At 70.5% G+C, this 211,982-nt stretch carries 199 protein-coding genes, 2 tRNA genes and 4 pseudogenes; 111 read left to right on the top strand and 94 right to left on the bottom strand.

Features of this window, described 5'->3' with window-relative positions; all coding sequences use genetic code 11:
- Positions 1-251 precede the first annotated feature (251 nt).
- On the top strand, positions 252-1,814 hold the full coding sequence (locus tag AB0N03_RS11200; RefSeq protein WP_364368843.1) for an esterase-like activity of phytase family protein: 1,563 nt from the start codon (positions 252-254) through the stop codon (positions 1,812-1,814).
- A 3-nt stretch (positions 1,815-1,817) separates the two neighbouring features.
- On the opposite strand, the gene AB0N03_RS11195 is transcribed toward AB0N03_RS11200, so the two are convergent.
- Positions 1,818-2,837 (bottom strand): autoinducer 2 ABC transporter substrate-binding protein, encoded by a 1,020-nt coding sequence (locus AB0N03_RS11195; RefSeq protein ID WP_364368840.1) that lies wholly within the window; start codon positions 2,835-2,837, stop codon positions 1,818-1,820.
- Between the two features lie 296 nt (positions 2,838-3,133).
- Between AB0N03_RS11195 and AB0N03_RS11190 the strand changes: the two are divergent.
- Positions 3,134-3,313: pseudogene (locus AB0N03_RS11190) on the top strand (DUF4396 domain-containing protein); the annotation flags it as partial.
- Positions 3,314-3,341: 28 nt separating this feature from the next.
- Here the strand turns inward: AB0N03_RS11190 and AB0N03_RS11185 are convergent.
- From AB0N03_RS11185 to AB0N03_RS11175, 3 genes are all read right to left on the bottom strand, one after another.
- Positions 3,342-4,577: a glucuronyl hydrolase gene (locus tag AB0N03_RS11185; protein ID WP_364368837.1), complete on the bottom strand. Its 1,236-nt coding sequence runs from the start codon at positions 4,575-4,577 to the stop codon at positions 3,342-3,344.
- 228 nt (positions 4,578-4,805) lie between these two features.
- Positions 4,806-6,026, bottom strand: a complete 1,221-nt coding sequence (locus AB0N03_RS11180) for a hypothetical protein (RefSeq protein ID WP_364368834.1) — start codon at positions 6,024-6,026, stop codon at positions 4,806-4,808.
- Positions 6,027-6,218: 192 nt separating this feature from the next.
- The gene (locus tag AB0N03_RS11175) at positions 6,219-9,152 is read right to left on the bottom strand and encodes a BTAD domain-containing putative transcriptional regulator (RefSeq protein WP_364368831.1); all 2,934 of its coding nucleotides are present in this window, start codon (positions 9,150-9,152) and stop codon (positions 6,219-6,221) included.
- A gap of 99 nt (positions 9,153-9,251) precedes the next feature.
- Here AB0N03_RS11175 and AB0N03_RS11170 point away from each other — a divergent pair, with 99 nt between their 5' ends.
- From AB0N03_RS11170 to AB0N03_RS11155, 4 genes are all read left to right on the top strand, one after another.
- Complete coding sequence (locus AB0N03_RS11170; RefSeq protein WP_364368828.1) at positions 9,252-9,908, top strand: hypothetical protein; 657 nt, start codon at positions 9,252-9,254, stop codon at positions 9,906-9,908.
- 32 nt (positions 9,909-9,940) lie between these two features.
- The gene (locus AB0N03_RS11165) at positions 9,941-11,512 is read left to right on the top strand and encodes an alkaline phosphatase D family protein (protein WP_364368825.1); all 1,572 of its coding nucleotides are present in this window, start codon (positions 9,941-9,943) and stop codon (positions 11,510-11,512) included.
- 24 nt (positions 11,513-11,536) lie between these two features.
- Positions 11,537-12,163: a TetR family transcriptional regulator gene (locus tag AB0N03_RS11160; RefSeq protein WP_364368822.1), complete on the top strand. Its 627-nt coding sequence runs from the start codon at positions 11,537-11,539 to the stop codon at positions 12,161-12,163.
- A 299-nt stretch (positions 12,164-12,462) separates the two neighbouring features.
- The gene (locus tag AB0N03_RS11155) at positions 12,463-13,944 is read left to right on the top strand and encodes a glycosyl hydrolase family 28 protein (RefSeq protein WP_364368819.1); all 1,482 of its coding nucleotides are present in this window, start codon (positions 12,463-12,465) and stop codon (positions 13,942-13,944) included.
- Between the two features lie 55 nt (positions 13,945-13,999).
- Here AB0N03_RS11155 and AB0N03_RS11150 read toward each other — a convergent pair whose 3' ends face one another.
- Positions 14,000-15,178: a glycoside hydrolase family 88 protein gene (locus AB0N03_RS11150; protein ID WP_364368817.1), complete on the bottom strand. Its 1,179-nt coding sequence runs from the start codon at positions 15,176-15,178 to the stop codon at positions 14,000-14,002.
- Positions 15,179-15,587: 409 nt separating this feature from the next.
- Here AB0N03_RS11150 and AB0N03_RS11145 point away from each other — a divergent pair, with 409 nt between their 5' ends.
- Positions 15,588-17,360 carry an alpha-L-fucosidase gene (locus AB0N03_RS11145; protein WP_364368816.1) on the top strand — a complete coding sequence of 591 codons (1,773 nt, stop codon included), beginning with the start codon at positions 15,588-15,590 and terminating at the stop codon, positions 17,358-17,360.
- On the opposite strand, the gene AB0N03_RS11140 is transcribed toward AB0N03_RS11145, so the two are convergent.
- Positions 17,339-18,577 (bottom strand): trehalase family glycosidase, encoded by a 1,239-nt coding sequence (locus AB0N03_RS11140; RefSeq protein ID WP_364368814.1) that lies wholly within the window; start codon positions 18,575-18,577, stop codon positions 17,339-17,341. The two genes, AB0N03_RS11145 and AB0N03_RS11140, sit on opposite strands and share 22 nt — an antisense overlap.
- A gap of 58 nt (positions 18,578-18,635) precedes the next feature.
- Between AB0N03_RS11140 and AB0N03_RS11135 the strand changes: the two genes are divergently transcribed.
- Together AB0N03_RS11135 and AB0N03_RS11130 are read left to right on the top strand one after the other, a co-directional pair.
- On the top strand, positions 18,636-19,778 hold the full coding sequence (locus AB0N03_RS11135) for an ROK family protein (RefSeq protein ID WP_364368812.1): 1,143 nt from the start codon (positions 18,636-18,638) through the stop codon (positions 19,776-19,778).
- A 304-nt stretch (positions 19,779-20,082) separates the two neighbouring features.
- Positions 20,083-22,014 (top strand): S53 family peptidase, encoded by a 1,932-nt coding sequence (locus tag AB0N03_RS11130; protein WP_364368809.1) that lies wholly within the window; start codon positions 20,083-20,085, stop codon positions 22,012-22,014.
- A 54-nt stretch (positions 22,015-22,068) separates the two neighbouring features.
- Here the strand turns inward: AB0N03_RS11130 and AB0N03_RS11125 are convergent, their stop codons facing one another.
- Positions 22,069-23,601, bottom strand: a complete 1,533-nt coding sequence (locus AB0N03_RS11125) for a sensor histidine kinase (protein ID WP_364368993.1) — start codon at positions 23,599-23,601, stop codon at positions 22,069-22,071.
- Positions 23,602-23,771: 170 nt separating this feature from the next.
- Here AB0N03_RS11125 and AB0N03_RS11120 point away from each other — a divergent pair, with 170 nt between their 5' ends.
- From AB0N03_RS11120 to AB0N03_RS11110, 3 genes are read left to right on the top strand one after another with little or no spacing between them, the layout of a single operon-like run.
- The gene (locus AB0N03_RS11120; protein WP_364368806.1) at positions 23,772-25,139 is read left to right on the top strand and encodes a cytosine permease; all 1,368 of its coding nucleotides are present in this window, start codon (positions 23,772-23,774) and stop codon (positions 25,137-25,139) included.
- A gap of 44 nt (positions 25,140-25,183) precedes the next feature.
- Positions 25,184-25,855 (top strand): SDR family NAD(P)-dependent oxidoreductase, encoded by a 672-nt coding sequence (locus AB0N03_RS11115; RefSeq protein ID WP_364368804.1) that lies wholly within the window; start codon positions 25,184-25,186, stop codon positions 25,853-25,855.
- On the top strand, positions 25,852-26,856 hold the full coding sequence (locus AB0N03_RS11110) for an S-adenosylmethionine:tRNA ribosyltransferase-isomerase (protein ID WP_364368801.1): 1,005 nt from the start codon (positions 25,852-25,854) through the stop codon (positions 26,854-26,856). Before AB0N03_RS11115 ends, AB0N03_RS11110 begins: the two co-directional genes overlap by 4 nt.
- A gap of 1 nt (position 26,857) precedes the next feature.
- Here AB0N03_RS11110 and AB0N03_RS11105 read toward each other — a convergent pair whose 3' ends face one another.
- Both AB0N03_RS11105 and AB0N03_RS11100 read right to left on the bottom strand, forming a co-directional pair.
- Entirely contained in the window at positions 26,858-27,244 is a 387-nt protein-coding gene (locus AB0N03_RS11105; RefSeq protein ID WP_364368799.1) for a hypothetical protein, read from the bottom strand.
- Between the two features lie 36 nt (positions 27,245-27,280).
- Entirely contained in the window at positions 27,281-27,559 is a 279-nt protein-coding gene (locus AB0N03_RS11100) for a hypothetical protein (protein WP_364368796.1), read from the bottom strand.
- 142 nt (positions 27,560-27,701) lie between these two features.
- Between AB0N03_RS11100 and AB0N03_RS11095 the strand changes: the two genes are divergently transcribed.
- Genes AB0N03_RS11095 through AB0N03_RS11085 form a run of 3 tightly spaced genes read left to right on the top strand, consistent with a single transcriptional unit; the run spans position 27,702 to position 30,452 of the window.
- On the top strand, positions 27,702-28,760 hold the full coding sequence (locus AB0N03_RS11095; protein ID WP_364368793.1) for an ABC transporter substrate-binding protein: 1,059 nt from the start codon (positions 27,702-27,704) through the stop codon (positions 28,758-28,760).
- Between the two features lie 20 nt (positions 28,761-28,780).
- On the top strand, positions 28,781-29,572 hold the full coding sequence (locus AB0N03_RS11090) for an ABC transporter ATP-binding protein (protein ID WP_364368790.1): 792 nt from the start codon (positions 28,781-28,783) through the stop codon (positions 29,570-29,572).
- Entirely contained in the window at positions 29,559-30,452 is an 894-nt protein-coding gene (locus tag AB0N03_RS11085) for an ABC transporter permease (protein ID WP_364368787.1), read from the top strand. The genes AB0N03_RS11090 and AB0N03_RS11085 overlap by 14 nt, the downstream gene beginning before the upstream one ends.
- 13 nt (positions 30,453-30,465) lie before the next feature.
- Here AB0N03_RS11085 and AB0N03_RS11080 read toward each other — a convergent pair whose 3' ends face one another.
- Positions 30,466-30,822 (bottom strand): hypothetical protein, encoded by a 357-nt coding sequence (locus AB0N03_RS11080; RefSeq protein WP_364368784.1) that lies wholly within the window; start codon positions 30,820-30,822, stop codon positions 30,466-30,468.
- Between the two features lie 100 nt (positions 30,823-30,922).
- On the bottom strand, positions 30,923-32,476 hold the full coding sequence (locus tag AB0N03_RS11075) for a DEAD/DEAH box helicase (RefSeq protein ID WP_364368781.1): 1,554 nt from the start codon (positions 32,474-32,476) through the stop codon (positions 30,923-30,925).
- A gap of 237 nt (positions 32,477-32,713) precedes the next feature.
- Between AB0N03_RS11075 and AB0N03_RS11070 the strand changes: the two genes are divergently transcribed.
- From AB0N03_RS11070 to AB0N03_RS11045, 6 genes are read left to right on the top strand one after another with little or no spacing between them, the layout of a single operon-like run.
- Complete coding sequence (locus AB0N03_RS11070) at positions 32,714-34,420, top strand: acyl-CoA dehydrogenase (RefSeq protein ID WP_364368778.1); 1,707 nt, start codon at positions 32,714-32,716, stop codon at positions 34,418-34,420.
- On the top strand, positions 34,420-34,866 hold the full coding sequence (locus tag AB0N03_RS11065; protein WP_364368991.1) for a nitroreductase family deazaflavin-dependent oxidoreductase: 447 nt from the start codon (positions 34,420-34,422) through the stop codon (positions 34,864-34,866). The genes AB0N03_RS11070 and AB0N03_RS11065 overlap by 1 nt, the downstream gene beginning before the upstream one ends.
- Complete coding sequence (locus AB0N03_RS11060) at positions 34,863-35,633, top strand: fumarylacetoacetate hydrolase family protein (RefSeq protein WP_364368775.1); 771 nt, start codon at positions 34,863-34,865, stop codon at positions 35,631-35,633. The genes AB0N03_RS11065 and AB0N03_RS11060 overlap by 4 nt, the downstream gene beginning before the upstream one ends.
- 29 nt (positions 35,634-35,662) lie before the next feature.
- Positions 35,663-36,277, top strand: a complete 615-nt coding sequence (locus AB0N03_RS11055; protein ID WP_364368772.1) for a VOC family protein — start codon at positions 35,663-35,665, stop codon at positions 36,275-36,277.
- A 9-nt stretch (positions 36,278-36,286) separates the two neighbouring features.
- Positions 36,287-36,700, top strand: a complete 414-nt coding sequence (locus AB0N03_RS11050; RefSeq protein WP_364368769.1) for a hypothetical protein — start codon at positions 36,287-36,289, stop codon at positions 36,698-36,700.
- Positions 36,701-36,748: 48 nt separating this feature from the next.
- Positions 36,749-37,351: a helix-turn-helix domain-containing protein gene (locus AB0N03_RS11045; RefSeq protein WP_364368766.1), complete on the top strand. Its 603-nt coding sequence runs from the start codon at positions 36,749-36,751 to the stop codon at positions 37,349-37,351.
- 307 nt (positions 37,352-37,658) lie between these two features.
- Here AB0N03_RS11045 and AB0N03_RS11040 read toward each other — a convergent pair whose 3' ends face one another.
- The gene (locus tag AB0N03_RS11040) at positions 37,659-40,043 is read right to left on the bottom strand and encodes a Tex family protein (RefSeq protein WP_364368763.1); all 2,385 of its coding nucleotides are present in this window, start codon (positions 40,041-40,043) and stop codon (positions 37,659-37,661) included.
- Positions 40,044-40,194: 151 nt separating this feature from the next.
- On the opposite strand from AB0N03_RS11040, the gene AB0N03_RS11035 reads away from it, so the two are divergent.
- Positions 40,195-41,661 (top strand): glycosyl hydrolase family 18 protein, encoded by a 1,467-nt coding sequence (locus AB0N03_RS11035; protein WP_364368760.1) that lies wholly within the window; start codon positions 40,195-40,197, stop codon positions 41,659-41,661.
- Between the two features lie 56 nt (positions 41,662-41,717).
- Here AB0N03_RS11035 and AB0N03_RS11030 read toward each other — a convergent pair whose 3' ends face one another.
- The 4 genes and pseudogenes from AB0N03_RS11030 to AB0N03_RS11015 all read right to left on the bottom strand — a co-directional run bounded on the left by AB0N03_RS11030 (position 41,718) and on the right by AB0N03_RS11015 (position 44,657).
- Positions 41,718-41,897 carry a hypothetical protein gene (locus tag AB0N03_RS11030; RefSeq protein WP_364368757.1) on the bottom strand — a complete coding sequence of 60 codons (180 nt, stop codon included), beginning with the start codon at positions 41,895-41,897 and terminating at the stop codon, positions 41,718-41,720.
- Between the two features lie 13 nt (positions 41,898-41,910).
- A pseudogene (locus tag AB0N03_RS11025) lies at positions 41,911-42,015 on the bottom strand (FAD-binding protein); the annotation flags it as partial.
- Positions 42,015-43,478 carry an NAD(P)/FAD-dependent oxidoreductase gene (locus tag AB0N03_RS11020; RefSeq protein ID WP_364368754.1) on the bottom strand — a complete coding sequence of 488 codons (1,464 nt, stop codon included), beginning with the start codon at positions 43,476-43,478 and terminating at the stop codon, positions 42,015-42,017. The pseudogene AB0N03_RS11025 and the gene AB0N03_RS11020, both read right to left, overlap by 1 nt.
- Before the next feature lie 75 nt (positions 43,479-43,553).
- Positions 43,554-44,657: a winged helix DNA-binding domain-containing protein gene (locus tag AB0N03_RS11015; protein ID WP_364368751.1), complete on the bottom strand. Its 1,104-nt coding sequence runs from the start codon at positions 44,655-44,657 to the stop codon at positions 43,554-43,556.
- A gap of 51 nt (positions 44,658-44,708) precedes the next feature.
- Here AB0N03_RS11015 and AB0N03_RS11010 point away from each other — a divergent pair, with 51 nt between their 5' ends.
- Positions 44,709-45,764, top strand: a complete 1,056-nt coding sequence (locus AB0N03_RS11010) for an AraC family transcriptional regulator (RefSeq protein WP_364368748.1) — start codon at positions 44,709-44,711, stop codon at positions 45,762-45,764.
- Here the strand turns inward: AB0N03_RS11010 and AB0N03_RS11005 are convergent.
- Positions 45,685-46,356 (bottom strand): helix-turn-helix domain-containing protein, encoded by a 672-nt coding sequence (locus AB0N03_RS11005; RefSeq protein WP_364368745.1) that lies wholly within the window; start codon positions 46,354-46,356, stop codon positions 45,685-45,687. The two genes, AB0N03_RS11010 and AB0N03_RS11005, sit on opposite strands and share 80 nt — an antisense overlap.
- A 195-nt stretch (positions 46,357-46,551) precedes the next feature.
- Here AB0N03_RS11005 and AB0N03_RS11000 point away from each other — a divergent pair, with 195 nt between their 5' ends.
- On the top strand, positions 46,552-46,863 hold the full coding sequence (locus tag AB0N03_RS11000; RefSeq protein WP_364368743.1) for a hypothetical protein: 312 nt from the start codon (positions 46,552-46,554) through the stop codon (positions 46,861-46,863).
- 42 nt (positions 46,864-46,905) lie between these two features.
- Here the strand turns inward: AB0N03_RS11000 and AB0N03_RS10995 are convergent, their stop codons facing one another.
- Genes AB0N03_RS10995 through paaI form a run of 3 tightly spaced genes read right to left on the bottom strand, consistent with a single transcriptional unit; the run spans position 46,906 to position 49,186 of the window.
- On the bottom strand, positions 46,906-47,499 hold the full coding sequence (locus AB0N03_RS10995) for a TetR/AcrR family transcriptional regulator (protein WP_364368740.1): 594 nt from the start codon (positions 47,497-47,499) through the stop codon (positions 46,906-46,908).
- Positions 47,496-48,773 carry a phenylacetate--CoA ligase PaaK gene (gene paaK, locus AB0N03_RS10990; protein WP_364368738.1) on the bottom strand — a complete coding sequence of 426 codons (1,278 nt, stop codon included), beginning with the start codon at positions 48,771-48,773 and terminating at the stop codon, positions 47,496-47,498. The genes AB0N03_RS10995 and paaK overlap by 4 nt, the downstream gene beginning before the upstream one ends.
- 2 nt (positions 48,774-48,775) lie before the next feature.
- Entirely contained in the window at positions 48,776-49,186 is a 411-nt protein-coding gene (paaI, locus tag AB0N03_RS10985) for a hydroxyphenylacetyl-CoA thioesterase PaaI (RefSeq protein WP_364368736.1), read from the bottom strand.
- 223 nt (positions 49,187-49,409) lie between these two features.
- Between paaI and paaZ the strand changes: the two genes are divergently transcribed.
- The 6 genes from paaZ to paaE are packed head-to-tail and all read left to right on the top strand — an operon-like array spanning position 49,410 to position 55,121.
- On the top strand, positions 49,410-51,440 hold the full coding sequence (gene paaZ / locus AB0N03_RS10980; RefSeq protein ID WP_364368733.1) for a phenylacetic acid degradation bifunctional protein PaaZ: 2,031 nt from the start codon (positions 49,410-49,412) through the stop codon (positions 51,438-51,440).
- Positions 51,437-52,381 carry a 1,2-phenylacetyl-CoA epoxidase subunit PaaA gene (paaA, locus tag AB0N03_RS10975; RefSeq protein WP_364368731.1) on the top strand — a complete coding sequence of 315 codons (945 nt, stop codon included), beginning with the start codon at positions 51,437-51,439 and terminating at the stop codon, positions 52,379-52,381. The genes paaZ and paaA overlap by 4 nt, the downstream gene beginning before the upstream one ends.
- 38 nt (positions 52,382-52,419) lie before the next feature.
- The gene (gene paaB / locus AB0N03_RS10970; RefSeq protein ID WP_286003483.1) at positions 52,420-52,734 is read left to right on the top strand and encodes a 1,2-phenylacetyl-CoA epoxidase subunit PaaB; all 315 of its coding nucleotides are present in this window, start codon (positions 52,420-52,422) and stop codon (positions 52,732-52,734) included.
- Positions 52,731-53,588, top strand: coding sequence for a 1,2-phenylacetyl-CoA epoxidase subunit PaaC (paaC, locus tag AB0N03_RS10965; RefSeq protein ID WP_364368728.1), 858 nt, complete (start codon positions 52,731-52,733; stop codon positions 53,586-53,588). Before paaB ends, paaC begins: the two co-directional genes overlap by 4 nt.
- The gene (gene paaD / locus AB0N03_RS10960) at positions 53,582-54,070 is read left to right on the top strand and encodes a 1,2-phenylacetyl-CoA epoxidase subunit PaaD (RefSeq protein ID WP_364368725.1); all 489 of its coding nucleotides are present in this window, start codon (positions 53,582-53,584) and stop codon (positions 54,068-54,070) included. Before paaC ends, paaD begins: the two co-directional genes overlap by 7 nt.
- A gap of 1 nt (position 54,071) precedes the next feature.
- On the top strand, positions 54,072-55,121 hold the full coding sequence (gene paaE / locus AB0N03_RS10955; RefSeq protein ID WP_364368723.1) for a 1,2-phenylacetyl-CoA epoxidase subunit PaaE: 1,050 nt from the start codon (positions 54,072-54,074) through the stop codon (positions 55,119-55,121).
- On the opposite strand, the gene AB0N03_RS10950 is transcribed toward paaE, so the two are convergent.
- From AB0N03_RS10950 to ccrA, 5 genes and pseudogenes are all read right to left on the bottom strand, one after another.
- Positions 55,122-57,065, bottom strand: a complete 1,944-nt coding sequence (locus AB0N03_RS10950; protein ID WP_364368720.1) for a TIR domain-containing protein — start codon at positions 57,063-57,065, stop codon at positions 55,122-55,124.
- A 99-nt stretch (positions 57,066-57,164) separates the two neighbouring features.
- Positions 57,165-58,305: pseudogene (locus tag AB0N03_RS10945) on the bottom strand (adenylate/guanylate cyclase domain-containing protein).
- Positions 58,306-58,309: 4 nt separating this feature from the next.
- Positions 58,310-58,762 carry a universal stress protein gene (locus AB0N03_RS10940; RefSeq protein WP_364368717.1) on the bottom strand — a complete coding sequence of 151 codons (453 nt, stop codon included), beginning with the start codon at positions 58,760-58,762 and terminating at the stop codon, positions 58,310-58,312.
- A gap of 93 nt (positions 58,763-58,855) precedes the next feature.
- Positions 58,856-60,061, bottom strand: a complete 1,206-nt coding sequence (locus tag AB0N03_RS10935; RefSeq protein ID WP_364368714.1) for a chromosome segregation protein — start codon at positions 60,059-60,061, stop codon at positions 58,856-58,858.
- 194 nt (positions 60,062-60,255) lie between these two features.
- Positions 60,256-61,596 (bottom strand): crotonyl-CoA carboxylase/reductase, encoded by a 1,341-nt coding sequence (ccrA, locus tag AB0N03_RS10930; protein WP_364368711.1) that lies wholly within the window; start codon positions 61,594-61,596, stop codon positions 60,256-60,258.
- Positions 61,597-61,801: 205 nt separating this feature from the next.
- Between ccrA and AB0N03_RS10925 the strand changes: the two genes are divergently transcribed.
- Positions 61,802-62,170 (top strand): SPW repeat protein, encoded by a 369-nt coding sequence (locus AB0N03_RS10925; protein WP_196425492.1) that lies wholly within the window; start codon positions 61,802-61,804, stop codon positions 62,168-62,170.
- Between the two features lie 19 nt (positions 62,171-62,189).
- On the top strand, positions 62,190-62,762 hold the full coding sequence (locus AB0N03_RS10920; protein ID WP_364368708.1) for a TetR/AcrR family transcriptional regulator: 573 nt from the start codon (positions 62,190-62,192) through the stop codon (positions 62,760-62,762).
- Between the two features lie 340 nt (positions 62,763-63,102).
- Here AB0N03_RS10920 and mce read toward each other — a convergent pair whose 3' ends face one another.
- A complete protein-coding gene (gene mce, locus AB0N03_RS10915; protein WP_360676315.1) occupies positions 63,103-63,558 on the bottom strand; it encodes a methylmalonyl-CoA epimerase in 456 nt (151 codons plus the stop codon).
- Positions 63,559-63,696: 138 nt separating this feature from the next.
- On the opposite strand from mce, the gene AB0N03_RS10910 reads away from it, so the two are divergent.
- The 3 genes from AB0N03_RS10910 to AB0N03_RS10900 all read left to right on the top strand — a co-directional run bounded on the left by AB0N03_RS10910 (position 63,697) and on the right by AB0N03_RS10900 (position 66,848).
- Positions 63,697-64,884, top strand: a complete 1,188-nt coding sequence (locus AB0N03_RS10910; RefSeq protein WP_364368987.1) for an acetyl-CoA C-acetyltransferase — start codon at positions 63,697-63,699, stop codon at positions 64,882-64,884.
- Positions 64,885-65,850, top strand: coding sequence for a methylmalonyl Co-A mutase-associated GTPase MeaB (meaB, locus tag AB0N03_RS10905; protein ID WP_364368705.1), 966 nt, complete (start codon positions 64,885-64,887; stop codon positions 65,848-65,850).
- 272 nt (positions 65,851-66,122) lie between these two features.
- Positions 66,123-66,848 carry a peptidylprolyl isomerase gene (locus tag AB0N03_RS10900; RefSeq protein ID WP_364368702.1) on the top strand — a complete coding sequence of 242 codons (726 nt, stop codon included), beginning with the start codon at positions 66,123-66,125 and terminating at the stop codon, positions 66,846-66,848.
- Positions 66,849-67,101: 253 nt separating this feature from the next.
- On the opposite strand, the gene AB0N03_RS10895 is transcribed toward AB0N03_RS10900, so the two are convergent.
- On the bottom strand, positions 67,102-68,472 hold the full coding sequence (locus tag AB0N03_RS10895; protein ID WP_364368700.1) for a PLP-dependent aminotransferase family protein: 1,371 nt from the start codon (positions 68,470-68,472) through the stop codon (positions 67,102-67,104).
- Between the two features lie 46 nt (positions 68,473-68,518).
- Between AB0N03_RS10895 and AB0N03_RS10890 the strand changes: the two genes are divergently transcribed.
- Positions 68,519-68,980, top strand: coding sequence for a carboxymuconolactone decarboxylase family protein (locus tag AB0N03_RS10890; protein ID WP_364368697.1), 462 nt, complete (start codon positions 68,519-68,521; stop codon positions 68,978-68,980).
- On the top strand, positions 68,977-69,714 hold the full coding sequence (locus tag AB0N03_RS10885) for an isocitrate lyase/phosphoenolpyruvate mutase family protein (protein ID WP_364368694.1): 738 nt from the start codon (positions 68,977-68,979) through the stop codon (positions 69,712-69,714). The genes AB0N03_RS10890 and AB0N03_RS10885 overlap by 4 nt, the downstream gene beginning before the upstream one ends.
- A gap of 78 nt (positions 69,715-69,792) precedes the next feature.
- Here AB0N03_RS10885 and AB0N03_RS10880 read toward each other — a convergent pair whose 3' ends face one another.
- The 12 genes from AB0N03_RS10880 to AB0N03_RS10825 form a co-directional block, all read right to left on the bottom strand.
- Entirely contained in the window at positions 69,793-71,400 is a 1,608-nt protein-coding gene (locus AB0N03_RS10880; RefSeq protein ID WP_364368691.1) for a cation acetate symporter, read from the bottom strand.
- The gene (locus AB0N03_RS10875) at positions 71,397-71,759 is read right to left on the bottom strand and encodes a DUF485 domain-containing protein (protein ID WP_364368688.1); all 363 of its coding nucleotides are present in this window, start codon (positions 71,757-71,759) and stop codon (positions 71,397-71,399) included. The genes AB0N03_RS10880 and AB0N03_RS10875 overlap by 4 nt, the downstream gene beginning before the upstream one ends.
- A gap of 70 nt (positions 71,760-71,829) precedes the next feature.
- Complete coding sequence (locus AB0N03_RS10870; RefSeq protein ID WP_364368686.1) at positions 71,830-73,554, bottom strand: cation acetate symporter; 1,725 nt, start codon at positions 73,552-73,554, stop codon at positions 71,830-71,832.
- A 118-nt stretch (positions 73,555-73,672) separates the two neighbouring features.
- Positions 73,673-74,023 carry a hypothetical protein gene (locus tag AB0N03_RS10865; RefSeq protein WP_364368683.1) on the bottom strand — a complete coding sequence of 117 codons (351 nt, stop codon included), beginning with the start codon at positions 74,021-74,023 and terminating at the stop codon, positions 73,673-73,675.
- On the bottom strand, positions 74,020-74,775 hold the full coding sequence (locus AB0N03_RS10860; RefSeq protein WP_364368680.1) for a LytTR family DNA-binding domain-containing protein: 756 nt from the start codon (positions 74,773-74,775) through the stop codon (positions 74,020-74,022). The genes AB0N03_RS10865 and AB0N03_RS10860 overlap by 4 nt, the downstream gene beginning before the upstream one ends.
- The gene (locus AB0N03_RS10855) at positions 74,772-75,824 is read right to left on the bottom strand and encodes a histidine kinase (protein ID WP_364368677.1); all 1,053 of its coding nucleotides are present in this window, start codon (positions 75,822-75,824) and stop codon (positions 74,772-74,774) included. Before AB0N03_RS10855 ends, AB0N03_RS10860 begins: the two co-directional genes overlap by 4 nt.
- A 54-nt stretch (positions 75,825-75,878) precedes the next feature.
- A complete protein-coding gene (locus AB0N03_RS10850; RefSeq protein ID WP_364368674.1) occupies positions 75,879-76,583 on the bottom strand; it encodes a hypothetical protein in 705 nt (234 codons plus the stop codon).
- A gap of 199 nt (positions 76,584-76,782) precedes the next feature.
- Positions 76,783-77,781 carry an ABC transporter substrate-binding protein gene (locus AB0N03_RS10845; RefSeq protein ID WP_364368671.1) on the bottom strand — a complete coding sequence of 333 codons (999 nt, stop codon included), beginning with the start codon at positions 77,779-77,781 and terminating at the stop codon, positions 76,783-76,785.
- A gap of 27 nt (positions 77,782-77,808) precedes the next feature.
- A complete protein-coding gene (locus AB0N03_RS10840) occupies positions 77,809-78,846 on the bottom strand; it encodes an ABC transporter permease (RefSeq protein ID WP_364368668.1) in 1,038 nt (345 codons plus the stop codon).
- A complete protein-coding gene (locus AB0N03_RS10835; RefSeq protein WP_364368665.1) occupies positions 78,843-79,607 on the bottom strand; it encodes an ATP-binding cassette domain-containing protein in 765 nt (254 codons plus the stop codon). Before AB0N03_RS10835 ends, AB0N03_RS10840 begins: the two co-directional genes overlap by 4 nt.
- Positions 79,604-80,641 (bottom strand): class I mannose-6-phosphate isomerase, encoded by a 1,038-nt coding sequence (locus AB0N03_RS10830; protein ID WP_364368662.1) that lies wholly within the window; start codon positions 80,639-80,641, stop codon positions 79,604-79,606. The genes AB0N03_RS10835 and AB0N03_RS10830 overlap by 4 nt, the downstream gene beginning before the upstream one ends.
- Positions 80,638-81,621 carry a LacI family DNA-binding transcriptional regulator gene (locus tag AB0N03_RS10825; protein WP_364368660.1) on the bottom strand — a complete coding sequence of 328 codons (984 nt, stop codon included), beginning with the start codon at positions 81,619-81,621 and terminating at the stop codon, positions 80,638-80,640. Before AB0N03_RS10825 ends, AB0N03_RS10830 begins: the two co-directional genes overlap by 4 nt.
- Before the next feature lie 298 nt (positions 81,622-81,919).
- Here AB0N03_RS10825 and AB0N03_RS10820 point away from each other — a divergent pair, with 298 nt between their 5' ends.
- The 3 genes from AB0N03_RS10820 (at position 81,920) to AB0N03_RS10810 (ending at position 88,201) form a co-directional block, all read left to right on the top strand.
- Positions 81,920-85,150, top strand: a complete 3,231-nt coding sequence (locus AB0N03_RS10820) for a GH92 family glycosyl hydrolase (RefSeq protein WP_364368657.1) — start codon at positions 81,920-81,922, stop codon at positions 85,148-85,150.
- Positions 85,151-85,233: 83 nt separating this feature from the next.
- Positions 85,234-87,621, top strand: a complete 2,388-nt coding sequence (locus AB0N03_RS10815) for a GH92 family glycosyl hydrolase (RefSeq protein ID WP_364368654.1) — start codon at positions 85,234-85,236, stop codon at positions 87,619-87,621.
- A gap of 214 nt (positions 87,622-87,835) precedes the next feature.
- A complete protein-coding gene (locus AB0N03_RS10810) occupies positions 87,836-88,201 on the top strand; it encodes a DUF3817 domain-containing protein (protein WP_364368651.1) in 366 nt (121 codons plus the stop codon).
- A 60-nt stretch (positions 88,202-88,261) separates the two neighbouring features.
- On the opposite strand, the gene AB0N03_RS10805 is transcribed toward AB0N03_RS10810, so the two are convergent.
- Positions 88,262-88,762, bottom strand: a complete 501-nt coding sequence (locus tag AB0N03_RS10805; RefSeq protein ID WP_364368648.1) for a MarR family transcriptional regulator — start codon at positions 88,760-88,762, stop codon at positions 88,262-88,264.
- Between the two features lie 77 nt (positions 88,763-88,839).
- On the opposite strand from AB0N03_RS10805, the gene AB0N03_RS10800 reads away from it, so the two are divergent.
- The gene (locus AB0N03_RS10800) at positions 88,840-89,142 is read left to right on the top strand and encodes a thiamine-binding protein (protein ID WP_364368645.1); all 303 of its coding nucleotides are present in this window, start codon (positions 88,840-88,842) and stop codon (positions 89,140-89,142) included.
- 17 nt (positions 89,143-89,159) lie between these two features.
- Here AB0N03_RS10800 and AB0N03_RS10795 read toward each other — a convergent pair whose 3' ends face one another.
- On the bottom strand, positions 89,160-89,567 hold the full coding sequence (locus tag AB0N03_RS10795) for a hypothetical protein (protein WP_364368642.1): 408 nt from the start codon (positions 89,565-89,567) through the stop codon (positions 89,160-89,162).
- Positions 89,568-89,660: 93 nt separating this feature from the next.
- Here AB0N03_RS10795 and AB0N03_RS10790 point away from each other — a divergent pair, with 93 nt between their 5' ends.
- Positions 89,661-90,641, top strand: a complete 981-nt coding sequence (locus tag AB0N03_RS10790; RefSeq protein WP_364368639.1) for a tetratricopeptide repeat protein — start codon at positions 89,661-89,663, stop codon at positions 90,639-90,641.
- Between the two features lie 56 nt (positions 90,642-90,697).
- Here AB0N03_RS10790 and AB0N03_RS10785 read toward each other — a convergent pair whose 3' ends face one another.
- Positions 90,698-92,131: a neutral zinc metallopeptidase gene (locus tag AB0N03_RS10785; protein ID WP_364368637.1), complete on the bottom strand. Its 1,434-nt coding sequence runs from the start codon at positions 92,129-92,131 to the stop codon at positions 90,698-90,700.
- A 132-nt stretch (positions 92,132-92,263) separates the two neighbouring features.
- Between AB0N03_RS10785 and glgP the strand changes: the two genes are divergently transcribed.
- A complete protein-coding gene (glgP, locus tag AB0N03_RS10780; protein WP_364368634.1) occupies positions 92,264-94,792 on the top strand; it encodes an alpha-glucan family phosphorylase in 2,529 nt (842 codons plus the stop codon).
- A gap of 103 nt (positions 94,793-94,895) precedes the next feature.
- The gene (locus AB0N03_RS10775; protein ID WP_364368631.1) at positions 94,896-95,882 is read left to right on the top strand and encodes an LLM class F420-dependent oxidoreductase; all 987 of its coding nucleotides are present in this window, start codon (positions 94,896-94,898) and stop codon (positions 95,880-95,882) included.
- Here AB0N03_RS10775 and AB0N03_RS10770 read toward each other — a convergent pair.
- The gene (locus AB0N03_RS10770; protein WP_364368628.1) at positions 95,879-96,274 is read right to left on the bottom strand and encodes a rhodanese-like domain-containing protein; all 396 of its coding nucleotides are present in this window, start codon (positions 96,272-96,274) and stop codon (positions 95,879-95,881) included. The genes AB0N03_RS10775 and AB0N03_RS10770 overlap by 4 nt on opposite strands.
- Complete coding sequence (locus AB0N03_RS10765; protein ID WP_364368626.1) at positions 96,271-96,816, bottom strand: cysteine dioxygenase family protein; 546 nt, start codon at positions 96,814-96,816, stop codon at positions 96,271-96,273. Before AB0N03_RS10765 ends, AB0N03_RS10770 begins: the two co-directional genes overlap by 4 nt.
- 335 nt (positions 96,817-97,151) lie before the next feature.
- Here AB0N03_RS10765 and AB0N03_RS10760 point away from each other — a divergent pair, with 335 nt between their 5' ends.
- From AB0N03_RS10760 to AB0N03_RS10730, 7 genes are all read left to right on the top strand, one after another.
- Entirely contained in the window at positions 97,152-97,964 is an 813-nt protein-coding gene (locus AB0N03_RS10760) for an ABC transporter ATP-binding protein (protein WP_364368623.1), read from the top strand.
- 56 nt (positions 97,965-98,020) lie between these two features.
- Entirely contained in the window at positions 98,021-98,800 is a 780-nt protein-coding gene (locus tag AB0N03_RS10755) for an enoyl-CoA hydratase-related protein (RefSeq protein WP_364368620.1), read from the top strand.
- A 4-nt stretch (positions 98,801-98,804) separates the two neighbouring features.
- Positions 98,805-99,770, top strand: coding sequence for a class I SAM-dependent methyltransferase (locus AB0N03_RS10750; protein ID WP_364368617.1), 966 nt, complete (start codon positions 98,805-98,807; stop codon positions 99,768-99,770).
- Position 99,771: 1 nt separating this feature from the next.
- A complete protein-coding gene (locus AB0N03_RS10745; protein WP_364368614.1) occupies positions 99,772-100,932 on the top strand; it encodes a class I SAM-dependent methyltransferase in 1,161 nt (386 codons plus the stop codon).
- Positions 100,933-101,013: 81 nt separating this feature from the next.
- Positions 101,014-101,778 carry an HAD family acid phosphatase gene (locus AB0N03_RS10740; RefSeq protein WP_364368611.1) on the top strand — a complete coding sequence of 255 codons (765 nt, stop codon included), beginning with the start codon at positions 101,014-101,016 and terminating at the stop codon, positions 101,776-101,778.
- Positions 101,779-101,843: 65 nt separating this feature from the next.
- A complete protein-coding gene (locus tag AB0N03_RS10735) occupies positions 101,844-102,224 on the top strand; it encodes a DUF427 domain-containing protein (protein WP_364368608.1) in 381 nt (126 codons plus the stop codon).
- Between the two features lies 1 nt (position 102,225).
- A complete protein-coding gene (locus tag AB0N03_RS10730; RefSeq protein ID WP_364368984.1) occupies positions 102,226-103,071 on the top strand; it encodes a LysR family transcriptional regulator in 846 nt (281 codons plus the stop codon).
- A 1-nt stretch (position 103,072) separates the two neighbouring features.
- Here the strand turns inward: AB0N03_RS10730 and AB0N03_RS10725 are convergent, their stop codons facing one another.
- Positions 103,073-104,038 (bottom strand): chitinase, encoded by a 966-nt coding sequence (locus AB0N03_RS10725; RefSeq protein ID WP_364368605.1) that lies wholly within the window; start codon positions 104,036-104,038, stop codon positions 103,073-103,075.
- A gap of 146 nt (positions 104,039-104,184) precedes the next feature.
- On the opposite strand from AB0N03_RS10725, the gene AB0N03_RS10720 reads away from it, so the two are divergent.
- On the top strand, positions 104,185-104,703 hold the full coding sequence (locus AB0N03_RS10720) for a GNAT family N-acetyltransferase (protein WP_364368602.1): 519 nt from the start codon (positions 104,185-104,187) through the stop codon (positions 104,701-104,703).
- A 67-nt stretch (positions 104,704-104,770) separates the two neighbouring features.
- Here AB0N03_RS10720 and AB0N03_RS10715 read toward each other — a convergent pair whose 3' ends face one another.
- From AB0N03_RS10715 to AB0N03_RS10675, 9 genes are all read right to left on the bottom strand, one after another.
- On the bottom strand, positions 104,771-106,249 hold the full coding sequence (locus AB0N03_RS10715; protein ID WP_364368599.1) for an FAD-dependent monooxygenase: 1,479 nt from the start codon (positions 106,247-106,249) through the stop codon (positions 104,771-104,773).
- Positions 106,250-106,259: 10 nt separating this feature from the next.
- Positions 106,260-106,835, bottom strand: a complete 576-nt coding sequence (locus tag AB0N03_RS10710) for a PadR family transcriptional regulator (RefSeq protein ID WP_364368596.1) — start codon at positions 106,833-106,835, stop codon at positions 106,260-106,262.
- A gap of 41 nt (positions 106,836-106,876) precedes the next feature.
- Positions 106,877-107,284, bottom strand: a complete 408-nt coding sequence (locus AB0N03_RS10705; RefSeq protein ID WP_364368981.1) for a MarR family transcriptional regulator — start codon at positions 107,282-107,284, stop codon at positions 106,877-106,879.
- Positions 107,285-107,464: 180 nt separating this feature from the next.
- Positions 107,465-108,247, bottom strand: a complete 783-nt coding sequence (locus AB0N03_RS10700; RefSeq protein ID WP_364368593.1) for a maleylpyruvate isomerase family mycothiol-dependent enzyme — start codon at positions 108,245-108,247, stop codon at positions 107,465-107,467.
- Positions 108,248-108,290: 43 nt separating this feature from the next.
- Positions 108,291-109,514 (bottom strand): sigma-70 family RNA polymerase sigma factor, encoded by a 1,224-nt coding sequence (locus AB0N03_RS10695; RefSeq protein ID WP_364368590.1) that lies wholly within the window; start codon positions 109,512-109,514, stop codon positions 108,291-108,293.
- Complete coding sequence (locus AB0N03_RS10690) at positions 109,514-109,909, bottom strand: YciI family protein (RefSeq protein ID WP_364368587.1); 396 nt, start codon at positions 109,907-109,909, stop codon at positions 109,514-109,516. Before AB0N03_RS10690 ends, AB0N03_RS10695 begins: the two co-directional genes overlap by 1 nt.
- A gap of 65 nt (positions 109,910-109,974) precedes the next feature.
- Entirely contained in the window at positions 109,975-110,370 is a 396-nt protein-coding gene (locus tag AB0N03_RS10685) for an MmcQ/YjbR family DNA-binding protein (RefSeq protein ID WP_364368584.1), read from the bottom strand.
- Positions 110,371-110,490: 120 nt separating this feature from the next.
- A complete protein-coding gene (locus AB0N03_RS10680) occupies positions 110,491-110,718 on the bottom strand; it encodes a hypothetical protein (RefSeq protein WP_364368581.1) in 228 nt (75 codons plus the stop codon).
- 51 nt (positions 110,719-110,769) lie between these two features.
- Complete coding sequence (locus AB0N03_RS10675) at positions 110,770-111,051, bottom strand: hypothetical protein (protein WP_364368578.1); 282 nt, start codon at positions 111,049-111,051, stop codon at positions 110,770-110,772.
- 59 nt (positions 111,052-111,110) lie between these two features.
- Here AB0N03_RS10675 and AB0N03_RS10670 point away from each other — a divergent pair, with 59 nt between their 5' ends.
- On the top strand, positions 111,111-111,545 hold the full coding sequence (locus AB0N03_RS10670) for a hypothetical protein (RefSeq protein ID WP_364368978.1): 435 nt from the start codon (positions 111,111-111,113) through the stop codon (positions 111,543-111,545).
- On the opposite strand, the gene AB0N03_RS10665 is transcribed toward AB0N03_RS10670, so the two are convergent.
- Positions 111,535-112,167 carry a winged helix-turn-helix transcriptional regulator gene (locus tag AB0N03_RS10665; RefSeq protein ID WP_364368575.1) on the bottom strand — a complete coding sequence of 211 codons (633 nt, stop codon included), beginning with the start codon at positions 112,165-112,167 and terminating at the stop codon, positions 111,535-111,537. The genes AB0N03_RS10670 and AB0N03_RS10665 overlap by 11 nt on opposite strands.
- Before the next feature lie 82 nt (positions 112,168-112,249).
- Here AB0N03_RS10665 and AB0N03_RS10660 point away from each other — a divergent pair, with 82 nt between their 5' ends.
- A complete protein-coding gene (locus AB0N03_RS10660) occupies positions 112,250-112,618 on the top strand; it encodes a VOC family protein (protein WP_364368572.1) in 369 nt (122 codons plus the stop codon).
- A gap of 7 nt (positions 112,619-112,625) precedes the next feature.
- On the opposite strand, the gene AB0N03_RS10655 is transcribed toward AB0N03_RS10660, so the two are convergent.
- Positions 112,626-113,162: a hypothetical protein gene (locus AB0N03_RS10655; RefSeq protein WP_364368569.1), complete on the bottom strand. Its 537-nt coding sequence runs from the start codon at positions 113,160-113,162 to the stop codon at positions 112,626-112,628.
- 69 nt (positions 113,163-113,231) lie between these two features.
- Between AB0N03_RS10655 and AB0N03_RS10650 the strand changes: the two genes are divergently transcribed.
- Entirely contained in the window at positions 113,232-114,053 is an 822-nt protein-coding gene (locus AB0N03_RS10650; protein ID WP_364368566.1) for a hydrolase, read from the top strand.
- Between the two features lie 18 nt (positions 114,054-114,071).
- Here the strand turns inward: AB0N03_RS10650 and AB0N03_RS10645 are convergent, their stop codons facing one another.
- From AB0N03_RS10645 to AB0N03_RS10620, 6 genes are all read right to left on the bottom strand, one after another.
- Positions 114,072-115,217, bottom strand: coding sequence for a DUF6596 domain-containing protein (locus AB0N03_RS10645; RefSeq protein WP_364368564.1), 1,146 nt, complete (start codon positions 115,215-115,217; stop codon positions 114,072-114,074).
- Positions 115,218-115,220: 3 nt separating this feature from the next.
- Positions 115,221-115,670 (bottom strand): VOC family protein, encoded by a 450-nt coding sequence (locus AB0N03_RS10640; protein ID WP_364368561.1) that lies wholly within the window; start codon positions 115,668-115,670, stop codon positions 115,221-115,223.
- A 13-nt stretch (positions 115,671-115,683) separates the two neighbouring features.
- Complete coding sequence (locus AB0N03_RS10635; RefSeq protein ID WP_364368975.1) at positions 115,684-116,181, bottom strand: pyridoxamine 5'-phosphate oxidase family protein; 498 nt, start codon at positions 116,179-116,181, stop codon at positions 115,684-115,686.
- Positions 116,182-116,267: 86 nt separating this feature from the next.
- The gene (locus AB0N03_RS10630; protein ID WP_364368558.1) at positions 116,268-116,675 is read right to left on the bottom strand and encodes a YciI family protein; all 408 of its coding nucleotides are present in this window, start codon (positions 116,673-116,675) and stop codon (positions 116,268-116,270) included.
- Between the two features lie 100 nt (positions 116,676-116,775).
- Positions 116,776-117,912 carry a C40 family peptidase gene (locus tag AB0N03_RS10625; protein ID WP_364368972.1) on the bottom strand — a complete coding sequence of 379 codons (1,137 nt, stop codon included), beginning with the start codon at positions 117,910-117,912 and terminating at the stop codon, positions 116,776-116,778.
- Positions 117,913-117,935: 23 nt separating this feature from the next.
- Positions 117,936-118,898: a nucleoside hydrolase gene (locus tag AB0N03_RS10620; RefSeq protein WP_364368555.1), complete on the bottom strand. Its 963-nt coding sequence runs from the start codon at positions 118,896-118,898 to the stop codon at positions 117,936-117,938.
- 52 nt (positions 118,899-118,950) lie between these two features.
- On the opposite strand from AB0N03_RS10620, the gene AB0N03_RS10615 reads away from it, so the two are divergent.
- The gene (locus AB0N03_RS10615; protein ID WP_364368553.1) at positions 118,951-119,703 is read left to right on the top strand and encodes an acyltransferase; all 753 of its coding nucleotides are present in this window, start codon (positions 118,951-118,953) and stop codon (positions 119,701-119,703) included.
- Positions 119,704-119,747: 44 nt separating this feature from the next.
- The gene (locus tag AB0N03_RS10610; RefSeq protein ID WP_364368550.1) at positions 119,748-120,125 is read left to right on the top strand and encodes a hypothetical protein; all 378 of its coding nucleotides are present in this window, start codon (positions 119,748-119,750) and stop codon (positions 120,123-120,125) included.
- A gap of 1 nt (position 120,126) precedes the next feature.
- Here the strand turns inward: AB0N03_RS10610 and AB0N03_RS10605 are convergent, their stop codons facing one another.
- Together AB0N03_RS10605 and AB0N03_RS10600 are read right to left on the bottom strand one after the other, a co-directional pair.
- The gene (locus tag AB0N03_RS10605; RefSeq protein ID WP_364368547.1) at positions 120,127-121,452 is read right to left on the bottom strand and encodes an APC family permease; all 1,326 of its coding nucleotides are present in this window, start codon (positions 121,450-121,452) and stop codon (positions 120,127-120,129) included.
- Entirely contained in the window at positions 121,449-122,324 is an 876-nt protein-coding gene (locus AB0N03_RS10600) for a carbon-nitrogen hydrolase family protein (RefSeq protein WP_364368545.1), read from the bottom strand. The genes AB0N03_RS10605 and AB0N03_RS10600 overlap by 4 nt, the downstream gene beginning before the upstream one ends.
- Positions 122,325-122,399: 75 nt before the next feature.
- Between AB0N03_RS10600 and AB0N03_RS10595 the strand changes: the two genes are divergently transcribed.
- Complete coding sequence (locus AB0N03_RS10595; protein WP_364368542.1) at positions 122,400-123,131, top strand: FCD domain-containing protein; 732 nt, start codon at positions 122,400-122,402, stop codon at positions 123,129-123,131.
- A 248-nt stretch (positions 123,132-123,379) separates the two neighbouring features.
- Positions 123,380-124,780 carry an alpha/beta fold hydrolase gene (locus AB0N03_RS10590; protein WP_364368539.1) on the top strand — a complete coding sequence of 467 codons (1,401 nt, stop codon included), beginning with the start codon at positions 123,380-123,382 and terminating at the stop codon, positions 124,778-124,780.
- A gap of 1 nt (position 124,781) precedes the next feature.
- Here the strand turns inward: AB0N03_RS10590 and AB0N03_RS10585 are convergent, their stop codons facing one another.
- Both AB0N03_RS10585 and ilvA read right to left on the bottom strand, forming a co-directional pair.
- Positions 124,782-125,348 carry an NADAR family protein gene (locus AB0N03_RS10585; RefSeq protein ID WP_364368537.1) on the bottom strand — a complete coding sequence of 189 codons (567 nt, stop codon included), beginning with the start codon at positions 125,346-125,348 and terminating at the stop codon, positions 124,782-124,784.
- Between the two features lie 20 nt (positions 125,349-125,368).
- A complete protein-coding gene (gene ilvA, locus AB0N03_RS10580) occupies positions 125,369-126,625 on the bottom strand; it encodes a threonine ammonia-lyase IlvA (RefSeq protein WP_364368534.1) in 1,257 nt (418 codons plus the stop codon).
- Positions 126,626-126,713: 88 nt separating this feature from the next.
- Between ilvA and AB0N03_RS10575 the strand changes: the two genes are divergently transcribed.
- Together AB0N03_RS10575 and AB0N03_RS10570 are read left to right on the top strand one after the other, a co-directional pair.
- The gene (locus AB0N03_RS10575; RefSeq protein WP_364368531.1) at positions 126,714-127,205 is read left to right on the top strand and encodes a SigE family RNA polymerase sigma factor; all 492 of its coding nucleotides are present in this window, start codon (positions 126,714-126,716) and stop codon (positions 127,203-127,205) included.
- Positions 127,202-128,185, top strand: a complete 984-nt coding sequence (locus tag AB0N03_RS10570) for a hypothetical protein (protein ID WP_364368528.1) — start codon at positions 127,202-127,204, stop codon at positions 128,183-128,185. Before AB0N03_RS10575 ends, AB0N03_RS10570 begins: the two co-directional genes overlap by 4 nt.
- 8 nt (positions 128,186-128,193) lie before the next feature.
- On the opposite strand, the gene AB0N03_RS10565 is transcribed toward AB0N03_RS10570, so the two are convergent.
- Positions 128,194-129,618, bottom strand: coding sequence for a short-chain fatty acyl-CoA regulator family protein (locus tag AB0N03_RS10565; protein WP_364368525.1), 1,425 nt, complete (start codon positions 129,616-129,618; stop codon positions 128,194-128,196).
- Positions 129,619-129,845: 227 nt separating this feature from the next.
- On the opposite strand from AB0N03_RS10565, the gene aceA reads away from it, so the two are divergent.
- The 4 genes from aceA to AB0N03_RS10545 all read left to right on the top strand — a co-directional run bounded on the left by aceA (position 129,846) and on the right by AB0N03_RS10545 (position 134,377).
- Positions 129,846-131,126 (top strand): isocitrate lyase, encoded by a 1,281-nt coding sequence (aceA, locus tag AB0N03_RS10560; RefSeq protein WP_364368522.1) that lies wholly within the window; start codon positions 129,846-129,848, stop codon positions 131,124-131,126.
- Between the two features lie 94 nt (positions 131,127-131,220).
- Positions 131,221-132,828, top strand: a complete 1,608-nt coding sequence (aceB, locus tag AB0N03_RS10555) for a malate synthase A (RefSeq protein WP_364368520.1) — start codon at positions 131,221-131,223, stop codon at positions 132,826-132,828.
- A 189-nt stretch (positions 132,829-133,017) separates the two neighbouring features.
- Positions 133,018-133,509, top strand: coding sequence for a SigE family RNA polymerase sigma factor (locus tag AB0N03_RS10550; protein WP_364368517.1), 492 nt, complete (start codon positions 133,018-133,020; stop codon positions 133,507-133,509).
- 10 nt (positions 133,510-133,519) lie between these two features.
- Positions 133,520-134,377, top strand: coding sequence for a hypothetical protein (locus AB0N03_RS10545; RefSeq protein ID WP_364368514.1), 858 nt, complete (start codon positions 133,520-133,522; stop codon positions 134,375-134,377).
- On the opposite strand, the gene AB0N03_RS10540 is transcribed toward AB0N03_RS10545, so the two are convergent.
- Entirely contained in the window at positions 134,368-134,901 is a 534-nt protein-coding gene (locus AB0N03_RS10540; RefSeq protein ID WP_364368511.1) for a TetR/AcrR family transcriptional regulator, read from the bottom strand. The genes AB0N03_RS10545 and AB0N03_RS10540 overlap by 10 nt on opposite strands.
- 90 nt (positions 134,902-134,991) lie before the next feature.
- Here AB0N03_RS10540 and AB0N03_RS10535 point away from each other — a divergent pair, with 90 nt between their 5' ends.
- The 4 genes from AB0N03_RS10535 (at position 134,992) to AB0N03_RS10520 (ending at position 136,534) form a co-directional block, all read left to right on the top strand.
- Complete coding sequence (locus tag AB0N03_RS10535) at positions 134,992-135,450, top strand: nuclear transport factor 2 family protein (protein ID WP_364368508.1); 459 nt, start codon at positions 134,992-134,994, stop codon at positions 135,448-135,450.
- A gap of 56 nt (positions 135,451-135,506) precedes the next feature.
- Positions 135,507-135,953 carry a class I SAM-dependent methyltransferase gene (locus AB0N03_RS10530; RefSeq protein ID WP_364368506.1) on the top strand — a complete coding sequence of 149 codons (447 nt, stop codon included), beginning with the start codon at positions 135,507-135,509 and terminating at the stop codon, positions 135,951-135,953.
- 30 nt (positions 135,954-135,983) lie between these two features.
- Positions 135,984-136,286 (top strand): hypothetical protein, encoded by a 303-nt coding sequence (locus AB0N03_RS10525; RefSeq protein WP_364368504.1) that lies wholly within the window; start codon positions 135,984-135,986, stop codon positions 136,284-136,286.
- Positions 136,287-136,405: 119 nt separating this feature from the next.
- Complete coding sequence (locus AB0N03_RS10520) at positions 136,406-136,534, top strand: hypothetical protein (protein ID WP_364368501.1); 129 nt, start codon at positions 136,406-136,408, stop codon at positions 136,532-136,534.
- A 106-nt stretch (positions 136,535-136,640) separates the two neighbouring features.
- On the opposite strand, the gene AB0N03_RS10515 is transcribed toward AB0N03_RS10520, so the two are convergent.
- Entirely contained in the window at positions 136,641-137,918 is a 1,278-nt protein-coding gene (locus AB0N03_RS10515) for a glycosyltransferase family 4 protein (protein ID WP_364368499.1), read from the bottom strand.
- 125 nt (positions 137,919-138,043) lie between these two features.
- Here AB0N03_RS10515 and AB0N03_RS10510 point away from each other — a divergent pair, with 125 nt between their 5' ends.
- Entirely contained in the window at positions 138,044-139,807 is a 1,764-nt protein-coding gene (locus AB0N03_RS10510) for a sugar-binding domain-containing protein (RefSeq protein ID WP_364368496.1), read from the top strand.
- Between the two features lie 43 nt (positions 139,808-139,850).
- On the opposite strand, the gene AB0N03_RS10505 is transcribed toward AB0N03_RS10510, so the two are convergent.
- The gene (locus AB0N03_RS10505; protein ID WP_364368493.1) at positions 139,851-140,966 is read right to left on the bottom strand and encodes an ROK family transcriptional regulator; all 1,116 of its coding nucleotides are present in this window, start codon (positions 140,964-140,966) and stop codon (positions 139,851-139,853) included.
- Between the two features lie 90 nt (positions 140,967-141,056).
- On the opposite strand from AB0N03_RS10505, the gene AB0N03_RS10500 reads away from it, so the two are divergent.
- The gene (locus AB0N03_RS10500; RefSeq protein WP_364368491.1) at positions 141,057-142,286 is read left to right on the top strand and encodes a YbiU family protein; all 1,230 of its coding nucleotides are present in this window, start codon (positions 141,057-141,059) and stop codon (positions 142,284-142,286) included.
- A gap of 42 nt (positions 142,287-142,328) precedes the next feature.
- On the opposite strand, the gene AB0N03_RS10495 is transcribed toward AB0N03_RS10500, so the two are convergent.
- Genes AB0N03_RS10495 through AB0N03_RS10485 form a run of 3 tightly spaced genes read right to left on the bottom strand, consistent with a single transcriptional unit; the run spans position 142,329 to position 145,102 of the window.
- Complete coding sequence (locus AB0N03_RS10495; protein WP_364368488.1) at positions 142,329-142,817, bottom strand: glutathione peroxidase; 489 nt, start codon at positions 142,815-142,817, stop codon at positions 142,329-142,331.
- A gap of 9 nt (positions 142,818-142,826) precedes the next feature.
- A complete protein-coding gene (locus AB0N03_RS10490; protein ID WP_364368487.1) occupies positions 142,827-144,332 on the bottom strand; it encodes a glycoside hydrolase family 57 protein in 1,506 nt (501 codons plus the stop codon).
- Positions 144,329-145,102: a class I SAM-dependent methyltransferase gene (locus AB0N03_RS10485; RefSeq protein WP_364368484.1), complete on the bottom strand. Its 774-nt coding sequence runs from the start codon at positions 145,100-145,102 to the stop codon at positions 144,329-144,331. The genes AB0N03_RS10490 and AB0N03_RS10485 overlap by 4 nt, the downstream gene beginning before the upstream one ends.
- A 53-nt stretch (positions 145,103-145,155) precedes the next feature.
- Between AB0N03_RS10485 and AB0N03_RS10480 the strand changes: the two genes are divergently transcribed.
- Positions 145,156-145,581, top strand: a complete 426-nt coding sequence (locus AB0N03_RS10480; RefSeq protein ID WP_364368481.1) for a hypothetical protein — start codon at positions 145,156-145,158, stop codon at positions 145,579-145,581.
- Here the strand turns inward: AB0N03_RS10480 and AB0N03_RS10475 are convergent.
- Complete coding sequence (locus AB0N03_RS10475; protein WP_364368478.1) at positions 145,559-146,404, bottom strand: DegV family protein; 846 nt, start codon at positions 146,402-146,404, stop codon at positions 145,559-145,561. The genes AB0N03_RS10480 and AB0N03_RS10475 overlap by 23 nt on opposite strands.
- Before the next feature lie 242 nt (positions 146,405-146,646).
- Between AB0N03_RS10475 and AB0N03_RS10470 the strand changes: the two genes are divergently transcribed.
- From AB0N03_RS10470 to AB0N03_RS10455, 4 genes are all read left to right on the top strand, one after another.
- Positions 146,647-147,432 carry an electron transfer flavoprotein subunit beta/FixA family protein gene (locus AB0N03_RS10470; protein WP_364368475.1) on the top strand — a complete coding sequence of 262 codons (786 nt, stop codon included), beginning with the start codon at positions 146,647-146,649 and terminating at the stop codon, positions 147,430-147,432.
- A gap of 29 nt (positions 147,433-147,461) precedes the next feature.
- Positions 147,462-148,421, top strand: coding sequence for an electron transfer flavoprotein subunit alpha/FixB family protein (locus AB0N03_RS10465; protein WP_364368472.1), 960 nt, complete (start codon positions 147,462-147,464; stop codon positions 148,419-148,421).
- A gap of 158 nt (positions 148,422-148,579) precedes the next feature.
- Positions 148,580-149,362 (top strand): GNAT family N-acyltransferase, encoded by a 783-nt coding sequence (locus AB0N03_RS10460; protein WP_364368469.1) that lies wholly within the window; start codon positions 148,580-148,582, stop codon positions 149,360-149,362.
- Complete coding sequence (locus AB0N03_RS10455) at positions 149,359-150,243, top strand: lysophospholipid acyltransferase family protein (RefSeq protein WP_364368466.1); 885 nt, start codon at positions 149,359-149,361, stop codon at positions 150,241-150,243. Before AB0N03_RS10460 ends, AB0N03_RS10455 begins: the two co-directional genes overlap by 4 nt.
- Positions 150,244-150,414: 171 nt before the next feature.
- Here the strand turns inward: AB0N03_RS10455 and AB0N03_RS10450 are convergent, their stop codons facing one another.
- The gene (locus AB0N03_RS10450; protein WP_364368464.1) at positions 150,415-151,317 is read right to left on the bottom strand and encodes an NADP-dependent oxidoreductase; all 903 of its coding nucleotides are present in this window, start codon (positions 151,315-151,317) and stop codon (positions 150,415-150,417) included.
- A 526-nt stretch (positions 151,318-151,843) separates the two neighbouring features.
- On the opposite strand from AB0N03_RS10450, the gene AB0N03_RS10445 reads away from it, so the two are divergent.
- The 4 genes from AB0N03_RS10445 to mnmA all read left to right on the top strand — a co-directional run bounded on the left by AB0N03_RS10445 (position 151,844) and on the right by mnmA (position 156,518).
- Entirely contained in the window at positions 151,844-152,749 is a 906-nt protein-coding gene (locus AB0N03_RS10445) for a LuxR C-terminal-related transcriptional regulator (RefSeq protein ID WP_364368461.1), read from the top strand.
- Between the two features lie 44 nt (positions 152,750-152,793).
- Positions 152,794-154,161, top strand: a complete 1,368-nt coding sequence (locus AB0N03_RS10440) for an MFS transporter (RefSeq protein WP_364368458.1) — start codon at positions 152,794-152,796, stop codon at positions 154,159-154,161.
- Between the two features lie 64 nt (positions 154,162-154,225).
- Positions 154,226-155,422, top strand: a complete 1,197-nt coding sequence (locus tag AB0N03_RS10435) for a cysteine desulfurase family protein (protein WP_364368455.1) — start codon at positions 154,226-154,228, stop codon at positions 155,420-155,422.
- Positions 155,423-155,426: 4 nt separating this feature from the next.
- Positions 155,427-156,518 carry a tRNA 2-thiouridine(34) synthase MnmA gene (gene mnmA / locus AB0N03_RS10430; RefSeq protein ID WP_364368452.1) on the top strand — a complete coding sequence of 364 codons (1,092 nt, stop codon included), beginning with the start codon at positions 155,427-155,429 and terminating at the stop codon, positions 156,516-156,518.
- A 7-nt stretch (positions 156,519-156,525) separates the two neighbouring features.
- On the opposite strand, the gene AB0N03_RS10425 is transcribed toward mnmA, so the two are convergent.
- The 5 genes from AB0N03_RS10425 to AB0N03_RS10405 form a co-directional block, all read right to left on the bottom strand.
- Positions 156,526-157,758, bottom strand: a complete 1,233-nt coding sequence (locus AB0N03_RS10425; protein WP_364368449.1) for a DUF222 domain-containing protein — start codon at positions 157,756-157,758, stop codon at positions 156,526-156,528.
- Between the two features lie 277 nt (positions 157,759-158,035).
- Positions 158,036-158,488: a GNAT family N-acetyltransferase gene (locus AB0N03_RS10420; protein ID WP_364368446.1), complete on the bottom strand. Its 453-nt coding sequence runs from the start codon at positions 158,486-158,488 to the stop codon at positions 158,036-158,038.
- Between the two features lie 10 nt (positions 158,489-158,498).
- A complete protein-coding gene (locus AB0N03_RS10415; protein WP_364368443.1) occupies positions 158,499-158,900 on the bottom strand; it encodes a GNAT family N-acetyltransferase in 402 nt (133 codons plus the stop codon).
- Positions 158,901-158,979: 79 nt separating this feature from the next.
- A complete protein-coding gene (locus AB0N03_RS10410; protein ID WP_364368441.1) occupies positions 158,980-160,026 on the bottom strand; it encodes an MBL fold metallo-hydrolase in 1,047 nt (348 codons plus the stop codon).
- A 104-nt stretch (positions 160,027-160,130) separates the two neighbouring features.
- Positions 160,131-160,955: a phospholipid scramblase-related protein gene (locus tag AB0N03_RS10405; RefSeq protein ID WP_364368438.1), complete on the bottom strand. Its 825-nt coding sequence runs from the start codon at positions 160,953-160,955 to the stop codon at positions 160,131-160,133.
- 134 nt (positions 160,956-161,089) lie between these two features.
- Here AB0N03_RS10405 and AB0N03_RS10400 point away from each other — a divergent pair, with 134 nt between their 5' ends.
- The 4 genes from AB0N03_RS10400 to AB0N03_RS10385 all read left to right on the top strand — a co-directional run bounded on the left by AB0N03_RS10400 (position 161,090) and on the right by AB0N03_RS10385 (position 165,595).
- On the top strand, positions 161,090-162,127 hold the full coding sequence (locus AB0N03_RS10400) for a methionine synthase (RefSeq protein WP_364368435.1): 1,038 nt from the start codon (positions 161,090-161,092) through the stop codon (positions 162,125-162,127).
- An 84-nt stretch (positions 162,128-162,211) separates the two neighbouring features.
- Positions 162,212-162,916, top strand: a complete 705-nt coding sequence (locus AB0N03_RS10395; protein WP_364368432.1) for a hypothetical protein — start codon at positions 162,212-162,214, stop codon at positions 162,914-162,916.
- Positions 162,917-162,927: 11 nt separating this feature from the next.
- Positions 162,928-165,108, top strand: a complete 2,181-nt coding sequence (gene ligA, locus AB0N03_RS10390) for an NAD-dependent DNA ligase LigA (protein ID WP_364368429.1) — start codon at positions 162,928-162,930, stop codon at positions 165,106-165,108.
- Positions 165,101-165,595, top strand: a complete 495-nt coding sequence (locus tag AB0N03_RS10385; RefSeq protein ID WP_364368426.1) for a GNAT family N-acetyltransferase — start codon at positions 165,101-165,103, stop codon at positions 165,593-165,595. Before ligA ends, AB0N03_RS10385 begins: the two co-directional genes overlap by 8 nt.
- 64 nt (positions 165,596-165,659) lie before the next feature.
- On the opposite strand, the gene AB0N03_RS10380 is transcribed toward AB0N03_RS10385, so the two are convergent.
- Positions 165,660-166,313 carry an amino acid-binding protein gene (locus AB0N03_RS10380; RefSeq protein WP_364368423.1) on the bottom strand — a complete coding sequence of 218 codons (654 nt, stop codon included), beginning with the start codon at positions 166,311-166,313 and terminating at the stop codon, positions 165,660-165,662.
- A gap of 235 nt (positions 166,314-166,548) precedes the next feature.
- On the opposite strand from AB0N03_RS10380, the gene gatC reads away from it, so the two are divergent.
- The 8 genes from gatC to AB0N03_RS10340 all read left to right on the top strand — a co-directional run bounded on the left by gatC (position 166,549) and on the right by AB0N03_RS10340 (position 174,806).
- Positions 166,549-166,848, top strand: a complete 300-nt coding sequence (gene gatC / locus AB0N03_RS10375; RefSeq protein WP_364368420.1) for an Asp-tRNA(Asn)/Glu-tRNA(Gln) amidotransferase subunit GatC — start codon at positions 166,549-166,551, stop codon at positions 166,846-166,848.
- Positions 166,845-168,362 carry an Asp-tRNA(Asn)/Glu-tRNA(Gln) amidotransferase subunit GatA gene (gene gatA / locus AB0N03_RS10370; RefSeq protein ID WP_364368417.1) on the top strand — a complete coding sequence of 506 codons (1,518 nt, stop codon included), beginning with the start codon at positions 166,845-166,847 and terminating at the stop codon, positions 168,360-168,362. The genes gatC and gatA overlap by 4 nt, the downstream gene beginning before the upstream one ends.
- A complete protein-coding gene (gene gatB / locus AB0N03_RS10365; RefSeq protein ID WP_364368415.1) occupies positions 168,359-169,864 on the top strand; it encodes an Asp-tRNA(Asn)/Glu-tRNA(Gln) amidotransferase subunit GatB in 1,506 nt (501 codons plus the stop codon). Before gatA ends, gatB begins: the two co-directional genes overlap by 4 nt.
- A gap of 9 nt (positions 169,865-169,873) precedes the next feature.
- Complete coding sequence (locus tag AB0N03_RS10360) at positions 169,874-170,410, top strand: hypothetical protein (RefSeq protein ID WP_364368412.1); 537 nt, start codon at positions 169,874-169,876, stop codon at positions 170,408-170,410.
- A gap of 451 nt (positions 170,411-170,861) precedes the next feature.
- The gene (locus AB0N03_RS10355; RefSeq protein ID WP_364368409.1) at positions 170,862-172,007 is read left to right on the top strand and encodes a Gfo/Idh/MocA family oxidoreductase; all 1,146 of its coding nucleotides are present in this window, start codon (positions 170,862-170,864) and stop codon (positions 172,005-172,007) included.
- Entirely contained in the window at positions 172,004-172,924 is a 921-nt protein-coding gene (locus tag AB0N03_RS10350) for a PmoA family protein (protein WP_364368406.1), read from the top strand. Before AB0N03_RS10355 ends, AB0N03_RS10350 begins: the two co-directional genes overlap by 4 nt.
- Positions 172,921-173,667: a cupin gene (locus AB0N03_RS10345; RefSeq protein ID WP_364368403.1), complete on the top strand. Its 747-nt coding sequence runs from the start codon at positions 172,921-172,923 to the stop codon at positions 173,665-173,667. Before AB0N03_RS10350 ends, AB0N03_RS10345 begins: the two co-directional genes overlap by 4 nt.
- Positions 173,664-174,806 (top strand): Gfo/Idh/MocA family oxidoreductase, encoded by a 1,143-nt coding sequence (locus AB0N03_RS10340; protein ID WP_364368400.1) that lies wholly within the window; start codon positions 173,664-173,666, stop codon positions 174,804-174,806. Before AB0N03_RS10345 ends, AB0N03_RS10340 begins: the two co-directional genes overlap by 4 nt.
- Position 174,807: 1 nt before the next feature.
- On the opposite strand, the gene AB0N03_RS10335 is transcribed toward AB0N03_RS10340, so the two are convergent.
- From AB0N03_RS10335 to AB0N03_RS10325, 3 genes are all read right to left on the bottom strand, one after another.
- Positions 174,808-175,260 carry a hypothetical protein gene (locus tag AB0N03_RS10335; protein WP_364368397.1) on the bottom strand — a complete coding sequence of 151 codons (453 nt, stop codon included), beginning with the start codon at positions 175,258-175,260 and terminating at the stop codon, positions 174,808-174,810.
- Between the two features lie 75 nt (positions 175,261-175,335).
- Positions 175,336-179,280, bottom strand: a complete 3,945-nt coding sequence (locus AB0N03_RS10330) for a nucleic acid/nucleotide deaminase domain-containing protein (RefSeq protein ID WP_364368394.1) — start codon at positions 179,278-179,280, stop codon at positions 175,336-175,338.
- Positions 179,281-179,599: 319 nt separating this feature from the next.
- Complete coding sequence (locus AB0N03_RS10325) at positions 179,600-179,968, bottom strand: VOC family protein (RefSeq protein ID WP_364368391.1); 369 nt, start codon at positions 179,966-179,968, stop codon at positions 179,600-179,602.
- Between the two features lie 62 nt (positions 179,969-180,030).
- Here AB0N03_RS10325 and AB0N03_RS10320 point away from each other — a divergent pair, with 62 nt between their 5' ends.
- The gene (locus AB0N03_RS10320) at positions 180,031-180,477 is read left to right on the top strand and encodes a MarR family transcriptional regulator (RefSeq protein WP_364368388.1); all 447 of its coding nucleotides are present in this window, start codon (positions 180,031-180,033) and stop codon (positions 180,475-180,477) included.
- A 9-nt stretch (positions 180,478-180,486) separates the two neighbouring features.
- On the opposite strand, the gene AB0N03_RS10315 is transcribed toward AB0N03_RS10320, so the two are convergent.
- Entirely contained in the window at positions 180,487-181,695 is a 1,209-nt protein-coding gene (locus AB0N03_RS10315) for a PQQ-dependent sugar dehydrogenase (RefSeq protein ID WP_364368385.1), read from the bottom strand.
- Between the two features lie 65 nt (positions 181,696-181,760).
- Between AB0N03_RS10315 and AB0N03_RS10310 the strand changes: the two genes are divergently transcribed.
- On the top strand, positions 181,761-182,669 hold the full coding sequence (locus tag AB0N03_RS10310; protein ID WP_364368382.1) for a 2-hydroxyacid dehydrogenase: 909 nt from the start codon (positions 181,761-181,763) through the stop codon (positions 182,667-182,669).
- Between the two features lie 51 nt (positions 182,670-182,720).
- On the top strand, positions 182,721-183,299 hold the full coding sequence (locus tag AB0N03_RS10305) for a DoxX family protein (protein WP_364368379.1): 579 nt from the start codon (positions 182,721-182,723) through the stop codon (positions 183,297-183,299).
- Between the two features lie 110 nt (positions 183,300-183,409).
- Here the strand turns inward: AB0N03_RS10305 and ilvD are convergent, their stop codons facing one another.
- Both ilvD and AB0N03_RS10295 read right to left on the bottom strand, forming a co-directional pair.
- Positions 183,410-185,254 (bottom strand): dihydroxy-acid dehydratase, encoded by a 1,845-nt coding sequence (gene ilvD / locus AB0N03_RS10300; protein WP_364368376.1) that lies wholly within the window; start codon positions 185,252-185,254, stop codon positions 183,410-183,412.
- Between the two features lie 106 nt (positions 185,255-185,360).
- On the bottom strand, positions 185,361-185,807 hold the full coding sequence (locus AB0N03_RS10295) for a PH domain-containing protein (protein WP_364368374.1): 447 nt from the start codon (positions 185,805-185,807) through the stop codon (positions 185,361-185,363).
- Positions 185,808-186,142: 335 nt separating this feature from the next.
- Here AB0N03_RS10295 and AB0N03_RS10290 point away from each other — a divergent pair, with 335 nt between their 5' ends.
- The 4 genes from AB0N03_RS10290 to AB0N03_RS10275 all read left to right on the top strand — a co-directional run bounded on the left by AB0N03_RS10290 (position 186,143) and on the right by AB0N03_RS10275 (position 189,977).
- On the top strand, positions 186,143-188,035 hold the full coding sequence (locus AB0N03_RS10290; protein ID WP_364368371.1) for an acetolactate synthase large subunit: 1,893 nt from the start codon (positions 186,143-186,145) through the stop codon (positions 188,033-188,035).
- A 1-nt stretch (position 188,036) separates the two neighbouring features.
- Positions 188,037-188,543 (top strand): acetolactate synthase small subunit, encoded by a 507-nt coding sequence (gene ilvN, locus AB0N03_RS10285; RefSeq protein WP_360267042.1) that lies wholly within the window; start codon positions 188,037-188,039, stop codon positions 188,541-188,543.
- A gap of 36 nt (positions 188,544-188,579) precedes the next feature.
- Positions 188,580-189,593 (top strand): ketol-acid reductoisomerase, encoded by a 1,014-nt coding sequence (ilvC, locus tag AB0N03_RS10280; protein ID WP_323331932.1) that lies wholly within the window; start codon positions 188,580-188,582, stop codon positions 189,591-189,593.
- Between the two features lie 105 nt (positions 189,594-189,698).
- A complete protein-coding gene (locus AB0N03_RS10275) occupies positions 189,699-189,977 on the top strand; it encodes a DUF397 domain-containing protein (protein ID WP_155545093.1) in 279 nt (92 codons plus the stop codon).
- Here AB0N03_RS10275 and AB0N03_RS10270 read toward each other — a convergent pair.
- The 4 genes from AB0N03_RS10270 to AB0N03_RS10255 form a co-directional block, all read right to left on the bottom strand.
- Positions 189,974-190,837, bottom strand: a complete 864-nt coding sequence (locus AB0N03_RS10270) for a nuclear transport factor 2 family protein (protein WP_364368366.1) — start codon at positions 190,835-190,837, stop codon at positions 189,974-189,976. The two genes, AB0N03_RS10275 and AB0N03_RS10270, sit on opposite strands and share 4 nt — an antisense overlap.
- Before the next feature lie 69 nt (positions 190,838-190,906).
- Positions 190,907-192,235, bottom strand: a complete 1,329-nt coding sequence (locus tag AB0N03_RS10265; RefSeq protein ID WP_364368363.1) for an ankyrin repeat domain-containing protein — start codon at positions 192,233-192,235, stop codon at positions 190,907-190,909.
- Between the two features lie 278 nt (positions 192,236-192,513).
- Positions 192,514-193,326, bottom strand: a complete 813-nt coding sequence (locus AB0N03_RS10260; protein WP_364368360.1) for a TIGR03620 family F420-dependent LLM class oxidoreductase — start codon at positions 193,324-193,326, stop codon at positions 192,514-192,516.
- Entirely contained in the window at positions 193,323-194,222 is a 900-nt protein-coding gene (locus AB0N03_RS10255; protein ID WP_364368357.1) for a TIGR03620 family F420-dependent LLM class oxidoreductase, read from the bottom strand. Before AB0N03_RS10255 ends, AB0N03_RS10260 begins: the two co-directional genes overlap by 4 nt.
- A gap of 87 nt (positions 194,223-194,309) precedes the next feature.
- Here AB0N03_RS10255 and AB0N03_RS10250 point away from each other — a divergent pair, with 87 nt between their 5' ends.
- The 6 genes from AB0N03_RS10250 (at position 194,310) to AB0N03_RS10225 (ending at position 204,154) form a co-directional block, all read left to right on the top strand.
- Entirely contained in the window at positions 194,310-194,909 is a 600-nt protein-coding gene (locus AB0N03_RS10250) for a helix-turn-helix domain-containing protein (RefSeq protein ID WP_364368354.1), read from the top strand.
- 90 nt (positions 194,910-194,999) lie between these two features.
- Positions 195,000-196,598, top strand: a complete 1,599-nt coding sequence (gene serA / locus AB0N03_RS10245; RefSeq protein ID WP_364368351.1) for a phosphoglycerate dehydrogenase — start codon at positions 195,000-195,002, stop codon at positions 196,596-196,598.
- Positions 196,599-196,829: 231 nt separating this feature from the next.
- Positions 196,830-200,192, top strand: a complete 3,363-nt coding sequence (locus AB0N03_RS10240) for a S8 family serine peptidase (RefSeq protein ID WP_364368348.1) — start codon at positions 196,830-196,832, stop codon at positions 200,190-200,192.
- 228 nt (positions 200,193-200,420) lie between these two features.
- On the top strand, positions 200,421-201,458 hold the full coding sequence (locus AB0N03_RS10235) for a 3-isopropylmalate dehydrogenase (protein ID WP_364368345.1): 1,038 nt from the start codon (positions 200,421-200,423) through the stop codon (positions 201,456-201,458).
- A 289-nt stretch (positions 201,459-201,747) separates the two neighbouring features.
- Positions 201,748-203,379, top strand: coding sequence for a citramalate synthase (gene cimA, locus AB0N03_RS10230; RefSeq protein WP_364368342.1), 1,632 nt, complete (start codon positions 201,748-201,750; stop codon positions 203,377-203,379).
- 4 nt (positions 203,380-203,383) lie between these two features.
- On the top strand, positions 203,384-204,154 hold the full coding sequence (locus tag AB0N03_RS10225; RefSeq protein ID WP_364368339.1) for a fumarylacetoacetate hydrolase family protein: 771 nt from the start codon (positions 203,384-203,386) through the stop codon (positions 204,152-204,154).
- 63 nt (positions 204,155-204,217) lie between these two features.
- Here AB0N03_RS10225 and AB0N03_RS10220 read toward each other — a convergent pair whose 3' ends face one another.
- Positions 204,218-205,456, bottom strand: coding sequence for an FAD-dependent oxidoreductase (locus AB0N03_RS10220; RefSeq protein WP_364368336.1), 1,239 nt, complete (start codon positions 205,454-205,456; stop codon positions 204,218-204,220).
- Positions 205,457-205,560: 104 nt separating this feature from the next.
- On the opposite strand from AB0N03_RS10220, the gene gltX reads away from it, so the two are divergent.
- The 4 genes from gltX (at position 205,561) to AB0N03_RS10200 (ending at position 208,285) form a co-directional block, all read left to right on the top strand.
- Entirely contained in the window at positions 205,561-207,039 is a 1,479-nt protein-coding gene (gene gltX, locus AB0N03_RS10215; RefSeq protein WP_364368333.1) for a glutamate--tRNA ligase, read from the top strand.
- A gap of 202 nt (positions 207,040-207,241) precedes the next feature.
- Positions 207,242-207,976, top strand: coding sequence for an HAD family hydrolase (locus AB0N03_RS10210; RefSeq protein ID WP_364368969.1), 735 nt, complete (start codon positions 207,242-207,244; stop codon positions 207,974-207,976).
- 59 nt (positions 207,977-208,035) lie between these two features.
- Positions 208,036-208,107, top strand: a tRNA-Gln gene (locus AB0N03_RS10205).
- Between the two features lie 102 nt (positions 208,108-208,209).
- Positions 208,210-208,285 (top strand) — tRNA-Glu (locus AB0N03_RS10200).
- 308 nt (positions 208,286-208,593) lie between these two features.
- On the opposite strand, the gene AB0N03_RS10195 is transcribed toward AB0N03_RS10200, so the two are convergent.
- The gene (locus tag AB0N03_RS10195; protein ID WP_364368330.1) at positions 208,594-209,007 is read right to left on the bottom strand and encodes an Lsr2 family protein; all 414 of its coding nucleotides are present in this window, start codon (positions 209,005-209,007) and stop codon (positions 208,594-208,596) included.
- A 1,115-nt stretch (positions 209,008-210,122) separates the two neighbouring features.
- Here AB0N03_RS10195 and AB0N03_RS10190 point away from each other — a divergent pair.
- Positions 210,123-210,800, top strand: a complete 678-nt coding sequence (locus tag AB0N03_RS10190) for an HU family DNA-binding protein (RefSeq protein WP_364368327.1) — start codon at positions 210,123-210,125, stop codon at positions 210,798-210,800.
- 259 nt (positions 210,801-211,059) lie between these two features.
- Here AB0N03_RS10190 and AB0N03_RS10185 read toward each other — a convergent pair.
- A pseudogene (locus AB0N03_RS10185) lies at positions 211,060-211,248 on the bottom strand (LuxR C-terminal-related transcriptional regulator); the annotation flags it as partial.
- Positions 211,249-211,251: 3 nt separating this feature from the next.
- Between AB0N03_RS10185 and AB0N03_RS10180 the strand changes: the two are divergent.
- Positions 211,252-211,932, top strand: a complete 681-nt coding sequence (locus AB0N03_RS10180) for a carboxylesterase family protein (RefSeq protein WP_364368324.1) — start codon at positions 211,252-211,254, stop codon at positions 211,930-211,932.
- The last annotated feature ends 50 nt before the right edge of the window (positions 211,933-211,982 follow it).

Raw genomic sequence — 211,982 nt, 5'->3', positions numbered from 1 at the left:
GTGGGGGGGGGGGGGGGTGCGCCCGCGCCCCCGGCCGGCCGCCACGGTTCTCCGGGGGTCGTTTTTTTTAAACCGGGTAACCCCCCCTTTTAAACAACCCCCACCAGCCGCGGCAGACCCGAACGAGGCGTCCGCCACACCCGCCGGCCGCACCGTTAACGCCCCGGCCTCCTCGAAGCCGGCCGACGTCCACTTCGGCCACGAAGATTCCTCCTCCGGCGCCGTCCACGCGCCAGAGGAGGAGAAACGGGATGAAACGGGTAACGATCGCCCTGGTCGCCGGGGTCTTGGCCCTGCCACTGGCCGCCGGTCCGGCGGAGGCGCACGACCACGGGCCGCAGGCGAAGGACGACCACCTCCACACGCGGGCCGGGCGGACCGTGCGCGCCGACGTGCTCGGCAACGACCGCGGCACCGCTGTCGTCCGGCACACCGCCGCCGCGCACGGCAGCGTCGAGGTCGCCGCCGACGGCACCCTCCGCTACACCCCCGCGCCCGGCTTCACCGGCCGGGATTCCTTCACCTACACCGTTTCCGACGCCGTGAAGCTCTACCCCACCAACCTCGAGCCGCTCGCCACCCTCGGCGGCGTGCAGCTCAAGGGCGGCGCGTACGGCTCCGCGCTCACCCCCGTGCCCGGCGAAAAGAACGAGTTCTACGGCCTCACCGACCGCGGCCCGAACGTCGACGCGCCCGACGGGGGCAAGATCGAGCCGCTGCCCGCCTTCACCCCCGCCATCGGGAAGTTCCGGCTCCGCGACGGCCGGGCCGTGCTGGAGAAGACCATCCCGTTGCGCGCCCACGACGGCACGCCCTACAACGGCCAGGTCAGCCCGCTCGCCGACACCGGCGAGAAGATCGTCGACCGGAACGGGAACGTCCTGCCGAAGTCGGCGAACGGCTACGACTCCGAAGGCCTCGTCGCGCAGAAGGACGGCACCTTCTGGGTCTCCGACGAGTACGGCCCCTTCCTCACCCACTTCGGCCACGACGGTCGCGCGCTCGAGCGCCTCTCGCCGTTCGACGGCTCGCTGCCGGCCGAGCTGAAGTACCGCGTGCCGAACAAAGGCATGGAAGGCCTCGCGCTCACCCCGGACGGCCGGACGCTCGTCGGCGTCATGCAGTCGGCGCTGCAGCAGCCGGACCTGACGAAGAAGCCGGGCAACGTCACCACGCTGCGGATCGTCACCGTCGACCCGCGCACCCGCGCCACCCACGAGTACCTCTACCTGCTCGACGACCCGGACACGACGGGCACCGCGGTCAGCGAGATCACCGCGCTCTCGGCGACGCGCTTCCTGGTGGACGAGCGCGACGGCGCGATGGAGCCGGACGCCTCCAAGAAGCTCTACGAGATCGACCTGACCGGCGCCACCGACGTCGGCCCGCGGGCCGCGGGGTACGACGCCGTCAAGGGCGGCCTGCTCGTCGACGGCAAGAGCATCGACGCCTACGTCGGCAAGGACACCACGGCCGAAGCGACGAAGGACCTCGCCGCCGCCGGGATCAAGCCGGTGGGCAAGAAGCTGTTCCTCGACCTGGGCGCGCTCGTGAGCGGGCTCGACCCGAGCGGCGGCTTCTTCGGGCACGACAAGGTCGAGGGCGTCGCGACGACCGACGGCGGCCGGACCGTCGTGATCAGCAACGACAACGACTTCGGCATCGACGGCGTGACCAACGCGGCGCCGCCGTACGCGCTGCACCCGAAGACGCTGCCGGACGGCCGCCAGGACGACGGCGAGTACCTCGCGGTCGACACGACGAAGCTGCCGGCGGTGACGAGCACCGCGACGGTCACGATCGACGTGCGGTAACCCTCAGTACTTGAACTGGTCGACGTTGTCGGCGGTGATGAGCAGCGGATCGCCCAGCAGGACGGTCTTCGACGCGGCGTCGTACTTCACCGCCGGCAACTCCAGGCTCACCTTGTTGACCGCCTGGAGCGGCTTGCCGTCGGCGACCTGCTTCGCCGTCCACGCGGTCAGCCAGCCGAGCGACTCGACGTTCCACAGCACCGATTCGGAGCACGAGCCGTCGAGCAGGAACGGCTTGATCGACTGCGGCGTCCCGACGCCGACGGTGAACACCTGGCCGATCTTCTGCTGCTCGCGCACCGCCTTCGCGACGCCGGGCGCGGACGTCGTGCACTCGCCGACCAGGCCGTTGAGGTCCGGGTGGCGGGCCATCAGCTCCTTGGCGAGGTTCGCCGCCTTGTCCTGGTCCTCGCCCGCGTAGACGGTCTCGACGACCTCCGCCTTCGGGTAGTGCGAGGCCGTGTACGCCTTCTGGACCGAGATCCACGTGTTGAGGTTCGCCGCGGCCGGGCCGCACGACACGATCGCGTACTTGCCGGTGCCGCCGGTCCGCTTCATCAGCGCGTCGGTGACCGCGGTGCCGATGCCCTCGGCACTGGCCTGGTTGACGAACACCTCGCGCTGCGTGCCGGGCGCGTCGGTGTCCGAGGTGAGCACGTGGATGCTCTTCGCCCGCGCCTCGGCGATCACCGGCGCGAGCGCGGCCGGGTCGTTCGGCGCGACGACGATGACGTCGACCTTCTTCGCGATCAGGTCGCGCATGATGGCGACCTGGTCGGCGGGGTCGACGGTCTTCGGGCCGACCGTGGACCACTGCACGCCGAGCTGCTTCGCCGCTTCGAGACCGCCGGCGTTCATCGCCTGGAAGTACGGGATGCCGCCGACCTTGGGCACGAACGCGATCCGCGTCGCCGCCGCGGCGGCGGGGGCGCTGCCCAGCTGGTCCGAGCAGCCCCCGAGCGCGAGCGCCGCACCCAGCAGCAGCGTCGCGACCAGCCGGAACGTCTTCGTCGGCCCTCGCATCCCCACCCATTCCTCAAGACTCTCGAACGGTCTGCGCGCGGTGGAGACCAAGGGGGAAGGTAGGGCCCCGCGTAACGGTGGTCAACGGGATGTGCGCAAAGGGTTACGGAAGCGAGTTCTACCTGGTGGGTTTCTGGCGGAGATTCGCCTGGTCGGCGGCGTTGACGACGGTGAGTGACGTCGACCTGCCGATGCGTCACTCCGAGTGGCGTTGTGGCGCGTGAGACAGGCGCGCAATACCCCTTGGGGGTAGTGCTCGATATGAACGAACAGCACGGAGCTTCGTGGGCGACAGCGATAACACGGTCGTCGTGGCGATCCCCGGGGCGATGGACGCCGGCCTCGCCAGTTTCCTCTTCTGGCTGGCGCTGGTGCTTTCGCTGGCCATCGCGTTCGTGGTCACGGTGCCGGTGAACAAGTGGATGATCGGGCGCGGCCTCGGCCACGCGAAGGTGCACGCCCACCACCAGCACTGAGGGGAGGTGGCGGCCTCCCCGGTCGGGGCTAGACGCTGGACAGGTCGACGGCGCGGTCGACCTTCCGCCGGTCGAGCACCCGCAGGATGCCTTCCAGCAGGTAGTAGTCGGCGTAGGGGAGCGACACCTCGATGCCGTCCTCGGCCGGCCGGTTGCGGGTGCAGCGCGCGACGCTCGCCTCGGCCCGGGTGGACTTCGTCGTCAGGCACGTCTGCGAGATCGCCGACAGGATCCGCAGCGCGCTGTCCCGGTACTGCGAACGGTGCGTGAGCTCCGCGAGGTCCAGCAGGCCGCAGGCCATGATCACCCCGGCGGAGGCGTCCTTGATGTCGTTCGGCGCCTGCGGGGCGAGGTAGTCCCACACCGGCACGTGGTCGGACGTCAGGTGCGACAGCGCGAAGTCCGCGAGTTTTCCGGCGGTGGTCAGGAACTCCTTGTCGCCGGTCCGGCGGTAGATCGTCGTGAAGCCGTAGACGCCCCACGCCTGCCCGCGCGACCAGCACGACGTCGGGCTGTAGCCCTGCACGGTGTTCGGCCCGATCGGCGCGCCGGTGACCGGGTCGAAGTCGAAGACGTGCGGGGTCGACCCGTTCGGGCGGACGAAGTTCTTCTGCGCGGTCTTCGCGTGCGCGACGGCGATCTCGAGGTACTGCGGATCCCCGGTCTGCTTGGTCGCGAAGGCCAGCAGATCGAGGTTCATCATCGTGTCCATGATGACGCGGCCCGCGTCCTTCGGGTCGGTCAGCGAGCCCCAGGCGCGGATGAACCGGCCGGCGGGGTTGTAGCGCTTGATCAGCGACGACGCGGCCTGCACCGCGCCCGCCTTCCACTTGTCGTCGCCGGTGAGCCGCCAAGCGGTGACCCACGACGGGTAGAAGAGGAAACCGAGGTCGTGCGTGCCGGTGTCGTTCTGGCGCGGCGCGAGTTTCTCCGCGGACGCCAGCGCGAGGGTCTTGAATTGTTCGTCACCGCTGTGCAGCCAGGCCAGCCACAACTGGCCGGGCCAGAATCCGCCGACCCAGTCGCCATTCTGCGAATAGGTCCATTTCTCGAACTTCGTGCCGACCGGGAACGCGGTGACGCCGGGGGCGACCGCGCGCAGCTTGGCCACCGCGTAATCGGCCGCTTGGCGGAGCGTCCGGGTGACCGATGCCTGGTCGGAGGTGGTGACGGAGGTCGCGGATGCGACCGCGGAGGTGCTGGCCGTCGCCGCCACCGCGGCTCCGGCCGCGGTGGTCAGCAGGGTTCTCCGGGTAACGCTCACAGGTGCCCGCCATTCCGTGTGGGGAAATGCTCCAGGTGCCCGGAAGTTTTTCACAGTCGCCACCGCGTGTACAGCGGGCGGACAGTTGTTCAGAAATGTGAACGATGGACCGGTGAGTGGGATATCCGAAAAGGGCGAAGGCCCGGCGGGGGACGCCGGGCCTTCGCTTTTCTCGCGGGGGTGAGGGCAGTCAACCACGCGAATCTCGGGGCTCGCTCGAGCCGCGGTTCAGCACAGGGGCGCGACCGGTTCGTCGGAGCCGGTCTGCAGGTACGTGTCCGACACGTAGTTGTTCGGGCCGATCCGGTCCCAGATGGTGCTGGTGCCGAACGTGCCGGTGACGCTGTCGCCCAGGACATAGCACTCGATGTTGACCCGGGCGTAGTTCGCCGCGAGGCCCTTGACGGCGGCCGACGTGCTGGCGCCGGCGCGCACGTTCATCGGGTCGCCCGCGGTCTTCACCGTGCCGGTCGGGCCGGTGCCGGTCCACAGGTAGGTGACGTTCACGTAGCCGTTGTCCGACATGCCGAGGCCGTCCCAGAAAACGCCGTCGGCGAGGTCGATGCCGGCCGGGTTCTGCACCGTGCGGCCGGAGTCGTCCTTCTTGCCGTTGTAGCCCTGCAGGTACGCGGCCTGCGCTTCGGGCGTGCCCTGCGGCAGGTCCTTGAACTCCGAGCGGACCGACGCCGGGTTCCAGTAGTCGTCGCGCTCGTTCCACGGGCCGATCTCCCACACCGGCGCGTACTCGCACTTGCTGCCGTCGGTGCGGCACACCTTGGCGGTGTAGTTGCCGGTTCCCTTGGGGGACACGGACTTGCCGGACGGGAACGAGACGAAGTGGTCGTGGCTGACGATCTTGTGGCCGTTGGCGGTGGTGCCGCCGACGAGTCCTTCGCGGGTGCCGTACACCTTGTAGGTCAGCGCGGCCGTGGCGGCGAGCGCGTTCACCTGCGGGACGCTGTCGGCGCTGAGCCCGAGGCCCTTGACGGCCGGGCGGACGCCGTCGGTGTCGCTGCGCAGGCTGATCCGCGCCTGCACGACGCTGACGGCGGTCTTGAACGCCGTGCCGGCGGGCGTCCACTCGGTCCAGGCGTCCACCCCGGTCCGGCCGCGGACGTCGACGTCGACCGTGGTGCCCTTCGGGGTGTCGGCGGACAGCTGCGCGCTGACGCGGTTCGCCGGCGCGCCCAGGGTGTGCTCGGCGGTGACGAAGCTGCCTTCGCTGCCGGCGAAGACCTGCGCGGTTCTGTGCCACGCGGCGTCGGCCAGGGTCAGCGTTCCGCCCGCGCCGGTGACGTTGACGTCGTCGTAGTCCACAGTGGACAGCTGTTCCTGCCAGCCGGTGCCGCTCGTGGTCGCGGCCTGGGCGGGGGCTCCGGCCAGCGCCGTCACCGCCCCGGCGGCCAGAACCGCCGCGGTCACGCGGCCGGCTTTCTTGATCCGGATCATCCCCGGTTCTCCTCTCGCACTCGTTCACTCGAACGTGGCGAAAGACTGACGGGGCGGCGTACATGATCCGTACAAGCAGTGCGCCGGGTGGTTGTGCGGCAAGCGCCCCAATGTGGCCTTCGGTGCGCTCAACGCACCCAAGGGGCCCTTCGGTGCGTTGAACGCAACCAAGGCCACATTGGGGCGCGCACGTCAGGCCGAAACGATGTGCGGAGGCTCCTCCATCGAGGTCACGGCCTCCGGCGGCCGCGACGAAAGCTCCCGCCAGATCGCCAGCGCCCGCTCCGAATAGTCCCGGGACCGCTCCGGCTGCGACAACGCCCGGTGCAGCTCACCGAGCAACTGCGACACCTCGGCCTCCGACCGCCGGTCCCCGTTGCGCCGGTGCACCGAAAGCGAGTTCACCAGCAACAGCTGCGCGTGCGCGAAGTCGCCACTGTGGAGGCACAGCTCTCCGAGGTTCTGGTTCGCGTACCCGACACAGTGATCGTCGCCGAGTTCGGTGAAGATCGCGATCGCCTGGTCGACGTGCTCGCGGGCCGCCGCCAGGTTGCCCTGGTGCTGGAACAGCAACCCCAGCCGCTTGAACGCGTGCGCCTCGCGGTGGCGGTCGCCGATCGCCGCCGACAGCTCCAGCGCGTCGGTGAACCAGCGCTTCGCCGCCGCGTAGCAGCCGCGGGACATCCAGACCGCGCCCGCGCCCAGGCGGGCCACCGCTTCGCCGTTCGGGTCGCCTTCCTCCGCGAACAGCTTCAGCGCCTCGTGGCAGTGGTCGAGCGCCGGGCCGTCCTCGCCGTCGATGCGCAGGATCGTGGCCAGGCCGGTCAGCGCGATGGCCACGCCCTGCGCGTCGCCGACCCGCTCGAACAGCGCCTTCGACTCCGCGAACGCCACCCGCGAACCGGCGTACTCGTCCTGGTAGAGCAGGTACTGACCGAGGTTGCGCTGCACGATCGCCTCCGCGCGCAGCGACCCCGTCCGGCGAGCCGCCGCCAACGCGATCGTATGCGTGCTGTGCCAGTCGTCCTGGTGGCCGCGCAGGTCGAAATACGGCGTCAACGCCGACGCCAGCTGCCAGGCCAGGTCGTCGAAGCCCTGCTCGGCGGCCAGCGAGACCACCGCGACGCTCGTGTGCCGTTCGGCCGCGTACCACGCCGCCGGGTCGTCCGGCAGCACGTCGGCGGGCACCGCCGGGCGCGGCAGCTCGTCGTCGCAGTACATGCCGAAGAAGTGCAGCGGCATCCGGCGCGCGGCTTCCAGCGCCAGCGCGAGGTAGCCAGTGAGGACACGCCGAAGCGCCGCACGCGTCTTCGCCGCGTCACTCTGCTCCGCCAGCTCCACCGCGTACACGCGCAACAGATCGTGAAGCCGGTAACGCGGCTGCCCGGCCGAGTCGGAGCCGACGAGCTCGACGAGGTGGCCGTCGACCAGCACGTCGAGGACGTCCTCGGCCTCGCGGCGGCCCAGCACGGCCGCGACCGCCCACGCGGGGAACTGGACCGGCCCGAGCAGCCCGAGCCCGCGGAACGCCGTGGCCGCCGACATCGGCAGCAGGTCGTAGGACAGCGTCACGCTCGCGCGGACGGCGAGGTCGCCGACGCGCAGCTCGTCGAGGCGACGGCGCTCGTCGTGCAGCCGGTCGGCCAGCAGCCGCAGCGTCCAGCCCGGCCGGTGCGTCAGCTTCGCGCCGGCCACCCGGATCGCCAGCGGCAGGTGCCCGCACTGGCGCAGGATCGCCGCGGCGCTCTCCGGCTCGGCGGCCACCCGCTCGGCGCCGACGATGCCCTCCAGCAGCCGCGCGCCTTCCGCCTCGGGCAGCAGGTCGACGTCGACCGGCGTCGCCCCGGCGAGGTCGGGCAGCCGGAGCCGGCTGGTCACCAGCACCGCGCAGGCCCCGGCACCGGGCAGCAGCGGGCGCACCTGGGCGGCGCTGCCGGCGTCGTCGAGCACGATGCACATCCGCCGCCCGGCCAGCCGCGACCGCAGCAGCGCCGAGCGTTCGGCGGGCTCCCGCGGCAGGCCGGCGTCCGGGATGCCCAGCGCGCGCAGCAGTTCGGCGAGCACCCCCATCGGCGCCCGGGGCGACGACGACGTGCCGGCCAGGTCGACGTGCAGCTGGCCGTCGGGGAAGTCGTCGCGGACCGCGTGCGCGACCCGGACGGCGACCGCCGACTTCCCGACGCCGGGGGCGCCGGAGAGCACGACCACGGCGGGCGTGCCCGAGTCCGCGCGCTCGCGCAGCAACCCGGTGACCTCGCGGAGCACGGTGTCGCGGCCGGTGAAGTCCGGCAGGTCGAGCGGCAGCTGGCAGACCGGCGCGAAGTCCGCCGGGCGGCCGGCGGGCGCGCTCTCGGGCACCAGCGTCGCGCGCAGCTCCCGCAGCCGCGCGCCCGGCTCGGCCCCGAGCTCTTCACGCAGGACGCGCTCGGCCGACTCGTACGCCTCGACGGCGTCCACGGTCCGGCCGGCGGCGCGCAGCGCGACGATCAGCTGCGCCCACAGCTCTTCCCGCAGGGGATGCTCGGTGACCAGGCCACGCAGCTCCGCGACGGCTTCGCCGCCGCGGCCGAGGTCGATCCGCGCCCGCAGGCGCTGTTCCTGCACCGACAGGCGCAGCTCGGCGAGCCGGGCGACGGTCGCGCCCCAGCTGTGGTCGTGGGGGAGCCCTTCGAGGACTTCGCCGCGCCAGAGCGCGTCGGCCCGGTCGAGCAGCTTGAGAGCGCTCTCGGCGTCGGCACGATCGAGCGCTTCCCGCGCTTCACCGGCCAAGGCCGTGAACGCGAGGTGGTCCAGTTCTTCCGGCGACGTGGTCAGCAGGTAGCCGGAGGCCCGGCTGCTGATCCGCTCGCCGAGGTCGGGGTCGAGCTCGGCGAACCGTCTTCGGAGCGAGTGGACGTACGTGCGGATGTTCGCCGCGGCCGACCGCGGCGCCGAGTGGGGCCACAGCACCTCGACCAGCACGTCGGCGGACACGACGACGTTCGGCTGCAGCGCCAGCGCGGCCAGCAGCAGCCGGGGCTTCGGCCCACCGAGCGGGATCACCTGCCCGGAAGCGGTGACCTCCAGCGGACCGAGGACGCGGATGGTAAGCGAGGTGGCCTCAACCTGCCCGATGAGTTCCCCCATAGCCGGATGCTATGGCCCGTTCGACCTCGGGGATAGATCCATTCGGAGGTCCGGGCCCCTTTGTACGGGACGTGTACGAGCCCGGGTCACGCTCCCGCCATGAAGCGTTCGAACCTCCGGCGCACAGCCGGTTTAGGAGTCGTCCTCGCGACGGTCGGCGCGCTCGCGGTGGGTGGCGCCCTCGAAGCGTCGGCCGCGGCGACCGGCACCGTCAAGACCGCGGGCGACCCGCTCAACGTCCGCCGGGCCCCCACCGCGGGAGCCACGGCCGTCAAGACCGTCGCGAACGGCGCGGCCGTCACCATCGACTGCCAGCTCACCGGTTCGTCGGTGGCCGGGACCTACGGCACGAGCACGTTGTGGGACTACGTGCCCGCGCTCGGCGGGTACATCTCGGACACCTACGTCTACACCGGTTCCGACCAGCGGATCGCGCCCGACTGCGGCGTCGGTTCGGGTAGCGGCCAGTGCGCCGACGCCTGCGCCGGCGAAGGGCAGTACCGCTCGTCCGACTCCCACTTCCTGGTCTACGACACCGATGCCGACGGCTACTCGGCCGTCGTCGCCTACTGGCTCAAGGGCGGCGCCGGGCCGTTCTACGTCTGGAACTCCGGTGGTGAGGGCACGAAGGTCGACAAGGCCGTCTCGGTCGCGCACGGCGGCTGGGTCTTCTACAAGGTCTGCGTCGCCGACTACACGACCGCCAAGCCGGACCTGAAGTCCTGCAGCGACGGCATCACCGACTTCGCGGCCTGACCGCGTCTCCCCTTCCCGAAAGGCTTTCCGACATGGTTGACCTCAACCGGCGCAAGGTGCTGCTCGGCGGGCTCGCCGCGGTCACCGCCACCGCGGCGTCGGCCGCGCTGCCGTCCTGGGCGAACGCCCGCACCACGGCGGCCGCCCCCACCATCCACGACCCCTTCCAGCTCGGCGTCGCCTCCGGCGATCCGCTCCCCGACAGCGTGGTGCTGTGGACGAGACTCGCGCCGGCGCCGCTCAACGCCGACGGCTACGGCGGCATGCCGGACGCCACCTACACGGTCGAGTGGGAGATCGCGAACGACGAGGCGTTCTCTTCGATCGTGCAGAACGGTTCGGTGAACGCGGTCCGGGCGTCCGCGCACAGCGTCCACATCGAACCGGTGGGGCTGCAGCCCGCGCGCGAATACTTCTACCGGTTCAAGAGCTCCGGCTACCTCTCGCCGGTCGGGCGCACGCGCACCGCGCCCGCCGCCGGGGCCGTGGTCAACCAGCTCAAGTACTGCTTCACCTCGTGCCAGCACTGGGAGGAGGGCTACTACCACGCGTACAAGGGCGTCGTGACCGACGACCCGGACCTGGTGCTGTTCCTCGGCGACTACATCTACGAGAAGAAGTCGGGCCGCGTCGCCGCGGACCGCAATCCGCGCAGCCTCGCCGTCGCCGACGACGCGACCACGCTCGCCCTGTACCGCGCCCGCCACGGCCAGCACAAGACCGACGCCGACCTGCAGGCCGCGCACGCGATCGCGCCCTGGGTCGTCGTGTTCGACGACCACGAAGTCATGAACAACTGGAACGGCACCACTTCGCCCGCGCCCGCCGCGCGCAAGGCCGCCGGGTTCCAGGCGTTCTACGAACACACCCCGATCCGCTCCACCGCCAAGCCGAACGGCGCGTCGATCCAGCTCTACCGGCAGCTCGTCTGGGGCAACCTGGCGCGGTTCCACATGCTCGACACGCGTCAGTTCCGCAACGCGCAGGTGGCCGACCCCTCCGGTTCGGCCGGCCCGGCCTGCACCGACATGCGCAACACCTCGCGCAGCATCCTGGGCAGCACCGAGGAGGCGTGGCTGCTCAAGCAGTTCGAGTCGCACCCGGCCACCTGGGACTTCCTCGGCCAGCAGGTCTTCTTCGCCACGCGCGACGGCGACGGCAACAAGGCCACCTGTGAGAGCCCCGACTCCTGGCAGGGCTACGAGGCTTCGCGCGACCGGATCGCGAAGGGCTGGGTCGACCGGAAGGTCGCCAACCCCGTCGTGCTCACCGGCGACGTCCACCGCCACTGGGCCGCCGACCTGCGGCTCGACTACTTCGACCACAGCGACCCGCTCATCGGCTCGGAGCTGGTCACGACCTCGGTGACGAGCAACAGCGACACCGCGACCGCGCCGAGCGCGGCCTGGCTCGCGAACAACCCCCACGTCAAGTACTGCAAGGGCGAGCGCGGGTACGTCCGCGTCACGACCACGCCGGCGCAGATGCGAGCCGACTTCATGACCACGTCCGACACCAGCGTCTACGACCCGACGTCGGTCGTGATCAAAAACGACCGTAGCTACGTAGTGCAAGCAGGCAAGCCCGGACTCCAGCAGGTCTGAGGCGGGGGCGCTACGCTGCGTGACGTGAGCGAAGAATTGGGCCTGCGGGAGCGCAAGAAGCTCCGCACGCGCGCGGTGATCTCGACGGCGGCCATCGGGCTCTTCCTGGAGCGCGGATTCGACGCCGTCGGGGTCGCCGAAGTGGCCCGCGTGGCCGAGGTGTCCAAGCGGACCCTCTTCGCCTACTTCCCGACGAAGGAGGACCTGGTGCTGCACCGGTTCGCCGACCACGGGACCGACGCGGCGGACGTCGTCCGCGCCCGGCGTCCCGGGCAGGGCGCGCTGTCGGCCCTGCGGGAGGCGTTCCTCCGGGGGCTCGGGGAGCGTTCGCCGGTGACGGGCTTGTGCGACGAACCCGGGGTGCTCGCGGTGTTCCGGCTGGTCACCGACACGCCGGCGCTGGTGGCGCGGCTCGCGGAGTTCACGTCCGCGGGGGAGGGGGCGCTGACCGCCGCGCTTTCCGAGGCCGGTGTCCCGGCGCCCGACGCCGGGCTGGCCGCAGCGCAGATCGCGGCCGTCCGCCGGACGCTGGCCACGGCCAACATGGACGCGGTCGCGGCCGGCGTCCCCGCGGCCCGGCACCACCCGGAGGCCGTCGCGGCGGCCGAACGGGCGTTCCACCTGCTGACGTCCGGAGTAGGGTTCGCGTGAGCGGCCCGGCCCATGACGAATTCATGGTCCGGACCATGACGGATGCACGGTTTCCCCGGGCTCTTCGAAGGTAGACTGCGAATCCTGAAAGGACGCCGGCGCCGGTGTCCGCACCGCATTCCGTCCACACGAACACCGGGGGACCCGCGTCCGACTGGGGGTGGCGCGGGTCCCCCGGGCCTCGCCGGAATGGGCTTTCCCGCTTTCCCGGCGATCTTGACACCCCGCTCGCGGGCCTCGTAGGCTGAGTGCTCCGCCGTCATGCCTCGCTTTTCCGAATCATGACAAGGCGGTTCACGGTGAAAAGATTCTTGCTGATCTCCGGCGCGGTCGCGGCATTGGTGGTGGCCGGTGCGGGGGTGTCCGCCGCCGCTCCCGGTGGCGTTTACGACGTCAAGGACTACGGCGCCAAGGGGAACGGGTCCGCCAACGATTCCGGCGCCATCGACAAGGCGATCACGGCGGCCAACGCCGCGGGCGGCGGCACCGTCCGGTTCACCTCGGGGAACTACAAGTCGGCCGGCACGGTCCACCTGAAGAGCAACGTGACGATCCAGCTCGACGCGGGCGCGACGGTCACCGGGTCGAGTGCGGACAGTTACGACCAGGCCGAGTCGAACCAGTGGGACGACTACCAGGACTACGGCCACAGCCACTTCCGCAACGCGATGTTCTACGGCGACAAGCTGACGAACATCGGTTTCACCGGCAGCGGAACGATCGACGGCGGCGGCAACCTCATCACCGGCAACCCGAAGTCCGGCGAGGCCGACAAGATCCTGTCACTCACTCGCTGTGACGGACTCACGCTGTCCGGGATCAAGCTGCGCCGCGGCGGCCACTTCGCGGCGCTGATCAACGGCTGCACGAACGTCGTCTCGGACAAGCTGACGATCGACACGGCGAGCGACCGCGACGGCTGGAACATCATCAGCACGACGAACGTCACGATCACGAACGTCGCCATCGCGGCGAACGACGACGCACTCGTGTTCAAGAGCGACTACGCGCTGGGGGCGAAACTGCCGAACGGCAACGTGACGGTGAACAACGCGAAACTGTCGGCGGTCTGCTGCAACGCGCTGATGTTCGGTTCCGAGACGTGCGGCGACTTCACCGGTTACCAGTTCTCGGACATCACGATCACCGGCGCGCACAAATCGGGTATCGGGATCGTTTCGATGGACGGCGCGAAGATCTCCGACGTGCATTATCGCACCATCACGATGTCGGGCACGTACTCGCCGATCATGATGAAGATCGGCACGCGCAAGCGGTGCGGGAACAAGCCGGGCGTCGGTTCGATCAGCGGCATCACGTTCGACAACATCACCGGAACGCACACGGGCACGAACTTCAGCCCGACGCTCTGGGGCGCGGACAGCACCCACCGCGTCTCCGACGTGACGTTCACCGGCGTCCATCTGAACGTCCCCGGTGGCAACGGCACGATGGGCACGGGCGTCCCGAGCAACGACGCGACGGACTACAACCCGAAGAGCATCGGCACGCGGCCGTCGTACGGCTGGTACGTGCACTACGCGTCGGGAGTGCGGTTCGTGGACAGCTCGGTGGAGTTCGCGAAGGACGACGGGCGTCCGGCGAGCATCGTGAACAACAGTTCGGACATCACGTTCGACCACTTCACGGCGGAGAAGGGGTCGAAGAGCCCGTTCGACGTTGGCTTCCAGACGGTGACGGGCTACTGCGTGAAGGACTCGGTGACGACGTCCGGCTCCGCCCTGCGGGTGAACGCTTCGGGTTCCAGTTCGAACTGCTGACACGAAGGGGCCCCGGCTGGGTCAGCCGGGGCCCCTTCCGCGGCGCGCCTCGTGGTCAGTGCGTGTACTGCTCGTTCATGATCAGGAACGCGCCCAGGCCGTGGAAGTCGTTCGTCTTGCGGGCCCGGCCGTAGTAGTACGACAGGTCGCCGACGTTCGTGCCCTCGCAGATGTCCGTGATGTTCGTCAGGCCGTCCGACCCCACCGACACCTTCCGCAGCACGCCGGCGTACCCGCGGTCCGCCACCGCCTGGTAGGACGCCGGCAGGTAGCCGCGCTGCACACCGCGGGCCATCGTGAACGTGTACATCGACGACGCCGACGTCTCCAGCCAGTTCTTCGAATCCCCGCCGCGGTCGACGACCTGGTACCAGCGGCCGGTCGACGCGTCCTGGTGGCGCTCGTAGCCCGCCGCGAGGAATCGGACCATGTCGATCAGCGCCGCCCGGCGCGGGTGGTTCGGCGGGAGCACCTCGAGGATGTCGATGGCCGCCATGCCGAACCAGCCGATCGCGCGCGCCCAGTGGTACTTCGAGTGGTGCCCGGTCCCGGACGACCACGACTCGGAGCCGTCCTCGTCGTAGGCGTGGTACAGCAGGCCCTTCGCCGGTTCGCGCAGGTGGCTGAAGTAGACGGCGAGGTTCTTGGCCGACTCTTCGAAGCAGTAGCCGCCGTCGTCGAACGCCGCGCCGTACAGCGCGAGGAACGGCTGGGCCATGTAGACGCCGTCGCCCCACAGCTGGCCGACCTTGCTCGTCGCGTGGAACATGCCGCCGTCGGACGTGCGGGGGTAGGCCGGGAACCGTTTGCGCAGCTGGTCGGCCGCCGTCTTGTACTTCTTGCGGCCCGTCTCGGCGTAAAGCAGCGGCAGCATCTGGCACGAGCGCATCGAGTCGAGGTTGGTGAAGCTGTTCGAGATCCCGCTGTCGGTGATGAAGCGGTCGTACCACGCGACGATGTAGTCGAGGTACTTCTGCTCGCCGGTGCGCTTGTAGAAGAGGTACTGGCCGTAGAGGTACAGCCCGAGGGTGTAGCCCCAGCCGCCGATGTTCGCCGGCGTGTAGCGCTTCATCGTCGAGTCGATGACGGCCCGGGACCAGTCCGACGGCGGCGCCGCCTCGCCGATCGGAAGAGCCGCCCGCGCGACGGGACCCGCCGCGGCGAGGGCGCCCAACGCGCCCAGGGTGCCGGCCAGGACCGCGCGCCGGGTCGGGCGAAGGGGGTGCTCGGACATTCGACGTCCTTTCGTGCACGGGCCCCGGTGATGCGGGCAATCCATGAGGGGCACCTTCATGGCTCTTGAAGCCATGAAGGTGCCCCTCATGGAGAAAGGTGGCCGGGATGCCGATCCGCCGTCCGTCGGCATCCCGACCAGCTCTGGGGGGCGCGGCGTGCTGCCCTCGTCGCCGGAGCGGTGGGGGAGAGCCGAAAGCGCTCTCTGGGGAGAACATCTACTCGCCCCCGGCACGGCGAGTCAAGAGAGATCAGATCTCTCGTTTCATATATCAGATATTTAACCCGATCGGCCGAAGTCGCGATGTACCGGCCGTCGGGACGTCGCGAAAAGGTCGGATCTCAGTATTGACCGGGCCCGGAATCCAGGAGTACACCACCGGGTGGACCAGACCACTTGGAGGTCACTGATGTCAGCCAAGTTCCTGCGCCGGGTGCTCGCCGCGTGCGCTTCGATGCTCGTGGTCGCCGGGCTCGTCGCCGCGCCGGCGTCGGCCGACTTGCAGAAGCCGTCCCAGCAGTGGCTGCGCGACAGCCAGGCGGGCCTGTTCCTGCACTGGGGCATGCGCACGTCACCCGGCTACACCAGTTGCAGCGCCTGGGAAAAGGCGATCACCGACGGCGGGTGGAATCCCGGTTACTGGGTCGGCGAGGCCAAGAAGCTGCACGCGTCGTACCTCGTGCTGGCGTCGTTCCACAGCCGGCTGGGCTACTCGCGCGCCTGGCCGTCGAAGATCCCCGGCAGCTGTACCACCAAGCGGGACTTCCTCGGCGAGCTGATCGCCGCAGCGAAACCCCAGGGGCTCAAGGTCATCCTCTACATGACCAACGACGCCCAGTGGCACGACGAGGGCGGCCACGAGTGGCTCGACTCGGCCGGCTACTCGAAGTACAAGGGCAAGACCGTGGACCTCGACGGCCAGGACGGCTTCGGCCAGTTCAGCTACGACAACTTCTTCGAGGTCATGAAGAACTACCCGGACCTCGGCGGGTTCTGGATCGACAACGACAACGCCTACTGGGAATCCCACGACCTGTACCGGCAGATCTACCAGCAGCGCCCGGACTACTTGCTGAGCAACAACAACGAAGACACCCCGATCATGGACACGATCAGCAACGAGCAGAAGACCGGCATGACGCCGTCGTACGACTACCCGCAGGCGACGTACACGGCGATGCCGCGGCTCACCGAGGCGTGCTTCAAGCTGCCCGACACCGGTTCCTGGTGGTACGGCGGCTCGAACTCGGCGGTGAACAAGGCGCTGAACATCGGACGTCTGGTGACGAACTCGGGCTCGTCGATCAAGTCGCTGATGGCCGAGACGGCGATGGTGAACGGCAAGTTCCCGTCGAACCAGGAAGCGTTCAACAACTTCGCGAACACGTATCTGAGCGCGATCTGGGAGTCGCTCGGCGGCACCGAAGGCGCCGGATACATGTACGGCGGCATGCAGCCGGGCTTCTGGAACGACGGCGCGCACGGCGTCATCACCATCAAGGGCGCAACGCAGTACGTGCACGTCCTGACCAAGCCGTCGACGTCAACCCTGAAGATCCGCGACAACGGCTACCGCGTCCGCGGCGTCACGAACCTCCGCACCGGCGCGCCGATCTCCTTCACCCAGGGCGGCGGCAGCCTGACACTGACGGGGTTGTCCGGCTGGGACACCTACGACACGGTGTTCAAGGCCGAGACGGCCGGCCGCACCGGCACGTACGACCCGAAGACGGTGACGCTCAAGGCGAGCGCGTCCGCGAGTGGCCACAGTGGACAGGCGGCGAGCGACGGCGACTACCTGACGTACTTCGACAACAACAAAACCCTGCCGGTGAATCTGGACTACGACCTCGGGTCGGCGAAGAAGGTCCAGTACCTCGGCGTCAACCAGCGGGAGGACTCCGTCAGCTACGCCCGGTCGGACACCGAACAGTCCGCGCGGATCAAGGCGTACCAGGTGTTCGTCTCGAGCGACGGCAAGAATTGGGGCAGCGCGGTGAAGTCCGGCACGCTCCCGAGCCACCGCGGTGTCCAGTTCGTCGACCTCTCCGCGGTGACGGCGAGGTACGTCCGCCTCCAGGTGACGAGCACGTACGCGGCGTCGAGCGACAGCACGCGCTACAAGCGGCTCCGGATCGACGAGACCTGGCTGGGCTCGGACTACGCGACTTCGGCGGGCTGAGCGAGGAGGTCCAGGGTCAGCGCCGCGCTCCAGCCGAACGATCGGGCACCGTGCCCGGCGCCGGTCAGCGGGTCCACGTACTCCGCGAAGTCCGTCCGGGACGCCGTCTCGACGAGGTCCGCGGCCAGGCAAGCGGCCAGGGCGTGCTCGCCGTGGCGCAGCAGTCCCTGCCGGACCAGCCAGCCGACGTTCGCCCACGACGGGCCGCGCCAGTAGCGGCCCGCGTCGAACTCCGGCGCGGTCAGGTCGTGGCTCGGGACGCCGTGGGCGCGTCCGAGCCGGAACCGGGGGCCGGTGGCCGTCGCCAGCAGGGCCGGGGCGACGGCCAGGTCCGGCAGCAGCAGGGGAAGCAGGCCCGCGCACGTGTGTGCGCGGGTCAGCGAGCCCGTCCGGACGTCGTGGGCGAAGAAGAAACCGTTGTCCCACAAGGTTTCCTGCATCGCCTTCGCGACGCGCGCGGCGGACTCGCGATGGGTGGCGGCGGCCGCGGGCAGGCCCAGCGCCTCGGCGATCTCGGCCAGCGCCAGCTCGGCGTCGGCGAGGATCGCGTTGAAGCCGGGGTCCTCCACGACGAAGTCGCCGAAACCCTGGTAGCCGCGGTCCCGGTAGTCCGCGGCGAGCCGGACGTACCGGCCGTAGTCCTCGTCGCTCGGCCGGTCGGCGGCGCTGCCGTGCTGCAGGTCGCGGCGGACGAACCCGGCCGACGGCGTGACGCGCGCGAGCGGCCCGTCCCAGGCCGGGCTGTTGTCCATCCCGGACTCCCACGGGTGCACGATCGCCGCGAGCCCGCGCCCGCCGGCGTCCCGCGAACCGCGCAGGTAGTCGTGCCAGGCCCGCAGCTTCGGGTACAGCGTGGCGAGGAACGTCCGGTCGGGCTCGGCCTCGTGCACCGCCAGCACCGCGCGCGCGTGGACCGGCGGCTGGACCAGCCCCGACGTCCGCCCGGCGGTCCAGAACGACGGCCCCGGGAAGTACGCCTCGGGCGGCGTGCCGGGGTCGAACAGGATGTGCGGGACGCGGCCGTCACGCCACTGAGCGGAGAACAGCGTCAGCAGTTCGCGCCGGGCTCGCGCGGGCGAGAGGTGCCTGAGGCCGATCGCGATGAACGCCGAATCCCAGCTCCACTGGTGCGGGTAGAGCGAGCGCGAGGGCACGGTCGACGAGCCGAGCCAGTTGTCGTCGAGGACAGCCGCGGCCCGCTCCCGTGTTACGTCCATATGTCCAATCTATCTCCGACTTGTGTATTGTCAATGGACAAAAGTCCGAGGGAGCGAGATGACGACCAGCGCCGGCGAGCTGTTGCAGCTGGTCAGGACCGGGCAGGCGACCACCCGGAAAGCCCTGCTCACGCGCACCGGGCTGTCGCGCACGACGCTCACCGCGCGGCTGGACCGGCTCCTGGCGGCCGGCCTGCTGACCGAGGGCGGCCACGAGGACTCCACCGGGGGCCGTCCGGCCCGGCACCTGCGGTTCGACGACCGGCACGCCGTCGTCCTCGCCGCGAGCGTCGACACGATGCACGCCGAGGCCGCGCTCACGGACCTGGCTGGACGGCGGCTGGCCCACCGCGCGGGCGACCTGCGCGTCGCCGACGGCCCCGAGCCGGTGCTCGGCCGGATCGCGGAGTGGTTCGGGGAGCTGCTGGCCGCGGTGGACCGGCCGGTGTGCGGCGTGGGGATTTCCGTGCCGGGCCCGGTCGAACCCGGGCGCGGCCGCGTGACGCGGCCGCCGATCATGCCCGGCTGGGACGGCTATCCGATCGACGCCCACCTCGGGGCCCGGTTCGGTGCCCCGGTGCTGGTCGACAACGACGCGAACCTGATGGCGCTGGGCGAGCACCGCGCCCGCTACCCGGACACGGCCGCGCTGGTCGTGGTCAAGGCGTCCACCGGGATCGGCGCCGGCCTGGTGATCGGCGGCGAGGTGTACCGAGGCATCGACGGCGGCGCGGGCGACATCGGGCACGTCCGGCTGCCCGGCCACGAGGACGCGCGCTGCCTGTGCGGCTCGCTCGGCTGTCTGGCGGCGGTCGCCGGCGGCGGCGCGCTGGCCGCGCGGCTGACCGAGCTGGGCCTGCCGACGACCTCGGGTTCGGGGGTCCGCGCCCGCGTTCTGGCCGGCGAGCCCGCCGCGGTCCGGCTGGCCGAGGAGGCCGGTCGGCAGGTGGGGGAGGTCCTCGCGACGCTGGTCTGCGTGGTCAACCCGGGGGTGCTGGTGATCGCCGGCGACCTCGCCGAGCCGCATTTCGTGGCCGGCGTCCGCGAAGTGCTCTACCGGCGCGCACTGCCGCGTTCGACGCAGAACCTGCGCGTCGAAATCGGCGGCCGTGGCGAAGCGCTGGGCGGTGCGGTGGCGATGGTCGTCGAGACGGAGTTCGCGCCGGCCGCGGTGGACCGGCGGCTCGAAGCGCGGTCCTGACGGCCGAACTACCGCCACCCGCGGGACTGTCCGGAGTGGACGGAGCACCCGACTTTCGTAGGTGGTGGCCGCCCCCTCCCCGTGTTCCGCGATACGGCCACAAATCGGACGTACCTCTCATCGAGGAGTATTCCTCGCGTAATCCGAGTGACAAATCGGATTTCCGTACCACGTGCGGGAACCCGTGAATTCGCGACCAGATAACGGTTCCGCAAGTACTTCCCCGCGAGCGGAACACCGATCTAGTCTCGTCCGGTGTTCCAGGCCCATTTCCTGGGGGCCGCTTTCGAAGAGGGAGATTTCTGTGCGAAGAAGCTCCACCCTGCTCCTTTCGCTCGCGGTGGTGGGTGGCCTGACCGGCGCCCTGCCGGCGACGGCGTCCGCGCAGGGGCGTCAGGACATTCCGCAGTCGCACCCGTTGTGGGCGAACGCGCAGGCGAAGGTCGCCGACACGGCGGCCGCGTCCAAGCTGAGCTTCCGGGTCTACCTGAACCAGCGCGACAACGCCGGCGCCGAGGCGCTGGCGCAGGCCGTGTCCGACCCGGACAGCAAGACCTACCGCCAGTACCTCAGCACCGACCAGGTGCGTGACCGGTTCGCCGCGAGCGACGCGACGGTGAACGCCGTCAAGGCGTGGCTGACCGGCAGCGGGTTCAGCATCGGGGACGTGCCGTCGAACCGCGCCTACGTCGAGGCCGCCGGCACCGCCGGCCAGACGCAGAACGCGTTCGGGGTCAAGCTGGGCAAGTACAAGGTCAAGGGCCAGACGCTGCGCGCCGCCGACAAGAACCTGTCGGTGCCCGCGAACCTGGCGAGCGACGTGCTCGGCGTGGTCGGCGTCGACCAGGCGACCAACCTGTTCAAGCCGGACCACGAGACGGGTTCCGGGACGCCGTCCGACGTCGCCCCCGGCCCCGGGTTCCGCAACGCACGGCCGTGCAGCGCGTACTACGGCGAGAAGATCGACACCACCGATCCCGCCTACAACGGCCAGCACCTGCCGTACGCCCCGTGCGGCTACACCCCGGCGCAGCTGCGCTCGGCCTACGGGGTCGACAAGGTCGGCGCGGACGGCAAGGGCACCACGATCGCCATCGTGGACGCGTTCGCCTCGCCGACGATCTACTCCGACGCGAGCACGTACGCGAAGAAGAACGACCCGCAGCACCCGCTGAAGCAGAGCCAGTTCAAGCAGCACGTCTTCCCGGCGAACCCGGTCCTCGAGCCGCCGGACCAGTGCGACGCGGCGGGCTGGTACGGCGAGGAGACCCTCGACGTCGAGGCCGCCCACGGTCTCGCGCCGGGCGCGGACATCCTGTACGTCGGCGGGGAGTCCTGCGAGGACAACGCCCTCGACGAGGCGCTGAACTACGTGATCGCCGGCCACAAGGCCGACATCGTGTCGAACTCCTACGGCGACACCGGCGAAGACATCCCGGCCGACGAGGTCAAGGTCTTCAACCAGATCTCGCTGCAGGCGGTGCTCGAGGGCATCGGCGTCTACTTCTCCTCGGGCGACAACGGTGACGAGGTCGCGCGCCTCGGCACGCCGTCGCCGGACTTCTCCGCCTCCGCGCCGTGGATCACCGCGGTCGGCGGCACGTCCATCGCGATCGGCAAGGACGGCAAGCGGATCTTCGAGACCGGCTGGGAGACCAGCAAGTCCTCGCTGACCAACGGCGTCTACGGCCCGGCGGCCTACACCAGCGGTTCCGGTGGCGGCACGAGCCGGCTGTTCGCGCAGCCCTTCTACCAGAAGGGTGTCGTGCCGGACGCGCTGGCGAAGAAGAACCAGACCGGCAACAACAAGGGCCGGGTCGTCCCCGACATCTCCGCGGTCGGTGACCCGAACACCGGCTTCCTGGTCGGCCAGACGCAGACCTTCCCGGACGGCGCCTACTACGACCAGTACCGGATCGGCGGCACGAGCCTCGCGTCGCCGGTGTTCGCCGGCATCATGGCCGTGGCCGACAGCCGCGACCACTTCCACCACGGCTTCATCAACCCCGTGATCTACAAGCTGACCTCGCGCACGCCGGCGATCAGCGACGTGAAGCACGTGGACGCCGCGGTGGAGCGGGTCGACTACGCGAACTCGGTCGACGCTTCGGACGGCCTGCTCACCTCGGTGCGCACGCTCGACTACCAGGGTCTGACCATCCACACGACCCCGGGCTACGACGACGTGACGGGTCTCGGCACGCCCAACGGGCTGCTGTTCCTGCTGCTCGTCTAGGTCCCAAGTCCGTGAAGGCCCCCTTACCGGCTCAAGAGGCCGGTAAGGGGGCCTTCACGGCGTTCCGGGGGCCTCGCCGAGGGGGATGACCGCCCGGACCGTCGTCCCGCCGGAGCCGCTCTCCACCCCGAGCTCCCCGCCCAGCGCTTCGACGCGGTCGCGCAGGCCCGCCAGGCCGGAGCCGCCGTCGAGGGACGCGCCGCCGACGCCCCTGTCCCGCACCTCGACCCGCAGTTCGGCGCCCCCGGCCGCGATCCGCACGTCCACGTGGTCGGTCTCCGCGTGCTTCAACGCGTTCGTCAGCGCCTCCGACGTCACGAAGTACGCCGTCGCCTCGACCGCCGCGTCCAGGCGGGGCACGTCGCCGACCGTCAGGGCGACCTCCATCGGGATGCGGTCGGCCAGCGAGCGCACCGCCGCCGGCAGCCCCGCCTCCGTGAGGATCGCCGGGCGGATGCCGCGGGCCAGCTCGCGCAGCTCGGTGATCGCCCGCTGCAGCTCGTCGACCGTGCCGGACAGCAGCGCCCGGACCTCCGCCGGCAGCGACCCGCCGTACCGCCGGCCGGCCATCCGCAGCAGCAGCACCACGCTGACCAGCCGCTGCTGGGCGCCGTCGTGCAGGTCGCGTTCCACGCGGCGGCGCTCCTCGTCGCCGGCCGCGACGAGCCTCGCCCGCGAGGCCCGCACCTCGGCCAGCCGCTGCTCCAACTCCGCCGTCAGCCGCTGGTTGTCGAGCACCAGCCCGGCCGCCGCGTTCAGCGCGTCGATCGACCGGCTGTCCTTCCACACCTCGTCGTCCTGCACCAGCGCCGCCAGCCCGGTGCCGTCGCGCTCCAGCAGCAGCCGGATCATCTCGGCGTTGCCGACGCGGGCGCGCAGCACGCCGGCCAGGAACGCCAGCGGCCAGAGGCAGAACAGCACCCGGTAGGTCTGCAGCAGCGGCTCCGACAGCGGGTGCCCGTCGCCGAGCGCCGTGCCGGTGCCGGACGCGAGCGCGCCGACCAGCGCGATCGCGATCACCGGCGACAGCAGCCGCCGCTGCGGCAGCCGGCCGGTCAGCCACCGGTAGAGCAGCACGACGACCACGCCGGCGCTGATCGCCGTGGCGCCCAGCTCCAGCGCGCGGTCGGCGAAGGCGCCGTCCCGCGGATCGGCCGAGATCGCCAGGAGGTCGCGGGGTTCGTCGGTGAACAGCAGCCCGACCACGCCGATGCCGAGGACCACCACGTACGCCGCGGCGATGAGCACCCGCTCCCACCTCGAGCGGAGCCGGCCGTGCGGGAAGGCGAGCACGAGGTGCGCGATCACCGGGCCGGACGCGGCGCGCAGCGGCACGGCGATCGTGTAGAGCACCGGATCCCGGGTGAACTGCAGGTCTTCGAGGAACAGCGCGACGCCGGCGAGCGCGATCAGCACGCCGATCGGGTTGGCCGGGCGCCGCACGTGCGCGACCGCGCCGGCGAGCAGGAACAGGAACCCGGTCGCGGTGCTGAGCACCGTGTCGAGCGCGGAGTGGGTGCCTTCGCCCGCCTTCAGCGTCAACGCGGTGACGCCGAGCGCGAAACCGGCGGTGAGCAGGCCGGTCATCGCGAGCGTCCGCGGGTGCTGCACCACGCAACCCTCCCGGTGTGCCTCGCGGGGTGATCCTTACGGGTGTGTGAAGCGGTCCGGCAACGGTTAACCGTGATTCGCCCGTTCGGGCCGTCGCGTTACACCACGCGGCCGCGCTTTAGGGTGATCCTGACAGGAGGCGGCACATGAGCGGACTGGGTGCGGAGGTCTTCGGCGGGCGCATGCCCACCGGAGGCCGTGACCTGGCGATCGAGACCCACGGAATCGCACCGGTTCCGGAGGGCAACCGGTTCGGGCGGCCGTGGCGCCTGTTCAGCGTGTGGTTCGCGCCGAACCTGACGATGACGGCGGTGTTCACCGGCACGCTCGCCGCGTCGTACGGCCTCGGGTTCTGGACAGGCCTGGCCGCGATGCTCGCCGGCACCGTGCTCGGGTCGCTGCCGGTGGCCTACCTGTCCACCTGGGGACCGCGCACCGGCACCGGCCAGCTGCCGCTCGCCCGGCTGGCCTTCGGCGGCGGCGTCGTGCTGCCGGGGCTCGTCCAGTGGCTCGGCTCGATCGCCTGGGACGCGCTGGTCGGCCTGTTCGGCGGCGAGGCACTCGCCGAGCTGACCGGGCTGCCGTTCTGGGCCGCCGTGCTGATCGTGCTGGTGCTGCAGTGCGCGCTCGGCGTGTTCGGCTACGCGCTGATCCACCGCGTGCAGGCGGTGATGAGCGTGCTGTTGGTGCTCGCGTTCGCCGCGCTCGCCGTGAAGGTCCTTTCCGGACACTCGATCACGACCGCCGACACGGCTTCGGGCGCCGACCTGGCGGGCAGTGTCGTGCTGTTCACGACGATCACGTTGTCACTGGCGATCTCCTGGGCGCCCTACGCGTCGGACTTCAGCCGCTATCTGCCGGTTGAGACGTCGTCGCGATCGGTCTTCTGGGCGACGCTGCTCGGTCTCCTCGTTTCGTACACGATCGGCGAAACCCTGGGGCTCGCACTGGGTTCGTCTCTGGGTGACCAGACGGCCACCGGCGTCGCCGCGCTCCTCGGCGGCGGCTTCCTGGGTGCGCTGGCGCTGGCCGTGATCGCGCTCGCGGCGGTGTCGTCGAACGCGATGAACGACTACAGCGGCTCGCTGGCCCTGCAGACCGTCGGCGTCCGGCTGCGGCGCCCGGTGTCGGCGGTGGTCGTCACGGTGCTCGCGTTCGCGCTGATCCTCTGGATGCACAGCGGCGACCTGTCGGCCAAGTTCCAGAACGTGCTGCTGTTCGTCAGCTACTGGATCCCGCCGTTCCTCGGCGTCGTCATCCCGGACTGGCTCGCGCGGACCCGCGGCGGGCGGCGCGTGGACGTCCTGGCGTCGACTTCCGTGCGCCCCTGGGCAGCGTTCGTGGCTTTCGTGGTGGGGTTCGGCGCGGCGGTGCCGTTCATGAACACGTCCCTCTACACGGGACCGGTCGCGTCCGCGCTGCACGGCGCGGATCTCGCGTACTACGTCGGGCTCGTCGTTTCGCTGGCAGCGTACTTCCTGCTGCGCGGCCGTTCTTCGGTTGACATCAAGTAAGGTAGAGGTTCGACGATGGTGTGGTACCCCTCGAAGGAGGAACCATGCCAACCGCACTCGTCACCGGTGCGTCCGCGGGCCTGGGCCGGGCCCTCGCCACCGCCCTCGTGAGTCGCAAGTGGACGGTCGTCGGCGACGGCCGGGACCCGGCCGCGCTTTCGGCCGCCGCCCGGGAGATCGGCTTCACGGCCGTTCCCGGCGACGTCGCCGACCCGGCCCACCGCGCCTCGCTGGCCGACGCCTGTCCTTCCCTTGACCTGCTCGTCAACAACGCCAGTTCCCTGGGCGTCAGCCCACTGCCTCCCTTGGCGAGTTATCCCTGGGCGGAACTGGAAAACGTCTACCGCGTGAACGTCTTCGCGCCGCTCGCGTTGACGCAGCTGCTGCTGCCCGCGTTGACTCTTGCCCGGGGCACCATCATCGACGTCAGCTCGGACGCCGCCGTCGAAGCGTACGAAGGCTGGGGCGGCTACGGCTCGGCGAAGGCCGCGCTCGACCAGGTCACGGCCGTGCTCGGCGCGGAGAACCCGGGCCTGGCGGTGTACGCGGTCGACCCGGGCGACCTGCGCACGGCGATGCACCAGCGCGCGTTCCCGGGCGAAGACATCTCGGACCGGCCGCTGCCGTCGTCCGCGGTCCCGGCGTTCCTCCGGTTGCTGGACGAGCGTCCACCCAGCGGCCGCTACCGGGCCGCGGATCTGCTGGTGAGCGCATGAGCATCCGTTTCGACCTGCCGGACGAGCTGTCGGCGTCGGTCCCACCGGAGGCGCGCGGCCTGGCGCGGGACGAGGTCCGCCTGCTGGTCGCTTCGCCTTCGGGTGTCCACCACACGGTGTTCTCTTCCCTGGGTTCGCACCTTCGTCCCGGGGACCTGCTGGTGGTCAACACGTCCGGGACGCTGCCGGCGGCGGTGGACGCGGTGCGAGGTGGTCGTCCGGTCGTCGTCCACTTCTCGACGGCGCTCGACGACGGCTCCTGGGTCGTCGAGCTGCGGGCGCCCGGCGGGCCGTTGCTCGACGGCCGGGCGGGGGAGCGGCTGGAACTGCCCGGGGTCGCGTCGCTGACGTTGCTGGCCCCGGCGGCTTTCGGTGACTCGCGGCTGTGGCGGGCGGCGGTGTCGGTGGAGGGTTCGGTCACCGGCTTCCTGTCCGCGGCGGGCCGTCCGATCCGCTACGGGTACGTGCCGCGGACGTGGCCGCTTTCGGACTACCAGACGGTGTTCGCCCGCGAGCCGGGCAGCGCGGAGATGCCCTCGGCGGCTCGGCCGTTCACGGAGTCCCTGGTGACCCGCCTGGTCACGGACGGCGTGCTGTTCGCGCCGCTGGTGCTGCACACGGGGGTGTCCTCACCGGAGGCGGGCGAGCCACCCCAGGCGGAGCGTTTCCGGGTACCGCCGACGACGGCGGCGCTGGTGTCGTGGGTCCGTTCGCGAGGCGGCCGCGTGATCGCGGTGGGCACGACGGCGGCGCGGGCGTTGGAGTCCGCGCTTCCCGACGGAGTAGCCGAGGGCTGGACGGACCTGGTCCTGGGCCCGGACCGCCCGGCGCGGGTGGTGGACGGAATCGTGACGGGCCTGCACGCGCCGGAGGCGTCGCACCTGCTGCTGCTGGAGGCGGTGGCGGGCCGCGATCTGGTCCAGCGCGCGTACGACGCGGCGGTGGAGCGCCGGTACCTGTGGCACGAGTTCGGCGACGTGTCCTTGCTGCTGCGCCGCTGACCTAGCGGCGCACCGGCTCCGAGCGCCGCCGCGACCGGAGCAACCCGGCCACCGACACCACCGCGATCCCGAGACCGACGCCCGTGACGATCGACGCCACCAGGCTCGCCTCGCCCGTGACCAGGCCGAACGCCCCGCCCAGGTACACCGGGATGCTCACCGCCACCGGCAGCCAGTTCCGCAAGGAAAAGGCGCGGTCCGAGGCCAGCCACAGCACCAGCGTCACCGCCGCCCCGGTGAAGACCGGGATCGCCCAGACCACCAGGCTCGTCACCGCGTCCATCCCGAGTGACCTGAACCACTCGAACGTCGCCTGGCCCATCCCGATGAACAGCACGACCAGCGCCACGCGGACGCCGGTGGCTGCCTGGCCCCGTCGGCTCGTCATGTTCCCTCCCGAAATCCGTCGTCACTCCTACCACGTTCAGGTGACGTCGGAGGTTGCCTCGGTGCGCCGGACGGTCCGCCACCGCACGGCCGCGACCAGCAGGAAGATCAGCAACGGCACGGCCATGAAAACGAGCACGAACGTGTGACCGCGGGAGGCCGATCCGGTGACCAGGCCGGACAGCCCGAGCGCGGTGACCGGGGCGGCCACACCGACCAGCGGGGCCATCCGTCGGGCCGGGACCTTCCCCGTGAGCCGCCAGAACAGGTAGCCGCCGGCCAGGCCGGGCGCGCTCAAGGTGGCCACCAGCACCACGGGCCGGATGGTTGCCGTAGAGGCGTGCCTCGCCGATGTCAAGGAATCTCAGCGGATTTCCCGGGATGCGGATGGCTATGCGCCCTAGTGGGTGACCGTGCGAACCTCGCCCCGACACCGACCCCCGAAAGGCGACGCCGACGTGCGCACCCACCACAGAACCCGCTTCCTGGCCTCGGCGCTGGCCGCCCTGACCGTCGTGGGCGTGCTCGCGGGCTGTTCCCGCGCGGACAACACCGCCGCCCCGGCCGCGAACCAGGGGTCCGCCGGTGAAGTGCGGATCGGGTTCTTCCCGAACGTCACCCACGCGCCCGCGCTGATCGGCGTCAAGAAGGACTTCTTCAAACAAGAGCTGGGCTCGACCAAGCTCACCACCCAGACCTTCAACGCCGGCCCCGAAGAGGTCAACGCGCTGCTCGGCGGCTCGCTCGACATCGCCTACATCGGCTCGGGCCCGGCGATCAACGCCTTCACCAAGTCCAAGGGGACGATCCAGCTGATCTCGGGCGCCGTCTCGGGCGGCGCGCAGCTGGTCGTCAAGCCGGACATCACCAGCGTGGACCAGCTCAAGGGCAAGACGATCGCCACGCCGCAGCTGGCCAACACCCAGGACGTCGCGCTCAAGAAGTTCCTCGCCGGCAAGCAGCTGACCGACCAGGTCAAGATCACCAACCTGGACAACTCCAAGACGCTCGACGCCTTCAAGAAGGGCCAGCTCGACGGCGGTTGGCTGCCCGAGCCGTGGTCGTCGCGGCTGGTGCTCGACGCCGGCGCGAAGGTCCTGGTCGACGAGAAGACCCTGTGGCCGGACGGCCGCTTCCCGACCACCGTCGTCATCGTGCGCAGCGAGTTCCTGCAGCAGCACCCGGACACCGTCGAGGCCGTCCTGAAGGGCCAGCTGGCCGCGATCGACTGGGCGAAGGCCAACCCGGCGGACGCGAAGACCGTGGTCAACGGCGCCCTCAAGGAACTGGCCGGCAGCAGCCTGAGCCAGGGAGTGATCGACCGCGCGTTCTCCGGCATCGAACTGACCACCGACCCGATCCCGGCGGAGTTCCCGCAGCTCGCGCAGGACTCGGTGACGGCCGGCGTGGTGAAGTCGGCGGTCGCGTTGAAGGGCTTCGCCGACTTCGGTCCGCTGAACGAGGCCCTCAAGGAGAAGAACCAGCCCGCCGTGAACGCCCCCGAACTCGCCAAGTGATCTCCGAGAGGTAACCAGCGATGACCACGACCCTCCCGGCCGGCCGGAGCAGCTTCACCGGCGCGACCGCGGTCCGGCTCGACGGTGTCGGCAAGGCGTTCGGCCCGGCCGGCCGCGCGGTCGTCGCGCTCGACGGCGTCGACCTCACCGTCGCGCCCGGCGAGTTCGTCTGCCTGCTCGGCGCGTCCGGCTGCGGCAAGAGCACGCTGCTGAACCTGGTCGCGGGGCTGGACGCGCCGTCGGCGGGGAAGATCACGCTGAACACGTCGCGGCCCGCGGTCATGTTCCAGGAAGCCGCGCTGATGCCGTGGCTGACCGCGGCCCGCAACGTCGAGCTGCCGCTGCGGCTGGCCGGCTTCGGCCGCGCCGAGCGCCGTGAAAAGGCCGCCGAGCTGCTGGAGCTCGTCCGGCTGAACGGCGCGGGCGGCAAGCGGCCGCACGAGCTGTCCGGTGGGATGCGGCAGCGGGTCGCGCTGGCCCGCGCGCTGGCCGCGACCCTGCGCGTCGGCGGCGACCCGGAGCAGTCGCTGCTGCTGATGGACGAGCCGTTCGCCGCGCTCGACGCCATCACCCGCGACGTCCTGCAGGGTGAGCTGCTGCGCGTCTACCGCAGCACCGGCACGTCGGTGCTGTTCGTGACCCACGACGTGCGCGAGGCCGTCCGGCTCGGGCAGCGCGTCGTGCTCCTGTCCTCGCGGCCGGGCAAGGTCGTGCGCGAGTGGACGGACGTCCCGCTGGCCGACTCCGAGGAGCTGACCGAAGAAATCACCGGGCACCTGCGAGAGGTGATCAGCACCCATGCCGCAGCTTGACCGGTCCGAAGTGGACGCCGCGGCCGACCTGGACGCGGTCGGCGCCGGACTGGACTCGCTCGACGCCCCGGTCGGCGAGCGCCGCCCGACCTTCTGGAAGCGGTTCGCCTGGGGCTTCCTGCCGCCGGTGCTCGCGCTCGTCCTGCTGGTCGTCGTCTGGCAGATCCTCTGGGCGGCGGCGTTCTGGTCGGAGGCCCAGCTGCCCGCGCCGCTGGCGGTGTGGGACGAGTTCTGGAACCGTGTCGTCACCGGCGAGGTGTTCGGCTTCGTCTGGACGTCGGTCCACCGCGCCGCGCTCGGCTTCCTCGCCGGCGTGCTCATCGGCACGCCGCTGGGCCTGGTCGTGGCCAAGGTCCGCGTGGTGCGGGCGGCGATCGGGCCGCTGCTCTCCGGGCTGCAGAGCCTGCCGTCGGTGGCGTGGGTGCCGGCCGCGATCCTGTGGTTCGGCATCAACGACGGCGCGATCTACTTCGTCGTCCTGCTTGGCTCGGTGCCCTCGATCGCGAACGGCCTGGTGTCCGGCATCGACCAGATCCCGCCGATCCTCCCGCGCGTCGGCCAGGTGATGGGTGCGAACCGGCTCTCGTCGGCCCGGCACATCCTGCTGCCGGCGGCGTTGCCGGGGTTCCTGGCGGGGCTGAAGCAGGGCTGGGCGTTCTCGTGGCGCTCGCTGATGGCGGCGGAGCTGATCGCGCTGTCGCCGCAGCTGGGCGTCGGGCTGGGCGCGTATCTCAATCAGGGGTCGTCGCTGAACAGCATCGAGACGGTGATCGCGGCGATCTTCCTGATCCTGCTGGTCGGGGTGGGGATCGAGCTGCTGGTGTTCCGGCCCCTGGAGCGCGCCGTGCTGCGGGCCCGTGGGCTGACTTCGTCGCTCTAGCGCCCGCCGGCGCTCACTCCACCGCGACCTCGAGGGAGAGCTGCTGAAGGAGCTGCAGGACGTCGGGTCCGGGCTCGTCTTCTTCGTAGGCTTCGACGACCTTGACGAACCCCAGCAGCACGCCGCGCAGGATCGCCTCCTGGCGCCGGGCCAGCTCGTCGACGGCCTGCTTGACGACCTCCTGGACCTCGGCCGCGTACTCCGGCGGCACCGCCGAGTCCGCGGTCAACGTGAAGTCGAGGGCCCCTTCGAGCAGTTCGGGGTAGCCGCTCGAGCCGGCTTCGTCGCCTTCGCCCTGCAGGTTCAGGCGGAGCCGGTAGACCGACGCCAGCAGGCCGATGCCGGTCTGCACGAGGTCCGTGTCGTCCATGACGAGAGCATCGCACGCGATCCGCGGATGCGCCGCGTGCCGAGACGACGGAACCCCGGACGGGAGGTCCGGGGTTCCGTCGGTACAGCGTCGGTACGGATCAGCGGCTTCGGCGGCCGCCCGCGCGGGTGCCGGACGAGAAAGCCGCCGCGCCGCCGGAGCCCGAGCGGCGGTTGGCCGCGGCCGGGGCGCCCGAGCGGGCCGATCCACCGGACGCGGCCGGCGCACCGGACCGTCGAGATCCGCCCGAGGCAGCCGCGGCGCCGGCGCGTCGCGAACCGCCCGAAGCGGCGCCCGACCGGCGCCCGCCGGACTTCTCAGCGGCGGCCGAGCGTGCCTCCTGGCTGTTGGCGCGAGACCGCTGTCCGCCCCGGTTCTCCTTCGGAGTGGCGGGAGCGCCGCGCCGGCCGCGGCCCCCGCCCGGCGCCTGGCCGGTGGCGGAAACCTTCTTCGGCCGGTCGTCCACCGGCGGCCGCTTCGGCGACGCCGTGAACGAACGCTCGCCCGGGGCCAGCTCCGCCAGCAGGGGGTGACCCGGGCCGAGCTGGGTCGTCGTCGGCTTGATGCCCGCCTTGCGGGTCAGGTCGCGCACGTCGCGGACCTGCGCGTCCGTCATCAGCGTCACGACCGTGCCCGACGCGCCCGCGCGCGCCGTGCGGCCCGAGCGGTGCAGGTAGGCCTTGTGCTCCACCGGCGGATCGGCGTGGATGACCAGCCGGATGTCGTCGACGTGGATGCCGCGGGCCGCGATGTCCGTCGCGACCAGCGTCTTCGCCGTGCCCGACGAGAACGCCTCGAGGTTGCGCGTGCGCGCGTTCTGGCCGAGGTTGCCGTGCAGTTCCACCGCCGGGACGCCGGACGCCACGAGCTTGCGCGTCAGCGCCTTCGCACGGCTCTTCGTCCGGGTGAACACCAGGGTGCGGCCCGGGGCGGCGGTCAGGTCGACCAGCACCGGCAGCCGGTGGGTCTCTTCGAGGTGCAGGACGTGGTGCTCCATCGTCGACACCGGCGACTGCGCCGAGTCGACGCTGTGCGTGATCGGGTCGGTCATGAAGCGTTTGACCAGCACGTCGACGCCGTTGTCCAGGGTCGCGGAGAACAGCATCCGCTGCCCGCGCGAGGGCGTCTGGTCCATGATCCGCCGCACCTCGGGCAGGAAGCCCAGGTCGGCCATGTGGTCGGCCTCGTCGAGGACGGTGATCTCGATCGCGTCGAGCTTCACGTGCCCGGAACGCATGTGGTCGGCGAGCCGGCCGGGGCAGGCGACGACGATGTCGATGCCGTCACGCAGCCGCGTGATCTGCGGGTTCGCGGAGACGCCGCCGAAGATGGTGGTCGTCTTGAGGCCCAGCGGCTTGGCCAGCGGCAGGATCGAGGCTTCGATCTGCGTCGCGAGCTCACGGGTCGGCGCCAGGATCAGCGCGCGCGGACGGCCCGGCTTGCGCCGCGTCGGACCCGCCGAGAGGCGAGCCAGCAGGGGCAGCACGAAGCCGTAGGTCTTGCCGGAGCCGGTCCGGCCGCGGCCGAGCACGTCGCGCCCGGCGAGGGTGTGCGGCAGGGTCGCCGCTTGGATGGGGAAGGGCTCGGTGACGCCCTGAGCGGCCAGCGCGTCCACGAGGGTGGCGGGCAGGCCGAGTTCAGCGAAAGTGCTCATAAGTGCGTGTGGGCGCGCTCGACGCCCTGGTCTCCATAACCTGAGAAGGGTTGTCCTGCCCGGCGCAGACCTACGTACGGCCGCGGCGCGTGGTAGTCGACAACAACAGCGGGCCGAGGCAGAACTGAGCGGCCCGCATGATCAGTGTACCGAACGGGAGTGACCTACCCCCAGTGACATTGCCCGCACTCTAGGGGGCTTGCTAAGTTACCCGTCAGTAATCGAGGAGGAGCGTCCATGCTGCTGAACCCGCACGAGTACGACCCGAGCCACTTCGACGCCGAAACGCGCCGGTTGCTCCGGGCGACCATCGACTGGTTCGAGCAGCGCGGAAAGGCGAAACTCACCGAGGACTACCACGCGCGCACCTTCTACGCGGACTTCCTCGAGTTCGCGGGCGAGGAAGGCCTCTTCTCGACCTTCCTGACGCCCGCCGCGAACGCCGGCGGCCACCCGGACAAGCGCTGGGACACCGCTCGCGTCGCCGCGCTGTCGGAAATCCTCGGGTTCTACGGCTTGAACTACTGGTACCCGTGGCAGGTCACGATCCTCGGCCTCGGCCCGGTGTGGCAGAGCGGCAACGCGGGAGCGCGTGAGCGCGCGGCGGCCGCCCTCGACGCCGGTGGCGTCGGCGCGTTCGGTTTGTCCGAAAAGGACCACGGCGCCGACATCTACTCCTCCGACCTGGTGCTCACGAAGGACGGCGACGGCTACCGCGCCACCGGCTCGAAGTACTACATCGGCAACGGCAACTGCGCGCGCACGGTGTCGGTCTTCGGCCGCATCGACGGCGTCGAGGGCCCGGACCAGTACGTCTTCTTCTACGCCGACTCCGAGCACCCGAACTACCACGTGGTCAAGAACGTTGTGCCGTCGCAGATGTACGTCGCCGAGTTCCGGCTCGAGGACTACCCGGTGCACGCCGAGGACATCCTGCACGTCGGCGCCGAGGCCTTCAGCGCCGCGCTGAACACCGTCAACATCGGCAAGTTCAACCTCTGCTTCGGCGGCATCGGCATGGCGACGCACTCGCTGTACGAGGCCATCACGCACGCGCACAACCGCGTGCTCTACGGCAAGCCCGTGACGAACTTCCCGCACGTGCGCCGCGAGTTCGTCGAGGCCTACGCCCGGCTCACCGCGATGAAGCTGTTCTCCGACCGCGCTGTCGACTACTTCCGCAGCGCGAACCCGGACGACCGCCGCTACCTGCTGTTCAACCCGATCACCAAGATGAAGGTGACCACCGAGGCGCAGAAGGTGATCGGCCTGGTCGCCGACGTCGTGGCGGCCAAGGGCTTCGAAGCCGACACCTACCTGGCGATGTCCAAGAACGACATCGACGGCCTGCCCAAGCTCGAAGGCACCGTGGCGGTGAACCTCGCGCTGATCGCGAAGTTCATGCCCGCGTACCTCTTCGCGCCGCAGGAGTACGCGCCGGTCCCGACGCGCACCGATCCCGCGGACGACGAATTCCTCTTCCGCCAGGGCCCGGCGCGCGGCCTGTCGAAGATCCGTTTCCACGACTGGAAGACCGCCTACGCCGAGGCCGCGGACATCCCGAACGTCGCGCTGTTCACCGAGCAGGCCGGCTACCTGGTCAAGCTGCTGACGGAGGCCACGCCGGACGAGGCCCAGCAGGCCGACCTCGACTTCGGGCTCGCGCTGACCGAGCTGTTCACGCTCATCGTGTACGGCCAGCTGATCCTGGAGCAGGCCCGGATCACCGGCCTGGACGCGCTCGTCGTCGACCAGATCTTCGCGGTGCTGGTGCAGGACTTCAGCGCCGCGGCGGTGGACCTGAACGGCAAGGCGAGCTCGACCGAAGCCCAGCAGGCGATCGCGTTGGCCGCACTGCGCAAGCCGGTGGTGGACGCCGAGCGCTTCGAGAACGTCTGGATGCGCGTCCGGGAGCTTTCCGGGGTCTACGCTATGCACCCGTGATGGCCAAGGAGTACCGGCTCGGCGTGACGCGGAAAGCCGCGAACGTGGTGGTGAAGGCGTTGCTGGAGCGCGGGCTCCCGATCACGGGGAGCACCGGGTACCTGCTGACCACCCGGGGACGCAAGAGCGGAGTGGACCGGACCACGCCGGTCAACGTCCTGGAGGTCGGCGGCGACCGCTGGCTCGTCTCGCCGTACGGGCAGGTCGGCTGGGTGCACAACCTGCGCGCCGACGCCACCGCCCGGCTGTGGCGCGGCCGCACGCGCGAGACGTGGGCGGTCGAGGAGGCCGACGCCGCGACGGCCGGCCCGGTGCTGCGCGCGTACGTCCGCAAGATCCCCGTGACGGCACCCTTCTTCGACGCCGGGCTCCGCGACCCCGCCGAAGCCTTCGCCGCGGAAGCCGATCGACACCCGGTCTTCCGGTTGGCAAGATCGCGAGGGTGAACCGAGAGCGGGCGGCGGAGCTGATCTGGGACGCGTGGCAGACCGGGAAGCGCCTCGACGGGCTGCCGGACGACGCCCGCCCGCGTGACCTCGCCGAGGGCATGGCCGCGCAGGCGGCGCTCGCCGAGCTGGCCGGGCCGGTGTCCGGCTGGAAGATCGCCGCGACCACCGTGTACGCCCGCCAGTACCTCGACGTCCCCGGCCCGCTGCCGGGGGTGATGTTCGAGCGGTTCCGCCACGCCGAGGGCGAGCCGGTGCCGGCCGACACCATGACCATGGGCGTCGCCGAACCCGAGTTCGCCTTCCGGCTCAAGGCCGACCCGGGGTCGTCGCCGTCGCTGACCGCGGTGCTCGACGCCGTCGACACGATGTTCCTCGCGCTCGAGATGCCGGACAGCCGCTACACCGACCACCAGCACGCGGGCGGGCCGCAGCTGCTGGCCGACGTGGCGTGCGCGGGCCGGTTCGTCGAGGGGCGGGCGGTGCCGGGCTGGCGCGACCTCGACCTGCCGCGGCAGGCGGTCGTCCTGCACGCCGACGGCGAAGAGTTCTCCCGCGGCAGCGGCAGCCTGGTGCTCGGCGACCCGCGGCTGGCCCTGCACTGGCTGGCGATGGAGCTGTCCCGCCACGGCGGTTCGTTGCGGCCGGGCGACGTCGTCACGACGGGCACGGCGACCCCGCCGTGCCCGATCCACGCCGGCGGGCACGTGGTCGCCGACTTCGGCGCGCTGGGCAGCGTGGAAGCGCGGTTCGCCGGGGGAGGGTAATTCGGCGGATCCGGGGCTATCGTCGGCGCGTGGGCGAGCGCGGCCGGCCACGGCACCCCGACCGGCTGACCCCCGCCGAGTGGCGGGTGGTCGACGCGGTCCGTCACGGCCTGACGAACGGCGAGATCGCGCGGCGGCGCGGCACGAGCCGGGACGCCGTCAAGTTCCACGTCGGCAACGCGGTCCGCAAGCTCGGCCTGTCCGGGCGGGCCGAGCTGCGCGCGTGGCGCGGCGCTCCGGCGGACAGCGCGCTCGCCGGCCGCGCGGGTGAGGAGGCGGCGGTGCTGGGACCGATCGGGCAGGTTTCGCGCACCGTCGCGGACCTCGGCCGAGCCAAGGCGTTCTACGGCGACGTGCTCGGGCTGGAGCACCTCTACACCTTCGGCGACCTGGCGTTCTTCGACTGCGGCGGCACCCGGCTGTTCCTGACCGCCGGCGAGCCTCGCGGAGCGGAGTCAGTGCTGTACTTCACCGTCCCGGACATCGACGCGGCCTACGACGGGCTGCGCTCGAAGGGTGTCGAGTTCCTCGGCGCGCCGCACCTGATCTTCCGGCACGAGTCCGGGGTCGAGGAGTGGATGGCGTTCTTCACCGACCCCGACGGCCACGCCACCGCGATCATGGCGCGCGTCCCGCCTGGCTAGGGTGATCGGGTGCTGACGTTCCGTGCCGGGTTCCTGGTGCTCGCCGCGGTGGTCCTGGCGCTCGACGCGGGGTTCTGGTGGTTCGCGCACGGCCAGCACCAGACGACCGCGCGGATCGGCTTCCTCGTCGCGTTCGTGCTGCTCCTGGCGCTGCTCGCGGTGTCCGCGGGGCTGGTCCGGTGGGAGATCGCGGCCCCGCTGGGCGCGGCGTCGACATCCGGCTTGTTCTTCGTCGGCGCGGCGGCGATCTTCAGTGTGGGCTTCGGGTTCCTGCTGACGGCGGTGGTGGAGGCGGCGCTGGTGCGCCGGCTGGTGCTCGACGCGTCCCCGGCGGGTTGGGGCGGCGGAACCGGGCTGATCAGCTCGGCGGCCGCGGTGGTGCCCGGGGTGCTGTTCGCGGTAGGCCTGGTCGCGCTGCGCTGATTGCAGAGAGTGCTTTGCAGAGAAGTCTCTGCGGTGTAGCGTGGCGGCATGACCAAGGAGCGCCGCGCCGAGTCGTCCCGCCCGATCGACGCGCGGATGCTCCGGGCGCTGGCCCACCCGCTGCGGATGCGCATGCTGGAACTGCTGCAGGCGGACGGTCCCGCTACGGCGACCGGGCTGGGGAAGCGGGTCGGCGAGAGCTCCGGGACCACCAGCTGGCACCTGCGCCTGCTGGCCGAGGCCGGCCTGGTCGAAGAGGACAGCGAGCGCGGCAACAAACGCGAACGCTGGTGGCGCTCGGTGCAGGAGTCGACGCGGATGCGAGCCGCCGACTTCATTGACGACCCGGATCTCGCCGCTCCCTTGGACATCTACCTGCGATCGGTGATCGAGCACCGCTACCAGGCGGAGTCGCGGTTCGTCAGCGAACTCCCGCGGTGGGTGGGGGAGTGGTACGACAAAGCCGTTTTCAACGACGCGAGGCTGTCCCTCACGCCCGAGGAAGCGGTCGCGATGAGCGCCGAGGTCGAAGAGGTGGTCGAGCGCTACCGCCGGGACGCGCGGCCGGGCGACCACAACGTGATCGCGCACTGGTCGGCGTTCCCGTGGCAAGCGCGACCGGAGGAACCCGGCACATCGAAGTCCGAATGAGGGGGACGAACGTGGTGCATTTTCTGCTGGCGGAAGACCTGGTCCGCGAACGGGAGACCGAGCTGAGACGGGTCGCGCTCCGGCGCCGACCCTCTCGGCGGCACGGAACGCGACGGCAACGCCTCGGGTGGCTGCTCGTCGAAACCGGCCTGAGGCTGGTGGCGAGCCGGGACCGGACGCGCCCCCACCACTCCCAGGGGGGAACGTCCCGGCTCCAGTCTATCGCCGCCCGCTGACGAAACCCGCGGGAACGCCGCCGGCCGGCGGAGTTGTCCACAACTCCGCCGGCCTGTGGGCAACTGAGGTTCTACTTGCCGAACCCGGCCCGCCGCAGCGCGTCCGCCATCGAACCGCTGCCGCCGGAGCCGGAGCCCGAGCCGGAGTTGCCGCCCCGGCCGCCGCCGCCACCGGAGCCGCCGGAGCCGCCGCGCTGACCGCCGCCGCCCGAACCGCCGCGGCGCTGACCGCCGCCACCGCCGCCGCCGCCACCGCCACGCGAGGAAGCGGCACCCGGCTCGTCGTCCAGCCGCAGCGTCAGCGAAATCCGCTTCCGCGGCACGTCGACGTCCAACACCTTCACCTTCACGATGTCCCCGGGCTTCACGACCTCGCGCGGATCCTTCACGAAGTTCTTCGACAGCGCCGAAACGTGGGCCAGCCCGTCCTGGTGCACCCCGACGTCGATGAACGCCCCGAAGGCCGCCACGTTCGTCACGACTCCCTCGAGCCGCATCCCCGGCTTCAGGTCGCCGATCTTGTCCACGCCCTCGGCGAACGTCGCCGTCTTGAACGCCGGGCGCGGGTCGCGGCCCGGCTTGTCCAGCTCGGCCAGGATGTCCGTCACCGTCGGGAGCCCGAACGTGTCGTCCACGAACTCGGCCGGCTTCAACGAGGACAGCGTCCGCGTGTTGCCGATCAGTGCGCGCAGGTCCGTGCCCGTCTTCGTCAGGATCCGCCGCACCACCGGGTACGCCTCCGGGTGCACCGACGACGAGTCGAGCGGGTCGTCGCCGTCCGGGATGCGCAGGAAGCCCGCGCACTGCTCGAACGCCTTCGGCCCGAGGCGCGCGACCTCCTTCAGTGCCGTCCGGGACCGGAACGGCCCGTTCGTGTCGCGGTGGGAGACGATGTTCTCCGCCAGCCCGGTCGTGATGCCCGAAACGCGGGTCAGGAGGGGAGCGGACGCCGTGTTGACGTCCACGCCGACCGCGTTCACGCAGTCCTCGACCACCGCGTCGAGCGAGCGCGACAGCGAGACCTCGGACAGGTCGTGCTGGTACTGCCCGACGCCGATCGACTTCGGGTCGATCTTCACCAGCTCGGCCAGGGGGTCCTGCAGCCGCCGCGCGATCGAGACCGCGCCGCGCAGGGAGACGTCCATGTTGGGCAGCTCCGCCGAGGCGAACGCCGACGCCGAGTAGACCGACGCGCCCGCCTCGGACACGATCGCCTTCGTCAGCTTCAGCTCGGGGTGCTTCTTGATGAGCTCGATCGCGAGCTTGTCCGTTTCGCGCGACGCCGTGCCGTTGCCGATGGAGATCAGGTCGACCTGGTGCCGGGCGCACAGCGCGGCCAGCTCGGCGATCGACTGGTCCCACTTGTTCGCCGGCTGGTGCGGGTAGATGACGTGGGTGTCGACGACCTTGCCGGTCGCGTCCACGACGGCCACCTTGACGCCGGTGCGGAAGCCCGGGTCGAGGCCCATCGTGGCGCGGGTACCGGCCGGCGCGGCCAGGAGCAGGTCGCGCAGGTTGGCCGCGAACACGCGCACGGCGTCGTCCTCGGCCGCCTGGCGCAGCCGCATCCGCAGGTCGATGCCCAGGTGCAGGAGGATCTTGGTGCGCCACGCCCAGCGCACGGTGTCGCCGAGCCACTTGTCGCCCGGGCGCCCCTGCTGCGTGATGCCGAATTTCGCGGCGATGCGCGTCTCGTAATCGGTCGGCCCGACCTGCGGCTCGTCGGTGGGCTCGTCCGGCGACATGGTGAGGTCGAGGACCTCCTCCTTCTCGCCGCGCAGCATCGCGAGGATCCGGTGCGAGGGGAGCTTGGTGTAGGGCTCGGAGAAGTCGAAGTAGTCGGAGAACTTCGCGCCTTCCTCCTCCTTGCCCGAGCGGACCTTGGCCACCAGATGGCCTTGGCCCCACATCTTCTCGCGCAGGTCACCGATGAGGTCGGCGTCCTCGGCGAAGCGCTCGACGAGGATCGAGCGGGCGCCGTCGAGGGCGGCCTGCGCGTCCGCGACGCCCTTGTCGGCGTCGACGAACACGGCGGCCGCGGCGTGCGGATCCGTCGTCGGGTCGTTCAGCAGGCCGTCGGCCAGCGGCTCGAGCCCCGCTTCGCGCGCGATCATGGCCTTCGTGCGGCGCTTCGGCTTGTACGGGAGGTAGATGTCCTCCAGCCGCGACTTCGTGTCCGCGGCGAGGATCGACGCCTCGAGGGCTTCGTCGAGCTTGCCCTGGCTGCGGATGGACTCGAGCACGGCGAGCCGGCGCTCGTCGAGTTCCCGCAGGTAGCGCAGCCGTTCCTCGAGCGTGCGCAGCTGCGCGTCGTCGAGCATGCCGGTGACTTCCTTGCGGTACCGCGCGATGAACGGGACGGTCGAGCCGCCGTCGAGCAGCTCGACGGTGGCCTTGACCTGTCCTTCGCGCACGCCCAGTTCTTCGGCGATCCTCTGCTCGACCGACACGCTCACTGCAACACGCTCCTGCTTCGCCCTCGGGTGGATCCGATCGTCACATTCTGCCGTTTCCGCCGCCCCGACTTTCGGATGGGGCTCCTTGACAATCAGATTGGTCTAGTCCATTTTGTGGTGACCTGCCTCACCACCGTCGTGGAGGTCGCCCGTGGTCCCCAAGGTCCGGCTAGCCCTGCTTTCGCTACTTTCCGTGGTCACGCTCAGTCTCGGCGTGACGTTCGTCCTCGCCGGCAACGCCTCGGCGGCGAACATCCTGGCCAACCCCGGCTTCGAGGCCGGCACCTCGGGCTGGACGTGCACCGCCACCCCGACCGCGGTGAGCACCCCGGTCCACAGCGGGAGCCGCGCGTTGAGCGCGTCGCCGACGTCGTCGGACACCGCGCAGTGCTCGCAGACGCTCACCGTCTCGGCGAACACGGCGTACAAGCTGTCGGCGTGGGTCCAGGGCAGCTACGTCTACCTGGGCGTTTCCGGTTCCGCGACGACCAGCACGTGGACGCCGGGCACCAGCGGCTACCAGCAGCTCTCGCTCAGCTTCACGACCGGCTCGAGCACGTCGCTGACGGTGTACCTGCACGGCTGGTACGCCCAGCCGACGTACTACGCCGACGACGTCAACCTCGACGGCCCGGGCACCCCGCCGCCGACGACGCCCACGACCCCCACCACCCCGCCGACCACCACGACCCCGCCGACGACGACCCCGCCGCCGCCCACGCAGGGTGACCTGCCGAAGCACGTCCTGACCGGCTACTGGCAGAACTTCTACAACGGCGCCAAGGCGCTGAAGCTGGCCGACGTCCCGACGAAGTACACCATCATCGCGGTGTCGTTCGCGGACGCCACGGGCACGCCGGGCGCGGTGAGCTTCACGCTCGACCCGGGCCTGTCGTCGCAGCTCGGCGGCTACACGGACGCGCAGTTCAAGGCCGACATCAAGACGGTCCAGGGGCGCGGCCAGAAGGTCATCATCTCGGTCGGCGGCCAGAACGGCACGATCAGCGTGAGCGACTCGTCGTCGGCGAACAACTTCGCCAACTCGATCAAGTCGCTGATCGCGAACTACGGCTTCGACGGCGTCGACATCGACCTCGAGAACGGCATCAACGCGACGTACATGGGCCAGGCGCTGCGCAGCATCTACAACGGCGGCGGCAAGGTCCTCACGATGGCGCCGCAGACGATCGACATGCAGAGCACGCAGGGTGGCTACTTCCAGCTCGCGCTGGGCATCAAGGACATCCTGACGGTCGTCAACATGCAGTACTACAACTCCGGCACGATGCTCGGCTGCAACGGCAGCGTGTACGCGCAGGGCACGGTCGACTTCCTGACGGCGCTGGCCTGCATCCAGCTCCAGGGCGGCCTGCGAGCGGACCAGGTGGGCCTCGGCCTCCCGGCGTCCTCCCAGGCGGCGGGCGGCGGTTACCAGGCACCGTCGAACACGGTGTCGGCGCTGAACTGCCTGGCGCGAGGGACATCGTGCGGCTCGTTCAAGCCGTCGACGACGTACCCGGCCATCCGCGGCGCGATGACGTGGTCGATCAACTGGGACGCGTCGAACGGGTACGCGTTCGCCAACACGGTGTCGGCCGGGCTCGCGGGCCTGCCGTAACCACGCACGGAGTGGAAGGCCCTCCCGGACCTGGTCCGGGAGGGCCTTCTCACGCTCTAGCCGCGCAGCTCGTTCCGCAGTTCTTCGACTTCGGCGTCGTCGGCGAGCAGGAGGGTCCGGAACGGGATCCCGGTGTTCCGCGGCTTGCCCAGCGGATTCGCCCACTCCCGCGCGGCGCGCTCGAGGATCTTGAAGAGGATCCGCCGGCCTTCTGCGTCACCGGCGAGCAACCGCATCGGCTCCTCGATGACGACCAGGTACCGGCACGCCGACGCGGTAGCCCTTCTCGGTCAGCCGCAGCGCCGTGACGCTCCCGCCGAAGCCCGACCCGATCACCAGGACGTCGTAGTCCATCACGCCACCAGCCGGAAGTCGCTCACGTCGAGCCGCCGGGTCCGGCGGTCGTACTCGGTGACCAGGCCCGGCCAGTTGGTCGTCACCCGCCCGTCGGCCTGCCGGTACCAGCTCGTGCACGCGCTCCACACGCTCTGGCCCAGCCGCTGCTGGACCTCCCGGTCGTAGCGCTCCTCGACGTCGGCCCGCACATCCACATAGGACACGCCGGGTCGCGCGAGCTGTTCCACGGCCTGACGGATGTAGCGCGCCTGGCGCTCGATCATGTAGATGATGGACCCGGCGCCGAGGTTCGTGTTGGGCCCGTAGACGCAGAACATGTTGGGAAACCCGGGCACGGTCATGCCCAGGTAGGCCCGCGCGCCGCCGGCCCACTCGTCCTGCAGCGACCGGCCGCCGAGGCCGAGCACCTTCAGCCGGCCGAGGAAGTCCGTCGCGGCGAACCCGGTGCCGTAGACCAGGACGTCCGCCTCGAGCTCGGTCCCGTCCTCGACCCGCACGCCGTTCGGCGTGATCGAGGAGATCCGCCGCGCCTCGACGTCGACGTCCGGTTGCGCCAGCGCGGGCAGGTAGTCGTTGGTGAACAGGATCCGCTTGCAGCCCAGGGGATAGGCCGGCTTCAGCTTCGCGCGCAGCTCCGGGTCCTTGATGTGCCGGCGCCGCAGCTGCGCGGTCCGCAGCTCGAACACCTTCGCCAGCACGGGGTGCTTCGTCATCGCGTACGTCGCGTACTCGGCGAGCAGGAAGATCCGCAGCCGGCCGAGCAGCTGCGTGGGCGGCAGGTGCTCGAACAGCCAGTGCTGCCACCGCCGGTAGGCCGGGTCGGACTTCGCCATGACGTACGGCGGCGTGCGCTGGAACACCGTGACGTGCTTCGCGTGCTTGCGCAGCTCAGGCACGAACTGGACGGCGCTGGCCCCGGTCCCGATGACGGCGACGCGCTTCCCGGCGAGGTCGACGCCGTGGTCCCAGCGCGCCGAGTGGAAGGCGTCGCCGGCGAAGCTTTCCCGGCCCGGGATGTCGGGCAGCACGGGCCGTGACAGCTGCCCGACGGCCGGGACGAAAACGTTTGCCTCGTACGTCTCGCCACCGTGGGTCTCGACGCGCCAGACGCCGCGCCCCTCGTCGAACGCGGCCCCGGTGACCTCGGTCCGGTAGCGGATGTGCGGCTCGAGCCCGTACTTCGTGATGACGCGCCGCAGGTAGGCCAGGATGTCCGGCTGGTAGGAGAACCGCTTCGGCCAGCGCGGGTTCGGTTCGAAGGAGAACGAGTAGAGCGGCGACGGGATGTCGCACGCGGCACCGGGGTAGGTGTTGTCCCGCCAGACGCCGCCGGGCTCGGCCGCGCTCTCCAGGATCGTGAAGTCGGTGAACCCGGCGCGCTTCAGCTCGATCGCCGTGCCGATGCCGCCGAAGCCGGTGCCCACGATCAGCACCGACGGCCCCTTCGCCGAACCGCTCATGCGAAAAAGCTACGCAGCCGAAGCCTGTGACAACAGGCCACGAACGGTCACTCGATCGAGAATTCCGGCCAGCCTTCACGACGGCGGGTGGATGCGCACCTCCTGAGTCTCCGCACCCGGCTCCGCCCAGCTCACCAGGCGGCCGGCCGCGCTCTCCAAAGCCGCGAGGTCGCGCTTCGGGAGCTTCTCGAACGGCGACAGCTCCAGCACCGTGGCCTTGCGCTCCCAGAAGCCGCGGACGTATCCGTCCACCAGCAGCGTGCCTTTGACCAGGCCGTTCTGCGTGATCACCCGCTTGCGGTAGTCGTCCGAGATCACCCGCGTCCGGTCCGCGTACGACAGGATCGTCTGGTCGAACGGGCCCAGCAGCCGCGGCGGCGCCGGGACGTCCTCGTCCGGCACGGAAAGCTCCGGCAGGTCCAGCAGCTCGCGCCCGTCCGGGTCGCGGTAGCGGCGCAGGTCCATCTCCGCCGCGACCTCGCCCAGCCGGGTGATGCCCGCCCACGTTTGGACGTCGGCCACCGTCGCCGGGCCGAACGCCCGCAGGTACCGCGCGATCAGCGAAGCCGGGGACGGCGGCGGTGGCGTCTGTGGTGTTTTCGGAGCGCCGACCCACTCGTCGAGGCACGCGTACGTCGTCTGCCCGGCCTTGCCCCAGATCGCTCGCGGTGGCGTCTGGACCAGCGGCAGCCGGGCCCGGGCCAGGTGGGTGAGCGACGCCGTGGGCACGTCCGGCCAGTGCCGCGCCAGCTCGGTGCCCAGCGCGGTGCCGGCCAGCGGCGCCCCGGCCAGGAGATCCTGCGCCGCGCCGGCGACGGCATCGTGGTCCAGGCCGGCCAGCGCCTTCGCGTGCTGCGTGTTCGTCTTGAGGTCGCGGTCGTACAGCACCTGGACCACCGGCCGCCACGCCAGCGCGTCCGCCGCCGTCACCAGGTGGACCGTGCCGCGCATCAGCGCGATCCGGACCACCCGCCGGCTCTCCAGCAGCGAGGCCAGTTCCGCGGGCCGGAAGCCGTGCAGCCGCGCCCACAAGGCGTAGTACGGCGGGAACGGCGCTTGCGCCTGCAGGCCCGCGAGATGCTCGACCGCGTCGAGCGCGGACATCTTCGCGCGGCGAAGCAGCAGCTGGCGCTCCAGCGTCGCCCGATTCAGGGCCGGTCGGCTCACCGTCGTGGTCACCGCGCCACCCTAGCGAGCGGCACCGACGGTTCCGGGTCCATAATCCGGGCCATGGCCGAGCTCGCCGCGCCCGCCGTCGGGGACTGGGACTTCCCGCGCGGCACCGCGAGCATCGAGCTGATGACCCGGTTCGCCGCCGACCGCGGCCTGCCCGCCGGCAAGCTCCTCGCCGCGACGACGCTCTCGCCGGAGCTCCTCGCCGACCCGTCGGTGCAGGTCGACGCGCGCCACGAGCTGGCCGTCGTCCGCGCCCTGGCCGAACTGGACGGCTCGGACGCGACGGCCCTGGAGCTCGGGCGCCGCTACCGCGTCACGACCTTCGGCATCTTCGGGTTCGCCTGCATCAGCAGCCCGACGCTGCGCGACGCGATGCTGTTCGCGCTGCGCTACTTCGACCTCAGCTTCGCCTTCTGCATCCCGCACGTCGAGCTGGAGAGCGGGCGCCTGACGCTGGAGCTGGACGACAGCCGCGTGCCCGCCGACGTCGCCCGCTTCCTCGTGCTGCGCGACCTGGCGGCGATCTTCTCGGTCATGCGCGACCTGCTGCCGGAGATCGTGCTGGAGGAACTGAGCTTCCGGCACGAGCCGTCCACAGTGGACCCTTATCGGGCCGCGTTCGGCCTGGTGCCCCGGTTCGGCGCCGACGCCTGCCGCGCGACGTTCGACTCCGCGCTGCTGATGCTGCCGCTCCCGCAGGCCAACGAGCAGACCGTCGCCTTGTGCGCCGCGCAGTGCGAAGAGCTCGTCGCGCGCAAACGCCGGCGCTCGGGCATCTCGCAGCAGGTGCGGGAGCGCCTGGTCCGGCTCGGCGGGGTCGACGCCGGGATGGACGAGATCGCCCGCCAGCTGACCCTCAGCACGCGCACGCTGCGGCGGCGCCTCGCCGAGTCCGGCACCAGCTACCGCGCGCTGGTCGACGAGGTCCGCCAGGCGCTGGCCGAGGAGCTGCTCGACACCGGCGTCCTGTCGGTCGAGGACGTCGCGTACCGGCTCGGGTACGCCGAGGCGTCGAGCTTCATCTACGCGTTCAAGCGCTGGACCGGGATGACGCCGGCGGCGTTCGCCCGGCGCTTCCGGGCCGCCCGGCAAGCACCGCCGGGTAGGTGACCTTCAGCAGGTTGAGGATCGAATCGGTGAGAAAGGTGCGCAGCGCCGGACGGTCGAGCGTGCCGCGGATCAGCCACTCGCGCGACGCCGCCCGCAGCAGCCCGCCGAACGACCGGATCATCGCGCGCAGCTCCTCCCGGCCCTCGGTGACGTCGGTCATCAGCGCGGCTTCCAGGACCCGGTCGGCGGCGACCTCGTCGGCCTCCAGCATGATCCGCTCGATCTCCGGGTCGCGGCCCGCGGACTCGGGGCCGATCACCGTCAGCCAGGCGTCGCGATTGCGGTCCACGACGTCGATCCACCGCCCGACGCCGATCGCCAGCCGCTCCTCCATGGTGGTGTCCGGCAGCGCTTCGGTGACCGGCGCCGGCACGATCATCAGCTGCCGCACCACTTCCAGGTAGAGCTCGCGCTTACCGCCGAAGTAGTGGTTGATGAGCGGGCGCGCCACCCCGGCCGCCTCGGCGATGTCCGAAGTGGACACCGACGCGTAGCTGCCCGCGCCGAACAGGTGCCGGGCGGCGGCGAGGATCTCCGCGCGCCGTTCGGCCGGTTCGAGGCGGCGCCGCCGGGGCCGGGTCCCACTGGTCATCCGCTCAGCCTCGCGGGGGAGCGGCACCCTGTCAACAAATAGTTGACTCCTCGTCAAGAGAGTGACTTCCCGTGGCGGGCAAGCGGTGTTTCGCGCCAACCTTTGTCGTTACGCAACCGGAACAACCGGCCGGTAACTTCCCGGCGCCCGGATGCGACGAGACGGCAGAGGCCAGCGACCGGGGGTAGGAACCAGATGACCGAGGAAGGCGCCCCGATCCGGCCGGCCGGACGCTGGGTGAGCGTCCGCCTGCAGCATCGCCACGTCAGCTTCGACGAGGGCTTCGAAGCGGACGAGCCCGTCCCCGACGGCGACTGCGCGGACGAGGAATCCCTGTCGTACTCGGGAATCGTGATCACGGGCTACGACGAGGGCGCGAAGGTTTCCGAGCGCTGGATCCCGCTGGGCGTCGACCCGTCCGAAGCGGACGACGAGCGGCTGATCGAGCAGCTGCGCGGAGCCCTTCTCTGGCAAGCGGGGCGCCCGCCCCAGGTCGCCGAGGACTGACCGGTCGTGGGTGAGAAACAGTGTGCTGACCCTGTTTCTCACTCACGACCCGGTGCGCAGGCCTTCGAAAGCCACCTTGCACACCGCGTCCGCCACTTCCGTCGCCGATGATCCGCGTCGCGGTTTGTACCACTCGATCAGCGAGTTCACCATGCCGAAGATCAGCCGCGCCGTCACCGCCGGGTCGACGTCCGGGCGGATGTCGCCTTCGGCTTCGGCCTGCTTCACCAGGTCCGTCACCAGCAGGTCGAACTCGCGCCGGCGGGCCAGCGCCGCGCGCTCCACCTTCGTGTTGCCGCGCACCCTCAGCAGCAGCGTCACGAACGGCAGCCGGTCGGCCAGCACCAGCACGCTGCCGCGCACCAGGTGCTCCAGCCGGTCGATGGCGCGCCCGTCGAGCTGCGCCGTCGAGGCCGCCACTTCGAACAGCCCGTCCAGCGCCCGGTCGACCGCCAGCCGCAGCAGTTCCTCCTTGCTGGGCACGTGGTGGTAGATCGCCGACTTCGTGATGCCGAGCTTGCGGGAGAGGTCCTCCATGCTCGTGCCGTCGTAGCCGCGCTCGTTGAACAGCTTCACCGCCACCTGCAGCAGCGATTCGAGGTCGTAGCCCGGGCGCCCGCGGCGGGGCGTGGTCACGGCTTGTCCCGCTGGTCGATGATCCGCCGCATCTTGCCCATGGACCGCTCCAGGGTCTCCGGGTCGACGACGTCCACCGACACCGTCACGCCGACGCCGTCCTTCACGCCCGAGATCAGCGAAGCGGCGGCCTGCTCCCGCGCGGCAGCCGAAGCGTCGTGGCGCGCCTCGACCAGCACGGTGAGGTGGTCGAGCCGCCCGCGCGTGGACCGGACGAGCTGGAAGTGCGGGCTCAGCGCGTCGGTCCGCAGCACGATCTCCTCGATCTGGGTCGGGAAGACGTTGACCCCGCGCAGGATGATCAGGTCGTCGGTGCGGCCGGTGACCTTGTCCATCCGCCGGAACGCCGGGCGCGCGGTCCCCGGCGAGAGCGCCGTGAGGTCGCGGGTGCGGTAGCGGATGATCGGCAGCGCCTGCTTGGTCAACGACGTGAACAGCAGCTCACCGGTCTCGCCGGCCCCCAGCACCGCTTCGGAGTACGGGTCGATCACCTCGGGGTAGAAGTGGTCTTCCCAGATGTGCAGGCCGTCCTTCGTCTCGACGCACTCCTGCGCGACGCCCGGGCCCATCACCTCCGACAGCCCGTAGATGTCCACGGCGTCGATCGCGAACCGCTCCTCGATCTCGGCGCGCATCTGCTCGGTCCACGGCTCGGCGCCGAAGATGCCCACCTCGAGCGAGCTCGAGCGCGGGTCGACGCCCTGGCGCTCGAACTCGTCGAGCAGCGTCAGCATGTACGACGGCGTGACCATGATGATCTCGGGCCGGAAATCGGTGATCAGCTGCACCTGGCGCGCCGTCATCCCGCCCGACGCGGGGATCACCGTGCAGCCGAGCTTCTCCGCGCCGTAGTGCGCGCCCAGCCCGCCGGTGAAGAGGCCGTACCCGTACGCGACGTGCACCTTGTGCCCCGGCCGCCCGCCCGCGGCGTGGATCGACCGGGCCATCACCGTCGCCCAGGTGTCGATGTCCTGCTCGGTGTACCCGACGACGGTGGCCTTGCCGGTGGTGCCGCTGGAGGCGTGGATGCGTCGCACCTGGTCCTGCGGCACGGCGAACATCCCGAACGGGTAGTTCTCGCGCAGATCCTGCTTCGTCGTGAAGGGGAACTTGGCCAGGTCGGCGAGCTCCTTGCAGTCGTCCGGGTGGACGCCGGCCTCGTCGAACTTCTTCGTGTACGCGGGCACGTTCGCGTAGGCGTGCCTGAGCGTCCACTGCAGACGGTCCAGCTGGAGGGCGGCCAGCTCGTCCGCGCCGATGTTCGCCTCGATCATGGTCAGTCCCGTTTCGCGGAGAGGACGCGGCTGCGGCCGCGGAATTCGGCGACGACCTCGGGCCCGCCGGGGGTTTCCCGGTGCACGGTGACGTCGTAGATGCCGTTGCGGCCGTAGCGGGTGCGCTCGGTGGCCGTGGCGACGAGGCGGTCGCCGAGCCGGCCGGCCGCGACGAAGGAGATTTCGGCGCCCGCGGCGACCGTCACCGGCCCGTGGGTGTTGCAGGCGCAGGCGAAGGCGGTGTCGGCCAGCAGGAAGACGTACCCGCCGTGGGCGATGTCGTGGCCGTTGACCATCGCGCCGGTGATCGTCATGGTCGCGACGGCCCGGCCGTCACCCGCTTCGACCAGCTCGATGCCCAGTGCGCGCGAGGCCTCGTCGGCGGCGAACATCGTGTGGGCGGCGTTGGTCATTCGTCCTCCGTCGGAATCAGGCCTGCGGCGCGGAGCGCCTCCGTTGAGGGTGGCGGTGGGGGCATCGGTGGACTTACCGAATGGACGGTCACCTGGCGTGTCGCTCAGTAAAGGCAGTGGCCCCGGCCGGTGTCAAGCGGCCGCCCCTTCCGATCGCCGGGCTCAGCGGCTACGATGCATTTACTGAACGTCCGGTAGGTAATTCGGTGGAGGTCGGGACCTGATGGCAGTGTTGCGCAGCTACGTCTCCGGGGAGTGGCACACGGCGGCGGGCGACGGCGTCCCTCTGCACGACGCCACCACGGGCGAGGAGGTCGCCCGGATCTCCTCCGACGGCGTCGACTTCGCCGGCGCGCTGGCGTACGGCCGCCGGGTCGGCGGCCCGGCGCTGCGCGAGCTGACGTTCCACCAGCGTGCGGCCCTGCTGAAGGCGCTCGCCTCGCACCTGCGTGAGCACCGCGAGGAGCTGTACGCACTCTCCGCGCGCACCGGCGCCACGCTGGGTGACTCGAAGTTCGACATCGACGGCGGCATCGGCGTCCTGTTCAGCTACGGCTCGAAGGGCAAGCGCGAGCTGCCGAACGACACCGTCTACGTCGAGGGCGCCGTCGAGCCGCTGAGCAAGGGCGGCACGTTCGTCGCGCAGCACATCGCGACCCCGTTGCGGGGCGTCGCCGTCCAGATCAACGCGTTCAACTTCCCGGTGTGGGGGCCGCTGGAGAAGTTCGCCCCGGCGTTCCTGGCCGGGGTGCCGAGCCTGGTCAAGCCGGCCAGCTCGACGGCGTACCTGACCGCGCGGCTCGTCGAGCTGATCATCGAGTCCGGGATCCTGCCGGAGGGATCGCTGCAGTTCGTCGCGGGCAGCGTCGGCGACCTCCTCGACCACGTGACCGCGCAGGACCTCGTGTCCTTCACCGGCTCGGCGTCCACCGCCCAGAAGCTGCGGGCGCACCCGGCGATCATCCGCAACGCCGTCCGGTTCACCGCCGAGGCCGACTCGCTGAACTGCTCGATCCTCGGCCCGGACGCCGTCAAGGGCACTACCGAGTTCGATCTGTTCGTCAAGCAGCTGACCTCGGAGATGACGGTCAAGGCGGGCCAGAAGTGCACCGCCATCCGCCGCGCGTTCGTCCCGGCTTCCCTGCTGGACGACGTCGCTTCCGCCGCGTCCGAGCGGCTGGCGAAGGTCACCGTCGGCAATCCGACGGCCGAGGGCGTCCGGATGGGCGCGCTGGCCAGCCTGGAGCAGCGCGAGGAGGTCCGGCGGTCGCTGAAGGCGCTGCTGGACGCCGGGAGCATCGTGTTCGGCGACCCCGAGAACGTCTCGGTGGTCGACGCCGACGCCGAGCGCGGCGCGTTCATCTCGCCGGTGCTGCTCAAGGCCGACCCGGAACGCTCCGAGCCGCACGAGGTCGAGGCGTTCGGCCCGGTCTCGACGCTCATGCCCTACACGTCCACCGAGCAGGTCGTCGACTTCGCCGCCCGCGGTGGCGGCAGCCTCGCCGGGTCGATCGTCAGCGCCGACAAGGAGTTCGTGCGCGAGGTCGTCCTCGGCGCGGCGCCGTTCCACGGCCGCCTGCTGGTGCTGGACGCCGAAGACGCGAAGGAGTCCACCGGCCACGGCTCGCCGATGCCGCAGCTGGTCCACGGCGGCCCCGGCCGGGCCGGCGGCGGCGAGGAGATGGGCGGCATCCGCGGAGTGCTGCACCACATGCAGCGCACGGCGGTCCAGGGTTCGCCGGCGGTCCTTTCGGCCGTGACCGGTCGCTGGGTGACCGGCGCGCCGCGCACCGAAGGCGACGTCCACCCGTTCCGGAAGTCCCTGGCCGAGTTGAAGATCGGCGACTCCGTCGTCGCCGGGCCGCGGACGGTCAGCCAGGAGGACATCGACCACTTCGCCGAGTTCACCGGCGACACGTTCTACGCCCACACCGACCCGGAAGCGGCCGCGGCGAACCCGCTGTTCGGCGGGATCGTCGCGCACGGCTACCTCGTCGTCTCGTTCGCGGCGGGGTTGTTCGTCTCGCCCGAGCCGGGCCCGGTGCTGGCCAACTACGGCCTGGAGAACCTGCGGTTCCTCACCCCGGTCAAGGTCGGCGACTCCCTCACGGTGACGCTCACCGCCAAGCAGATCACCCCGCGGATCGACCAGGAGTACGGCGAGGTCCGCTGGGACGCCGACGTCACCAACGCCGACGGCGAGTCCGTGGCCAAGTACGACGTCCTGACCCTCGTGTCGAAGGAGCAGCCGTGACCGCCACCTTGCCCGAGACCGGGCTCGAAGAGCTCTTCGAGCACACCATCGCGCGCGACCAGCGGATCGAGCCGCGCGACTGGGTGCCCGAGGGCTACCGCAAGACGATGATCCGGCAGATCGCGCAGCACGCGCACTCGGAGATCATCGGCATGCAGCCCGAGGGTAACTGGATCACGCGGGCGCCGTCGCTGCGGCGCAAGGCGATCCTGCTGGCCAAGGTGCAGGACGAAGCCGGTCACGGCCTTTACCTGTACTCGGCGGCGGCGACACTGGGCGCCGACCGCGCGGACCTGACCGACAAGCTGATCACCGGACGGCAGAAGTACTCGTCGATCTTCAACTACCCGACGCTGACCTTCGCCGACGTCGGCGTGATCGGCTGGCTGGTCGACGGCGCGGCGATCTGCAACCAGGTGCCGCTGTGCCGGTCGTCGTACGGGCCGTACGCGCGGGCCATGATCCGGATCTGCAAGGAAGAATCGTTCCACCAGCGGCAGGGCTTCGAGCTGCTGATGACGATGATGCGCGGGACGTCGCAGCAGCGTGAGATGGTCCAGGAGGCCGTGAACCGCTGGTGGTGGCCGTCGCTGATGATGTTCGGCCCGCCGGACGCGGACTCGCCGAACACCGCGCAGTCGATGGCGTGGAAGGTCAAGCGCCACACCAACGACGAGCTGCGGCAGCGCTTCGTCGACATGTCGGTGCCGCAGGCCGCCGCGCTCGGCGTCACGTTCCCGGACCCCGATCTCAAGTGGAACGCCGAGCGGGAGCACTACGACTTCGGCGCGGTGGACTGGGACGAGTTCAAGAACGTGTTGAAGGGCAACGGCCCGTGCAACGCCTCGCGCGTCGCGCACCGGCGCCGCGCGCATGAGGACGGCGCGTGGGTCCGCGAAGCCGCGGTCGCGCACGCGGCCAAGAACGAGGAGCGCAAGTGACCGACCTGACTGCCGAAGGCGGCCACGGCGCCGTCCCGCTGGAGGGCGTCCCCGCCGCGCCCGGCCCGGTCAAGCACGACTGGCCGCTGTACGAGGTGTTCGTCCGCGGCAAGCGCGGGCTGAACCACGTGCACGTCGGGTCGCTGCACGCGGCCGACGACCAGATGGCGCTGCACCACGCGCGTGACCTCTACACCCGCCGCAACGAGGGCGTGTCGATCTGGGTCGTGCGGGCTTCGGACATCACGGCGTCGTCACCGGACGAGAAGGACCCGTTCTTCGCGCCGAGCGGGGACAAGGTCTACCGGCACCCGACGTTCTACGACATCCCCGAGGAGGTGCCGCACATATGAGTTTCGACAACGTCTACGAGTCGCTGACCGAGGAGAACGACGCCCGCTGGGCGTTCGGCACCGGCTTCGAAGACCCGCTGTCCGGAGTGGACACGTCGGTTCCGTCCGGTGTGGACGGTGCTTCGCTGGCCGCCTACTGCCTGATGCTGGGCGACGACGCGCTGATCTTCTCCCACCGGCTGCAGGAGTGGTGCACCAACGCGCCCGAGCTGGAGGACGAGGTCGCGATCGCGAACATCGGTCTCGACCTGCTCGGCCAGGCGCGGCTGCTGCTCGCCCGCGCCGGCAAGGCCGACGGTTCGTCCCGCACGGAGGACTCGTTCGCGTTTCTCCGCGCGGAAAACGAGTTCCGCAACGTCCGGCTCGCGGAGCTGGGCGGCGGGCACTTCGGGCACCTGATCGCGCGGCTGTTCGTGTTCTCGACGTGGCGCCTCGCGTTGCTGCAGCGGCTGGTGTCGTCGGTGGACCCCGTGCTGGCGGCCATCGCGGACAAGGGCGTCAAAGAGGTCACCTACCACCGCGACTACGCGGCGCAGTGGCTGGTCCGCCTGGGCGATGGGACGCCGTTGTCGCACGAGCGGATGCAGGAAGGGCTCGACGCGGTGTGGCCGTACGTCGGGGAGCTGTTCCGCACGCACCCGGTCGAACTGGTGGACGCGGCGACGCTGCGGCCGGAGTTCGATGCGGTGCTGGACCAGGCTCTGGCGGCGGCGACCCTTTCTCGTCCGTCGGTCGGCGAGCTGGCCGGCGTGTCCGGGCGGACGGGCCGCGACGGCGTCCACACCGAGCAGATGGGGTTCCTGCTGGCGGAGCTGCAGAGCGTCGCCCGGGCGATGCCGGACGCGAAGTGGTGACGGCGGCGGCCGTCGCGGCGACGGTGACCGACCCCGAGCTGCCGATGCTGACCCTGGCGGACCTGGGCGTGCTGCGCTCGGTGTCCGAGTCGGCCGGCCGCGTCGTCGTGGCGATCACGCCGACGTACACGGGTTGCCCGGCCATGGACACCATGCGCGACGACCTGGAGCACGCGCTGTTTTCGGCGGGCTTCGCGGACGTCGAGATCCGGACGCAGCTGTCGCCGGCGTGGTCGTCGGACTGGATTTCGGCTTCGGGGCGCCAGAAACTGGCCTCGGCCGGAATCGCCCCACCGGGCGCGGCGCCGCGGCGATCGGGTCCGATCCCGCTGACGCTGTCGGCGCCGGTCTCGCGGGTTTCGTGCCCGCTGTGCGGGTCGCCGGACACCGAGGAGCAGTCCCGCTTCGGCGCGACGGCCTGCAAGGCGCTGCGGCGCTGCCGGTCGTGCGCCGAGCCGTTCGAGCACGTCAAGGAGATCTGAGGTGGCGTTTCATCCCCTGAAGGTCGCGGGCGTCACGCGGTTGTGCGACGACGCGGTCGCCGTGACGTTCGACGTGCCTGCTTCTCTTTCGGTGGAGTACGACTTCAAGCCGGGCCAGTCGCTGACCCTGCGGCGTTCGGTCGAAGGCCGTGACGAGCGCCGGTCGTATTCGATCTGCGCGGCGGCGGGCACGGCGCCCCGGGTGGGCGTCCGCCTGGTGCCGGACGGCCTGTTCTCGTCGTGGCTGGTGAACGACGTTCGCCCGGGCGACACGATCGAGGTGGCCACGCCGACCGGGTCGTTCACGCCGGACCTGGCGGCGGGCGGCCATCACGTCCTCATCGCGGCGGGTTCCGGCATCACGCCGGTGCTGTCGATCGTGTCGTCGCTGCTGGCGACGCCGGACGCGACGGTGACGGTCCTGTACGGCAACCGCCGCACGGACACGGTGATGTTCGCGGACGAGCTGGCGGACCTGAAGGACCGCGCCCCTTCGCGGCTGGAACTGATCCACGTGCTGTCGCGCGAGCCTCGTGAAGCGGAGCTGTTCACGGGACGCCTGGACGTGCCGAAGCTGCGTTCGCTGTTCTCCTCCCTGGTGCCGGTGTCCTCTGTGGACCATTGGTGGCTGTGCGGCCCGTTCGAGATGGTGACGGGCGCGCAGGAGCTGCTGACGTCCCTGGACGTGCCGCGCGCACGGATCCACCAGGAGCTGTTCTACGTGGACACGCCGCCGGAGCCGGTGACGCATCTCGACCCGGAGGTGGCGGGGGAGTCCTCGGAGGTCCGCGTGGTCCTGGACGGCCGCGCGTCGACGATGACGTTGCCGCGGACGTCGTCGGTGCTGGACGGGGCCCAGCGCTTCCGCCCGGACCTCCCGTTCGCCTGCAAGGGTGGGGTGTGCGGCACCTGCCGCGCCCGCGTGACGGACGGCAAGGTGGACCTGCGCCGCAACTTCGCCCTGGAAGAGGCCGAGGTGGAGGCCGGGTTTGTGCTGACGTGCCAGTCGTACCCGGTCTCGGCGGCGATCACCGTCGACTTCGACGCCTGATCAGCGGATCCTGTCGTCCAGATCGGACTCTTCGGCGTCCACGAAGCCCCAGCCGCGAGCCATGCGGGTCAGGGCTTTTGCCGCCCAGGCACGTCGCTGGTCGCGGGGGAGTCCGATCGGGGCGGTCATCGTCGCCGCGCCCTGCGAACCCGGCTGCCCGTCCGGGTTCCCGAACACCGACAAGTCGACCACGTCGAGGAGCCCGGGTGGATCGCCGGCGACCTCGTCGTTCAGCTTGATCTGCAGTTCGACCGTCGGCGGCGCCAGCAGGGCGGCGGTTTCCGGATCGGGCACGAGCGCGCGGGGCAGGACGAGGGTCGCGGCTTCCCACTCTGCCGTCCACAACTCCACGATTTGATGCGCCGAAATACTGAGATTCGGCACCACTTCACCTTCGACGACGGCGGCCAGCGCCGCCTGCCACGCCGCGAAGTTCACCTGGAACTCGACGGTCACGGTGATCGCCGACGACATGACGCCGGGGAGCATGATGCGTGCGACAGCGCGCACGCCCGCGCTCCCGTCGGCGGGATTCGCGAACGTTTGGTCGTAGCGAGCGTGACGCCCCGACTGGTGGGCGTTCGGCCCGCTCGCCCGTACCCACCGACGTGGGTTGCGCGGGTCTCCACGCCAGATGGACGCGGTCTGGGTCAGTTTGGTGAATTCGTTGAGCGGCAGCAGCACTTCGAGATGCTGACGGGTCCGCCCCGTGATCTCGAAATCGTCGTCCAGCGGCCAGGGGAGCGTGGCGATGGCGCGGATGGTCACGTCCGCGGGTTCCGCCACCCGCAGCCGGAAGGCCTCTCGGGCCTCCATGCTCAGCCGGGGCTTGGGTTGCCACCGCGCCGGCAGTGCGTCGGTGGAGCGGAACAGGACGCCCTCGCCCCACGCTCCGCCCGCGAGGTCGACCACACTTGCGGTGGCGTCGGTTCGCGCGACCGGCACGCCCGGCGCCGGAAAACCGGGCAACGTCGCAAGGTCGTCCCACACCGGGCCGGCCACGACCACAGCGGCCTGATCGGCGATGGCGCAGATCACCGCGTCGCTCTCGCCGGTCCCGGTGAAGTGCTGGACGAAAACCGGTCCGTCTTCGAAGACCTTGTCGGTCGGGCGGCCCAGGTGGTCCGCGCCGCCGGCTCGTCGAAACGCCTCCTCGAAAGCCCTTCTGGTCCGAAAATCGGCGCCCTCGCCAACCTGGATGCCGGGGGCGGCGAGTGCGTCGGGAGTCGTCATGGATCCGATGTTCCCGGCCTGTATCACGATTCCGCTGACGTTGCCGGTGACCACATTCCGGACACCGGAGGCGGGCGGCTGTTCTCGTGCTGCCGGAGCGGCCGGCGGTACCGGTCGCTCCGGCAGCACGGGTACCGCACCCAGCGGTGGCTGGGCGATCTCGGGTTGGTCGGTGAGCAGCCGCAGGAGGTGCTCCACGCCTTCGACGGTGAAGTCCCGGACCGTGTACACGGTCGAGCTGGCCGGAGACAGGAAGTCCGGCACACCGTCCACGCTCTGGCCGGGGAACACAACGGGAATGAACCGGTTCAGCGCGTGCTGGTCGGCGTAGAAAGCATCGCGGATCAGCCGGGCTTCCCACTGAACGCCGCGCCCCTGGTCCGGCCCGCTTCGGCCCTCGGCCCGTTCGCGGTACGCGCGTGAAGCGATCACGAGCACATAATCCGCTTCCCGGATCTGACGGCCCATCCACAGTGGCCAGTCCTGACGCTGCTGTGCCGCATCAAGATCGAGCTGGGCGTCGATGCCGCAGGAGCGCAGCAACTCCCAGAGCCTTCGCACTGACTGGCCGTGAGAAGGGTCGTCCGAATCCCATGCGTACGAGATGAACACGACGGGGGGCCGCGTCCGGTCTTCCTCGTCCGGCGCCGGGCTCTTCGACGGGGAGTGTGCGGCGGTCGGCTCACCGAGGCCGAAGTCCTGCCGAGCCACGTGTCCCCCTCTCCGCTTCGTTCAGGCGAGAGGCGAAGTTTACCGGCGTGAGGACGAGCGTCGGCCGGGACACCGCCCGCTTCTTGCCCGCGGGTCGGCTCAGAGGACGCGCCGACGGCGTCGGCGGCGCGGCCGGCGCTCGGGGCTTTCCGTCACCGCGTCCTCGGGTCGCCTTTCGTCGGCGACCACCGAGGCAGCAGCCGGGTCCGCCAATCCCAGCATCTCGGCGGCCAGCTGCTGCGAACTCGCGAACATCCCCGACGGCGCTTCGCCGGCCCGCCGCAGCGCCGCCGGGCGGAGGCGGTTGTACCCGCGGACCGTCACCGGCCTGCGTGGCCGCAGCTCGTACGCCTTCTCCTCCGCGAGCTCCGAAGCCAGCTCCCGGTCCACCAGGATCGTGCCCGGGCGGGCCACCGACGTCAGGCGGGCCGCCAGGTTGACCACCGATCCGTACACGTCGCCGAAGCGGGACAGGATCCGGCCCGAAGCCATGCCCGCGCGGACCGCCGGCAGGCTCTCGTCCGCCGAGGTGCGCTCGGTCAGCGCCAGGGCGATCTCCGCCGCGTCGATCGCCGAGTCGGCCACGAACAGGACTTCGTCGCCGATCATCTTCACCACGCGGCCGTGGTGCTCGGCGATCGTCTCCGCCGCGAGCAGCTCGAACGCGTCGAGGACGCGGCTCAGTTCTTCCTCGTCGATCTGGCGCGTCAGGCGCGTGTAGCCGACCATGTCGACGAACCCGACCACTTCGGTGCGCGCCTCGACGTTGTCGCCCGCCGCCGCGAACGCGCGTCCCGCGTACGCCGCCAGGTGCCGGCGCCAGACGAAGTTCTGCACCCGCTCGAGCTCCGGCAGCAGCCGGTCGACCAGGCGAGCCACCTGGCGCTCGCTGCGTCCGAGCTCCGGCTGCTCCTTGATCAGCTCCCAGAGCATGTCGACTTGCCACTCGGCCAGCCGCGACAGGTGCTGGCCGAGCGCGCGCGTCACCGACACCTCGATGCTCGGGTCGATCAGCCCCGACTGGACCAGCTGGTCCGCGGTGCGCATCGCCTCGACGTCCGCGTCGGTGAAGACGACCTCGTCGTCGCGCACCGTCGCGAAACCCAGCGCGCGCCAAAGCCGGCGTGACCGTTCTTCGGGCACGCCGGCTTTCGGCCACTTCGAGCCGCGTGTACTTCCGCCTGCCGCCGAGCAGGACGCGTTCGAGCCGCTGCTGGAGCTCGTCGCTCGAATCGGTCACGAGCTCAGGTCGTGTGGACGATCAGCACGTCCACGCCGGACTTGCGCGCCACCTCCGACGGCACCGAGCCCAGGATCCGGCCGGCGATCGTGTTCAGCCCGCGGTTGCCGACCACCAGCAGGTCGGCCTCGCGCTCGTGCACGACCTTGCGCAGCGAGTCGACCGGGTCGCCCTTGACCGCGACCGTGTCGATCTTCTCCGCGCCGGCGCGAACCGCCCGGTCGCGCGCCGACTGCAGGGTGTCCTCGGCCGGCGCCGAGCCGACGACTTGGTACGCCTCTTCGCCGAGGACGTCCTGAGCCTTGTCGACGTCGGTCTTGCTCGCCGGGTAGAACGCGCACGTGATGACGAGCGTCGCTCCCGCGTCGCCGGCCACCGCCGCCGCGCGGTCCACCGCCGCGAACGAGGACTCCGAGCCGTCCGTGCCCACCACCACGGTCCGATATGCCGCACCCATGCGCAAAACCTCCAGGTGATCCCGCGTGGGCAGGGACGATAGCCGGTCGGTACCGACCGCACCGGCTCGTCCGCGCCCGTGTCGGGTGGAAGGTTACTCGCCAGTCGCTTTCCGCGCTCCGCTCGGCCGCGGAGTCGGCTTCGGAGCCGGTTTGGGGGCTTGCTTGGGTGTCGGCTGCGGCTTCGGGACGTCGGACGCCTTGATCCGGATCGTCTCCTCGACGTCACTCACCGGCTTCGTCTTCCCGGTGTCGTCCGTCTTCAGGTCCTCGGCCTTGAGGTCGGTCGTGACGTCGGCGGGCACCTTGACCTCGTCGCCGAGGACGGTGTGCGCCTCGGCCAGCACCGCGCGCGCGGCGCGGACCTGCTCGGCCAGCCCGCCGCGCACCTTGCGCAGGCTGTCGACGCGCTCGTTGGCCTGGGTGATCCGCCGGTTCGACTCCTCGGTCGCCGTCGTCACGCGGCGCCGCGCCTCGTCGGCGGCCTCCGCGAGCCGGGCGTTCGCCTCGGTGATCGAGTCCTGGCGGCGCTTGTTCGCCTCCGCGACCGACTCCCGCTGACGGCGGTCGATGTCCGCCTTCGCCGTCTTCTCCTCTTCGACGATCTTCGCGCGGATGTCGGCGGCGTCCTGCGTCGCTTCCTGGACGCGGCGGGCGGCTTCGGCCTTGCTCGCCGCCTCCTGCTCGGCCAGCACGCGCATCGCCTCGGTGCGCCGCGCGGCCATCGCGATCTCGAAGTCTTCTTCGACCTTGGTGCGGCGATCCGACGACTCGGTGTCGAGCTTCGTGCGCTCGGCCTCGGCCTTGTCGGTGATCTCCTTGGCCTGGGAGCGGGCGTCCTCGAGCACCTTGCGGTGCTCCGCCTCCATCTCCTTGCGGCGCAGGTCGAGCTCGGTGAGCAGCTGCTCGTAGCGGGCGCGCATGGCGCTGGCGTCCGTCTCGGCCTTGGCCCGGATGTGCCCGGCCTCGGCTTCGGCGCGGGCGCGCGTGTCGGCGGATTCGTCCTGTGCGAGGCGCAGCATCCGCTGCAGCCGCTCGGACAGGCCTTCGACGCTCGTCGGCGGCTGGGCCAGCCGGTCGACTTGCCCGCGCAGGTCCGCGATCTCGCCGCGCGCGATCTCCAGCTGCCGGGCCAGGTCACCGGACTGCGCGATGGCCGCGTCCCGGTCGGCGGTGAGCATCTTCAGATCGGCGTCCAGCCGTTCGAGGTGCTCGTCGACCTGCGCTCGGCTGTACCCGCGCTTCGCCACGTCGAAGCCGGCTCCCAGCGGCACAAGCTCCCGTTCATCGCCAAGGCTCATGCGCCTACCGTAGTCGCAGCCCGGTCACGGAAGGGCGAGCACCCGTGCGGTGCGCCGAACGTGCCGTGTGATGCGGCGAAGGGATCTGGCCGGATCCGGTCGTATCCCGGTGGATTCCGACGCCGGGAGCGGAGCCGCCCCCGGCGTCGTCGTGATCAAGCTTCTCGATCAGGCGCGGCGATCAGGCGCCGTGATCAGGCGCCGCGGAAGGCGTTGATCGCTTCGATGTGCTTCGCGCGCTTCTCTTCGTCGCGGACGCCCAGGCCTTCCTCCGGAGCGAGGGCGAGCACGCCGACCTTGCCCTGGTGGGCGTTGCGGTGCACGTCCAGCGCGGCCTGCCCGGTGTCTTCGAGCGAGTACGTCTTCGACAGCGTCGGGTGGATCAGGCCCTTCGAGATCAGCCGGTTCGCCTCCCAGGACTCGCGGTAGTTCGCGAAGTGGGAGCCGATGATCCGCTTCAGGTTCATCCACAGGTAGCGGTTGTCGTACTGGTGCATGTACCCCGAGGTCGACGCGCACGTGACGATCGTGCCGCCCTTGCGAGCGGCGTAGACGGACGCGCCGAACGTTTCGCGGCCCGGGTGCTCGAACACGATGTCCGGGTCGTCACCGCCGGTCAGCTCGCGGATCTTCGCGCCGAAGCGCTGCCACTCCTTCGGGTCCTGCTCGGTCTCGGACTTCCAGAACTTGTAGTCCTCGGCGTTGCGGTCGATGATCAGCTCGGCGCCGAGCTTCCGGCAGATCGCGGCCTTCTCCGGGCTGGAGACGACGCACACCGGGATCGCGCCGCCGTTCAGCGCGTACTGCGTCGCGTAGGAGCCGAGACCGCCCGAGGCGCCCCAGATCAGGACGACGTCGCCCTGCTTCATGTCGGCGCCGTTGCGCGAGACCAGCTGGCGGTAGGCGGTGGAGTTGACCAGGCCGGGGGACGCGGCTTCCTCCCAGGTCAGGTGGTCCGGCTTCGGCATCAGCTGGTTGGCCTTGACCAGCGCGATCTCGGCGAGACCGCCGAAGTTCGTCTCGAAGCCCCAGATCCGCTGCTCGGTGTCGAGCATCGTGTCGTTGTGCCCGTCCGGGCTCTCGAGTTCGACGTTCAGGCAGTGCGCGACGACCTCGTCGCCCGGCTTCCAGTTGTGCACGCCGACGCCGGTGCGCAGCACGACGCCGGACAGGTCGGACCCGACCACGTGGTAGGGCAGGTCGTGCCGCTTGGCCAGCGGCGAGAGCTTCCCGTACTTCTTCAGGAACTTGAACGTGGGGATCGGCTCGAAGATCGACGTCCACACGGTGTTGTAGTTGATGGCGCTCGCCATCACGGCGACCAGCGCCTCGCCCGGGCCCAGCTCGGGCACGGGGACGTCGTCGACGTGCAGCGACTTGCGCGGGTCCTTGTCCCGGCTCTCGAGGCCCTCGAACATGTCGACCTCGTCGGCCCGCACGGTCACCCCGCGGTAGCTCTCGGGCACGGGCAGGGAGCCGACCGCGGCGGACTCGCCGTTCAGGATGGCTTGCTGGATCTCGCCGAGCTGCGTCATCGGTTCCTCCGCGGAGATGGGGGTCAACGGCGTTGGCGGCAGAAATTACTCGCCGGTAACTCGCGGACACAACTGTACGAGACGGACAGCACGATTACACGTCGAACTGTGACCGATCAGTCTTGACCGGCTGGCCAGTCAAGCGGATCATCGGCGGTGGGAACACCTACCCGACCAGCAGTTTCACCGACGGAGGTGAGCACGAATGAGTGAAGTCTCTACGCGCGCGTGGGCCCGGCCGCACGATTGGGCCGAGGTCGTCATCGGAGTCGTGGCCGCTCTTTCACCCCTTTGGCTGAGCACGGACTCGACCGCGATGTGGACGATGGTCGTCCTGGGCGCGTTGATCGCACTCGACGGCCTGGTGTCGCTGGCCATGCCGGGCATGGTCTACGGCGAAGGCATCCAGATCGCGCTCGGCGTGCTGTTCTTCATCGCGCCGTGGGTGATGGGGTACACCGAGTTCAACGGCGCTTCCTGGACGTCCTGGATCGCCGGGGTGCTGGTGGTCATCGCCGGCGCGGCAGCGATGCCGGTCGCGAGCGCCGCCCACCGCACGGCAGGTCAGCACTGACGGACCAGGAGGCACCCGCATGACCGAGGATTCGGCGAAGGAGCGCATTCTCTGCGCCGCCGAGGCGCTCTTCGCCGAGTCCGGCTTCGACGCCACCCCGACCTCTCGCATCGCCGAGCGGGCCGGGGTGCCGAAGGGGCTGGTGCACTACTACTTCCGGCACAAGGCAGACCTGCTCGCGGCGCTCGTCGAGCGGCTGCCCGACGAGCTCATCGAGCCGGCCGTGGTCGTCGTCCCCGGCGACCTCGTGGGCAGCCTGCGGCGGCTGGTCCGCGAACTCGACCACCGCTTCAGCCGGTCGCTCGGGCTCTCGCACCTGCTGTGGCGCGAGGCCGACACCCACCACGTCGTCCGCGACGCCCTCCACGAGCGCTTCCAGGTGCTGGTGCGCCAGGTCCGCACGGTGATCCTGGCGGCAACGGGCGGCGGCCTGCCGACGGCCGACGTCGACCGCGCGTCGGGCCTGCTGGCCCGAGCGGTCAGCCACCGGCACGCCACGGCCCGCCACTCGGACGACGACCTGCCCGCCGAGTTCGACGGCGAGCTGACGTTCATCGCCGACGCCCTGGTCTCGAAGACCGCGCCGGCGTAGCCCGTCGCCGGGGTCGTTCGTCCGCGGCTTTCGGCCCGGGCGGACGGCCCTGACGCGTCGGGGCGGCAAGGCGCGACGAGGTCACCCGCAGGCCGGCGGCGGATCGCGTCAGGCTTCGGCGGCGCCGCACCTGGCTCGCCGCTGACCCACCGACGGCGCCGGCCGGTTCGCTCCGCGCCCGCGGCGGACCCAGCGATGGCACTGGCCGGCTCGCCTCCGAGCCCGCCGCCGTCACCGCCGACCTCGCGCCCGCCGCGCCTCGACCCGAGGCCGCCCGCCTTTTGTCATGGGCGTGCGGTTGCTCCGAGCCGGAGTTGGTGCGCCGGAACGGGTTCGCCGTTCAGTGCGCCGCGCCGTCCTCGGCCGGCTCCACCAGCTCCACCAGGACACCGCCCGCGTCCTTCGGGTGGATGAAGTTCACCCGGCTGTTCGAGGTTCCGCGCTTCGCCGCCTCGTACAGCAGGCGCAGGCCCTGCTCACGCAGCGCGGCCGACGCCGCGTCCACATCGGACACCCGGTACGCCAGCTGCTGCAGCCCCGGGCCGCTCTTGGCCAGGAACTTGCCGATCGCCGAGTCGTCGCGCAGCGGGGCCAGCAGCTGGATCTGCGTCTCCGTACCGGCCGTGCCGGGCGCGCGCAGCATCGCCTCGCGTACCCCCTGCTCCTCGTTCACCTCCTCGTGCGCCACTTCCAGGCCGAAGTGCGCGCGGTGGAACTCGATGGCCGCGTCCAGGTCCGGGACCGCGATGCCGACGTGGTCGATGGCCGTCACGAACGGCCGCAGGGCGTCATTCATGGGGGCAGGATAGGGGGGCGCCCGCCCGGCGTTCCCCCAGAATCGTCGCGTGCCCCGCCTCACACTGGCTCCATCAAGAAGCCTGCCCTCCGGGTATGGTCGAAAAAACTGCCCATGCGCCGACGCTTGGAGGACGCCGTGTCCGGTTCCGTGATCCTGGGTGCCGCCCGTACGCCGATCGGGCGCTTGCTCGGATCCCTCAAGGACTTCACGGGGGCACAGCTGGGCGGGGTCGTGATCAAGGCGGCCCTCGAACGCGCCGGGGTCTCCCCGGACGCGGTGCAGTACACGATCATGGGCCAGGTGCTGACCGCCGGCGCCGGCCAGATCCCGGCTCGCCAGGCCGCGGTCGCCGCGGGCATCCCGATGAGCGTGCCCGCCCTGACGATCAACAAGGTCTGCCTCTCCGGCCTCGACGCCATCGCGCTCGCCGACCAGCTGATCCGCGCCGGCGAGTTCGACATCGTCGTCGCCGGCGGCCAGGAGTCGATGACCCAGGCGCCGCACCTGCTGCCCAAGTCCCGCTCCGGCTTCAAGTACGGCGACACCACGCTCGTCGACCACATGGCCTACGACGGTCTCTTCTGCGCCTTCGACCAGGTCGCCATGGGCGCCTCGACGGAGAAGTACAACTCCCGCTACGGGGTCACCCGCGAGCAGCAGGACGCGTTCTCCGCCCGCTCGCACCAGCGCGCGGCCGAGGCGATCAAGAACGGCTACTTCGCCGACGAGATCACGCCGGTCTCCATCCCGCAGCGCAAGGGCGACCCGGTGGTCTTCGACACCGACGAAGGCGTCCGCGCCGACACCACCGCCGAAGGCCTCGCCAAGCTGCGCCCCGCCTTCGCTTCCGACGGCACCATCACCGCGGGCTCGGCCTCGCAGATCTCCGACGGCGCCGCCGCGGTCGTCGTGGCCAGCAAGGCGAAGGCCGAGGAGCTCGGCCTCACACCGATCGCCGAGATCGGCGCGCACGGCGTCGTCGCCGGGCCGGACGCCAGCCTGCACGAGCAGCCGTCGAACGCCATCCTCGCCGCGCTGGCGAAGGCGAACCTCGGCGCCGACGCACTCGACCTCGTCGAGATCAACGAGGCCTTCGCCGCGGTCGGGCTCGTCTCCACCGAGAAGCTCGGTCTCGACCCGGAGAAGGTCAACGTCAACGGCGGGGCCATCGCCCTCGGCCACCCGATCGGCGCCTCCGGGGCACGGCTCGCCGTGCACCTGATCCACGAGCTGCGGCGCCGCGGTGGCGGGCTCGGCGCGGCCGCGCTGTGCGGTGGCGGCGGCCAGGGCGACGCCCTCCTGCTGCGGGTGCCGACCGCGTAAGTGGCCGGCGCACTCGACCTCGACGACCTGGTCGGCCGCGCGCGGGACGGGCAGCCCCGTGCCGTCGCGCGGCTGCTGTCGCTCGTCGAGGACGCCCATCCCCGCGTCGCCGAGATCGCGCGGGCGCTGACCCCGCACACCGGGCGGGCCCGGGTGGTCGGGCTCACCGGCCCACCCGGCGTCGGCAAGTCGACCTCGACGTCGGCGCTGCTCACCGCGTTGCGCGCGGAGGGCAAGCGGGTCGGGGTGCTCGCGATCGACCCGTCTTCGCCGTTTTCGGGCGGCGCGCTGCTCGGCGATCGGATCCGGATGACCGAGCACGCCACCGACCCCGGCGTGTTCATCCGCTCGATGGCCACGCGCGGGCACCTCGGCGGGCTGTCGTGGGCGACCCCGCAGGCGGTGCGCGTGCTCGACGCCGCCGGGTTCGACGTGGTGCTGATCGAGACCGTCGGCGTCGGACAGTCCGAAGTGGACGTCGTGAAGCTGGCCGACACCACGGTGGTGCTGCTCGCGCCCGGGATGGGCGACGGCATCCAGGCCGCGAAGGCCGGCGTGCTGGAGATCGCCGACGTCTTCGTCGTGAACAAGGCCGACCGCGAGGGCGCGGACGCGACGGTGCACGACCTCAAGCAGATGATTTCCCTGGCGCGCCGCGAAATCCGGGGCGCGAGCTGGCGCCAGCCGATCGTGCGGACGGTCGCGGCGAAGGGCGAGGGTGTGGCCGAGGTCGTGCGGGCGCTGGCCACGCACCACGACTGGCTCGTCGAGCACGGCGAGCTGGCCCGGCGCCGGGTCGCGCGGGCACGCGACGAGGTCGAGGCCATCGCGGTGCGCCGGTTGCGGGCCGAGCTGGCCGATCTGCGGGGCGGAGGACGCCTCGCCGGAGCGGCGGAGCGCGTGGTGGCGCGGGAGATCGATCCGTTCGCCGCCGCCGACGAGCTGATCGCGGACCTGCGGGGGTAACGCGGTCCGGATCGCCGACGCGAGCCGCGCGAGCAGAAACCGTGCCACAGCAACGGGTCTTCGCCGGAATTCCATGACGCCCTCCTTCGGGTGCGGCGGGGTTTGCCGCGTGATGACCATCGTGCGCCGGGGGTCCGACAGTTTCGGGGGTGCGGCGCTGACGTTCACCCATCCGCGTGACACGGGCGACTTTCGCCGGTTCTCGTTGTCGGTGCCGCGCCCTAGACTGCGGGACGCTCCGGAACCGGGCGATCACTGGGAGGGCGTGCAGGATGAAGAAGACACTCGTCACCGCGCTGGCGGCGGGCGCGTTGTTCGTGGCCGGCAACGGCGTCGCCACCGCGGCCGACGCGCCGCCGCCGAAGACGACGCACGGACCGTGCCAGTACACCGAGACGCCGGACGAACCGGCCGCGCGGCCGGTGCCGCTGCCACCCGACCCGCGGCACACGCCGAGCCACGGCAAGGTCGACGTCGCCGTCCCGACCAGCCAAGGCGCGCTTCCGCTGCGCCTCGACCGCGCGAAGGCGCCGTGCACCGTGCAGAGCTTCCTGCACCTGGCGCGGCACCGGTTCTACGACCACACGGTGTGCCACCGGCTCACCTCGTATCCGACGCTGAAGGTTTTGCAGTGTGGCGACCCGAGCGCGACCGGCGAGGGTGGGCCGGGCTACAAGTACAGGGACGAGCTGCCGGTGGACCTGCCGCCGTCGCCGACCGACCCGACCGGCGCGCGCAAGGTCTACGCGCGCGGGCTGCTGGCGATGGCCAACGCGGGGCCGGACACGAACGGCTCGCAGTTCTTCGTCGTGTACGGCGATTCCGCGCTGCGGCCGAACTACACGGTGTTCGGCACGGTCGGCGCCCAAGGGCTGAAGACCCTGGACCGAGTGGCCGCCGGCGGGATCCAGCCGACCGCGGACGACCCGGCCCCGGTCGACGGGACTCCGGTGCTGCGGACGGAACTGCTGCGCGTCCGGCCGGACTGCTGGTTCTGACGGCGACCGCGGGCCACCTCCTGGCTCGGGGGTGGCCCGCCCGGGGATCTCGCGTGATCAGAGGGGCATCACGTGTGATTGGGGAGGCATAACGCGTGATTGAAGGGGCATCACCCGTGATTGGGAGGTCGACTCGCGTGCTTGAAGGGTCGGCTCGCGTACCTGGAGGGTCGGTTCGCGTGATCGGGGACGGGACTCGCGTGATTCGAGCCGGAAGTCGTGTGATCGGGGGCGGAAGTCGGGGCGGGACTCGTCAAGCCGTGATTTCCCAGAGGGCCTCGATCAACGTCTGGGTGGCGCCGGCGAACGCGTGTTTCGGCGTTGCCGCGTAGCCGACTATCAAGCCTCCCGGGCGGTCGGCGTCCATCCAGTAGCCGTCCAGGCCCTCGATGCCGATCGCGCGGCGGTGGCAGGCCGCCAGGGCCGTTGCCTCCGATGGGCCGTCCGGCGGGAGGATCAGCAGCAGGTGCAGCCCGGCCGCGATGCCCTGTGGCCGCACCGAATCCGGCAGTGCCGCCATGAGGCGGGCGCGGCGGGAGCGGTACTCCGCGCGGCTGCGGCGGACGTGCTGGTTGTACGCACCCGAGTCGATCAGCTCGGCCAGGGCCAGCTGGTTCAGCACCGCCGGTCGCGAACCGCTGTCGGCCATGGCCGCGCGGACCGGCTCGACCAGCGTCCGCGGCAGTACCAGCCACGCCAGCCGCAGCGCCGGGGCCAGGGTCTTGCTCGCCGTTCCCGCGTAGACCACCCGCTCCGGCGCCAGCGCCTGCAGCGCGCCGACCTGCTGGCGGTCGAAGCGGAACTCGCCGTCGTAGTCGTCCTCCAGCACGAACGCGCCCGAGCGGGTCAGCTCGGCGCGGCGGTGCGGGGACAGCGTGACGCCGGTGGGGTACTGGTGCGCCGGGGTCACGACCACCGCCGGACTGTCCAAAGCGGACACGTCGAGCCCGTGCTCGTCCACCGGCACGCCGACGACCCGCTGACCCTGCGCCGCCGCGATCGAGCGGTACATCTCCAGCGACGGGTTCTCGAACGCCGTTTCGCGCACACCCAGCTCGGAAAGGGCCCGGGACACCACGGCGATGGCGTGCGAATACCCGTGGCACACCACGATCCGCTCCGGGTCCGCGACCACCCCGCGGGCCCGGGCGAGGTAGCCGGCGAGAGTGTCGCGAAGCTCGGGTGTGCCCAGCTCCGACCCGTAGCCGAACGCCGACGCCGGGGTCCGCAGCAGCGCCCGCCGGGTCGCGCTGATCCACGCCTGGCGGGGGAACGCCGTCAGGTCCGGGCGCCCCGGCCGCAGGTCCCAGCGCGGCGCCGGCTCGCGGGGCGCCTGCCGCGGCGCGGACTGGGGGAGCGAGCCCGCGGTCGCCACGCGGGTCGGCGCGCCCTGGGCCGTGCGCAGGTATCCCTCGGCGGCCAGGTCGGCGTACACCCGCGTGACCGTGCCGCGGGCGACGCCCAGGTCGTGCGCCAGGGAACGGGTCGAGGGCACCGCCGCGCCCGCCTGCCACCGGCCCTCGCGGATGGCCGCGCGGATCGCTTCCGCGAGGCCGCTCCGGCCGGTCGGAGGATCCCAGCCGAGGTGGACGTCGAGCCCGGAACTGGACCACGAATCCGTCATACGACTGGACCATACCCGTGGACCAGTTCGGACTAGCGTGGATGTCATGACGAAGCGAATCGGACTCGGGCGCGCGCCCGAGATCTACCAGGCGATGGCCAACCTGCAGGCCGAGGTGAACAAGGCCGCGGCGAACGCGGGCGTCGACCCGAAGCTGCTGGAACTGGTGAAGATGCGGGCCTCCCAGCTCAACGGCTGCGCGTACTGCCTCGACATGCACAGCCGCGACGCCCTGGAGCTGGGCGAGTCGGCCCGCCGGCTGTTCGTGCTCGACGGCTGGCGTGAGACCGACTTGTTCACCGAAGAGGAAGAGGCCGCCCTTGCCCTCACCGAGGCGATGACCAAGCTGTCCGCGACCCAGAGCGTGCCCGACGACGTCTACGAGCAGGCGACGAAGGTGCTGACCGAGGACCAGTACCGCGCGGTGGCGTGGGAGGTCATCGCGATCAACAGCTGGAACCGGATGGCCGTCACCAGCCACAGCCCGCTCCCGAAGCGCGACGCGTGACCGCCGCCGCGCTCAAGGCGCTGCACGTCCCCGGCAGGCCGCTGGTGCTGCCGAACGCGTGGGACGCCGACACCGCCCGGCTCGTCGAGGCCGCCGGGTTCCCGGTCGTGGCCACCAGCTCGGTCGCCGTGGCGTCCGCGCTCGGCTTCCCCGACGGCGAAAAGGCCCCGGCCGACGAGATGTTCGCCGCGGCGAAGCGCATCGCGAAGGCCGTGAGCGTCCCCGTCACCGTCGACGCCGAGTCGGGCTACGGCCTGTCCGGTGCCGAGCTGGCCGGCCGGCTGTTCGACGCCGGTGTCGTCGGCTGCAACTTCGAGGACACCGATCACGCCACCGGCGACGTGCGGCCGGTCGCCGAGCAGGCCGAGCGGATCGCCGCCCTCCGCGAGGCGGCGGGTGACGGCCTGGTGCTCAACGCCCGCGTCGACTCCTTCCGTGGCGTCGACCCGAAGGACCACCTGGTCGACGGCATCGCCCGGGCGCGGGCCTACCTCGAGGCGGGCGCCGACTGCGTCTACCCGATCCACCTGCGCACTCCCGAGGTGCTCGCGGCTTTCGTGCAGGGCGTCGGCGGCGCCGTCAACGCACCCGCGTGGCCGGGTAGCCCCGGTCTCGCCGGCCTCGCCGAACTGGGCGTGGCGAGGATTTCGCTCGGCGGCGGCCTCTGGCAGTACGCGCGGAAGCACCTCGAAGCGACCCTCGCGGGCGTCGCCGAGGGGAAGCTGCCCTACTGATGGCCGAAGGCCGCCGCGAGGGGATCGGGAACACCCTCGCGGCGGCCTTCGGGGTCGTGCCGCCCGTCGAAACGGTCCTTAGTGGACGACAGCCTTCTCGGCGCCCGCACCGGTCAGGGAGCGGACCTCCATCTCGGCGTACTTCTTCTCGTTGTGCTCCTTGGACAGGACCGTGCCCAGCCAGCCCAGGAAGAACGCAGCCGGGATCGAGACGAGGCCGGGGTTGCTCAGCGGGAACCAGGCGAAGTCCGCCGTCTTGATCATCGACGTGCTCTTGCCGGACACCGCTGGCGAGAACACGATCAGCACGATCGTGATGGCCAGGCCGCCGTAGATCGACCACAGCGCGCCCTGGGTGTTGAACCGCTTCCAGAACAGCGAGTAGAGGATCGTCGGCAGGTTCGCCGACGCCGCCACCGCGAAGGCCAGCGCCACGAGGAACGCGACGTTCTGCCCGTTGGCCAGGATGCCGCCGCCGATCGCCAGTGCGCCGATCACCACCGCGGTGATCCGGGCGACCTTGACCTCCGAGTCCGGCGACGTCTTGCCCCGCTTGACGACGTTCGCGTAGACGTCGTGCGCGAAGGACGCCGACGCCGTGATCGTCAGGCCGGCGACCACCGCGAGGATCGTGGCGAACGCGACTGCGGAGATCAGGCCCAGCAGCACCGGCCCGCCCAGTTCGAGCGCGAGCAGCGGGGCCGCGGAGTTGACCCCGCCCGGCGCCTTCTTGATCGCGTCCGGCCCGACCAGCGCACCGGCACCGTAGCCCAGCACCAGCGTGAACAGGTAGAACACGCCGATCAGCACGATCGCCCAGACCACCGAACGACGCGCGTCGCGGGCTGTCGGCACCGTGTAGAAGCGCATCAGGACGTGCGGCAGCCCCGCGGTGCCCAGCACCAGCGCGATACCGAGGGAGAAGAAGTCCAGCTTGGACGTCCCGGTGGCGCCGTACTGCTTGCCCGGGCCGAGCAGCGTCTCCCCGGCCTTGCCCGCCTTGTCGACGGCGGCCTGCAGCAGGCTGGAGAAGTTGAAGTTGTACTTGCCGAGCACCCACACGGTGATCACGAGCGCGCCGATGATCAGCAGTGCGGCCTTGATGATCTGCACCCAGGTGGTGCCCTTCATACCGCCGATCAGGACGTAGGCGATCATGATCACGCCGACCACGGCGATCACCAGTGCCTGCGCGCCACTGCCCGAGACGCCGAGCAGCAGCGCGACGAGACCGCCGGCCCCGGCCATCTGCGCGAGCAGGTAGAAGAACGACACGATCAGCGTCGACGTCGCGGCCGCGGCCCGCACCGGGCGCTGCTTCATGCGGAACGCGAGGACGTCGCCCATCGTGAACTTGCCGGTGTTGCGCAGCAGCTCCGCGACCAGCAGCAGCGCGACGAGCCACGCGACCAGGAAGCCGATGGAGTAGAGGAAGCCGTCGTAGCCGTTGATGGCGATCGCGCCGGCGATGCCGAGGAACGACGCCGCCGACAGGTAGTCACCCGAGATCGCGATGCCGTTCTGGGGACCGGTGAAGGCGCGCCCGGCGGCGTAGTAGTCCGACGCCGTCTTGGTGTTGCGGCTGGCCCGGAACACGATCACCAGCGTGATGAGTACGAACGCGGCGAAGATGAGGATGTTGAGGAGCGGGTTGCTGCCTTCCACACCCGCGGCGATGTTCGTCATGCCTGCTCCTTCTCGGATTCGCCTTCGATGTCCTCGCGGATCTTCTCCGCGACCGGGTCCAGCTTCCGGTTGGCGTACCGCACGTAGAGGCCGGTGATCACGAACGTCGAGACGAACTGCAGCAGGCCGAAGATCAGGCCGACGTTGATGTTGCCGAAGACCTTCGTGCTCATGAAGCCGTGCGCGTAGTCCGCGAGCAGGACGTACAGCAGGTACCAGAGGAGGAACACCGCCGTCATCGGGAAGACGAACCGGCGCAGGCGGCTGCGCAGCTCACGGAACTCGGTGCTTTCGTGCGCGCGTTCCCAGATGGTCTCTGACGTGTCCGGGGGCCCGCCGCCGGTGTCCGTCGTGCTCATCGCTGCTCCCTGCGACGTTGCGGAAAGTGACGTGCGACACCGTAGGGACGTGTGAGTCTCGCGTGAAGATTCAGCGGCTCAACAGCCGGGCCAGACGACGAACGGTTGACGAACGGTCACGCGGCCCCGTCGAACGGGGTTCGTCCAGGTGGAGGCGCAGCATCGCGGACGTCGCCCAGAGCGGTGGCCGGCCCCGGAGCGAGACCAGCGCCATTACGCCGAATGCCAGTGGTACCGACCAGGGTGCCGGTTGCTGCACCAAGATCGCCACCCAGCCGTGCAGCGCCGGGCCGGCGAGGGCGAACAGGATCGAGCCCGACGACGCGACGAGTCCCGTCAGGACGCCGGCGATGCCGCCGGCCGCGGTCAGCCGCGGCCACCAGATGCCGAGCACGAGCAGCGGGCAGAACGTCGACGCGGCCACGGTGAAGCCCCACGTGACGAGCACCCCCGCGTCGAGCTCGGCCGACCGCAGCGCCAGCAGCACCATGATCGCGGCGACGCCGAACACGGCGATCCGCAGCCGCCGCAGCCCGCCGGGCACGAGGTCGTGCGCGATCGCTCCGGACATCACCAGCAGCAGCCCGAGCGACGTCGCCAGGAACGCGGCGAACGCGCCCGCGGTCAGCAACGCCGTGAAGAGACCGCCGGCCCAGCCACTGTCCACTTGGTACGGCAGCGCGACGACCACGGTGTCCGTGGCGCCGGAGAGGTAGAGCCCCGGCACGAGGACGCGGCCGAGGACGCCGTAGACGCCGGGGAAGAGATAGAAGATCCCCAGTAGGGCCACCGTGATCGCGGCCGTGCGGCGGGCGGCGCGGCCATCCGGGCTGGTGTGGAAGCGCATGAGCACGTGCGGCAGGCCCATCGTGCCGAGCATGGTCGCGATGAGCACGGCCCACGTGCCGAGCAGCGGGTAGCCCTGGTCGCCGAGGTCGAGCAGCGGCCGCTGCCAGTCGGCGCCGCCGAGCGGGGCCCCGCCGCGGACCGCCGGGACCGCGGCGCCCGCGCCGAAGACGACCTCGTCCTGGCTGCGCGCGATGAATTCGCCGGGCGGCAGGGTTTCCACGACGCCGTTGCGCCGCACGGCGGTCGGCTCGCGGATCTCCATGGTGACTTCGACCTCGAACTTCACCGGCGTCTCGCGGGCGAAGTGGGTGAACTCGACCGGGTTCAGCGCGTCGGTCCGGTTGACCGCGCCCGCTTGGAGGACGAGCCAGATCGCCGGGATCAGGAACAGCAGCAGCTTCAGCACGAACTGGAACGCCTGCACGTACGTCGCCGCGCGCATGCCGCCCAAGGCGAGGGTGACGCTCACCGCGGCGCCGGCCAGCACGACGCCGACCCAGTACGGCGTGCCGCCCACCGCGGTGAGCACCAGGCCGGCGGTGCGGAACTGCGGGACGACGTAGATGGTGCCGATGACCAGGACGACCACCGCGGCCAGGCGGCGCAGCGCGGGGGAGTTGAGGCGCGCTTCGGCGAAGTCGGGGACGGTCAGCGCGCCCGAGCGCCGCATCGGCGCGGCGACGAGCACGAGCATCGCGATGTAGCCGGCAGTGAAGCCGACCGGGTACCAGAGCGCCCCGATGCCGTCCTTGACGACGAGCCCGGCGACGCCGAGGAAGGAGGCCGCGCTGAGGTATTCGCCGGAGACGGCGGCCGAGTTCACCAGCGGCGAGATCCGCCGGGACGCCACGAGGAAGTCCGACGTCGTGCGCATGGCGGCGACCCCGCGGACGCCGATGAGCAGCGTCACGAGCACGACGGGCGCGACGGCGAGCGCGACGCCCATCAGCCGGCTCCGCTCTCGAGCGCCCCAATGTGGCCTTGGTTGCGTTGAACGCACCGAAGGCCGCCTTGGGTGCGTTCAACGCACCGAAGGCCACATTGGGGCGCTGGGGGCCGGGCGGTCATTCGTCGTCCTCGAGGCGCTCGGCGCGGCGCAGCTGCCAGCGGGCCAGCAGGGCCATCGCCGGGTACGGGAGCACCGCGATCATCAACCAGGACACCGGAATCCCCAGCAGCCGCACGGTGTCCAGGCCGGGGAAGATCGCGAAGACGCCGGGGAGACCGAGCAGCAGGGCGAACATCAGGACGAGGGCGGGCACGCCGCGGCGGCGCTGGGCGCGGTACAACGCCGTCGCGCGCTGGGTGTCGCCCGCGGGGAGGCGCGGCTGACGCCAGCGGTGACGGGAGCGGCGCCGGGCGTGGGCGAGCCGGGTCTGCGGGCTGGTGACGGCGACCCGGCGGATCTTGCTCATCGCGAGCCCGGTCCGAGCTGACCTCGTTGAGCGGCTTCCAGCAGCCGGTCCCGCAGGTCGCGGGCGTGGCGACGGCTGACCGGGACGTCCCCGGCTTCGGTGTGGGCCAGCAGCCCGCCCGCCGAGTCACTCCGCAGCTCCAGCACCGCACCTACCGCCAGCAGGAACCCGCGGTGCACCCGGCTGAACCCGGTGCCCTCCCAGTACTCCTCGAGCCGCGAGATCGGCATCCGCACCAGGTGCACCCCGCCTCGCGTGTGCAGCCGGACGTAGTCGCCGTGGGCCTCCACGAACAGCACGTCGTCGCGGCGGACGTACCGCGTGCGCCCGCCGGACTCGACCGGCAAGGCCGCCATCGCGTCCGGGGTCGAGCGCGAAGACGGCGTCGCCATCCGCGAGACCTTGGCCAAAGCCGCGGACAGCCGTTCGGCTCGGACCGGCTTGAGCAGGTAGTCCACCGCGCCGATGCCGTACGCCGTCACCGCGTGCCCGTCGTGGGCCGTGACGAACACGATCACCGGCGGCTCGCTCAGCTTCGCCAGCAACCCGGCCAGCTCGAGCCCGTCGAGGCCCGGCATCGAGATGTCGAGGAACACCGCGTCGAACCTGTCGGCCTGAAGCAGCCTCAACGCCTTCAGCGCGTCGGCCGCGCCGACGACTTCGCCGACTTCGGGCGCTTCGCGCAGCATGCGGCACAGCTCGTCCAAGGCCGGCGCCAGGTCGTCGACGGCGAGCACCCTGAGCCCGGTCACGGCAGCACCCCCGGCTGGAACCGCGGCACCCGCACGACCACGCGGGTGCCCGCACCGACCTCGGTTTCCACGGTCAGCCCGTACCAGGCGCCGTAGACGTCCCGCAGCCGTCTGTCCACATTGGCCAGCCCGAGACCGGCGGGATCGTCGTCGCCGGTGCGCCCGGCCAGGATGTCCGCCGCGCGCTTCGGGTCCATGCCGACCCCGTCGTCCTCGACGAAGATCACGCAGTCGTTCCCTTCCGCCTGGCCGTGCACCTGGACCAGCCCGGTGCCCGACCGCGGCTCGATGCCGTGCCGGATCGCGTTCTCCACCAACGGTTCCAGCACGAGGTAGGGCACCGCGACGGCGAGGATCTCCGGCGCGACCCGCACCTGGACCCGCAGCCGTTCGCCGAGCACCGCGCGCTGCAGCGCCAGGTACGTCTCGATCGCGCGGAACTCCTCGGCGACCACTGTGTACTCGCCGTGCCGCGCGAGGCTGTAGCGGGTGTAGTCGGCGAAGTCGAGCATGAGGTCGCGGGCGCGGTCGGGGTCCGAGCGCACCAGCGACGCGATCACGGTCAGCGCGTTGTAAACGAAGTGCGGGGACATCTCCGCCCGCAGTGCCCGCAGTTCGGCCTGCGCCGCCTGTTCCGCCGACGCCTCGAGCCGCCCGCGTTCCAGAGCTTGCACGACCAGGTCCGCGGCCTGGGCCGCGACGGCGTCCCGGACGTCGCCGACGACCAGCAGCGCCCCGGCCAGCTCGTCGCGGACGTGCAGCGGCAGCACGAGGACGTCCGGCGCGGAGCCGGGTTCCTCGGTGTGGAGCACGCCGTCGAGGACCGTCGCGACGACCGCGTCCGGCCCCGGCCGCCCGGACCAGAGCAGCGAGCCGGACAGGTCGGTGAGGCCGAGGCCCGGGAAGCCGAACAGCCGGCGCAGGCCGTGCGCGGCCCGGCGCGCCCGGGTGCCGGCCAGGCCGTCGCGCAGGTCGTCGGTGATCCGGCGGGCGGCGGCGAGCACCGGCAGCGGGTCGGCGCGGGACGCCGGGCGCAGGTGCACGGTCATCGGGCCTCCCCTCGGCGGCGGTGTCCAGGGGACCAGATCCTACGGCTACCCCGGCTACTCGCGGTCGGACAGCACCTGGGCGTGGCGGCGGAAGCGGCGCCAGGTCCGGTAGTCGTCGAGCCCGGTGACCTCGGCGGGTTCCGGCACGCGCACCAGCAGGCTCGCGTCGGCCGGGTAGGGCCGGTCGGGCAGCGAGATCCAGCCCGTCGCGCGGGTCTCCTTCACCGCCACCCGCACCGGCCGGAACGTCGTCGGGTCGAGCCCTTCGCTGTGCCGGACGACCTCCTCGAAGAACCACGCCGACGTGATCAGCCCGAGCACGCCGGGCGACGCCTTGAGCGCCTCCTTCAGCGGCGCCGCGTCCAAGAGCCGGAACGCGTGGTTGATCGCCGGCGCGGTGACGCCGTGGTCGTCGTAGGCCACCTCACCCGCGTGCAGCGCCATCCGGAGCCGGATCCGGGCACCGGCGTGGTGGTTCAGGTTGTGCCGGTGCAGCGCCACGGCGAGCGCGTTGGGCAAGAATTCGACGAAGAGCCTCTTCGGGATCTGCGGCGGGGCGAGGACGAAGACGCCGTCACCGCAATCCTCGCTCCGGCAGGCCGTCCAGGGGACGCCCACGTCGTCGAACGCCCGGCAAAGCGCGCGGTACAGCCCGTCGCGCAGCGCCAAGCGGTGTGGTGTGGTCCTGCACCGATCGCCGTAACCCTCGACGTCCACGGCGAAGATCGTCCGGTGCACGGCCGATCGTTCGTAGTTCATCGCACCCTCCCTGCGATCATGCATGTGTAAATGCATGTGCAGATGAGTGTGACGGGGGGCACCCGTCCGTGGAACGGGCCGTGCGGTGAGCGGTTGCCCCACCGCGGTAACCGGCAGTGACCGATCATCGGCGGTGAAACCGCTGGTCAAGGCCCTGCGAGGGGTGCGCGCACCCCTCGCAGGGACCTGACGGACGAGATCAGCAGGATTGCTTGTAGAAGTACTGAGAGTTGGCGTCCATGTCCGCCTTGGTGATCGAGTGCAGCTCCGCGGTCAGGTTCCGCGTCACCGGCTTGCCCTCGATGGCCGCCACGGCCTGCTGGACGCCCTGGGTGCCGATCGAGGCCGGGTCCTGGGCGATCAGGGCCTGGTACTGGCCGCTCTTCAGGCCTTCGACCTCGGACGGGCTGGCGTCGAAGCCGATCAGGTTCACCGCGCCGACCTTGCCGGAGTTGCGGAGGCCGGTCGCCGCGCCTTCGCCGGTGTTGAGGTTGGTCGCGAAGACGCCGATGAGGTCCGGGTTGGCGGCCAGCGCCGCGGTCACCTTGGACGCGGCCTGGTCGGGCTCGTTCTGGGTGAACTGGATGCCGATGGACTTGAGGTTCGGGGTGTTCTTGAGCTCCTCCTCGAAGCCCTTCGCGCGCGCCGCCGTCGTCGACGTGCCGGCGATGGTGTCGAGCACCAGCACCGAGCCGGTCTTGCCGCCGGCCAGCTTGCCCATCGTCTGGGCGGCGAGCTTGCCGCCCTGGGCGTTGTCGGAGGAAATCGACGACGCCGCGACGCCCGTGTCCTTGAGCGCGGTGTCGACCTCGACGATCTTCGCACCGCGCGCCTTGACCTGCTGGATCGGCGCGAGCATCGCCGTGTCGTCGGTCGGCGCGATGAGCAGCGCGGCCGGCGGGTTCGTGCCGAGCGCGTTCACCAGCTGGGTCTGCAGCGGCGCGTCGAACTTCTGGGGCGCCTGCGTGGTCAGCTCGTAGCCGAGCTTCTTCGCCTCGGCCTCCGCGCCGCACTGCAGGGAGATGTAGAACGGCTCGGCCTGCACCCCCGGGATCAACGCGAGCTTCTTGGCGTTGGCCGAGTTGGCCTGGCTGGTGCCGCCGCCGGTGTCGCCCACCGTGCCGGAACCGCACGCGGTGAGCAGCGCGGCGGCGGACGCCAGCGCGCCGGCCGCGACGAGCGTCTTGGTCAAGTTCATCGAAAGCACCTCTTTGTACTCGGGAACTCAGCGGGAGTTGCGTTGACGGCGGCGGCGCTGGTCGAACCAGACCGCGGCGATGAGCACGGCGCCGACCGCGATCATCTGCCAGAAGTCCGGGACGCCGGTGATGTTGAACCCCTTCTTCAGCACGGCCGGGATGAACACGCCGATCACGGTGCCGAGCACCGAGCCGATGCCGCCGAAGAGGCTCGTCCCGCCCATCACCGTCGCCGCGATGGCGTTGAGGTTGTCGCTGGTGTGCCCGGTGATGGTGGTCGAGTTGTAGTAGGCCAGCGACAGGAACCCGGCGAGCCCGGCCAGGACGCCGGTCAGCGTGTAGACCTTCATCAGGTGCGCGGTGACGCCGATGCCCGCGCGCCGCGCGCCTTCGGCGTTCGAGCCGATGGCGAACGTGTAGCGGCCGAACTTCGTGGTGTGCAGCAGCCACGCGCCGACCAGCGTGATCACCACGGCGATCAGCACCAGGTTCGGGACGACGCCGAACGACGTGCCGTAGCCGAGCTCCTTGTTGAGCACCACCGGGACCGTGCGCACGTCGCTGCCGTTGTTGAGCAGCAGGGACGCGCCGAGCGCCGCGCCCATCGTGCCGAGCGTGACGATCAGCGGCGGGATGCCCGCGACGGCGATGAGGAAGCCGTTGATCAGGCCCCACACCGTCCCGGCGAGGATGGCGACGATCAGCCCGACGATGATCACGCCCCAGCCCGCGCCACCGGCGTTGCCGCCGGACATCGCCTCCATCGTCTTGCCGCCGACCATGCCGGCGAAGATGAGCACCGAGCCCACCGACAGGTCGATGCCGGACGTGATGATCACGAACGTCATGCCGACCGAGAGCACCAGCAGCACGGCCGTCTCGATGAGCAGCAGCTGGAAGTTGTACAGCGTCGGGAACGCGTCCGGCGCGAGCACGCTGAACACGATGATCAGCGCCACCAGCACCAGCGCGATCCAGAACGTGTTGGCGCCGACGAGGCGCTTGCCCAAGGGGCGCTTGCCGAAGCCTTGCTCGACCGTGGACTGGATCTCGGGCGCGCTCACGCCGCCTCCTCCTGCACGAGCGCGCCGGTCATCGCGGCGACGAGGTCCTCGAGCTTCGTGTCCGACCCGGTGAAGCGGGCGACGCGCTTGCCGAGCCGCAGCACCTCGACGCGGTCGGCGACCGACAGCACCTCGGGCATGTTGTGGCTGATCAGCACGACGGCGATACCCTTGTCGCGCACCTTCTTGATGACGTCGAGCACGCGCTCGCGCTGCACCACGCCCAAAGCCGCGGTCGGCTCGTCCATGAACACGACCTTCGACGCCCACACGACCGAACGCGCGACCGCGACGCTCTGGCGTTGCCCGCCCGACAGCGAGCCGATCGGGACGTCGGTGCTTTGCAGCGTCACGCCGAGGCGCTGGAACTCTTCGACGGCCTGTCGCCGCATCTCGGCCTTGTCGAGCATCCCGAGCTTGCCGAGGATGCCCTTGCGGTGGATTTCGCGGCCCAGGAACAGGTTCGCCGCCGGGTCCAGGTCCGGGGCGACGGCCAGGTCCTGGTACACGGTCTCGATGCCCATCCGCCGGGCCGTGGTCGGCGAGTCGAAGCGCGTCTCGGCGCCGTCGAGGAGGATCTTCCCCGATGTCGGCTGTTCCGCGCCCGAGAGGCACTTGACCAAAGTGGACTTGCCGGCGCCGTTGTCGCCGATCAGCGCCGTCACCTCGCCCGCGCGGGCCTGGAAAGCCGCTCCGCGCAAGGCTTCGACCGACCCGTAGTGCTTGGTCAGGTCGACCGCTTCCAGCAGGATTTCGCTCATCCGTGCCTCTCCTCCGGCGCCGGTGGCCGGCAGCGGATCACCGTCGCCGTGCCGGACAGCTCGGTCTGGCCGGCGTCGAACGGCACGACGTAGGTGTCGCCCTTCGCCAGCGCGTGCTCGCCGCCGTGCTCGGTGCGCAGGGTGCCTTCGCCGTCGAGGACGACGAGCACCGCGAACGACGGGTCGAGTGACAACGTTGTCGCCTCGTCCGTACGCAGTTGTTCGGCTCGGAAGAACCGCTCCGATCCGCCGGCCAGCAGGTCCACGGTGGACGCGCGGTCGCCCGCGGTGCGCTTGATGATCGTCTCCAGGCGCCCGGCGTCCCAGCCCGAGGTGTCGAGCGCCTCGATGGCGGTGTCGAAGCCGATCCCGAGGTGGCCCTTCTCCGGGGACGCGAGGAAGTCGCGCCACTCGATGGTGAGCGAGAAGTCCGTCGGCTGCTGCAGCTCGACGACGAACACGCCCTCGCCGATCGCGTGCGGCAGCCCGGCCGGGATGTAGACGGTGTCGCCGGCGGTCACCGGGACGCTGTTCAGCGCGCCCAGCATCGACGGCACGTCCTGCTCCCGCGTCCACTCGGACACGGTCGCCTTGGACAGCGTCTCCTTGAAACCGGGGTAGACGCGCGGGTCGTCGCCGTAGGTGCCGACCACGATCCACGCCTCGGTCTTGCCGAAGTGGGAGTCGAAGTGCTGCTTCGCGAAGGCGTCGTCCGGGTGGAAGTGCACGGGCAGCCGCTGGCCCGCGTCGAGCAGCTTGACCAGCAGGCCGGTCGACGTCCCGAGCGCCTCGACGTGCTTGGCGCCGAGCCAGCCGTTCGGGTTGGCGATGACGGCGTCGCGCAGCCAGTCGCCGCTCGGGAGCCGGGTCAGGCCGTTGGTGTCCTGGCCGAACATGGTGCTCACCGAGGCGACCCAATCCTCCGGGCCGAACTTCTTCTCCGGCGAGGCGCCGCGCAGCGCCGCGATGGCGTCGCCCCCGCGGTAGAACTGCGGCGGCTGGTTGGCCGGGAGCCGGATGGGTTCGAGGGTCACGGGGCGACCTCACCGGAACCGCGGGCGACGAGATGCACGGGCAGGACGACCTTTCTGGGCGGGGACTGATCTCCTTGGACGCGCGCGAAGAGCAGCTCGGCCGCGGCGTGGCCGAGGGCGCTGACGTCGTGCGCGACGACGGTGACCGGCGGGTCGAGCAGGTCCGCCAGCTCGAAGTCGTCGAAGCCGACCATCGCCGGGCGGTAGTCGGCGTGGGCGAGCGCGCGCAGCAGGTGCACGGCGACCCGGTTGTTGCCCGCGATCACCGCGGTGGCCGCGTCGGGGCCGTGCAGCAGCCGCTTGACCGCGTCGCCGATGCCTTCCTGCGTCGGCGTCCGCATGGAGACCAGGGACTCGTCGTAGGAGATCCCGTTGCGGACGCAGCCTTCGCGGAACCCGCGCAGGCGCTCGGCCGCGGTGAAGATGTCCGGGCTGTCGCCGAGGAACGCGATCCGCCGGTGGCCGTGCTTCGCCAGGTGGGTGACGGCCTCGATGGTGCCGCCGAGGTTGTCCACCAGCACGGTGTCGGCCACGATGTCGCCGGCCGGGCGGTCGATGAACACCACCGGCGTGCCCGCGCGCATCTCCGGTACCAGGTAGCCGTGCTGCAGGCCCGCCGGGACGACGAGGATGCCGTCCACCCGCCGTGCACAGAACTCCAGGACGAGCTCGCGCTCGCGGTCGGAGTTCTCCTCGGACGAGCCGGTGAGCACCTGGCGCCCGAACGACGTCGCGATGCGCTCGACCGCGCGGTTCAGCTCGGAATAGAAGGGGTTGCCGACGTCCTCGACGATCAGCCCGATGGTGCCGGTCGTCGACCCGCGGCGCAGGTTGCGCGCGCCCAGGTTGCGCCGGAACCCCAGCTGTTCGATGGCCGCCATGACCCGCTCGGCGGTGTCCGGGTGCACCGCCGGTTCGTCGTTGACCACGCGCGAGACGGTCTTGATGCTCACGCCCGCCAGCCGGGCCACGTCACTCATCGTGGCCCGCCTGCTCGCGGTGCGCGTGCTGCCGTCCCGGTCCCGGCCGGGGGGAGACAACGTTGTCATAGTGCACGGGATTGAACGCCACCCGCCGGTGGGTTGTCAACGCTCCACGCGCGAATTGTGCCGATTCGGCTACCGACGTCGTAGGACAGACGGCTGATCATGCTGTCCCGAAGTGGACAGGTCTTGACGCGGCCCTTGACTGTCTGGTGAGCCGCTGCCCAAGGTGGCCCGGTTCGACCGACTGCGCGACAAGGTTGTCATTTCGGTCGCGCTGACGACGTGAGAGGCGATGGCCATGGCGCGATTGCGCTTCAGAGCCGGTTTGACCTTTTTGGCATTGGCGGTGACGGCAGCGGTGGCTCCCGCTGTCCCCGCGACGGCAGCTCAGAACACCGATTTCGCGAAGTGGGTCAACCCCTTCGTGGGCACGCGGCCCGGCGGGGCCGACCACGGCACCGGGGGCGGTGCCGGCAACACGTTCCCGGGCGCGGTCGCACCGTTCGGGATGGTCCAGTGGAGTCCCGACACGGTGAAGTCCCAGCCCGGCGGGTACTTCTACGACGACAACGCCCTGACCGGATTCAGCCTTACGCACCTTTCGGGTGCGGGCTGTTCGACCTATCAGGACATCCCGTTCATCCCTTATGTCGGTGAAGTGACGACTTCGCCGGCCACCGACCCGGCGCACTACACGTCGAAGTTCTCGCACGCCAACGAACACGCGACCGCGGGCGCCTACGACGTCACCCTCGACAGCGGCGCGAAGGTCGAGCTGGCCGCGACCCAGCGCACCGGCTCCGCGCGGGTGACCTACCCGGCCGGCGCGTCCTCGACGTTGCTGGTCAACACGTCCGGCTCGGTCAACGGCACCGACGACGCGTCGATCACCATCGGCAAGGACACCATCAGCGGCTGGGCCACGAGCGGCCGCTTCTGCGGGGCGCAGAACAGCTACCGCGTGTACTTCTCCGCCAAGTTCGACACGCCGTTCGAGTCGATCGGCACCTGGAAGAACGGCGCCGTGACGCCGGGCAAGTCCGCCGAAACCGGCGGTGCCAAGGCGAAGGTCGCGCAGCCCAACGGCGTCGACGCCTCCATCGCGCGCCCGGCCAAGGCCAAGCAGCAGGACACCACCGTGTCCGGCCCGGGCAGCGGCGGGTACGTCAGCTTCGCCAACCTCAACGGCGCGCAGGTGAACGTCCAGGTCGGACTGTCCTTTGTGTCCGTCGACGGCGCGAAGGCCAATCTCAAGGCCGAGAACACGAAGAAGTCGTTCGACACGGTCGCCGCGGGTGCGCGCAAGGCGTGGAACGACCAGCTCGGCAAGATCGCCGTCTCCGGCGGCTCGGACGCCGACATGACGACGTTCTACACGTCGCTGTACCACTCGCTGATCCAGCCGAACGTATTCTCCGATGTGGACGGTCAGTACCCGGGCTTCGACGGGCGGATCCATAAGGCCGACAAGGGCCACGCGATGTACACGAACTTCTCGGGCTGGGACATCTACCGCTCGGAGGTCCCGCTCCTGGCGACGATCGATCCGAAGGAGACGTCGGACATCGTCCGGTCGATGATGGCCTACGCCGAGCAGGGCGGTTCGTGGGACCGCTGGACGGTGGCCAACGACTACACGGGCGTGATGAACGGCGACCCGTACCACATCATCGTGTCCAGCGCGTACGCGTTCGGCGCGCGTGACTTCGACGCCCAGAAGGCGTTGCTGCTCATGATCAAGGGCGCCACCCAGCCGACGCAGGGCTACACCGAGCGGCCGGGCCTGGACGACTACCAGAAGCTGGGTTACGTGCCGGGTGCCGGCGCGGACACGCTCGAGTACACCAGCGCCGACTTCTCCATCGCCGAGTTCGCGAAGCGGCTGGGCGACAGCGCGACGTACACGACGTTCATGAAGCGCGCGCAGAACTGGCAGAACCTCTACAACCCGGGTACCGGGCACCTGCAGCCGCGCAACGCGGACGGCTCGTTCGCCGGCACCTACGACCCGGCCAGTTCGCAGGGCTGGGTCGAGGGCAACGGCGCGCAGTACGAGTGGATGGTGCCCTACGACCTCGGCGGCGTCGTGACGGCGTTCGGCGGGAACACCGCGACGCAGTCCCGGCTGGACACCTTCTTCACCCAGCTGAACGCGGGCACGCAGGAGCCGTACGCCTTCATGGGCAACGAGCCGAACTCCAACGCGCCGTACGTCTACTCGTATGCGGGCGCCCCGGCCAAGACCCAGTCGATCGTGCGCCGCTCGATGGACGAGCTGTACAACCCGAATCCCGAAGGCCTGATCGGCAACGACGACCTCGGCCAGATGTCGGCCTGGTACGTCTGGTCGGCGCTCGGCATCTACCCGGAGATCCCGGGCCGCGCCGAGACGCTGCTCGTCACCCCGCGCTTCGAGCACGCCGTGCTCACCACCGGCGCGGGCAAGAAGATCACCATCAACGCGCCGGGCACCGGTGACTACGTGGGCAGCCTGAAGGTCAACGGTGGCGCGGCTTCGAAAGCGTGGCTGCCGGAGGCGCTCATCTCCGGTGGCGGCAAGCTCGACTACACCCGCTCCGCCACGGCGACCGCGTGGGGCAGCGCTCCGGCCGACGCGCCGCCGTCGTTCCGCGAGCAGGAGAAGCCCAGCCTGTCCTTTGTGGACCCGGCTCGCGCGGTGACACCCGCGGGGTCGACGTCTTCGGCGTCGGTCGGGGTCCAGGACCTCTCCGGCACCGCCCGGACCTGGACCTACGCCGCGGGCAGCGTCGACGGGGTCACGCTGACCCCGGCGTCGGGCAGCATCGCCGTCCCGGCCGGTGGCAAGGCGCACGCCGACCTGACGGTTTCGGTGCCGGCGGGGCTGGCCGACGGTGCCCGCCGCATCCCGGTGACGTTCTCGTCGCCGGGCGTCGCCTCGACGCAAGCGGTGCTGACGGTGCTCGTGGCGCAGCCGAACAGCTGGCTCGCCACGGTCGACAACGCCGGCATCTCGCCGGACTCCGACTCGTCGGCGGCCAACTTCGACGGCGGCGGCTGGAGTTACTCGGCCGACGCGCTGGCCGCGGCCGGCGCGACCCCGGGCGGCACGGTGACCAGTGACGGCATCAAGTTCACCTGGCCGTCGTTCCCGGTCGGCGACCCCGACAACGCGGTCGCCAACGGCCAGACGGTGAACGTGACGGGCTCCGGACGGCTCGCGCTGCTCGGCTCGGCGTCCAACGGCAACGCGTCCGGCACGCTGACGATCACCTACACCGACGGCAGCACGTCCACCGCGACCATCGGGTTCTCCGACTGGACCCTCGGTGGCGGCGGCGCGCAGCCGTCGTTCGGCAACCGGATCGTGCTGTCCACGCCGTACCGCAACGCTTCGGGCAGCGACCCGCAGCAAATCCGCACCATGGTGTTCGGCACCAACCCGATCACCCTCGACACGGGCAAGACGGTAGCGAGCGTGACGCTGCCGTCCAACGTCAGCGGCGGCGCGCTCCACGTGTTCGCCATCGCCGTCGGCCAGTAAATGATTGTTCGTGAAGGCCACCTTGAGGAACTACAAGTTCCTCAAGGTGGCCTTCACGGCTTTTGGCCTAAGGAGGAAGCTCAGTGAAGAGCAAGGTTTTGGCGGGCGCGGTGGCGCTCGCCGTGGTGGCGACGGGGGTGAGTCCCGTCGTCGCGGAAGCGGCCGGCGGGGACGCCCTGGACGCCGTCAACACGTTCATCGGCACGCAGGACGAGGGCAACACGTTCCCCGGCGCCTCGGCGCCCTTCGGGATGACGCAGGTCAGCCCGATCACCTCGCACTACGCCGGCTACCGCTACACCGACACCGCGATTCGCGGCTTCGGGCACTTCTTCCTCTCCGGCGCGGGCTGCTGGGAGCAGGGCGGCCTCGTCTCGACGCTGCCGACGACCGGCGAGATCGGCCCCGGCAAGGCGTTCGACACGACCAAGCCCGCCACTTTCGACCAGACGAAGTACGCGGCGCCGTTCACCCACGACGGCGAGGTCGGCAAGCCCGGCTACTACAAGGTCCACCTGACCGGCTACGGCGGCGTCGACGTCGAGACGACCGCGGCGACCCGCGCGGGTGTCGAGCGGTACACCTTCACCAAACCCGGTGACGCCAACGTCTTCGTCAACGTCGGGCAGGCCAACGACAAGGAACCGGTGACGGGCAGCAGCATCCGCGTCGTCGACGACCGGACCGTCGAAGGAACCGTGGAGTCGCAGGCGTTCTGCGGCGGCAAGGCCTACACGACGTACTTCACGACGAAGTTCGACAAGCCCTTCAAGTCCTCGGGCACGTGGTCCCCGACCGGCGGCACGCCCGGGTCCCGCGAGTCGGCCGGCGGCGCGGGCCTGCGTGGCGCGTGGCTGACCTTCGCTGGTGGTGGCCAGGTCACGGCGACCACCGCGATCTCCCAGGTGGACGCGCAAGGCGCGCGGGTCAACCTGGCCTCGGAGCACATCCGGTCGTTCGACGCGGCGAAGGCGGATATTCAGCGCACCTGGCGTAAGGAATTGTCCACTGTGGACATCAAGGGCGGTTCGACCGACGACCGCACGGTGTTCTACACCTCGCTCTACCACGCGCTGCTGCAGCCGCTGACCGCGAACGACGCGGACGGGCGGTACTACGGCTTCGACAAGAAGATCCACCGCGCGGTCGGCTGGACGTACTACGAATTCTTCTCGCTGTGGGACACCTACCGCACGCAGAACCAGCTCCTCGCCCTGCTGCGGCCCAGCCGCGCGAAGGACATCGCCAAGAGCGTCCTGGCCATCCACGACCAGGGTGGGTGGCTGCCGCGGTGGGCGTACGCCAGCCAGGAGACGAACACGATGACCGGCGACCCGGTCACGCCGTTCCTCGTGGACCTCTGGCGGTTCGGCGCCCTGTCGGGCAACGAGATGCGCGCCTACCAGGCGTTGCTGCAGAACTCGACGCAGATCCCGCCCGCGTCGTCGCCGTTCCAGGGCCGCTCCGGCAACGCGAGCTACCAGCAGGACGGGTTCGTCCAGTACGACCCGAACTTCCCGAAGAAAGGCCAGGACACCGACCCGAACCACGGCGCTTCGGCCACTCTGGAGTACGCGCTCGGTGACTGTTCGCTGTCGGTCATGGCCGCGGCGCTCGGCAAGAAGGACGACGCGGCGGCGTTGAAGGAGAAGGGCCGGACCTACCGGACGCTGTGGGACGAAACGCAGACCGACCGCGGTTTCACCGGCTTCTTCCGGCCGAAAGTCGCCGGCGGCGACTGGTTCAGCCCCGCCGACAAGCCGTACAGCCCGCAGAGCCAGGACGGCTTCCACGAGGGCACGGCCTGGCAGTACCAGTGGCTGGTCCAGCAGGACATCCCCGGCCTCGAGCAGCGGATGGGCGGCCCGGCGGCCACCGGCAAGCGGCTCGACGACTTCTTCGCCTACGACGAACTGGTGAAGAACCCGGCGACGGCCGTCCGCGAGAACTGGGTCGTCGGCCCGTACGACTACTACGACCAGTTCCGCTACAACCCGAACAACGAGCCGGACCTGCACTCGCCGTGGATGTACGCGCTCACCGGCCAGCCGGCGAAGACGTCGGCGGTCGTGCGGTCGGCGCACACGCTGTTCACCAACGCGCCCAACGGCGTCACCGGGAACGACGACCTCGGCACCATGTCGGCCTGGTACGTCTTCAGTGCTCTCGGTCTCTATCCCGCTGTCCCAGGGACTGGGAACTTCGTGCTGAACACGCCGCGGTTCGCGAAGTCCGTGGTGCACCTGGAGAACGGGCGCGACATCACGATCAAGGCGCCGGGCGCGGACGGCTCGAAGCTGCAGTACGTCTCGGGCCTCGAGGTCGGCTCGAAGCCGAGTGACCGCGTGTACGTCAATGTGGACCAGCTGAAGCGGGGCACCACGCTCGACTTCGGCATCACGGAGGACGCGGCGGCGGCGACGTGGGCGACGTCACCGTCGTCGGCACCGGTTTCGCCCTGCGCGGAGTAGACGTCGGACGCTCGCGGCCGTGGTCCAGACCACAGTGGACCACGGCCGTGAGCATCGTCACGGGCCCCGGTGTTCCGGTGAGGGCCGTCACGCCTCACACTGGTCTCAGCACGTCCGACAGCGCCGTTGACGTCCACAGGCAGTCCGCCTTGGACGGTGCGTCGGGCGTTTTTCGTGCCCGTACCACAGTGGTGAGACCCCACAGGAGGAAGAAGTGTCCAGCAAGGCCGCTCTAGTTTTCCGCGTGGCCGCAGTTGCCGAAGCCCTGTCCTGGGCGGCGCTGCTTGTCGGGATGTTCCTCAAGTACGTCGTGCACTCCTCCGGTGAGGGCGGCGTGCCCGTCATCGGCATGGTGCACGGCGTGATCTTCGTCCTCTACGTGGTCGTCTCCCTGTCCGTGGCGAAGCCGCTCGGCTGGCGCCCGAAGACGCTGGTCCTCGCCCTGCTCGCGAGCATCCCGCCGCTGTTCACGTGGCTGTTCGAGAAGTGGGCGCTGCGCAACGGCAAGCTCGACGGCCCGCAGCGGCTGACCCACGGCGGTGTCGGCCTGTTCCGGATCCAGGAGCCGGTCGCCGTCTGATCCCAGCATCCGAGAAAGGGCCCGCGTCGACGACGCGGGCCCTTTCTCGTATCGGACCGCCTACTCGGTGAAGTCGCCGGTGGCCCGGCGCACCTTCGTCAACAGGTCGGTCAGCTGCTCGGTCTGCCGTTCGGTCAGGCCGCTCAACCCGAAGTCGATCTCGGTGACCGCGGCGGTCGCGGACTCGCGGCGCTTGCGGCCTTCCTCGGTGATCTCGATGAGTGTCGTGCGCCGGTCGGTCGGGTGCGGGACGCGCTTGACGAGCCCGTCGCGCTCCAGCCGGTCGACTATGTTGGTGACACTGGTGGGGTGCAGCTGGAGCCGCTCGCCCATCACCCGCATCGGCAGGCTGGCGCTGCGGGCGAAGGTGAGCAGCACCAGCGCTTCGTATCGGGCGAAGGTCAGGCCGTGCGGCTTGAGCGCGCCGTCCACCGCGGACTGGATGATCTGCTGGACCCGCATCACGCCGGTGACCGCGGCCATGGTGCCGGAGGGCCCGATCCGGGCCTCCCAGAGCTGTGCCGCGCGGGCGATCGGGTCGAACGGCAGCGGACGGTTCATGACACGCGAAGTTACCAGCGGGTACCGGCGGGTGTCGCCCGACCGGCGGAAAGAACACCGAAGAAGGGACTTCCAACATGATCGTCGCGTTCAGCGTGAGCCCGTCCGGCGGGGAGCCCGACGGCGGGGTCAGCGAGGCCGTCGCGCGGGCGGTGAAGGTGGTCCGCGAGTCCGGGCTGCCCAACTCGACCAACGCGATGTTCACCAACATCGAGGGCGAGTGGGACGAAGTGATGGACGTCGTGAAGCGGGCGGTCGAGGCCGCGGGGGAGGGCTCGGCGCGGGTCGGCCTGGTCCTGAAGGCCGACATCCGGCCCGGCTTCTCCGACCAGCTCGAGGCCAAGGTGGACCGCATCGAAGCCCACCTCCGCGACGCCTGACCCAGTTCTCGCTGGGGTCAGGGGAGCGGCGGGGTGAAGGCGACCGTCCAGCGGCCGTCTTCACTCGTCACGTTCAGCGGATAGCTGAACGGCCTGCCGTCGCCGAGGGCGCCCGTGACCGTCGCGCGGACCGGGGCCGCCGCGTCCGGGCCCAGCTCCACGCGCACGTCGTGGACGCCGTGGTCCGCCAGCACCGTGACGTAGTCCTTCGCGAAGTCGTCGCCGCCGGAACCCGGGTAGTCGAGCAGGCCGGCGAACGCGTCGGCGTCGTGCCCGGAGAGTGCCGCGGAAAGACGGTCGCGCAGCTCGCCGGGGGAGCCGGCGCCCGGGTCCGGTTCCTGCACGATGAGCAGCGTCACCGCGCCGATCCAGACGACGGCGGCCGCGATCGACAGGCCCACCTTCACGTCACGCCGGATGTGCACCGGCCGAGCCTGCCCCACGCGGCGCCGTCCTGCCAAGCGGACCGGCCGGGCACCCGGTGAAACTCCGCAGGCGGGCGTGCCAGGATGGAACCCGTGACACAACCACGCGGATCTGCAGCGAAGTCAGCGGCCCTGTCCGCCGCCCTCTCCGGCGCGGTCGACCTGTCCGCGCTCAAGGCCCGCGCCGAATCGGCGCAGAGGCAGCCGGCCCCGCCCGCGAGCGGTCCCGGCCCGGCGGGTGACGCACCCCCGCCCGCCCCGTCGTCCGGCGCCGTGATCGACGTCACCGAGGCCACTTTCCAGGCCGAGGTCGTGGAGCGGTCCCTGCACCAGCTGGTGATCGTCGACCTGTGGGCCGAGTGGTGCGGACCGTGCAAGCAGCTGTCCCCGGTGCTGGAGCGGATGGCCGCCGAGTCCGGTGGCGCCTGGGTCGTGGCGAAGGTCGACGTCGACGCGAACCCGCGCATCGCGCAGCTGTTCGGCGCGCAGTCCATCCCGACGATCGTCGCCATCGGCGGCGGCCAGCCGGTCGACGCCTTCTCCGGCGCGCTGCCCGAGCCCGAGATCCGCAAGTGGATCAACGCGCTGCTCGACGCCCTGCGCGACAAGCTCCCGGCGATCGCCGAGGCCGAGGCCAACGGCGGTGGCCCGGTCGAGGAACCCGAGGACCCGCGCTTCACCGAGGCGGAGGAGGCCTTCGAGCGGGGCGACTTCGCCGCCGCGCAGGCCGCGTACGAGCGCATCCTCGACGTCGAACCGGCGAACGAGCTGGCGAAGAACGCCCTGGCCCAGGTCAAGTTCACCGCCCGCGCGGAGAGCGCCGACCCGGAGGCGCGCGCGAAGGCCGACGCCGACCCGTCCGACCTGGCGGCCCAGCTCGACGCGGCCGACCTCGAGATCGCGGAGAACAACGTCGAGGCGGGCTTCAAGCGCCTGATCGACACGGTCCGCCGCACCGCGGGCGACGACCGCAACAAGGTCCGCGAGCACCTGGTGGCGTTGTTCGACCTCTTCGACCCGGCCGACGACCGCGTCATGAAGGCCCGCCGCGACCTGGCTTCCGCCCTGTTCTAAAGCCATGAAGGCACCCTCATGGCTCTAAGCCGTGAGGGTGCCTTCATGACCTCAGGTCAGGCGTACTGCTTCGAGCAGACCGAAGACCCCTCGAGGTACCCGCGCCGCAGTGACTCGACGCGGTCGAAGCCGCTGTCCGGGCGCTTCCCGTTGACGTCCGCCGACACCAGGCTCTCCGGCTGCAGCAGGTCCGCGATCGCCTCGTCGAGGTCGCCCGCCGAGAGCCGCAGGTCGCCCGGCCGGTTCGTGAACGCCGCCCACGCGCCCACCAGGCAGGCCGTGCGCAGCCCCGCGTTCGCGTTGTCGATCGACGCGCCGACACCCTTCTGGATGCCCAGCGCGTACCGCGAAGCGACCTCCGAGAACGCGGCGAAGTCGCCCATGCCGCCCGGGTCCTCGCCCTTCATCTCCGCGTCGCGGTCGATCGGCTGCGCCAGCTGCGACAGCTTCGCCAGGTCGATGCTCACCGTGTTGTCGGCCGGGCAGTACGACGCCGGCGGCGTGGTCTGGCAGCTGCCGCCGTCGGCGATCTCCGGCGCGGCCACCCCGGCGCCCTTGAACGCCTCGTCGAGGCTCTTCTTCAGCAGCTCGACGGCCGAGTCGGTGAACTTCGCGTCGCCCTTGCCGGTGTCGCCCTTGTCGAACGGGCGCTCGGTGAGGCGGGCCTTGACGTTCTCGGTGTTCATCGCCGCGCACTCCTTCGGGCCCTTCTCGAACCCGGTCTGGAACGCGAAGGTGCGGTCGAACGCCGTGCCGTGCGCGCCGCGGTCGGCGCCGCTGGTGCCCGCCTGGTCGCGGATCAGGAACATCGCCGCCATGACCTGGTTCAGGCCTTCGGACGTCGACACCTGGTAGTACTTGCTCTTGTTCTCGGCGACCCAGCGGAAGTAGCCGCCGGCGAAGCAGTCGGCCTGCTGCTCCTTCACGACGGTCGGGGTGCTCTTGGTCATGTTGGCCTTGTCGCCGAGCCGGTACTGGACGGCGTGGCCGAACTCGTGGGCCAGCACGACGACCACGGACATCGGCCCGAACCGCTGGCGCAGCATCGGCAGCAGCACCCCGCGGTCCCACGCCACCGAGTCGTCGACCGAGCAGTAGAACGCGTTCACGAGCTTCTTGACGCTGCCGCAGCCGGTCTTCTCGGTGTCGGTCTGCGAGTCGTAGGACAGCAGCGACTTCACCGGTTCGAACTGCTCCCCGAAGTCGGCCGGCAGCCGCTCGTTCCAGTACGTCTGGACGTCGTCGATCGCGGCGGTGGCGAGCTTGTCGTCCTCGCCGCCGTCGGCGTTCTTGACGTCGATGGTCGGTGTGGGCGCGTCCGGCTTGAGGCCGCTCTCGAAGTGCGTCACCGGCAGCCCGGCGACGGACCCGGCGCCGGTGTCCTTGCCGGGGTCGCCCGTGGCGCCACCCTTGCTGTCGCACCCGCTCACGGCCACCGCCGCGACGGCGAGCAACGCGACCAGCGCGCGCCGTCCTCCCCCTGGGATCATCTGTCCACTCGCTCTCGTGCCCACCCGGTACCCGACGGGCAGGACCCTACCCAGGGCATACGCGGAGCGTGCACGTTATCCCCGAACTACTCCCTGCGCAGGCGGGGCCGCGGCCCGATATCGTCGCTTCCCATGCGTGCAGTCCGCCGGTTCACCGTCCGTGCCAGCCTTCCCGAGTCGCTGTCCGGCCTGGGCGCGCTGGCCACCAACCTGCGCTGGACGTGGCACCCGCCGACGCGCGACCTGTTCGCGTCGATGGACGCCGAGCTGTTCAACGCCGTGCGCGACCCGCTGCGGATGCTCACCGCGCTGCCGCCGTCGCGCCTGGACGAGCTCGCCGTCGCCGACGACTTCCTCGCCCGCGCCCGGGACGCGGCCGCGGACCTGGAGAACTACCTGTCGGAGCCGCGCTGGTACCAGCAGCGTGACGACGCCGAACTGCCGCCCGCGGTCGCCTACTTCTCCATGGAGTTCGGCGTCACCGAGGCGCTGCCGAACTACTCCGGCGGCCTCGGCGTGCTGGCCGGCGACCACCTCAAGGCCGCTTCCGACCTGGGCGTGCCGATGGTCGGCGTCGGGCTGCTCTACCGCAACGGCTACTTCCGGCAGTCGCTCTCGCTCGACGGCTGGCAGGTCGAGCACTACCCGGTGATCGACCCCAACGCGTTCCCCCTCGAACTGCTCACCGTGGGCGGCCGGCCGGTGCTGATCGGCGTCGCGATGCCGGGCGGGCGCGAGCTGTGCGCGCAGATCTGGCAGGCCCGCGTCGGGCGGGTGCCGCTGCTGCTGCTCGACACCGACACCGAAGCCAACGACGACGACCTGCGCGGCGTCACCGACCGGCTCTACGGCGGCGACGCCGACCACCGGCTCCGCCAGGAGATCCTGGCCGGCATCGGCGGGTTCCGCGCGGTGCGGAAGTACTGCGAGATCACCGGCCACCCGCAGCCGATGGTCTTTCACACCAACGAGGGACACGCGGGATTCCTCGGCCTCGAACGCGCCCGCGAGATCGTGCAGGCGGACGGGCTCGCGTTCGACGAGGCCATGCCCGCGGTCCGCGCCGGGACGCTGTTCACCACGCACACCCCGGTCAGCGCGGGCATCGACCGGTTTCCGGTGGACCTGGTGCAGCGCTACTTCAACGACGGCAGGCTGGTGCCGGACATCGACCCGAGACGCGTGCTCGCGCTCGGCGCCGAAGACAACCCCGGCCTGTTCAACATGGCGCACATGGGCCTGCGGCTGGCGCAGCGCGCGAACGGCGTCTCCCAGCTGCACGGGCGCGTCACCCGCAAGATGTTCTCCCGGCTGTGGCCCGGGTTCGACCACGACGAGGTGCCGATCTCGTCGGTGACCAACGGCGTCCACGGCCCGACGTGGGTGGCGCGCGAGCTGAGCACGCTGCTCGGCCGCGAATGGGGCCTCGACGTCGGCGAGGGGCCGCTGCGCGACGGCGTTTCGGACGCCCAGCTGTGGGGGCTGCGGCGCGAGCTGCGCGAGAAGCTGGTGCACGAGGTGCGGCGCCGGGTGCGCGCGGCGTGGCTGCAGCGCGGCGCGTCCCCGCTGGAGCTGGGCTGGGTGGACTCCGTGTTCGACCCGGACGTGCTGACCGTCGGGTTCGCCCGCCGCGTACCCACGTACAAGCGGCTGACGCTGATGCTGCGCGACCCCGAGCGGCTGCGCACGCTGCTGCTGGACGAGCAACGGCCGATCCAGGTCGTCGTCGCCGGGAAGTCGCACCCGGCCGACGAGAACGGCAAGCAGCTGATCCAGCAGATCGTCCGGTTCGTCGACGGCGCGGACGTGCGGCACCGGATCGTCTTCCTGCCGGACTACGACATGTCGATGGCCCGCTACCTCTACCGCGGCTGCGACGTCTGGCTGAACAACCCGGTGCGGCCCCTGGAGGCGTGCGGGACGTCGGGCATGAAATCCGCGTTGAACGGCGGCCTCAACCTCTCCATCCGCGACGGCTGGTGGGACGAGTGCTACGACGGCAGCAACGGCTGGGCGATCCCGACCGCGGACGGCGTCACCGACCCCCTGCGCCGTGACGACCTGGAGGCCGCGGCGCTGTACGAGCTGCTCGGCCAGCAGATCTCACCGCTGTTCTACGACCGGTCGGGTGACGGCGTGCCGACCGGCTGGCTGTCGATGGTGTGGCACACGCTGGAGACGCTCGGCCCGCGGGTCCAGGCGTCCCGGATGGTCCGCGAGTACGTCGACAACGGTTACCTGCCGGCGTCCCGCATGGTCGCGGAAGCGACCGGCGACGGCTACCGCGGCGCGCTCTCGCTGGCGGACTACCGGACCAAGCTCGAGGTGTCGTGGCCGCGGCTGCGGATCTTCGACTCGGAGCTGCTGGTCGAGGCGACCGAGCCCCTGGTGGTCGGCACGGAGGTGACGATCCGGGCCCGCATCGACCTGGCCGGGCTGGATCCGTCCGAAGTGGACATCCAGGCGGTGGTCGGCCGGGTCGGCGACGACGACGAGCTGCGCGACGCGGTCACGGTCCCGATGACGGCCGACGGCATCGGCGCGTTCGCGGCGCGGCTGAAGCTGCCGCGGCCGGGGTCGATCGGGTACACGGTGCGGGTGCTCCCGAAGCACGGTCTGCTGGCCGCCCCGGCCGAACTCGCGCGCGTGGTGCTGGCCTGAGCTGGAGTCACTCCGGAAAAACCGGACTGACCTGGAGTTACTCCACCTCGGCACGGCGGAAAACCACGCCGCGCCCCGGCCTGTGCCGCGTTAAGTTGAACGCATGCGCTTCGGAATGTTCGTCCCGCAGGGCTGGCGGCTCGACCTCGCCGGCATCGACCCCGCGGACCACTGGAAGACCATGCTCGGCCTCGCGAAGCACGCGGAGGCCGGGCCCTTCGAATCGATCTGGGTCTACGACCACTTCCACACCGTGCCCGTCCCGACCGAAGAGGCCACGCACGAGGCCTGGTCGCTGATCTCGGCGTTCGCCGCCGCGACGGACACCGTGCGGCTCGGGCAGATGTGCACCTGCATGGGGTACCGCAACCCGGCCTACCTCGCGAAGGTCGCCGCCACCGCGGACATCATTTCCGGCGGCCGCGTCGAGATGGGCATCGGCGCCGGCTGGTACGAGCACGAGTGGCGGGCCTACGGCTACGGCTTTCCCGGCGCCGGCGACCGGCTCGGCCAGCTCGACGAGGGCGTGCGGATCATGCGCGACCTCTGGACGACCGGGAAGTCCACACTGGACGGCAAGCATTATCGGACCGACGGTGCCATCCTGCGTCCGCTGCCGCCGCAGGAAGGCGGCCTCCCGCTGTGGATCGCTGGCGGCGGCGAGAAGAAGACGCTCCGGATCGCCGCGAAGTTCGCGAAGTACACGAACTTCGCCGCCGACCCGGAGACCTTCACCCGCAAGTCGGAGATCCTCGCTCAGCACTGCAAGGACGTCGGCACCGACTACGACGCGATCGTGCGCTCGGCCAACCACAACATGGTTCTGGGCGAGACCGAAAAGGACGTCCAGGACAAGCTGGCCTGGCTCAAGTCCCACCTCGGCAAGTACGCCCCGGCGGACGCCGCCGAGCGCTGGCACGCCAACTTCGTGAACAGCCCGGTCACCGGCACGCCCGAGCAGGTCACCGAGAAGCTCGCCGCCCTGGGCGAGCTGGGCATGTCCTACGCGATCTTCAACTTCCCCGAAGCCGCGTACGACCGCTCCGGCATCGATCTGTTCGCCGAGAAGGTCGCGCCCGCACTCGTCTAGGGCACCGCGGGGCTGCCGCCGGTCTGCACGGGCAGGCCGGCGGTGGCCCACGCGCGGAAGCCACCGTCGAGGTCGGTGGCGTTGCGCAGGCCCAGCCGCTGCAGGTCCGCCGCCGCCAGGCTCGACGAGTAGCCCTCGTTGCACAGCACGACCACCGTCGTGTCCGCGGTCACCGAAGGCAGCTTCCACTCGCTGTCCGGCGCGAGGCGCCACTCCAGGTGGATCCGCTCGACGACCACCGAGCCGGGGATCTCGCCCTCGGCCTCGCGGTTCGAAAACGGCCGGATGTCGACGAGCAACGCGCCCGCCTCCTGCAGCTCGCGGGCTTTTTCCGGCCCCACGCGGTCCAATCCGGACCGCGCGTCGGCCAGCAGCGTGTCGATGGCGCTCATCCGTGGACGATAACCGGCAGCGGCGGGATCTCGGCCGGGACGTCGGCGAGCGTCGCGTATTCCCGCGTCGGCACCAGCGGCGGCGAATAGGCGTGGACGCTCGCCGCGGGCGCGTCCCCGATCCCGGTGACCTGGTGGGCGCGGCCGGCGCCGAAGCCGATGCCCTCGCCGGCGACGTGCGTGCGGCGCCGGACCGGGCCGCCGGGATAGCGGTACTCTTCGCCCAGTTCGCCCTGCAGGACGGTGAACGAGCCGGACGCGCCGCCGTGGTCGTGCGGCTTGGTGTGCTGGCCGGGCAGCCACGACAGCAGCCACAGCTCGACGCCGTCGGTCAGCGCGAGCCGGGCCCACCAGCGGCGGTCTTCGTCGAACCGCAGGATGTCCTGGACGCTCGCGGTCAGCTCGGTCGTGACGGTGGCCGTCAAGTCGGCCAGCTCACGCGGGGTCCACAGCAGCCGCGACGGGTGCAGCAGCTCGGGCAGCAGCGGATCGGTCAGCCGCGGGTGGATCTCGACGGCGGGACGGGTGATCGAAGTGGTCAACGCAGGAGCTCCTCGGACGCGAAGGTGATCGGGACGCGAACCAGCGCGGCACCGCACCGCCCGCGAGGACGCGTGGGATCAGCGGAGCCGCGCCCGCGTACACCCGGCCGAAGCGACGAGGAGCAGGTCGATCGCACGACGGCGCCAGAACGAGCCCCGGGTGACCGGGGAGGCGTGCACGTCGGCTGACATGGTCGCGATCCTGCCACAACCGAGTGGCGCGCGGCACTTCCGGCGTGCGCCGTTCCACGTCGTGGACACGCTCCGACCAGCCGGTTCGCCGTCTCACCCGGGCGGGTGCGCACGCGCGCGCTACGGCAGACAGAATGGGGTTCGTGAGCGAGCCGATCCAGTCCAGCGAACTTGACGACCTCGTGGTCCGGATGGCCGGTGTCGGCGTCCGCCGGGGGACCAACGACCTCCTCGCCGGTCTCGACTGGTCCGTGGAACTGGACGAGCGCTGGGTGGTGCTCGGGCCGAACGGCGCGGGCAAGACCACCCTGCTGCGCCTCGCCGCGGCCGAGCTGCACCCGACCACCGGTGAGGTCGACCTGCTCGGCGAGCGGATCGGCCGGGTCAACATCTTCGAGCTGCGCCCGCGCATCGGCTTCACCTCGGCGGCCATCGCCCAGCGCGTCCCGGGCGACGAGCTGGTCAAGGACGTCGTGGTCAGCGCCGGCTACGCGGTGCTCGGCCACTGGCGTGAGGCGTACGACACCCTCGACACCGCCCGCGCGACCGAGCTGCTCGAAGCGATGGGCATCGGCAACCTCGCCGAGCGCACCTTCGGCACGCTGTCCGAGGGCGAGCGCAAGCGCGCGCTGATCGCCCGCTCGCTGATGACCGACCCGGAGATGCTGCTGCTCGACGAGCCGGCCGCCGGCCTCGACCTGGGTGGCCGCGAAGACCTCGTCGCGCGGCTGTCCGCGTTGGCGCTCGACCCGGACGCGCCGGCGCTCGTGCTGGTCACCCACCACGTCGAGGAGATCCCGCCGGGGTTCACCCACGCGCTGCTCCTGCGCGACGGCCACGCGGTGGTCGCCGGCCTCGTCGACGACGTCATCACCAGCGAAAACCTCTCGAAGACGTTCGACCAGGACCTCGTGCTCGAACGCTCCGGGGATCGCTTCTTCGCCCGCCGTCGCTAAGCTGGCGCTTACCGGCCGGTAGCCTGCTGGCAGATCGTCAACGAGGAGGAGTCGGCGTGGGAGAGTTCGTTTCGCTGGAGGTCAAGGACGGCGTCGGCACGATCCGGCTCGACCGGCCGCCGGTCAACGCCCTGAACGCCCAGGTCACCGCCGAACTCGCGGAGCTGGCGAAGGAGGTCTCCGAGCGTGACGACGTCCGCGCGGTGATCCTCTACGGCGGCGAGAAGACCTTCGCCGGTGGCGCGGACATCAAGGAGATGGCGACCCGCACCTACCCGGAGATCGCGAAGTTCGGCGCGACCCTCACCGGCACGCTGGCCGCCATCGCGAACATCCCGAAGCCGGTCGTCGCGGCCATCACCGGGTACGCCCTCGGCGGCGGCCTCGAGCTCGCGCTGACCGCGGACCGCCGGGTCGCCGGCGACAACGTCAAGGTCGGCCAGCCCGAGATCCAGCTCGGCGTCATCCCCGGCGCGGGCGGCACCCAGCGCCTCGCCCGGCTGATCGGCCCGAGCAAGACCAAGGACATCGTCTACACCGGACGGTTCGTCAAGGCCCAGGAAGCACTGGCTCTCGGGATCGTCGACGAGGTCGTCGCGCCCGACGACGTCTACGCGGCCGCGCACAAGTGGGCGTCCCAGTTCGCGAACGGCCCCGCCGTGGCGCTGCGCGCGGCGAAGGCGGCCATCGACGGCGGTCTCGACACCGACCTGGCGAACGGGCTCAAGCTCGAGTCGCACCTGTTCGCCGCGCTGTGGGCGACCGAAGACCAGAAGAACGGCATGAAGTCGTTCATCGAAAACGGGCCCGGCAAGGCCACTTTCGAAGGGAAATGACGCCTTGACCGACGTGAACGACCCGGCGCCGCACCCGCACGCCACCGCCGAAGAGGTCCAGGCCGCCTGGGCCGACCCGAAGCTGGCGAACGTGCTGTACCACGACTGGGAAGCCGGCACCTACGACGAGAAGTGGTCGATCTCGTACGACGAGCGCTGCATCTCCTACGCCACCGACGTGTTCAACGCCGTCGCGGGTGACGACGGCCAGCCCTACCAGCACGCGATGGAGCTGGGCAGCGGCACCGGGTTCTTCCTCCTGAACCTGATGCAGGGCGGCGTCGCCAAGAAGGGCTCGGTCACCGACCTCTCGCCCGGCATGGTGCAGGTCGCGCTACGCAACGCCGAAAAGCTCGGCCTCGACGTCGACGGCCGGGTCGCCGACGCCGAGCGCATCCCGTACGAGGACAACACGTTCGACCTCGTCGTCGGGCACGCGGTGCTGCACCACATCCCGGACGTCCAGGCGGCGTTCCGCGAAGTGCTGCGCGTGCTCAGGCCGGGCGGCCGGTTCGTCTTCGCCGGCGAGCCGACGAAGATCGGCGACTTCTACGCCCGCAAGCTCGGTCAGTTCACGTGGTTCCTGACCACCCGGGTGACGAAGCTGCCCGCGCTGAGCGGCTGGCGGCGTCCGCAGGAAGAGCTCGACGAGTCTTCGCGCGCCGCCGCGCTGGAAGCCGTCGTCGACATCCACACCTTCGACCCGTCGGAGCTGGAGTCGTGGGCCCGTGGGGCCGGCGCCCAGGACGTCCGCGCGGTCACCGAGGAGTTCGCCGCGGCGCTCGCGGGCTGGCCGATCCGGACGTTCGAGGCCGCGGTGCCGCAGGAGAAGCTGACCGTCCGCTGGCGGCTGTTCGCCTACAAGCTGTGGCTGCGGCTGTCCGCCGTCGACAAGAAGCTGCTGGCGAAGGTGCTCCCGCGCGAGCTGTTCTACAACGTGATGATCACCGGGACCAAGCGGCCGTCCTGAATTGGGATATTCCTTCAGCCTCGGTGACGTCGCCTACCTGCGCTCCGGTGCGGGGACGGCGGCGCTCGCCGAGGTTTCTTCGTTGCCGCTGACCGATCGCATCGCGTCCGTGGCCGCTGTTCGCCGCCTGGTCGGCGAGGAACACGCGGCGGCCGTCCTGGAGACCGTGCTGCTGCGCCGGAAATCCGTGGGCAAACTGTCTGGTGAGGACTGGCTGTTCACGGCGGACGCACTCCAGCAGGCGAGCGCGTCGCCGGTCGCGCGGCACCGAGCTGCCCGCTTGGCCGGGCTCGACGTCCACGACGTCACCTGTTCCGTGGGCGCGGACCTCGTCGAGATCGCGCGGGTGGCGCGGGTGGCGCTCGGGTCCGACTTGGACCCCGTGCGGCTGGAAATGGCGCGGCACAACGGAATCACCGCCGGTGTCTCTTTCGGGCTCGCTCGCGCCGACGCGCTGCGCCCGGTCAGCCGGTCCGGAGTCGTCGTCGCGGATCCGGCTCGTCGTGACTCCGCCGGACGGCGAGCCTGGAAACCGGCGGACTTCGCGCCGCCGCTGGACGGGCTGGTCGCGGCGTTCCCAGGGCGCGCGCTGTCCGTGAAGTGCGCGCCCGGGCTGGACTTCGCGCTCACGCCGTGGGCCGACGAGGTCGAGCTGGTCTCGCTCGACGGCCAGGTCCGCGAGTCCTGCCTCTGGCGGGGGCTGGGCACCGGCGTCACCCGGCGGGCGACCGTGCTGCGCTCGGACGGGACACAGTGGACGGTCACCGACGCCGAACCGGACGAATTGCCCACCCGTGAGCCGGGGGAGTGGATCGTCGACCCGAACGGCGCCGTCGTCCGGGCCGGGCTGGTCCGCCACTACGCGGCGCGCCACGGGCTGTGGCAGCTGGACGAACGCATCGCGTACCTGACCGGCGACGCACCGCCACCGGATGTGCGCGCCTTCCGCGTCCTGGAGCACGGGCCCTACAGCGAAAAGTCCTTGAAAGCCGTCCTCAAGCGACACGACGTCGGACGGCTGGAAATCCTCGTGCGCGGCCTGGACGTCGACCCGGATGCCTTGCGGCGGCGGCTGAAACCCCGTGGCGCCGCGGAAGCGTCGGTCGTGCTCACGCGGATCGGCCGGTCTCCGGTGGCTTTCCTTTGCCGCGCCGAAAGGTGAACGGAAACTTTCGAGGGGTGGAACTCCGGGTGAACGTGACGTAGGTTCCCCGGGTCGTCAAGTTTCCCTGGAGGGTTCGCCGTGTCCGGAAAATGGTCAGGTCTCGTCAAGCTCGCCGCCGCCGCGGCCATCGGCGCCACCGTCGCCTCGGGGGCCACCGCGCTGGCCGGCTCGGACGACGCGACCGCCGCCCGCTCGAAGGAGCCGGCCAACATCGGGCAGGTCAAGCTCGACGTCAAGGCCTACTACGGCGATTACCTCGACGCCGCCGGCAAGCACCACTACTCCGACACCAGCCGGTTCGTGAAGGACACCAACCGCGTGGTCACGGACGCGAAGCGCTACCTGCAGCAGCAGTTGGGCCGCGTGAAGAACCCGGCGATCGTGCTGGACGTCGACGACACGGCCGAGGTCACCTACGGCTGGGAAGCCGACAACGACTTCGGCTTCGACCCGGTCAAGCAGCAGCAGGCCATCGACAACGGCACGTTCGTCTCGAACAAGCCGGTGCTGGAGCTGGCCAACTGGGCCGTGCAGCACGGCGTCAAGGTGTACTTCCTGACCGGCCGCAACGAGCTGCAGGGGCCGCAGTCGCTGAAGAACCTGGCCAACGAGGGTTACCCGGCCCCGGCCGGCGCGTTCTTCAAGCCGAAGGTGACCGCGCCGGACTACCTGCCGTGCGGGCTGACCTGCACCACCGTCCAGTACAAGTCGGGCACGCGGGCGCACATCGAGGCGATCGGCGCTCACATCGTTCTCAACGTCGGTGACCAATTCAGCGATCTCGAGGGCGGCTACGCGCAGCACCCGACCAAGCTGCCGAACCCGATGTACTACCTGCCCTGATTCTCCGGAATAACCACCGGGTCCCGGGTGCTGCTCCCAGTACACGACTTTTTCGAGGAGCTGACATGCCGGAGAAGAAGGTGCTGGTCCCGGGCCCGGACCACCCGATCACCGTCGAGCCGACCAAGGCGCGCGTGGTGGTCAAGGCGGGCGGGCGCGTGGTGGCGGACAGCCGCAACGCGCTGACGCTGCAGGAGTCGAACTACCCGGCGGCGCAGTACATCCCGCGGGCGGACGTCGATTTCAGCGTGCTGGAGCGGACCGACCACGAGACGTACTGCCCGTACAAGGGCGACAGCAGCTACTACAGCCTGAACGTCGGTGACGTGCAGGCGGAGAACGCGATCTGGACGTACGAGAAGCCGTACGACGCGGTCGCGGCGATCAAGGACCACGTCGCGTTCTACCCGAACGTCGTGGACTCGATCGAGCTGGTCGAGGACTGAGCTGGACCTCGATCTGCTGAGGACGTTCCTGGCCGTCCACCGGGCGGGATCGCTGACCGGTGCGGCGCCGTCGCTGGGGTTGTCCCAGCCGACGGTGACCGCGCAGGTCAGAGCCCTCGAAGAAGAGCTCGGGCGGCAGCTGTTCGTCCGGCGCGCCCGCGGCGTCACGCCGACCCCGGCCGCCGACGAACTGGCCGCACGCGTCGCCCCGCACGTCGACGCGCTTTCTTCCTTGAGCGTGGGCGAGGTCGACCCCTTCGCCGCGCCGGTGCACCTGGCCGGGCCCGCGGAGCTGACTTCTCTCCGGGTGCTGCCCGCGCTGACGGATCTGGTCGCTTCGGGGTTGAAGCTGCGAGTGACGTTCGGCCTGGCCGACGACCTGCTGGCAGGTCTGGCGCAGCGCCGGTTCGACCTGGTGGTGTCGACGATCCGCCCGCGTGGCCGGGGTCTCACGGCGATGCCGCTGACCGACGAGGAGTTCGTCCTGGTCGGCCCACGCGGCTTCACCGGCGACCCTCGTACCGCGCCGCTGGTGGCTTACGCCGAGGACCTGCCGATCATCCGCCGCTACTGGCGTTCGGTGCTCGGTGTCCGGCCACCTGCTGGACCTGCTGTCGTGGTGCCGGACCTGCGTGGCGTTCTCACGTGCGTGCTGGCCGGGTTCGGCGTGAGCGTGCTCCCGCGCTACCTGTGCGCGGCCGAGCTGGCTTCGGGTTCGCTGATCGCTTTGCTGGACCCGGAGGAACCGCCGATCAACACGCTGTTCGTGGTCTCTCGCTCGGAACCCTGCCAGGCGGGGCCCGCGGCGGTGCGGGACGCACTGCTCGCGGACGCCGCCCGGTGGTGACTCAGCCGGTGTAGCCCGCGAAGATCTTCGCGAACTCGTACTTCGACTGCGGAACGTTGGTGCACTTGTAAAGCGCGCCGGTGCACGCGTTGGCGTCGCGGCCGGCTTCCCAGAACGACAGCATGCCCAGGTGGACGGTCTTGGCGAAGGCGACGAGGGCCTTCGCGTCCTTCTGGTAGAAGATCTCGTTCTGCGAGTCGTTGACCCCGATCATCGGGGTCACGCCGACCTTCTTCCACGCCGCCGCGTCGCTCAGCCCGTAGAGGGACTTGAGCTGCGCCTGCGTGGCCTTGGCCGCGGAAATCGCTTTCGCGCCCTGGTCGCCGGCGCCCTGGTAGTAGTCCATCGCCATGATGTTGACCAGGTCGAGGTTCACGCCGGCGTCCTTGGCCACCTTGACGACGTTGAGCCCGTTCGCGTCGAGCCCGGTCGGCAGCGCCGGCAGCGTCAGCGAAATCTTCAGGCCCGGGTTGTTGTTCTGGAGGGTCTTCAGGGCTTGAGAGCGGCGAGCGATCGACGTCGGGTCCGCGACGGCCGCGCCCTCGATGTCGAAGTCGGCGTACTTGAGGCCGTACGCCTTGACGACGGCGTCGTACTCGGCCGCGACCTGCGCGGACGTGCTGCACGCCTGGGCCAGCTCGATGCCGGACGCGCCGCCGAAGGAGATCTTGACGTCGCCGCCGGCGTTGCGGATCTTGGTGATTTCGTCTTTCTGCCAGGCCGTGCGCGGGTCGTAGGCGCCGAACCAGCTGGCCTTGCAGCCGTAGGAGTTGACGAAGGCGAGCGTGAAGCCCTTGATCCCGCTGGCGGCGGACATCGCCGAGAGGCTGGGCGAGGGCCAGGCGCCCATGTCGACGTAGGGCCCGACGGGGATGGGCGACCCGGCGGCGGCTTCGGCGGGGGCGCCGAGCCCGGTGCTCACGAGCGCTAAGCCGGCCAGCCCGGCCAGCAGGGAACGGAGACGCATGGTGGAACCTCCACGACGACGAGCGCGGCGGCGGGGACTTCCGGACCTAATTGGTATAGACCATTAATGTGGTCCGGACCATAGGCCGAACGGGCTACCTGCGTGACCCGCGGTAACCGGTGGACGGACGGCCTAGACTTCCGGTGGTGCTGATCACCACGGAACGGCTCACGCTCCACGAGTGGGCCGAGGAGTACTTCGACGACTTGTTCGCGCTGGCCCGGATTCCGGAGACGGTCCGGTATGTCGGAACCGGCAAGCCGTGGACCCACGAGTACACGCTCGCCAAGCACCGGGCCACGCTCGCGCACTGGGCTTCCCACGGGTACGGCTGGTTCGCGGTCTCGGCGGCCCCGGGATCGTTCGACGGAGTGGTGTCCCTGGTCCACCGCAGCCCCACGGAGTCCGGCTTGGGCTCGCCGGCGGTGGAGATGGGCTGGTGGATAGCGCCCTCGGGCTGGGGCCACGGTTACGCAACCGAGGCGACGACGGCGGTGCGCGACCACATCTTTTCGGCCGGCTTCGCGGATCGCCTGCTGGCGGTGTACGAACCGGCGAACAAGGCGTCGGCGCGGGTGGTGGAGAAGCTGGGATTCACCCCGTACAGCCGGTTCACGCTGGACGGAAGGGTCGAGCAGCGGGCGGTGCTGGACCGCCCGCGCTGACCGCTCCACAGGGTGGCCCGGATGTGGACAACTGAGGTGCTTACCGAGCGATCGGGCCGGTTTCGACCTACCCCACCGATAGACTGGAGCCGGGGACGCCCCCCAAGGGAAGGGCGGGGGGTGCCGTATCGCCGATCCAGCGGTGCACCGCCTCCGCCAACCCCTCGTCGCCCGAGCCCGGCGTGCCCATCCAAGCCACATGCCCATCCGGCCGCAGCAGCACCGCGTCGACGTCCGAAGTGGACGGACTCGCCGCCACGACCACCTCCACCGCCGCCGCCCAAGCAGCCAAAGACCCCGTCAGATCCAGCAAAACCGGCCGTCCCGAGTGCAGCAAGGCGGCCAGGTGCGTCTCGACCGAACCCACCACCAACGGCACATCCGGCGCCAACCGCCCGAGCCAAGGATGCCCACCCGGCTCGTAACACGCGTCCAGCCCCGTGATGATCTCCGCCAGCGCCCGGTTCCCCGCCGGGTGCGCCGCGACCCGGCGCATCAGGTCGGCGAGCGGCTCGTCGGCGGCCTCATCCAGCGCCACCTGCGCCTGCGTGTTCGCCAGGATCCGCGAACCCGCCGCATGCCGCTCGGCGTGATAGGTGTCCAGCAACCCCTCCGGCGCGGTCCCCAGCACTGTCGCCGCGAGCTTCCAGCCCAGGTTGAACGCGTCGTCCAAAGCCACGTTGACCCCGATCGCCCCGGCCGGAGGATGGATGTGCGCCGCGTCGCCCGCCAGGAGCACCCGGCCTTCGCGGTAGTGCGTCGCCAAGCGCGCCGCGTCGCCGAAACGCGTCAGCCAGCGCGGCGAACGCAGCTCGACGTGCCGGCCGAGCACGGCGTCCACCTGCGCCTGGAGCCGTTCGAGCGTCACGGGCGCGTACTTGTCGGCCGGCGGGTCGTCCTCCCGCACCACGATCCGGACGTACCCCGCCCGCGGGATGACGAACACCGTGCGGCCGTCCGGCCCGGCCGAAACCCCGTACGGCAGCTCGCATTCGACGTCGCCGAGCAGCGCGTACCAGCGCGCGTCGACGCCCGGGAAGCCGATCCCGGCCTGCTTGCGCACCGTGCTGCGCCCACCGTCGCAGCCCACCAGGAAGCGCGCGGAGATCGTGCGGCCGAATTGTCCATTGTGGACAAGAGAGGAAACGCTTTCCGGATTTTGCGTGAACGAACGCAGCTCGTGCCCCCGCAGGATTTCGACGCCGAGGTCGGCGGCCCACCCCTCCAGGACCTCTTCGACGCGAGTCTGCGGAATTCCCAGTGAGAACGGGTGATCGGTCGCCGCGCCGTCGAGCAGCAGCGGGCCGGGTAGTCCGGTGACCGGTGCGTGCGGCACCTGATGGCCTTCGGCGACCAGGCCTTCGGCCAGTCCGCGACGGGCCAGCAGGTCCAGCGAGCGCGAGTTGAGGTTGAAGCCGCGGCAGTACGGCGGCCGCGAGGGATGGCGTTCGACGATCGTGGTGCGGACGCCGGCCAGCGCGAGCTCCGCGGCCACGAACAGGCCGGCCGGGCCGGCGCCGGCGACGAGAACATCGGTATCGAGCACGAGTTTCCCCTCAGAAGTGGTCGGGCCAGGGCAGGGAGCCGGAGCGGATTTCCGCGGCGGTGGCGCGGGCCCAGTCGAGCTCGGCCTGCCACGCGTGCCTTACGAACTCGACTTCGATCATGAACAACCGCGGCGCCCCCTTGCCGACGGTCTCCTCGAGTGCGGTGTTCGCGCCGTCGATGCGGTCGGCGAGGTGGCGGGCGCGTTCCTCCAGCGCGTCGGCGGCGCGCTCCGGACCGAGCGCGCCGAGGTAGCTCACCGCCGCGACGAACTTCGGGTACTCCGCGACCGGCTGACGGACCAGCTCGTCGAGCCACGCGATGAACTCCTGCCGCCCGAGTTCGGTGTGCGCGTAGACGGTCCGCTCCGGCCGGTTGCCTTCCCGGACCGTCTCGACGGGCTCGATCCAGCGGTGCTTCGCCAGCGACTCGACGGTGTCGTAAAGCGAGCCAGGATTGATCTTGAAGCTGCTGTCCTTGAAGCGCTCGCGCAGGGTGGACGCCATTTCGTACGGGTGCATCGGGCGTTCCAGCAGCAGGCCGAGCAGGGCCAGCGCGAGGGTGTTGCGGATCTTGCGAGGTGGCACTAGTCGCTCCCTATTAGTCGGAACCGACTATACGATGTCCGTCAAGTCAGGTTGCCGACGCAGGTGTGCAGCAGGTCCGCCAGATAGCGCCGCTGGTCGGCCGACAGGTCGCCGAGCATCTCTTCCTCTACTTGCGTGACCAGCTCCTCGGCGGCGCGCAGCTTCGCGTGGCCGGACGCCGTCAGCGCCACCGGCCGCGCCCGGCCCGTGCTCGCCTGCTCGGCCACGGTGACCAGTCCCGCCGAACGCAGCCCGCCCAGGACGTCCCGCAGCGACTGCCGGGTGACGAACGTGATCCGTGCGAGCTCGGCCGACGACGCGCCGGGGTGGTCGTCGAGCGCGCGCAGTACGGCGTACTGCGACATCGACAGCTCCAGCGGCCGCAAACGGTCGGTACAGGCCTGGTTCGGTGCCTGCTGGGCGCGTTTGAGGCCCGCGATCCGCAGCACGGGCGCCAGCGACGGCCCGGTCTCGGTGTGCGTCTGCCGGCCGGTGCCCGAAGCGAAGGACGCCGTCACCGTGCGGGACGGGGTGTATGACGCCGCAGCGTGGCGACAGCGCCGTCGACCGTCACCGTCCGGGTCGTCGCGCCGGCCGGCGCGACGGTCCCCGCCAGCCGAGCGAGCGCCTCAGAACTTCGTGTTCTCCCGCCAATGCCGGAACAGCTCCGCGTTGCCGGAAATCGTCAACAGCGGGTCGTCGGCGGCGATGCGCCTGGTCAGCGCCAGGAGCAGGTCGGCGGCGCGGCCCGCGACGACGACGTCGGCGTCGGCGTCGGCGTCGGTCTGCTCGCGACTCACCTCGACGCCCGACGGCGTCCGCCGCGCCACCCAGGCCAGCTCCGGCGCGGTGGTCCGGAACGACAGCGTCTCGCCGGTGCCCCGCAGCGCCGTCCGGTCCATCGCCGGGTGCTCGAGCCGCGAGAAGACGGCCACGAGGTCGAGGCCCTCGGAGATCCCGTCCGCGGCGAGGTCGCCGTCGACGTCGAACGGCGCACCGGTCGCGAACGCCGCGTCCGCGCGGTGGACGACGGTCTCGTGGGTGAGCCGGCGCGTCCAGAACCCGGCGCGGCGATCGGGCGTCCAAGTGGACGTCAGTGTCTCGGGGCCGATGTCGGTCACGGCCTCGACGAGCTGCTCCGCGCCGTCGACGAGCCAGTCGCCGAGACCGTCGAAGGCGGGCGGATCGTCGACGGTGACGGCGTCGAACGGCACGTACCCGGTGGGCCGGCTCGCGATGATGGCGGCGGACTTGTGGTAGGCCAGCCCGACGTGGCAGGTCAGGTCGCGCAGGGTCCACTCGGGGCACGTCGGGACGCGCATCTCCGGGTCGGCGCCCTCGATCGCCATCCCGAACAGCTCGGCCTCGGCGACGAGCGCCTCGGCCAGCCGGTCGTGGCTCAAGGATTTCACGCGGCCAACATAGTCCGGATCAAGGCAGCCGTGGGGGCGTTTTTCAACCACCCCGGAGGTCGATCTGCTCCGACTCCCGCAACCGCGCGGCGCGCGTCAGGAGGTACCGCTGTTCCGAGGTGTTCGTGGTCCGCGCGGCCGCGGCGTCGTAATGCCGGACGGCGCCGGCGATGTCCCCGGCCAGCTCCAGCAGGTGCGCGCGGACGGCGTCGGGCCGGTGCCCGCCCAGCTCGAGGGTCTCCAGCAAGGCGAGCCCGGCGGCGGGCCCGTGCACCATCGCCGTCGCGATCGCGCGGTTGAGCGTCACGACCGGGTTGTCCGTCAGCCGCTCCAGCAGCCGGTAGGTCGAAAGGATCCGGTCCCAGTCGGTGTCCTCGACGCGCGGCGCGATGTCGTGCGCGGCGGCGATCGCGGCCTGCAGCCGGTACTCACCCGCGTCGCCGAGGGCGAGCGCCTCGGTGACCAGCGCGACGCCCTCCCGGATCTGCGCGCGGTCCCACCTCGTTCGGTCCTGCTCGGCCAGCGGCACCAGTTCGCCGGACGGCCCGGTCCGGGCGGGGCGCCGCGCGTCCGTGAGCAGCATCAACGCCAGCAGGCCGGCGACTTCGCCGTTTTCCGGCAACATCGCGTGCAGCAGCCGGGTCAGCCGGATCGCCTCGCCGGACAGCTCGGTGCGGTGCAGGCGGCCGCCCGCGCTGCTCGTGTAGCCCTCGTTGAACACCAGGTAGAGCACGTGCAGGACCGACCGCAGCCGGGCTTCGCGCTCTTCGGCCGCGGGCAGCCGGAACGGCACGTCCGACGCCTTGATCCGCGCCTTGGCCCGGGTGATCCGCTGGGCCATGGTCGCTTCGGGGACCAAGAACGCCCCGGCGATCTCGGCCGTGGTCAATCCGCCGACCGCACGCAGCGTCAGCGCGATCGCCGACGCGGGCGTGAGCGCCGGGTGGCAGCACAGGAAGAGCAGGACGAGGGTGTCGTCGCGATCCGGGACATCCGGCGGCGGTGGTTCGAGGGCCGCCGTGTCCTCCCGGCGGCGACGCGCCTGGTCGCTGCGGAGCTGGTCGGTCAGCCGGTTGACGGCGGCCTGGAGCAGCCACCCGCGCGGGTTGTCCGGCAGCCCCTCGGACGGCCAGTGCCGCGCGGCCGCGAGCAGCGCCTCCTGCACGGCGTCCTCCGCGGCGCCGAAGTCGCGGAACCGCCGCGCGACGACGCCGAGGACCTGCGGCGCGAGCGTCCGCAGCAGGTCCTCGACCCCAACGCCTGCCATCAGGCGGGCGCGCTCATCACCTGGCGCACCTCGATCGGCTGCCCGATCGGCGCGCCGCCCGGCCCGGGTGCGGCCGAGGCCTTGGCCGCGATCTCCAGCGCGCGTTCCTCGCTCTCGACGTCGACGACCCAGTAACCGGCCAGCAGCTCCTTGCCCTCCGGGTACGGCCCGTCGGTGACCACGGGGCTGGTCCGGCCGTCGGAGACGACCGTCTTCGCCAGGTCGGGCCCGGCCAGGCCCTGCGCGTCGACGAGCTCGCCCTTGTCCCGCAGCTCGGCGTCGAGCGCGTGCTGGAAGTCGATGTGCGCGCGGATGTCCTCCGGCGGCCATTCGCCCATCGGCAGGTCGCAGGCGGTGCCTCCGCTGTAGCTCATCAGCAGCATGTACTTCGCCATGATCGGCTCCTTTCCGCGCCCCGGCGGCGCGTTCACGGGAAAGGACGGAGTCCGGCCCGAGGTCTCTACATGGTTCGCCGATTTTCCGACCAAATTTTCGCGAGGCGCTTCGGCGCCCGGCACAACCAGGCCTCGACCAGCACTTCTTCGAGCGTGGGCAGGTCGATCCGGTCGAGTTCGACGAGGATCGCGGGGAAGCCGCGGAAGTGCGGGGTCGTGAAGAAGACGGCCGGATCGTCGGCGATCAGCGCGTCCTTGACGCCGACGTCCGGCACGTAGGCGCACAGCACCGGCCCGGTGGGCGCCCGCGCGCCGAGCGCCTCGACGTCGCCCTTGCGCAGCGGGCGCACCCAGGCGAAGCCCTTCTTACCGATTTGCCAGGCCAGATGCCCGCGGGAGCTGTCCTCGACGACCTCGGGCAGCCCGCGCGCGATCCGGCCGGCGTCGTCCCAGCCGGCCACGGAGATCAGGATAATCGCGAAAGTGACCGGGGGACTGAAACGCGCTCGGTTGGGAGTTTCCGTCGTCTTCGCCGTGTGCGGTGCGGCGTTCGCGACCTGGCTGGCCCGGGTGCCGGCGGTTCAGGAACACCTGGGGCTGACCACCGGCCACCTGGCGACGGGGCTCTTCGGCCTCGCTCTGGGGTCGGTGGTCGCGCTGGTGGGCGCGGGGGCGCTGCTCACCCGGATCGGCAGCCGCGCGGCCGTCGCGCTCGGCGCGGCCGTGCTGTGCGGCGGGCTGCCGCTGGTGGCGTTCGCGTGGTCCGCGCCGGTGTTCGTCGCCGCGCTCGTGGTGCTCGGCGTGGGCAACAGCCTGCTCGACGTCGCGATGAACGCCCACGCGGCCCGCGTCGAGGAGAGCTACGGCCGCCCGATCTTCGCCGGCTTCCACGCGTTCTGGAACATCGGCGGCCTCGCGGGCTCCGGCGTCGACGCGCTGATGGAGGCTCTGCACGTCCCGGTTTCGGTGCACTTCCCGATCGCGGGCGCGGTGCTGCTCGCGCTGGCGCTGTGGGGCCGCGCGCTGTTCCTGGCCGGAGCCGACCGCGGCCAGGGCGACGCGGCGTTCGCGTGGCCGAGCCGGGCGCTGGCACCGCTGGGCGTGATCGCGTTCTGCGGGTTCGTCGCCGAGGGCGCGGTCAACAGCTGGAGCGCGGTGTACCCTCGCGGACGTCACCGGCGCGACGCCCGCGCTCGCGTCCCTGGGCTACTTCGCCTTCTCCGGGACGATGATCGCGGTCCGCCTGGTCGCCGACCGCGTGGTGGCGCGCACAGGCGCGGTGCGTTTCGTCCGCGTGGCGACCACGGTCGCGGTGCTGGGCTTCGCCGTGGTCCTTTTCGCGCCATGGCCGCTCGCGGTGGTGTCCGGCTTCGCGGTGGTCGGCCTCGGCGTGGCCGGGATCGTGCCGATCGCGTGGAGCGTGGCGAGCCGAAAGCAGGCGGACGCGCCGGGACGCGCGGTGGCCGCCGTCGCCGCGTGCGGGTACCTGGGCTTCCTCGTGGAGCCGGTGCTGGTGGGAGCGCTGGCCACGCGGATCGGACTGCACTGGGCGTTGTCGTCGGCGGTCGTGGTCACTTTCGCGATCGTATTTCTGGCGCCTTCGCTGCGGGTGCGCGAAGGGGCGCTCACGCGCTGAGGGTCTCGCGCAGCAGCCGCTGGACGGCCTTCGTGTCCCCATCCACGGTCACCCGCCCTTCTCCGATCGCCGCGTCCAGGTCGGACGGTACTTCGAGCAGGGCGTTCAACGTCGGCGGATCGGTCCGGATCGTCGCGTCCGGGCTGACAGGCTCGCCCGGCTCGACCGTCAGCCGGCCCGGCTCGGTGCGGATCGTCCACACGCGGCTGTCCAGTTCGACGCGGTAGCAGGCGGCCGACCGCGGGCGGGCGAAGCCGCGGAGGAACAGCAGCACCGACGTGGTGCCGAGGTGCGCCTCAGGGGGGAGGGAGAGGCGGCCGCCCCACGTGCCCAGCGCCAGCACGATCGGCTCCAGCTCCCGGCCCCACTCGGTGAGTTCGTAGACAGTCGAGCCCGCCGGCGGCGGTAGCTTCCGGCGGGTCACGACGCCGTGGCCTTCGAGCTCGCGAAGCCGGTCGGTGACCAGGTTCGAGCTGGCGCCCGGCAGCGCGCGGCGGACGTCGGAGAAGCGCTGCGGCCCGAACAGCAGCTCGCGCACGACGAGCAGGGCCCAGCGTTCCCCGACGACGTCCAGCGCGCGGGCGATGGTGCAGGCGTCCGCGTAGCTCCGGTTCGTCGACATGGTTCTAATTTACAACTTCGAGGTTGTTTTTAACAACTAGAGCGGCGTACGGTGGCCACGGAGTCGACAGGAAGGAACTGCCATGGGCAACCCGGTCGTGCACTTCGAGATCATCGGCACCGACCCTGCGCGACTGCGCGGGTACTACGGCGAGCTGTTCGGCTGGGAGTTCGACACGTCGGGACCGGTGTCGGACCAGGTGTCGGAAGCCGGCAACTACGGCTTCGTCGAAACGGACGGCATCCCGGGTGGCGTCGGCGGCGGCGCGGCGCACGAGAGTCACGTCGTGTTCTACGTGGGCGTCCCGGACGTCGCGGCGGCGCTGACCGAGGCCGAACGCCTCGGCGGAACGCGCCGGATGGGCCCCTACCGCGCGCCCGGGCGGGACCTGGTGGTCGCCCACTTCACCGACCCCGAAGGCAACCTGATCGGGCTCGCCGGACCGGCGTGACGACCGTTCAGTCGTCCGGCGTCGTGCCCTGGACGTCGGCGCGGCAAGCCTCGAGGAACCGGTCGCCGGCTTCGCTGATCCCCGTCAGCACGCGGTTGAGGCTGGCCCGCTGCACCGCGGTCTCGCCGGAGTCCAGTTCGGCGAGGACGTCGTTCACGCCGTTGCGAGCTGTTTTCCACAGTTCCTTGCCGCGCCGGCGTGGCTCTTCCGTACCGAACAAGGCCACCTGATTGTGCGCCTTGCGCAGATCGTTGCGCCGTTCGCGCCACCGGGCCTCGATCTCGTCGCGGTTCTTCGGCAACTGGACGAACTCCGACCGGATCAGCTGGAAGGCCTCCTCGCCGGCGTTCGACATGCCCGCGTAGGCCTTGACCCGTTCGTCACGCAGCCAGTTGGCGTGCTCGGCCGCACGCTTCTGGGCCTCGGCGCGCCGGGTCGCCTTCAGCTTGCGGCCCTCCACGAGCGTCGTGGTCAGCATCGTGAGCACAACGCCGCCGAGCGTGGCTCCCACGGTGATCAGCTGCGTGGTCGTCCCCGAGTCCATGGCTGGATTGTTCCAGGACCCTCGAGCTGGGTTTGACCTCGACCGTGCTGGAGCTTCAAGACTGGGGTCATGACGATCTGGATCTGCGGAACCTGCGGGGTCGAGCACCCCGACACCGACCGGCCCCCGGTCGGCACCTGCGCGATCTGCGCCGACGACCGCCAGTGGGTGCCCGCCGCCGGCCAGGTGTGGACGACGCTCGACAAGCTCTCGGCCGGCGGCCACGAAGTCGTGCACGAGGAGCTGGAACCGGGGCTGCACCGGTTCAACCGCGAACCGCCGTTCGGCATCGGCCAGTGGACGCACCTGGTCCGGACCGCCGAGGGCAACCTGCTGTGGGACCCGCCGAACCACCTCGACGCGGCGCTCGCGGCCAGGATCGAGGAACTCGGCGGCGCGGCGGTGATCGTGGCCAGCCACCCGCACATGTACGGCTCCCAGGTCAGCTGGAGCCACCGGCTCGGCCGTGTCCCCGTGCTGGTGCACGCCGCCGACCGGCAGTGGGTGCGGCGCGAAGACCCGGTGCTCCGGGAGTGGTCCGGCACCGAGCGGGTCCTGCCCGGCGTGACGCTCGTCGAGGCGGGCGGGCACTTCCCGGGCGCCGCGGTGGCCCACGTCGCCACGGAAACCGGCGGGTTCCTGCTGGTCGGCGACACGATGGTGCCGGTGGCGGCGGCGGGCTGGGTGACGTTCATGCGCAGCTACCCCAACAAGATCCCGCTGTCGGCGCCCCTGGTGCGGCGGATCGCGGATCGGCTCGAGCCGTACGAGTTCGACCGCCTCTACGGTCTCTTGGGCGGCAAGATCCTGGACGACGCCAAAGGCGCGGTCCGCCGGTCGGCCGAGCGCTACATCGGGTGGGTCAGCGGCGCGAACGACCACCTCGGCTGATGCCTGCGGCGTCCCCCGTCAGCCACGTCGGCGCGTGTTGAGCCGGGCGGCCTGCTGCGTCAAATGATCGCGCTCCGCGAGATTGGGCGCTTTTCCGGCCGCTTCGGCGTACAGCCGCGCCGCCGTCGCCAGGTCGCCGTCGCGTTCGTGGAGGTATGCCGCCACCGCCGTGTGCCGGGGCAGCGTGTCGTCGAGCTTCGCGAGGGCCGCCAGCCCCGCGCGTGGTCCGTCGGCCTCGCCCACCGCCACCGCGCGGTTGAGCCGGACGACCGGGCTGTCGGTCAGCTGCGCGAGCTCGTCGTACCACTCGACGATCTGCACCCAGTCGGTCTCCTCGGCGGTGGGCGCGTCGGCGTGCAGGGCCGCGATGGCCGCCTGGGCCTGGAACTCGCCCAGCCGGTCGCGGGCGAGCGCCTTCTGCAGGATCGCGACGCCCTCGGCGATCGCCGAGGTGTCCCACCGGCCGCGGTCCTGCTCGGCGAGCGGCACGAGCCTGCCGTCGGCCGCGATCCGCCCGGCGCGCCGGGCGTGGTGGAGCAGCATGAGCGCCAGCAGCCCCGCGACCTCGGGGTGGTCGATCGCGGCCGCGAGCTGCCGGGTCAGCCGGATCGCTTCGGCGGCCAGGTCGACGTCGCCGGAGTAGCCCTCGTTGAAGACCAGGTAGAGGACACGCAGCACGGTCGCGACGTCACCGGGCTGGTCGAACCGCGCCTGCCCGACCGTCCGCTTGGCCCGGCTGATGCGCTGCGCCATGGTCGCTTCGGGGACCAAATAGGCCTGCGCGATCTGGCGGGTGGTCAGTCCGCCGACGGCGCGCAGGGTGAGCGCGACCGCCGAAGACGGCGTCAGCGACGGGTGCGCGCACAGGAAGTACAGCTGGAGCGTGTCGTCCGCGGTGGCCGCCGGGCCGGGCTCCGGCTCGACGTCGACGAGGTCCTCCCGCCGCCGGCGCGCGGACTCCGACCGGGCGGCGTCGAGGAACTTGCGCCAGGCGACCGTGACCAGCCAGCCCTTCGGGTCGCGCGGCGGGTCGTCCGGCCAGACGCGGAACGCCTCGAGCAGCGCGTCCTGCACGGCGTCCTCGGCCGACGCGAAGTCGGCTCCCCGCCGCACGACGATGCCGAGCACGTGCGGCGTCAGGCTCCGGAGCAGGACCTCGTCCACTTTTCACCCGACCTTTTCGGCCAGCTCGACGATGATCCCCGCGGGGCCGCGCAAGTAGCAGAGCCGGTAGCTGTCCTCGTACTGCGCCACCTCGCCGACGAGCTCGGCGCCGTGTCTCCGCAGGCGGCCGACGACGTCGTCGATGTCCGCCACCTCGAACAGGATGTGCCGGAGGCCGGGCGTGTTCGCCGGCGCGGCCGGGTCGCCCGCCGGGCCCTCGGGCGTCCGGTACTTGATCAGCTCGAGGCAGCCGTGGCCGTCCGGGGTCCGCATCATCGCGATGTCCGAGCGGACGCCGTCGAGCCCGTTGATGAGGTCGACGACGCGGCCCTCGACCGTCATCTCGCCCTCCAGCTCCAGCCCGAGCTCGGCGAAGAACGCCTTGGCGGCCGGGAGGTCGCTGACCACGACGCCGATGTGCTCGAGCCGCGCCAGCACGCGGGTGTCACTCATGGTGGTCTCCTTCTCAGGCGTGCTGACGTTCTTTCTGCTGCTGGATGAGCTCTTCGACGGCGCTGGGCAGCGTCGTCTCGAAGTCGATCAGCTTGGCCCAGGTCGGCGTGATCACGATCCGGACCATGCCGTCGTAGAGCGACCGCACGCCCTTCTCCCACTCCACGCGCTGCTCGGGTGTCATCTCGTAGGTGCCGTTGAACTGCAGGTACTCGTCCGGGATGCCGTCGACGACGTCCAGCTCGACCGTGCCGCGGATCAGCAGGATCTTCGGCGGGTGCACCTCGGTGTCGATCGTCAGGGCGACCGCCGGGTTGCGGCGCAGCGCCGGCAGCTTGGCGGCGTTCTTCGCGGTGCACAGGACGATCTGCGAGCCGTTCCAGGTGAACCCGATGGGGATCGAGCGGGGCGTGCCGTCGAGCGCGGTGTAGGCCAGCCGGGTCAGGTCCCGGGCCAGCAGCTCCTGGCTGAACGGGCGGTTCAGGATCTCGTCGATGGTGGTCTGCTGCATGGCGGTCTCCTCGTCGGATCGGCTGTGGTTCATGCCGGGGACGGAGTCGCGGGCGTCGTCTCGACACGACCAGAACGTGACCTGGGTCACTCCGTGATCGTGGGAGTCGAGCCGAAGAAAGGACGCAGCTCGAGCCATTCCGCGACCGGCTTCCCGCCCGCTCCCGGCGCGGCCGACAGCTCACCGGCCAGCTCGAGGGCGCGCTCGTAGCTGTCGACGTCGATGATCGTCCAGCCGGCGATGAGGTCCTTGGTCTCGGCGAACGGGCCGTCGGTGACCGGCGGGCGCCCCTCGCCGTCGAACCGGACCCAGGTTCCCCCGGAGGCGAGCGCCCGGTGCTCGACGAACTCGCCGGTCTCCTCGAGCCGTTTCCCGAAGTCCTCCATGTACTTCACGTGCGCCGAGATCTCCTCCGGCGTCCACTGGTCCATGGGCACGTCGTTGCCGGAAGCCGGGGCGCCGCGGTAGTGCTTCAGCAGCAGGTACTTGGCCATCGTCGTTCTCCTCGGTGCGGGTGCGGCCCATTTTGGCCGCGGCCGGCCCGGGGACGCAGCCGATCGCGCGTTCTCGACATCGCCGCCCCCAAGATTTCAGTCAGGCCGTCGGGCGGCCGGCTCCGGCGTAGTCGTCGCCGTCCTTGCGGTAGGAGTGCACCTGCACGGCCTGGCCGGTCTGCGGCGCGTCGATCATCTGCTGGTTGCCGATGTAGAGGCCGACGTGGTGGATCTTCGTCGCCGGCTCGCCGTAGAAGATGAGGTCGCCCAGCTGCGGATCGGTCACGTGCGAGACGCTCCGGAACTGCGTGTCGGCCGTGCGCATCAGCTTGACGCCGGCGCTCCCGTAGGCCGCCGTCGTCAGGCCGGAGCAGTCGAAGCCCGGGTCGTTGCCGCCGGTGCCGTTGCCGCCCCAGATGTAGGGGAGGCCGATCTTGTCGATGGCGAAGTTCACCGCGCTCAGCACCGCCGGGTTCGGCGCCGCCGAGCCCTGGCCGACCGTGCCGTAGACGTTGACCGTGGCCAGCGTCCGGTGCAGCAACAGCGGCGCCGACTGCAGCTTCGCGACCGAGTCCCACCACGGCTGGCCTTGGGACAGGTCGGTGCCGCCGTCGCACAGCGCGCGGCCGGTGGTCAGTGCGGCGTCGTCGATGTTCTGGACATCGGGCTTCCCGCCCGCGTAGCTCGCCTGGTACTTCGCCCAAATCGCGGGGGAGACCTGCATCGGCCCGGCGGCGTTCGCCGTCGAGACGACCTTGTTGTAGAAGTCCCGCACCTCGATGGTGCCGAGCGGCTTGTCCAGCACGCCGGTAGTGCCGAGCTGGCTGCCCTGCGCGCGGCCGTGGTCCGTGGTCACTTTTCCGACCGCGGCCAGCGTCACCCACGACAGGTGGCAGCCCGGGACGTCCTTGCCGATTTTCGTCGTCGCCTTCGCGTAGCCGACCATCGCGCGCAAGGGGACGTCGAGCCACTGACTGGTCTTGGACGCCCAGGCGTCGAACTCGCTCGCCTCGGGCACCTTCGGCGGCGCCAACGTCTGCGGGGGCGTGGTCGTTTTCGGGACGGACGTCGACTGCCTGACCGTCGCGGCGGCGTTCGTCGTCTCCTGCTGCTTCGGCGCGAACTGGACGCCGACGACGAGCGCGGCGGCGACCACGACCACCGCGGCCACCACGACGGCGGCCTTACGGCGCCGGGGTTCGGCCTCCTCCGCCGGCGCGGCCTCGGGCTCTTCGATCGGCACAACCTCGGGCTCGTCGCTCACCGCGCGGCTCCGGTCAACCGGTCGAGGACGAAACCGCGCAGGCCGTCGAGGTCGGTGTCCATCGCGACCTCGATCGGGCGCCCGGGCGTGAACTGCGGATCCTCTTCGCCGAGCCTTCGCCGGTCGACGAGCGTCTGCCCGCGCGCCGGGCCCAGCCCGCAGTCGACGTCGACGCGGTAGGTCTCGGTGCGCAGGATTCCCGGCGAGATCGCCTCCGCGACCGCGACGGCGTCGTGCATGACCATCCGGTCTTCGCCGAACACACGCGTGTAGTGCTGCCGGTAGGTGGACGTGAGGCCTTCGAGGGTGGCGCCGATCGGCCCCGACGCCGCGAGCTTCGCCAGCCAGTCGCCGTCGACCGCGCAGCGGTGGGTCAGGTCCAGCGGCACGAGCACGATCGGGACGTCCTCCTCGACCAGCACCCGGCGGGCCGATTCGGGGTCGCTCCAGATGTTGAACTCGGCGGCGGTGGTGCTGTTGCCGAAGGTCACCCCGCCGCCCATGATCACCAGCCGCGCGATCTTCGCCGCCGCGCCCGGGTGCGCCGCGAAAAGCGCGGCGATGTTGGTCAGCGGCCCGATCGGCGCGATGGTCACCGGATCTTCCGACGACTCCAGGATGTCGAGCATCAGGCGGACGGCGTCGCGCTCTTCGAGGGGCCGGGTCGCCTCCGGCAGCGTGTAGGAGTGGCCCGACAGACCGTCGCCGCCGTGGACCTCCTTGGCGTCGCGCGGCTTCGAATAGACCAGCGGCCGCGCGGCCCCGGCGGCCACGGGCACGTCGGTGCGGCCGAACAGCTCCAGCAGCCGGCGCGCGTTCGAGGTCGTGCGGTCCAGCGGCACGTTGCCGAACACCGACGTCACGCCCAGCAGTTCGACGTCCGGAGACAGCGCCGCCAGCGCGATCGCCAGCGCGTCGTCGACGCCCGGGTCGGTGTCGATGATCAGCTTCGTGCCCATCCAGCTCCCCTTGCCTGTGAACCCGTCTCGCACACAGGTTACGGTCACGGGCATGACGTCGATGTGGGGTGCGCCCGCGTTGTCGCGGGTGCGGGCCTGGCGGCGCGCGCGGCGCGATCCGCGGCAGGCGAAGTTCCTGACCGCCGACTCGCTGCGCTGGGTGCTGCGCAACCGCGCGTACACGCCTTGGTACCTGGTCCGGTACTACCGGCTGCTGAAGTTCCGGATCGCGAACCCGCACATCATCCTGCGCGGCATGCTCTTCCTCGGGAAGGACGTCGAGATCCACTGCCGGCCGGGCTACGGGCGGCTGGAGATCGGCCGCTGGGTGCACATCGGCGACGGCAACGCGATCCGCTGCCACGAGGGTTCGCTGCGGATCGGCGACAAGTCCGTGTTCGGCCGCCAGAACGTCATCAACTGCTACCTCGACATCGAGCTCGGCGCGGCGACGCTGGTCGCCGACTGGGTGTACATCTGTGACTTCGACCACGTCATCGCCGACATCCACGTGCCGATCAAGGACCAGGGCATCGTGAAGTCGCCGGTGCGCATCGGGCCGGACACGTGGCTCGGCACGAAGGTCAGCGTGCTGAAGGGCACCCGCATCGGCCGCGGCTCGGTGCTGGGCGCGCACGCGGTCGTCCGTGGTGACATCCCGGACTACTCGATCGCGGTCGGCGCGCCGGCCCGCGTGGTCCGCAACCGCGAAGAGGACTACGCGGCCGACGCGGCTCGCCGTGAAGCCGTCGCCGACATGGCGCGGAAGGCGAACAAGGCGCTGCAGAAGACGCTCGAGCAGTAGAACTACTCAGGTTCGGTGGTCCTCAGCCCGGACATAATGGCCGCGTGGGGGAACTCCGGAGCATGTGGTCCTCGATCGTCGTGGCGCTGTGCGCCGTGGGCCTACTGCTCGTCGTCCCGTTCTTGTTCTTGCAGGGTTTCCTGGCGAGCTTCCCGGTGCTCGGCACGAGTAGTCACGCGGGCGACGGCTACTTGACCTGGGCCGCCTGGCTCGGCGGCGGGCTGCCGCTGATCGGCGTCGTCGTCGCGGCTCTCGGGCGGCGCCGTGGGTGGACGTGGTTCTTCGGGATCTGCCTGGTCTTGGCCGTCGCGGTCGCCGGGATGAACTGGATCGACGACGTCCGCCACGCCCCGCCCGAGCCACCGGGGCCGCGGCACTGCGTCGAGCACAGCGGCGGCGGCAACGAGTGCCCGGGCGGCTGAGCTACTCCTCGAACGTCATCTCCGGCGGCGGCCGCCGGAAGCCGCGGGTGATCGCCGCCAGGACGACGATGCCGATCGCCAGCCAGACCAGCCCGAACACCAGCGCGATGCCGTCCAGGTTGACCAGTAGCCACAAATCGACCACGGCACCGATCACCGGAAAGACCACCCAGGTCAGCACGCGTTTCCCGGACCGGTCGCGCAGCCACGTGGCCAGGACGCTGACGTTGACGAACGTGAACGCCGTGAACGCCCCGAAGTTGATGAACGACGTCGACGTGCTGACGTCCAGCGTCAGCGCGACCAGCCCGACAAGGCCGGTCAGGACGATGCCGAACATCGGCGTCGCGAACCGCGGCTGGAGCTTGCCGAAGACCCGCGGCAGCACGCCGTCGCGGCCCATCGCGAACATCAGCCGCGACGCGCTCGCCTGCGCGGCGATCCCCGACGCGAACTGCGCCACGACCAGACCGGCGAGGAAGAACGACGCGAAGAGGTTGCCGCCGATCGTCGTCGCGATTTCGAACGCGGCCGACGACTCGTCGGTGAAGGTGCTGCCCGGGTGCGCGAGCTGGGTGAAGTAGGCGAGCACGATGAAGATGCCGCCGCCGATCAAGGCGGTGAACAGGATGGCACGGGGGATCGTCTTGCGCGGCTCGGTCGTCTCCTCGGTCAACGTCGTCACGGCGTCGAAGCCGAGGAAGGAGTACGTCGCGAGCGCGGCGCCGCCGGAGATCGTGCCCAGCGTGCTGCCCGGGTGGAAGAGCGGCTGCGTGCTCGCCAGCGAGCCGCCGACGTGCAGCACCTGCTTGACCGAAAGAACGACGAAGAAGCCGATCACCAGCAGCTGGAACGCCATGAGGACGAAGTTCGCCTTCTCGGCGATCTTGATGCCGAGCACGTTGAGGATGGTCGTCAGCAGGATAAAAGTGATCAACCAGATCCAATTGGGCACGGATGGGAACTCGGCCGACAGATAGGCGCCGCCGATCAGCCAGATGACCATCGGCAGGAAGAAGTAGTCGAGCAGCACGGCCCAGCCGACGAGGAACCCGGCGCGAGCGTCGACCGCTTTCCGGACATAGGTGTAGGCGGAGCCCGCGACGGGGTGGGTGGCGGCCATCTTCCCGTAGCTCGCCGCTGTGAACAGCATCGCGACCAAGGCGAGCAGGTACGCCGAAGGCACAGTGCCCTCGGTCGTCGTCGCGACGATGCCGAACGTGCCGAGCACGATCAGCGGAGCCATGTAGGCGAGCCCGAACAGGACGACGCCGGGCAGGCCGAGCCGGCGCTGCAGGGCGGCCGGGGCCGCGGCCGTGGAGGTCATCGGTCGTCTCCTTCTCGTGGACGCCAGCGGTCCGGGTCGATCCGGCCCTGGTAGAGCGGCAGGTCCAGGGGCGCGTCGGCGGGGGTGAACTGCGCCCACATGCGGTTGGTGCCCGCGGTGCCGTCACGGCGAACGCGCGCCACCTCGTCGAGGTCGATCGTGTGGGCGAGGACGCCTTCTGTCCGGCCGGGCAACGCGCCGAGCACGTCACCCTCGGGCCCGACGAGCAGGCTGTCGCCCATCCCGAACGGCCCGGCCGTGTTCACGCTGGCGACGAAGACCTGGTTGACGATGGCGTTCGCCCGGGCCAGGACGAGCTCTTGGGCGCGGTCGGGAGTCGTGGTCTGGACGGGGTTGAGCACGATCTCGGCCCCCATCCAGGCGAGGTGCCGGGTCACTTCGGGGAACCAGGCGTCGTAGCAGATGGAGAAGCCGACGCGGCCGGCGTCGGCCAGATCGGCGACGACGAACCGATCGCCGGGGTCGTACGGCTCGTGCGGCCGCCAGGGGAAGACCTTCCGGTACCAGCCGGCCAGCTCGCCTTGCGGCGAAAAGACCAGGGCGGTGTTGAACAGCTCGCCGTGGTCGCCTTCTTCGCAAACGGTGCCGGGCGCGAGCCAAATCCCCAGGTCGCCGGCGAGTTCGGCGAGTTCCGTGGTCCGTTTTCCGGTCAAGGGCCGAGCGGCGGCCCGGAGCTGCTCGGTCCGTTCGTCGCCTTCGCCGTCGACGCCGCAGAGGTGCAGCTCGGGGAAGGCGGCCAGGCGCGTGTCCGGAAACCGGCCAAGGACCGCTTCGACCTCGCCCGCGAACCCGCCGTCTCCGACGGGCCGGGGCGGCGCTTGCACGAGGGCGATCGGCAGTGGTCGCGGCATGGACGAAAAATAGTCCATCTTGAACACTTAAACAAGACTGCTCAAGATGAGCAGTTTGTGCGGTACGGTCGATTCATGGCGACGGCAGACCTGAGCGCGCCGGCATTGACCGGCATCCGGAGGCTGTCCGCGCTGGACACCGTCCGCGCTCGCATCGCGCTCGCGGTCGAGCTCGGCCTGCTTAATCCGGGGGAGCGACTGCCGGCGAACGCCGAGATCGCGCGAGCCCTCGGCGTCGCGGAGATCACGGTCCGCCGAGCCCTGGAGTCGTTGGTCGGCGACGGCCTGATCGAGCGCCGCCGCGGCCGAGGCGGCGGAACGCTCGTGGCCGAAAATCCACCGGCGGAGAAGGTTGGCGAGGTCGGCGCGTACCGCGAATCGGCGGCCGAGGTCCGTGACCTGATCGACCACCGCCTGGTCCTGGAGACGGGTCTGGCCCAACTGGTGGCGAAGCGGTCGCCGGACCTACCGCGCTTGCGGACGTTGGTCGCCCGCATGGACACGGCGGCGGGCTGGGCGGAGTTCCACGAGCTGGACGCGGAGTTCCACCGAACGGTGGCGGCTCCCGCCCCGGCCGCGGCGGTGGCGCAGTACGAGACGGTGCTGGCCGAGCTGTACCGGTTCTACCTGCCGTACCCGATGACGAAGCTGCGCGAGTCGAACCGCGACCACGCACGACTGGTGAAGGCGCTGGCAGCGGGCGACCCGGACGCGGCCGCCCGGGTGACGAGGAAGCACGTGCGCGGTCTGCACCGGACCATGTTCGTCGGCCTGTCCGGAGGGGACCCGTCGTCGGCCGAAAACTGACGACGGCTTGGTCGGCCGCTGCGGCCAGCAGGACCCGGTCCGGCGATGGTCGAGACCCGACGACCGCTGTCGCCGCCAGCACGACCCGGCCCGGCATTGGTCGATATTCGACGACAGCCGCCGCCCGAAGCCGGGCGAGGCCTGCCTTTGGTCCGGAAGGCGACTGGTGGCACGGTCCCGGCCGTTCGGCGGTGATCATCGGCTGATCGGCCGATTTCTCGCGAACGCCCTCCCGGCAGCCTGAGCCCATGTCGATCACCCGGTTCGCCGTCCCGCTGCTCGCCGCCGTGGCGCTCGTTCCCGCTGTGCCCGCGGTCGCCGCCGCGGATGGCCTCTCCTGGCAGCTCTGCTCCGCCGTCGCGAAAGGCTGGGACTCCGACGACAAGCGCAGCGAATGCGCCCTCGTCCCGGTACCCCTCGACTACGCCGATCCGGATGGTCCGAAAATCGACATCGCCGTCAGCCGGATCAAGGCGACCGGCACGAAAACCGGCGCCGTCCTGCTCAATCCCGGTGGTCCCGGTCAGTCCGGCATGACCATGCCGCGCAGCATCGCCGGCAGCCGGGCCGGTGGCATCGGCGTCCACCACGACCTCATCGGCTTCGACCCACGGGGTGTCGGCTACAGCGCCGACCTGCCGTGCGCGGTCGACTTCCCGGAACCGGACCCCGGCGTCCCCGACAAGGAGAAGACCCGCGAAGCCGTGGAGCGCGCGGCCGCCGCGAACCGCGAGTGCGTCGCCGCGCACCCAGCCTTCGTCCGCAACCTGACCACGCCGACCATCGCCCGCGACCTGGACCGGATCCGGCAGGCCCTCGGCGAGGACAAGATCGGCTACTACGGCGTCTCCTGGGGCACCGCGCTCGGCGCGCAATACCGGTCGCTCTTCGACGACCACGTCGACAAGATGCTGCTCGACTCCGTCATGCCGCCGGATCTGAATGTCACCGAAATGGACGACGGCCAGGCGACCGCCGGTGAGAACACCTTCCACGAATTCGCGTCCTGGATCGCCCGCTACGACGCCGTCTACCACTTCGGGACCACCGAGCCCGTGGTCGGGAAAGCCCTCCTCGATCTGCGGGCCGAGTTCGGCGCGACCGTCAACGGCATGCTCGCCAACCCGCGCCGCGAGTGGGCCGGCCTGGCCGGGCAACTCGCGGCCCTCCGCGACGGCGGGACCCCCGCGCCGACGTCCGCGAAGACCCCGGGCTTCGGCTGGAACGGCGAGCCGCAAGCGTTCAACCACTTCCAGCAGACGGCCCTGCTCTGCAACGAGTCGCCGAGCCCTCGCGACTTCGACACCGTCTGGCAGCACCGCCTCGACCGGATGAAGCGACTCCCGGTCGCGGGCGGCTACGGCCTCTACGAACAGCTCTGCGTCGGCTGGCCGCTGGACGCGCGGCCGTGGTCGTTCGCGAACGGCGAAAGTCCGTTGCAGCTCGTCGGCCACGCCTACGAGCCGGTCACGCCCATCGGCTGGGCCCTCCGGATGCAGCAGAGGATCGGCGGCGCGCTCATGACCGTCGAGGACGACGTCCACGGCTCGCTGTCCTCGCTGCCGTGCGCCGACGCCGCCGTCACTTTTTTCGACACGGGTCAGACGACGTCGAAGCCGTGCCCCGGCGCACCGACCCCCAAGCCGTGATTCAGTGGGCCCGCAGCTGCTCGCGAACCTCCATCAGCGCGAAGCCGAGCAGGTTCAGCCCGCGCCAGTAATCCGGCTTGGTCGCATTCTTCTCCTCGCGCGCGAGGCCGCTGCCCCAGACGAGGTCCTTCTTGGACGCCTCGACGAGCACCGCCTCGCCGGTCCCGAGCAGGAACCGGCGCAGGTCGCGGTGGGCCCGGAACTTGGCCAGGTTGCCGTCGACGACGATGTCGAACCGGTGCCGCTCCCAGGTCGCGGCGTCGAACCCGGCGACCTCGCGGCCGAGCACCTTCGCCGTCTTCGCGTCGGCCGTCTCCCGGATCAGCGCGGCCTTCTCGTGGTCGCCGAAGAGCTCGGCCTTGCCGGCCATCATGTAGTGCTCGGCGGTCGGGTAGATGACGCCGTCGGCCTCGAACGGGTCGACCCACCACTGGCTCAGGCAGCTCGCCGTCACCCGCCCGGATTTCGTGGGCGTGTGCCCGTAGAACAGCAGGTATTCGGGCTCCGCACCCTCGTGGACCTTTTCGCGCAACGCCTCGACACTGCGGATCCCGTCGACCTTCACCATCCGCTTAGTGGACCACGCGCTCAGAGCAGGAAGTGGAACAGGGGGCTGCCCGGCTCGATCCGCTCCACCTGGAGCGGGCTCGCGTCCATCCGCGCCAGCAGACCCGGAAGGTCGGATGACCGGGCGATTTCCACGCCGACCATCGCCGGGCCCATCTCGCGGTTGGTGCGCTTGACGTACTCGAAGCGGGTGATGTCGTCCTCGGGCCCGAGCACCTGTTCGAGGAACCGCCGCAGCGCGCCCGGCTCCTGCGGGAACCCGACGAGGAAGTAGTGCTTCAGCCCTTCGTGCATCAGCGAGCGTTCGAGGATCTCGCTGTAGCGGCTGACGTCGTTGTTGCCGCCGGAGACCACGACCACGACGGTTTGCCCCGGCTCCACCTGGACCACCGTGCCGAGCGAGGCGGCGGCCAGCGCGCCTGCGGGCTCGGCGATGATGCCGTCGGACTGGTACATCGCCAGCATCTCGGTGCACACCGCGCCCTCGGCGACGGCGGTCAGCTCGGCGCCGCTCTCGCGGATCAACGGGTAGGTGACGTCGCCGGCGACGCGCACGGCAGCGCCGTCGACGAACGAGTCGAGCGAGGGCAGCCGCACCGGCTGCCCGGCGTCCAGCGCTGCGGCCATGCACGCCGCGCCCGCGGGTTCGACGCCGACGATCCGGACGTCCGGGTGCCGCTCCCGCAGCCAGCTGCCGACGCCGGCGAGCAGTCCGCCGCCGCCGACCGGGACGATTACGACGTCCGGCACGAAGCCGAGCTGCTCGATGACCTCCAAAGCGACTGTGCCCTGGCCGGCGACCGTGCGGACGTCGTCGAACGCCGGCACGAGCGTCGCGCCGGTGCGCCGGGCGTCTTCGTTGGCCGCCGCGAAGGCGTCTTCGTACGTTTCGCCGACGACGATGACCTCGATGTGCGCGCCGCCGAGCGTCGCGATGCGTTCGCGCTTCTGCCGCGGCGTGGTGCCCGGGACGTACACGCGGCCGTTCGCACCCAGCCGGCGACACGCGTACGCGACGCCCTGGGCGTGGTTGCCCGCGCTGGCGCAGACGACGCCGAGTGAGCGCGTGGAGTCGTCCAGCTGGACGATGAAGTTGTAGGCGCCGCGGATCTTGTACGACCGGACGGTCTGCAGGTCTTCGCGCTTCACCCAGACCTGGGCGTCGACCCGGGACGACAGTCGCGCGCTCGGCTCCAGCGGCGTGCGGGTCACCACCCCGGCCAGCCGCTCGGCGGCCTTCTCGATGGTCGCCGCGGTCACCGTGTCGATGTCGTGCACCTCGATGAATCTACGACTCGCACGTCCCGGGCAACCGCCCGGCCCTCCGGCCGCATCAAAGGGGTGACGAACAGGACAGGGGGCGCCGGTGGACGACTTCACCGAGTACGTGACGGCACGGGCCGGCTGGCTGCGCAAGGTCGCGTACCTCCTTTGCGGGGACTGGCACCGGGCCGACGACCTGGTGCAGACGGCGATCACCCGGCTCTACGCGAACTGGCCGCGCGCCGCCCGGGCGGACAACCTCGACGGCTACGCGCGCCGCACGCTGGTCAACGCCTACCTCGCCGAGCAGCGGACGTCGTGGTGGAAGCGGGTGGACCTGCGCGGCGCCGACCACGACCCGCCACCGGGGCCGGGCCCGGACCTCGACTCGGCGCTGGACCTGCGGGCCGCGCTGGACCGGCTGCCCGCGCGCCAGAGGGCGACCGTCGTCCTGCGCTACTTCGGCGACCTGCCGGTGGCCGAAACCGCGCGTGCCCTCGGGTGCTCCGAAGGGACCGTCAAGAGCCAGACCGCGAAGGCCGTGGACACGCTCCGCGAGCTGCTGCGCGAGCCGATCCGGGAGGGACGAGCATGACCGACTCCGAGCTGGCCACGATGCTGAAGGACCTGGCCGACACGCCCGCGCCACCGCTCCGGATCGACGTCGACCGCGCGCGCCGCGCCGGCGGACGTCGTCGTCGCGCGCGGACCACGGCGCTGGTCGTCGGCTGCGCCGCGGTGGTGACGGCCGCGGGCCTGACGGCCGTGTCCGTGTTCAGGCCCACGCCACCACCCGCGCCGGCGGCCGTCCTGCCCAAGCCCGCGCCCGTCGCACCGGCGCCCACTGACAACCCGCTGGTGGCGAAGGCGAGCTTCGGCTGGCTGCCGGAGCCGATCAAGGGCATCGAGTACGGCGTCGGCGGCCACGGCGACTACGCGCTGGCCATCGGCCGTGGGGAGCTGGCGCCGATGATCTGGCTCGCGGTGTACGACCAGGAACCGCCGTTGGACCGCAGGCACGACATGGGCGGGCGGGCGGTGCGCGTCCCGGTCCGGGTCGGCGACCGCGACGGATACTGGGTCACGGCCGACGCCGGGGATCCGCTCAACCAGGGCAACAGTTACCTGCGCTGGCCGACCTCGGACGGCCGCTGGGCCGAGCTGAACGCGTACTACCTCGCCCTGCCCGACCTGCAGCAGGTCTTGCTGCGCGTCGCCGGCGAGGTGACGTTCGCGAATCGTGCGGTGCCCTTGCCGCTGCACGTCACCGGTCTGCCGGAGTCCTTCCGGGTCGCCGACGTCGGCTTGTGGCGCCGTCCCGACACCGACGGCGTCCCGTGGCGGGCGGTGCTGCAGTACTCGTCGAACGGCGCGCTGGCGACGATCACGGTCTCCCTGCCCGGCGGCCAGGCGGATGGTCTCGGCAAGCCGGTCTGCGCGACGAAGAACGGGCTGAAGGCGTGCGTCGCGATCGACCACCCGGAGGCCGCGGGCATCGACAGCCGGACCCTGCTCGACCGCATCACGCTGATCGGCCCCGACGAGTCGAAGTGGACCACGCACGTCATTGGATGATGGGATGATCAGCTCTTCGGCACCGCCGGGTAGGGGACGAAGGTGCTGGTGTTCTCGTCCACCGTGAGCTGCTTCCCGATGGTCGGGAACGCACGCTGCGAGCAGGCCGGCCGTTCGCAGACTTTGCAGCCCATCCCGATCGGCGTCGCCGCGGCCGGCTCGTCGAGATCAAGACCAGTCGAATAGACGAGCCGGCCCGCGTGACGAAGTTCGCAGCCCAGACCGACCGTGAACGTCTTCCCCGGACTGCCGTACCCGCCGATGTTGCGCGACACCGTGCGCGCGACCCAGAAGTAACTCTTCCCGTCGGGCAGGGTCGCGATCTGGGTGAGGATCTTCCCCGGCTGGGTGAACGCCTCGTAGATGTTCCACAGGGGACAGGCGCCACCCACCCGGGAGAAGTGGAACCCCGCCGCGGACTGGCGCTTCGACATGTTCCCCGCCCGGTCCACCCGCACGAACGAGAACGGCACCCCGCGCTGCCTCGGACGCTGCAAAGTGGACAGCCGGTGGCACACGGTCTCGAAGCCGACGCCGTAGTGGTCGCACAGCCGCTCGATGTCGTAGCGGAACCGTTCGGCCGTGGCCAGGAACGGTCCATAGGGGAGGATCAGCGCCCCCGCGAAGTAGTTGGCCAGGCCCACGCGCGCCAGCGAGCGCGCGGCCGGCCCGGAGAACGCCCACGAGTCGGCCAGCTCCGTGATCAGGTCGTCGTACTCGAGCAGCGCGATCTGCGAAGCCATGCGAAACGCCTGCTGCCCGACCCGCAGGCTGGGCGCCAGCCGCAGCACCCGCGTCACCGGCTCGTAGCGGTGCTGCTGACCGGCGGATTCGTCGATCCCGTCGTTGGTCACTTCGACGCCGTAGCGCTGCCAGAGCCGTTCCTTCAGCGCGCCGAGCACCTGGCCGCGCTGCAGCGGGATGTCGGCCGCCATCTTCTCGGCGCGTTCGTCCAGTTCGGCGACATAGTTCTCGCGCTCGTAGAAGAAGTCGCGGACCTCCTCGTGCGGTAGGGGGGCCGCCGCGCTGCCGTGCAGGCCCAGGCCGTTTTCCGTGGTCAGCGCGGCGGTGCTCTCGACGGCGTTGCGGTAGCTGCGGTGCAGCTTGACCAGCGCCTGCGCGAGCGCCGGCAGGTTCGTGGCCAGCTCGTTGAGTTCGCTGGTGGTGACGTCGACGCCGAGGACCTCGTCGAGCAGGGCTTCCTTGACGTCGGCGACCAGCCGGGACGTGTCGTTGTTCGCGAAGAACTCGGTGTCCACCCCGAACGCCTGCGTGATCCGCAGCAGGACCGGGACCGTCAGCGGACGCGAGTTGTGCTCGATCTGGTTGAGGTAGCTGGGTGAGATCTCCAGCACACGAGCGAGGTCGGCCTGGCTCATCGACCGGCTTTCGCGCAAATGGCGCAACCTCGCTCCGGCGAAAGTCTTCTCCATTCGAGCCCCTCTCTCCGGAAGGTTTCCGGTCCTGAACGGTTACGTGAACGGTCAAGAACGCGGATTTTCGGTGTGTTGCGAAACGGCAATTAGCAACCTTTGCAAAGAGCGTACGTACCCTTCGCACAAATTGGCAACTTGGATAGCTAGACCGGGTTTTCCCAGCCGTGCAAGGGTCGGATCAGGCAAGGCGAGCAATCGCAAACTTCGCAACACCGGGAGATCCGATGACGGAACAGGCCAAGCAGGCGGCCGCGGAGCTGGCGGCGCAGTGGGCGAACGACTCCCGCTGGGCGGGCGTGCAGCGCTCCTACTCGGCTGAGGACGTCGTCAAGCTGCGCGGCAGCGTCGTCGAAGAGCACACCCTGGCCCGCCGTGGCGCGGAGAAGCTGTGGAACCTCCTGCACACCGAGGACTACGTCCACGCGCTCGGCGCCCTCACCGGGAACCAGGCCGTCCAGCAGGTCCGCGCGGGCCTGCAGGCCATCTACCTGTCGGGCTGGCAGGTCGCGGCCGACGCCAACCTGTCCGGCCAGACCTACCCGGACCAGAGCCTCTACCCGGCCAACTCGGTGCCGGCCGTGGTCCGCCGCATCAACAACGCGCTGGGCCGCGCCGACCAGATCAACTGGGCCGAGGGCAACACCGACATCGACTGGTTCGCCCCGATCGTCGCCGACGCCGAAGCCGGCTTCGGTGGCCCGCTCAACGCGTTCGAGCTGATGAAGGGCATGATCGCGGCCGGCGCCGCGGGCGTGCATTGGGAAGACCAGCTCGCGTCCGAGAAGAAGTGCGGCCACCTCGGCGGCAAGGTCCTCATCCCGACCAAGCAGCACGAGCGCACGCTGAACGCCGCCCGCCTCGCCGCGGACGTGCTGAACGTGCCGTCTCTGATCGTCGCCCGCACCGACGCGCAGGCCGCGACGCTGCTGACCAGCGACGTCGACGAGCGCGACCAGCAGTTCCTGACCGGCGGCCGCACCGCCGAGGGTTTCTACGAGGTCACCAACGGCATCCAGCCGTGCATCGAGCGCGGCCTGGCCTACGCCCAGTACGCCGACCTGCTCTGGATGGAGACCTCGGAGCCGGACCTCGAGGTGGCGCGCAAGTACGCCGAGGCCATCAAGGCGAAGTTCCCGGACCAGATGCTGGCCTACAACTGCTCGCCGTCGTTCAACTGGAAGAAGCACCTGGACGACGCCACGATCGCGAAGTTCCAGCGCGAGCTCGGCCACATGGGCTACAAGTTCCAGTTCATCACGCTGGCCGGCTTCCACGCGCTGAACTACTCGATGTTCGACCTGGCGCACGGCTACGCCCGCGAGGGCATGACCGCCTACGTCGACCTGCAGGAGCGCGAGTTCGCTTCGGAGAGCCGCGGCTACACCGCCACCAAGCACCAGCGCGAGGTCGGCACCGGCTACTTCGACAACGTCGCGACGGCGCTGAACCCGGAGAGCTCGACCACCGCGCTCAAGGGCTCCACCGAAGAAGCCCAGTTCCACTGATCCCGGCCGCGGCCTGACGGCGACCCCCTCCGTCGTCAGGCCGCGTCCCTCCCTTCTTTCCTTCCCTGCACAGCTCTGCTCGCGGAGGCATCCCATGGTTGATCGACTGAACTACCGCATCGAGGTCACCGGGCCGGTCGAGGGCCGGTTCGCCGAAATCCTGACCCCGGCGGCACTCGACTTCCTGGCCAAGCTCGACAACACGTTCGCCGGACGCCGACGCGAGCTGCTCGACGCCCGTCGCGTGCGCCGCGAGGAGCTGCAGTCCGGCGAGAAGCCGCTCGGCTTCCTGCCCGAGACGCGCCGGGTGCGCGACGACCACTCGTGGCAGGTCGCGCCGACCGCGCCGGGTCTGGAGGACCGCCGCGTCGAGATCACCGGCCCGACCGACCGCAAGATGACGGTCAACGCGCTGAACTCCGGCGCGAAGGTGTGGCTGGCGGACTTCGAGGACGCGACGTCGCCGACGTGGCACAACGTCATCGACGGCCAGCTCAACCTCTACGACGCGATCCGCCGCAACATCGACTTCACCACCGAGGCCGGCAAGCAGTACACGATCGGCGACGACCCGGCGACGATCGTCGCGCGCCCCCGCGGCTGGCACCTGGTGGAGAAGCACATCCGCATCGACGGGCGCCCGGTGTCGGCGAGCCTGGTCGACTTCGGCCTGTACTTCTTCCACAACGCGCGCCAGCTGCTCGCGCGCGGCGTCGGCCCGTACTTCTACCTGCCGAAGCTGGAAAACCACCTCGAAGCGCGCCTGTGGAACGACGTCTTCCTGCTGGCACAGCGCGAGCTCGGCATTCCGCGCGGCACGATCCGCGCCACCGTGCTGATCGAGACGATCACCGCGGCCTTCGAGATGGACGAGATCCTTTACGAGTTGCGCGAGCACGCGGCGGGTCTCAACGCCGGGCGCTGGGACTACATCTTCAGCATGATCAAGAACTTCGCCGCGCATGGCGCCGACTTCGTGCTGCCGGACCGCGCGCAGGTCACGATGACCGTGCCGTTCATGCGCGCCTACACCGAGCTGCTGGTGAGCACCTGCCACCAGCGCGGCGCGCACGCCATCGGCGGCATGGCCGCGTTCATCCCGAGCAAGGACCCGGAGATCAACGCGACCGCGGCCGAGAAGGTCCGCGCCGACAAGGAACGCGAGGCCGGCGACGGTTTCGACGGCTCGTGGGTCGCGCACCCCGGCCTGGTCCCGATCTGCCGGGAGGTCTTCGACGGCGTGCTCGGCGGCTGGCCCAACCAGCTCGGCAAGCTGCGCGAAGACGTCCACGTCACCGCCGAGGACCTGCTCGACGTGGCCAGCGCCGGCGGCGAGGTCACCGAAGCGGGCGTGCGCGCGAACATCAACGTCGCGCTGCGCTACGTCGACGCGTGGCTGCGCGGCACCGGCGCGGCGGCGATCCACAACCTGATGGAGGACGCGGCCACGGCGGAGATCGCGCGCTGCCAGGTCTGGCAGTGGATCCGCAACGGCACGAAGCTCGAGGACGGCACGGCGCTGACCCGCGAGCTGGCGGTCGAGTACCTGAACGACGAACTCGCGTCGGTGCGGGCGGAGCTCGGTACCGGCAACCGCCTCGACGACGCGTACGAGATCTTCACCGAAACCGCGCTGGGCGAGAAGCTGGCGAGCTTCCTCACCACGGGTGCCTACGCGCGGTACCTCACGGACGCCCGGTAGCAGGGCCCCGGTCGCCCCTACCTGACGAGGGGCGGCCGGATCCACACTGATTGGGATGGTGTGGTCCGGAACTGGTCCGGCGACGATGGCTCCCCGTCGCCGGACCAGTTTCGTCGTTTTGCTTCTCCGGGCAACCTCCGCGCCCGCCGGTCCCGTTTGACACGGTGTGAGGGCGACGAGGAGGAACACGTGAAACGGCCGGAAGAGGCGGGGTTCCGCGACTACGTCACGGCCCGGATGGACGTCCTGCGCCGGACGGCTTACCTGCTGTGCCGGGACTGGCACCTCGCTGACGACCTGGTGTCGATCACCATCGGCAAGCTGTACCGGCACTGGCCGCGGGTCCGGCTGATGGACCACGTCGACGCCTACGTGCACCGGATCCTGGTGCGGACCTGGCTCGACGAGAAGGCCCGGGCGTGGCGGCGGGAGGAGCCGGCGGAGACGCTGCCGGAACCGGCCGTGCTGCCCAGTGACGACGTCGTCGAACGGCTCGGCCTGCTCGAACTGCTCGACGCACTGCCGCCACGGCGCCGGGCCGCCGTCGTGCTGCGCTACTACTGCGACCTCTCCGTCGAGGACACCGCCGAGATTCTCGAGTGTTCGTCCGGGACCGTGAAGAGCCAGACCGCGCGCGGGCTCGACTCGCTGCGCGCGCTCGTCGTCGCGAGCCAGAGCTGAAGGAGGAGCCATGAGCAGGGAACAGTTCGATGTGGCGATCGGCTCGGTGCCGGCGTCCACAGTGGACTTCGACGCGGTCCTGGACCGCGAACGCCGTCGCGCGCGGGTGCGCCGGGTGGCGCCGTGGACGGCCGCGGGTGCGGGGGTGGCGGCGGTGGCCGTCGTAGCGGCGACCGTGTTCGCGCCCGGCGACCCCGGTGCGGCGGCGGTGATGCCCGGGAGCTCACCTTCGGCGTCACCCGACCCGTGCGCCCACGATCCCTTCCCGCCGCAGACCGGCGCGCCGATCCCGGAGACCGCCGACGTCGCCGCGAAGCGGCTCAGCGGTGTGCTCACTTCCGCCGTCCGGCCGCGGGTCGCGGCCGGAACGCAGCTTCAGCCGCACGCCCAGGGCGAGTACCCGAAGGGGAAGCAGCACGGGCCACTGACCTTCTACCACGTGTTTTCCGCGAGGGTGGCGCACGAGGGGGCGTGCAGCGGCGGCGAGGACTACTTCATGGCCGCGGCGACGACGGCCGGCTCGGCGGGCACGGGCAACGTCTGGGCGATCGTCACGCGGCTCGGCGGCAACGCCACACCGGCCACCGAGTGCGCCCCTCCGCCCGGCGGTTCGGAGGGCGGGTGCGACCGGACGTCCGGGCCGAACGGCGAAACGATCGTCGCACTGACGTTCACCTATCCCGAGGACTCGACCGTCAACCGGGTCAACGTCACCAAGCCCGACGGCACGGGCGTCATCATCGAGGCGGAGAACGTCGCCGACAGTGCGAAGCAGAAGCATGACGATTCGCCGGACGGGCCGCCGCCGCTGAGTCTCGCCCAGCTGAAGGCGGTCGCGCTCGACCCGGGGCTGACGCTCTATCCCTGAGCGGCCAGAAGGACCTTCGCGGCTTCGCGGGCCGTGCTCGCTTCGCCCGGATCACCGGTGATCGCGGCGAGCACGGTCGCGCCTTCGACCAGCGAGAACAGCTGGTCGGCGATGGTTTGGTCCGGAACGAGACCACGCAGGTAGGCCCGGACGTGGTCCTTGTGCTCGCGGATCGCGGCCGCGATGCCCGGCGCCGGTTCACCGAACTCGCCGAACGAGTTGATGAACGCGCAGCCGCGGAAACCGGGCTCGGCGACCCAGTTCCGCAGCCAGCCGAACACGGCGAGCGGGTCGTCGCCGTGGGCGTGGACGAATTCGCGCAACGACGCCCGCCAGCGCTCGTCGCGGCGCCGGAGATAGGCCTCGACCAGGTCGTTCTTCGCCGGGAAGGTCTGGTAGAGCCGCTTGAGGGAGACGCCCGACCGAGCGCGGACGGCGTCCATCCCGACCGCTTGGACGCCGTGGGCGTAGAAGAGTTCCTCGGCGGCTTCCAGGAGCCGGTCGGTCGCCTCCGTGGGAGTCATGTCACCTGCCTCTGGTGCGGAGAATGAACGTTCTCTAGTCTAGCGGGGTGGCTGGAGAACGGACGTTCTCCTCGGTGCTAAGGAGCTCACATGACCCCGCGTCCGCCGTTCCCGCCGTTCGACGAGGACACCGCCCGCCAGAAAGTCCAGGCCGCCGAGGACGCTTGGAACACCCGCGACCCGGAGCGCGTCTCGCTCGCCTACACGGAGGATTCCGTGTGGCGCAATCGCGACCAGCACGTCGTGGGCCGCGCGGACATCGTCAGGTTCCTGACGGCGAAGTGGGAGCGCGAGCTGGACTACGCGTTGCGCAAGGAGCTGTGGGGCTTCCGCGGCAACCGCATCGGCGTCCGGTTCCAGTACGAGTCCCGCAACGCCGACGGCCAGTGGTTCCGCAGCTACGGCAACGAGCTGTGGGAGTTCAGTGACGAAGGGCTGATGCGCCGGCGGGAGGCGAGCATCAACGATCTGCCGATCGAGTCATCGGATCGTCGGATCTTCGGACCGCGCCCGGAGTCCGAACACGGCGTCCTGCTGCCGATCTTCTGAGTCCGCTTCGGGCGTAACCGCGCCCTTTCGCGCCCGGCCGTGGGCATGCTCGTGCCATGACGGCACCGGCGTTCGGCGGCGAAGTGAGCGAGTACTACCAGCGGTTCCGCCGCGGCTACCCGCCCGCGGTGGGGGACGCGCTGACGGCGGCGTTCGCGCTGACGCGCGACGACGTCGTGCTCGACCTCGGCTGCGGAACCGGCCAGCTCACCCGGGTCCTGGCGCCCCGGGTGGGCGCGGTGCTGGGTATGGACCCGGAACCGGCGATGCTCGACCAGGCCCGCAAGGCGGGTTCGCCGCCGAATGTGAGCTGGCTCTTGGGCGCGGACTCCGACCTCGACGCGCTGACGCCGGCGCTCGGCCCGGGCCGGCTGGCCGCGGTGACGGTGGCGCAGGCGTTGCACTGGATGGACCACGCCCGGTTGTTCGCGGCGGCGCGCTCGTTCGTGCGTCCGGGCGGCGGTGTCGCGGTGGTGACCAACGGCGAGCCGCTGTGGCTGTAGGACACGGCGTGGTCGGCGGCGCTGCGCGAGGTGGTTTCGTCGTATCTGGGGACGCCGCTGCACAGCACGTGCGGAACGGACGACACGAGCCAGTCGCGCTACGCGGACGCTCTCTCGGCGGCGGGATATGCGGTCGATTCCCAGGTCGTCTCGTATGACGCGCCGCTGAGTGTCGAGGAGATCGTCGGTGGCGTTTTTTCGGCCATGAGCCCGTCACAGCTGCCGCCGCCCGAGGCGCGGCCGGCGTTCACCGAGCGCGTCCGGGAGGCGGTGGTTCCGCACGGACCAGTGCGGGAGCAGGTTCGGGTGCGCATCCTGACCGGGACCCGCTGACCGGTCACGGAAGGCGAATGGGTACCGGCCCGTAGAGTTCCGCTTATTGTTTCCCCGGGAACCGGCGCGGATGCTCGCTGCGAGGCGCGTTCTTGCGCCGGTCTTCCCGAGGAGTCCCCATGACCAGCAAGTTGAGAGCTGTCGTCGCCGCCGTCTTCGTCGTGTTTTCGTTCTCGTTCGGCGCTGTGGCGACGGTGTCCGCGGCCCCTTCGGCGCACCCGGACTGCGTCCGGCCCTGTCACTTCTGAGCGCGCCGCTACCTACAGTTCCTGAACCGGCGCTGCGAGGTCCGGCCCGCTTGAAGCCCGGCCGGCCGATCCACGCTCGGCCGAGCTATTCGTCGGCCTCGTCTACCTACAGTTCCGGCACTCCGGCCGCGACCGGCTCGAACGCGTTGCCGGTGGCGATCTTCGGCCGCGGCAGCTCGACGGGCTCGCCCGGTTTGGTCCGCTTGTAGACCGCGGCGGTCGCCTCGGCGATCCGGCCCCAGTCGAAGTCCGCGGCCAACCGCGACTGCGCAGCCTTCGCCCGCTTCGCCGCGGCCGGCGCGTCGTCGAGCACGGCCGTCACCGCGTTGGCCAGTTCCGCGACATCGCCGGGGCTGAACGCCAGCCCGGTCTCGCCGTGCACCACGACCTCGCCGAGACCGCCGGCCGTCGACGCGACCAGCGGGGCCTTCGCCGCCGCGGCCTCCAACGCGACGATCCCGAACGGCTCGTACCGGCTGGGCAGCACGACGGCGTCGGCCGCGGCCAGTGCCGCGCGCAGGTCGCGGTCCGACAGGTGCCCGACGAAGTCGACCGCGCGCCGCACCCGCAGCTTCCGCGACTGCTCGACCAGCTCGTCGAAGTGTCGTCCTTTTCCGGCGACGACCACCCGCGTGCCGGGGTGGCGGCGCCGGATGCGGGGGAGCGCGGCCAGCAGGTCCTGCACGCCCTTCTCCCACTCGAGTCGTCCGAAATAGAGCAACAGTGGCGCCCCGGCCGGGCTGTAGACCTGGCGGGCGCGAGCGATCTCCTTCGTCGGCACCTGCCAGCCGCGTTCTTCGATGCCGTTGTGGATCACCGTGACGTCGCCGGCCTCGACCTCGAAGAGGTGCGCGACCTCGCGGCGCATGGCCTGCGAGCAGGTGATGAGCGCGTCGGCGCGGTTCGCCAGCCACCACTCGACCGAGTGAACCTGCTGGTTCAGTGAGTGCGACAGCCAGCCCGAGTGCCGGCCGGCCTCGGTCGCGTGGATCGTGCCGACCAACGGCACCCGCGCGGCCTCGGCGATCGCGATGGCCGGGTGCCCGACCAGCCAGTCGTGTGCGTGCACGACGTCCGGCTGCCAGCCGCGCAGCAGGTCCTGCGCCGCGCGGATCATGGCGTGTCCCATGGCCAGCGTCCAGGCGACGAGGTCGCGTTCGAACGTCACGTGCATCGGGTCCTCGGCGACCCGGATGATCCGCACGCCCTCGACGACGCGGTCGGTCCGCGGGTGCGTCCCGGCATCGGTGCCCGCTGCGTGCCGGCAAAGGATGACGACCTCGTGACCCTGGTGGGCCAGGTGGCAGGCGAGCGCGTGCACGTGCCGGGCCAGGCCGCCGATGGCCACTGGCGGGTACTCCCAGGACAGCATCAGCACACGCATGCGGAGAGGTTACTCGCGAGTCGGGACGGCCTGGCGGCGCCTGTGCCAGCCGACCGGCCATATCCGTCGCCGAATGTGGTCCGACTCACTGGCGAGCCCGGCGATCTCTGCCACCATCGGCCGGGATGACTGCACCAGAGGACACCGGCTGGCGCCGGCTCGACCCGCCGTTGTCCACCCCGTGGACGGCAGAGGTGGGCCCGGACAACGCCCTCCCCGAATACCCGCGGCCCCAGCTGACCCGGCTTCGCTGGCTGAACCTCAACGGCGTCTGGGAGTACGCGGGCTGGCCGTTGTCGCCGGACGAACCACGGCCGTCCGGCTACGCCGAGCGGATCCTGGTCCCGTTCCCGCCGGAGTCGGCGTTGTCCGGAATCGGACGACGCGACGAGATCCTCTGGTACCGGCGCCTGATCGAGATCCCGGCCGACTGGCACGGCTCGCGGGTCCTCCTGCACTTCGGTGCGGTCGACCAGACGGCGAAGGTGTGGGTCAACAACCAGCTCGTCGCGACGAACGAAGGCGGCTACACGGCGTTCAACGCGGACATCACCGACGTCCTGCGGGCGTCGGGGCCGCAGGAGCTGACCGTGCGGGCCGAGGACCGCACCGACATCGAGCCCTTCCCGGTCGGCAAGCAGCGCAACGCGCCCGGCGGGATCTGCTACACGGCGTCGTCCGGAATCTGGCAGACGGTGTGGCTCGAGCCGGTGCCCGAGACCCGCGTCGAACGCCTGGAGCTGACTCCGGACCTCACCGGAGTGACGGTGTTCCCCCAGGTCACTGGCGGTGCTGAGGTCGTGGTCGTCGTTTCGACCACGGCCGGCGAAGTCGCTCGTGGCTCGGGTCCGGCGGGTGCGTCGGTGCGCGTGGACGTTCCCGAATCACGCCTCTGGACACCCGACGACCCGCACCTCTACACGCTGCGCGTCCAGCTGCTCGAGCGGCATGGCGCGGTTTCGGACGAGGTCGGCAGCTACGCCGGTCTGCGGACGGTCGGCCTGCTCCCGGACGCCGAAGGCCGTCCGCGGATCGCGCTCAACGGCCGGCCCACGTTTCTGCACGGCCCGCTCGACCAGGGCTACTGGCCGGACGGCATCTCGACCGCGCCCACCGACGACGCCCTGCGCTTCGACCTCGAGAAGACGAAGGAGCTGGGCTTCAATTTCGTCCGCAAACACGTCAAGGTCGAGTCGGCGCGCTGGTATTTTTGGGCCGACACGCTGGGCCTGGTCGTCTGGCAGGACATGCCGTCGCTGACGGTGTCGTTCGACGGCCCGCCCGGCATCGCGCCGGACCCGGTCCCGCGGGCGCGTGAGCGGTTCGAAGCGGAACTGATCAAAATGATCACACAACTACGGGCTGTCCCGTCGATCGTCGGCTGGGTGCCGTTCAACGAGGGCTGGGGTGAGTTCGACACGGCCCGTGTCGCGGAACTGGTCAAGACCCTCGACCCGACCCGGCTGGTGATCGCGAACAGCGGCGTCAACTGCTGCTTCTCCCGCCCGGACACCGGCGCGGGTGACGTCTACGACGACCACACGTACGTGGGCCCCGGCGAGCCGACGGTCACCGACGGCCGGGCGATCGTCGACGGCGAGTACGGCGGCCTCGGTCTGGTCTTGGACGACCACCGCTGGCCCGGTCCGCCGAACGCCTACGAGATGACGTCGAGCCGGGAGCGGCTGACCGAGCGCTACGCGGAGGTGAGCGCCGCTCTGGAGCGAGTGGTTGTCGAGCGAGGCCTGTCCGGCGCGGTCTACACCCAGACGACCGATGTCGAGAACGAGGTCAACGGCCTCCTGACGTACGACCGTCGAGTGGTCAAAGTTGACCCGTCGGTGGTCGCGAAGTGTGTGCGAGCGGTGATCGACGCCGGCTCGGCCTGAGCCGCTTGGTCGATTTCCGACGATTCGCGCCGGCAGGTTCCGGTCAGCTTTCGGTGACGGCCTTGACCAGGCGATCCCGCCCCTGGTCGAGCCCCGACAACAACGCGCCACGCAGCGCCGCCGAGTCCGTCACCGCGCCCGCCTCCACCCGGACCGGGCCCGGCGCCGCCGCCAGAACCGTTCGCCGAATTTCGGCCACGAGGGCCGGCCGGCTTCCCGCCGGGCCGCCCAGCAGCACCAGGTCCGGATCGACGATCGTGCAGATCGCGGCGACGGCCCGCCCGAGCGTTGCGCCGAGCAGCCGTAGCCGTTCGGCGGCCACAGCGTCGCCGGCGGCCTGGTCGAGCGTGGTCAAGATCGCGTCAACGTCCAGCGAAGGCGCGTCGGACCTGCCGAAACCCTGATCGGCGAGAGCCGACGCGAGCGTCGATCCCGAACTGTCCAAGTACCCGATCTCGCCCGCCAGCCCGTGTGACCCGCGCACGAGTTGATCGCCCACATAGAGACTGACACCGAGCCCGGCGCCGACGTAGACGTAAGCGAAGCTCTTCGCGTCCCGCGCGCCGCCCTCCCGCCGTTCGGCGAGCGCGGAGAAGTTGACGTCGTTGTCGAGGAGAACGTCACGCCCGATCTCCCCGGCCCGGAGGGTCCCCTCGGGAAAAGGCGACCCCGGCAGCGCGACGACCTCGTGTGTGACCGGGTCGACCGGGTTGGCCACCGAGATCGCGGTCGCCCGCACCGGACCCGGCCCCACCCCGGCCGCCGCGGCGACGGCGTCCCGGACCGCGGCCGTCATCGGCCGGTCGCCGGGCGGGTGCCGGCCGGTGTCCAGGACCGTCCCGGTCAGGTCGGTCGTGATCGTGCGGATGCCCTGCTGATTGACCTCCGCGGCGACCACGCGGCCGGCATCGGCGGCCAGTTCGTAGAAGGTGGCGATCCGGCCGCGACGGCCGGTCTGGTCGGTGCCGGTCGCCCGCAGCGCGGCCGCCGTCTCCAGCCGGCGGACCGACTCGGAGATCGTCGGCTTCGAGATCCCGGTGGTCGCGGCGAGCTCCGCGCGTGTGGTCCGCCCGTGGACGAAGACGTGGTCGAGCACCGCGCGGTCGGTCATGGCCCGCAGCATCGCCAGGCGCGGAAGCGGCCGGTCGGGGTCGGACATCGCACCTCTTGTGGCGGGAGACGGACTGGGGTTACCGTAGCCGGGCCATTCTAGTAAGGAGTCCTAACCAAAAGATCGCGAGGACACCCGATGACGACCACAGAGCTGCCAACGAACATGTCCGAGGCCATCTCGCGGACCAAGCACGAGCTGCGCGCCCGGATCGGCGCCGTCGCCGGCGCGTTCGCCGAAGTCCGCGACGCGATGCGCCGCGAGGTCGACGCCGTCGCCGCCGACCCGGACGCCTTCCCCGTGGTCCGCTACCGCGACATCGCCGACGGGACCGTGCCGCAGCGCACGCTCGACGCTGTCCGGCGCCGCGGCTGCGCCGTGGTCAAGGCCACCTTCGCGCGGGAAACGGCCGAAGCCTGGGACGCCGAGCTGGCCGCGTACCTCGCCGACAACGACTTCGCCGGCACGTACCAGGGCCCGGCCGACGACGTCTTCGCCGGCCTCGCGTCAAGCCAGCCGCAGATCTACCCGGTGTACTGGTCGAAGCCGCAGATCGAGGCCCGCCAGCACGAGCACATGGTCGCCGTCCGGTGGTTCCTCAACTCCTTCTGGCGGCACGAATCCGAGGGCCGCGTCTGGTTCGATCCCGATCGCGACACGGCCTATCCCGATCGCATCCGCCGCCGACCGCCCGGCTCGGCGTCGCTGGGCCTGTCCGCCCACACCGACTCCGGCTCGGTCGAACGCTGGCTCCTGCCCGCCTACCAGCAGGTTTTCCGCTACGTCTTCGCCGGAAACTGGCAAAAGTACGACCCGTGGGACGGCGCTTACCGCACCGAAGTCGACGAATACCCGTCGACGGTCATGTGCTCGGCCTTCCGGACCTTCCAAGGCTGGACCGCGTTGTCGGAAATGCACCAGGGCGACGGCGTGCTGCACGTGGTGCCGATCCCGTCGGCGATCGCGTACGTGCTGCTCCGCGCGCTGCAGGACGACATCCCCGACGACGACCTCTGCGGCGCCGCCAACGGTCAGGCCCTGCCGGTGAGCGACAAATACCACGACGACCTGCTGCCCGCGCTGACCTCGATCCCCGCGGTCGAACCGGGCGACACGGTCTGGTGGCACGGCGACGTCGTCCACGCCGTCGCCGACGGAACCAACCCGGACCGCTGGGGCAACGTCATGTACATCCCGGCGAGCCCGCACTGCCCGAAGAACGCGGCCTACGCGGAGAAGTGTGGCCGCGCCTTCCTGGCCGGCGCGAGCCCGGGCGACTTCGCGCCTGAAGACTACGAAGTGAACTGGACCGGCCGCGCCACAATCGACGATCTCAACGCGGTCGGTCGCGACCAGTTCGGTCTGTGACGGCGCCGCGCCGAGTGGAGGCCCGGCGCGACACCGGCCGTCTCACGCCGGCAGCGCGGCCTCGATCGCCTTGACGACCTGGTCGTCCTCGGGCTCGGTCCGCGGCCGGAACCGCGCCAGGACCTCACCGTCGGCACCGACGAGGAACTTCTCGAAGTTCCACTGGACGTCGCCGGAGTCACCGTCGGTGTCGGCCGTCTTGGTCAGTTCGGCGTACAACGGGTGCCGACCTTCGCCGTTGACGTCGATCTTCTCGAAGAGCGGGAAGGTCACGCCGTAGGTCGTCGAGCAGAACGTCTGGATCTCTTCCGCGCTGCCCGGCTCCTGTCCGGCGAACTGGTTGCACGGAAAACCGACGACGGAGAAGCCCTGGCCGCCGAAGCGCTCCTGCAGCCGCTCGAGGTCGGAGTACTGCGGGGTCAGGCCGCACTTCGACGCGACGTTGACCACGAGCAGCGCTTTGCCAGCGAGCGATGCCAGCGAGCTGTCCTGCCCGTCGAGGGTCTTGACCGGAATTTCGTGGATCCCCATGAGTCCCTTTCAGTCGTGCTTCAGCGCCCGGGCGTCGAGGTGCCCGAACGGTCCGTCGTCGGCGCGGTAGGCGGCCGCCAGGCCCTCGGCCCGCGCGCGGTCGCCGCGTCGCAGCAAATCGGCCAACGCGTCGAAGCGCTCGGTGTGCACCGCCGCGCGGCGGCGCGCGTAGTCCGCGGCGGAGTCCTTGGTGACCATGAACGCCCAGTCGCTCTCCAGTGCCAGCATCGCCTCGGCCACGGCCTGGTCGGCGACGGTGTCTCGGGCCGTGGTCGGTAATCCGGCAACGAGTGAAAGGAGCCGTTCCTGCAGGGCGGTGTTGGCGTCGACCATGTCCTTGACCTGTTCGCCGTCCCAGACGCGCCAGTCCTTGCCCGAACCCCACGACGACGCGGGCAGCTCGATCGGTTCGCCGACGAGCCCGGCGTCGAGCGCGCCCTTCAGCGTCGTCACCCGGACGCCCGCCTCGGGCAGCGCGCGCAGCACGCCTTCCAGCCAAGCCGGCCCTTCGTGCCACCAGTGCCCGAACAGCTCCGTGTCGTAAGCGGCGACCACGAGCGCCTCACGCCCGTGTTGCTTTTTCAGCGAACGCAGCCGCGTCACCACTGTGTCGACGAAGTCCTTCACGTGCAGCCCCAGCACGTCCGCGGCCAGCGACGGGTCGTACGGCGCCTTGTCCGGCGGCTCGACCGTCTTTCCGGTGACGCGCGACGCCTTGAGGCCGACCTCGTGCGCCCAGGTGTGGAAGTCGCGGTAGGCGGCGTGGCCGGGGTAGCCGGCCTTCGGCGACCACACGCGGTAGGTGACCTCGAGGTCTCGTCCGAACGCGACCACGTCGCTGTCGCCGACCGGCCGGGCGGCCCAGGTGTCGCCGCGCAGCGACGGCCCGTCGACCATGAACCGCCGCACGCCGGCGGCCGCGTAGTCCTTTTCCATACCAGGCGCGTAGCCGCATTCCGGCGCCCAAATCCCTTCGGGCCGCGACCCGAGGCGCAACGCGGTGTCGGCCAGGCCGGCGTTCAGCGCGAACTTGCGCACCCGCGGGTCCAGCAGTGGCTGGAACGGGTGGGCCAGTGGCCCGCCGAGCAGCTCGATCGTCGAGTTGTCGACGAGAGAACGAAGGATGGGGGAGAAGCCGTGGCGCCAGCGGGTAGCCAGCTCGTCGGCCGCGCGGACCGCGGTCCGATGTTCGGCCGCCGCAAGCTCGCGCAGGACCGGGTCACCCCGCCACAACGTCGACGCGTGCTGGGCGCGCAGCTGCCAGTGGCCGAGCCAGTCGTGGAACGCGCGGATGCTGTACGGGTCGTCGAGCTGCGCGGCGAGCACCGGCGTGACACCCAGTGTCAGCACGTCCCGGCGACCTTCGGCGGCGAGCCGCTCGAGCAGGTCGACCATCGGCAGGTACGAGTGTGCCCACGCCTGGTAGAGCCATTCCTCGCCGACGGGCCAGCTGCCGTGGTGCGGCAGCCACGGCAAGTGGCTGTGCACGACCAGGCAGAAAGTGCCTTCGTTCACCGGCGCACCGCCACGGCGACCAGGTCGAGGCTCGCGTCGAGGTCGTCGCCGTGGAGGTCGAACCCGGTGGCCTCGATCGCGGCGACGTCGGCGAGCAGCGCTTCCGGCCAGACAGCCTGACCCGGCAGCGAGCCCATGACCACGTCGAGCTGGGCGTCGATGATCGAACCGCCGTACCGCTCGTCGAGCGCACGCACGGCCTCGCCGTGGTGCAGGCCGTGGAGCGATTCGACGTCGAAACCGGCGTCGGCGAGGAGGCCGGCCAGCTCGGCCGGCGCCAGCTCACGGGTGTGGTACGGGTTCAGCGGCGTGTCGCTGTCCGGGGTGAAGGTCAGCCGGTTCGGCGTCGTGACCAGCAGTTTGCCGGCCGGCGACAACACCCGCCGGCACTCGGCGAGGAACCCGGCCTGGTCCCACAGGTGCTCGATGACCTGAAAATTGGCCACGACGTCGACGGCGCCGTCGCGCACCGGCAGGAACGCCAGGTTCGCCCGCGCGACGGCGACCTCGGGGTAGCGGCGGGCGACGTGCTCGGTCGTCGGCACGTCGTAGTCCAGCGCGAGCACCCGGCGGGCCGTGGTCGCGAGGAGGCTCGCGCCGTAGCCTTCCCCGCAGCCGGCTTCGAGCACCGTCGCGTCCGCGCAGTGGGGGAGCAGGGCGAGGTAGGCGGCCTCGTGGCGGCGGAACCAGTAGTTCTCCTCGGCGATGCCGGGGACGGTCCGTTCGCCGGTCAGGTGCAGCGCCTCGGCCCGGGTGGCTGGGGTGGTCACCTCCGCGACCCTAGCGGGTGTCACGTCCGGCCCGGCCGTCTCGTTCCGTGGACATGCAACGGACAATCACTCGCGTTCTGCTCGTTCTCTTCGGCCTGGTCGAGGCCGTGGTCGGAATTTGGCCACTGGTTTCGCCGACCGGCTTCTACCAGGACTTTCCCGGTTTTCGCACGGGCTGGGTCGCGATGGACGGGCCCTTCAACGAGCACCTTCTGCGCGACTTCGGCGGCCTCAACCTGACACTCGCCGCGCTCTTGGTCGGCACCGCCGTGATCGGCACCACAGCCGTGGCGCGGCTCGCCGGCGTGGCGGGGCTGCTGTTCGGCTTGCCACACTTCCTCTACCACCTCGGCCACGTGTCGCACTTCGAGCAGATCGACCAGGTCTTGATCATCGCGACGACCGGGCTCGGCGTCGTCGTTCCGCTCGCGGTGCTGGCGATTCCGGGACGCCGGGTCAGTACACCGGCGACACCGTGATGCCGAGCGCGCCGGGTCCGAGGTGCGCGCCGATGACCGTGCTCGCTTCGACGACCATGCTCTCGGCCATCGCCGGCACCCGGCGTTCGATCTGCCGGCCGATCTCGAGTTCGTGGTCGCTCGCGCCGAACCGCGTGACGGCGATGTCGGCGCGGAAGCCGCCGGACTTCTTGACCGCGAGGTCGACCATCTTGGCCAGCGCCCGGCGCGTGCCGGGGACACGGGCCAGCGGCGCCACCTCGCCGTCCTTGACCGTGAGCAGCGGCTTGATCGAGAAGGCGGTGCCGAGCATCGCCTGCGCGGCGCCGATCCGCCCACCCCGGCGGAGGTACTCCAGCGTGTCGACGTAGATGAACTCGGTGCTGGTGAAGCACCGGCGTTCGGCGGCCTCGATGACGCGGCCGGCGTCCGCGCCCGCCGCGGCCGCCCGGGCCGCCGACACCGCGGCGAAGCCGAGGCTCATCCCGGTGGTGCGGCTGTCCAGGACGTGCACCGGGATGCGGACCTGCTGGGCGGCCTCGCGGGCCGCGCGGACGGTGTCGGACATGCGGCCCGAGATGTGGATGCTGACGATGGCGGTCGCGCCGGAGGCCGCCGCTTCCTGGTAGGTCCAGAAGAACGCCCCCGGATCCGGGGGCGAAGTGGTGATCACGTGCCCCTCTCTCATGGCGCCGATCACCTCGCCGCGGTCGAAGCGGTTTTCGTCGTCGAAGTGACCACCCAGGTTCAGCTGGATCTGGACGACTCCGATGGCCCAGCGGGAGGCGACGAGGTCGGGCAGGCAGGAGCTCGAGTCGGTGATGACGGCGATGCGCGCGGGCATGGTCGGGGAGGTTAATGCCTGGCACCCACTGCGAGTAGGCCGTGGTTGGTCCGATTGGACGAACGGCAGTTCGGGTGGGGTAACCGGTCGACTACCGGGACGATGGTCCCACTAAGTTGCGCATCCAGGTGAATGGCGTCACCTCGGCGGGTCCTGCGCGCCGATTGGCCCTAATCTACCGGCCAGTAGAGCACTGACCCGTGGTCGTCCGCGGGGCACAACCGGGAGGTCGAAGCAGACCCATGACGAACATCGTTGTCCTGGTCAAGCAGGTACCGGACACCTACTCGGAGCGGAAGCTCAACGGGACCGACCACACCCTTGACCGTGAATCCGCCGACGCCGTGCTCGACGAGATCAACGAGAAGGCCGTCGAAGAGGCGCTGAAGATCAAGGAAGCCGGCGAGGGCGAAGTCACCGTGATCTCGGTGGGCCCGGACCGCGCGACCGACGCCATCCGCAAGGCGCTGTCCATGGGTGCCGACAAGGCCATCCACGTCTCCGACGAGGCGCTGCACGGCTCCGACGCGATCGCCACCGCCAAGGTGCTCGCCGCCGCGATCGCCAAGGTCGAAAGCTACGACCTGATCATCGCCGGCAACGAGTCCTCCGACGGCCGCGGCGGCGCCATCCCGGCGATCCTCGCCGAACTGCTCGGCCTGCCGCAGGTCACCTACGCGCGTGAGGTCACGGTCGAGGGCACGACGATCAAGGCCGTTCGCGAGACCGAGGACGGCCTGACCCGCCTCGAGGCGAGCCTGCCCGCGGTGGTCAGCGTCGGCGAGAAGATCAACGAGCCGCGCTACCCGTCGTTCAAGGGCATCATGGCCGCGAAGAAGAAGCCGGTCGAGACGTTCACCATCGCCGACCTGGGCGTCGACGCAGGCGAGGTCGGCCTCGGCAACGCCTGGTCCACTGTGACCGAATCCTCGCCGAAGCCGCCGCGCACCGCCGGTGAAAAGGTCGAGGACGAGGGCGACGGCGGCACCAAGGTCGCCGAGTACCTGGTCGGCCAGAAGCTCATCTGACAACGGCTCTTCGAGGAGGATCCAAGAACATGGCTGAAGTACTCGTCCTCGTCGACCACGTCGACGGTGAGGTCAAGAAGGTCACGCTCGAGCTGCTGACCGCGGCCCGCGCGCTCGGTGAGCCGTCGGCCGTCGTCGTCGGCCCGACCGGGACCGCCGCCAAGGCGAAGCAGGCGCTGGCTTCCCACGGCGCCGCCAAGGTGTATGTCGCCGAAGGCGACGACGCCGCGAACTACCTGGTCACGCCGAAGGTGGACGTGCTCGCCGCGCTGGCGCAGCAGGCGTCCCCGGCCGCCGTGCTCGTCACCGCCAGCGGTGAGGGCAAGGAGGTCGCCGCCCGCTTGGCCGTGCGCCTGGGCTCCGGCCTGATCTACGACGCCGTGGGCGTCAACGGCGACGGCGTCATCGACCAGTCGATCTTCGGTGGAGCGTTCTCGGTCAAGTCGAAGTCCGCCAAGGGCGCGCCAGTCGTCTCCATCCGTCCGGGCGCGGTCGAGGCCGAGCCGGCCGAGGGCGCGGCGGCCGAGGAGACCGTCGAGCTCCCCGCCACCGACGCGGCGAAGTCGACCAAGATCACCGGCGTCGAGCCGGTGACCGGTGGTGATCGTCCGGAGCTGACCGAGGCCTCGATCGTGGTCTCCGGTGGCCGCGGTGTCGGCTCGGCGGAGAAATTCGACGTTGTCGAAAAGCTGGCCGACTCGCTCGGCGCGGCTGTCGGCGCGTCGCGTGCGGCTGTCGACTCCGGCTACTACCCGGCGCAGTTCCAGGTCGGCCAGACCGGCAAGACCGTGTCGCCGCAGCTGTACATCGCCCTCGGCATCTCGGGCGCGATCCAGCACCGCGCCGGCATGCAGACGTCGAAGACGATCATCGCCGTCAACAAGGACGCGGAGGCGCCGATCTTCGAGATCGCCGACTTCGGCATCGTCGGCGACCTGTTCAACGTCGCGCCGCAGCTGACCGAAGCGGTCGAGAAGCGCAAGGGCTGATCGTTGCTCCGAAGGGCCTTCCGGGAGCTTTTCGGAAGGCCCTTCGTGCGTTCTCGGGACCTGAGAGAAGCCTGAGAACCCGCAATTAACTGAACGTGCACTAATCGGTCATCGGATGGCACTCTCCGCGGTTTCCTCCGCGCGGGTAAACCTTGACCATGACGACGTCACAGCTCCTCGTCAGCACTGATCACGCGGGTGCCGACCTCCCCGCGGACGCTCCCCGGTACTCCCTCCTCGTCGCTCACGCGAACGAAGAAGTGGTCGCCGCGCAGAGGTTGCGTCACCGGGTTTTCGCCGAGGAGATGGGCGCGCGGCTGCACTCGCCGATCGCCGGTCTCGACGTCGACGAGTTCGACGAGTTCTGCGATCACCTCGTGGTCCGCGACGACAACACGGGCGAAATCGTCGGCACCTATCGGATGCTGCCGCCGGACCGCGCCGCGCAGGCCGGGAAGCTCTACGCCGACAGCGAGTTCGACCTGAGCGCGCTGGACGGGCTGCGGCCATCCCTGGTCGAAACCGGCCGGTCGTGCGTGCACCCGGACCACCGAAGCGGCGCCGTCGTCAGCCTCGTCTGGGCCGGGATCGCCCGGTACATGCTGCTCTCCGGCCACCGCTACCTGGCCGGCTGCGCGTCGGTCCCGCTGGTCGACGGCGGTTCGTTCGCAACCGGCGTCTGGGACGTCCTGCGCACCAAGCACTACTCGGACGAGGCCACGCGCGTCTCGCCGCTGATCCCGTGGGACGCGTCGGCCATCGAACGTCCCGACCGCTCGATCCTGCCGCCGCTGATCAAGGGTTATGTCCGGCTGGGCGCCAAGGCCTACGGGCCGCCCGCGCTCGACGCCGACTTCGGCGTCGCGGACTTCTTCGTCGTGCTGGACCTGCACAACGTCGACGAGCGGTACCTGAAGTTCTTCCTCGGGGTCCAGGCATGAGGCACGCCTGGATGCCGGCCTCGCCGTGCGGCGACGGCTGCTTGACCGACGGCGACCCGGTGGTCGGTTTCCCGCGGCGCGCCCTGCGCGTCACCGCGGCGATCTTCGTCGTTTTTTCGGCAGTGGTGACGGCGCCCTTGCTGCTGGTGTCGTGGGGTCGCGAGCGCCGGGTCCGGCTGATCTTCCGCGGCATGCTGGGGGCGTTCGGCGTCCGGCTGGACATCCGGGGCGGCGCCGATTTCCTGACCGCGCCCGCCGGCCGTGGCGCGCTGGTGGTCAACAACCACATTTCGTGGCTGGACATCGTCGCGATCAACGCGCTGCGCCCGATGCGCGCGCTGGCCAAGAAGGAGATCGCGGGCTGGCCGGTGCTGGGCGGCCTGGTCCGCCGCGGCGGCAGCATCTTCCTCGACCGCGAGCGGCTGACGACGCTGCCGGCCACGATGGCGTCGCTGGCCGACGCGCTGCGGACGGGATCGCTGGTGAGCGTGACCCCGGAAGGAACGACGTGGTGCGGCCTGGCATCGGGCCGCTTCACGACGGCGACGTTCCAGGCGGCCATCGACGGCGGCGTTCCGGTCCGCCCGATCGCGCTGAGGTACCGCCTCGCGGACGGCCGCGAGACGAGCCGCCCGGCGTTCATCGGCCCGGAGTCGCTGATCGCGTCCCTGCGCCGGGTCGCGGCGCTGCGCGGGCTGGTGCTCGAGATCCACATCTGCCCGGAGATCGCCCCGGGCCGGGCGGAGAACCGTCGTGAATTGGCGGCTCTCGCCGAGGCCGCGGTGCATTCGGCGCTGGGGACGGTGAAGATCCCGGCCCAGCAGCGGCGCCGGACGCCGCGTCCCCAGCCGGTCCCACTGGCTTCGCCTCCCGCGAAGTGATCCGGGCCCTGTCGCCGCGATCCGGCGACAGGCCCGGGTCGGGAGGCGTTCGTGGTTTGGCGAGCGCGGGCCTGTCATCGTGATCCGATGACAGGCCCGTCCGCCGGTTGACGACTCTCCGGCGTTCGCGCCTGCCCGAGAACGCCGTCGGCTTGGACCCGCCTGGCCTGTTCAACCGACGGTGAGCGTGAGCTTCCCGCCGGGGTGCCCGTCCTCGCTCTCGATCTGCGCCGCAGCAGCCTCGGCCAGCGGGTAGCTCTTTCCCTGGGCGATGCGGACGCCGCGGTCGGTCACCCAGCCGGCGATCCCGGTCAGGACCTCACGCGACTGCTCGCCCCCACTCGAGAACGGGATGTCCAGTTCGAAAGCGGCCCCGTCGGCGATGGTGATGATCCGATCTTTCGTGCGTCGCAGCTCGACCGACCCTGGCAGCACCCCGTGTCCCGCGGCGTCGAACACGGCGTCCACCGGCCCGGGCGCGGCCTCGCGGACGCGCTCCAGCCAGCCGTCGCCGTAGAGGACCGGCACGACGCCCAGCGACTTCAGGTCCTCGAGGTTCCGGCTGCCGGCGGTGCCGATGACGGTCAGTCCCTGGGCGATGGCCACCTGCGCGGCGAAGCGTCCGACGGTGCCGCTGGCGCCGTGGACCAGCAGCGTCTCGCCTTCGCGAACCTTCAGCAGTCCGAGAACGCGAAGGGCCGTCTCGCCGGCGACGGGCAGCGCCGCCGCGTCAGCCCACGAAACACCGGCGGGCTTCGGTGCGAGCGTCTTCGCCAGCGCGTACTCGGCGTACGCGCCGGTCTCGGACCAGCCGAACACCTCGTCACCGACGGCGAAGTCCGCGCCCTCGCCGACGGCGTCGACGACGCCGGCCACCTCGAGACCGGGAGTGTGCGGGAAGGGAACCTGGAAGTTCTGCTGCATGAAGCCGTTGCGGATCTTCCAGTCGATCGGGTTGATCCCGGCGGCCCGGACGGCCAGCCGGACCTGTCCCGGGCCGGGCTCCGGCACCGGAACCTCGGACAGCTGCAGGACGTCCGGCCCGCCGTAAGCGGAGAAAGTGATCGCTCGCATGGTGTCTCTGCGCTCCTCGAGTTCGTGACTTCGAATGTCCTCCCCAAGGAGTCAACTCGCCCGGCTATTCCGCCGAACCACCCGGACGAGCAGTGTTCACTATCCGGACGAGCAGGTGGCCCGAGTCCGGGCGCGCCTACGTTGGACGCATGGACGCTTCCTGGTCGGATCCGCGACATGTGCTGGACGTCGTCGAACGGCTGCTCTCGGCGCCGCGGCCCCACCTGCTGCTCCGGTTCTCCGCCGAGCTGGGGAAGCTGATCCCGCACCACGCGGCCGCCATGCAGACCGGGGACTGCCCGCGCAGCCCGCTCAAGGTCGTCGGAGACCAGGCGATCGCCGACGCCGTGACGAGCGTCGAGCTGCAACGGCTGGTCGACCGCAGCGAACCGGGCAAAGCCTTGGTCGTCGACGGCGTGCTCGGCGGCGTCGAGCGCCGACTCGTCCTCCTTTCGTCGATGCCGGCGGTCGGCAAGGGTGCCGTGCTCGCCCTGGTGCCGAGGACACGGAGCTGCCGACGGCGGAGTTGGAGCTGGCCGCGCAGCTGTGGCACGTCCTCAGCACCGACGCGGGCCAGCGCGCGGCCGACCCGGGCCCGGACGTCCTGGCCAGCAACCTCGCGGCGGCCACCGCGCGGGCCCAGGCGATCACCGACCTCGGCCAGACCCACGCGGCGACCCTGGCGACGCTCCTGGCGGTGTTGCGATCGGGACGCCTCTCCGACGTCGTCGCCCGCCGCACGGCGGTCGACCTGGCGACCGACGCGCTGCTCGAGCTGAAGGGCGTCGTGGACCGCGACCAAGCCCTTTCCGAAGAACGGGCAGCTGCGGCCTTCGCCTTGCTCAGGACCCAGCTCGCCGACCTGGTCCGCCACACCGAGGTCGAAGTCGACCTGGTCGACCCGGCGGGCGACGCATCGCTCCCGCAGGACATCGCTCACACGGCGCGGACGATGACCCGCGGCCTGGTGCTCGCCGCTTTGGACCGTCCGGCGACCACGCGCCTGCGGGCGTCGTGGCGGCTCGACGGCTCGGTCTTGCGGATCACGGTCCGCGACGACAGTCCCGAAGTCGCCGACGCGATCCCGGCCCGCGGGCTGACGGAGCGGCTCAGCGCCCTCGGCGGCCACTGGGAGGTCGACGCGGTGCCCGGCTGGGGAACGACGGTCACCGCGGTCCTCCCGCTCGGTATCGCCGAACCGCCGGAGCTGCGTCCACTCGACCGGCTCAACCCGCGCGAGGTCGAAGTTCTGACGGGGATCTCGCGGGGCCTGCGCAACCGGCAGATCGCCGAACAGCTGCAGCTCAGCGAGCACACGGTGAAGTTCCACGTCCGCAACATCCTCGACAAGCTGGACGTGAGCTCCCGCGGCGAGGCCGCCGCGCTGGCCCGCGACCTGCGGCTGGAGCCGGTGGCGCACCGCACAGCCTGAATCGGCTTGACCTCCAGCGGGCTGGAGGTTGCACGCTGCTGATCATGGCCTCGACGCTCGACTCAGCACCCCGTCGCCGCAGCGTGCTCTGGACGGCGGAACATCGCCTGACCACGATCGCGCTGCTGCTCGTGGTCACGTTGGTCGCGTTCGAGAACATGGGCGTCGCGACGGCGATGCCGACCCTGGTCGCCGACCTCCACGGGCTGTCGCTGTACTCGTGGCCGTTCACGATCTTCCTCATTTCGAGCGTGGTCGCGACGGTGCTGTCGGGCCGGATCGGCGACCGCCGCGGCCCGGCCCCGGCGTTGCTGGCGGGGCCGGTGTTGTTCGCGGTGGGCCTGGTCGTCGCGGGGACAGCGAGCGGTATGCCGACGTTCCTCCTCGGCCGCGCGCTGCAGGGCTTCGGTTCGGGGCTGCTGCTGGTTTCAGTCTCGCTGCTGATCGCGTTGACGTTCACCGACCAGGAACGCCCGGTGATCTACGCGGCGAACGCGGCCGCCTGGGTCCTGCCGGCGGTGATCGGGCCGTCCGTGGCCGGCGTGGTGACAGTCAGCATCGGCTGGCGCTGGGTCTTCCTCGGCCTGGTTCCGCTGGTGGTGGTCGGAGTGGCGATGCTGGTGGTGGTCGTCCGCGGTCTTCCTGCGCACTCGCCGTCCGGCGACGGCCGCCGCGCGGGTGTCGTCCAGGCGATCATCGCTGCCCTCGGCGTCGCGGCGTTGACGTGGGCAGCCCAGCACCAGTCGCTCCTGGCCCTCGCCTACGGCACAGCCGGGCTCGTCGCCCTGGGCTTCGCGCTCCGGACGCTGCTCCCGACCGGAACGCTGTCATCCCGCCCCGGCCTGCCGACGGTCGTCGCATCCCGCGCTTTGATCGCCGGTGCGTATGCCGGGATGGAGGCGTACCTGCCCCTGACGATGAGCGCGGTCCACGGCTACAGCCCGGCCCTTGCCGGACTTCCGTTGACCATCACGGCCCTCGGCTGGTCAGCGGCCTCAGCGGCACAAGGCCGGTTCCTCAACTGGTCCAGAGAGGCGTCGCTTCGCACCGGGTTCTGGCTGGTCGCGGTCGGTTTGGTCTGCTTCGGCCTCGTCTCTCAGCCCTGGTTCCCCGCTTGGACGGCGTTCGTGGCCTGCGCGGTCGGCGGCGCTGGCATGGGGATCGCGATGCCCGCGATCTCCGTCCTCCTGCTCCGCTACTCACCCGAAGGTGAGCGCGGCTTCAACACCTCGGCGATGCAGCTGGCCGACTGGGTGGGCTCCGCGCTACTCATTGGCCTGGGCGGCGTCCTGCTCGGCGTGGTGGGGTCGGTTCTCGATCCCTCGCCGGCGATGGCGCTGCTCACGGTGGCCTTGGTGGCCCTCGCGCTGCTGGGGGTCAGACTGACCGGACGCTGGCCGTCGAAGGTGTGACAGCCCACTTCGAGGGCCAGGGTGGGCTTCGTCACGCGGTGGAGCGGACTACCCTGAAGGAGCGATGACCTATCTCGACCACGCGGCGACCACTCCGATGTTGCCCGACGCCATAGCGGCGATGACCGAGGCGCTGTCCAACGTGGGCAACGCCTCCGCGCTGCACTCTTCGGGCCGCCGCGCCCGGCGGATGGTCGAGGAAGCCCGCGAAACCATCGCCGACGCCCTGGGTGCCCGCCCGTCCGAGGTAATCTTCACCGGCGGCGGCACCGAGAGCGACAACCTCGCGCTCAAGGGCATCTTCTGGGCCCGCCACGACGAGCAGGAGCAGCGTCGCCGCGTCTTGGTCGGAGCCGCGGAGCACCACGCCGTTCTCGACACGGTCGAATGGCTCGAATCCCACTGTGGCGCCGAGATCACGCTGCTGGAAGTCGACAACCAGGGCCGCGTGTTGCCGGACGTGCTGCGTGCCGCCATCGCCGCGGATCCCGAAACCGTGGCACTGGTGACCGTGATGTGGGCCAACAACGAGGTCGGGACGATCAATCCGATCGCCGAGCTGGCCGCGGTCTGTGCCGAGTTCGACATCCCGCTCCACACCGACGCGGTCCAGGCCGTCGGTGCTGTCCCGGTCGACTTCGCGGCGAGCGGCGCCGCCGCACTCACCCTGACCGGACACAAGCTCGGTGGGCCCTTCGGCGTGGGCGCTCTCCTGCTCGGCCGCGACGTGACGTGTGTTCCCCTCCTGCACGGCGGAGGCCAGGAGCGCAGCGTTCGCTCCGGCACCCTCGACGTCCCGGCGATCGTCGGTTTCGCGGCTGCGGTTCGATCCAGCGTTGCGACGCGAACCGATTACGCAAAGCGTGTTGAGGAGCTCCGCGACGGACTCATCGAAGTCATCCAGCGCGAAGTCGCCGACGCCATCCTCAATGGCGGCGACGGTGAGCGGCTGCCCAGCCATGCGCACTTCACATTCCCCGGTTGCGCCGGCGACAGTCTGCTGATGCTGCTCGACGCCAAGGGCATCGAATGCTCGACGGGGTCCGCCTGCACGGCTGGCGTCGCCCAGCCGAGTCACGTGCTGCTCGCCATGGGTGCCGACCCTGCGGCAGCTCGGGGTTCTCTCCGTTTCTCCCTGGGTCACACATCCACTGCCGCGGACGTCGAGGCGGTCGCCGCCGAGATCGGCGGAGTCGTCACGCGCGCCCGGCAGGCCGGCCTGGCCGGAATGCGCAAGCAGAACCAGAAGCAAGAGGTGTAAGGCAATGCGGGTTTTGGCCGCGATGAGCGGAGGAGTGGACTCGGCGGTGGCCGCCGCGCGTGCGGTCGATGCCGGGCACGACGTCGTCGGCGTGCACTTGGCGCTGTCGGCCAAGCCGGGCACCTTGCGGACCGGGTCGCGTGGGTGCTGCACGATCGAGGACTCACACGACGCCCGGCGGGCCGCCGACATCCTCGGAATCCCTTTCTACATCTGGGATTTCGCAGAGCGGTTCACCGAAGAAGTTGTCGAGACGTTCGTCGGTGAATACGCCGCCGGACGCACGCCGAACCCGTGCGTCACCTGCAACGAGAAGATCAAGTTCGAAGCTCTTCTAGAGAAGGCGATGGCGCTCGGCTTCGACGCGGTCGCGACCGGCCACTACGCGCGCCTCTCAGTGGACGACGGTGTGCCTGAACTGCGTCGCAGTGCTGACAGTGGCAAAGATCAGTCCTACGTGCTCGCCTCCCTCACCGCTGAGCAGCTCAGCCACGCCATGTTCCCCCTGGGCGACTCCTGGAAGACCGATGTGCGTGCCGAGGCAGAGCGGCGCGGTCTGTCCGTCGCCAACAAGCCGGACAGCCACGACATCTGCTTCATCCCGGACGGCGACACCAAGAAGTTCTTGGAAAACCGACTCGGGCAACGTCCTGGCGAGCTCGTGGACGCGGAGACCGGCGCGGTGCTTGGCCGGCACACCGGGGTGCACGGATTCACCATCGGACAGCGCAAGGGCCTCGGGATCGAGGCTCCGGCGCCTGACGGCCGTCCTCGATATGTCCTATCGCTCGAGCCGGTTTCCGGCTCCGTCAAGGTCGGTTCCGCAGCGGGGCTCGGAATCGAGACGATCGAGGCAGACCGCGCGATCTGGCCCAGTGGTGAGCCGCTGACCGAACCGACTGAATGCGTGGTGCAGGTCAGGGCGCACGGAGGCATCGTCGACGCGGTTGCCGACGTCCACTCCGACGCCATGACGGTGCATCTGCGCGAGCCGCTGCGCGGGGTGGCCCCGGGTCAGGTCGTCGTGCTCTACCGGCCGGATGCCGAGGGCGGGGACATCGTCCTGGGCAGCGCGAAGATCTCGGGCACGCGCTGACCGTCGGTCATTGCCGTGGCTTCTTGCGGCTTCGGTTCGCTCGTCGTCGGCCGGCCTGCATCGACGGCGGTGTCGTCGAGTGCGTCTGGCCGGCTGGGGTGGCGACATTCACCGTGCCATCAGGGGTGACTTCGTAGTCCCAACCGGGCTGGCTCTTCAGCCGGCGGTGCCGCGAGCAGTACGTAACCGGCTGATCCGCAGCTTGTTCGGCCTCACCCTGCGCCCGGGTCGCCTCGATCGCGCAATTCTGCGCGGGACGTGTGCATCCGGGCTGCCGGCACTCGCGATCCCGGACCCGGATGAACTCGTCATGCGCCGGGTCCAGCGGGTACCGCGTCGGCGACAGCTCGATCACTTGCCCGGTACGCGGATCGGTCAGGACCCGCCGGAGCGTCGTGTCGGAACCGCTGATGATGCGACGGGCCACTGACGCCGCGATGGGCCCGCGTCCGGCCAGAATCGCCGGGAAGTCGTTCGCGCCGAGGTAAGTAGCCAGGTCGACGTGGAGGAACACTTCGGTGCGCTCGCTCGGCCCGCCCGTTCCGCTGAGCAGGAGATCCATGGCGACGTCCGCTCGAAGCTGGTCCAGTGTCCGAGACTCTTCAGGCGTCTTCAACGCTCGAGCGGCCCGGTCGATACGTGCGTAGGCCGCAGTCGCCTTCTCGGTGGGCGCGTTGTTGATCGAAAGACTGGTCACGCCGGTGTCCTGGTGGTGCAAGGCCAATCGCCGTTCGACGAAGCTCCGTTCGGTGCGCTGCGCCGCACCTTCCGGATCCGCTTTGGCGGCTGCATAGGCTGCGGCCCGGCGAACTTGGGTGGCATTGCGTCCCGTAACGCGGTCCTCGAGCATCGCGTCGACGAGGCGTACGTGGTCCCTGGACAGCCATGCTGTCGCGTCGGTGACCTTCATGGCGCGATAGAGGTCGAGTCGACCGTCGTCCATGAGGTTGAGCATGCGAGGAAGCCGGGCGATCAGCGCGTTCGCCGCCGAGACTATGGCGCCGGCTCGGTGTTCCGTGATGGACAAGGTCAACGCCACTTCCGAAGCAGCGCCGGGAGCCCGTCTCCGACGCACGCTGAGGTCTGCGATCGCCCGTAGCTGCAGGGCTTGCAGCTTCGAGATCTCGGCATCGGTGACGCGGATCAGGTCGACGACCTGGTCGTCTTTCATGCGCTGCAACACATCCGGGTCGGCGCGGATCGTTCTCAGCACGAACGGGAGCTTGTCGTAGGTGCTCATGGAGTCAGCAGGAGGGGCAAGTTTGCGGAGCGGTTGTGAAGGTGCCATGAGTGCGACCGTACGAGGCCTCGGAGGAAATGTCACCGAGATTCAGAATAATGGGTGATAAAGGGAGCGAACGGTCCGTTCGCGCCCTTCGCGGCTTGACGGACTCGAATCAATTAGGAATGGTTCACGTGCGCGGACGTGTGCGTCACTGAAGCTGGGAAGGGAACTGATCGAGATTATGTCCTATGTGGATGAGCGAGAACCTGTTGGAAGACAACGACTTCGGCGCTCAGAGCTTGAGTTTGAACCCGGTGTGGCTTGGAAGGAAACCGAGCCGCTCGTAGAACCGGTGTGCGTCGGTCCTCAAGACGTCCGATGTGAGCTGGACGAGCGCGCATCCGCGTCGTCGCGACTCGTCGATCGCCCAGCGCATGAGCTCGGCGCCGAGTCCGGAGCCGCGGTGGTCGGCGTGGATCCGGACGGCTTCGACCTGACCGCGAAGGGCGCCGCGCCGGGCGAGGCCGGGGATGATCGTCAGCTGCAGTGTCCCGACCGGTTCGTCGTCGGAGGTCACGACGACCAGGAGCTGGTTCGGATCTGCGTCGATCTGCTCGAAAGCGCACAGGTAGGGATCGAGGTCCTTGGGATCGTCGCGGGTCGCACCGAGCTGGTCGTCCGCCAGCATGCGCACTATCGCACCGATGTCCTCGCGCCGTGCCCTGCGGATGGTGTAGTCGCTCACGGCGCCAGTATCACAGGACGCGGGTGAATCCTTGATAACTCAGCTCGAATCCGAAGCGGGCGTAGAAGTCCCGCAGGTCGACACGCGCGAGGCCCGAATCGAGGTGGAGACGGCTACAGCCTCGCCGGCGTGCTTCGTCGATGCCCCAAGTCAGAAGCGCGCTGGTCACTCCGCGCCGCGCCGCGCGGATGCCTTCGAGCAAGCCGCGGGTCGCGCCTTCCCAGCCGAGTCCTCGCAGCACTGTCAATTGCGCAGTGCCGGCGACGCCGTTGTCGTCCTCGGCGACGACCAATGTGACGTGCGGGGTGGTCATGAGCTCCCGAAGTGCGGCTGCCAGCGGCTCGCCCGGTGCGCCGAACAGGCGCACGAGCGCCTCGACGTCCGTCGCTCTGGCACGTCTGATGACATCCATTTCATCCAGTATGCAGGATGCCGGCCGAGTGTCGTAATTGCGACGATGTGGCTACCCGCGGTGCTGGTTACGACGTCGCTCAGGTTGTCGTGTAGTGGCGGATGCCGTCGACGGCCTGAACGGCCAGTTTGCCCTGGGACACCAGCAGGTCGAGATGTGCCGCTGTCTCCAGGACTGCGAGCGTCTGGTTGAAGGAGTCCATTTCGGACAGTTTGCGGTTGCGGCGGGTCCAGCCGATCCGGTGCGCGGCCTCGAATGCGGTGCTCGCACCGGCCGTGATCTGAGAGCCGATCGTCTCGAGGCGTTGTCGATGATGTTCCAGCAGTTCGTCGACCCGGGTGTGCACGCTTTCGGACACGGGACCGTGGGCGGGAAGCATGCGACGGTCCGGCATCGCGCGCACCAGGCGCAGCGAGTCGATGAAGTCGTTGAGCGGCAACTCGGCCGGCACGGGTTGGAACCCGATCGAAGGCGTGATGTGCGGCAGCACGTGATCGCCGGAGAACAGCAGATCGGCGGTCTCGTCCACGAACACGACGTGACCGGCTGTGTGACCGGGAGTCGCGACGACGTCGAACTCGCGGCCGGGCAGGATCGGGCGACGTCCCGGTGTCAGCCACTCATCGGGAGCTTCCCACAGGTCAGCCTCCGTGTGCCGGCGGTCCGTACCGAAGTCACGGGCCAGGGCTTCGACGACTTCGCCGGCGCCGGCTTGGAACAGCAGGTCGATCTGAGCTTCCATCGGCAGCCGGTCAGGATTGCCGGAAGCCTTCAACGATGGCTCCTCGTCCTGACCCAGGGCGATCTTCGAGCCGAATTCGCGGCGAAGGACGACAGCTTGCGAATAGTGGTCGCGGTGCACGTGGGTCACGAGGAACTCGCTGACGTCGGCGAGCTCCGCGCCGATCCCGCCGAGCGCGTTCGCGAGCTGTTCCCGGGCCACGGTCAACGCCCAGCCCGAGTCGACCAGGACCAGTTTCTCGCCGTCGGTGACCGCGTAGACGTTGACCGCGCGAAGGGCGTCGTTGGGCAGCGGCAACGGGATCCGGTAGACACCCGCCGAGACCTCGTAGATACCGGGCTCGGTCCAGGAGTTCCTGTCGCTGCTTTCCGGCAACGGTTCCACGGTGACCTCCGTCCCGGCGAGACTGCGGCGTCCCGGCCTTCATTCACCCTGAGCCGTGCCGGGCCCGCTGTCCACCTGGGGAAGCTGAGACGCCGGTCACTCGCTCAGTTGGTGTCCTGCTTCAGGGCGGTGTCGATCGTGAGGGCCGCGGCGACCACCATGCTGGCGAGCGGATCGGGCAGCGGTTGGGGGATCTCGACGACGTAGTTGTCGGCGGTGGTGAAGGCGGCTTTGAGGAATCCGCCCCACGTCTTGGTCACCCGGGCGACCTCGGTGCCGGCGTGGTCGCGGATCGAGAAGTTCCAGGCACGCCAGTTCTCGGCGAAGATCCCGCCGACCGAGCGGCCGTCGACGACGAAACCGAAGCGGATCTTCCCGAAGACGTTCTCCTGGACGATCTCGCCGATCGGAGTCTCGTCGGCCCTCGTGACGAGGAACCGCGACTTGAAGACCTTGGCCGGCCGGGTCACCTTGAGCACGGTGCTGTGGTTGGCGTCCCGGACCTCGAACTTGTGGGTCAGGAACTGGTCGTAGTTGGTCAGCAGCCGGATCGCCTTCTTCAGCGTGCTCTGGCCGACCTGGACGACTCCGCCGAGCCGGTTGCCGTGCTGGTCGAAGACGCCGAACTCGTTGGCCATCTCGATCAGTTTCGCGCGCTGGTTGACCACCAGGACCGGCTCGGTGAACAGCGTCCCGCCGCCGGTACGCGCGGCGCCTCGGCCGCGTGTCGCGCGGTTGATCTGGTCTTGGACGCGTGCTGGGTCGTGGGACCGCTCGATGTCCAGCTCGATCGGCTCGGAGTCGCTCGGTGGTGGCGCCTGGTGGGCCGGTTGGGTGTCGGCTGTCCAGGCCCGGCCGTCCCACCAACGGTGCAGACGGGGGTCCCGCGCGTCGGGGTACCAGCCCGGTTGCGGTGGCGAACTCGTCATGGCGGGTGAGCCTATCCGCGCGGACCCCGCAGTGGTGTCGGTAAAGGCAAATGCGGCGTATGTCTGTCTCCGGGCGGTTCGGTGCGGCAGCCCGGTCGGCGTCGCCGGTGGAGGGTCGACCAGAATCGGGGGTCGTGAACGAGCGAGCTTGGCCCAGCGGTGCCGCGACGGCGATCGGTTCGATGCCGGGCACCGACCCCGCGGAAGCCGCGGCGATCGTGTTCGGCGAGTTGCCGGACTTCCCGCACCTCCCGGAGTTGCCGGCCCGCGGTGTCGGTGCCGACATACTCGGCCGGACCGCCGCGCTGCTGGTCGACCTGGCCGTCGAGGTCGTGCCGAGCGGCTACCGCGTCGCGTCGCGGCCGGGGCACGAGCACCGCCGGGCCGTCGACCTGCTTCGCTGGGATCTGGACGCCTTGCAGGAGGCACGGGAGAAGGCCGGAGCCACTCCGCCGGTCTTCAAGGTCCAGCTGGCCGGACCGTGGACGCTCGGAGCCGGGATCGAGCTGCCCCGAGGCCATCGGGTCCTCACCGACCGTGGCGCTTTGCGCGACTTCACGTCCTCCCTCTTGGACGGCCTCGCCGGGCATGTCGCGGAGGTCCAGGCCAGGACCGGGGCGCCTGTGGTCGTCCAGTTCGACGAGCCGTCGTTGCCGGCGGTGCTGGCCGGCGGTCTGTCGACGCCGTCCGGCTACGGGAATGTCTCCGCTGTGCCGGAGCCCGAGGCGCGCGACCTGCTCGCCACGGTGATCGACGGCACGAAGGCGATCACCGGCCGGCCGGTGATCCTGCACTGTTGCGCCGCGAAGCCGCCGCTGGGCCTGCTGCGCGAAGCCGGTGCCGATGCCCTTGCCTTCGACCTCGCCGCGCTCGACGGCGCCTCCGCCGCGTTCCTCGACGAGATCGGCGAAGTCTGGGACGGCGGCGCGACACTGTTCATGGGTGCGGTTCCGACAACGGCGCCCGCGTCGCCGTTGAGTCTGAAGGACGTCGGCGAACCGGCGTTCCGGCTGGCCGACCGGCTCGGCTTCAACCGCAGCGTCCTCGCCGAACGCGCGGTGCCGACCCCTGCGTGCGGCCTCGCCGGCGCCGCACCCGACTGGATGCGCCGCGTCCTCTCGTTGACGCGTGACCTCGGCAAGGCCTTCGTGGAGCCCCCGGAAGACTGGTGACGGAATCCGGCAACTCGCCGACGTCCGCCCCGCGCGGCCAGTAGCGTGGCGAGGTAGCCGACCGAACGAGGATCACCCGTAACCATGCGCCTGTTCCGCCGCAAGAGCACCGACGCCGATCCGCCCGACCCACGTACCGCGTGGCCCGAGCAGCACGTGCCGGACGATCCGGCGGCCGCGGCGGAGGCGTTCTGGCACGGCTGGTACGACCTGCTCCCGATGGTCAGTGCGGCGCTAGGCGAGGGTGAGCCACACCGGGTCGAGCACGAGCTCTGTCAGCTCGTCGAGGCGCTGCACCCGCGGCTGCACTTCTCGCTCGAACGTGGTCGTCAGGCGATCTACGCCCTGGTCGTGACCGGCCAGGAGGACCCGGAGCTGCGACCGTTCACTGACGCGTGGCGGGCGGCCGTGCCGCCGGACGACGCGATCTGGGAGTACCACGACTCCGTCCCACCCGTGCCCGATCCGACCGAGGTCACCGTCAACCTCGGCGAACACCGGATCGCGCTGGCCGACGTCCGGGTCGTCGCGCAGGTCGACGAGGACGAGCACGTGGTCGACGTCGCCGTCTTCCACCCGGGCTTCGGCGACCTCGACGCCGCCGCCCGGCAGACCATGACGTTCCTGCCCCTCGACGCGACATTGGGTGAACGGCTCGCTGCCGAACGGCTACGGCGCGTGGAGACCGCGGCGGCCGAACCGGCCGGCGCGATCACCCTTCTGGAGTTCCGTGAACTGGTGCGCGCACTGGACGGCGGACCGACCGGAAATGTCGGCACCTCCGGCTAGGGTTACCACCCGTGAGCAGCACCGAACTCCCCCAGGACCCGGTCGCGGCGGTCGACGCCCCGGTGGCCGCCGAGGACGTCACCGACGTCCCGGCCGACGTCCGCGAGCGCCACGCCGCCCTTGCGGAGGACCTGCGCAACCACCAGTTCCGCTACTACGTCCTGGACTCGCCGATCGTCTCCGACGGGCAGTTCGACGAGCTGCTCGGCGAACTGCAGCAAATCGAGGACGCGCATCCGGCGCTGGTCACGCCGGAGTCGCCGACCCAGCGCGTCGGCGGCACGTTCTCGACCGAGTTCACCGCGTACGACCACCTCGAGCGCATGCTCAGCCTGGACAACGTGTTCGACCAGGACGAGTTCCAGGCCTGGGTGGAGCGCGTCGAGAAGGAGATCGGGCGCACCGAGTTCCTCGCCGAGCTGAAGATCGACGGCCTGGCCATCAACCTCTTGTACGAAAACGGCCACCTCACCCGGGCGCTCACCCGGGGTGATGGCCGCACGGGCGAGGACGTCACGCTGAACGTCCGCACGCTCGACCAGGTTCCCGAGACGCTGACGGGCACCGACACGTTCCCGGTGCCTGCCCTGGTCGAAGTGCGTGGCGAGGTTTTCTTCCGGGTCGAGGACTTCCTGAAGTTGAACGCGATGATCGTCGAAGCGGGCAAGCCGCCGTTCGCGAACCCGCGCAACACCGCCGCCGGCTCCCTGCGGCAGAAGGACCCCAAGATTACCCGGGAGCGCAAACTGCGGCTGATCTGCCACGGGCTCGGCAAGCGCGAGGGCTTCGAACCGGCGCGCCAGTCGGAGGCGTACGACGCGCTGGCCGCGTGGGGCCTGCCGGTGTCGCCGCACAGCAAGGTCCTGACCACGGCCGAGGAACTCACCGAGCACATCACCTACTGGGGTGAACACCGCCACGACGCCGAGCACGAGATCGACGGCGTCGTCATCAAGGTCGACCAGGTGTCGCTGCAACGTCGGCTGGGCACGACGTCGCGCGCGCCGCGGTGGGCGATCGCCTACAAGTATCCGCCTGAAGAGGCGATCACGACGCTCCTGGACATCCAGGTCAACGTCGGACGGACGGGGCGCGTGACCCCGTTTGCGGTCACCGAGCCGGTCAAGGTCGCCGGGTCGACCGTCGCGCGGGCCACCCTCCACAACCAGGAGGAGGTCAAGCGGAAGGGCGTCCTCATCGGCGACCGGATCGTCATCCGCAAGGCCGGCGACGTCATTCCCGAGGTCCTCGGTCCGGTGGTGGACGCGCGCACCGGTGACGAACGCGAGTTCGTCATGCCCACCCACTGCCCGGCCTGCGGCACCGAGCTCGCCTACCAGAAGGAAGGCGACAAGGACATCCGCTGTCCGAACAGCCGCTTCTGCCCCGCGCAGCTGCGAGAGCGCTTGTTCAGCCTCGCCGGGCGCGGCGCCTTCGACATCGAGGTGCTCGGGTACGAGGCGGCGGCCGCGCTGCTCGACGCGCGGGTGATCGCCAACGAGGGTGATGTCTTCGACCTGAACGAGGACAGCCTCGCCGAGGTCGAGCTGTTCCGCACCAAGGCCGGCGAGTTGTCGGCGAACGCGCGAAAGCTGCTTGCCAACCTCGACGTGGCGAAGGATCGGCCGCTGTGGAAGGTGCTGGTCGCTTTGTCGATCCGGCACGTCGGGCCGACGGCGGCGCAGGCGCTGGCCCGTGAGTTCGGGTCGATCGAGGGCATCGAGCAGGCGACCGAGGAGGAGCTGGCGGACGTCGACGGCGTCGGCCCGACCATCGCGCACGCGACGCAGGAGTGGTTCGAGGTCGGCTGGCACCGCGAGATCGTCGAAAAATGGCGACGCGCCGGCGTGCGGATGGAGGAGGAGCGCGACGACTCCGTCCCGCGCAACCTCGAAGGCCTGTCGATCGTCGTGACGGGCTCGCTCGACGGCTTCTCCCGCGACGAGGCCAAGGAAGTCATCATGGCCCGTGGCGGGAAGGCTGCCGGGTCGGTCTCGAAGAAGACGTCGTTCGTCGTCGTCGGGGATGCGCCTGGTTCGAAATACGACAAGGCCGTTCAGCTCAAGGTGCCGGTGCTCGACGAGGCCGGCTTCCGCGTCCTGCTGGAGCAGGGACCCGAGGCGGCGCAGGAGGTGGCGCTGCCGGCCGGCGACGAAACCGCCGAAGATGAGTCCGGGGAGACGGATGGGTGATGTCGAGATCCGGCCACCGCGGCCCGAGGAATACGCGGCGGCGGGCGAGGTGACGGTTCGGGCCTACGACGTCGATGGTCACTTGGCCGACGATGTCGGGTACGACGCGAAGTTGCGTGACGTCACGAGCCGGGCAGAGCTGGCCGAGGTGCTCGTCGCCGTCGACGCGGCGGGGGAGGTGCTCGGCACCGTGACCGTCGTGCGGCCGGGGTCGCCGTACGCCGAGATCTCGCGTCCGGGGGAGCTCGAGTTCCGGATGCTCGCGGTGGCGCCGTCGGCGCGTGGTCGTGGTGTCGGCGAGGCGTTGACGCGGGCCGTGCTCGACCGGGCGCGGGCGCTGGGCATCCGCAAGGTGGTGCTGAGCAGCCTCGACCGGATGCACTCCGCGCACCGGCTTTACGAGCGTCTCGGGTTCGCGCGCCTGGCCGAGCGGGACTGGCGGCCGTTCCCGCACATCAGCCTGATCGCCTACCAGATCGACGTCTGACCTGGCGTTCGTCGAAAAAGGGACGAGCCAACGCGGACTCGTCCCTTTTCGGCAACGTGTTCGGCTAGCCGTCGAGGACGACTGCGACGATCCCTGCGAGGTGGGCGAGCCGCGCTACCTCGGCCGCGCGGAAGGCCGGCCCGCCCGGACGGGCGACGAGCAGCGCCTTGCCCGGTTTGCCCAGCGGGGTGGCCGCCAGCTCGGTGCCCAGTTCCTTCCACGTCTCCGGGATCCAGGCCTCCTCGCCGTCGAGCACCGTCGCGCGCTCGAGCGGGAGCCAGGGCAGGTCCGTGATCGGAGTCTCTGGTGCAGCGCTCGACGACGCCAGCCGGAGGGCGCCGGTCTCGGCGTGTTCGACGATCATCGCCCAGCCGGCGCGCACGATGCGGGGCACGCCCTCGGCCAGGATGTCGAGGCCGGTTTTCGGCCGTGCGGCGATCTCTTCGACGAGTTCGAGTTCGCGGTGCGTGTCGAGCACGCCCGCGTAGGGGCGGACCGCGTCGACTTCGACGCCTTCGACACTTTCGGCCGCTGTGATGAGCGCGTCGGGCAGCCGGCCCGACGGGAGCTCGACCACGAGGTCGTCCACCGCCACCCCGGTGCCGCGTTCGACGACGTCCACGCTGAGGATGTCGGCGCCTACCGTGCCGAGCGCCGTGGCGACCGCGCCGAGGGTCCCCGGGCTGTCCGGAAGGAGGACCCGGATCAGGAACGACACGACGCGCCCCTCTCGCCTCTGGCGTCCCAGCCTTGCCGTGGGACGCTCGATGCCGGTCGCCGATTGTGACAGACCCACCCGGCCCGCGGACCCGCTGTCCGCCGGGCGGGACGCGAGCGTCGCCGGACGGCACCCGGCCTGCGCCGGGCGTAACCCAGTCGAGTCGTCCGGCGTCGTCACCATAGACTTGCAGCTTCCGAGACAACCCGCACAGCACAACCCGGGAGTCACCCGCGTGCCCAACATTTCCCGAGACGAGGTCGCGCACCTCGCGAAGCTGGCCAGGCTGGCCGTGACCGACGACGAGCTCGACGTCTTCGCCGGCCAGCTCGACCAGATCCTGGACTCGGTGGCCAAGGTGAGCGAGGTCGCCGCCGACGAGGTGCCGCCGACCTCGCACGCCGTTCCGCTGACGAACGTCTTCCGGCAGGACGTCGTCCGTCCCGGGCTCACGCAGCAGCAGGCGCTGGCCGGTGCGCCGGCCGCCGAGGACGGCCGCTTCCGGGTGCCGCGGATTCTGGGGGAAGAGCAGTGACCGAGCTCATCAAGCTGACCGCCGCCGAGCTGGCGGAGAAGATCCACGCGCGCGAGGTGTCCGCGGTGGAGGTCACGCAGGCTCACCTGCACCGGATCGCCGAGGTCGACGACCACATCCACGCGTTCCTGCACGTCGACACCGAGGGCGCGCTGGCCGCGGCCAAGGCCGTCGACGAGGGCATCGCCGGGGGCAACGCGCCCGCGTCGGCGCTGGCCGGCGTGCCGCTCGCCCTCAAGGACGTCTTGACCACCGAGGGCGTGCCGACGACCTGTGGTTCGAAAACGCTCGAAGGCTGGATCCCGCCGTACGACGCGACCGTGACGCGCAAGCTGCGCGAGGCCGGTGTCGTGATTCTCGGCAAGACGAACATGGACGAGTTCGCCATGGGCTCGTCGACCGAGAACTCGGCGTACGGCCCGACGCACAACCCGTGGGACCACGCCCGCATCCCGGGCGGGTCGGGCGGTGGTTCGTCAGCGTCGATCGCGGCGTTCGAAGCCGCCATCGCCATCGGGACCGACACCGGTGGTTCGATCCGGCAGCCCGGGTCCGTCACCGGCACCGTCGGGGTCAAGCCGACCTACGGCGGGGTGTCGAGGTACGGCCTCGTCGCTTTTTCGTCGTCGCTCGACCAGGCCGGGCCCTGCGCGCGGACGGTGCTCGACGCTGCCCTGCTGCATGAGGTCATCGCCGGCCACGACCCGCTGGACTCGACCTCCATCGACGCGCCGGTGCCGCCGGTGGTCGCCGCGGCCCGGCAGGGCATGACCGGTGACCTCAAGGGCGTCAAGGTCGGCGTCGTGAAGGAGTTCGGCGGCGACGGCTACCAGCCGGGCGTGGAGCGGTCGTTCCACGCCGCGGTCGAGCAGCTGCGTGCGCTCGGTGCCGAGGTCGTCGAGGTGTCGTGTCCGCATTTCGTCTACGCGCTGCCCGCGTACTACCTGATCGCGCCGAGCGAGTGCTCGTCGAACCTCGCGCGGTTCGACGCCATGCGCTACGGCCTGCGCGTCGCCGACGACGGCACGCACAGCGCCGAAGAGGTCATGTCGCTGACTCGCGAGAAGGGCTTCGGCGCCGAGGTCAAGCGGCGGATCATGCTGGGCACCTACGCGTTGTCGTCCGGCTACTACGACGCCTACTACGGCTCGGCGCAGAAGGTGCGCACGCTGATCACGCGTGACTTCGCGGCCGCCTTCGAAAAGGTCGATGTCCTCGTTTCGCCCACGACGCCGACCACGGCGTTCAAGATCGGCGAGCGCGTCGACGACCCGATGGCGATGTACCTCGCCGACCTGTGCACGATCCCGTCGAACCTGGCCGGCAACGCCGCGATGAGCGTGCCGAGCGGGCTGTCCGACGAGGACGGCCTGCCGGTCGGCCTGCAGATCATGGCCCCGGCTCTCGCCGACGACCGGCTCTACCGGGTCGGCGCCGCCTACGAGGCCGCCCGCGACGCCGCCGCTGGTGGCTCGCTCGTCCACAAGGTCCCGGAGCTGGGAGGAACGAAGTGACTGCCGTGGCCGAGTTGATGGACTACGCCGACGTCATCGAGCGCTTTGACCCCGTGCTGGGGCTCGAGGTGCACGTGGAGCTGAACACCAACACGAAGATGTTCTGCGGCTGCGAAAACGAGTTCGGCGGTGAGCCGAACACGAAGGTCTGCCCGACCTGCCTCGGCCTGCCCGGGGCGCTGCCGGCCCTCAACGGCAAGGCCGTCGAGGGCGCGATCCGGATCGGTCTCGCACTGAACTGCGAGATCGCCGAGTGGTGCCGGTTCGCCCGGAAGAACTACTTCTACCCGGACATGCCGAAGAACTTCCAGACGTCGCAGTACGACGAGCCGATCGCCTTCAACGGCTACCTCGACGTCACGCTCGACGACGGCGAGGTCGTGCGCGTGGAGATCGAGCGCGCGCACATGGAGGAGGACACCGGCAAGTCGTTGCACGTCGGCGGCGCCACCGGGCGGATCCACGGTGCCGAGCACTCGCTGCTCGACTACAACCGGGCCGGCGTGCCGCTGATCGAGATCGTCACCAAGACGATCGAGGGCACCGGCGAGCGGGCTCCCGAGGTGGCGCGGGCGTACGTGTCCGCGCTGCGGGACCTGCTGCGCGCGCTCGACGTGTCCGACGTCCGCATGGACCAGGGCTCGCTGCGGTGCGACGCGAACATTTCGCTCATGGCGAAGGACGCGACCGAGTTCGGGACGCGCACCGAGACGAAGAACGTCAACTCGCTGCGCAGCGTCGAACGGGCCGTTCGCTACGAGATGACGCGGCAAGCGGCGATCCTCGCCGACGGCGGCAAGATCAAGCAGGAAACCCGCCACTTCCAGGAGGCCGACGGCTCGACGTCGCCCGGCCGCACCAAGGAGACCGCCGAGGACTACCGGTACTTCCCGGAGCCCGACCTGGTCCCGATCGCGCCGTCGCGCGAGTGGGTCGAGCAGCTGCGTGGCACGCTGCCTGAGATGCCGTCCGAGCGGCGGAAGCGGATCCAGCAGGAGTGGTCACTTTCCGACGAAGCCCTGCGTGACCTGCTGAATGTCGGGGCTGTCGACCTCGTCGCGGCCACGGTCGAGGCCGGCGCGTCGCCGGACGAGGCCCGTGGCTGGTGGGTCAACACCCTGGCTCAGGAGGCGAACACCCGCGAGGTCGAGCTGGCCGATCTGGCGATCACGCCGAAGCAGGTGGCCGAGGTCATCGGGCTGGTTTCGTCGGGTGAGCTGACGAACAAACTGGCCAAAGAGGTCGTCCAGGGGGTGCTCGCCGGTGAGGGCGAGCCGCGCGAGGTCGTCGAGAAGCGCGGGCTGAAGGTCGTCTCGGACGACTCGGCGCTGCTCGCGGCCATCGACGAGGCCCTGGCGGGGCAGCCGGACGTCGCGGACAAGATCCGCGGCGGCAAGGTCGCCGCGGCGGGTGCGATCGTCGGCGCGGTCATGAAGGCGACCAAGGGACAGGCCGATGCCAAGCGGGTCCGCGAGCTGATCATCGAGCGCGTCGGTTCCTGACCCGATTTCATGACACAGCCGTTCTCTGTCAAAGGCGTCACCTGGCGCGAGTGGCTCGGCCTGGCGGCCGGGCTGCTCGCGCTGGGTTCGACGTTCCTGCCGTGGACCACGCTGAGCACCAACAAACCGGACATCGAAGACATCCTCTCGCAGTTGGAGCACAGTGATGTCGTCCGCGACGCGTGGCACTCGGGCTTCTTCGCGTGGTGCCCGCCGTTGCTGTTACTGCTGGCCGGGCTGGTCGTGGTCTTTTTCGGGCGAATCCGGAAAGCACGGGTGAGCGGCCTGCCGCACCTGTGGCTGGTGGTCGCCGTGGCGTCGCTGCTGCTGATGGTGGTCGGCTGGTTCACGCTGGACTGGGAGTTCGACGCCGACCAACGCGGCATCTTCGACGCCGCCGGTATCGCGATCGGTCCCGGCTTCGGCCGGTTCCTCGGGCTGTTGGCCGCGCTCGTGTCGGGCGTGGCCGCTTTCTTGGACATGCGGGCGGCGCGGGCCGAAAGCCGCCAGTCGCGGAAACGTGAGCCCCGTAGCAAGAGCCGCTGACCGATTCTCGGCAACCGCACCGGTTGAGGTGACGGCGGATCGCCGCCAGGGGCAGCCGTGCGGGCGTGGTCGGTGGATGACCGAGTCGTCCGTTCCGGTTGTGGGCTGGTGCTGACAACGTTGACATCGCGGGCGGCCGTTGCGTGAGAAAGCGCTTTCTGAGACGGTCGAGGTGTGCCGCAGGAGGCTGCGGGTGACCGGCGGGAGACGTCGGTGGGCGAACGACATCCAGTGGTGACAGCGAAGTCGCCGGCCGGCGACCGGAGCGCAAACGCTCGGCGGAGGTCGGGCCGGCGCGGGACGTCGCTGACGGATCCGCGAGCCGAAACGAGAGTGAGCCGGTGAAGGAGCTGGGCCGGGAGCGGCGCGTGCAGGGAACCGCGGTGGGCGTCTGCGGGGCAGGTCGTCGGAGTCGGTGAGGAGGGAGTTCGGGTTGGCTGACGGGAAGCGCATGCGGGTCGCTGTCGTCGGGGCTGGGGCCATCGCCGACAGCCACCGCACTGCCTATCGGGCTCACCACGATGACGTCGATCTCGTGGCCGTCGCGGATGTCGACGAGGCTCGGGCCCTTGCCTTCTGTGCGACCACCGACCATGCCCGGCCCTACCGTGACCTCGACTCCCTGCTCGCCGAGCAGAAACCTGACTTCGTCTCGATCTGCACTCCGCCGGGGCTGCACGTCGAACAGACCAAAAAAGTCCTCGGGAGCGGCGCCTGGGTCTGGTGTGAGAAGCCGCCTTGTCGTTCGCTCGCCGAATACGACGAGATGGTCTCCGCCGAACGGGAGCGGGGTCCGTACGTCTCCTTCGTCTACCAGCAGCGGTCCGGCTCCGCCGTTGCCCGTTTTCGGGAACTGCTCGCGAAGGGGGAGCTCGGCCGTGCGCTCGTCGCGCATTGTCAGACCACCTGGTACCGCGATGCCGGCTACTACTCCGTCCCGTGGCGAGGGCGGTGGGCGACCGAAGGCGGCGGGCCCGCCATGGGGCACGGCATTCACCAGATGGATCTGCTGCTCCACCTGCTCGCCGGCGAGGACGGCGAGGATGGCGGGGATGGCGGGGATGGCAGACAGCGCGGCGCGGGGGAGGAGAGCAGGGAGGCTGGAGACGGCGAGTGGGCCGAAATCCAGGCCATGACCGCGCGGCTCGTGCACGACGTCGAGACCGAGGACGTCTCCACCGCCCTCGTCCGGTTCGGGTCGGGGGCGCTGGCGACCGTCGTCAACAGTGTCCTCTCGCCCGACGAAGTGAGCCGGATCCGGATCGACTGCGAACGCGCCACCGTCGAGCTCACGCACCTCTACGGCCACGTTGCCGAAAATTGGCGATACACCCCCGCACCGAACTGCGCCAAGCTGGAGACCGAACCCGCCGAGGACGTCGGCAGCTCGCACGCCGCCGCGTTGACACCCGTCCTGGACGCCTACCGGGCCGGGCGGCGGCCGCCGTGCAGTGGGCGGGACGGGCGGCGCGTGCTGGAGTTCGTCGCCGCTCTCTACAAGGCCGCCTTCACCGGGCAGAGCGTTCGGCGCGGGGAGATCGGGCCCGGTGACCCGTTCTACCGCGACATGGCCGGCGCCGGGGAAAAAGCCCCGTGAGCGCGGCGATCAGCGTCATCCACCGGCACGGCGACCGCGTGACCGTCGAGGCCGCCGAGGTCCAGCTCATGTCCTATGTGTACAAGCCCGATCCCGTCGCCTACGAGTCGCGCAAGCCCTACACCCATCCGCTGCGGACCCTTCGCGGCCGGCGCGTCAGCGGGTACCGGCCCGCCGACCACCGGTGGCACAAGGGCCTGCAGATGACGTCGAGCCACCTGTCCGGCCAGAACTTCTGGGGCGGCCACACCTACGTCCCCGGCCGCTGGTACCAGGACCTGCCCGACCGCATCGGCTCGATGCGCCACGACGGGTTCGCCGGCTTCACCGTCGACGGCGACCGGCTGACCTTCACCGAACGGCTCACCTGGGTCGCCCACCGCGGCGACGAATGGGCGCGCGAGCGGCGGGACATCGTCGTCCACTCCGTCGAGGCCGGCGAGGGCGCCTGGGCCATCGACTGGGGCATCGAGCTGACCAACGTCCGCGACGCGCCGCTCGTGTTCGGCAGCCCGACCACCGCCGGCCGCGAGCAGGCCGGGTACACCGGCCTGCACTGGCGGGGCCCGCGTGACTTCAGCGGCGGCCGCGTCTTCGGGCCCGGTGATCTCCGCGGCGACGACATGATGGGCGCGCAGGCGCCGTGGCTGGCCTTCGTCGGTGAGCACGACGACGTCGACGCGCACTCGACGCTCGTCTTCGCGCATTCGCCGGAAAACGACCACGCGATCCACGAGTCGCACTGGTTCGTCCGAAGCAAGGACACGCCCATGGTGGCCTTCTCGTGGGCGTTTTTCGAAGAATTCGCCCTCCCGCCGGGAGAGAGCTTCACGTACCGCTACCGGGTCGTCGTCGCCGACGGAGCGTGGGACCGCGATCAGGTGACCGAATATCTCGACAGGCACGGATGGTCATGAACGAATTCCCGCTACCGGGTGGCATCGGCGTCTCACACTTGCGCGCCTACGACTGGGAAGCCGAGGATGGCGTCTGCGGTGGCAGCCCGCACCTGCACCTCGCCTGCACCGAGGCCTACGTCGTCACGGCCGGGCGAGGCGCCGTCCAGACGCTGAGCACCGGCGGGTACGCGGAGACGCCGCTCGAAGCCGGGGTCATCGCGTGGTTCGCGCCGGGGACCGTCCACCGGATGGTGCAGGGCGGCGGCCTGCGCGTCACCGTCCTCATGCAGAACAGCGGCCTGCCCGAAGCGGGCGACGCCGTGTTCACCTTCCCGCCCGAAGTTCTCGCCGACCCCGCCGCTTACGCCGAGGCCGCCGCGTTGCCGAAAACCGACGACGGCGCCAAAGAACGTCGTGACCTGGCGATTCGCGGCTACCTGCCGCTGCGCGAAGCGCTGCTGGACGGCGACCCGGAGCCGCTGAGGACTTTCCACCGGGCGGCCGTCGCGCTCGTGTCGCCGAAAATCGGAGACTGGGTACCGCGCTGGCAGGCCGGGGCCCTGGAGGCCACCGAACTGACCGGGGCGCACCTCAAGGCCCTCGCCGACGGCGACGGGAGCCACCTCGACCAGTCGGGCGTCCGGGTCGCGACGCCGTCGAACCCCGACGGCTACGGCATGTGCGGGCGCCGCACGGAATACGACCTGACCTCGCCCGTGGGTGGGGAACGAGTCCTCGACCAGGAAGGCCGGCAGCGATGAACCAGACCGCCATCGGAGTGCTGCTCAACGGGGTCACCGGCCGGATGGGGTACCGGCAGCACCTGCTCCGGTCGGTGCTGGCCATCCGCGAGCAGGGCGGCGTCGAACTGCCCGACGGCACCCGCGTGCAGCTCGAGCCGATCCTCGCCGGGCGCAACGCGGCCAAGCTGAAAGAACTCGCCGATCGGCACGGCCTGACCGCGTGGACGACCGACATCGACTCGGCGCTGGACGACGTGCGGATCTACTTCGACGCGCAGCTGACGTCGGCGCGCGAGCCGGCGGTGCGGGCGGCGATCGCCGCGGGCAAGCACGTCTACGCCGAGAAACCCCTGGCCGAGACGCTGCCGGCGGCGCTGGAGCTGGCCGGTCTCGCGCGGGACGCGGGGATCTGCCACGGCGTCGTCCACGACAAGCTGTTCCTGCCCGGCATCCTGAAGCTCCGGCGGCTGATCGACGGCGGGTTCTTCGGCCGGATCCTGTCGGTGCGCGGCGAGTTCGGCTACTGGGTCTTCGAAGGCGACTGGCAGGAGGCGCAGCGGCCGAGCTGGAACTACCGCGCCGAGGACGGCGGCGGGATCGTGCTCGACATGTTCTGCCACTGGAACTACGTGCTGGAGAACCTCTTCGGCTCGGTCCGCGCGGTGACGGCGAAGGCGGTCACGCACATTCCGCGCCGCTGGGACGAGCAGGGCGAGGCGTACCCGGCGACGGCCGACGATGCCGCGTACGGCATCTTCGAACTCGAGTCGGGGGCCATCGCGCAGATCAACTCGTCGTGGTCCACGCGGGTCTTCCGCGACGAGCTGGTCGAGTTCCAGGTCGACGGCACCGAGGGCAGCGCCGTCGCCGGCCTGCGGCGCTGCCGCGTCCAGCACCGCTCGGCGACGCCGAAGCCCGTCTGGAACCCGGACCTCCCGGCCACCGAGCCCTTCCGCGAGCAGTGGCAGGAGGTGCCCGACAACGCCGAGTTCGACAACGGCTTCAAGGCGCAGTGGGAGGAGTTCGTCCGGGACGTCGTCGCCGGGCGGCAGCACCGCTACGACTTCTTCTCGGCCGCACGGGGGTTGCAGCTCGCGGAGGCCGGGTTGACGTCGTCGGCGGAAGGACGGCGGGTGGAGCTGAAACCGCCGGCGTAGGTCAGTCCTTGGGGAACTGCGGTGCTTCGAGCACGCGGTAGTGGTAGCTCTGGCGTTCCTCGTGGTCGACGAGCGTCCGGAAGCCGGCTGCCCCCACGACCTCCAGCAACGCGCGGACGATCAGCTCCTTCGCCGTGACGACGTAACCGACGAGCGGGTTCGCGGGGTCCTGACGGCTGATCTGCTCGTGGTAGGACGCGGTCTCCTGGACCGGCGCGTGCCATTCCAGCGTCACCCCGAAGGGCTGGATGTCGTTGACGTGGATCCACGCCCCGGCCGGCCAGGGATCCGGGGTGAAGCGGTCGAGCACCGTGGCGGCGAAACCCATTCTCGTCAGTTCCGCCCGCACCGATTCCGCCAGTTCGCGCCACGACGCGATCGCTTCTTCCGGTGCCCGGAACATCGGATCATCGGCGACCTGCGCCGCCTTTTCGAACTGGAACGGATCGGTCATGCATTCACCTTAGCACGGCGAAGTGGTGGCCGGAATCGAGCGCCAAGCCACCACTTCGCCGTTGCCAATCAATTATCAGGGATATCCGGTGCCGCGTCGCGCGATGAGGCTGCGCAGCGTTTCCAGCTCCATTTCACTGTCTTTGAGGTAGTAAACGGCATAATCGATCGTCGTGCCCGGCGTGAGCTTTTCGGTCAGCAGTGGAAGGCACGTGTCCTTGCAGGGACTCCGTTCGGTGAACAGACGCTCGATCTGCTTGGGATCGAATCCGGCGTCTTCGAGCGTCTTGATGATGCGTTGCTCGGCGTGCAGGTTCGTGCCGCTGATCGCGCCGATGTAGCCCTCGCCGAGAATGGGATCGGTGTATCCGGGGATCTTCGCCACCGAGACGTTGATACCCGGGCTCTTGAGCAGGCCCATCGCCCGCCGCAGCTGATAGGCCTTGTCGGCGAGGTCGTTCCCCCAGCGTTCGTACTGGAGGGGGTTGAGGCAGGGACCGCCGGCGGCCGCCGCGCGGGCGGCGGCGAACCCGGGGATGCACGCCCCGCCGATCTTGCTGATGAAATTGCGGGCCAGATCGCCGAGGGTGTTGCGCACCGCGAGGTTGGAGAGGAACTCCTCGGAACTCAGCGCGCTCAACCTGGACGCGAGGAACGAGTCGCTGGCGATGCCGGTGACGAACTCCGCTCCGAGCGTCAGCTCGAAGCCCGCGCCCACCGCCTCCGCCAGGAAACCCGCTTCGGCGGTGACCAGCGCGCCCACCAGCGGGGCCGTGCAGACCTCCGCGCAGAAGATGCCCGCCCCGACGATCACCGCTCCCGCGACGATCGTCCCGGCGATCGTCCACCAGCGCTCGGAATCGGCTTCGTCCTCGGCCTGCTGCTTGGCGTCGGAGATCGCCTTGTTGATGACGTAGGTCAGCGCCGGGTTGTACGCGCCCTTGAGGCAGTCGTTGAACGTCTGCTCGCTGTACTGCTTGAGCTGGTTGCAGACCGCGACGTTGCGCTCGGACTCGCCCTTGGGATCGTTGATCAACCGGGTCGCGCGGGCGACGCAGTCGTCGTGCTCCGGGCCCGCCGGGACCGCGTTGCAGGCCCCGTTGACGTCGTCGGCGAACTTCTTCTTGGCGTCGGCGATCTCCTGGTTCGCCTTGGTGATCGCCTTTTCCCGGGCGTCGTTCGCGGCCGTGACGGCGGCGTCGGCGTCCTTGCCGGCGTCGATCGCGTCCTGGTACGCCTGGTGCGCCGCGTCGATGGCGCTCTGCGCGTACTGGGTGGCCACGTTGGCGGAGTGCCGGGCCGCCATGGCCGACTGCGAGGCCCGGACCGCCGCCTGCGAGGCGCGGGCCGCGGCGTCCTGCGCGGTGGCGGCCGACTGGTAGGCCTTCTCCGCCGATTCCCGGGCGTCCTGCGCCGACTTCGCCGCGTCCTTCGCCGAGTTGATGGCGTCGGTGGCGTGGGCGTTCGCCTCTTCCGCGTACTGGCGCGCCTTGTCCGCGTCGTGCCGGGCGCCGGCCGCGACCGACTGCGCCTGCGCGGCGTTCTGGGACGCCGTCGCCGCGACCGAAGTCGCCTCGGCGACCAGGCCGGCGACGACCGCGTTGTGCGCTGCCGATTCCCGGTCGTGGCGGGTCGCGACGTACTGGCCGTTGAGCCGGTACATCCGGACCATGTCGGGCGGGCCGGCCAGCGCCGCCTGGGCCAGCATCCGGGCTTCCGGCCCGGTGGTGGTGGCGGCGATCAGCTGGTTCAGCGCCAGCCGGTCGTCCTTTTCCCGCGCGACGTTCTGCCCGGTGTCGAGGAACTGCCGGTACGCGGCCACGGTGCCGGCGTCGAGCGCTTTCTGCGCTTCGGAGACGACGACGGCGTTGCCCTCGGCGCGTGCGGTGGCCTGGGCCTGGTTGACCTGCAGCCGCAGCACGCTGCCTTCGGTCGGGTAGTCCGGCGAGGCCAGGAACCGCTTGACGTCGGTGTCGGTGCCCGCGAGTGCCTGCTGCCCGGCGGCCTTCTTCGCCGGGTTCGCGTCGTCGATGAGCTCCTGCAGGGTCTCCCGGTCGTCCTGGGCCGCCGCACGGGCGACGCCGGTGTGGACGAACTCCTGGACTTCCCGGTCGGCGCCGGACAGCGCGCCTTCGGCGGCCGATTGCGTCCACGGGCCACCCGTGGTCAGCAGCCGCAGGGCGACCTTCCGGCCGTCGAGGGTGACCAGGGCCGGGGTGGTGCCGGGTGCGTTCGCCTCCGCCAGCAGCCTGCTGGTTTCGGTGTCGCGCTGGACCTCCTGAGCCGCGTTCCACTTGCGGGTCAGGCCGAGCCGGTCCTGGATGGCGCCGGCCTGCTGAGCGGCTTCGGTGGCCTGGTCGGCTTGCAGCGCGATCCGGTCTTCGTCGACCTTGCGGGCGGCGGTGTAGATCCGGGCCGCCTGGTTCGCCGAGTCGACCGCGATCTGCGCGGCGGTGCTCGCCGCGTTCGCGTGTTCGGTGGCGAGCTGCGCCGCCTGTTCCGCGTTGACGGCGTGCTCTGCCGCGTCCCGCGCGGCCGCGGCGGCGACGGCGGCGTCCAGCGCGGCGCGTGAAGCGAGCACACGCGCCTGTGCCGCCGCGGCGGCCGCTTCGTCGGCGTACGTGCGGGCCGAGGCCGCGGCCTGGTTCGCGCGGTTGGCCTGCCGCTGCGCGGTCGCGGCCGCGGCTTCGGCCTGGTGGGCATCGGCACCGGCGTTCTTCGCCCACTTGACGGCTTCGCGTGCCGCCGCGGCCGAGTTCGACGCGTTCGTCCCGGCCGAGTTCGCCGCGTCGATCGCTTCGCGGGCGTGGCCCAGCGCGACCTGCGCCTGGTCGATCGCGTCGACGGCCTGCTGAGCGCTGGTCGAGGCGGCCGCGGCGTCGATGGCCGCCTTCGAGGCGTCACCGGCCTTGCCGCGGTCGACGCGGGCGGCGGCGGCCGCGCTCCACGCGGCGCTCGAGGCTCGTCCGGCCTTCGACGCCGCGGCCGCCGCGCGGGCGGCGGCGTTGGCGGCGACCCGGGCCGCCGACGTCGCCGCGTTGGCCGCGCCGATCGCCGTGACGGCGGCGTTCGCGGCCCGGTCGGCGGCGCTCGCGGCCCGTCCGGCCGCTTCCGCCGCACCCGCGGCGTTGTCCTTCGCCGCCTCGGCGGCCTGGGCGGCGAGCTCGCTCGCTTGCCGAGCCAGGTCGGCTTCCTGCTTCGCGCGGTCGGCGGCGTCCTTCGCCTCCTGCGTCTCCTGCGCGGCCTGGGCGCCGGCGATCTTCGCGGCGTCGACCAGCTGCTGGATGCTCGACGTCTCCTGATCGCGGGCGGCCGCGACCTCCCAGTCGCGGTCGATGAACAGCCGCAGCCGGTTCGGGGTGCCGTCGTCCAGCGCGTCCTGCGCCGCGGCCTTCGCCTCGGGGCCGCTGATGGTCAGGATCTGGTTGACGCGCACCCGGAGGTCGACGGCTTCAGCGCGGGCCGAGGTCGTGTCCAGGAACTCGTGCAGCGCGGCCGAAGTCCCGTTGTCCAGCGCGACCTGGCCGGCCTTCTTCACCTCCGCGCCACCCGCGGCCATGATCTGGTTGACGCGGACGCGCAGGTCGGTGTCCGACGCGGGGACCCAGCCACCGCTCAGGAAGTTCCGCAGCGCGGCGGGATCGTTGTCCGCGGCGTCGAGGGCTTGCTGCGCCGTCGTCTTCACGGTCGGGCCGCCGGCGTTGAGGATCTGGTTCACCGACAGCCGGTCGTCCAGCGTCGCGAGCCGGCCCAGCTTGTCGTCGAGGAACGCCGTGACGTCGGCGTCGGAGCCGGTCAGCGCTTTTTCGGCTTCGGCCTTGACCTGCGAGCCGGCGCTGCGCCAGATCGTGAGGACCTTGGCGCGCGGGGAAAGTTCGGCGGCCGTCGAGGTGGCGGCGGTCCGGGGGACCGCGGCCGGGGCCGCGGTGGCCTGCTGCACGGATTGTGCGGTCAGTGCGGCAACCAGCGCGACGACGAGACCGCCGCGCCGGAGCCGCTGAAGTCTTTTCAGCGGTCTCATGGCTCTCTTTCGCGAACGCGCACCGGCGCCACACCGGCCGGTGCTCGGGTGGGGAGGGAAACGGCCGGAAAAGGTCAGCCGGGCGACGAAGAATCGCGAAACGTCGTTCGGACGGCACAAAGCCACGAAAACAGCACGAGCATCCGGAAATCCCCCTCAGCGGAACACCGTGAGATTCCGCCCAACCGCGACCTTAACAGCGTGAAGATCGCCGAACCATGAGGCAAAAGGGGGTGATCGGGGTCACAGGTCCGACGACGCGGCGGGCGAGGACGGCACGGGTCCGTCCGCCGGTCATCGTCCGGTGGCGTTCGGCCGGTCAGGCGCGGTCGTGGAGGGTGACCTGGTAGCCGTCGGGGTCGGCGAAGGTGAACGTCCGGCCGAAGGGGCCGTCGATCGGCGCGGAGACGATGGTGTGACCGTCGGCGGCGAGAGCATCGTGAATCGCCTGGACGTCGGTGGCGTGGAGCCAGATCGCGGCACCGATGCCGGGCTGGGCAACGGAGGCGAGATCGGTGCCGGGAAGGACGTCGCGGAGTGCGAACGCGATCGGCTTCGTCTCGAAGACGACGGCGTGCGGAGGTCCGGCCGGCGAGCGGACGAGGCCGAGGTACTGCTCGTAGAACGCCTGCGAAGCGTCGAGGTCGCGCGCTTGGAGCGAGAGGAAGTCGGGGCCGGTGGCGGGCATGAGATGCTCCTTCGGTTCGTGTCAGCTTTCTGACACGGACCAACCTATGTCAGAATGCTGACATGAGTCAAGACGGTGTCGACCTCGAGACGTCACTGGGCTACCTGCTGAAAGAGGCGTCGAGCGCGCTGCGCGTGGCCATGGAGGAGGTGCTGCGGCCGCTCGGGATGAACGTGACGCGCTACTCCTGCCTCGAGCTGCTGGCCCAGCGACCGGGCTTGTCGAACTCCGAGCTCGCGCGGGGCGCGTTCGTGACCCGGCAGTCGATGAACGTGCTGCTTCAGGCCCTGGAACGAGAGGGCTACGTGACCCGGCCCGCGGAGGCACCCGTCGGGAAAGTGCTTCCCACGCGGCTCACGCCTCGCGGACGACGGAGCCTCGAGAAGGCGACCGTCGCGGTCCGGTCCGTCGAGGTCAGGATGCTGTCCGGGCTGACCGAGGCCGACCAGTCGGGCGCGTTGCGGATCCTGCGCAGCATGATCCGTTCCCTGCGCGACGACGGCGCCTAGCCGGCTGGGTCAGTCCTTGCCGTTGCCGCCGCCGGACGTCGCCGGCGTGATCAGGACGACGCGGTCGTCGCTCGAGACCGGCGTCCCGCCGTCCTTGTTGACCGTGCCCGCCACCGCGAGCTGGGGGTTGATCATGCTCATCCCGGCGAGCCGCCCGAACGTCTCCGGCGGCTTGCCGGTCTTCCCGTCGAGGCTCACGGTCGGCTTGCCGCTGATCGCGCCCTCCGCGGTCACGGGCAGGTTCTGCAGGTTCCCGGCGAGCGACGTCCCGACCGAGACCGAGCCGTTCGCGTCGACGAAGTCGGCGCAGCCCGCGACCCCCGGCTTCTCCGGCCACGTCCACGCCGGCGTCGTCAGCGGCTGCCCGGCCTGCACCCGGTAGAGGGCATCCTTGTCGGCGAGCCGGTCGGTGACCCAGACGCGGCCGCCGTCGGCGGAGGCGCACAGCCCGCCCGGCGCGTGCAGCCCGGCCGCCACGGTCAGGGAGCCGTTCGGGTTGCCCGCCGCGGCCTTGCCGGACGTGTCGATCCGCAGCACCTTCCCCGCGAGCGAGTTCGGGTCGGCGGCGGCGTTCGGATCGCCCGCGTCGCCGGTGGCGACGAGCAACGCGCCGCGGTTGTCGGCGCTGATCGTGCCGCGGTTGCCGGTCGCGCCCTTCGGGATCCCGGTGAGCACCGGCTTCGCCGCCTGCCCCTTGGCGAAGCGCACGACGCGGTTGTCCGTCGCTGTCGTCACGTAGGCGAACACCAGCTGGTCCTCGACGTACGACGGCGAAAGCGCGAGCCCGGTCAGGCCGCCGTCGCCGACCGCCTGGACGTCGAGCTTCGCGAAGTCCGTGGCGTCCTTGCCCGCCGTCGCCAGCATGACGCGGCCGCTCTTGCGTTCGCCGGCCAGCGCGCTCGGCGTCGAGCCGTCACCCGGCAGGCCGGCCACCGCGGCGACGGTGTCCAGGCAGGTCGCGATCACCGACGGGTCGAAGTCCTTGCACCCCTGCGGCGGCGGCACGGGCGTGGCCGACTGGCCGGGCCGCGCCTGCTTGCCGTCGCCGCCGGAGTCCGCGCCGGGGCCCTGGACCTCGGGCGGCGACTCGGGGCTGGGCACGGGCGCGGGGCTGAAGGTCTGGCCCGCCGCGGTGTCGTCGAACCGCGCGCACCCGGCCGGCAGCAGGATGCCGCAGGCCAGGATCGCCAGCAGGGCCGAGCGGTACCGGGTTCGCATGATTCACCAGCCTAGGGCCCGGCACGTGAACCATGGGTTAGCACTCCTCGATTACGTTGGAGATCATGACGCTGACCGTCCTGGTGCCCGACGACGAGGGCCTGACCGTGCTCGCCGAGGTGCCGCGGGTGCTGCCCGTGCGCCACCAGTGGGGCGAGCCGCTGCCGCCCGAGGCCGCGAAGGCCGAGGTGCTCATCCCCGGCAAGCACCCGCCGGGCGAGGAGCTCTGGCGCACGCTGCCGAACCTGAAGCTGATCCAGCTGCTCTCCGCCGGCGCCGAGGACTGGGTCGGCAAGGTGCCCGACGGCGTCCTGCTCTCCACCTGTCGGGGCGCGCACGGCGGGAGCACCGCCGAGTGGGTCGTCGCGGTGTTGCTGTCGATGTACCGGAAGCTGGACGTCTTCGGCGCGGCGCAGCGCGAAGGCCGGTGGGAGCGCCAAAGCACCGACACGCTGCAGGGCAAGCGCGTGCTCGTCATCGGCGCCGGTGACCTGGGGCAGCACCTGCGGCGGCGGCTCGAGCCGTTCGACGCGCGGTGCACGATGGTCGGGATGACCGCGCGGGACGGCGTGCACGGGGTGCGGGAGCTGCCCGCGCTGCTCGGCCTGCACGACGTCGTCGTGCTGATGGTGCCGCTGACCTCGCGCACCCGCGGGATGGTCGACGCGGAGTTCCTCGCCGAGATGCGCGACGGCGCGGTGCTGGTCAACGTTGCGCGCGGTGCCGTCGTGGACATCGACGCCCTGGTCGCCGAACTGACCACGGGCCGGCTGCGCGCCGCGCTCGACGTCACCGATCCCGAGCCGCCGCCGCCCGGGCACCCGCTGTGGACGGCGCCGGGGCTGCTGCTGACCCCGCACGTCGGCGGGGCCGTGCGCGGCGTGCGGGGGCGGTCGTACGCCGTCGCCGCGGCCGAGATCGCGCGGTACGCGGGAGGTGAGCTGCCGGACAACCTCGTGCACGGGGAGTACTGACGCGCGGCGCGCTCTCTCGCCAGGTCAGCCCGCATCCCCTACTCTTCGCGCGTGAGCAGTGGAGACGACTTTTCGCAGCAGCCGACCAGCCTCTTGTCGGACGTCGAGGACGACGGGGCGGACGACACCCCGCGCCAGGGCGGGCTCGGGCTCGGCCTGCTGATCCTGCGGCTGGCGCTCGGCGCGACCATGGGCGCGCACGGCCTGCAGCACCTGTTCGGCCTGTTCGGCGGCCCGGGCATCGGCGGGTTCGCGCGGGTGCTGGAGACGTTCGGCTACCACAAGCAGACGACGCTGCTGTCGTGGATCACCGGCATCACCGAGCTGGCCGGCGGGGTGCTGGTGATCGTCGGGCTGTTCACGCCGCTGGCCGCGGCGGGGCTGCTGGGCGTCATGGCGAACGCGGTTTACGCGAAGTTCCACGGTGGGTTCTTCGAGGGCGGCCAGGGGCAGGGGTTCGAGTTCGAGCTGCTGCTGGGGGCTTCCGCGTTGAGCCTGCTGTTCACCGGCTCCGGGCCGATTTCGCTGGAGCGGAACACGCCGTGGCGGAAGCGGCCGTTGCCGCTGGGGCTGGTTTCGCTGCTGCTGGCCGCCGCGGCCGCTGTGGTGGTCATCGTTTTGACGCGGTAGGTCCGGGGCCGAACGTCGTGAATGAGTCATTCACGACATCGGGGCCGTGAGCCTCGGACACCGCACAGGCCGCCCCGAAAAAGGGACGGCCTCTGCGGCTCGAGCCAGGCTTACTTGTTCACATCCCGGACCGCGCCCGTGTCCGCCGATGTCGCCATCCGGGCGTACGCCCGCAGCGCCGCCGTTACCGGGCGCTGGCGGTCCTTCGGCTGCCACGGCCGCTCGGACGCCTCCATCTTCGAGCGCCGCTCGGCCAGCACCTCCGGGTCCACCAGCAGCTCCAGCCGGCGCTCGTGGATGTCCAGCAGGATCCGGTCGCCGTTCTCCACCAGGGCGATCAGGCCGCCCGCCGCCGCCTCCGGGGAGATGTGGCCCACCGAGAGGCCCGACGAACCGCCCGAGAAGCGGCCGTCCGTGATCAGGGCGCACTTCTTGCCCAGGCCCGACCCCTTGAGGAACGCCGTCGGGTGCAGCATCTCCTGCATGCCCGGGCCGCCCGCCGGACCCTCGTAGCGGATCACCAGGACCTCGCCCGGCTGGATCTCCTTCTTGAGGATCGCCGACACGGCCTCCTCCTGGCTCTCCAGCACCCGCGCCGGGCCCTCGAAGTGCCACAGGTCCTCGTCGATGCCCGCGGCCTTGATCACCGCGCCGTTCTCGGCGAGGTTGCCGCGCAGGATCGCCAGGCCGCCGTCCTTCGTGTACGCGTGCTCGACGTCGCGGATGCAGCCGCCCGCCGCGTCCGTGTCCAGCGACGACCAGCGGTTCTCCGTCGAGAACGCCTGCGTCGTGCGAACCCCGCCGGGCGCCGCGTGGAACAGCTCGAGAGCGACAGAAGAAGGCGAAGAAGCCCGGATGTCCCACGCACCCAGCCACGACTCGATGTCCGGGGAGTGCACGGACCACACGTCGGTGTTCAGCAACCCGCCGCGGTAGAGCTCGCCGAGGATCGCCGGGATGCCGCCGGCCCGGTGGACGTCCTCCATGTGGTAGTCGGAGTTCGGCGCCACCTTCGACAGGCACGGCACGCGGCGGCCGATCGCGTCGATGTCGGCGATCGTGAAGTCGACCTCGCCCTCCTGGGCGGCGGCGAGGATGTGCAGCACCGTGTTCGTCGAGCCGCCCATCGCCATGTCGAGGGCCATCGCGTTCTCGAACGCCGCCTTCGACGCGATCGAGCGGGGCAGCGCCGAGTCGTCGTCGTTTTCGTACCAGCGACGGCACAGCTCGACGACCGTGCGGCCGGCCTCCTCGAACAGCGCGCGGCGCGCGGCGTGCGTCGCCAGCGTGGAACCGTTGCCCGGCAGGGAGAGACCCAGCGCCTCGGTGAGGCAGTTCATCGAGTTCGCGGTGAACATGCCGGAGCACGAGCCGCAGGTCGGGCAGGCCGAGCGCTCGACGATGTCCAGCCCGTCCTCGTCGACCTCGGGGCTGGCCGACGCGGCGATGGCCGTGATCAGGTCGGTCGGTGCCTGCGCGACGCCGCCCACGACGACGGCCTTGCCGGCCTCCATCGGGCCGCCGGAGACGAACACGACCGGGATGTTGAGCCGCATCGCGGCGTTGAGCATGCCCGGGGTGATCTTGTCGCAGTTGGAGATGCACACCAGCGCGTCGGCCTGGTGCGCGTTGACCATGTACTCGACGGAGTCGGCGATGATCTCGCGCGAGGGCAGCGAGTAGAGCATGCCCGAGTGGCCCATCGCGATGCCGTCGTCGACGGCGATGGTGTGGAACTCGCGCGCGACGCCGCCGGCTTCCTTGATCGCGCCGGCGACGATCTCGCCGAGGTCCTTGAGGTGCACGTGGCCGGGCACGAACTGCGTGTAGGAGTTGGCGATCGCCACGATCGGCTTGCCGAAGTCGCTGTCGGTCATGCCGGTGGCGCGCCAGAGCGAGCGCGCGCCCGCCGCGTTGCGGCCGTGGGTGGTGGTCCGGGAACGGAGAGGCGGCACGGCGAACTCCCAGGTCGGAATGGTGGGCCAGGCGGAGGTCCGGGACGCTCCGGCGAAACTGGTCCTACCAATTTAGCCCGCCGGGCGACGCGCGTGTGCCGTGGGGCTACTCGCCGGTCGAGGCCTCGGACCGGCCCGGCTTGATGTCCCCGGGGTCGAGCAGCCCGCTCGGGTCGGCGACGAGACCCTCGCTGACCAGCGAAAGCACCGGCAGGTGCCGGGTCCGCACGGTCGGCAGCGGCACCTTCGTGTCGTCCTCGAGCACCGCCTGCACGCGCGACTTGGTGATCGCCAGCCCCTTGAGCGCCGACCACGGGACGTCGCGGTGGCCGAACATCGTGCGCGTCGCGAGCCCTTCGCGCGTCGCGACCGTTCGGGTCCGGATCACGAACACCGCGAGCGCGATCGGGAAGACGTAGAGCCACTGCAGGTACGGGATCTCGCCGAGCGCGATCGGCGTCACGCAGATCGTCAGGAGGGCGATCGCCAGGAACGACGTGCGGGGGATCCGGAAGACGGCCTTCCGGCCCTCGTCCTGCTCTTGTTCGGCCACCCGGAAATGGTGCACCGCGGCGCGGACCGGCCGGAACCCGGGTCGGGCGGGCGTGACCCGCGCCGCCGGCGTGTCCACGATGCGGACACGCCGTCCCGCAGAGTTGACACTCGCGAGACCTTCGGGCTAGCGTCAGCGTCGTGACACCGCTGACCGGCCTCGTACTTCCCAAGCGCGTCGACGCTTAGGGAAGACTTTCCGCTGCGTCGACGCGCGAACCCTCGTGCGACCTTACGGTCGGCGAGGGTTTTTTGTTGCCCACGGGAAGCGATTCCCCGCCCCACCGCACAAAACCGACCCGAACGAGTGACACCGAGACCCACGAGGCAGAACCGATGACCAGTGCCACGTCGCGCAGCGACGCGAAACCCGGGCCGACGCCCGGAACGCCCGGAGCACGTCCGAAGCCGGCGCCACCGGCGGGAACCCCGGTGCGCGTCACCGGCGCCCAGTCGCTCGTGCGCTCGCTCGAGGCGGTCGGCGCCGAGGTGGTCTTCGGCATTCCGGGCGGCACCATCCTGCCCGCCTACGACCCGCTGCTGGACTCGACGAAGGTCCGCCACATCCTGGTCCGCCACGAGCAGGGCGCGGGGCACGCCGCCACCGGCTACGCGCAGGCCACCGGCAAGGTCGGCGTCTGCATGGCCACCTCCGGCCCGGGCGCGACCAACCTGGTCACCCCGCTGGCCGACGCGAACATGGACTCCGTCCCGGTCGTCGCCATCACCGGGCAGCAGTCCCGGGCGCTGATCGGCACCGACGCGTTCCAGGAAGCCGACATCTGCGGCATCACCATGCCGATCACCAAGCACAATTTCCTCGTCACGGACCCCGCGGACATCCCGCGGACCATTGCCGAGGCGTTCCACCTGGCGTCCACGGGCCGGCCCGGCCCGGTCCTGGTGGACATCCCCAAGGACGTGCTGCAGGAGATGACCTCGTTCTCCTGGCCGACCGAGCTGCGGCTGCCGGGCTACCGCCCCACGCTGCGCCCGCACGGCAAGCAGGTCCGCGAAGCCGCGAAGCTCATCGGGAAGGCCCGCCGCCCGGTGCTCTACGTCGGCGGTGGCGTGATCAAGGCGGACGCGCACGAGCAGCTGAAGCAGCTCGCCGAGCTGACGAACATCCCCGTCGTCACCACGCTGATGGCGCGCGGCGCGTTCCCCGACTCGCACCCGCAGCACCTCGGCATGCCCGGCATGCACGGCACGGTCGCCGCCGTCGCCGCGATGCAGCGCGCCGACCTCCTGATCGCGCTCGGCGCCCGGTTCGACGACCGCGTCACCGGCCAGCTGTCGTCGTTCGCGCCGGACGCCGCGATCGTCCACGCCGACATCGACCCGGCCGAGATCTCCAAGAACCGCAAGGCCGACGTCCCGATCGTGGGCGACTGCAAGGAGATCATCGGCGAGCTGATCACCGCCGTGACGACGGAGTTCGAGCACGGCGGCAAACCCGACCTCACCGACTGGTGGACCCAGGCCGACAACTGGCGCAAGAACTACCCGGCCGGCTACGAGTGGCCCGACGACGGTTCGCTGTCGCCGCAGTACGTCATCGAGCGGATCGGCGAGCTCGTCGGCCCGGACGCGGTGTACACCGCCGGCGTCGGCCAGCACCAGATGTGGGCCGCGCAGTTCGTCAAGTACGAGAACCCGCGCACCTGGATCAACTCCGGCGGCCTCGGCACCATGGGCTACGCGGTGCCCGCCGCGATGGGCGCGCAGTTCGGCGTCCCCGGCACCCCGGTGTGGGCGATCGACGGCGACGGCTGCTTCCAGATGACCAACCAGGAGCTGGCCACCTGCGCCATCGAAGGCGCGCCGATCAAGGTCGCCGTCATCAACAACGGCAACCTCGGCATGGTCCGGCAGTGGCAGAACCTCTTCTACTCGGAGCGGTACTCCAACACCGACCTCGGCACGCACAAGCACCGCATCCCGGACTTCGTGCTGCTGGCCGAGGCGCTCGGCTGCGCCGGCCTGCGGTGCGAGACCCGCGAGGACGTCGACGCCACCATCCGCCGCGCGATGGAGATCAACGACCGCCCCGTCGTGATCGACTTCGTCGTGGGGAAGGATGCCCAGGTGTGGCCGATGGTCGCCGCGGGCACCGGCAACGACGAGATCATGGCGGTCCGGGGGATCCGGCCGCTGTTCGACGACGACGAGGTTTCGGTGGAGACCACGGAAGCCGCAGCGGAAGCCGCTGGGGAAGGCGAGCGCTGAGATGACCGTCCACACGCTGAGTGTCCTGGTCGAGAACAAGCCGGGTGTGCTCGCGCGCGTCTCGGGCCTGTTCTCCCGCCGCGGGTTCAACATCGAGTCCCTCGCCGTCGGGCCCACGGAGAACCCCGAGGTGTCCCGCATGACGATCGTGGTCGCCGTCGAAGAGCTACCGCTCGAGCAGGTGACCAAACAGCTCAACAAGCTGATCAACGTGATCAAGATCGTCGAGCTGGAGCAGTCGACCGCCGTGCAGCGCGAACTGCTGCTGGTCAAGGTCCGCGCCGACAACACCGTGCGCAGCCAGGTCCTCGAAACCGTCCAGCTCTTCCGGGCCAAGGTGGTGGACGTCTCCCCGGAGGCACTCACCGTCGAGGCCACCGGGACGTCCGACAAGATCGGTGCGCTGCTGCGGATGCTGGAGCCGTATGGCATCCGCGAGCTGGTGCAGTCCGGCATGGTCGCGGTGGGCCGCGGCGCCCGCTCCATAACCGCTACTTCGCCGCGTTAGAAACTTTGTAAGTCAGGAAAGGAAGCAGTAACCCCCATGGCAGTGGAAATCTTCTACGACGACGACGCCGACCTCTCGATCATCCAGGGGCGCAAGGTCGCCGTGATCGGCTACGGCAGCCAGGGCCACGCCCACTCGCTGAGCCTGCGCGACTCCGGCGTCGACGTCCGCATCGGCCTGCCCGAGGGGTCCAAGTCGCGGGCGAAGGCCGAGGAGCAGGGCCTGCGCGTGCTCACCCCGGCCGAGGCGTCGGCCGAAGCCGACCTGATCATGATCCTGGCTCCGGACACGAAGCAGCGCTTCATCTACGAGCAGGACATCGCGCCGAACCTCAAGGACGGCGACGCGATCTTCTTCGGGCACGGCTTCAACATCCGTTACGACCTGATCAAGCCGCCGGCCAACGTCGACGTCGCGATGGTCGCCCCGAAGGGTCCGGGCCACCTGGTCCGCCGCCAGTTCGTCGACGGCAAGGGCGTCCCGGCGCTCATCGCGGTCGAGCAGGACGCCACCGGCAACGCCCAGGCGCTCGCCCTCTCCTACGCGGCCGCCATCGGTGGCGCCCGTGCCGGCGTCATCAAGACGACGTTCACCGAGGAGACCGAGACCGACCTCTTCGGCGAGCAGGCCGTGCTCTGCGGTGGCGCGTCCGCGCTGGTGCAGACCGGTTTCGAGGTGCTCACCGAGGCCGGCTACGCCCCGGAGATCGCCTACTTCGAGGTGCTGCACGAGCTGAAGCTGATCGTCGACCTCATGTACGAGGGCGGCATCGCGCGCCAGCGCTACTCGATCTCCGACACCGCCGAGTACGGCGACCTGACCCGCGGCCCGCGCGTCATCTCGCCGGCGGTCAAGGAAGAGATGAAGAAGATCCTCGGCGAGATCCAGGACGGCACGTTCGCCCGCGAATGGGTCGCCGAGGACGAGGCCGGCCGGCCGAACTTCACCAAGCTCGAGGAGCAGGGCAACCAGCACCCGATCGAGGCGACCGGCAAGAAGCTGCGCGACCTGATGTCGTGGGTGGACCGGCCGATCACCGAGACCGCCTGATCTTTTTTCGCAAGACGGCTTTTCGGAGAACGCTGAAGGGGACGCCCGTGCAGGTGCGGGCGTCCCCTTCAGTGCGTTCGGTGGTCGTTTCGCTACGCTGGCGACATGAGTGAGCAGCCGGTCGACGACAAGGCGCACATCCGGCACCACCTCGACTTCACGAAGGCCGAGTGGATCCGGGCCGAGCCCGAGGGCGTCACCCTCGACGACTGCGTCGAGTACGCCTTCATCGAGCACACCGACGGCGTCACCTACACCGCGATGCGGCAGTCGTCGAAGCCGGACGGCGTCATCCTGGTCTTCACGCCGGGGGAGTGGGACGCGTTCGTCAAGGGCGTCCGCGACGGCGAGTTCGACCTGCCCGAGGACCTCGCCGAGGCCTAGAGCTTCGCCGCCAGCTGCGGGATCTGCCCGGTGTCACCCGCGATGCCGAGGTGGTCGCCGTAGTCGCGGGATTCGACGATCAGGCCGTCGCGCACGCGCATCGAGAAGATGTTGGCGATCCGCACCGGCTTTCCGCCGTACTCGCCCTGGTAGGCGAACTCGCCGATCAGCACCTCGGGGTCGGTGCCCTGGTAGGTGACCAGGTCGGCGACCGCGAAGGCGGGTTTCATGGCCTTGCCCGCCTGGAAGTGCTCGCGGATTTCGTCGCGCGTCCGCGACGCCGCCGATCCCGGCAGGAACGGGTGCGTGACGTGGGTTTCCTCGGCGTACAGCTCCGGGAGTTCGTCCCAGCGGCCGCCCGCCACGCCGTGCACCAGCCGCTCGAACACCGTCCCGTCGCTTTCCGGGGTGACCGGCGAAAGCTCACGCGGCGGCGCCTGCTCGTACGCCTTCGCGACCTGGTCGAGGCCGTCGCGGATCGCGGCGAGCCGCAGGTAGTCGTGGTAGTCGCGGGAGTGGACGATCAGGCCGTCGCGGACGCGCAGCACCTGGATGTTGGCCGTGGTGGTCGTCCGGCCGGTTTCGACCGACTCGGCGTCGTAGTCGTATTCGGCGACGATCACCTCGGGGTCCGTGGTCTCGTGGACGACCACGTTCTTGCGCTTGAGCCGCACCGCTCCGGCGAGGACACCGGTGAACCGCTGGTGGAGGGCGTCGCGGCCGGTCAGGCGCGTCGGCCGCGGAACGGCCTGGGGGTGCTCGACGACGGTGTCCTCGGCGTAGAGCGCGGAAAGCTCGTCGAAGCGTCCTTCGCTGATGCCGTCGGACAGGGCGGCGAACACGTCGCGGGGTGAGTTCATGGATCCTCCCAGGGGGCAAAACGGAGTCTGTAGTCCGTCTTGACGATACGGACTACAGACTCCGGTTGTCTACAGGGTGCGCAGGAGGTCCCGGGCGGCCGGCTGCTCGCACACGTCCGCCCACTTCTCCGGCGTGCTGTCGAAGAGCGCGTCCCGGGCCCGGAGGTCGGCGCCGTTCTCGACGAGGACGCGGATCGCCTCCAGGTGCCCGGACTGTGCGGCGAGGTGCAGGGCCGTGATGCCTTCGCCGTGGTTCGGGCCGCCGAACGTGCCGACGTGGTTCACGCCGGCGCCGAGGTCGAGCAGCGCCCGGATCGCGGCGACGCGCCCGGTCGCGGCCGCCCAGGCCAAGGCCGTGCCGCGGTAGACGTCGGCGTCCGGACGCGCGCCGCGTGCGACGAGGGTGTTCAGCGCGTCGACGCGGTTGCTGCGGGCGGCCCAGGCCAAGGCCTCGTTCTTGACCTCGGCGGGGTCGCCGGTGGGGTGCCAGGCCGGAAAACCGCTGTGCGGACGGTAAAAGGCCCGGTGCGCGCCGGCTGCGGGGTGCCCGGGTCGCAGGAGTTCGTCGAGCAGGTCCGCGTCGCCGAGCCCGGCCGCGACGCGCAGGTTTCCCGGCGCGCGGCTGTGCGGCGCCAGTTTCTCCGCGGCTTCGCGGTGACCCCAGAACAGCGCGACGACCAGGGGAGTGCCGCCGTCACCGCGCGCGGAGACGTCGACCGGGGCGCCCGCGTCGAGCAGCAGGTCGAGCAGGAGCGGGAGGTTGCTGTAGGCGGCCTGGTGCAGCGGTGTCCAACCGTGGACGTTGCCGCGGGCCGGGTCAGCGCCGTGGTCGAGCAGGATTTTGCTGAGCCGCTCGTCGTGGGTGGCGCCGGCCATGCCGAGCAGGTCGTTGCCGTTGGTACCGCGGGCGGTGATCAGGCCGGGGAACTCGTCGAGGTGCGTTTTCAGGGCTTCGGGGTCCCGCGCTTCGACCGCCCGGTACGCCCGCGCGAACGGTTCGCCACTGTCCACAAGGGACTTGATGTGGTCGCGGAGTGCGCGCCAGGAAACGAAACCGTGCTCGCGGGCGACGACCACGAGTGCGCCGTCCCGGGTGAACGGCTGGCCCCGGCGCTCGAAGGGCTCTCGAGCGCCGGGAGTGTCGTCCTCGGCCGAGGCGAGCAGGCCGAGCGCGCGCTCGGCGTAGTAGTGGACGTCCTGGTGGTACGGGTGCTGCAGCGTCTCGTCGTGTTCCGTGACGCGCCGGACGTACGCCTGGAGTTTCGGCCAGCTCGGGAACCCGTGGTCGCGGGCGATCCGGAACTGCGCTTCGGAGAGCTTGACGCCTTCGGCGCGCGCGAGCTCTTTCGCGCGCTTGCGGAGCTGGTCCAGGCTGGGTTTGGCGGGCAGCACGCCCATGGTGCCTCCTTCCCTCGACGCCCGTGGTCCGCCGGCACCGGGCAGGAAAGAAGGTGCGGAGCTGGTGGTGCGGTGCTGCGGGGGTGGGCTCGGCCCTTTCCGCGGACGGGACGCGGCCCTCACCGCGTCCCGTCACCCTACCCCGGCGTGAAGGAAGGGTCAGCACGCGTGATTGCAGGGTCGACTCGCGTGATGGGAGGGTCGACACGGCGATGCGGGCCGTGTCGTCGCCCCGATCACGCGTGTCGACTTCCTGATCACGCGAGTCGACCCTCTGATCACGGCAGCAGGTCGGCCAGGCGGCGGTAGGACTTGGCCGTGCGGGCCAGGACCTGGACGCAGACGTGGTCGGCGCCCGCGTCGAGGTGGGCCCGGATCCGGTCGGCGATCTGCTGTTCGCCGGTCGCGACGAGGGCGTCGACCAGGCGGTCGCTGCCGCCGTCGGCCAGGTCTTCCTCGGTGAAGCCGAGCCGGCGCAGGTTGGCCTGGTGGTGCGGGGCCTGCCGGACGTACAGGTCCACGTGCTCCCGGGCCACGTCGGGGGCCGCGTCCAGGACCACGGCCTGCTCGACCGCGAGGTACTTGCCCGGCCCGAGCCGGTCCCGGGCCATGGCCGTGTGTTCCGGCGGGACGAAGTACGGGTGGGCACCGTCGGCGCGTTCGCCCGCCAGGTCCAGCAGCTTCGGCCCCAGCGCCGCGAGCACCCGGCGGGGCCGTGGGGACGGCGGTGGCAGCCCCGGCAGCTCGGCTTCGTCCATCCCGTCGAGGTACTCGCGCAGCGCCGTCAGCGGCCGCGCGCCCGGCCGGTGGCCGCCGAGGCCCGCGATGAACCGGCCCGGGTAGGCCTCGCCCAGGGCCCGGACAGCGCCTTCCGCCGCCAGCGGGGACCGCTGGTCGAACCGCGCGACCCCGGTGGCGACCGTGAGCCGGGACGTCGCCGCGAGCAGCAGCGCCGCCTGGGTGAACGCTTCCCGGCCGCCGTACTCGCCGAACCAGACCGCGTCGAAGCCCAGCTCCTCGATCTCCACGGCCGTCTCGCGCACCTCGGAGATCGGGGCGCCGTCGAAGAACTGCCAGATCCCGACGCTCATCGGACCACCGCCGGGGCCAGCTCCACCAACAGGTCCACAGTGGACTCGAACGACTCGGCGGACGGCGTCAGCAGAACGTGGTCCGCGCCCGCGTCGAGCAGCTCGTCCAGGCGTTTCGCGATGGTTCCGCCGTCGCCCCAGAGGACGAGGTCGTCGACGAACCGGTCGCTCGGCCCGGCGATGTCGGCCTCGGTGTAGCCGAGCGTCTTCCAGCCCGCGAGGTAGACCGTGACGGAGTATTCGCGCGACTGCGCCACGCGGCGCCGCACGCTCTCCCGGGCGTCCTCGCGGCTGCCGAGCAGCACGGTCTGCTGGGGGATCAGCAGCTTGTCCGGCCCGAGGATCTCGCGGGCGTACGGCGTGTGCGAGACGGGCTGGGCGAAGGGGTGCGCGCCGTCCGCGCCGGCGCGCGACAGTTCCAGCATCCGCGGCCCGACGGCGGCCAGCACGCGCGGAAACGCCACCGGTGCGGGGTTTTCCGTCGCCGCAACGTCCATTTCGGACAGGTAGGCGCGCATCCGGTCCAGCGGCCGGTACTCCTCGCCGTACTTCGCCGCCTGGAACGCGTGCCCGATGCCGACGCCGAGCACGAACCGGCCCGGGTGGGCGTGCGCGAGCGTCGCGCCGCCCTTCTCGGCGGTGCGTCCCGGCCGGGCCCAGACGTTCGCGATGCCGGTGCCGAGCACGACGTCCGGCACCGAGGCGAGCAGGTCGCCGAAGTGGGCGAACACCTCGCGGGTGCCGGGTCCTTCGCCGCTCCACACCGAGCGGTAGCCGGCGTCGGCGAGCCGGCGGGTGGCCGCGCGCTCGACGTCCGGAGGTGGTTGCAGGGGCGCGCCCGGCAGCCAGGCGCCGATCGCGCCGAGCCGGGCTCGTGTGTCTTCGACCAGGGTCATCCTCGTTCCCTCCGGTAATGTGAGGCTGCCTCCGGTTAATATACGGAGGCAGCCTCCGATTGGCTACCCGGTAAGGTCGGAAGGGCGATGACCGAAGTCAAGCCGATGCGCGCGGACGCCCGCCGCAACTACGAGCGCCTCCTCGAAGAGGCGCAACGCGCCTTCGCCGAGCACGGCGTCGAGGCGTCGCTGGAAGACATCGCGCGTCGCGCGGGGGTCGGCATCGGCACGCTCTACCGGCACTTCCCGACCCGGGAGGCCCTGCTCGAAACCCTGCTGCGCGCCCGGTTCGACGCCCAGGCCGAGCGGGCGCGCGCGCTGCTCGCCCATGCCGAGCCGCTGGCCGCCCTGCAGGCCTGGCTGTCCGGGCTCGGCGACGCCACCGGCACGTTCCGGGGTCTGGTGGAATTGACCGCCGACGCGCTCAGCGACGAATCGTCCCGTTTGTACGCGTCGTGCCACGCGATGCGCGAAGCCGGTTCCCATCTGGTGGAACGCGCCAAGCGAGAAGGCGAGCTTCGCCCCGACGTCACCACGGACGAGCTTCTTCTCTTGCTCCACGCGGCATCCTGGGCGGGTGGGCACCTGCCCGGCCCGGGCGGCATGCAGCGCCTCCTGGCTCTTGTTTTCGAGGGATTACGGGCGAGTGAACACCGTGAGAAGCCAGCGGGTGCTCCTGCGGGTTAAACTCCGCCTCGACCGGGGCACAACGGCGTGCTGAGACCCTTTTGTCGACCCAGAGCGTCCTGGAAATGACCAGATAGTGGGAGCCGCATCGTGAGCAAGCCCAACAAGCCCGTCGTTCTCATCGCGGAGAAGCTCGCCCCTTCCGTGCTGAGTGTTTTCGGTGACGAGGTGGAGGTCCGGCACGTCGACGGCACGGACCGGCCCGCGCTGCTCGAGGCGGTGAAGAGTGCCGACGCGCTGCTGGTCCGCTCCGCCACCAAGGTCGACGCCGAGGTCTTCGGCGCCACGACCCAGCTGAAGGTCGTCGCCCGGGCCGGTGTCGGCCTGGACAACGTCGAGGTGCCCGCCGCCACCGAGCGCGGGGTCCTGGTCGTCAACGCGCCGACGTCGAACATCGTCTCCGCCGCCGAGCACGCCGTCGCCCTGCTGCTGGCGGTCGCGCGCCGGGTCCCGGCCGCCAGCCAGAGCCTGCGCGGCGGCGAGTGGAAGCGCAGCTCGTTCTCGGGTGTGGAGCTGCAGGGCAAGACCGTCGGCGTGGTCGGCCTCGGCAAGATCGGCCAGCTGTTCGCCCAGCGCCTCGCCGCGTTCGACACGCACATCATCGCCTACGACCCCTACGTCTCGGCCGCGCGCGCGAGCCAGCTCGGCATCGAGCTCGTGACGCTCGACGAGCTCCTGTCGCGCGCCGACGCCATCTCCATCCACCTGCCGAAGACCCCGGAGACCAAGGGCCTCATCGACGCCGAGGCGCTGAAGAAGACCAAGCCCGGCGTCATCATCGTGAACGCCGCCCGCGGCGGGCTGATCGTCGAGGAAGATCTGGCCGACGCGCTGCGTTCGGGTCACGTCGGCGGCGCCGGCATCGACGTGTTCGTCACCGAGCCGACCACGGCCAGCCCGCTGTTCGAGCTGGACAACGTCGTCGTGACGCCGCACCTGGGCGCGTCGACGGCCGAGGCCCAGGACCGCGCGGGCACCGACGTCGCGAAGTCCGTGCTGCTGGCGCTGCGCGGCGACTTCGTGCCGGACGCGGTGAACGTCTCCGGCGGCGGCGCGGTGGGCGAGCACGTCCGCCCGTACCTGACGCTGACCCAGAAGCTCGGCCAGCTGCTCACCGCCCTGAACCCGACGGCGCCGACGTCGGTGACCGTGCAGGTCAAGGGCGAGATCTCCAGCGAGGACACCGGGGTGCTGCAGCTGGCGGCCCTGCGCGGGGTGTTCACCGGCGTGGTCGAGGACCAGGTCACGTTCGTCAACGCGCCGCAGCTGGCGGAAAAGCTGGGCGTGCGGGTCGAGCTGGAGACCGAGACGGAAAGCCCCAAGTTCCGCAGCCTGATCACGGTGCGCGCGGTGCACGCCGACGGCGCGGTGCTGACCGTGTCCGGTTCGGTCACCGGCAAGGACGAGGTCGAGAAGCTGGTCGAGGTCAACGGCCGCGGCTTCGACCTGCGGGCCGAGGGCACCGTCCTGCTGGTCGAGTACGGCGACCGCCCGGGCGTGATGGGCCGCGTCGGGACGCTGCTCGGCGAGGCCGGCATCAACATCGAGGCCGCGCAGATCAGCCAGACGACGGACGGCTCCGACGCGGTGATGCTCCTGCGCGTCGACCGCCACATCGACGCGCACCTGCTGGAGCCGATCGGTGCGTCGGTCGGGGCGCACACGATCCGTGCGGTCGACTTCAACTGACGTAACGCTTTCGAGGGCCCCCTGTCACCCGACAGGGGGCCTTCGTCACGCAATCACATTCACGTAACGGAGTCCTTTGCCTACGTAAGTAGGTGTTTTGGGGCATTAAGTTCTCCCCGCGAGGTCGAACCACGCGCCGTCGAGGGCACGGCGCTGTGCCGCGCTTCACCGTCGGGGGTGTCAGGAGCGGCAGGCAGGTTCGGGTCCAGACCTCGAGTAAGGGGCCGACTCATGAGCAGATCCCGCTTACCCGCTCGCGTCACGACGGCGTTCTTCGCCGTCGTGCTGGCCGCCGCGCTGGGCGCGCCCGTCGCGAGTGCTGCTGACGCACCGCTCGCCGACGGGGTGGCGCCGGCGAAGATCGACGACGCGAAGCTGCAGGGCAAGGTCGCGCCGCGCCTGGCCGCCGCGCAGGGCCGCGTCACCGCGTTCGTCGAGCTGGCCAAGAAGCCCGCCGTCGACGCGTTCACCGCCGCGCAGCCCCAGGGCAAGGAATCCGCCAAGCGGGCGGCCCGCGCGGCCAAGGACGACACGGCCGCCGCCGTGAACTCGGTCCTGGGCCAGCTGCGTTCGGCCGACGCCAAGCCGCAGGTCGTCACCCAGACCGCCAACGCCGTCCCCGGCGTGGTCGTCACGGCCGACGCCGCGAAGCTGCGTGAGGTCGCCAAGCGCGCGGACGTCGTCTCGGTGCGCACGGTCGTGCCGAAGACCCGCACCAACGCCAGCGCCGAGCAGCTGACCAACACGCTCGCCGCGTGGCAGCAGACCGGCAAGTTCGGCGACAACGTCCGCGTCGGCGTGATCGACGACGGCATCGACTACACCCACGCCGACTTCGGCGGCCCCGGCACGAAAGCCGCGTACGACGGCGTCGACCGCAGCAAGCCGACCCCGCTCTTCCCGAGCGCGAAGGTCGTCGGCGGCACCGACCTCGTCGGCGACGACTACGACGCCGCGACGCCCGGCAAGACCACCCCGGCGCCGGACCCGAACCCCCTCGCCTGCGGTGAGCACGGCACGCACGTCGCCGGCACCATCGGCGGCTTCGGCGTCACCGCCGACGGCAAGACCTTCAAGGGCGACTACAAGAAGCTCACGGCCAAGAAGGTCGACGAGATGCAGATCGGCCCGGGCACGGCGCCGAAGTCGCTCCTCTACGCCATCAAGGTGTTCGGCTGCGCGGGCTCGACGAACGTCACCTCGCAGGCGCTGGACTGGGCGCTCGACCCGGACGGCGACGGCGACTTCACCGACCACCTCGACATCGTCAACCTCTCGCTGGGCTCCGACTTCGGCGCGCCGGACGACCCGGACTCGCTGTTCGTGCGCAAGCTCGCCGCGAACAACGTGCTGCCGGTGATCTCCGCGGGCAACGGCGGCGACATCAACGACATCGCCGGGTCGCCGGGCAACACCCCGGAGGCGCTCACCGTCGCCAGCACGCGCGACGCGGGCATCCTGCGCGACGCCGCCGAGGCCAAGGCCCCCGCGAACGCCGCGGGCCAGAAGACCGGGCAATACAGCCAGAACTACACCGGCTACGACACGCTGGACCTGACCGCGCCGGTCGTCGCGTTGGCGGGCGCGAACAGCGCGGGCTGCGCGCCGTACTCCGCCGAGGACAAGGCGAAGGCCGCCGGCAAGTTCGTCTGGCTGGAGTGGGACGACAACGACTCGACCCGCGCCTGCGGTTCGGCGGCCCGGGCGAACAACGCCCAGGCGGCGGGGGCGAAGGGCGCGCTGCTCTCGTCCACTTTGGAGCACTTCAGCGCGGGCATCGCGGGCAACGCGGCGATCCCGATGTTCCAGTTCACCGGCTCCGCGACCAAGACGCTGCGCGCGGCGCTGACCGCGGGCACGCTGCAGGTCCGGCTCTACGGCGCCGGGCGCGCCTCGATCCAGACCTACGACAAGACCATCGTGGACACCCCGAGCTCGTTCACCTCGCGCGGCACCCGCGGCCCGGCGCTCAAGCCGGACGTCGCCGCCCCCGGTGACACGATCACCTCGGCGTTCCGCGGCAGCGGCAACGGCCGGACCGTGCTCTCGGGCACGTCGATGGCCGCCCCGCACACCGCGGGCATCACGGCGCTGGTCCGCCAGTCCCACCCGGACTGGTCGGTCGAGGAGGTCAAGGCCTCGGTGATCGACACGGCCGGCCACGACGTCGGCGACGGCGCGGGCCACACCTACGCGCCGCAGCGCGTCGGCAGCGGCCGGATCGACGCGAAGGCGGCGCTGGACAACCAGGTGCTCGCCTACGTCCAGGACGACCCGGGCGCGGTCAGCGTCAGCTTCGGCACGGTCGAGGCCGGCGGCCCCGTCACGCTGTCGAAGACGATCAAGCTGGTCAACAAGGGCGTCACGCCCGCCGAGTACACCGTGGCCTACCAGGCGGTCAACGCGCTGCCGGGCGTCGAGTACACAGTGGACAAGCCGTCGGTGAAGCTGACCCCGCGCGGCACCGCCAAGGTCAAGGTGACGCTGAAGATCACCGACCCGAAGGCGCTGCGCAAGGTCATGGACCCGACCATGCAGGCCACCCAGGCCGGCCTGGCGCGACAGTTCGTCGCCGACGCTTCGGGCCGCGTCGCCTTCACCCCGGTCAGCGGGGCCAAGGTGCCGCTGCGGGTTTCGGTCTACGCGGCACCCAAGCCGGTTTCGACCATTTCGACGCCGCCGTCGGTCAAGTTCGCGCCGGACGCCACCCAGGCCGTGCTGAACCTGAGCGGCAAGGGTGTCGACCAGGGCTCCGGCGCGCAGCGGTACCGCTCGCTCATCAGCGTGCTCGAGCTGCAGGCGGAGTCCCCGCAGCTGCCCGAGTGCGACGCGGACGTGGTCACCGACTGCACGGTGAACAAGACGGCCAAGGGCGGCGACCTCCGCTACATCGGGGCGGCGTCCACCGCGCCGCTGACGAAGGAGCAGGGCGAGCCGGAGAACGCGATCCTCGCGTTCGGCCTGTCCACCTGGGGCGACTGGGCGAACATCGGCAGCAACACCTCGCCGTTCGTCGACATCGACACCACCGGGGACGGGACGCCGGACTTCGAGACCTACGTGACCAAGGCGACGTCCACGGACGTGCTGCTGGCCGTCACGGTCGCGCTGACCGCGGGCTTCCCGCAGGTCGACGTGCAGGCCGTCAACGGCCAGCTCGGTGACGTGGACACGAACGTGTTCGACACGAACGTGGTCACCCTGCCGGTTTCCCTGGCGGCGCTGGGCATCGACGCGAACGCCGACAGCCACCGGATCTCCTACACGGTGGGCGTGAGCGGTTTCTACGTCGCGCCGGGCACGACGAACGGGCTGATCGACTACGTCGGCACGCCGCTTTCGTTCGACGCGCTCGCCCCGGGCTACTCGGTGCAGGGCGGCGGCGACGCCGCGCTGGGCTACGTCGCGAAGCCGGGAACGGCGCTGGTCGTGAACCGGAACGCGGCCTCGGCCGCGGCCGACAAGGCACTCGGGCTGCTCGCCATCGAGCACCACAACGCCGCGGGCAACCGGGCGAACGTGGTCAAGGTGGACGCCGCCCAGGGCGCCCGGCCGGGCACCGACCGTCAGCCGATCGGGGCTGGTCACCGGTAGTCCGCGGCAAGATCGATCCATGCGGGAACGGGGGCGTCTCCGGCGGGATTCCGCCGGGGGCGCCCCGCTTCCGTTCACCCGATCGGGTGTCTCACCCTGCGGGAGGATGCGGCATAAGGGTGGTGCGGCTACGGCCGTTTGTCTACGGCCGGTAACCTTCCGGCTGCTGGCGTTTTGTTGCGGTGGGCCATCGGTGCATCCGGTGGCCTCGTCGACGGAGGTGTGTGGATGCGGCTCGCGGTGATCCCAGGAGACGGGATCGGGCCCGAGGTGGTCTCCGAGGCGCTGAAGGTGCTCGGTGAGGTAGTACCGACGGCGGAGATCACGAACTACGACCTCGGCGCCGCGCGGTGGCACGCGACCGGCGAGCTGCTCCCGGAGTCGGTGCTCGGCGAACTCCGCCAGCACGACGCGATCCTGCTGGGCGCGGTCGGCGACCCGAGTGTGCCGAGCGGCATCCTCGAGCGCGGGCTCCTGCTGCGCCTGCGGTTCGAAATGGACCACCACGTCAACCTGCGCCCGGCGCGGCTGTACCCGGGTGTCCGGGGACCGCTGGCCGACGCGGGCGACGTCGACATGGTCGTCGTGCGCGAAGGGACCGAAGGCCCGTACGCGGGCACGGGTGGCCTGATCCGCAAGGACACCGAGCACGAGATCGCGACGGAGGTCAGCACCAACACGGCGTACGGCGTCCGGCGCGTGGTCGCGGACGCGTTCAGCCGCGCCGAGGCCCGCCCGCGCAAGCACCTGACGCTGGTGCACAAGACCAACGTGCTGTCGTTCGCCGGCTCGCTGTGGTCGCGGATCGTCGAAGAGGTCTCGCTGGAGCACCCGGACGTGACGGTCGCGTATTCGCATGTGGACGCGGCGACCATCCACCTGGTGACGGACCCGTCGCGGTTCGACGTGATCGTGACGGACAACCTGTTCGGCGACATCCTCACCGACCTCGCGGCGGCGGTGACGGGCGGCATCGGCCTCGCGGCCAGCGGCAACCTGGACATGACCCGCCGCAACCCGAGCATGTTCGAGCCGGTCCACGGTTCGGCGCCGGACATCGCGGGCCAGGGTCTGGCCGACCCGACGGCGGCGGTGCTGTCGGTGGCGCTCCTGCTGGACCACCTGGGCCAGAAGGAAGCGGCGCGGCGCATCGAGGCTTCGGTGGCGTTCGATTTGGCCACGCGGGACCAGGCTTCGCCTGGTGCGACCACGGCTGTCGGTGACCGGTTGGCGGCGCTGGTGTCGTCCAACGTGCGCACCGGCTGAGACCGCTTTCCCCGTACTCCGTGAAGGCCCCCTTACCGGCTTCTTGAGCCGGGAAGGGGGCCTTCACGGCTTTTGGGTGCACGAGGGGGGATTCCCGGATGGTGGGAGCTTGACCCAGGTTGTGGACTTCCGCCGAAACCCTGTGGCATGATGCGGTCGTGACCAGCTTCGCGATCATTATCATCGAGCGCGCCGGACGATAGCTCCACAAGAGCTCCCGGCGCGCAACCTCTCGCACCCATGCGGGAGGTTTTTTTGTTGCCCCGAAACGCTGCACTAGGAGAAGACCGTGACCCGCAAGGAGCCCGCCGATACCCCCCTCGGCGACGCCTTCCACCTCTACGACACGACCCTGCGCGACGGTGCGCAGCGTGAGGGCATCTCCTACTCCGTCCAGGACAAGCTGGCCGTCGCGCGGCTGCTGGACGAGCTCGGCGTCGGGTTCATCGAAGGCGGCTGGCCCGGGGCGCTCCCCAAGGACACGGAGTTCTTCGCCCGTGCGGCGAAGGGCGAACTGAAACTCCACCACGCCGCCCTTGTCGCCTTCGGCGCCACGCGCAAGGCCGGCACCACCGCCGACACCGATCCGCAGGTCCGCGCCCTCCTCGAGAGCGAAGCGCCGGTCATCACGCTCGTCGCCAAATCCGATTTGCGGCACATCGAACGCGCCCTGCGCGTCGACGTCGAGGAAGCCTGCGCGATGGTCCGCGACACCGTCGCGTTCCTGACGAAAGAAGGCCGGCGGGTCTTCCTCGACGCCGAGCACTTCTTCGACGGCTACGCGTATTCACCCGAAACCTCGCTGAGGATCCTCGACGCCGCCGGGAACGCGGGCGCCGACGTCCTCGTCCTCTGCGACACCAACGGCGGCCAGCTGCCGCTCGGTCTCGCCGAAACGGTCAAGACCATCAAGGAAAAGACGGGATTCCGCCTCGGGATCCACTGTCAAGACGACACTTCCTGCGCCGTGGCGAACTCCGTCGCCGCGGTGCAGGCCGGCGTGACGCACGTCCAGTGCACCGCCAACGGTTACGGGGAGCGGGCCGGCAACGCCGACCTCTTCGCCGTGACGGGAAACCTGGTGACCAAGCTCGGGATGGAGGTCCTCCCGACCGGAGGTGCCGCCGAGCTCACCCGGGTCTCCCATGCCCTTGCCGAAATCGCCAACCTCGCCCCCTACACCCACCAGGCTTACGTAGGGGCGTCGGCTTTCGCCCACAAGGCGGGACTGCACGCGAGCGCGATCAAGGTGGATCCGTTGTTGTACAACCACATCGATCCGTCTTCCGTCGGCAACGACATGCGGGTACTGGTCACCGAGATGGCCGGCAGGGCCAGCCTCGAGCTCAAGGGACGTGAGCTCGGGGTCGACCTTGCCGGCCGGCCCGAGGCGCTGACGAGCGCCATCACCAAGGTCAAGCGCCTCGAAGCGGAAGGCTGGTCCTTCGAGGCCGCCGACGCCTCCCTGGAGCTGCTGCTCCGCCAGGAGGCCGACGTCCCCGCCGAGGCGCCGTTCGAGCTCGAGTCCTACCGCGTGGTCCTCGACCACCGCGCCGACGCCGAGGTCGTCTCCGAGGCGACGGTCAAGGTGCACGTCGGCGGCCAGCGCGTCATCGCCACCGCCGAGGGCATCGGGCCGGTGCACGCCCTCGACGCCGCGCTGCGGAAGGCGCTCTCCCCGCACCTGTCCTGGTTGGACAGTGTGGAGCTCGCCGACTACAAGGTCCGCATCCTCCAGGGCCACCCGGGCACCGACGCGGTGACGCGCGTGCTGGTCGAGAGCACCGACGGCGAGCGCGAGTGGACCACGGTCGGCGTGCACGGGAACATCGTCGAGGCCAGCTGGCTGGCCCTGTGCGACGCGCTCGTCCACAAGAGCACCACCGTGGCCCCGGTCACGGGTGGGGCGCACGTAGACTGACGCCGTGCGCCTAGCCCGTATTGCTCATCCCGGTGGAGTCGCGTTCGCTTCGGTCGAAGGGGACGGTGACGACGCCCAGGTCCTGGAGATCGCCGAGCACCCGTTCGGCCAGCCCAACTTCACCGGCAAGCGGTGGCCGCTGGCCGACGTCCGGCTGCTCGCGCCGATCCTGCCGTCCAAGGTGATCGCCGTCGGCCGCAACTACGCCAAGCACGCGGCCGAGTTCGGCAACGAGGTGCCCGGCGCCCCGATGCTGTTCCTCAAGCCGTCCACCACGGTCGTCGGCCCGAACGCGGCGATCCGCCGTCCGTCGAACGTCGGCCGCGTCGACTTCGAGGGCGAGCTGGCCATCGTCATCGGGCAGCCGGTGAAGAACGTGACGGCCGCCCGCGCCGCGAGCGCGATCCTCGGCTACACCGTGGCCAACGACGTCAGCGCCCGCGATCTCCAGAAGTCCGACGGCCAGTGGGGCCGCGCCAAGGGCTTCGACACGTTCTGCCCGCTCGGGCCGTGGATCGAGACGTCGCTCGACGCGTCCGACCTGGCGCTGAAGGCCGAGGTGGACGGCGAGCTCAAGCAGGACGGCCGCACGTCCGACCTCGTCCACAAGATCCCCGAGCTGGTCGAGTTCATCTCCGGCGTCATGACGCTGCTGCCGGGCGACGTCATCCTGACCGGCACGCCCGAGGGCGTCGGCCCGATCGAGGGCGGCCAGAGCGTCTCGATCACCATCGAAGGCATCGGCACCCTGACCAACCCGGTCGAAAGCGTCTGACCCGAAGTTCGTGAAGGCCACCTTGAGGAACTTGTAGTTCCTGAAGGTGGCCTTCACGGCTTTTCAGCGCTGCACCGGCTCCATCGGGCGCCGCGCGTAGGCCGGGGCGTGTTCCGGGCGCAGCCCCAGACCCAGCAGCCGCGCCGGGAAGTACGACAGCCTCGGGAACCGCGCGAACGCCTTGATCATCGCCGCCGGCGGGCCGTTGCGCTTGCCCGCCATGACCTGCCGCACCACGGTCCGGTGCATCAGCCGCTGCAGCCCCTGCACCATCAGCGTCGGTGCGAGCCGCCGCGAACGCACCTTCGCCAGGTCGCTCTGGGTGGGGCGGCCGCGGCGCAGCGGCTCGGCCAGCAGCGTCGCCGCCGCGACCGCGTCCTGCACCGCGAGGTTGATGCCGACCCCGCCGATCGGTGACATCGCGTGCGCCGCGTCGCCGATGCACAGCAAGCCGTCGGTGTGCCACTTGCGCAGCAGGTTGAGCCGCACGTCGAGGAACTTGACGTCGTCCATCGTCTCGAGCTCGTGCACCCGGTCGTGGAACTCGGGGCAGATCTGCGTCACGTTCTCGCGGAACGCCTCGATGCCCGGCTTGCGCAGGTCTTCGCCCTTCGGCGCGAGGTAGGCGACCTGGTAGAAGTCCGGCCGGGGGAGCGGCACCGCGAAGCGGCGGTCCCGCATCTTCGGCAGCAGCATGTTGCCGGCTTCGCCGTCGCCGCGCGAGAGCCGGAACCACCAGACGTCGAACGGGCAGTCGTACTCCCGCGGCACCAGCCCGGCCTCGCGGCGGGCCAGCGACCAGCGCCCGTCCGCGGCGATCACCAGGTCGGCCCGGAGCTCACCGGTCTCGCCGGCCACCGTGCGGTAGGTGATGCCGGCGACCCGGCCGTGCTCGCGGACCAGGCCGGTGCACTCCGTCTCCATCCGCTGGACGAACGTCGGCTCCTTGCGCGCGCTCTCGGCGAGCAGGTCGAGGAAGTCCCACTGCGGCACCATCGCGATGTACGGGTGGGGGACCTTCAACCGGGTGAAGTCGGCCAGCTTCATCATCTCGCCGTTCTCCTGGGGGAATCCCGCCGCGGTCAGCTCGCTGTGCGGCAGCGCGTGGAACTTCTCGCCGAGGCCCAGCTCGTCCAGCAGCGTGAGCGTCGACGGGTGGACCGTGTCCCCGCGGAAGTCCCGCAGGAAGTCGGCGTGCTTCTCCAGCACCGTCACCTCGACGCCGGCCCGAGCCAGCAGGAGTCCGGTGACCATCCCGGCCGGCCCGCCACCGATGACGACGCAGCCCGTGCGCTCGGTCATCTCCACCATCTCCCCATCTATTCATCGCTTGTTGAATAAACCGAGGATGCACCCGGCCGGTCCCCGGCGTCAAGCGATGTGGCGACGGATACGCTGATCGGGCTATGAGTGAGACATCGGTGGTTCGCGCGCGCTTCTGTCCTTCGCCGACCGGCACCCCGCACGTCGGGCTGATCCGCACGGCGCTGTTCAACTGGGCCTTCGCCCGGCACAACCAGGGGCAACTGGTGTTCCGGATCGAAGACACCGACGCCGCGCGTGACTCGCAGGAGTCCTACGAGCAGCTGCTCGACGGGCTGCGCTGGCTCGGCATCGACTGGGACGAGGGCCCCGAGGCCGGCGGCGAGTACGGCCCGTACCGCCAGAGCGAGCGGCGCGCGATCTACGCCGACGTCGCCGCGAAGCTCCTCGAAGCGGGCGAGCTGTACGAAGCGTTCTCGACCAACGAAGAGGTCGAAGCGCGGCGCAAGGCGGCCGGTATGGACCCGAAGCTGGGCTACGACAACTTCGACCGCGACCTCACCGACGAGCAGCGCGCCGCCTACCGCGCCGAGGGGCGCGCGCCGGTCCTGCGCCTGCGCATGCCGGACAGCGACCTCGGCTGGACCGACCTGGTGCGCGGCGACATCACCTTCCCGGCCAACACGATCCCGGACCCGGTGCTGGTGCGCGCCAACGGCGAGCCGCTCTACACGCTGACGAACCCGGTCGACGACGCGCTGATGAAGATCACGCACGTGCTGCGCGGCGAGGACCTGCTGCCCTCGACGCCCCGCCAGCTGGCGCTCTACGCGGCGCTGAAGCGCGTCGGCGTCGCGGAGTTCACGCCGCAGTTCGGCCACCTGCCGTACGTGCTGGGCGAGGGCAACAAAAAACTGTCCAAACGCGACCCTTCGTCGAACCTCTTCAACTACCGCGACCGCGGCTTCATCCGCGAGGGCCTGCTCAACTACCTGGCCCTGCTCGGCTGGTCGATCGCCGACGACCGCGACGTCTTCAGCGTCGAGGAGATGATCGCCGCCTTCGACGTCACCAAGGTCAGCGCCAATCCGGCGCGCTTCGACCTCAAAAAGGCCGAAGCGATCAACGGGACCCACGTGCGGGCCTTGCCCGCGGCCGAGTTCGTGAAGCGCGTCACGCCTTATCTGGTCACCGCGGGTGTCCTTCCGGAATCGCCGAGCGAGGAGCAGCTGGCCCGGCTGAACTCGATCGCGCCGCTGGTGCAGGAACGCGTCACGGTGCTTTCGGACGCGGCAGCGATGGTGCGTTTCCTCTTCACCGAAGAGGACGTTTTCGCGCCGGAAGAAGACGCGGCGGCGAAGAACCTCGGCGAAGCCGCGCGGCCGGTGCTCACCGCGGCGGTCGAAGCGCTCGAGGCGCTGCCGTCGTGGGAGACCGAGGCCATCGAGCAGGCGCTCAAAGACGCTCTTGTGGACGGTCTGGGTCTCAAGCCCCGCAAGGCTTTCGCGCCGGTTCGCGTCGCCGTGACCGGACGGACCGTTTCGCCGCCGTTGTACGAGTCGATGGAACTGCTCGGCCGTGCTGTCTCACTGGGACGTCTTCGCCGCGCATTGGTCGGATAACCGAAAGAAGACGGTTCGCCAACTGGGAGTAGAGCCGCTGCGCCGGAACAGGGCAACGGCAATCACCTCTTTGGCAGCGTCGCGAACGCTGCGGTTGCCCTAGCCTCACTGGGTGGATTTCGCCCTGGCACCCCGGACCCCGTCGCGAACCGCCCCCGTCGAGGCGGCGCCCGAGCCCTGGGCGCCGCCGGAACTGCGGCTGGTGTGCCTGGACATCGACGACACGCTGATCGACTGCACCGCCGCGATCCGCCGCAGCCTCCACATCCTGACCGGCCGGGGCGACCTGTGGCCGTTGTGGGACCTGATCACCGAGGAGCACGTCGCCCTCGTCGTCGCCGGCGAGCTCGACTACGCGACGATGCACCAGCGGCGCACCGACTGCTTCCTCGCGGAGATCGGCATCCTCGCCGACGAGGAGCAGGTGAGCTCGTTCGAGCGTCGCCGAAGAGAGCTGCTCGACCATTCGTGGCAGCTGTTCGACGACGTCCTCGACTGTCTTGAGTGGCTGCGCGCCGCCGGCGTGATGCTGGCCGCCGTGACGAACGCCTCGGGCGTGCACCAGCGCAAGAAGATCGCCGATCTGGGACTGGCGCCGTTCTTCGACCACGTCGCCATCGCCGGCGAACTGGGGGTCGCGAAACCCGATCCGGTGATGTTCCACACGGTCTGCCTCGGCCTGGGCTGCGCACCTGCCCAGGCCGTCCACGTCGGGGACAAGCTGGACACGGACGCGATCGGCGCCCGCGACGCGGGCCTCGGCGCGGTCTGGCTCGACCGTGATGACATCGGCGAGCGCGCCCCCGAGGGCGTCCACCGGGTGGCGGCCCTGGCCGAGCTGCCTGAGCTGCTGGTTTCGGAGTACGCGACGATCGGCGTCCCCGCCCAGCGCGGAAGTGGCACCCCCGCGTTCACCGTTCGGAACGGCGTGCTCTAGTATTTCTCCTCGTGCGGTGCTGAGCCGGACCGGTGGTTCAGGTCCGCAGGGTACCTCACTGGGGTATGGTGTAATTGGCAGCACGACTGGTTCTGGTCCAGTTAGTCTAGGTTCGAGTCCTGGTACCCCAGCTGCGGAGAGTGACCCCCTTGCAGGGCGAGTAATCGCCTCTGGTAAGTTCTCTCCAGCAAGAAAAACAGAAAAGCCCCTGGGAGACCAGGGAAAGATCCTAAGCCCCCGTCGTCTAGCGGCCTAGGACGCCGGCCTCTCACGCCGGTAGCGTGGGTTCGAATCCCATCGGGGGTACCAGCCACTCGAAGTCCGTCTGACCCAGGTCAGGCGGACTTTTTGGTGTGCGCTCCCGCGGTGGAGATTCTTTTCGCGGGTTCGAGCGGTCTCGGGCAGCTGATCACCGTGCGGTGCGGCGGCGGCCAAATGGAGGGTTCGTTCGACGTCCCCTGGCGATCGTGCCCGCAAGCGCTCCAGGAGCTCCCTGGGCGCCCTGGCGAGCGGCCGGGGAGAAGTGGCCGTCGGCGACGAAGGCGCGTTGTCCTCGCCGCCGACGGACCTCCGGAATGACCGCGTGATCTCTCCCCAGTGATCTGCCGTCGCCACGGCTACTTCTTCGCGGCGGCGACCTTCTTGCGCGGGGCACGCTTGCGCGGGGCGGCCGCGGGCGCGGCCGCTTCCGCGGCCTGAGCGGATTCGTAAGCGGAAATCACCTCGGAGGAGAGGCGTCCCCGCTCGGAGACGTCGTAGCCGTTCGCGTTCGCCCAGGCGCGGATCTGCTGGTTGCGCTCGCGGTCGCTCGTGCTGGTCGTGGCCGACTGGCCGGTCGCGACGCGGACCTTGCGGCCACCGGTGCGCCGGCCGGCCGCGATGTAGCGGGCGAGTTCGTCGCGCAGCGCGGAAGCGTTTTCGTCGGACAGGTCGATTTCGTACATGACGCCGTCGAGAGTGAAGGGGACGGTGTGGGCGGCGGGGGTTCCGTCGATGTCGTCGAGCATCTCGACGAGGACCTTCTGGGCCATTCCTGCTCCTTGAAGCGGTATATACCAGTAAAGTGGCGGTGGTGACCGAGCGCACGAATGTGGTGCTCCTTCGCGGAGTATATCCATACCGGCCGGTTTGGGGAGATATCTTCCGGCCGGCGCAAATACGGGAAGCCACCTTATGGCCGCGAACGACGGCAAGGAGCAACGCGGATCTGCAAGTTGCACGCGCGGGGCCTCGGGCCGGCAACGTACGCGGCGGGGCGGTCGATGTCCGCTCCGATCCGGTTTCCGCGCCGGGCGGGAGAATCCGGTTTCCGGGGCGGAGAAATATCGGCGAGCGGTATTCACGCTGGCCGCCGCTCGCGGAAAGCCGCCATCCCATCCGCGGCCTGGACCACGGCGGGAGACCCGCCACCCCACCGGGAATTTCACTTCCGGACGGCTCGCCGCCGGGTCGGCAGGACGAGACCGCCGCCGGCCACCAGCAGGGCGGCACCTCAGCAGGTTCCCGCGTGACGGCCTTGACGGTGACGGTGAGCCCCAGGTGCCGTCGTCCTCGAGCGGTACCTGCGGTGCCGACGGCGTCCTCTCGACGAGCTTGCTCGCCTGGAAGCCGGTCGCGGTGCGGACGTCGTCCTTGGCCGGGCCGACGCGGACGCCGAACCCCTTGCCGTCGTTGGCCGCCGGGTCGAACCCGGTGCCCTTGGCGGCGATCGAGGTGCGGGCCGGGTCGAGCCCGGTCGACGGCGTGACCCGTCGCCGGCCGCGGCGAGGAGTCTTCGGAGCTTCCGCGGTGCCCGAGGACTACTCCTACGGCACCAAGCCGAGCGCCTGTGCGGGCGGCGACGGCCAGGGCTACTCCTTGACCCGCTTGGGTTTTCTCACGATTTCAGGTCGAACGGTTGAGCGAATGAGCGACCTTGTCCTATATGGACATGACTCGTCAGCTCGGTGAAATCGCAGGTCAGCGGCCGCTCCCTGTGTTTCCGTGCCGGAGGATCAGGCTCGGACGGGCGATGCCGAGGTCGGATTCCCCGGCGACACAACGGAGTTCCCGGTCACCCTGTTTGGATTTTCGTGCCTCTTGGTAATACTCTGTGTGATGTCGGCCGCGATGGGCCTGACTGTTGGTTCCACTATGGAGGACTGGAATGACGAACAAGGCCCAGCTGATCGAGGCGCTGTCGGAGCGCCTGGGCGATGACAAGAAGGTGGCTTCGCAGGCCGTTGACGGTCTCGTGGACATCATCATCCGGACGGTCAACAAGGGCGAAAAGGTCAACATCACCGGCTTCGGTGTGTTCGAGAAGCGCGCCCGCGCCGCTCGCACCGCCCGCAACCCGCGTACCGGTGAGGCCGTGAAGGTCAAGAAGACCAACGTTCCCGCCTTCCGCGCCGGGACCACCTTCAAGGACGTCATCTCCGGCTCCAAGAAGCTCCCGAAGGCCACCCCGGTCAAGCGCGCCACGGCGACCCGCGCGACCGCCACCAAGGCCGCCGCCGCGGCTCCGGCCAAGGCGACGACGACCCGCACCACGCGGGCCGCTGCTGCGAAGCCGGCCGCGACGACCACGCGGACCCGCGCCACCGCGGCGAAGCCGGCCGCGAAGGCCACCGCCACCAAGGCCACCGCCACCCGGGCAACCGCCGTCAAGGCGGCCCCGAAGACCGCGGCGAAGGCGACCGCGGCCAAGGCCACCACGGCGAAGGCGACCACCACGCGGGCGAAGGTTGCCGCGAAGCCGGCCGCCACCAAGACGGCAGCGGCGAAGAAGCCCGCCGCCGCCAAGGCCCCGGCCAAGCGCACCTCGGCGGCCAAGAAGAAGTAACAGGACTCGGCAGCACCGGAAGGGCCCCGCACCAGCAGGTGCGGGGCCCTTCGGCGTGGAGGAGGCCGAGCGGTCCCGGCGCTCGTTACCCGGATTCGGTTTGCCGATCCGGCCGGTGATCGAAGCGAGCCGCCGGGTTCCGGTGCGGTTACGGCGGACGGACACCGTGGCTGTTCGCGATCTCGCGCGACGGACTGGCAGGTGACCGGATTCGCGCGGTGAGCGTGCGGCGCCACGGAATCGCGGTTCCCGACGCCGGTCACAGCCGGTCGGTGTTGCGCGCGGCGAGGAGCGCCAGCTGAGTGCGGTTGGTGCGGTCGAGGTGGGTCATCAGCCGGGACACGAGTCCCTTGACCGTGCCTTCGCTGAGGTACAGCCGGCTCGCGATGTCGGCGTTGGTGCGGCCTTCTCCGAGCAGCGCCAGCACGTCGCGTTCGCGGCCGCTGAGGCGGTGACCGACGGCGGCACCTTCGGGCTGCAGGACCAGCAGGCCGCACTCGAGTGGGTGCGGCGGTCGGCCGCCGCGTTCGGCGGCGACCCGGGCAACGTCACGCTGTTCGGGCAGTCCGGTGGCGCGGTCGCGGTGTGCGGGCAGCTGACCTCACCGGCGGCCCGCGACCTGTTCGCGAAGGCGGTGCTGCAGAGCGGTTCTTGCGACACGACCCTCGCGGCCAACGCCGCCGGCCCCGGCTCGAAGGCGTTCGGCTCGTTCTGGCGGCCGCTGGCCGACGCCGAACGGTCCGACGTCCAGGTCGCGGCCGGACTGGGCTGCCGGAGTGACGTGCTCGCGTGCCTGCGCGAACTGCCGGTGGCCAAGCTGCTCACCCGGACCGGCGCGGTGACGGCCGCGGGCTTCGGCGCCCCCACGCTGCCCGCGGATCCCCGCGTCGCGCCGCCGGCCCGGCCGGGGCGGCCCGTGGTGTCCGGGCACACCAGCGATGAGCAGCGCCTCGTTTCCGGCGTCTACCGGCTGCTCGGCAAGCCGATCACCGAGGCGCAACTGGCTGGACGACCTGGTGGCAGCCCGGGTTCGCTTGGTGCAGTTCGGGGGCATCGCCCGGTGGGGCTCGAGTTCGCGTCGGCCCGGTCGTTCACGGTTCGCGGGACCGGGACCCGCGTGATCAGGTGGTAATGACTTCGCCGGCGGTGAGGACGAAACCGTCCGCACCCCCGGCCGGTCGC

It is taken from the genome of Amycolatopsis sp. NPDC051061, from assembly GCF_040682935.1.
In the GTDB taxonomy this organism is placed as follows: domain Bacteria; phylum Actinomycetota; class Actinomycetes; order Mycobacteriales; family Pseudonocardiaceae; genus Amycolatopsis.
This window is presented reverse-complemented; position numbering and strand designations above follow the sequence as displayed.

Excerpts from the sequence above, each read along its gene's own strand:
- AB0N03_RS11115 (WP_364368804.1), top strand. The coding sequence starts at position 25,184 with ATGCCAACCGCACTCGTCACCGGTGCGTCCGCGGGCCTGGGCCGGGCC.
- aceA (WP_364368522.1), top strand. The coding sequence starts at position 129,846 with ATGACGGAACAGGCCAAGCAGGCGGCCGCGGAGCTGGCGGCGCAGTGG.
- AB0N03_RS10440 (WP_364368458.1), top strand. The coding sequence starts at position 152,794 with ATGGCCTCGACGCTCGACTCAGCACCCCGTCGCCGCAGCGTGCTCTGG.
- AB0N03_RS10465 (WP_364368472.1), top strand. The coding sequence starts at position 147,462 with ATGGCTGAAGTACTCGTCCTCGTCGACCACGTCGACGGTGAGGTCAAG.
- AB0N03_RS11120 (WP_364368806.1), top strand. The coding sequence starts at position 23,772 with ATGAGCGGACTGGGTGCGGAGGTCTTCGGCGGGCGCATGCCCACCGGA.
- AB0N03_RS10510 (WP_364368496.1), top strand. The coding sequence starts at position 138,044 with ATGACTGCACCAGAGGACACCGGCTGGCGCCGGCTCGACCCGCCGTTG.
- AB0N03_RS10505 (WP_364368493.1), bottom strand. The coding sequence starts at position 140,966 with ATGTCCGACCCCGACCGGCCGCTTCCGCGCCTGGCGATGCTGCGGGCC.
- AB0N03_RS10415 (WP_364368443.1), bottom strand. The coding sequence starts at position 158,900 with ATGGATGTCATCAGACGTGCCAGAGCGACGGACGTCGAGGCGCTCGTG.
- AB0N03_RS10585 (WP_364368537.1), bottom strand. The coding sequence starts at position 125,348 with ATGGTGAAGGTCGACGGGATCCGCAGTGTCGAGGCGTTGCGCGAAAAG.
- AB0N03_RS10595 (WP_364368542.1), top strand. The coding sequence starts at position 122,400 with ATGGCGACGGCAGACCTGAGCGCGCCGGCATTGACCGGCATCCGGAGG.
- AB0N03_RS10620 (WP_364368555.1), bottom strand. The coding sequence starts at position 118,898 with ATGGGCACGAAGCTGATCATCGACACCGACCCGGGCGTCGACGACGCG.
- AB0N03_RS11110 (WP_364368801.1), top strand. The coding sequence starts at position 25,852 with ATGAGCATCCGTTTCGACCTGCCGGACGAGCTGTCGGCGTCGGTCCCA.
- AB0N03_RS10220 (WP_364368336.1), bottom strand. The coding sequence starts at position 205,456 with ATGACCGAGCGCACGGGCTGCGTCGTCATCGGTGGCGGGCCGGCCGGG.
- AB0N03_RS10425 (WP_364368449.1), bottom strand. The coding sequence starts at position 157,758 with ATGAGCACCTACGACAAGCTCCCGTTCGTGCTGAGAACGATCCGCGCC.
- AB0N03_RS11030 (WP_364368757.1), bottom strand. The coding sequence starts at position 41,897 with ATGCGGTTGCTCGCCGGTGACGCAGAAGGCCGGCGGATCCTCTTCAAG.
- AB0N03_RS10310 (WP_364368382.1), top strand. The coding sequence starts at position 181,761 with ATGACGCTGACCGTCCTGGTGCCCGACGACGAGGGCCTGACCGTGCTC.
- AB0N03_RS11080 (WP_364368784.1), bottom strand. The coding sequence starts at position 30,822 with ATGGACGACACGGACCTCGTGCAGACCGGCATCGGCCTGCTGGCGTCG.
- AB0N03_RS10255 (WP_364368357.1), bottom strand. The coding sequence starts at position 194,222 with ATGACCCTGGTCGAAGACACACGAGCCCGGCTCGGCGCGATCGGCGCC.
- AB0N03_RS10650 (WP_364368566.1), top strand. The coding sequence starts at position 113,232 with ATGACGATCTGGATCTGCGGAACCTGCGGGGTCGAGCACCCCGACACC.
- AB0N03_RS10890 (WP_364368697.1), top strand. The coding sequence starts at position 68,519 with ATGACGAAGCGAATCGGACTCGGGCGCGCGCCCGAGATCTACCAGGCG.
- AB0N03_RS10475 (WP_364368478.1), bottom strand. The coding sequence starts at position 146,404 with ATGCCCGCGCGCATCGCCGTCATCACCGACTCGAGCTCCTGCCTGCCC.
- AB0N03_RS10495 (WP_364368488.1), bottom strand. The coding sequence starts at position 142,817 with ATGGGGATCCACGAAATTCCGGTCAAGACCCTCGACGGGCAGGACAGC.
- AB0N03_RS10835 (WP_364368665.1), bottom strand. The coding sequence starts at position 79,607 with ATGAGCGAAATCCTGCTGGAAGCGGTCGACCTGACCAAGCACTACGGG.
- AB0N03_RS11150 (WP_364368817.1), bottom strand. The coding sequence starts at position 15,178 with ATGTCCGAGCACCCCCTTCGCCCGACCCGGCGCGCGGTCCTGGCCGGC.
- AB0N03_RS10340 (WP_364368400.1), top strand. The coding sequence starts at position 173,664 with ATGAACCAGACCGCCATCGGAGTGCTGCTCAACGGGGTCACCGGCCGG.
- AB0N03_RS10195 (WP_364368330.1), bottom strand. The coding sequence starts at position 209,007 with ATGGCCCAGAAGGTCCTCGTCGAGATGCTCGACGACATCGACGGAACC.
- AB0N03_RS10240 (WP_364368348.1), top strand. The coding sequence starts at position 196,830 with ATGAGCAGATCCCGCTTACCCGCTCGCGTCACGACGGCGTTCTTCGCC.
- AB0N03_RS10250 (WP_364368354.1), top strand. The coding sequence starts at position 194,310 with ATGACCGAAGTCAAGCCGATGCGCGCGGACGCCCGCCGCAACTACGAG.
- AB0N03_RS10695 (WP_364368590.1), bottom strand. The coding sequence starts at position 109,514 with ATGGCAGGCGTTGGGGTCGAGGACCTGCTGCGGACGCTCGCGCCGCAG.
- AB0N03_RS10290 (WP_364368371.1), top strand. The coding sequence starts at position 186,143 with ATGACCAGTGCCACGTCGCGCAGCGACGCGAAACCCGGGCCGACGCCC.
- AB0N03_RS10925 (WP_196425492.1), top strand. The coding sequence starts at position 61,802 with ATGAGTGAAGTCTCTACGCGCGCGTGGGCCCGGCCGCACGATTGGGCC.
- AB0N03_RS10275 (WP_155545093.1), top strand. The coding sequence starts at position 189,699 with ATGAGTGAGCAGCCGGTCGACGACAAGGCGCACATCCGGCACCACCTC.
- AB0N03_RS11065 (WP_364368991.1), top strand. The coding sequence starts at position 34,420 with ATGGCCAAGGAGTACCGGCTCGGCGTGACGCGGAAAGCCGCGAACGTG.
- AB0N03_RS10260 (WP_364368360.1), bottom strand. The coding sequence starts at position 193,326 with ATGAGCGTCGGGATCTGGCAGTTCTTCGACGGCGCCCCGATCTCCGAG.
- paaZ (WP_364368733.1), top strand. The coding sequence starts at position 49,410 with ATGGCAGTGTTGCGCAGCTACGTCTCCGGGGAGTGGCACACGGCGGCG.
- AB0N03_RS10825 (WP_364368660.1), bottom strand. The coding sequence starts at position 81,621 with ATGAGTGACGTGGCCCGGCTGGCGGGCGTGAGCATCAAGACCGTCTCG.
- AB0N03_RS10545 (WP_364368514.1), top strand. The coding sequence starts at position 133,520 with ATGAGCAGGGAACAGTTCGATGTGGCGATCGGCTCGGTGCCGGCGTCC.
- paaI (WP_364368736.1), bottom strand. The coding sequence starts at position 49,186 with ATGACCAACGCCGCCCACACGATGTTCGCCGCCGACGAGGCCTCGCGC.
- AB0N03_RS10875 (WP_364368688.1), bottom strand. The coding sequence starts at position 71,759 with ATGAGCACGACGGACACCGGCGGCGGGCCCCCGGACACGTCAGAGACC.
- AB0N03_RS10500 (WP_364368491.1), top strand. The coding sequence starts at position 141,057 with ATGACGACCACAGAGCTGCCAACGAACATGTCCGAGGCCATCTCGCGG.
- AB0N03_RS10805 (WP_364368648.1), bottom strand. The coding sequence starts at position 88,762 with ATGAACCGTCCGCTGCCGTTCGACCCGATCGCCCGCGCGGCACAGCTC.
- AB0N03_RS10190 (WP_364368327.1), top strand. The coding sequence starts at position 210,123 with ATGACGAACAAGGCCCAGCTGATCGAGGCGCTGTCGGAGCGCCTGGGC.
- AB0N03_RS10330 (WP_364368394.1), bottom strand. The coding sequence starts at position 179,280 with ATGAGACCGCTGAAAAGACTTCAGCGGCTCCGGCGCGGCGGTCTCGTC.
- AB0N03_RS10785 (WP_364368637.1), bottom strand. The coding sequence starts at position 92,131 with ATGATCCCAGGGGGAGGACGGCGCGCGCTGGTCGCGTTGCTCGCCGTC.
- mce (WP_360676315.1), bottom strand. The coding sequence starts at position 63,558 with ATGAATGACGCCCTGCGGCCGTTCGTGACGGCCATCGACCACGTCGGC.
- AB0N03_RS11195 (WP_364368840.1), bottom strand. The coding sequence starts at position 2,837 with ATGCGAGGGCCGACGAAGACGTTCCGGCTGGTCGCGACGCTGCTGCTG.
- AB0N03_RS11105 (WP_364368799.1), bottom strand. The coding sequence starts at position 27,244 with ATGACGAGCCGACGGGGCCAGGCAGCCACCGGCGTCCGCGTGGCGCTG.
- AB0N03_RS11170 (WP_364368828.1), top strand. The coding sequence starts at position 9,252 with ATGAAGCGTTCGAACCTCCGGCGCACAGCCGGTTTAGGAGTCGTCCTC.
- AB0N03_RS10235 (WP_364368345.1), top strand. The coding sequence starts at position 200,421 with ATGCGGCTCGCGGTGATCCCAGGAGACGGGATCGGGCCCGAGGTGGTC.
- AB0N03_RS10435 (WP_364368455.1), top strand. The coding sequence starts at position 154,226 with ATGACCTATCTCGACCACGCGGCGACCACTCCGATGTTGCCCGACGCC.
- aceB (WP_364368520.1), top strand. The coding sequence starts at position 131,221 with ATGGTTGATCGACTGAACTACCGCATCGAGGTCACCGGGCCGGTCGAG.
- AB0N03_RS10615 (WP_364368553.1), top strand. The coding sequence starts at position 118,951 with ATGACGTCGATGTGGGGTGCGCCCGCGTTGTCGCGGGTGCGGGCCTGG.
- AB0N03_RS10520 (WP_364368501.1), top strand. The coding sequence starts at position 136,406 with ATGACCAGCAAGTTGAGAGCTGTCGTCGCCGCCGTCTTCGTCGTGTTT.
- AB0N03_RS10865 (WP_364368683.1), bottom strand. The coding sequence starts at position 74,023 with ATGAGCAAGATCCGCCGGGTCGCCGTCACCAGCCCGCAGACCCGGCTC.
- AB0N03_RS10820 (WP_364368657.1), top strand. The coding sequence starts at position 81,920 with ATGGCCATGGCGCGATTGCGCTTCAGAGCCGGTTTGACCTTTTTGGCA.
- AB0N03_RS10570 (WP_364368528.1), top strand. The coding sequence starts at position 127,202 with ATGACCGACTCCGAGCTGGCCACGATGCTGAAGGACCTGGCCGACACG.
- AB0N03_RS11135 (WP_364368812.1), top strand. The coding sequence starts at position 18,636 with ATGACGACCAGCGCCGGCGAGCTGTTGCAGCTGGTCAGGACCGGGCAG.
- mnmA (WP_364368452.1), top strand. The coding sequence starts at position 155,427 with ATGCGGGTTTTGGCCGCGATGAGCGGAGGAGTGGACTCGGCGGTGGCC.
- AB0N03_RS10385 (WP_364368426.1), top strand. The coding sequence starts at position 165,101 with ATGGGTGATGTCGAGATCCGGCCACCGCGGCCCGAGGAATACGCGGCG.
- AB0N03_RS10940 (WP_364368717.1), bottom strand. The coding sequence starts at position 58,762 with ATGGGTGCGGCATATCGGACCGTGGTGGTGGGCACGGACGGCTCGGAG.
- AB0N03_RS11075 (WP_364368781.1), bottom strand. The coding sequence starts at position 32,476 with ATGAGCACTTTCGCTGAACTCGGCCTGCCCGCCACCCTCGTGGACGCG.
- AB0N03_RS11005 (WP_364368745.1), bottom strand. The coding sequence starts at position 46,356 with ATGACCAGTGGGACCCGGCCCCGGCGGCGCCGCCTCGAACCGGCCGAA.
- AB0N03_RS10775 (WP_364368631.1), top strand. The coding sequence starts at position 94,896 with ATGCGCTTCGGAATGTTCGTCCCGCAGGGCTGGCGGCTCGACCTCGCC.
- AB0N03_RS10565 (WP_364368525.1), bottom strand. The coding sequence starts at position 129,618 with ATGGAGAAGACTTTCGCCGGAGCGAGGTTGCGCCATTTGCGCGAAAGC.
- AB0N03_RS10845 (WP_364368671.1), bottom strand. The coding sequence starts at position 77,781 with ATGAACTTGACCAAGACGCTCGTCGCGGCCGGCGCGCTGGCGTCCGCC.
- AB0N03_RS10540 (WP_364368511.1), bottom strand. The coding sequence starts at position 134,901 with ATGACTCCCACGGAGGCGACCGACCGGCTCCTGGAAGCCGCCGAGGAA.
- AB0N03_RS10605 (WP_364368547.1), bottom strand. The coding sequence starts at position 121,452 with ATGACCTCCACGGCCGCGGCCCCGGCCGCCCTGCAGCGCCGGCTCGGC.
- AB0N03_RS10315 (WP_364368385.1), bottom strand. The coding sequence starts at position 181,695 with ATGCGAACCCGGTACCGCTCGGCCCTGCTGGCGATCCTGGCCTGCGGC.
- AB0N03_RS10395 (WP_364368432.1), top strand. The coding sequence starts at position 162,212 with ATGCGCCTGTTCCGCCGCAAGAGCACCGACGCCGATCCGCCCGACCCA.
- AB0N03_RS10335 (WP_364368397.1), bottom strand. The coding sequence starts at position 175,260 with ATGACCGATCCGTTCCAGTTCGAAAAGGCGGCGCAGGTCGCCGATGAT.
- AB0N03_RS10535 (WP_364368508.1), top strand. The coding sequence starts at position 134,992 with ATGACCCCGCGTCCGCCGTTCCCGCCGTTCGACGAGGACACCGCCCGC.
- AB0N03_RS11200 (WP_364368843.1), top strand. The coding sequence starts at position 252 with ATGAAACGGGTAACGATCGCCCTGGTCGCCGGGGTCTTGGCCCTGCCA.
- glgP (WP_364368634.1), top strand. The coding sequence starts at position 92,264 with ATGCGTGCAGTCCGCCGGTTCACCGTCCGTGCCAGCCTTCCCGAGTCG.
- AB0N03_RS10345 (WP_364368403.1), top strand. The coding sequence starts at position 172,921 with ATGAACGAATTCCCGCTACCGGGTGGCATCGGCGTCTCACACTTGCGC.
- AB0N03_RS11125 (WP_364368993.1), bottom strand. The coding sequence starts at position 23,601 with ATGACCGGCCTGCTCACCGCCGGTTTCGCGCTCGGCGTCACCGCGTTG.
- ilvC (WP_323331932.1), top strand. The coding sequence starts at position 188,580 with ATGGCAGTGGAAATCTTCTACGACGACGACGCCGACCTCTCGATCATC.
- AB0N03_RS11045 (WP_364368766.1), top strand. The coding sequence starts at position 36,749 with ATGACCAAGGAGCGCCGCGCCGAGTCGTCCCGCCCGATCGACGCGCGG.
- AB0N03_RS10640 (WP_364368561.1), bottom strand. The coding sequence starts at position 115,670 with ATGAGTGACACCCGCGTGCTGGCGCGGCTCGAGCACATCGGCGTCGTG.
- AB0N03_RS10455 (WP_364368466.1), top strand. The coding sequence starts at position 149,359 with ATGAGGCACGCCTGGATGCCGGCCTCGCCGTGCGGCGACGGCTGCTTG.
- AB0N03_RS10665 (WP_364368575.1), bottom strand. The coding sequence starts at position 112,167 with ATGTCGACGAACCGGAGCTACGCGGACGCCTGCACCATCGCCCGCGCG.
- AB0N03_RS10635 (WP_364368975.1), bottom strand. The coding sequence starts at position 116,181 with ATGCAGCAGACCACCATCGACGAGATCCTGAACCGCCCGTTCAGCCAG.
- AB0N03_RS10800 (WP_364368645.1), top strand. The coding sequence starts at position 88,840 with ATGATCGTCGCGTTCAGCGTGAGCCCGTCCGGCGGGGAGCCCGACGGC.
- AB0N03_RS10850 (WP_364368674.1), bottom strand. The coding sequence starts at position 76,583 with ATGAACTACGAACGATCGGCCGTGCACCGGACGATCTTCGCCGTGGAC.
- AB0N03_RS11010 (WP_364368748.1), top strand. The coding sequence starts at position 44,709 with ATGGCCGAGCTCGCCGCGCCCGCCGTCGGGGACTGGGACTTCCCGCGC.
- AB0N03_RS10655 (WP_364368569.1), bottom strand. The coding sequence starts at position 113,162 with ATGGACTCGGGGACGACCACGCAGCTGATCACCGTGGGAGCCACGCTC.
- AB0N03_RS11175 (WP_364368831.1), bottom strand. The coding sequence starts at position 9,152 with ATGGGGGAACTCATCGGGCAGGTTGAGGCCACCTCGCTTACCATCCGC.
- AB0N03_RS11180 (WP_364368834.1), bottom strand. The coding sequence starts at position 6,026 with ATGATCCGGATCAAGAAAGCCGGCCGCGTGACCGCGGCGGTTCTGGCC.
- paaK (WP_364368738.1), bottom strand. The coding sequence starts at position 48,773 with ATGATCGAGGCGAACATCGGCGCGGACGAGCTGGCCGCCCTCCAGCTG.
- AB0N03_RS10450 (WP_364368464.1), bottom strand. The coding sequence starts at position 151,317 with ATGCGAGCGATCACTTTCTCCGCTTACGGCGGGCCGGACGTCCTGCAG.
- AB0N03_RS10530 (WP_364368506.1), top strand. The coding sequence starts at position 135,507 with ATGACGGCACCGGCGTTCGGCGGCGAAGTGAGCGAGTACTACCAGCGG.
- AB0N03_RS10270 (WP_364368366.1), bottom strand. The coding sequence starts at position 190,837 with ATGAACTCACCCCGCGACGTGTTCGCCGCCCTGTCCGACGGCATCAGC.
- AB0N03_RS10320 (WP_364368388.1), top strand. The coding sequence starts at position 180,031 with ATGAGTCAAGACGGTGTCGACCTCGAGACGTCACTGGGCTACCTGCTG.
- AB0N03_RS10355 (WP_364368409.1), top strand. The coding sequence starts at position 170,862 with ATGCGGGTCGCTGTCGTCGGGGCTGGGGCCATCGCCGACAGCCACCGC.
- AB0N03_RS11090 (WP_364368790.1), top strand. The coding sequence starts at position 28,781 with ATGACCACGACCCTCCCGGCCGGCCGGAGCAGCTTCACCGGCGCGACC.
- AB0N03_RS10480 (WP_364368481.1), top strand. The coding sequence starts at position 145,156 with ATGCAACGGACAATCACTCGCGTTCTGCTCGTTCTCTTCGGCCTGGTC.
- AB0N03_RS10920 (WP_364368708.1), top strand. The coding sequence starts at position 62,190 with ATGACCGAGGATTCGGCGAAGGAGCGCATTCTCTGCGCCGCCGAGGCG.
- AB0N03_RS10880 (WP_364368691.1), bottom strand. The coding sequence starts at position 71,400 with ATGACGAACATCGCCGCGGGTGTGGAAGGCAGCAACCCGCTCCTCAAC.
- AB0N03_RS10265 (WP_364368363.1), bottom strand. The coding sequence starts at position 192,235 with ATGGGCGTGCTGCCCGCCAAACCCAGCCTGGACCAGCTCCGCAAGCGC.
- ccrA (WP_364368711.1), bottom strand. The coding sequence starts at position 61,596 with ATGACGCAGCTCGGCGAGATCCAGCAAGCCATCCTGAACGGCGAGTCC.
- paaC (WP_364368728.1), top strand. The coding sequence starts at position 52,731 with ATGAGTTTCGACAACGTCTACGAGTCGCTGACCGAGGAGAACGACGCC.
- AB0N03_RS11165 (WP_364368825.1), top strand. The coding sequence starts at position 9,941 with ATGGTTGACCTCAACCGGCGCAAGGTGCTGCTCGGCGGGCTCGCCGCG.
- AB0N03_RS10630 (WP_364368558.1), bottom strand. The coding sequence starts at position 116,675 with ATGGCCAAGTACCTGCTGCTGAAGCACTACCGCGGCGCCCCGGCTTCC.
- AB0N03_RS10460 (WP_364368469.1), top strand. The coding sequence starts at position 148,580 with ATGACGACGTCACAGCTCCTCGTCAGCACTGATCACGCGGGTGCCGAC.
- AB0N03_RS11070 (WP_364368778.1), top strand. The coding sequence starts at position 32,714 with ATGCTGCTGAACCCGCACGAGTACGACCCGAGCCACTTCGACGCCGAA.
- AB0N03_RS10660 (WP_364368572.1), top strand. The coding sequence starts at position 112,250 with ATGGGCAACCCGGTCGTGCACTTCGAGATCATCGGCACCGACCCTGCG.
- AB0N03_RS11000 (WP_364368743.1), top strand. The coding sequence starts at position 46,552 with ATGACCGAGGAAGGCGCCCCGATCCGGCCGGCCGGACGCTGGGTGAGC.
- ilvN (WP_360267042.1), top strand. The coding sequence starts at position 188,037 with ATGACCGTCCACACGCTGAGTGTCCTGGTCGAGAACAAGCCGGGTGTG.
- AB0N03_RS11145 (WP_364368816.1), top strand. The coding sequence starts at position 15,588 with ATGTCAGCCAAGTTCCTGCGCCGGGTGCTCGCCGCGTGCGCTTCGATG.
- gltX (WP_364368333.1), top strand. The coding sequence starts at position 205,561 with ATGAGTGAGACATCGGTGGTTCGCGCGCGCTTCTGTCCTTCGCCGACC.
- AB0N03_RS10735 (WP_364368608.1), top strand. The coding sequence starts at position 101,844 with ATGCCGGAGAAGAAGGTGCTGGTCCCGGGCCCGGACCACCCGATCACC.
- AB0N03_RS11085 (WP_364368787.1), top strand. The coding sequence starts at position 29,559 with ATGCCGCAGCTTGACCGGTCCGAAGTGGACGCCGCGGCCGACCTGGAC.
- AB0N03_RS10360 (WP_364368412.1), top strand. The coding sequence starts at position 169,874 with ATGACACAGCCGTTCTCTGTCAAAGGCGTCACCTGGCGCGAGTGGCTC.
- AB0N03_RS10405 (WP_364368438.1), bottom strand. The coding sequence starts at position 160,955 with ATGACGAGTTCGCCACCGCAACCGGGCTGGTACCCCGACGCGCGGGAC.
- AB0N03_RS10935 (WP_364368714.1), bottom strand. The coding sequence starts at position 60,061 with ATGAGCCTTGGCGATGAACGGGAGCTTGTGCCGCTGGGAGCCGGCTTC.
- AB0N03_RS10895 (WP_364368700.1), bottom strand. The coding sequence starts at position 68,472 with ATGACGGATTCGTGGTCCAGTTCCGGGCTCGACGTCCACCTCGGCTGG.
- AB0N03_RS10470 (WP_364368475.1), top strand. The coding sequence starts at position 146,647 with ATGACGAACATCGTTGTCCTGGTCAAGCAGGTACCGGACACCTACTCG.
- AB0N03_RS10515 (WP_364368499.1), bottom strand. The coding sequence starts at position 137,918 with ATGCGTGTGCTGATGCTGTCCTGGGAGTACCCGCCAGTGGCCATCGGC.
- AB0N03_RS10690 (WP_364368587.1), bottom strand. The coding sequence starts at position 109,909 with ATGGCGAAGTACATGCTGCTGATGAGCTACAGCGGAGGCACCGCCTGC.
- AB0N03_RS10855 (WP_364368677.1), bottom strand. The coding sequence starts at position 75,824 with ATGACCGTGCACCTGCGCCCGGCGTCCCGCGCCGACCCGCTGCCGGTG.
- AB0N03_RS10725 (WP_364368605.1), bottom strand. The coding sequence starts at position 104,038 with ATGCGTCTCCGTTCCCTGCTGGCCGGGCTGGCCGGCTTAGCGCTCGTG.
- AB0N03_RS10590 (WP_364368539.1), top strand. The coding sequence starts at position 123,380 with ATGTCGATCACCCGGTTCGCCGTCCCGCTGCTCGCCGCCGTGGCGCTC.
- AB0N03_RS11140 (WP_364368814.1), bottom strand. The coding sequence starts at position 18,577 with ATGGACGTAACACGGGAGCGGGCCGCGGCTGTCCTCGACGACAACTGG.
- AB0N03_RS10600 (WP_364368545.1), bottom strand. The coding sequence starts at position 122,324 with ATGCCGCGACCACTGCCGATCGCCCTCGTGCAAGCGCCGCCCCGGCCC.
- AB0N03_RS10900 (WP_364368702.1), top strand. The coding sequence starts at position 66,123 with ATGAAGAAGACACTCGTCACCGCGCTGGCGGCGGGCGCGTTGTTCGTG.
- AB0N03_RS10325 (WP_364368391.1), bottom strand. The coding sequence starts at position 179,968 with ATGCCCGCCACCGGCCCCGACTTCCTCTCGCTCCAAGCGCGCGACCTC.
- AB0N03_RS10770 (WP_364368628.1), bottom strand. The coding sequence starts at position 96,274 with ATGAGCGCCATCGACACGCTGCTGGCCGACGCGCGGTCCGGATTGGAC.
- AB0N03_RS10870 (WP_364368686.1), bottom strand. The coding sequence starts at position 73,554 with ATGGGCGTCGCGCTCGCCGTCGCGCCCGTCGTGCTCGTGACGCTGCTC.
- AB0N03_RS11020 (WP_364368754.1), bottom strand. The coding sequence starts at position 43,478 with ATGAGCGGTTCGGCGAAGGGGCCGTCGGTGCTGATCGTGGGCACCGGC.